This window comes from Enterocloster lavalensis, from assembly GCF_046603895.1.
GTDB lineage: Bacteria > Bacillota > Clostridia > Lachnospirales > Lachnospiraceae > Enterocloster > Enterocloster lavalensis.
On sequence record NZ_CP176637.1, the window covers coordinates 4,721,381 to 4,952,066 of the forward strand.

Annotated in this window: 213 protein-coding genes, 1 pseudogene and 2 riboswitches (1 of these 216 only partly in view); of the genes and pseudogenes, 155 read left to right on the forward strand and 59 right to left on the reverse strand. The window is 55.8% G+C overall.

Translation table 11 applies throughout. The annotated features are described in order from the left end of the window. Positions 1-662, reverse strand: partial view of a hypothetical protein gene (locus ACK2JC_RS21110; RefSeq protein WP_320936220.1) — the 5' portion only. The gene continues 1 nt to the left of window position 1, outside the view; only the first 662 of its 663 coding nucleotides appear in the window; its start codon is at positions 660-662; only part of the stop codon is in view: it crosses the left edge, with 2 bases visible at positions 1-2. 434 nt (positions 663-1,096) lie between these two features. Here ACK2JC_RS21110 and ACK2JC_RS21115 point away from each other — a divergent pair, with 434 nt between their 5' ends. The 35 genes from ACK2JC_RS21115 to ACK2JC_RS21285 all read left to right on the forward strand — a co-directional run bounded on the left by ACK2JC_RS21115 (position 1,097) and on the right by ACK2JC_RS21285 (position 31,064). Then, on the forward strand, positions 1,097-1,585 hold the full coding sequence (locus ACK2JC_RS21115) for a C-GCAxxG-C-C family protein (RefSeq protein WP_320936219.1): 489 nt from the start codon (positions 1,097-1,099) through the stop codon (positions 1,583-1,585). Positions 1,586-1,612: 27 nt separating this feature from the next. Continuing rightward, the gene (locus ACK2JC_RS21120) at positions 1,613-2,092 is read left to right on the forward strand and encodes a peptide deformylase (protein WP_118757526.1); all 480 of its coding nucleotides are present in this window, start codon (positions 1,613-1,615) and stop codon (positions 2,090-2,092) included. Between the two features lie 179 nt (positions 2,093-2,271). Next, the gene (locus ACK2JC_RS21125; protein ID WP_320936218.1) at positions 2,272-2,850 is read left to right on the forward strand and encodes a GNAT family N-acetyltransferase; all 579 of its coding nucleotides are present in this window, start codon (positions 2,272-2,274) and stop codon (positions 2,848-2,850) included. Between the two features lie 72 nt (positions 2,851-2,922). Further along, positions 2,923-3,444, forward strand: coding sequence for a GNAT family N-acetyltransferase (locus ACK2JC_RS21130; RefSeq protein ID WP_092366365.1), 522 nt, complete (start codon positions 2,923-2,925; stop codon positions 3,442-3,444). Then, positions 3,437-4,555 carry an acyl-protein synthetase gene (locus ACK2JC_RS21135; protein ID WP_320936217.1) on the forward strand — a complete coding sequence of 373 codons (1,119 nt, stop codon included), beginning with the start codon at positions 3,437-3,439 and terminating at the stop codon, positions 4,553-4,555. The genes ACK2JC_RS21130 and ACK2JC_RS21135 overlap by 8 nt, the downstream gene beginning before the upstream one ends. 5 nt (positions 4,556-4,560) lie before the next feature. Continuing rightward, positions 4,561-6,009 carry an acyl-CoA reductase gene (locus ACK2JC_RS21140; RefSeq protein WP_368271189.1) on the forward strand — a complete coding sequence of 483 codons (1,449 nt, stop codon included), beginning with the start codon at positions 4,561-4,563 and terminating at the stop codon, positions 6,007-6,009. A gap of 15 nt (positions 6,010-6,024) precedes the next feature. Next, positions 6,025-6,738 (forward strand): DUF434 domain-containing protein, encoded by a 714-nt coding sequence (locus ACK2JC_RS21145; protein ID WP_368271188.1) that lies wholly within the window; start codon positions 6,025-6,027, stop codon positions 6,736-6,738. A 164-nt stretch (positions 6,739-6,902) separates the two neighbouring features. Then, positions 6,903-7,823, forward strand: coding sequence for an SDR family oxidoreductase (locus ACK2JC_RS21150; RefSeq protein WP_368271187.1), 921 nt, complete (start codon positions 6,903-6,905; stop codon positions 7,821-7,823). A gap of 21 nt (positions 7,824-7,844) precedes the next feature. Beyond that, positions 7,845-8,375, forward strand: coding sequence for a hypothetical protein (locus ACK2JC_RS21155; RefSeq protein ID WP_368271186.1), 531 nt, complete (start codon positions 7,845-7,847; stop codon positions 8,373-8,375). 26 nt (positions 8,376-8,401) lie between these two features. After that, a complete protein-coding gene (locus tag ACK2JC_RS21160) occupies positions 8,402-9,184 on the forward strand; it encodes an EFR1 family ferrodoxin (RefSeq protein ID WP_368271185.1) in 783 nt (260 codons plus the stop codon). A gap of 656 nt (positions 9,185-9,840) precedes the next feature. Further along, the gene (locus ACK2JC_RS21165; RefSeq protein WP_411338524.1) at positions 9,841-10,674 is read left to right on the forward strand and encodes a MerR family transcriptional regulator; all 834 of its coding nucleotides are present in this window, start codon (positions 9,841-9,843) and stop codon (positions 10,672-10,674) included. 191 nt (positions 10,675-10,865) lie between these two features. Further along, a complete protein-coding gene (locus tag ACK2JC_RS21170; protein ID WP_368271184.1) occupies positions 10,866-11,726 on the forward strand; it encodes a MerR family transcriptional regulator in 861 nt (286 codons plus the stop codon). 444 nt (positions 11,727-12,170) lie between these two features. Beyond that, positions 12,171-12,461 (forward strand): ethanolamine utilization microcompartment protein EutM, encoded by a 291-nt coding sequence (eutM, locus tag ACK2JC_RS21175; protein WP_007715249.1) that lies wholly within the window; start codon positions 12,171-12,173, stop codon positions 12,459-12,461. A gap of 17 nt (positions 12,462-12,478) precedes the next feature. Further along, positions 12,479-13,498: a DMT family transporter gene (locus ACK2JC_RS21180; protein WP_092366340.1), complete on the forward strand. Its 1,020-nt coding sequence runs from the start codon at positions 12,479-12,481 to the stop codon at positions 13,496-13,498. Positions 13,499-13,502: 4 nt separating this feature from the next. Further along, complete coding sequence (locus tag ACK2JC_RS21185; protein ID WP_092366337.1) at positions 13,503-13,790, forward strand: hypothetical protein; 288 nt, start codon at positions 13,503-13,505, stop codon at positions 13,788-13,790. Between the two features lie 15 nt (positions 13,791-13,805). Next, complete coding sequence (locus ACK2JC_RS21190) at positions 13,806-14,102, forward strand: BMC domain-containing protein (protein ID WP_320936211.1); 297 nt, start codon at positions 13,806-13,808, stop codon at positions 14,100-14,102. Positions 14,103-14,127: 25 nt separating this feature from the next. Beyond that, positions 14,128-14,436 carry a BMC domain-containing protein gene (locus ACK2JC_RS21195; RefSeq protein WP_092366331.1) on the forward strand — a complete coding sequence of 103 codons (309 nt, stop codon included), beginning with the start codon at positions 14,128-14,130 and terminating at the stop codon, positions 14,434-14,436. A gap of 27 nt (positions 14,437-14,463) precedes the next feature. Then, positions 14,464-15,840, forward strand: a complete 1,377-nt coding sequence (locus tag ACK2JC_RS21200; RefSeq protein ID WP_320936210.1) for an aldehyde dehydrogenase family protein — start codon at positions 14,464-14,466, stop codon at positions 15,838-15,840. Between the two features lie 390 nt (positions 15,841-16,230). After that, the gene (cutC, locus tag ACK2JC_RS21205) at positions 16,231-18,696 is read left to right on the forward strand and encodes a choline trimethylamine-lyase (RefSeq protein ID WP_331681194.1); all 2,466 of its coding nucleotides are present in this window, start codon (positions 16,231-16,233) and stop codon (positions 18,694-18,696) included. 11 nt (positions 18,697-18,707) lie between these two features. Then, positions 18,708-19,661, forward strand: a complete 954-nt coding sequence (gene cutD / locus ACK2JC_RS21210) for a choline TMA-lyase-activating enzyme (protein WP_320936208.1) — start codon at positions 18,708-18,710, stop codon at positions 19,659-19,661. 145 nt (positions 19,662-19,806) lie between these two features. Next, on the forward strand, positions 19,807-20,175 hold the full coding sequence (locus ACK2JC_RS21215) for a BMC domain-containing protein (RefSeq protein WP_320936227.1): 369 nt from the start codon (positions 19,807-19,809) through the stop codon (positions 20,173-20,175). Between the two features lie 175 nt (positions 20,176-20,350). After that, the gene (locus tag ACK2JC_RS21220; protein WP_320936207.1) at positions 20,351-20,803 is read left to right on the forward strand and encodes a EutP/PduV family microcompartment system protein; all 453 of its coding nucleotides are present in this window, start codon (positions 20,351-20,353) and stop codon (positions 20,801-20,803) included. A gap of 116 nt (positions 20,804-20,919) precedes the next feature. Beyond that, positions 20,920-22,062, forward strand: a complete 1,143-nt coding sequence (locus tag ACK2JC_RS21225; RefSeq protein ID WP_320936206.1) for a 1-propanol dehydrogenase PduQ — start codon at positions 20,920-20,922, stop codon at positions 22,060-22,062. Further along, entirely contained in the window at positions 22,059-22,718 is a 660-nt protein-coding gene (locus ACK2JC_RS21230; RefSeq protein ID WP_320936205.1) for a hypothetical protein, read from the forward strand. The genes ACK2JC_RS21225 and ACK2JC_RS21230 overlap by 4 nt, the downstream gene beginning before the upstream one ends. Next, the gene (eutJ, locus tag ACK2JC_RS21235) at positions 22,700-23,545 is read left to right on the forward strand and encodes an ethanolamine utilization protein EutJ (protein ID WP_320936204.1); all 846 of its coding nucleotides are present in this window, start codon (positions 22,700-22,702) and stop codon (positions 23,543-23,545) included. The genes ACK2JC_RS21230 and eutJ overlap by 19 nt, the downstream gene beginning before the upstream one ends. Before the next feature lie 12 nt (positions 23,546-23,557). After that, complete coding sequence (locus ACK2JC_RS21240; RefSeq protein ID WP_320936203.1) at positions 23,558-23,863, forward strand: BMC domain-containing protein; 306 nt, start codon at positions 23,558-23,560, stop codon at positions 23,861-23,863. Beyond that, entirely contained in the window at positions 23,857-24,126 is a 270-nt protein-coding gene (locus ACK2JC_RS21245) for a EutN/CcmL family microcompartment protein (protein WP_007715232.1), read from the forward strand. The genes ACK2JC_RS21240 and ACK2JC_RS21245 overlap by 7 nt, the downstream gene beginning before the upstream one ends. A 27-nt stretch (positions 24,127-24,153) precedes the next feature. Next, positions 24,154-24,786, forward strand: coding sequence for a cupin domain-containing protein (locus ACK2JC_RS21250; protein ID WP_320936202.1), 633 nt, complete (start codon positions 24,154-24,156; stop codon positions 24,784-24,786). Between the two features lie 10 nt (positions 24,787-24,796). Beyond that, on the forward strand, positions 24,797-25,723 hold the full coding sequence (locus ACK2JC_RS21255; protein WP_320936201.1) for a BMC domain-containing protein: 927 nt from the start codon (positions 24,797-24,799) through the stop codon (positions 25,721-25,723). 2 nt (positions 25,724-25,725) lie between these two features. Further along, positions 25,726-27,333 (forward strand): acetaldehyde dehydrogenase (acetylating), encoded by a 1,608-nt coding sequence (locus tag ACK2JC_RS21260; protein WP_368271183.1) that lies wholly within the window; start codon positions 25,726-25,728, stop codon positions 27,331-27,333. 10 nt (positions 27,334-27,343) lie between these two features. Next, positions 27,344-27,994 carry a phosphate propanoyltransferase gene (locus ACK2JC_RS21265; protein WP_320938384.1) on the forward strand — a complete coding sequence of 217 codons (651 nt, stop codon included), beginning with the start codon at positions 27,344-27,346 and terminating at the stop codon, positions 27,992-27,994. A 92-nt stretch (positions 27,995-28,086) separates the two neighbouring features. Continuing rightward, positions 28,087-28,371 (forward strand): ethanolamine utilization microcompartment protein EutM, encoded by a 285-nt coding sequence (eutM, locus tag ACK2JC_RS21270; RefSeq protein WP_007715227.1) that lies wholly within the window; start codon positions 28,087-28,089, stop codon positions 28,369-28,371. Positions 28,372-28,624: 253 nt separating this feature from the next. Further along, positions 28,625-28,831 (forward strand): hypothetical protein, encoded by a 207-nt coding sequence (locus tag ACK2JC_RS21275; protein WP_092366291.1) that lies wholly within the window; start codon positions 28,625-28,627, stop codon positions 28,829-28,831. A 98-nt stretch (positions 28,832-28,929) separates the two neighbouring features. Further along, on the forward strand, positions 28,930-29,454 hold the full coding sequence (locus ACK2JC_RS21280) for a YgjV family protein (RefSeq protein WP_320938385.1): 525 nt from the start codon (positions 28,930-28,932) through the stop codon (positions 29,452-29,454). 140 nt (positions 29,455-29,594) lie between these two features. Then, entirely contained in the window at positions 29,595-31,064 is a 1,470-nt protein-coding gene (locus ACK2JC_RS21285) for an ATP-binding protein (RefSeq protein WP_368271182.1), read from the forward strand. Between the two features lie 297 nt (positions 31,065-31,361). Here ACK2JC_RS21285 and ACK2JC_RS21290 read toward each other — a convergent pair whose 3' ends face one another. From ACK2JC_RS21290 to ACK2JC_RS21315, 6 genes are all read right to left on the reverse strand, one after another. Next, positions 31,362-32,660 carry a 2-hydroxycarboxylate transporter family protein gene (locus ACK2JC_RS21290; RefSeq protein ID WP_320938387.1) on the reverse strand — a complete coding sequence of 433 codons (1,299 nt, stop codon included), beginning with the start codon at positions 32,658-32,660 and terminating at the stop codon, positions 31,362-31,364. Then, positions 32,660-33,589 (reverse strand): alpha/beta hydrolase, encoded by a 930-nt coding sequence (locus ACK2JC_RS21295; protein ID WP_320938388.1) that lies wholly within the window; start codon positions 33,587-33,589, stop codon positions 32,660-32,662. The genes ACK2JC_RS21290 and ACK2JC_RS21295 overlap by 1 nt, the downstream gene beginning before the upstream one ends. Before the next feature lie 117 nt (positions 33,590-33,706). Beyond that, positions 33,707-34,576 (reverse strand): LysR family transcriptional regulator, encoded by an 870-nt coding sequence (locus tag ACK2JC_RS21300; RefSeq protein ID WP_320938389.1) that lies wholly within the window; start codon positions 34,574-34,576, stop codon positions 33,707-33,709. Positions 34,577-34,805: 229 nt separating this feature from the next. After that, complete coding sequence (locus ACK2JC_RS21305) at positions 34,806-36,869, reverse strand: molybdopterin-dependent oxidoreductase (protein WP_320938390.1); 2,064 nt, start codon at positions 36,867-36,869, stop codon at positions 34,806-34,808. A gap of 42 nt (positions 36,870-36,911) precedes the next feature. Continuing rightward, positions 36,912-37,037 carry a hypothetical protein gene (locus ACK2JC_RS21310; RefSeq protein WP_368282604.1) on the reverse strand — a complete coding sequence of 42 codons (126 nt, stop codon included), beginning with the start codon at positions 37,035-37,037 and terminating at the stop codon, positions 36,912-36,914. 130 nt (positions 37,038-37,167) lie between these two features. Continuing rightward, the gene (locus ACK2JC_RS21315) at positions 37,168-38,901 is read right to left on the reverse strand and encodes an IS1634 family transposase (protein ID WP_368275008.1); all 1,734 of its coding nucleotides are present in this window, start codon (positions 38,899-38,901) and stop codon (positions 37,168-37,170) included. Between the two features lie 204 nt (positions 38,902-39,105). Between ACK2JC_RS21315 and ACK2JC_RS21320 the strand changes: the two genes are divergently transcribed. Then, complete coding sequence (locus tag ACK2JC_RS21320; RefSeq protein ID WP_411337769.1) at positions 39,106-40,470, forward strand: IS1182 family transposase; 1,365 nt, start codon at positions 39,106-39,108, stop codon at positions 40,468-40,470. Between the two features lie 60 nt (positions 40,471-40,530). On the opposite strand, the gene ACK2JC_RS21325 is transcribed toward ACK2JC_RS21320, so the two are convergent. The 5 genes from ACK2JC_RS21325 to ACK2JC_RS21345 are packed head-to-tail and all read right to left on the reverse strand — an operon-like array spanning position 40,531 to position 45,381. After that, positions 40,531-40,917 (reverse strand): 4Fe-4S dicluster domain-containing protein, encoded by a 387-nt coding sequence (locus ACK2JC_RS21325; RefSeq protein WP_368271207.1) that lies wholly within the window; start codon positions 40,915-40,917, stop codon positions 40,531-40,533. Beyond that, complete coding sequence (locus ACK2JC_RS21330) at positions 40,914-42,287, reverse strand: NAD(P)/FAD-dependent oxidoreductase (protein WP_320938391.1); 1,374 nt, start codon at positions 42,285-42,287, stop codon at positions 40,914-40,916. The genes ACK2JC_RS21325 and ACK2JC_RS21330 overlap by 4 nt, the downstream gene beginning before the upstream one ends. 18 nt (positions 42,288-42,305) lie before the next feature. Next, complete coding sequence (locus tag ACK2JC_RS21335) at positions 42,306-43,475, reverse strand: MalY/PatB family protein (RefSeq protein ID WP_320938392.1); 1,170 nt, start codon at positions 43,473-43,475, stop codon at positions 42,306-42,308. A gap of 35 nt (positions 43,476-43,510) precedes the next feature. Then, a complete protein-coding gene (locus ACK2JC_RS21340) occupies positions 43,511-44,962 on the reverse strand; it encodes a Na+/H+ antiporter NhaC family protein (RefSeq protein ID WP_092366267.1) in 1,452 nt (483 codons plus the stop codon). A gap of 50 nt (positions 44,963-45,012) precedes the next feature. Next, positions 45,013-45,381 (reverse strand): RidA family protein, encoded by a 369-nt coding sequence (locus tag ACK2JC_RS21345; RefSeq protein ID WP_368271206.1) that lies wholly within the window; start codon positions 45,379-45,381, stop codon positions 45,013-45,015. 262 nt (positions 45,382-45,643) lie between these two features. On the opposite strand from ACK2JC_RS21345, the gene ACK2JC_RS21350 reads away from it, so the two are divergent. Further along, positions 45,644-46,312 (forward strand): transcriptional regulator, encoded by a 669-nt coding sequence (locus tag ACK2JC_RS21350; RefSeq protein ID WP_227167854.1) that lies wholly within the window; start codon positions 45,644-45,646, stop codon positions 46,310-46,312. An 81-nt stretch (positions 46,313-46,393) separates the two neighbouring features. On the opposite strand, the gene ACK2JC_RS21355 is transcribed toward ACK2JC_RS21350, so the two are convergent. The 4 genes from ACK2JC_RS21355 to ACK2JC_RS21370 all read right to left on the reverse strand — a co-directional run bounded on the left by ACK2JC_RS21355 (position 46,394) and on the right by ACK2JC_RS21370 (position 50,141). Further along, positions 46,394-46,930, reverse strand: a complete 537-nt coding sequence (locus tag ACK2JC_RS21355; RefSeq protein ID WP_320938393.1) for a GNAT family N-acetyltransferase — start codon at positions 46,928-46,930, stop codon at positions 46,394-46,396. Positions 46,931-47,167: 237 nt separating this feature from the next. Next, positions 47,168-48,052 carry an AraC family transcriptional regulator gene (locus tag ACK2JC_RS21360; protein WP_320938394.1) on the reverse strand — a complete coding sequence of 295 codons (885 nt, stop codon included), beginning with the start codon at positions 48,050-48,052 and terminating at the stop codon, positions 47,168-47,170. 224 nt (positions 48,053-48,276) lie between these two features. Continuing rightward, complete coding sequence (locus ACK2JC_RS21365) at positions 48,277-49,512, reverse strand: class I SAM-dependent rRNA methyltransferase (RefSeq protein ID WP_320938395.1); 1,236 nt, start codon at positions 49,510-49,512, stop codon at positions 48,277-48,279. A 47-nt stretch (positions 49,513-49,559) separates the two neighbouring features. Continuing rightward, a complete protein-coding gene (locus tag ACK2JC_RS21370) occupies positions 49,560-50,141 on the reverse strand; it encodes a TetR/AcrR family transcriptional regulator (protein WP_092371327.1) in 582 nt (193 codons plus the stop codon). 264 nt (positions 50,142-50,405) lie between these two features. On the opposite strand from ACK2JC_RS21370, the gene ACK2JC_RS21375 reads away from it, so the two are divergent. The 6 genes from ACK2JC_RS21375 (at position 50,406) to fucO (ending at position 59,076) form a co-directional block, all read left to right on the forward strand. Beyond that, positions 50,406-51,347 carry a hypothetical protein gene (locus ACK2JC_RS21375; protein ID WP_320938396.1) on the forward strand — a complete coding sequence of 314 codons (942 nt, stop codon included), beginning with the start codon at positions 50,406-50,408 and terminating at the stop codon, positions 51,345-51,347. A 30-nt stretch (positions 51,348-51,377) separates the two neighbouring features. Then, positions 51,378-53,639 carry an efflux RND transporter permease subunit gene (locus ACK2JC_RS21380; protein ID WP_320938397.1) on the forward strand — a complete coding sequence of 754 codons (2,262 nt, stop codon included), beginning with the start codon at positions 51,378-51,380 and terminating at the stop codon, positions 53,637-53,639. Continuing rightward, a complete protein-coding gene (locus tag ACK2JC_RS21385) occupies positions 53,629-56,337 on the forward strand; it encodes a hypothetical protein (protein ID WP_331681316.1) in 2,709 nt (902 codons plus the stop codon). The genes ACK2JC_RS21380 and ACK2JC_RS21385 overlap by 11 nt, the downstream gene beginning before the upstream one ends. Positions 56,338-56,642: 305 nt before the next feature. Beyond that, the gene (locus tag ACK2JC_RS21390; protein WP_092371318.1) at positions 56,643-57,209 is read left to right on the forward strand and encodes a TetR/AcrR family transcriptional regulator C-terminal domain-containing protein; all 567 of its coding nucleotides are present in this window, start codon (positions 56,643-56,645) and stop codon (positions 57,207-57,209) included. Between the two features lie 137 nt (positions 57,210-57,346). Then, the gene (locus ACK2JC_RS21395) at positions 57,347-57,739 is read left to right on the forward strand and encodes a helix-turn-helix domain-containing protein (protein ID WP_092371315.1); all 393 of its coding nucleotides are present in this window, start codon (positions 57,347-57,349) and stop codon (positions 57,737-57,739) included. Positions 57,740-57,927: 188 nt separating this feature from the next. Further along, positions 57,928-59,076 carry a lactaldehyde reductase gene (gene fucO, locus ACK2JC_RS21400; protein ID WP_092371313.1) on the forward strand — a complete coding sequence of 383 codons (1,149 nt, stop codon included), beginning with the start codon at positions 57,928-57,930 and terminating at the stop codon, positions 59,074-59,076. Positions 59,077-59,570: 494 nt separating this feature from the next. Here the strand turns inward: fucO and ACK2JC_RS21405 are convergent, their stop codons facing one another. The 10 genes from ACK2JC_RS21405 to dpaL all read right to left on the reverse strand — a co-directional run bounded on the left by ACK2JC_RS21405 (position 59,571) and on the right by dpaL (position 71,396). Then, complete coding sequence (locus ACK2JC_RS21405) at positions 59,571-60,992, reverse strand: amidohydrolase family protein (RefSeq protein ID WP_320938399.1); 1,422 nt, start codon at positions 60,990-60,992, stop codon at positions 59,571-59,573. Positions 60,993-61,048: 56 nt separating this feature from the next. Continuing rightward, a complete protein-coding gene (locus ACK2JC_RS21410) occupies positions 61,049-61,975 on the reverse strand; it encodes an ABC transporter permease (RefSeq protein ID WP_092371306.1) in 927 nt (308 codons plus the stop codon). A gap of 1 nt (position 61,976) precedes the next feature. Continuing rightward, positions 61,977-63,119 (reverse strand): ABC transporter permease, encoded by a 1,143-nt coding sequence (locus ACK2JC_RS21415; protein WP_368271204.1) that lies wholly within the window; start codon positions 63,117-63,119, stop codon positions 61,977-61,979. After that, positions 63,120-64,637 (reverse strand): ABC transporter ATP-binding protein, encoded by a 1,518-nt coding sequence (locus tag ACK2JC_RS21420; RefSeq protein WP_368271203.1) that lies wholly within the window; start codon positions 64,635-64,637, stop codon positions 63,120-63,122. It abuts the gene before it with no gap. A gap of 97 nt (positions 64,638-64,734) precedes the next feature. Then, positions 64,735-65,766, reverse strand: a complete 1,032-nt coding sequence (locus ACK2JC_RS21425) for a BMP family protein (protein WP_092371301.1) — start codon at positions 65,764-65,766, stop codon at positions 64,735-64,737. A gap of 12 nt (positions 65,767-65,778) precedes the next feature. After that, positions 65,779-66,510, reverse strand: coding sequence for an aspartate/glutamate racemase family protein (locus tag ACK2JC_RS21430; RefSeq protein ID WP_320938401.1), 732 nt, complete (start codon positions 66,508-66,510; stop codon positions 65,779-65,781). Between the two features lie 51 nt (positions 66,511-66,561). Next, entirely contained in the window at positions 66,562-67,509 is a 948-nt protein-coding gene (gene arcC / locus ACK2JC_RS21435) for a carbamate kinase (RefSeq protein WP_227167844.1), read from the reverse strand. Positions 67,510-67,544: 35 nt separating this feature from the next. Beyond that, positions 67,545-68,738 carry a knotted carbamoyltransferase YgeW gene (gene ygeW, locus ACK2JC_RS21440; protein WP_368271201.1) on the reverse strand — a complete coding sequence of 398 codons (1,194 nt, stop codon included), beginning with the start codon at positions 68,736-68,738 and terminating at the stop codon, positions 67,545-67,547. 39 nt (positions 68,739-68,777) lie between these two features. Beyond that, positions 68,778-70,094 carry a YgeY family selenium metabolism-linked hydrolase gene (locus tag ACK2JC_RS21445; protein ID WP_302325681.1) on the reverse strand — a complete coding sequence of 439 codons (1,317 nt, stop codon included), beginning with the start codon at positions 70,092-70,094 and terminating at the stop codon, positions 68,778-68,780. A gap of 93 nt (positions 70,095-70,187) precedes the next feature. After that, the gene (dpaL, locus tag ACK2JC_RS21450; RefSeq protein WP_368271200.1) at positions 70,188-71,396 is read right to left on the reverse strand and encodes a diaminopropionate ammonia-lyase; all 1,209 of its coding nucleotides are present in this window, start codon (positions 71,394-71,396) and stop codon (positions 70,188-70,190) included. A gap of 361 nt (positions 71,397-71,757) precedes the next feature. On the opposite strand from dpaL, the gene ACK2JC_RS21455 reads away from it, so the two are divergent. The 9 genes from ACK2JC_RS21455 (at position 71,758) to ACK2JC_RS21495 (ending at position 81,989) form a co-directional block, all read left to right on the forward strand. Continuing rightward, positions 71,758-72,420, forward strand: coding sequence for a transcriptional regulator (locus tag ACK2JC_RS21455; RefSeq protein ID WP_024735653.1), 663 nt, complete (start codon positions 71,758-71,760; stop codon positions 72,418-72,420). 356 nt (positions 72,421-72,776) lie between these two features. Further along, entirely contained in the window at positions 72,777-74,705 is a 1,929-nt protein-coding gene (locus ACK2JC_RS21460; RefSeq protein WP_320938222.1) for a glycoside hydrolase family 2 TIM barrel-domain containing protein, read from the forward strand. Between the two features lie 120 nt (positions 74,706-74,825). Then, on the forward strand, positions 74,826-75,620 hold the full coding sequence (locus ACK2JC_RS21465) for a carbohydrate-binding protein (protein ID WP_227170756.1): 795 nt from the start codon (positions 74,826-74,828) through the stop codon (positions 75,618-75,620). Positions 75,621-75,812: 192 nt separating this feature from the next. Continuing rightward, complete coding sequence (locus ACK2JC_RS21470) at positions 75,813-76,448, forward strand: GntR family transcriptional regulator (protein ID WP_320938223.1); 636 nt, start codon at positions 75,813-75,815, stop codon at positions 76,446-76,448. A gap of 225 nt (positions 76,449-76,673) precedes the next feature. Continuing rightward, positions 76,674-77,642, forward strand: a complete 969-nt coding sequence (locus ACK2JC_RS21475; RefSeq protein WP_118754822.1) for a uroporphyrinogen decarboxylase family protein — start codon at positions 76,674-76,676, stop codon at positions 77,640-77,642. Continuing rightward, complete coding sequence (locus ACK2JC_RS21480) at positions 77,639-79,045, forward strand: ABC transporter substrate-binding protein (protein WP_118754821.1); 1,407 nt, start codon at positions 77,639-77,641, stop codon at positions 79,043-79,045. The genes ACK2JC_RS21475 and ACK2JC_RS21480 overlap by 4 nt, the downstream gene beginning before the upstream one ends. Positions 79,046-79,106: 61 nt before the next feature. Beyond that, positions 79,107-79,976, forward strand: a complete 870-nt coding sequence (locus ACK2JC_RS21485; protein ID WP_320938224.1) for a sugar ABC transporter permease — start codon at positions 79,107-79,109, stop codon at positions 79,974-79,976. Between the two features lie 9 nt (positions 79,977-79,985). Next, the gene (locus tag ACK2JC_RS21490) at positions 79,986-80,825 is read left to right on the forward strand and encodes a carbohydrate ABC transporter permease (protein ID WP_368271199.1); all 840 of its coding nucleotides are present in this window, start codon (positions 79,986-79,988) and stop codon (positions 80,823-80,825) included. Between the two features lie 15 nt (positions 80,826-80,840). After that, positions 80,841-81,989 (forward strand): iron-containing alcohol dehydrogenase, encoded by a 1,149-nt coding sequence (locus ACK2JC_RS21495; RefSeq protein WP_118754818.1) that lies wholly within the window; start codon positions 80,841-80,843, stop codon positions 81,987-81,989. Here ACK2JC_RS21495 and ACK2JC_RS21500 read toward each other — a convergent pair. The 5 genes from ACK2JC_RS21500 to ACK2JC_RS21520 form a co-directional block, all read right to left on the reverse strand. Next, entirely contained in the window at positions 81,979-82,215 is a 237-nt protein-coding gene (locus ACK2JC_RS21500) for a ribonuclease HII (protein ID WP_092369366.1), read from the reverse strand. The two genes, ACK2JC_RS21495 and ACK2JC_RS21500, sit on opposite strands and share 11 nt — an antisense overlap. Positions 82,216-82,354: 139 nt before the next feature. After that, complete coding sequence (locus ACK2JC_RS21505) at positions 82,355-83,281, reverse strand: AraC family transcriptional regulator (RefSeq protein ID WP_092369363.1); 927 nt, start codon at positions 83,279-83,281, stop codon at positions 82,355-82,357. Between the two features lie 79 nt (positions 83,282-83,360). Further along, complete coding sequence (locus ACK2JC_RS21510; RefSeq protein ID WP_320938225.1) at positions 83,361-84,455, reverse strand: KamA family radical SAM protein; 1,095 nt, start codon at positions 84,453-84,455, stop codon at positions 83,361-83,363. A 433-nt stretch (positions 84,456-84,888) separates the two neighbouring features. Beyond that, positions 84,889-86,511: a response regulator gene (locus ACK2JC_RS21515; protein ID WP_320936045.1), complete on the reverse strand. Its 1,623-nt coding sequence runs from the start codon at positions 86,509-86,511 to the stop codon at positions 84,889-84,891. Positions 86,512-86,527: 16 nt separating this feature from the next. Further along, on the reverse strand, positions 86,528-88,381 hold the full coding sequence (locus ACK2JC_RS21520; protein WP_320936044.1) for a sensor histidine kinase: 1,854 nt from the start codon (positions 88,379-88,381) through the stop codon (positions 86,528-86,530). Between the two features lie 334 nt (positions 88,382-88,715). Here ACK2JC_RS21520 and ACK2JC_RS21525 point away from each other — a divergent pair, with 334 nt between their 5' ends. From ACK2JC_RS21525 to ACK2JC_RS21580, 12 genes are all read left to right on the forward strand, one after another. Beyond that, complete coding sequence (locus ACK2JC_RS21525) at positions 88,716-90,080, forward strand: sugar ABC transporter substrate-binding protein (RefSeq protein WP_320936043.1); 1,365 nt, start codon at positions 88,716-88,718, stop codon at positions 90,078-90,080. Positions 90,081-90,172: 92 nt separating this feature from the next. Further along, positions 90,173-91,246: a carbohydrate ABC transporter permease gene (locus ACK2JC_RS21530; protein WP_302325687.1), complete on the forward strand. Its 1,074-nt coding sequence runs from the start codon at positions 90,173-90,175 to the stop codon at positions 91,244-91,246. 14 nt (positions 91,247-91,260) lie between these two features. After that, positions 91,261-92,097, forward strand: a complete 837-nt coding sequence (locus tag ACK2JC_RS21535; protein WP_118754813.1) for a carbohydrate ABC transporter permease — start codon at positions 91,261-91,263, stop codon at positions 92,095-92,097. A 155-nt stretch (positions 92,098-92,252) separates the two neighbouring features. Then, on the forward strand, positions 92,253-93,434 hold the full coding sequence (locus ACK2JC_RS21540; RefSeq protein ID WP_368271198.1) for a glycoside hydrolase family 88 protein: 1,182 nt from the start codon (positions 92,253-92,255) through the stop codon (positions 93,432-93,434). A gap of 11 nt (positions 93,435-93,445) precedes the next feature. Continuing rightward, positions 93,446-95,590 (forward strand): heparinase II/III family protein, encoded by a 2,145-nt coding sequence (locus tag ACK2JC_RS21545; protein WP_368271197.1) that lies wholly within the window; start codon positions 93,446-93,448, stop codon positions 95,588-95,590. Positions 95,591-95,781: 191 nt separating this feature from the next. Continuing rightward, complete coding sequence (locus tag ACK2JC_RS21550) at positions 95,782-96,384, forward strand: N-acetylmuramoyl-L-alanine amidase family protein (RefSeq protein WP_368271196.1); 603 nt, start codon at positions 95,782-95,784, stop codon at positions 96,382-96,384. A gap of 1,255 nt (positions 96,385-97,639) precedes the next feature. Next, on the forward strand, positions 97,640-98,494 hold the full coding sequence (locus ACK2JC_RS21555) for a MurR/RpiR family transcriptional regulator (RefSeq protein ID WP_411337785.1): 855 nt from the start codon (positions 97,640-97,642) through the stop codon (positions 98,492-98,494). Next, complete coding sequence (locus ACK2JC_RS21560; protein WP_368274715.1) at positions 98,491-100,362, forward strand: class I mannose-6-phosphate isomerase; 1,872 nt, start codon at positions 98,491-98,493, stop codon at positions 100,360-100,362. The genes ACK2JC_RS21555 and ACK2JC_RS21560 overlap by 4 nt, the downstream gene beginning before the upstream one ends. Before the next feature lie 24 nt (positions 100,363-100,386). After that, positions 100,387-101,301, forward strand: a complete 915-nt coding sequence (locus tag ACK2JC_RS21565; protein WP_368271565.1) for a class I mannose-6-phosphate isomerase — start codon at positions 100,387-100,389, stop codon at positions 101,299-101,301. A gap of 12 nt (positions 101,302-101,313) precedes the next feature. Further along, a complete protein-coding gene (locus ACK2JC_RS21570) occupies positions 101,314-101,709 on the forward strand; it encodes a PTS sugar transporter subunit IIA (RefSeq protein ID WP_276855599.1) in 396 nt (131 codons plus the stop codon). Positions 101,710-101,750: 41 nt separating this feature from the next. After that, positions 101,751-102,218: a PTS system mannose/fructose/N-acetylgalactosamine-transporter subunit IIB gene (locus ACK2JC_RS21575; protein ID WP_302325693.1), complete on the forward strand. Its 468-nt coding sequence runs from the start codon at positions 101,751-101,753 to the stop codon at positions 102,216-102,218. A gap of 24 nt (positions 102,219-102,242) precedes the next feature. Beyond that, positions 102,243-103,817, forward strand: coding sequence for a PTS system mannose/fructose/sorbose family transporter subunit IID (locus ACK2JC_RS21580; protein ID WP_411337786.1), 1,575 nt, complete (start codon positions 102,243-102,245; stop codon positions 103,815-103,817). A gap of 74 nt (positions 103,818-103,891) precedes the next feature. On the opposite strand, the gene ACK2JC_RS21585 is transcribed toward ACK2JC_RS21580, so the two are convergent. The 3 genes from ACK2JC_RS21585 to ACK2JC_RS21595 form a co-directional block, all read right to left on the reverse strand. After that, positions 103,892-104,104, reverse strand: coding sequence for a DUF3006 domain-containing protein (locus ACK2JC_RS21585; RefSeq protein ID WP_024735637.1), 213 nt, complete (start codon positions 104,102-104,104; stop codon positions 103,892-103,894). Between the two features lie 25 nt (positions 104,105-104,129). Continuing rightward, complete coding sequence (locus tag ACK2JC_RS21590) at positions 104,130-105,392, reverse strand: ComEC/Rec2 family competence protein (RefSeq protein ID WP_368271562.1); 1,263 nt, start codon at positions 105,390-105,392, stop codon at positions 104,130-104,132. A gap of 93 nt (positions 105,393-105,485) precedes the next feature. Next, entirely contained in the window at positions 105,486-105,920 is a 435-nt protein-coding gene (locus ACK2JC_RS21595) for a hypothetical protein (protein ID WP_368271560.1), read from the reverse strand. Positions 105,921-106,350: 430 nt separating this feature from the next. Between ACK2JC_RS21595 and ACK2JC_RS21600 the strand changes: the two genes are divergently transcribed. From ACK2JC_RS21600 to ACK2JC_RS21625, 6 genes are all read left to right on the forward strand, one after another. Beyond that, on the forward strand, positions 106,351-107,472 hold the full coding sequence (locus ACK2JC_RS21600) for a MupG family TIM beta-alpha barrel fold protein (RefSeq protein ID WP_368271558.1): 1,122 nt from the start codon (positions 106,351-106,353) through the stop codon (positions 107,470-107,472). Positions 107,473-107,662: 190 nt separating this feature from the next. Next, complete coding sequence (gene hflK, locus ACK2JC_RS21605; RefSeq protein ID WP_092369312.1) at positions 107,663-108,727, forward strand: FtsH protease activity modulator HflK; 1,065 nt, start codon at positions 107,663-107,665, stop codon at positions 108,725-108,727. Next, positions 108,727-109,599, forward strand: a complete 873-nt coding sequence (gene hflC / locus ACK2JC_RS21610) for a protease modulator HflC (RefSeq protein ID WP_092369309.1) — start codon at positions 108,727-108,729, stop codon at positions 109,597-109,599. The genes hflK and hflC overlap by 1 nt, the downstream gene beginning before the upstream one ends. A 256-nt stretch (positions 109,600-109,855) precedes the next feature. Further along, a riboswitch (cyclic di-GMP riboswitch) is annotated at positions 109,856-109,938 on the forward strand. 177 nt (positions 109,939-110,115) lie between these two features. Next, positions 110,116-110,198: riboswitch (cyclic di-GMP riboswitch) on the forward strand. A gap of 112 nt (positions 110,199-110,310) precedes the next feature. Then, entirely contained in the window at positions 110,311-113,139 is a 2,829-nt protein-coding gene (locus ACK2JC_RS21615) for a hypothetical protein (protein WP_368274714.1), read from the forward strand. After that, the gene (locus ACK2JC_RS21620; RefSeq protein ID WP_368271553.1) at positions 113,127-114,050 is read left to right on the forward strand and encodes a hypothetical protein; all 924 of its coding nucleotides are present in this window, start codon (positions 113,127-113,129) and stop codon (positions 114,048-114,050) included. The genes ACK2JC_RS21615 and ACK2JC_RS21620 overlap by 13 nt, the downstream gene beginning before the upstream one ends. 243 nt (positions 114,051-114,293) lie before the next feature. Further along, positions 114,294-115,142 (forward strand): hypothetical protein, encoded by an 849-nt coding sequence (locus ACK2JC_RS21625; protein WP_118754800.1) that lies wholly within the window; start codon positions 114,294-114,296, stop codon positions 115,140-115,142. 159 nt (positions 115,143-115,301) lie between these two features. On the opposite strand, the gene ACK2JC_RS21630 is transcribed toward ACK2JC_RS21625, so the two are convergent. Next, the gene (locus ACK2JC_RS21630) at positions 115,302-116,228 is read right to left on the reverse strand and encodes a LysR family transcriptional regulator (RefSeq protein ID WP_368271552.1); all 927 of its coding nucleotides are present in this window, start codon (positions 116,226-116,228) and stop codon (positions 115,302-115,304) included. Between the two features lie 209 nt (positions 116,229-116,437). On the opposite strand from ACK2JC_RS21630, the gene ACK2JC_RS21635 reads away from it, so the two are divergent. From ACK2JC_RS21635 to ACK2JC_RS21645, 3 genes are all read left to right on the forward strand, one after another. Continuing rightward, positions 116,438-117,619, forward strand: coding sequence for a M20 family metallopeptidase (locus tag ACK2JC_RS21635; protein WP_368271550.1), 1,182 nt, complete (start codon positions 116,438-116,440; stop codon positions 117,617-117,619). A gap of 219 nt (positions 117,620-117,838) precedes the next feature. Continuing rightward, positions 117,839-118,387 carry a GNAT family N-acetyltransferase gene (locus tag ACK2JC_RS21640; protein WP_368271549.1) on the forward strand — a complete coding sequence of 183 codons (549 nt, stop codon included), beginning with the start codon at positions 117,839-117,841 and terminating at the stop codon, positions 118,385-118,387. 2 nt (positions 118,388-118,389) lie between these two features. Next, entirely contained in the window at positions 118,390-118,668 is a 279-nt protein-coding gene (locus ACK2JC_RS21645; protein WP_368271547.1) for a hypothetical protein, read from the forward strand. 147 nt (positions 118,669-118,815) lie between these two features. Here ACK2JC_RS21645 and ACK2JC_RS21650 read toward each other — a convergent pair whose 3' ends face one another. Next, a complete protein-coding gene (locus tag ACK2JC_RS21650; RefSeq protein WP_368271546.1) occupies positions 118,816-119,571 on the reverse strand; it encodes a lysostaphin resistance A-like protein in 756 nt (251 codons plus the stop codon). A gap of 144 nt (positions 119,572-119,715) precedes the next feature. On the opposite strand from ACK2JC_RS21650, the gene ACK2JC_RS21655 reads away from it, so the two are divergent. Next, positions 119,716-119,895 carry a hypothetical protein gene (locus ACK2JC_RS21655; protein WP_368271544.1) on the forward strand — a complete coding sequence of 60 codons (180 nt, stop codon included), beginning with the start codon at positions 119,716-119,718 and terminating at the stop codon, positions 119,893-119,895. A gap of 100 nt (positions 119,896-119,995) precedes the next feature. Here ACK2JC_RS21655 and ACK2JC_RS21660 read toward each other — a convergent pair whose 3' ends face one another. Next, on the reverse strand, positions 119,996-121,225 hold the full coding sequence (locus tag ACK2JC_RS21660; protein WP_368271542.1) for a serpin family protein: 1,230 nt from the start codon (positions 121,223-121,225) through the stop codon (positions 119,996-119,998). Positions 121,226-121,278: 53 nt separating this feature from the next. Continuing rightward, positions 121,279-123,387: an ABC-ATPase domain-containing protein gene (locus ACK2JC_RS21665; RefSeq protein ID WP_368274713.1), complete on the reverse strand. Its 2,109-nt coding sequence runs from the start codon at positions 123,385-123,387 to the stop codon at positions 121,279-121,281. Positions 123,388-123,606: 219 nt separating this feature from the next. Between ACK2JC_RS21665 and ACK2JC_RS21670 the strand changes: the two genes are divergently transcribed. The 5 genes from ACK2JC_RS21670 (at position 123,607) to ACK2JC_RS21690 (ending at position 126,400) form a co-directional block, all read left to right on the forward strand. After that, entirely contained in the window at positions 123,607-124,203 is a 597-nt protein-coding gene (locus tag ACK2JC_RS21670; protein ID WP_368271537.1) for a DUF3788 domain-containing protein, read from the forward strand. After that, positions 124,193-125,107, forward strand: coding sequence for a helix-turn-helix transcriptional regulator (locus ACK2JC_RS21675; protein ID WP_368271535.1), 915 nt, complete (start codon positions 124,193-124,195; stop codon positions 125,105-125,107). The genes ACK2JC_RS21670 and ACK2JC_RS21675 overlap by 11 nt, the downstream gene beginning before the upstream one ends. Positions 125,108-125,169: 62 nt before the next feature. Next, positions 125,170-125,625, forward strand: coding sequence for a GyrI-like domain-containing protein (locus ACK2JC_RS21680; protein ID WP_092369271.1), 456 nt, complete (start codon positions 125,170-125,172; stop codon positions 125,623-125,625). A 116-nt stretch (positions 125,626-125,741) separates the two neighbouring features. Then, positions 125,742-126,080 carry a TfoX/Sxy family protein gene (locus ACK2JC_RS21685; RefSeq protein WP_368271533.1) on the forward strand — a complete coding sequence of 113 codons (339 nt, stop codon included), beginning with the start codon at positions 125,742-125,744 and terminating at the stop codon, positions 126,078-126,080. A gap of 29 nt (positions 126,081-126,109) precedes the next feature. Then, entirely contained in the window at positions 126,110-126,400 is a 291-nt protein-coding gene (locus ACK2JC_RS21690) for a DUF3795 domain-containing protein (RefSeq protein WP_118754789.1), read from the forward strand. On the opposite strand, the gene ACK2JC_RS21695 is transcribed toward ACK2JC_RS21690, so the two are convergent. Then, complete coding sequence (locus tag ACK2JC_RS21695; protein ID WP_302325710.1) at positions 126,383-127,303, reverse strand: LysR family transcriptional regulator; 921 nt, start codon at positions 127,301-127,303, stop codon at positions 126,383-126,385. The genes ACK2JC_RS21690 and ACK2JC_RS21695 overlap by 18 nt on opposite strands. A 220-nt stretch (positions 127,304-127,523) precedes the next feature. On the opposite strand from ACK2JC_RS21695, the gene ACK2JC_RS21700 reads away from it, so the two are divergent. From ACK2JC_RS21700 to ACK2JC_RS21765, 14 genes are all read left to right on the forward strand, one after another. Further along, positions 127,524-129,227: a M28 family peptidase gene (locus tag ACK2JC_RS21700; protein WP_368272123.1), complete on the forward strand. Its 1,704-nt coding sequence runs from the start codon at positions 127,524-127,526 to the stop codon at positions 129,225-129,227. Positions 129,228-129,294: 67 nt separating this feature from the next. Then, a complete protein-coding gene (locus ACK2JC_RS21705; protein ID WP_368272122.1) occupies positions 129,295-130,077 on the forward strand; it encodes an SDR family NAD(P)-dependent oxidoreductase in 783 nt (260 codons plus the stop codon). 25 nt (positions 130,078-130,102) lie between these two features. Beyond that, positions 130,103-130,324 (forward strand): hypothetical protein, encoded by a 222-nt coding sequence (locus ACK2JC_RS21710; RefSeq protein ID WP_118754786.1) that lies wholly within the window; start codon positions 130,103-130,105, stop codon positions 130,322-130,324. Further along, a complete protein-coding gene (locus ACK2JC_RS21715) occupies positions 130,324-131,784 on the forward strand; it encodes a sodium:solute symporter (RefSeq protein ID WP_368272121.1) in 1,461 nt (486 codons plus the stop codon). The genes ACK2JC_RS21710 and ACK2JC_RS21715 overlap by 1 nt, the downstream gene beginning before the upstream one ends. A gap of 31 nt (positions 131,785-131,815) precedes the next feature. Then, the gene (locus ACK2JC_RS21720; protein ID WP_368272120.1) at positions 131,816-132,379 is read left to right on the forward strand and encodes a hypothetical protein; all 564 of its coding nucleotides are present in this window, start codon (positions 131,816-131,818) and stop codon (positions 132,377-132,379) included. Positions 132,380-132,429: 50 nt separating this feature from the next. Then, a complete protein-coding gene (locus tag ACK2JC_RS21725) occupies positions 132,430-133,548 on the forward strand; it encodes an amidohydrolase (RefSeq protein ID WP_368272119.1) in 1,119 nt (372 codons plus the stop codon). A 10-nt stretch (positions 133,549-133,558) separates the two neighbouring features. Beyond that, positions 133,559-133,684 (forward strand): hypothetical protein, encoded by a 126-nt coding sequence (locus tag ACK2JC_RS21730; protein WP_368272118.1) that lies wholly within the window; start codon positions 133,559-133,561, stop codon positions 133,682-133,684. A 284-nt stretch (positions 133,685-133,968) separates the two neighbouring features. Then, positions 133,969-134,712 (forward strand): YdcF family protein, encoded by a 744-nt coding sequence (locus ACK2JC_RS21735; protein WP_368272117.1) that lies wholly within the window; start codon positions 133,969-133,971, stop codon positions 134,710-134,712. A gap of 426 nt (positions 134,713-135,138) precedes the next feature. Then, positions 135,139-136,617, forward strand: a complete 1,479-nt coding sequence (locus tag ACK2JC_RS21740; RefSeq protein WP_368272116.1) for a D-alanyl-D-alanine carboxypeptidase family protein — start codon at positions 135,139-135,141, stop codon at positions 136,615-136,617. 26 nt (positions 136,618-136,643) lie between these two features. After that, positions 136,644-137,342, forward strand: coding sequence for a hypothetical protein (locus tag ACK2JC_RS21745; RefSeq protein ID WP_368272115.1), 699 nt, complete (start codon positions 136,644-136,646; stop codon positions 137,340-137,342). Positions 137,343-137,449: 107 nt separating this feature from the next. Next, a complete protein-coding gene (gene hisH / locus ACK2JC_RS21750) occupies positions 137,450-138,055 on the forward strand; it encodes an imidazole glycerol phosphate synthase subunit HisH (RefSeq protein ID WP_302325718.1) in 606 nt (201 codons plus the stop codon). A 21-nt stretch (positions 138,056-138,076) separates the two neighbouring features. Continuing rightward, positions 138,077-138,838 carry an imidazole glycerol phosphate synthase subunit HisF gene (gene hisF, locus ACK2JC_RS21755; RefSeq protein WP_092369222.1) on the forward strand — a complete coding sequence of 254 codons (762 nt, stop codon included), beginning with the start codon at positions 138,077-138,079 and terminating at the stop codon, positions 138,836-138,838. A 27-nt stretch (positions 138,839-138,865) separates the two neighbouring features. Then, positions 138,866-139,540: a uracil-DNA glycosylase gene (locus tag ACK2JC_RS21760; RefSeq protein WP_007714990.1), complete on the forward strand. Its 675-nt coding sequence runs from the start codon at positions 138,866-138,868 to the stop codon at positions 139,538-139,540. Positions 139,541-139,726: 186 nt separating this feature from the next. Beyond that, entirely contained in the window at positions 139,727-140,569 is an 843-nt protein-coding gene (locus ACK2JC_RS21765) for an undecaprenyl-diphosphate phosphatase (protein ID WP_092369219.1), read from the forward strand. 167 nt (positions 140,570-140,736) lie between these two features. Here ACK2JC_RS21765 and ACK2JC_RS21770 read toward each other — a convergent pair whose 3' ends face one another. Next, positions 140,737-142,974 (reverse strand): glycoside hydrolase family 3 protein, encoded by a 2,238-nt coding sequence (locus ACK2JC_RS21770; RefSeq protein ID WP_320936592.1) that lies wholly within the window; start codon positions 142,972-142,974, stop codon positions 140,737-140,739. A 93-nt stretch (positions 142,975-143,067) separates the two neighbouring features. After that, the gene (locus ACK2JC_RS21775) at positions 143,068-144,525 is read right to left on the reverse strand and encodes an MFS transporter (protein WP_368272114.1); all 1,458 of its coding nucleotides are present in this window, start codon (positions 144,523-144,525) and stop codon (positions 143,068-143,070) included. Positions 144,526-144,718: 193 nt separating this feature from the next. On the opposite strand from ACK2JC_RS21775, the gene ACK2JC_RS21780 reads away from it, so the two are divergent. The 3 genes from ACK2JC_RS21780 to ACK2JC_RS21790 all read left to right on the forward strand — a co-directional run bounded on the left by ACK2JC_RS21780 (position 144,719) and on the right by ACK2JC_RS21790 (position 147,767). Further along, positions 144,719-145,951 carry a helix-turn-helix domain-containing protein gene (locus ACK2JC_RS21780; protein WP_411338525.1) on the forward strand — a complete coding sequence of 411 codons (1,233 nt, stop codon included), beginning with the start codon at positions 144,719-144,721 and terminating at the stop codon, positions 145,949-145,951. A 96-nt stretch (positions 145,952-146,047) separates the two neighbouring features. Beyond that, positions 146,048-146,389: a PadR family transcriptional regulator gene (locus tag ACK2JC_RS21785; protein WP_092369210.1), complete on the forward strand. Its 342-nt coding sequence runs from the start codon at positions 146,048-146,050 to the stop codon at positions 146,387-146,389. After that, positions 146,376-147,767, forward strand: a complete 1,392-nt coding sequence (locus ACK2JC_RS21790; RefSeq protein ID WP_320936595.1) for an FtsW/RodA/SpoVE family cell cycle protein — start codon at positions 146,376-146,378, stop codon at positions 147,765-147,767. Before ACK2JC_RS21785 ends, ACK2JC_RS21790 begins: the two co-directional genes overlap by 14 nt. 134 nt (positions 147,768-147,901) lie before the next feature. Here ACK2JC_RS21790 and ACK2JC_RS21795 read toward each other — a convergent pair whose 3' ends face one another. Beyond that, positions 147,902-148,933, reverse strand: coding sequence for a 3-deoxy-7-phosphoheptulonate synthase (locus ACK2JC_RS21795; protein ID WP_368271295.1), 1,032 nt, complete (start codon positions 148,931-148,933; stop codon positions 147,902-147,904). Positions 148,934-149,207: 274 nt separating this feature from the next. Here ACK2JC_RS21795 and ACK2JC_RS21800 point away from each other — a divergent pair, with 274 nt between their 5' ends. The 4 genes from ACK2JC_RS21800 (at position 149,208) to ACK2JC_RS21815 (ending at position 152,711) form a co-directional block, all read left to right on the forward strand. Then, complete coding sequence (locus ACK2JC_RS21800; protein WP_320936619.1) at positions 149,208-150,125, forward strand: DMT family transporter; 918 nt, start codon at positions 149,208-149,210, stop codon at positions 150,123-150,125. A 105-nt stretch (positions 150,126-150,230) separates the two neighbouring features. Then, positions 150,231-151,457 carry a tyrosine--tRNA ligase gene (gene tyrS, locus ACK2JC_RS21805; RefSeq protein WP_118754772.1) on the forward strand — a complete coding sequence of 409 codons (1,227 nt, stop codon included), beginning with the start codon at positions 150,231-150,233 and terminating at the stop codon, positions 151,455-151,457. A gap of 27 nt (positions 151,458-151,484) precedes the next feature. After that, complete coding sequence (locus tag ACK2JC_RS21810; RefSeq protein WP_092363704.1) at positions 151,485-152,237, forward strand: hypothetical protein; 753 nt, start codon at positions 151,485-151,487, stop codon at positions 152,235-152,237. A gap of 219 nt (positions 152,238-152,456) precedes the next feature. Further along, complete coding sequence (locus ACK2JC_RS21815) at positions 152,457-152,711, forward strand: DUF2007 domain-containing protein (RefSeq protein ID WP_092363701.1); 255 nt, start codon at positions 152,457-152,459, stop codon at positions 152,709-152,711. Positions 152,712-152,890: 179 nt separating this feature from the next. On the opposite strand, the gene ACK2JC_RS21820 is transcribed toward ACK2JC_RS21815, so the two are convergent. Both ACK2JC_RS21820 and asnA read right to left on the reverse strand, forming a co-directional pair. Continuing rightward, entirely contained in the window at positions 152,891-153,457 is a 567-nt protein-coding gene (locus ACK2JC_RS21820; protein WP_092363698.1) for a manganese efflux pump MntP family protein, read from the reverse strand. A gap of 18 nt (positions 153,458-153,475) precedes the next feature. Beyond that, the gene (asnA, locus tag ACK2JC_RS21825; RefSeq protein WP_092363695.1) at positions 153,476-154,483 is read right to left on the reverse strand and encodes an aspartate--ammonia ligase; all 1,008 of its coding nucleotides are present in this window, start codon (positions 154,481-154,483) and stop codon (positions 153,476-153,478) included. 204 nt (positions 154,484-154,687) lie between these two features. Here asnA and ACK2JC_RS21830 point away from each other — a divergent pair, with 204 nt between their 5' ends. From ACK2JC_RS21830 to ACK2JC_RS21845, 4 genes are all read left to right on the forward strand, one after another. Then, on the forward strand, positions 154,688-156,040 hold the full coding sequence (locus ACK2JC_RS21830; RefSeq protein WP_302325723.1) for an MATE family efflux transporter: 1,353 nt from the start codon (positions 154,688-154,690) through the stop codon (positions 156,038-156,040). Between the two features lie 144 nt (positions 156,041-156,184). Then, positions 156,185-157,225: a lysylphosphatidylglycerol synthase transmembrane domain-containing protein gene (locus tag ACK2JC_RS21835; RefSeq protein WP_092363688.1), complete on the forward strand. Its 1,041-nt coding sequence runs from the start codon at positions 156,185-156,187 to the stop codon at positions 157,223-157,225. 24 nt (positions 157,226-157,249) lie between these two features. Continuing rightward, positions 157,250-157,930 carry a CDP-alcohol phosphatidyltransferase family protein gene (locus tag ACK2JC_RS21840; RefSeq protein WP_092363685.1) on the forward strand — a complete coding sequence of 227 codons (681 nt, stop codon included), beginning with the start codon at positions 157,250-157,252 and terminating at the stop codon, positions 157,928-157,930. Between the two features lie 140 nt (positions 157,931-158,070). Then, entirely contained in the window at positions 158,071-158,775 is a 705-nt protein-coding gene (locus tag ACK2JC_RS21845; RefSeq protein WP_233460657.1) for a YczE/YyaS/YitT family protein, read from the forward strand. A gap of 920 nt (positions 158,776-159,695) precedes the next feature. Here the strand turns inward: ACK2JC_RS21845 and ACK2JC_RS21850 are convergent. Beyond that, on the reverse strand, positions 159,696-160,766 hold the full coding sequence (locus ACK2JC_RS21850) for a Xaa-Pro peptidase family protein (protein ID WP_320936620.1): 1,071 nt from the start codon (positions 160,764-160,766) through the stop codon (positions 159,696-159,698). Positions 160,767-160,961: 195 nt separating this feature from the next. On the opposite strand from ACK2JC_RS21850, the gene ACK2JC_RS21855 reads away from it, so the two are divergent. The 3 genes from ACK2JC_RS21855 to ACK2JC_RS21865 all read left to right on the forward strand — a co-directional run bounded on the left by ACK2JC_RS21855 (position 160,962) and on the right by ACK2JC_RS21865 (position 163,911). Continuing rightward, positions 160,962-162,269 carry a serpin family protein gene (locus tag ACK2JC_RS21855; RefSeq protein WP_368271292.1) on the forward strand — a complete coding sequence of 436 codons (1,308 nt, stop codon included), beginning with the start codon at positions 160,962-160,964 and terminating at the stop codon, positions 162,267-162,269. Between the two features lie 32 nt (positions 162,270-162,301). Continuing rightward, complete coding sequence (locus tag ACK2JC_RS21860; protein WP_368271290.1) at positions 162,302-162,844, forward strand: hypothetical protein; 543 nt, start codon at positions 162,302-162,304, stop codon at positions 162,842-162,844. A 65-nt stretch (positions 162,845-162,909) separates the two neighbouring features. Beyond that, the gene (locus ACK2JC_RS21865) at positions 162,910-163,911 is read left to right on the forward strand and encodes a Gfo/Idh/MocA family protein (protein WP_302325727.1); all 1,002 of its coding nucleotides are present in this window, start codon (positions 162,910-162,912) and stop codon (positions 163,909-163,911) included. A 76-nt stretch (positions 163,912-163,987) separates the two neighbouring features. On the opposite strand, the gene ACK2JC_RS21870 is transcribed toward ACK2JC_RS21865, so the two are convergent. Both ACK2JC_RS21870 and ACK2JC_RS21875 read right to left on the reverse strand, forming a co-directional pair. Next, positions 163,988-164,992 carry a radical SAM protein gene (locus ACK2JC_RS21870; protein ID WP_320936599.1) on the reverse strand — a complete coding sequence of 335 codons (1,005 nt, stop codon included), beginning with the start codon at positions 164,990-164,992 and terminating at the stop codon, positions 163,988-163,990. A 19-nt stretch (positions 164,993-165,011) separates the two neighbouring features. Further along, positions 165,012-165,902 carry an AraC family transcriptional regulator gene (locus tag ACK2JC_RS21875; protein WP_092363666.1) on the reverse strand — a complete coding sequence of 297 codons (891 nt, stop codon included), beginning with the start codon at positions 165,900-165,902 and terminating at the stop codon, positions 165,012-165,014. Between the two features lie 239 nt (positions 165,903-166,141). On the opposite strand from ACK2JC_RS21875, the gene ACK2JC_RS21880 reads away from it, so the two are divergent. Both ACK2JC_RS21880 and ACK2JC_RS21885 read left to right on the forward strand, forming a co-directional pair. Further along, positions 166,142-167,191 carry a mannonate dehydratase gene (locus ACK2JC_RS21880; protein WP_118754765.1) on the forward strand — a complete coding sequence of 350 codons (1,050 nt, stop codon included), beginning with the start codon at positions 166,142-166,144 and terminating at the stop codon, positions 167,189-167,191. A gap of 284 nt (positions 167,192-167,475) precedes the next feature. Then, the gene (locus ACK2JC_RS21885; RefSeq protein ID WP_007714946.1) at positions 167,476-168,324 is read left to right on the forward strand and encodes an SDR family oxidoreductase; all 849 of its coding nucleotides are present in this window, start codon (positions 167,476-167,478) and stop codon (positions 168,322-168,324) included. A 71-nt stretch (positions 168,325-168,395) separates the two neighbouring features. Here ACK2JC_RS21885 and ACK2JC_RS21890 read toward each other — a convergent pair whose 3' ends face one another. Further along, positions 168,396-169,187: a TatD family hydrolase gene (locus ACK2JC_RS21890; protein ID WP_368271285.1), complete on the reverse strand. Its 792-nt coding sequence runs from the start codon at positions 169,185-169,187 to the stop codon at positions 168,396-168,398. A gap of 857 nt (positions 169,188-170,044) precedes the next feature. Beyond that, positions 170,045-171,025 carry a LacI family DNA-binding transcriptional regulator gene (locus ACK2JC_RS21895; protein ID WP_118754762.1) on the reverse strand — a complete coding sequence of 327 codons (981 nt, stop codon included), beginning with the start codon at positions 171,023-171,025 and terminating at the stop codon, positions 170,045-170,047. A gap of 440 nt (positions 171,026-171,465) precedes the next feature. On the opposite strand from ACK2JC_RS21895, the gene ACK2JC_RS21900 reads away from it, so the two are divergent. The 12 genes from ACK2JC_RS21900 to ACK2JC_RS21955 all read left to right on the forward strand — a co-directional run bounded on the left by ACK2JC_RS21900 (position 171,466) and on the right by ACK2JC_RS21955 (position 184,983). Then, a complete protein-coding gene (locus tag ACK2JC_RS21900; RefSeq protein ID WP_276854706.1) occupies positions 171,466-172,599 on the forward strand; it encodes a BMP family ABC transporter substrate-binding protein in 1,134 nt (377 codons plus the stop codon). A gap of 42 nt (positions 172,600-172,641) precedes the next feature. Then, complete coding sequence (locus tag ACK2JC_RS21905) at positions 172,642-174,255, forward strand: ABC transporter ATP-binding protein (protein ID WP_092363610.1); 1,614 nt, start codon at positions 172,642-172,644, stop codon at positions 174,253-174,255. Then, positions 174,252-175,328 (forward strand): ABC transporter permease, encoded by a 1,077-nt coding sequence (locus tag ACK2JC_RS21910; protein WP_320936601.1) that lies wholly within the window; start codon positions 174,252-174,254, stop codon positions 175,326-175,328. The genes ACK2JC_RS21905 and ACK2JC_RS21910 overlap by 4 nt, the downstream gene beginning before the upstream one ends. A gap of 2 nt (positions 175,329-175,330) precedes the next feature. Continuing rightward, positions 175,331-176,239 carry an ABC transporter permease gene (locus ACK2JC_RS21915; protein WP_092363604.1) on the forward strand — a complete coding sequence of 303 codons (909 nt, stop codon included), beginning with the start codon at positions 175,331-175,333 and terminating at the stop codon, positions 176,237-176,239. A gap of 10 nt (positions 176,240-176,249) precedes the next feature. After that, positions 176,250-177,638, forward strand: a complete 1,389-nt coding sequence (allB, locus tag ACK2JC_RS21920) for an allantoinase AllB (RefSeq protein ID WP_411337803.1) — start codon at positions 176,250-176,252, stop codon at positions 177,636-177,638. Next, a complete protein-coding gene (locus ACK2JC_RS21925) occupies positions 177,635-178,891 on the forward strand; it encodes a M20 family metallo-hydrolase (RefSeq protein WP_368271283.1) in 1,257 nt (418 codons plus the stop codon). Before allB ends, ACK2JC_RS21925 begins: the two co-directional genes overlap by 4 nt. Before the next feature lie 22 nt (positions 178,892-178,913). Beyond that, positions 178,914-179,309, forward strand: a complete 396-nt coding sequence (locus tag ACK2JC_RS21930) for a Rid family detoxifying hydrolase (RefSeq protein WP_320936605.1) — start codon at positions 178,914-178,916, stop codon at positions 179,307-179,309. A gap of 155 nt (positions 179,310-179,464) precedes the next feature. Then, a complete protein-coding gene (locus ACK2JC_RS21935) occupies positions 179,465-180,502 on the forward strand; it encodes an ABC transporter ATP-binding protein (RefSeq protein WP_368271282.1) in 1,038 nt (345 codons plus the stop codon). Further along, the gene (locus ACK2JC_RS21940; RefSeq protein WP_320936607.1) at positions 180,499-181,374 is read left to right on the forward strand and encodes a sugar ABC transporter permease; all 876 of its coding nucleotides are present in this window, start codon (positions 180,499-180,501) and stop codon (positions 181,372-181,374) included. Before ACK2JC_RS21935 ends, ACK2JC_RS21940 begins: the two co-directional genes overlap by 4 nt. Positions 181,375-181,402: 28 nt before the next feature. Continuing rightward, on the forward strand, positions 181,403-182,308 hold the full coding sequence (locus ACK2JC_RS21945) for a carbohydrate ABC transporter permease (RefSeq protein WP_320936608.1): 906 nt from the start codon (positions 181,403-181,405) through the stop codon (positions 182,306-182,308). A gap of 56 nt (positions 182,309-182,364) precedes the next feature. Further along, positions 182,365-183,675 carry an ABC transporter substrate-binding protein gene (locus ACK2JC_RS21950; RefSeq protein WP_320936609.1) on the forward strand — a complete coding sequence of 437 codons (1,311 nt, stop codon included), beginning with the start codon at positions 182,365-182,367 and terminating at the stop codon, positions 183,673-183,675. A 42-nt stretch (positions 183,676-183,717) separates the two neighbouring features. Then, the gene (locus ACK2JC_RS21955) at positions 183,718-184,983 is read left to right on the forward strand and encodes an ectonucleotide pyrophosphatase/phosphodiesterase (protein ID WP_320936610.1); all 1,266 of its coding nucleotides are present in this window, start codon (positions 183,718-183,720) and stop codon (positions 184,981-184,983) included. A gap of 12 nt (positions 184,984-184,995) precedes the next feature. Here ACK2JC_RS21955 and ACK2JC_RS21960 read toward each other — a convergent pair whose 3' ends face one another. Further along, on the reverse strand, positions 184,996-186,216 hold the full coding sequence (locus tag ACK2JC_RS21960) for a 6-phosphofructokinase (protein ID WP_320936611.1): 1,221 nt from the start codon (positions 186,214-186,216) through the stop codon (positions 184,996-184,998). A gap of 269 nt (positions 186,217-186,485) precedes the next feature. On the opposite strand from ACK2JC_RS21960, the gene kduI reads away from it, so the two are divergent. From kduI to ACK2JC_RS21985, 5 genes are all read left to right on the forward strand, one after another. After that, on the forward strand, positions 186,486-187,328 hold the full coding sequence (kduI, locus tag ACK2JC_RS21965) for a 5-dehydro-4-deoxy-D-glucuronate isomerase (protein WP_092363573.1): 843 nt from the start codon (positions 186,486-186,488) through the stop codon (positions 187,326-187,328). A gap of 55 nt (positions 187,329-187,383) precedes the next feature. Next, on the forward strand, positions 187,384-188,190 hold the full coding sequence (locus ACK2JC_RS21970; protein ID WP_276854680.1) for a gluconate 5-dehydrogenase: 807 nt from the start codon (positions 187,384-187,386) through the stop codon (positions 188,188-188,190). A 125-nt stretch (positions 188,191-188,315) separates the two neighbouring features. Further along, positions 188,316-189,023, forward strand: a complete 708-nt coding sequence (locus tag ACK2JC_RS21975; protein ID WP_092363570.1) for a GntR family transcriptional regulator — start codon at positions 188,316-188,318, stop codon at positions 189,021-189,023. Positions 189,024-189,247: 224 nt separating this feature from the next. After that, positions 189,248-189,466: a helix-turn-helix domain-containing protein gene (locus ACK2JC_RS21980; protein WP_024735581.1), complete on the forward strand. Its 219-nt coding sequence runs from the start codon at positions 189,248-189,250 to the stop codon at positions 189,464-189,466. 313 nt (positions 189,467-189,779) lie between these two features. Then, on the forward strand, positions 189,780-190,025 hold the full coding sequence (locus ACK2JC_RS21985) for a glutaredoxin domain-containing protein (protein ID WP_368271279.1): 246 nt from the start codon (positions 189,780-189,782) through the stop codon (positions 190,023-190,025). A gap of 144 nt (positions 190,026-190,169) precedes the next feature. Here the strand turns inward: ACK2JC_RS21985 and ACK2JC_RS21990 are convergent, their stop codons facing one another. From ACK2JC_RS21990 to ACK2JC_RS22000, 3 genes are all read right to left on the reverse strand, one after another. Next, entirely contained in the window at positions 190,170-190,430 is a 261-nt protein-coding gene (locus ACK2JC_RS21990) for a hypothetical protein (RefSeq protein ID WP_007714923.1), read from the reverse strand. Between the two features lie 235 nt (positions 190,431-190,665). Next, on the reverse strand, positions 190,666-190,938 hold the full coding sequence (locus ACK2JC_RS21995) for a type II toxin-antitoxin system YafQ family toxin (RefSeq protein ID WP_320936612.1): 273 nt from the start codon (positions 190,936-190,938) through the stop codon (positions 190,666-190,668). A gap of 2 nt (positions 190,939-190,940) precedes the next feature. Further along, positions 190,941-191,150 (reverse strand): hypothetical protein, encoded by a 210-nt coding sequence (locus ACK2JC_RS22000; RefSeq protein ID WP_092363558.1) that lies wholly within the window; start codon positions 191,148-191,150, stop codon positions 190,941-190,943. A gap of 374 nt (positions 191,151-191,524) precedes the next feature. Between ACK2JC_RS22000 and ACK2JC_RS22005 the strand changes: the two genes are divergently transcribed. From ACK2JC_RS22005 to hslO, 3 genes are all read left to right on the forward strand, one after another. Continuing rightward, positions 191,525-192,034 carry an SEC-C metal-binding domain-containing protein gene (locus tag ACK2JC_RS22005; protein ID WP_092363554.1) on the forward strand — a complete coding sequence of 170 codons (510 nt, stop codon included), beginning with the start codon at positions 191,525-191,527 and terminating at the stop codon, positions 192,032-192,034. Between the two features lie 113 nt (positions 192,035-192,147). Further along, positions 192,148-192,951, forward strand: a complete 804-nt coding sequence (locus tag ACK2JC_RS22010; RefSeq protein WP_320936613.1) for a class I SAM-dependent methyltransferase — start codon at positions 192,148-192,150, stop codon at positions 192,949-192,951. A 17-nt stretch (positions 192,952-192,968) separates the two neighbouring features. After that, positions 192,969-193,850 carry an Hsp33 family molecular chaperone HslO gene (hslO, locus tag ACK2JC_RS22015; RefSeq protein ID WP_092363548.1) on the forward strand — a complete coding sequence of 294 codons (882 nt, stop codon included), beginning with the start codon at positions 192,969-192,971 and terminating at the stop codon, positions 193,848-193,850. Between the two features lie 136 nt (positions 193,851-193,986). Here hslO and ACK2JC_RS22020 read toward each other — a convergent pair whose 3' ends face one another. Continuing rightward, positions 193,987-194,184 (reverse strand): cold shock domain-containing protein, encoded by a 198-nt coding sequence (locus tag ACK2JC_RS22020; protein WP_007714908.1) that lies wholly within the window; start codon positions 194,182-194,184, stop codon positions 193,987-193,989. 243 nt (positions 194,185-194,427) lie between these two features. Between ACK2JC_RS22020 and ACK2JC_RS22025 the strand changes: the two genes are divergently transcribed. Then, positions 194,428-194,973: a DUF5662 family protein gene (locus tag ACK2JC_RS22025; protein WP_092363732.1), complete on the forward strand. Its 546-nt coding sequence runs from the start codon at positions 194,428-194,430 to the stop codon at positions 194,971-194,973. Positions 194,974-195,077: 104 nt separating this feature from the next. On the opposite strand, the gene ACK2JC_RS22030 is transcribed toward ACK2JC_RS22025, so the two are convergent. Beyond that, positions 195,078-196,520, reverse strand: coding sequence for a GntR family transcriptional regulator (locus tag ACK2JC_RS22030; RefSeq protein WP_320936615.1), 1,443 nt, complete (start codon positions 196,518-196,520; stop codon positions 195,078-195,080). A 206-nt stretch (positions 196,521-196,726) separates the two neighbouring features. On the opposite strand from ACK2JC_RS22030, the gene ACK2JC_RS22035 reads away from it, so the two are divergent. Genes ACK2JC_RS22035 through ACK2JC_RS22045 form a run of 3 tightly spaced genes read left to right on the forward strand, consistent with a single transcriptional unit; the run spans position 196,727 to position 202,910 of the window. Further along, positions 196,727-200,095, forward strand: coding sequence for a diguanylate cyclase domain-containing protein (locus tag ACK2JC_RS22035; RefSeq protein ID WP_320936616.1), 3,369 nt, complete (start codon positions 196,727-196,729; stop codon positions 200,093-200,095). A gap of 48 nt (positions 200,096-200,143) precedes the next feature. Further along, a complete protein-coding gene (locus ACK2JC_RS22040) occupies positions 200,144-200,512 on the forward strand; it encodes a hypothetical protein (RefSeq protein ID WP_320936617.1) in 369 nt (122 codons plus the stop codon). Continuing rightward, the gene (locus ACK2JC_RS22045; protein ID WP_411337812.1) at positions 200,496-202,910 is read left to right on the forward strand and encodes a response regulator; all 2,415 of its coding nucleotides are present in this window, start codon (positions 200,496-200,498) and stop codon (positions 202,908-202,910) included. Before ACK2JC_RS22040 ends, ACK2JC_RS22045 begins: the two co-directional genes overlap by 17 nt. A 130-nt stretch (positions 202,911-203,040) precedes the next feature. Here the strand turns inward: ACK2JC_RS22045 and ACK2JC_RS22050 are convergent, their stop codons facing one another. Both ACK2JC_RS22050 and ACK2JC_RS22055 read right to left on the reverse strand, forming a co-directional pair. Then, positions 203,041-203,487 carry a C-GCAxxG-C-C family protein gene (locus ACK2JC_RS22050; RefSeq protein ID WP_092363536.1) on the reverse strand — a complete coding sequence of 149 codons (447 nt, stop codon included), beginning with the start codon at positions 203,485-203,487 and terminating at the stop codon, positions 203,041-203,043. 61 nt (positions 203,488-203,548) lie between these two features. Further along, positions 203,549-204,343 carry a YwaF family protein gene (locus ACK2JC_RS22055; RefSeq protein ID WP_092363533.1) on the reverse strand — a complete coding sequence of 265 codons (795 nt, stop codon included), beginning with the start codon at positions 204,341-204,343 and terminating at the stop codon, positions 203,549-203,551. A gap of 219 nt (positions 204,344-204,562) precedes the next feature. Between ACK2JC_RS22055 and ACK2JC_RS22060 the strand changes: the two genes are divergently transcribed. The 8 genes from ACK2JC_RS22060 (at position 204,563) to ltrA (ending at position 211,146) form a co-directional block, all read left to right on the forward strand. Beyond that, the gene (locus tag ACK2JC_RS22060; RefSeq protein WP_092363530.1) at positions 204,563-204,988 is read left to right on the forward strand and encodes a DMT family transporter; all 426 of its coding nucleotides are present in this window, start codon (positions 204,563-204,565) and stop codon (positions 204,986-204,988) included. A 428-nt stretch (positions 204,989-205,416) separates the two neighbouring features. Further along, positions 205,417-206,172, forward strand: coding sequence for a helix-hairpin-helix domain-containing protein (locus ACK2JC_RS22065; protein WP_320938368.1), 756 nt, complete (start codon positions 205,417-205,419; stop codon positions 206,170-206,172). 188 nt (positions 206,173-206,360) lie between these two features. Then, positions 206,361-207,068 carry a response regulator transcription factor gene (locus ACK2JC_RS22070; protein ID WP_007714883.1) on the forward strand — a complete coding sequence of 236 codons (708 nt, stop codon included), beginning with the start codon at positions 206,361-206,363 and terminating at the stop codon, positions 207,066-207,068. Between the two features lie 16 nt (positions 207,069-207,084). Continuing rightward, positions 207,085-207,594, forward strand: a complete 510-nt coding sequence (locus ACK2JC_RS22075) for a GNAT family N-acetyltransferase (RefSeq protein ID WP_320938367.1) — start codon at positions 207,085-207,087, stop codon at positions 207,592-207,594. Positions 207,595-207,597: 3 nt separating this feature from the next. Further along, positions 207,598-208,077: a 23S rRNA (pseudouridine(1915)-N(3))-methyltransferase RlmH gene (rlmH, locus tag ACK2JC_RS22080; RefSeq protein ID WP_276952072.1), complete on the forward strand. Its 480-nt coding sequence runs from the start codon at positions 207,598-207,600 to the stop codon at positions 208,075-208,077. A 38-nt stretch (positions 208,078-208,115) separates the two neighbouring features. Next, the gene (locus ACK2JC_RS22085; RefSeq protein WP_320938366.1) at positions 208,116-209,255 is read left to right on the forward strand and encodes an aldo/keto reductase; all 1,140 of its coding nucleotides are present in this window, start codon (positions 208,116-208,118) and stop codon (positions 209,253-209,255) included. A gap of 321 nt (positions 209,256-209,576) precedes the next feature. Continuing rightward, entirely contained in the window at positions 209,577-209,795 is a 219-nt protein-coding gene (locus tag ACK2JC_RS22090) for a hypothetical protein (protein WP_411337816.1), read from the forward strand. Continuing rightward, a complete protein-coding gene (gene ltrA, locus ACK2JC_RS22095) occupies positions 209,755-211,146 on the forward strand; it encodes a group II intron reverse transcriptase/maturase (protein ID WP_411337818.1) in 1,392 nt (463 codons plus the stop codon). Before ACK2JC_RS22090 ends, ltrA begins: the two co-directional genes overlap by 41 nt. Before the next feature lie 108 nt (positions 211,147-211,254). Here the strand turns inward: ltrA and ACK2JC_RS22100 are convergent, their stop codons facing one another. Then, complete coding sequence (locus ACK2JC_RS22100) at positions 211,255-212,385, reverse strand: M14 family zinc carboxypeptidase (protein ID WP_092363518.1); 1,131 nt, start codon at positions 212,383-212,385, stop codon at positions 211,255-211,257. Positions 212,386-213,085: 700 nt separating this feature from the next. Between ACK2JC_RS22100 and ACK2JC_RS22105 the strand changes: the two are divergent. After that, positions 213,086-213,529: pseudogene (locus tag ACK2JC_RS22105) on the forward strand (ATP-grasp domain-containing protein); the annotation flags it as partial. Positions 213,530-213,621: 92 nt separating this feature from the next. Here ACK2JC_RS22105 and ACK2JC_RS22110 read toward each other — a convergent pair. Beyond that, the gene (locus ACK2JC_RS22110; RefSeq protein ID WP_411337769.1) at positions 213,622-214,986 is read right to left on the reverse strand and encodes an IS1182 family transposase; all 1,365 of its coding nucleotides are present in this window, start codon (positions 214,984-214,986) and stop codon (positions 213,622-213,624) included. A gap of 306 nt (positions 214,987-215,292) precedes the next feature. Between ACK2JC_RS22110 and ACK2JC_RS22115 the strand changes: the two genes are divergently transcribed. The 13 genes from ACK2JC_RS22115 to ACK2JC_RS22175 all read left to right on the forward strand — a co-directional run bounded on the left by ACK2JC_RS22115 (position 215,293) and on the right by ACK2JC_RS22175 (position 230,548). Then, positions 215,293-216,975 (forward strand): AAA family ATPase, encoded by a 1,683-nt coding sequence (locus tag ACK2JC_RS22115; RefSeq protein WP_320938403.1) that lies wholly within the window; start codon positions 215,293-215,295, stop codon positions 216,973-216,975. 259 nt (positions 216,976-217,234) lie between these two features. Continuing rightward, positions 217,235-217,540, forward strand: coding sequence for a CD3324 family protein (locus tag ACK2JC_RS22120; protein ID WP_118754743.1), 306 nt, complete (start codon positions 217,235-217,237; stop codon positions 217,538-217,540). 92 nt (positions 217,541-217,632) lie between these two features. Further along, positions 217,633-218,307 carry a DUF1062 domain-containing protein gene (locus tag ACK2JC_RS22125; RefSeq protein ID WP_092363509.1) on the forward strand — a complete coding sequence of 225 codons (675 nt, stop codon included), beginning with the start codon at positions 217,633-217,635 and terminating at the stop codon, positions 218,305-218,307. Positions 218,308-218,397: 90 nt separating this feature from the next. After that, positions 218,398-219,369, forward strand: a complete 972-nt coding sequence (locus ACK2JC_RS22130) for a helix-turn-helix domain-containing protein (protein WP_320938404.1) — start codon at positions 218,398-218,400, stop codon at positions 219,367-219,369. Positions 219,370-219,518: 149 nt separating this feature from the next. After that, a complete protein-coding gene (locus tag ACK2JC_RS22135) occupies positions 219,519-219,887 on the forward strand; it encodes a hypothetical protein (RefSeq protein WP_320938405.1) in 369 nt (122 codons plus the stop codon). 115 nt (positions 219,888-220,002) lie between these two features. Further along, entirely contained in the window at positions 220,003-220,950 is a 948-nt protein-coding gene (locus tag ACK2JC_RS22140; protein ID WP_320938406.1) for a hypothetical protein, read from the forward strand. 199 nt (positions 220,951-221,149) lie between these two features. Next, positions 221,150-221,638 (forward strand): metallophosphoesterase family protein, encoded by a 489-nt coding sequence (locus ACK2JC_RS22145; RefSeq protein WP_331681317.1) that lies wholly within the window; start codon positions 221,150-221,152, stop codon positions 221,636-221,638. 86 nt (positions 221,639-221,724) lie between these two features. Beyond that, entirely contained in the window at positions 221,725-223,686 is a 1,962-nt protein-coding gene (locus ACK2JC_RS22150) for a YgiQ family radical SAM protein (protein WP_320938407.1), read from the forward strand. 52 nt (positions 223,687-223,738) lie between these two features. Next, positions 223,739-224,512, forward strand: coding sequence for a hypothetical protein (locus ACK2JC_RS22155; RefSeq protein WP_118754736.1), 774 nt, complete (start codon positions 223,739-223,741; stop codon positions 224,510-224,512). Between the two features lie 169 nt (positions 224,513-224,681). Continuing rightward, a complete protein-coding gene (locus tag ACK2JC_RS22160) occupies positions 224,682-226,817 on the forward strand; it encodes a Dam family site-specific DNA-(adenine-N6)-methyltransferase (RefSeq protein WP_368271253.1) in 2,136 nt (711 codons plus the stop codon). A 38-nt stretch (positions 226,818-226,855) separates the two neighbouring features. Continuing rightward, the gene (locus tag ACK2JC_RS22165) at positions 226,856-228,850 is read left to right on the forward strand and encodes an AlwI family type II restriction endonuclease (RefSeq protein WP_320938409.1); all 1,995 of its coding nucleotides are present in this window, start codon (positions 226,856-226,858) and stop codon (positions 228,848-228,850) included. Then, positions 228,851-229,699 carry a DUF692 family multinuclear iron-containing protein gene (locus ACK2JC_RS22170; RefSeq protein ID WP_320938410.1) on the forward strand — a complete coding sequence of 283 codons (849 nt, stop codon included), beginning with the start codon at positions 228,851-228,853 and terminating at the stop codon, positions 229,697-229,699. It begins immediately after the preceding gene. A 186-nt stretch (positions 229,700-229,885) separates the two neighbouring features. Beyond that, positions 229,886-230,548 (forward strand): trimeric intracellular cation channel family protein, encoded by a 663-nt coding sequence (locus ACK2JC_RS22175; protein WP_092363476.1) that lies wholly within the window; start codon positions 229,886-229,888, stop codon positions 230,546-230,548. Positions 230,549-230,686 lie beyond the last annotated feature (138 nt).

Here is a 230,686-nt window from a genome sequence, read left to right on the forward strand (position 1 = left end):
TATAATTCCACTTTATTCATCCGTACATTTATCATCGGTTTAAGAGTATCTACCAGCCTTGCACATACGCTCAAATTTGGAACCTCATCCCGCAGGATAAATGTCCTGAACCTTCCCTGGTTATCGTCATATGAGATAATTGCATAGCATTTTACATCTCGTTTTATTGTTGTTCTAAGCGTCGTGCCATCAACTGCTCCGCTTACGCCGAATATTCCGTCAGCCGCACTATTTTCAAAATATTGTTGCTCATTTATGTCTAGTTGAAAGTCAACGTTACGAATTTTCTTTATACCAAGCGAAAATTCATTGCCTCCGCACTCAATCACCAGGCGGCTTGGATTTAATATCACATTGCATATACAATTTTTAGGTGCATTCAATCCTCCGATATGGATAATACGGTTATATCGGCTGATTCCTTCTGCTCGGTCTTTTTGCCTTTGCTTCCGTTCAATTATTTTTATTTTACTGGTAATAATTACCATACAAATACAAAATACTAAAAATGCACCTGATACTCCCAATACTAAGGCGCCAAAAATAATGGTACTGATATTTTCACCAGCTTTATTGATACTGTTTAATGCAAATCCAATCATTACCGTCACGATTCCCCAGATAACAAAAGCGGTTCTACAACCACCTTGCTTTTTTTTCATTCCGCCATCACCTCAGCTTGTCCATACCACCCGCCCTCAGGCGGTTTGATAACCCCATTCTCCTTCTGATTGAATGATATGGGGAGCTTGTTTCCTTCCGCTTATAAATTCTGTTTTAAAATCGGCTGTGCCCTCATCGTTCATCGCAGCCTTTATGATTATTATATATATTATCATCTCTCCTTTGTCTTTACAAGAGCGCATTTTAGCTCTCTGCCCCGTACCGTGCATCAGAAAAAATCACATGCCACAAGTATTTCCGTGTGGCACTTACATATCAGAAGTTCCCGATACGTGAAAAAATCTTGTTTCCATGACCATGTTAGGATAAAATAAATGTAATAAGTACGAGAGGGCTCCGATACATGGAAAATGAACCCTGCTGACTTAGATATCTGCCGCTTTTCGGGCAGGATTATGGAGGAGAGAACCGGATGGATGAAAAACAATATTTGAGTGTGGACGGAAACTCAGCCTCAGGGGACGTGGAAGCTTTGGTGAGAGAGCGGGTGCACAGCCTGTATTATGACCGGGATGTGAACTGCGCAAGGACCACGATGCTCTGCCTGGGGGAGTTGCTGGGATTTCACATCGAGGAGCAGACCTATGCGGCGGCGGTTGGGATGCACGGCGCAGGCGGTTTCCGGGCGCAGTGCGGCCTGGTGGAGGGAGCGCTGATGATGCTGGGCGCGTATTTCGGCGCTAAGGGAGTTGCAGACGGAGAGCGCGTGGACATGTGCAGGCGGTTCGCCGGACAGTTCAGGTCGCGGTTCGGATCGCTGCGCTGTCTGGAGCTGAGGCCGGGCGGATTTAACGAGTGGGATCCGCCGCATTTGTGCGAGGAGCTGACGGTGAAGAGCATTTTGTTTGTTTATGAGTTTATGGCGGAGGAGGAGCGGCGTCTGGAGGGCGCGAACCGGTAGAATCATACTGAGGAGGAAAAACGGAATATGATAAAGGAAATTTTATTGCTGGGAAATCCGGCGCTTTACGAGATCAGCGAGGTCGTCCGGGAGGAGGAGCTGCCGGAGATGGAGGCTTTGGAGCGGGACCTGCACGATACTATGATGGAGTTCCGGCGGATTTATCAGGCGGGCCGGGCCATCGCGGCGCCGCAGATCGGAGTGAAAAAACGGGTGCTCTATATGAACGTTGGGGAACCGGTGCTGTTGATCAACCCAGTGCTGGAGTTCCCGGACGGGGAGATGATGGAGGTGATGGACGACTGCATGTCATTTCCGGGTCTGTTGGTGAAGGTGGACCGCTACCGCCGCTGCCGGATTCATTACAAGGACCGGAGCTGGCAGGACAAGGAAATGGAGCTGGAGGGGGATTTGTCGGAGCTGCTTCAGCACGAGTATGACCACCTGGACGGAATCCTGGCGACTATGCGGGCCAAGGACAGCAGGGCGTTTTATATGAAAAATTAAAAATAACTCCGGTGTAGTGTGATATTGTATGAACACGTGATACATGCCGAAACAATTAGCGAGGTCTTTCACGAGCTTCCTGTTTATGGTACAATAGGGACACTATACTGGAGTTTTTGCTGCGCCCGGCCCATTTCCGGCGGCCGGGGCGCGAGGCCGGAAGGCGGGAGGACGAAGAGATGAACCACTCAGGAACCATAAGACTGGAAACGAAGCGGCTGGTGCTGCGCCCCTTTGTGATAGAGGACGCTCCGGCCATGTACCGGAACTGGGCCAATGATCCCCAGGTGACCAGATTTCTGACCTGGACGCCCCATGAGAACGTGGATGAGACAAAAAGGATCCTTTCTGAATGGATCGCCCAGTACCAGAACCTGGACTATTACTGTTGGGGCATCGCGTTTCGGGAGGACGAGGGAAATGTGATCGGAAATATCAGCGTTGTCAGGCAGGACCCGAGTGTGGACAGCGTCATCATCGGCTACTGCCTGGGGCGCAGATTTTGGGGGCAGGGTCTGATGCCGGAGGCATTTTCCGAGGTGATCCGCTTTTTCTTCGAGGTGGAGAAAGCCGGGCGGATTCAGGCAGACCACGACACGAATAATCCCAATTCCGGAAAGGTGATGGAAAAATGCGGCCTCCGGCAGGAAGGAATCCTGCGCCGCGGCGGGCGGAACTGCCAGGGGATTTGCGACGAGTGTATCCATGGGATGGTGGCGGAGGATTATGCGGAGCTGATCAAACATAGGGGCGAATGAGGAGACGGAAACACCTGCCCGGTACGCGGACCAGGTAATATGTTTGGGTCAATGAGAAAAGAGGGATGAGAGATGAATGTGTGTTTGAAGGCGGCAGTCCCTGAGGACAAGGAACCGATGAGAAACCTGCTGGAAAAGTACCTGTATGAGTTTTCGGAGTGGGAAGGCCAGGATGTGGACTGTAACGGGCTTTATGGATATCCGTATCTGGACGCCTATTGGACGGATGAAAAACGATATCCGTTTCTGATCCTGGTGGACGGGAAGCTGGCTGGCTTTGCAATGGTGAATTGTTATCCGATTGTGGATACGGAGGCGGATTATACCATGGCGGAGTTTTTTGTGATGCGAAAATACCGGAAGCGCGGAGTGGGGCGGCAGGCGGCGTTTCAGCTGTTCGGCCGTTTCCCGGGCAAGTGGCAGCTGAAGTATTATCTGGAAAATAAGGCTTCTTCCGTATTTTGGAACCGGATTGTGGGAGAGTACACCGGCAGGGCATATGAGCGCCTTCAGGGCAGCCTGAAGGAAGCGGGAGCGGATGCAGCGCGGACGGTGGTGCTGCTGTTTGAGTGTGGGGAAGCGCGCAATGGCTGATTGCAGAGGGCGGCTTTACCGATATGGCGACATTTTTGATCACAGGGGTACGGACAGCCTGTTTTTGGGGGCGGTCCGCGACAATGTGCGCTTTCATCAGAAATACAATCCGGCATACCGGCGGATGCTGAAGGCGGAGGGATTTTCCGCAAACAGCCTGGAGCGGGTCGAAGATCTGCACCGTATCCCGCCGATTCCCACCGCATTTTTCAAGCGCCACACGCTTTGGACCATGGATCCGGGCTGTCTGGCGGTACGGGCCACCTCCTCTGGCACCGGGGGACTGGTGAGCCGGATTGGCCTGGAGTGGGCGGCTCTGGCCCGGGGAGCCGCTATGGCGGCAGGGCTGGGGAAGGCCCGGGGGCTGTTTTCGCCTGTGCCTGCCAATTATATTGTGCTGGGGTACGAGCCGCACCGGGAGAATCAGACCGCTATCTCCAAAACCCAGAGGGCCAGCCTGCTGTACGCGCCGCCCTTCCAGGTGAAGTATGCGTTGAAACGCGGAGCCGGTGGGTATCGGCCGGATTTTCCAGGGGTGAAACGGGCGCTGGAACGGTATGCGGGGCAGAAGGTTCCGGTGCGGCTGGTGGGATTTCCGGCGTATCTTTATTTTCTTCTGTTAGAGCTCAAGCGCGAGGGGCTGCGGTTCCGGTTTCCGGCCGGCTCCATGGTACTGCTGGGAGGCGGATGGAAACAGTTTTACCGGGAACAGCCGGAGAAGGAGGTTGTTTACCGCCTGCTAAAGGAGGTGCTGGGTATAGGGGAGGAGAGCTGCCGGGAGTTTTACGGAGCGGTGGAACATCCTTCGATGTACTGCGACTGTGGGCGGCACCATTTTCATGTGCCGGTTTACAGCAGGGTGATCATCCGGGACGTGGACACGCTGCGGCCGCTGGGATTTGGGCGGCCGGGGTTGGTGAATCTGATTACGCCTATCGCGGACAGCATGCCCCTTGTCAGCGTGATGACGGACGATTTGGGGATTTTGTATCCGGGGGAGTCCTGCGGCTGCGGCAATCAGGCGCCTTATTTTGAGATTCTGGGGCGGGCGGGGCTTTCGGAGATTCGAACCTGCGCGGCCGGGGCGGAGAAAATTCTGGAAGGGGGCTGAGGGCTATGCGATACGAGGTGTTGAAGGCACGGCTGGCCTGCACATTGGCTGGGCCAACCTTGGAGGCGGAGACGGTGATCGGGGCTTGTGATATTCTGGCGCGGGAGATTCTGGACGGGAAGTATGACCGGATGCTGGAAATGGTTTTGGGGGTGGGGATGGATCGGGGGCAGGGCGCAGATGTGGTTATGGCCCAGGGCGCAGATTCGGTTATGGCTCAAGGCGCAGATTCGGTTATGGCCCAGGGCGCAGATTCGGTTATGGCCCAGGGCGCAGATTCGGTTATGGCCCAGGGCGCAGACGCGGTTATGGCCCAGGGCACAGATTCGGTCACGGCTCAGGGTGCAGATTCGGTCACGGCTCAAGGCGCAGATTCGGTCACGGCTCAGGGCGCAGATTCCGTCATAGCCCAGGCCCGGCGCGCCGCCCGTTTCCTCAGCCGTCCCTGGCTGGAAGAGCGGCTGCGCTGGGAACTTCCGCCCTCGCCGGAGGGCGTGCGCTGCTATCCTCTGGGCGTGCTGCTCCACATCGGGGCGGGGAATATGGAGGGGCTTCCGGCTTACAGCGTGGTGGAAGGACTTTTGGCCGGCAATATCAATCTGCTGAAGCTGCCGGAACATGACAACGGAATTTCCAGTTTCCTCCTGCGCAGGCTGGCGATCATTGAACCAAAGCTGAGGCCCTATCTGTACGTGTTCCGCATCTCCTCGACCGACCGGGCCGCCATGAAGCGTCTGGCCGGTCTGGCGGACGGCGTCGTAGTCTGGGGCGGGGACGGGGCGGTTCGGGGAGTCCGGGAGTTGGCCGGGCCGTCGGTAAAGCTGATCGAGTGGGGGCACAAAATCAGCTTTGCCTATGCGACGCTTAAGGGCGTCCGGGGGCAGGACGGCGGACGGCAGCTGCGCCTGCTGGCCCGGCATATGCTGGACACCGGGCAGGTTCTGTGCAGCTCCTGCCAGGGGATTTACCTGGAGACCAAAGATGAAACGGAATTGGAAGAATTTTCTAAATACTTTTTGGAAATTCTGGAATCGGAGGCCCTTCTCCGTCCGTCCGCCGACATTGGCGCGCGGGCCAGGAATACCTTGCGGGTACAGTGCAGCAGCCTGGAGGCGTCCGCCTACGGGGGAAAGCATGTATTTTCCGGCACGCGTACCAGCGTGACATTGAAGAATGATCCCCGCCCCGAGGTCTCGCTGATGTACGGTAACTGCTGGGTGAAGTCTCTTCCAAAGCCGGATATTCTGCCGGTCCTGCGGGATAACAGCGGCTATCTCCAGACCGTCGCGCTGATTTGCGGGGAGGAGGAGCGGGAAATGCTCGCCCACCTGTTCTGGCGGGCCGGAGCGGTGCGGGTGTGCTCCGCCGGGGACATGAGCGGACTGCCGGAGCACGGCTTCCAGCCCCATGACGGGGAATTCCCGCTGCGGCGCTATTCAAAATATGTGACCTGACGGAGGTATGAGGAAATGGACATTGTGAGACGGGGCTATGTGCCGCAGGACGCGGTGGAGTTCGGGCCAAAGTACCGGGATTTCATGGAGCGGGCGGCGGTGGAGGTGGGGTTTCTGATTAACCGGGGCTACGACGTCAAATCCGCCAGCACCTTTGTGGGAAACCACTATATGCTTTCCGAGCGGCAGCGCATGGCGTTGGCTCGGATACTCTCCCCAGAGGATATGATTGAAAAACGCCGCCGGGCAGAGATCGGCCGCTTTTCCCCGCCTCAGGCGGTGGTGATCGACGGTTTCAACCTGATCGTGACCCTGGAAGTGGCATTTTCCGGCTCCCTGCTCATCGGCGGGGCCGACAGCACGGTGCGGGACCTGGCGGGATTGCGGGGAACCTACCGCATCGTAGACAAGACGGAGCTGGCCGTTTCCGCCATGTTCCGCTATATGGGGGAAAATGGGATCAGGGCGGCGAAAATTTACCTGGATCAGCCCGTCTCCAATTCCGGCCGCCTTGCGGCTCTGATCCGGGAGCGTGGCGTGGCGGCGGGCGTTGAGACGGAGGTGGAGCTGCGCCCTGACGTGGACCGTACGCTCTATGGCCGGGAGGCGGTGGTCACCACGGACGCGATTATTCTTAATCACTGTCTCAGCTGGTACAATATGGCGCGCTGGATTATCGAGGAGTATGTGCCGGACGCCTGGATTTACCGGCTGGGGCGTCCAGTATAGGAGGAAATGCGGGACGTCCGGCGCGGGCGGAAATGTGAAGTGGGGGAAACAGGGCAGGCTTGAGTCTGGGCGGGATATAATTGGCCCGCCGGAAAACGCCGGCTGTTTCACACGCGGCCATTTCCACCTGTCCGCCATCAATAAAATTTTCAAGGAGGCCTTCCATGAAACCATCTAAAGGCGATCAAATAAAAGTGATACACAAAGAAGACAGTTTTTCCGAGGATTACCAGAACGGCGATATTTTCACCGTGGAGGACACCTGGTACGGCGGCGTGCAGGTGAAAACCGCCCTGGGTCTGCCCCTGGCGTTAAGCGAGTCCGAGTACGAGCCGTACTGTGAAACGCCGCAGGCCAGCTTGCCGGAAGGGGAGTTTGTGGGGAAAATCGCCGTGGTCACCGGCGGCGTCCGCGGCATCGGAAAGACGATCTGCGAGGAATTCCGCAAGGCCGGGGCCGTCGTCTGTATTCTGGATAAGGAAGAAAATGGGTATTTTACCGGCGATCTGGCTGAGGAATCGGTTTTGCGGGCATTTTCCGAGAAGGTGATCCGGGACTACGGCCGGGTGGATTTCCTGATCAATAACGCCATGCTGACCAGGGGTGGCCTGCCGGATTGCAGCTACGAGGATTTCAACTATGTCCTGCGGGTGGGCGTGGCGGCCCCCTACATGCTGACCCGGCTGTTCCAGGAGCATTTCGGGGAAAATGGGTCGGTGGTGAATATTTCCTCCTCCCGGGACCGCATGAGCCAGCCGGGGACGGAGAGCTACACCGCGGCCAAGGGCGGAATCCACGCCCTGACCCACGCCATGGCGGTGAGCCTGGCGGGCCGGGTGCGGGTCAACTCCATCTCGCCGGGGTGGATTGACACGGATTTTAAGGAATATCACGGGCCGGATGCATTTCAGCAGCCCGCGGGGCGGGTGGGAAATCCGCTGGATATCGCCAATATGGTTTTGTTTCTGTGCAGTCCAAAGGCGGGATTTATCAACGGGGAGAACATTTGCATCGACGGCGGCATGACACGGCAGATGATCTACCACGGGGATTTTGGCTGGAAGCTGGATGGGAATGGAACATGAGTCTGTGAGGAGGCGTGAAATATGCATATCAATGCCCTGTTCTGGCTGCTGCCCGCGGTGATCTGCGTGATGGCGGAGGTGTGGTTTGGCGTCCGCAGCCTGGGAAGAGATGAAACGGACCCGGACAGCTATGAGATACATGAACAGTGGTTTGTGCTGGTGTTGGGGATTGTCTGCACGGCGGGAGCCATTGCCCTGGGGGCTGCGGCTGCATGTTCGGACCTGCTGGAGGGGGAGGGACCGGTGGTGGAAATGATGGTCGCAGTGGTGTATCTGCTTCTGCTGTCCGGTGGAACGTATTGTGTGGAAAGCTATTTTGCCAGGAGGGTGACGGTGACCCGCCAGAGCGTGACCTACCGGAACATGGCCGGAGTCCGGGGCGTCTGGTATCTGGATCAGGTTTACCGGGTGGAGACGGGGATAGAGACGGCCTACGGCAGCACCATCCGGGCCCTGGGAGCGGACGGGAAGGTACTGTTCAAGGTGGAGACGAACATGAAAAATGCCGGGCGCTTTCTGAAGGATATGAAAAAATGCGGAAAGGCCGGATGAGCCGGAATTTTAAGAAGGAGAGCAGTATGATTTTATATTTCAGCGGAACAGGAAACAGCCGCTACGCAGCCCTGCGGCTGGGAGAACTGACCGGGGAGCCGGTGAATTCCATCAACCAGTGCTTAAAGGAGGGCGCGGCCATTGGGCTGCACTCGAAAAACAACTATGTCGTGGTGAGCCCGGTGTACGCGTGGCGGCTTCCGCGGGTGGTGGAGCGGTTCATCCGCCAGGCTTCATTTTCGGGAAATACCGGGATTTATTTTGTGCTGACCTGCGGCGACGACGTGGGGAATGCGGCAAAATACGCCCGCAGGCTCTGCGCGAAGAAAGGACTGCGGTTCTGCGGACTGGAGCCGCTGGTGATGCCGGAAAATTATATTACGATGTATCAGGCTCCGGGACGGGATGAGGCGGAACAGATCATCCGCCGGGCTGAACCGGAGCTGGAGCGGTTGGCGGGGATGATCCGGGAAGGGAAGCCGTTTCCCGGGCCGATGGTTACTTGGGGCGGCCGGGTGAAGAGCAGCATCGTGAACCGTCTGTTCTACCCGCTGTACGTGAACGCGAAGGGGTACTATGCGGCGGAGGGCTGCGTGGGCTGCGGCCGCTGCGTGAAGCTCTGTCCGCTGAACAATATCCGCCTGGAGGGCGGAAAGCCTGTCTGGGGCAGGAAATGCACCCAGTGTATGGCCTGCATCTGCGGGTGCCCGGCCCGGGCCGTGGAGTATGGAAAGCGGACTCAGGGGAAGGAGCGGTATTATCTGGCGGAGGATGGGACGTTGGAAGGAGCGGGGAACGGGAGGGAGTAGCCCATCGCCGGCCCGCTGCGGGCGGCTGATCCGGGGCTGCCCATACAGTATCATAAAGACAAATCCGAAAAGCTTTGTAGAATCAAGGGGTTGCGGTTTGTCTTTGTTTTTTCCAAGCTATATTTAATCCTAAAATTAAGTAAAAGTATGCTTCTAAAAAAGGCACTTGAAAAAATTAAGTGCCTCCTGTATAATCAAGATAGCAAGGTAATCAGATGCAAAATCTGATGCCCTCAGTATGTATAGTTGACTATAGAAATAGCATCCTAAACTTTGGACGGTAGAGGATGCTATTTCTTATTATGTTTATTGTCTATGTAAGACAACGCCGCAAAAATAACGAGTAACAGAGTTAAAACTTCCATTGTACTCATGGGCATCCCCCTTCTTCGTAAACTAGAGGGCAACATCATAATTTGGAATCCTTATTCCTTCTCTCTTGAAATACGTTTATTTTATACATGGATTCTTAATAAAGGAAAAGATACGGGGAAAGAAAATTTTGTTGTGGACTTGACATAAGGGCGGCGTAGATCGTACGCTGACCGGATGCGTGCCGGACCGTTGCCAAGCGCGCCAGCGTTCGGGCGAAGAATGCTCCCACGCGCGCCCACAGAAAGGAGGAACCACCAACGAAGGACAAAGAATACTACACCATCGGCGAGGTAGGAAAAATCTGTAACATTTCCGCCAAAGCGCTGCGTTACTACGACAAGATCGGGGTAATTTCCCCGGATTACATATGCGAGGAAAACGGTTACCGCTACTACAGCCGCAAGACGCTGCTGACGGTGCCGGTGATGAAATACTACAAGCAGATGGGCTTCAAACTGGAGGAGATGCAGGAGCTGTTAGGCGGCAACACCTACTACTACGTGCAGCAGAATTTCCGCAGCAAGATCGACGAGTTAAAGGCCCAGGAGCAGGAGATTCACGACAGCCTGGTGGCGGTGAAGGACTGGTACGAGCTGGTGCGGGAGGCGCAGATGGTGATCCGCAACGATATCCGGGACATTTCCGTGAAGTTCATGAGCCAGGAATTCTTTTGCTTCATGGATCAGGAGTTCGCCTACGAGTACATGGACTCCATCATCAACATTCCCTGGACTAATTACCTGGAGGAGATCGGCCAGAAGATCACCGGGCCGGTGATCCTGCGGTTCCCCTCCCTGGAAGAGAAAATGAAGGGGAACTGCGCCCGGGCCCGCATCATGCAGCGGGCGGTGCTGCCGGACGAGAAGAATCCGGGACAGACCGTTGTGGATGGCGGGATGGCGGTCAGCGTCTACCACATCGGCAGCCACGAGACCATTGACCAGGAGTATGAGCGGATTCTGGAATGGGCCGGAAAACGGGGCTACCAGTGCGGCCCGGAGTGCTATGAGCGCTATGTGGTGGACTACTGGACCACCCGGGAACCGGCGGAATTTGTGACCGAGGTGATCGTGCCGGTGACAAAGGCGGCGGAGGCCGGAAACATTCCACTATAGTGGAAGGATTTAACTGTAAAAAAATGGAATGGCCGGGACGAAGTGCGGTGGAACAGCCGATTTTTCGTCCCGGCCGCTCTTTTTTTCGCCCGTTTTCCCCACGGCGGACGGCCTTTACAAAGGCCTTGACATTCCACATAACGGGAAGGTTTATACTGGAACTATCAAACCAAAAGGGGGAAACAGGGGACATGCAAAAGGATGAGCTGTATTCAATCGGGGAGGTCAGCCGGATCTGCAACATTTCCAAAAAGGCGCTGCGCTTTTACGACCAGCTGGGGGTGGTCAGGCCGGATATGGTGTGCCGGGAGAACGGCTACCGCTATTACAGCCGGGAGACGCTTTTGACGGTGCCGGTGCTGAAATATTACAAGCAGATGGGCTTTAAGCTGGAGGAGATGCAGGGGCTGGTGGGCGGAAACGGCTACTATTTCCTGAAGCAGAATTTTCTGGACAAAATCGACGAGCTGAAGGAGCTGGAACAGTCGATCCACAACAGCTTTGTGTCGGTGAAGGAGTGGTACGAGCTGATCCGGGAGGCCCAGATGGTGGTACAGAATCCGGAGCAGGAGATTTCCGTCAAATACATACAGCCGGTGGAGTGCTGCTACCTGGAACAGGATTTCAGCTACCGCTATATGGATTCCATCATCAACATCGAGTGGGTGAATTACCTGGAGAGCGTGGAGAACGAGATTTCCGGGCCCGTAATCCTGAAATTTCCGTCCTATGAGGACAAAATGAACGGGACCTGCACCCGGGCGGGCATTTTGCAGAAGGCGGTATGGCCCTTCAAGCCGGGCACGGGGCGCACGGTGTATGGCGGGATCATGGCGGCCAGCGTCTACCATGTGGGGTCGTTTGAGACCATCGGGGAGGAGTACGGCCGTATCCGGGACTGGGCGGCGGCCAGGGGCTATGTCTGCGGCCCGGAGTGTTACGAGCGGTATGTGGTGGACTACTGGACCACCCGGGAACCGGTGGAATTCGTCACCGAGGTGGTGGTGCCGATTGTCAGGGAGGAGACCCGCTCCCTAAAAGCTTCCCCTTAGGGGAAAGCCTTTCCGGCCGGAACAGCGGAAAATTCCACAGGCAGCACCCTGAATATCAGGGGCGGCAGAGGGGAAATACAGTCGAAAAGAGGCGGACGCCCATGTGCTCCCCTCTTTTTTTGTGCCCAAATCTATGGTAATATTTCCCTGCAAACCCTGTATTTCCCTGGAAAACAGGCTGTTTCCGGACAACCGCCTTCGGAGGGCCGGGGAAAAAGTTAAAAATTTCTCAAAAAAACAGTTGACATTCCACCTTAGGGGAGGCTCTATACTAAATGCATAGAAAAACATATGTCATATTTAAAAAGTTAGTGATATCGCTGATCAAAATGTTTTCTAACCTGCGCAGGCCAAACGCAAATCAACAATCGCAAATAAGAGACGACGGCTTTTTGTGCATGATGTCCGGCACGAGGGGCGGTTCGATGAAAAGGAGAAGAGATCATGAAGTATGACGCACTGGGAATGATTGAGACAAAGGGACTGGTTGGCTCCATAGAGGCGGCGGACGCCATGGTAAAAGCAGCCAACGTGACGCTGCTTGGCAAGGAGTTTATCGGCGGCGGCCTGGTCACTGTGATGGTGAGAGGCGACGTGGGAGCCGTGAAGGCGGCAACGGACGCGGGAGCAGCGGCTGCCGGGAGAGTGGGCGAGCTGGTGAGCGTCCATGTGATCCCCCGCCCCCACGCGGAGGTGGAGACCATTCTCCCCAAGACGAAAACGGCAGAACAGTGAGATAGGAGAGGCGATTTATGAACGGCGACGGAGCAGTAGTAAATGCAAAGGGGGCAATCCCCATGACTGCGGATGATAAAATGAAGCTGGTCGGCAAAAAATTCCGCGTGACCGGCATTACCACGGGCCTGATTTCCGGCCTGACCTACGGAATCTACACCACCCTGGTGCTGGTGGCGGGGTACTATGAGCCCCTGGCCAGCGCGGTGGGAATGTTGGCGGCGCCCTATGTTTGTTCCGGCTTAAACGACCTGTTCGCCGGAATCTGGCTGACCATCTACAACGCCAAATGCGGACGGCTTGGCGAGCTTGGGCGGAGCCTCAACACCTTCCCCGGGAAAATGATCGTGCTGGGCTCGCTGCTTGGCGGCCCCATCGCCAACGGCGCGTACCTGGTGGGTCTGGCAATGGCGGGAGCTTACGCCATTCCCATTTCCGCCACCTGCAGCCTGTTCGGAGCGATTTTCGCCTGGATTTTCCTGAAGCAGAAGCCCACGAAACGGGTGGTTGCGGGTATGATGATCTGCGTGGCCGGAGCCATTATCATCAACTGGGTGAAGCCGGAGGGCAGCCCCAATTTTACCCTGGGAATTATCTGCGCCCTGATCGCGGCGGTGAGCTGGGGCCTGGAGGGAATGCTCTCCAGCTACGGCGGAGCCATGATCGACACGGATGTGGCGGTGAACCTGCGGGAGCTGATCTCCGGCGTGGTGGACCTGGTGATCATCGTTCCTCTGGTGGGCGGCCTGGCGCTGCTGGGCGGCACCATGGCGGCGGGGCTTCCCCTTCTGTGGCTGGCTGCGGCAGGGCTGAACGCGGCGGTGTCCTTTGTCTGCTGGTATAAGAGCAATTCCACGGTGGGCTGCGCCATCGGAATGTCCCTCAACGTGACCTATGCCTTCTGGGGCGTGTTCTTCTGCGTACTGTTTTTGGGGCAGGCACTGACGCCCACCATTGTGATCGGTTCCGTGGTGATCGTGCTGGGCGCGATTCTGGTGACCATGAATCCGTTGGATTTGTTTAGGAAGGGAGAATAAGAACATGTTGTTACCTGCGAGAACGGCGGTGCTGAATTATCTTTATGGCGTGGAGAGCGCCGACGTGGCACAGATCATGGAGTCCTTAAAGCCCCAGTACGGCGGGGAGCGCCAGTTTACAAAGCAGCGCTACCTGGACCATGTGATGTCCTTGGAGGCCAACGGCCTGCTGACGTTAAAGAGCTACGAGCTGGACGCACAGGGGGATTTGTCCCTGCGCTATGCCATCAACGAGGACGGGAAAGCCGCGGTGGAGAAATACGTGCCCGCGAAATACCGCCAAAACAACTGACGGGAGGCATAAGAGATGAGATATTACGGCGAGGAAGCCCTTGGGCTGGTTGAGACGGTGGGTATGGTTCCCGCGCTGGAGGCGGCGGATAAAATGTTAAAGGCCGCAGACGTGGAGCTGGTTTCCTACGAGAACGTGGGATCCACCCTGGTCACCATCATGGTGAAGGGCGACGTGGCGGCGGTGCGCTCCTCCGTGGAGGCGGGCGCTGCGGCGGCTGCGGCCGTGGGAAAGCTGACGGCTAAGAACGTGATGCCCCGCCCCATCGGCGGCGTGGGCGATATCGTCTCGGTTCACGACATTGACGCGTAAATAGTTGAGAGAGGAAAACGAACATATGGAACAGTTTGATACAATCGGGCTGATCGAGACCTTCGGCCTGGTGTTTGTCCTGGAGGCCGCGGACGCCATGTGCAAGGCCGCGGACGTGGATCTGATCGGCTATGAGAACGTGGCCTCCGGCTATATTTCCGTGCTGGTGCGCGGAGACGTGGGAGCCTGCAAAACCGCGGTGGAGGCGGGCGTGAAGGCGGTGAAGGACATGGGAGCGGAGGTTTACAGTTCCGTGGTCATTCCCAGGCCCCATCCCGTGCTGGAGAAGATTATAAAACGCTATAGCCTGGATAACCTGCTGCCCCAGGCATAGGGCGGCTGCGGGAGACAGGAGGAGCCTATGAATTTTGTTGACAAGGATCTGCTCTCCGTGCAGGAGGCCAGAATCCTGATGGAGCGGGCGGCCCAGGCCAAAGAGGCCCTGGCGGCGTTTCCGCAGGAGAAGCTGGACCGGATCGCGGCCGCCATGCTGGAGGCGGCGAGGGAGCGGCTTTCCCAACTGGCCCGTCTGTCGGCGGAAGAGACCGGCTACGGGAACTGGCGGGATAAATACATAAAAGACCGCTTTGTCTGCGAGGCCCTTGAGACCCGGCTGGCCGGGCGGCGCTTCGTGGGCGTGCTGGAGGAGGACCCCGGAGCGGGTATCGCCCGGATCGGCGTGCCTCTTGGGGTGATTGTGGCCCCGACGCCTGCCTTTGGACCGGTGGCGGCTGTGATCAGCGCCGCGGTGCTGGCGGTGAAATCCGGCAACGCCATCGTATTTTCTCCCCATCCCAGGGCGGAGCGGACTACCCGGACGGCGGTGGAGATTCTGGCCCAGGCCGCCTTCGCGGCGGGACTACCCGAGGGAGCCATGGCCTGCCCGGATACCGCGGCCAGAGAAGGAGCGGCGCAGATGATGAGTCATCCGGCCGCGTCCCTGGTGCTGGCAACCGGCGCGCCGGAAATGCTGGAGGAGGCCAGAAGGTCCGGGAAACCGGTGATTTTCGGCGGAACCGGCCCCAGCCCGGTCTTTATCGAGCGGTCCGCGGATGTGAAGCAGGCGGCGGAGGACATTCTGTGCAGCCGGAGCTTTGACTGCGGGACAGCGGCTGCCTCGGAGCAGTATGTGGTGGTGGACGCCGCGGTCGCGGAGCAGGCAGAACGGGAGATGAACCGGCTGGGAGCCCACTTTATGAGCGGGGAAGAGGAGGAAATGCTGATCCGCCTGCTGTGCGGCGTTTCCGGGCATATTGATCCCGAGTATATGGGAAAAACGGCTATTTGGCTGGCGAAACGGGCGGGCTTTGGAGTGCCGGAGGGCACGCGGGTGCTGGTGTCACGGCAGAAATACGTGTCGGACCACAACCCTTACGCCGAAGCGATGAACTGTCCGGTGATGGTATTTTACATTGAACCGGACTGGACCATGGCCTGTGAGAAATGCATGGAGCTGCTGGCAAACGGCAGCCGGTGCCACACCCTGGCCATCCACTCCCGGGATGAGGCGGTGATCGGACAGTTCGCCGCGAAGAAACCGGTGGGACGGATTCTGGTGAACACGCCCGCCGTGTTCGGAGCCATGGGAGCCACCACCAACCTGTTTCCGGCCGTCCATCTGGGCGCGGCCAGCGCGGGGCTGGGGATCACGGCGGACAACGTCTCCCCCATGAACCTGGTGTACCTGCGGAGCGTGGCCCTCGGGGTGCGCAGAGCGCCGGTGGAGACGGGGAAATAGTTCGGGAGATTAGTGCGGGAAATTAGTGCGGGAGATTAGTGCGGGAGATTAATACGGAACATTAGTACGGAAGATTAGAACGGAAAATTAGTACGGAAAAATAGTACGGAAAATTAGTACGGAAAAATAGTACGGGAAATAGTACGGGAAATAGTACGGGCAATGAAATAAACGGCAGGGGGTGTCCCGGGGAACGGGCGCGGGCCCTGGCGGCTCCAAAATTAGCAGCAGATTAAATGAAGTGCTGATAAAACGGGGCGCTGATCGTTTTTCGCCTCCCGCCTTAGAAAATAAAAACAGAGAGAGGGGAACACATTGGATATTCGTGAATTTTCTAATAAGCTTGCGGAAGCCACAAAGAACATGTCTCCGCAGGAGCGGGCTTCGCTGATGAAGATGTTTGAAGCGGTCTCGGATGAGATCACCAAAAAGGAGGCCCCGGCGCAGGCGGTCTGCTGCCAGGAGGGAACGGACATTCCCGACGGGATGACGCCCAGGCTGAAGGCTTTAAAGGAGAACTATCTGACCCATAAACCCAGCATCACCACCTACCGGGCCAGGGCCATTACCAAGATTGCCAGGGAGAATCCGGGCATGCCCAAGATCATGCTGCGGGCAAAATGCTTCCGGTACTGCTGCGAGACCGCGCCCCTGGTGATCCAGGCGGGTGAGCTGATCGTTGGCGCGCCCTGCGGAGCGCCCAGAGCGGGTGCATTTTCCCCGGATATCGCCTGGAGATGGATGGAAGACGAGATCGACACCATCGGCAGCCGGCCCCAAGACCCCTTCTACATTTCCGAGGAAGACAAGAAAATCATGCGGGAGGAGCTGTTCCCCTTCTGGAAGGGTAAATCCGTGGACGAATACTGTGAGGATCAGTACCGGGAAGCGGGCGTTTGGGAGCTGTCCGGCGAGTCCTTCGTGTCCGACTGTTCCTACCACGCGTTAAACGGCGGTGGCGATTCCAACCCCGGCTACGACGTGATCCTGATGAAAAAGGGCATGCTGGACATCCAGCAGGAGGCCAGGGAGCATCTGGAGCAGCTGGATTATGAGAACCCCGATGATATCGAGAAGATTTACTTCTACAAATCCATCATCGACACCACCGAGGGCGTGATGATCTACGCCAGGCGCATGTCCGAGTACGCGGCAGAGCTTGCGGCAAAGGAGCAGAACCCCAGGCGGCGGGAGGAGCTTTTAAAGATTTCCCAGGTCAACGCCAGGGTGCCGGCCCACAAGCCGGAGACCTTCTGGGAGGCCATTCAGGCGGTCTGGACCATCGAGTCCCTGCTGGTGGTGGAGGAAAATCAGACCGGCATGTCCATCGGCCGCGTGGACCAGTACATGTACCCCTTCTACAAGGGCGACATCGAATCCGGGCGTCTGAACGACCGCCAGGCCTTCGAGCTGGCGGGCTGCATGCTGATCAAGATGTCTGAGATGATGTGGATCACCAGCGAGGGCGGTTCCAAGTTCTTCGCCGGCTACCAGCCCTTTGTGAATATGTGCGTGGGCGGCGTGACCCGGGACGGACGGGACGCCACCAACGAGCTGACCTACCTGCTGATGGACGCGGTGCGCCATGTGCGGATTTACCAGCCTTCACTGGCCTGCCGCATCCACAACAAGTCCCCGAAGAAGTATTTGAAAAAAATCGTGGACGTGGTGCGCTCCGGCATGGGCTTCCCGGCCTGCCACTTTGACGATGCCCATATTAAAATGATGCTGGCCAAGGGAGTTTCCATCGAGGACGCAAGGGACTACTGCCTGATGGGCTGCGTGGAACCCCAGAAGTCCGGCCGCCTCTACCAGTGGACCTCCACTTCCTATACCCAGTGGCCCATCTGCATCGAGCTGGCTTTGAATCACGGCGTTCCGCTGTGGTACGGCAAACAGGTCTGCCCAGACATGGGAGACCCGGACCGGTTTAAGACCTACGAGGAGTTCGAGGCGGCGGTTAAGGATGAGATCAAGTTCATTACCAAATGGACGGCCGTCGCCACGGTGATTTCCCAGCGGGTGCACAAGGAGCTGGCCCCCAAGCCTCTGATGTCCATTATGTACGAGGGCTGCATGGAGAAAGGCAGGGACGTGTCCGCGGGCGGAGCCATGTACAATTTCGGCCCCGGCGTGATCTGGTCTGGCCTGGCGACCTACGCGGACTCCATGGCAGCTATCAGAAAGCTGGTATTCGACGATAAGAAGTACACGTTGTCCCAGATCAACGAGGCGTTGAAGGCTGATTTTGTGGGCTTTGACCAGATACGAATCGACTGCCTGAACGCGCCAAAGTATGGAAATGACGACGATTACGCGGATTTGATCGCGGCGGACCTGGTGAATTTTACGGAGCATGAGCACCGCAAGTACAAGACGCTGTACTCCACGCTGAGCCATGGGACATTGTCCATTTCCAACAATACGCCTTTTGGACAGATGACAGGCGCTTCCGCCAACGGGCGCCACGCCTGGCTGCCGCTGTCAGACGGAATCAGTCCTACTCAGGGCGCGGACTTCAAGGGGCCCACGGCCATTATCAAGTCCGTTTCCAAGATGTCCAACGACAGCATGAACATCGGCATGGTTCACAACTTCAAGATCATGGCCGGTCTGCTGGACACGCCGGAGGGGGAGGAGAGCCTGATCACCCTGCTGCGCACCGCCTGCATGTTCGGAAACGGAGAGATGCAGTTCAACTACCTGGACAACAACACGTTGATCGAGGCCCAGAAGCACCCGGAGCAGTACCGGGATCTGATCGTCCGCGTGGCCGGATACAGCGCGTTCTTTGTAGAGCTGTGCAAGGATGTGCAGGATGAGATCATCAGCCGCACCATGCTGACGCATTTTTAAGGAGAAATGGAATGGAACAGGCAAACACGGGCGCGATTGAGCGCAAAGCGCTGATATTCAACGTGCAGAAATACAATATGTACGACGGCCCCGGAGTCCGCACCAATGTCTTTTTCAAGGGCTGCCCCCTGCGCTGCAAGTGGTGCGCCAACCCGGAAGGTCTGGAGCGGAAGATGCAGGTGATGTTTAAGAAAAGCGCCTGCATCGACTGCGGCGCCTGCGTGGCGGCCTGCCCGGAGGGGATACACGTCCTCTCCGGGGACACCGGGAAACACGTGGTTTTGCGGGATAAGACCTGTACGGGCTGCCGCAAATGCGTGGCCGTCTGCCCCCAGAATGCCCTGGAGATCACCGGGGAAATGAAAACGGTGTCCGAGCTTTTGAGGCTGGTGGAAGAGGACGCGGCCTTTTATGAGCTGTCCGGCGGCGGGGTGACCCTGACCGGCGGGGAGTGCACCTCCCAGCCCGAGGCCTGCAAGAATCTTTTGATGGCCTGCAGGCAGGAAGGGATTCACACGGCCATTGAGACCTGCGGACAGATCGGCACGGAAAAACTGCTGGAGATCGCCGGGTACGTGGATCTGTTTCTGTTCGACATCAAGCACATGGACCCGGAGCGGCACAACGAGCTGACCGGCATGAGTAACGAGCGGATTCTGCACAATCTGCGGGAGCTGCTGCGCCGCCGGTACAATGTGAAGGTGCGCATGCCTATGCTGAAGGGGATTAACGACAGCAGGGAGGAGATTGATATGGTAATTCAGTTCCTGCTGCCCTTCCGGGACGACGGGAATTTTAAGGGGATCGACCTGCTGCCTTATCATAAACTGGGGGTTAATAAATACGGACAGCTGGATATGGAATATCCGATTGCGGGGGACCCCAGTTTGAGCGGGGAGGATCTGGACCGGATTGAGGGCTGGCTGACGGAGTATGATTTCCCGGTGAGCGTGGTGCGGCATTGAGTGAGGGGAGGTGTGCGGGATGATGAGATCGGGGAGCGGGACGGAACCGGGAGCGCGGCGGAATTTTGGGCCGGGCAGCGGGGAGACACCGGTGCAGCCGGGGGAACCGGAAGCGCGGCGGAATTTTGGGCCGGGCGGCGGGGAGATGCTGGGGCAGCCGGGGGAACCGGCCCGGGCCCAGGGCGTGAGCCGGGTGATCGAGGAGTCCGTGCCGGGCAAACAGGTCACCATCGCCCATGTGATCGCTTCGCCGGTGCCGGACGTGTATGAATGCCTGGGAATCGACCCACTGGGAGCCATCGGCATCCTGACTCTGACCCCTTACGAGACCGCTATTATTGCGGCGGATGTGGCGGTGAAGGCCTCTGGCGTGCAGGTGGGATTCCTGGACCGGTTTACCGGCTCCGTGGTGGTCGCGGGCGATGTGGAGAGCGTGGAGACCGCGCTGCGGGCGGTCTGCGACTGTTTGGAGCGGGGGCTGGGATTTGCGGTGACGGGGATTACGCGGACGTGAGGGTGAGGCGGGATACGTGAAGAGGTACATTGTGACGCGGGAGCGGAACGTGTAGCGTGTGTGGATTGTGACGTGGAAGCGGAACATGTGGCGCGTATGGATTGTAACGCGGGAGCGTAATGAGCGGTGGACGCAGATTATGAGACGAGGGCGGAACCTGAGATGGAGATAGGATATGAGGCAGAAGCGGATTATGGTGATCGGGCCCAGAGGGGCTGGGAAGTCTGCGCTGGCGGAGTTGCTTGGGGAGACGAGAGTCCGCGCAGGACGGACACCTGTGATGGTGTACGGTGAGCGGACTATAGAGGCCCCGGGTGCGTATCTGGAATGCCCATGGATGCACTGCCACCTGATCGCGGCGGCCCAGGACGCCCTCTGCGTGATCATGATTGCGGACGCCGCCGGAAACAGGAGAAAACGGACCTATCCCCCGGGCTTCGCGGGCGTGTTCGGCCCGCCGGTGATCGGCGTGGTGACGAAGTGCGATCAGGACCCGGCGGCAGTTTCGAACTGCGAGGCGGAGCTTTTGCAGGCCGGAGTGCCGGGGCCGTTTTACCGGGTTGGACGCGGGGAAACGGACGCGGTGGAAGCACTGAGGCGCGCCGTGGCGGAGATTGAAGTGATATAGCCCAGGTTGCGCTAAGGAAAAATTGTGTGATATGGCGCAGATAACGTCTGGAAAATTGTATGACACGGCGCAGACAGCGCCAGCAAATAAAAATCAGTAGAAAGGAGGGACAGGACATGGAACAGTTTATTATGAACACACGGATTTACATGGGAGCAGGCTCCCTGGAGAAAATCCGCGACTTGGAAATTGAGCGGGCTTACATTATCTGTGATCCCTTCATGAAACAGTCGGGGAAAGCGGATCAGATCGCGGCCCTGCTTTCAGAGCGGGGGGCATGCTGGGAAATTTTTTCCGAGGTGGTGCCGGACCCGACCATCGGTGTGGTGACAAAGGGTATCGAAGGTATGTGCGCCTTCCGGCCGGACACGGTGATCGCCCTGGGCGGTGGTTCCGCCATCGACACGGCCAAGGCGGTCAGCCATCTGTACGCCGCTATGGACAAAGAGCAGCGGCCCCGGCTGGTGGCGGTGCCAACTACCAGCGGAACCGGCAGCGAGGTGACCTCATTTGCGGTTATTTCCGACCCGGAGGCCAAGGCGAAATATCCCCTGCGGGACGCCGCCATGGTGCCGGACGTGGCACTGCTGGACCCGGAATTGACGGCTACGGTGCCGCCACACATCACGGCGGACACCGGGATGGATGTGCTGACCCATGCGTTTGAGGCCTATGTGTCCACCGCGGCAGGCGATTTTACCGACGCCTGCGCGGAGAAGGCGATTCGTATGGCTTGGAAATATTTAGAATGCGCTGTGACGGACGGCGGCAACATGGAGGCCAGGGAACGGATGCACAACGCCTCCTGCCTTGCGGGAGTGGCGTTTAACGGCGCATCCCTTGGAATCTGCCACAGCATGGCCCACGCCCTGGGGGCGCGGTTTCACCTGGCTCACGGCAGAAGCAACGCGATTCTGCTACCTCATGTGATCGCCTGGAACGCCGGCCTGGAGACGGCGGGCGAGGAAGCGGCCCTTGGGCGCTATGTGGAGATCGCCCATATGCTGGGAATCTCGGCCGGGACGCCCAAGGCCACGGTTCACGGGCTGATCCGCCAGATTCGCAACCTGATGAAGCGAATCGGGATACCGGAACAGATCACGGAGCTGGGCGTTGAACGGGAAGAATTTTTGAGCGCGGTGGAAGATATGGCGGAAAAGGCCGCGGCGGACGCCTGCACGGACACCAACCCGCGCAGGCCGGAAAAAGCGGAATTTGAGGACATTTACAGAAGACTGTGCAAAGGGGGAACCCTATGAGATTTCTGACGGAGGAGGACCTGCGCCTTCTATATAGAAACTCTCCTTTTGCAGAATACCGCATAGAACCCGGCACCAGGTTGACGCCTGGCGGGCGGCAGTTTTTGAACGACCGGGGGGTTCGGATTTGTGGAGAATGCGAGGTTGCGGGGAGAGGCGGAATGGCAGGGAAGCCCGGAGTGGAAACGCCGGGAAATCCATCCGCAGCCCCCGCATCCGCTGCTACCCATACAGCCCCCGCTACTCCCCATGAACTCCTGGCCCTGCGCCGCGCCCAGTCCATTTTCCTGAACACCGGCGCCGAGCTGTTGGAACACAGCGTGGTAACAGCCGGGGAAGTTTTTGAACTGGAACGGCTCTTAGCCGCGGTAACAGCCGGGGATTTCACGCGGTTGCCTGAGTTTCCCGCCTGCACCGGCATAAGCGCGGAGAACGCCGGGGAGCTGTTGGAGGACTGTTTTGAGGTCACCGGTTTTCACGCCCAGTTGGAGGCGGGGAAGGAGATTGTCCGGCTTCATGAACTGCGGTGCGAGCTGCGCTGTCTGGAGGCAGAGCTCTCCGGGGGCAGGAAACGGGCAGTCCGAATCATTATAAACCGCCTGTCGCAGATGATCTGCCGGGCGCTTGGAGGAACGACATGTCAGAGGAAGGATTGATGTTTGAAGCCTGCGACCGGCTGGTCCGGGAGTTTGAGGTGGTGATCGAACGGCCGGTGAAGGAACCGTCCGCGGTTTACTACACCGGGGTGGACCTGGGGACGGCCTGTGTGGTGCTGGCCGTGCTGGATGAGCATTTCCGGCCGGTGGCCGGGGCTTTCCGGTACGCGGATGTGGTTCGGGACGGCATGGTGGTGGACTACATCGGAGCCATCCGCATCGTCCGGGAGCTGAAGGAGGAGCTGGAGGAAAAGCTGGGGACCGAGCTGATTTACGCGGCCGCGGCGATCCCGCCCGGCACCGACGGTCTGGACTCCGGTGCCATCAAGAACGTGGTTCAGGGGGCCGGGTTTGAGATCACGGCTTTGCCCGACGAGCCAACTGCCGCCAACGCGGTTTTGAACATTAAAAATGGCGCGGTGGTGGATATCGGCGGCGGCACCACAGGGATTTCCATTTTAAAGGACGGAAAGGTGGTCTATGTGGCGGATGAGCCTACGGGCGGAACCCATTTTTCCCTGGTGATCTCAGGAGCCTACAAGATGGAGTTTTCCAAGGCGGAGCGCTACAAGCGGGATGAGGCCAACCACGCGGAATTATTGCCGGTGCTAAAGCCGGTGATCGAGAAGGTGGCCTCCATCATCAGCCGCCATGTGGCCGGACGGGACGTGGACGGAATCTATCTGGTGGGCGGAACCTGCTGTTTGAATGGAATCGAGGATATTATCCAAAAAAAGACGGGCATTCCCACTTACAAGCCAAAAAATCCCATGTTTGTCACGCCTTTGGGGATTGCAAGGACTTGTACTCAGAATGCCTGGGAATAGAGGAAGGTGTCTATGGAATACCGAATCATTAAATCGCCGACCCAGGGGACTTTGGATATTCTAACCCGCAGAAAGGGCTCCGGCGCAGGCCGGGAAATCGGTCCGGTGGACGCGGTGGGCCTCGTTCAGGGGCGCATGATTGAAATGGTCTGTGCCGCGGACGTGGCGGAAAAAGCGGTGGGCGTCACCGTGGAGGACATCCGGGGAAATTGCCCACAGAATATGATTCTGCTGGCAATTTTCGGGGACACGGCCTCCGTGGAAGCGGCGATGGATGAAATCCGCAGAAGGGAAAAGGAGGGACGGGAAGAATGGTAACGGCCAGGCTGATTGACAATATCTGGGCCACCCGCAAGGCAGAGGCGCTAAACGGCAGCAAGCTTATGCTGGCGGAGGTGATCGGGGGAACCCGGTCCGGGGAACGGATGGTGGTGGTGGATACCATCAGCGCCGGAATCGGCGACCGGGTGATCATTACCATGGGGTCCTCCGCCCGGCGGATGCTGGGAGACGACGGTATTCCGGTGGACGCGGTGGTAGTTGGCATTATCGACGAGGATTGCGCCTTTGATTCGCAGTAGGCGGTTCTCGGGAGAGGAAGTGAAGTTATGAAAAAACTGGTTTGCGCCAAGGATATAGAGGCGCTTAGGGCGAGAGGGGAAACGGTCTGTTATGTGGACGGCGACACCATCGTCACCCCGTCGGCAAGGGACGCGGCGGAGGAGCGGGGGATTGCTTTTTCCGAACAGACGCCGGTGAGCGGCACGGCAGGCGCAGCGGCCCCCGGTGCGCAGGAGATTGACGCCGGTCAGGTGTACCAGGTGCTGAAGGCGCTGATGGAGCGGGGATTGTTGGAGGATATTTTCAAGCCCTTCGAGTCCGAGCGCCACGGAAACGGGCTCAAGGTGGTCCGGGGCGGTTCGGTGAAAATGGATGTGTTTGAGACCGGAACGCCCGGTGCGAAAGCATTTTTCCAGGAACTGGTAAATAAAGAGGAATCCCATATCAGCGCAGGTTTTCTGGTGATCAACCACTCGGAGTTTCCGTGGGAGCTGACCTACGAGGAGATCGATTACGTGATCGAGGGTACTTTGACGGTGACCATCGACGGGAAGAAATATACGGCCCACGCGGGCGACGTGCTGTTCGTCCCCTCAGGCTCAAAGGTGATCTGGGGATCGCCGGATAAGGCGCGGATTTTCTACGCCACCTACCCGGCCAACTGGGCGGATTTGACGTAGGAGGTAGAAAATGCAGGCACTGGGAATGATTGAAACCAAAGGAACCCTGGCCGCTGTGGAAGCAGCGGACGCCATGCTGAAGGCGGCGGATGTGGCGCTTCTCGAAAAGACGAAGGTGGGCGGCGGCCTGGTGACCGTCACTGTGACCGGGGGTGTGGCTGCTGTGACGGCCGCGGTAGACGCGGGGGCCGCAGCGGTGGAGCGGCTGGGCTCAGACTGCCTGCGCACCAGACATGTGATTCCGAGGCCTCATGGGGAGTTGGAAGGGATGTTTGGAGGCGGAACGCCGGGGGACGGCGGGCCGGGAGACGATGGACCGGGAAATGGCGGGCCGGAGGACGATGGGTTGGGAAATGAAGGGCCGAAGGATGATAGGCCGGGAAATGACGGGCCGAAGTACGATGGTCCGGGAAATGACATGCCGAAGGGCGGTCCGGGAAATGACAGGCTGGAGTACGATGGTCCGGGAAATGACGTGCCGGAGTACGATGGTCCGGGAAATGAAGGGCCGAAGGACGATAGGCCGGGAAATGACGTGCCGGAGGCCAGTAGACCAGAAGATAACGGGCCAGTTGGCCACACCTCGGAAGTTCCACAACCAGATACCGACGCTCAGGAGCCCGCTATCCTGCCGGTAAACGAAAGCAGCGAATCGGAAATCAATGACACTATAACCCCGCTACCCGCCTCAGCCTCAGCCACCCCCCTACACCGGCCATCACTCGACCTACTGGTAAAAACCTCAGGAACGGAGCAGGCCATAAAAGCCCTGGTCAACTTGAAAGCAACCCAACTGCGGGCCCTGGCCCGGGAGTACCCGGAGTTTGCCATAGCGGGCCAGTCGATTTCAAAGGCCGGAAAAACCCAGCTGCTGCGGCAACTGGAAGCTTTTTACAAAGCACAGAGCGGAAAACAGGTTCATAAAAAGGAGAAATAACAATGGAAAATTTTGATTATGATTTGCGCTCCATCCAGGAGGCCAGGGAGCTGGCCAGGAAGGGTGAGGCGGCGGCCAAAAAGATGGCCGGATACACTGAGGAGCAGATCGACCGCATTTTAAAGAGTATGGTAAAGGCAGCAGAGGAGCACGCGGCCTGCCTGGCGGAGATGGCGGTGGAAGAGACGGGCTTCGGCAAGGCCCTTGATAAGACCTACAAGAACCATGCGGCGGCCACACTGCTGTACAATGACATTAAGGACATGAAAACCGTTGGCATCATCGACGAGGACAAAGTTCGGGGCACCCTGGACGTGGCCCATCCGGCCGGTCTGGTGATGGGAATCGTCCCCTCCACCAATCCCACCTCCACAGTGATCTACAAATCCATGATCGCCGTCAAGGCGGGCAACGCCATCGTATTTTCTCCCCATCCCTCCGCGGCTAAATGCACCCTGAAAGCGGCTGAGGTGATGCGGGACGCCGCTCTGGCGGCCGGAGCCCCCGCAGGCGTGATCAGCTGCATCACCATGCCCACCATGGGTGCGACCAACGAGCTCATGCACTGCAAGGAAGTCTCCGTGATCATCGCCACCGGCGGCCCGGGCATGGTAAAGGCAGCCTACAGCGCCGGAAAGCCCGCCATCGGCGTGGGCGCGGGCAACTCCCCGGCCTACATAGAGCGGACCGCGGACGTTAAGAAGGCGGTAGCTGCCATTATCGCCAGCAAGACCTTCGACTACGGCACTATCTGCGCCTCCGAACAGTCCATCATCTGTGAGGAGTGCAATCACGACGAGGTGGTGGCGGAGCTGAAAAAGCAGGGCGGCTATTTTATGACCCGGGAAGAGACGGAGAAGGTCTGCAAACTCCTGTTCAAAAACGGCCACAGCATGAACGCCAAATTTGTGGGCCGTAGCCCCCAGGTGATCGCCAAAAGCGCCGGGATCACCATCCCGGAAGGGACCAAGGTGCTGATCGGCGAGCAGGACGGCGTGGGCGACGGTTTCCCCCTGTCCTATGAGAAACTGACCACCGTGCTGGCATTTTATACGGTAAAAGACTGGGAGGAGGCCTGCAAGTTGAGCATCGACCTGCTCCAGAACGGAATCGGCCACACCATGAGCCTGCACACCAATGACCGGGAAATGGTTCTGCGGTTCGCATCCAAGCCCGCCTCCCGGATTCTGGTCAACACCGGCGGCAGCATGGGTGGAACCGGAATCAGCACGGGCCTAAACGTGGCCTTCACCCTGGGCTGCGGAACCTGCGGCGGCAGCTCCGTGTCCGAAAATGTAAGCCCGCTGCACCTGATCAACATCAAGAAGGTGGCCTACGGTTTGAAGGACTGCACCATGCTTCTGGCGGACGACGCCACCTTCCGCCACCCACAGCAGACCGGCGGTCAGACAATGAAGGTCTGCGGCCCTTGCCGCGGCGCTTCCGTGAGCCCCGCCGACCTTGTGGCTTCCTTCGAGCAGCGCAGGAACACCGGAGCCGCGGACAGCGCCAAGGCTTGCAGCCAGCCGGTTTCCGGCTCCTGCGATGAGGAGAAGCTGGCGGCCCTGGTGCGGGAACTGATCACCAACATGAAAAACCAGAACGCGTAGGAGGATGGAAATGGATCAGTACGAAGCAGTGATGAAGCTTTTGATGGAAATGGTCAAAAGCGAACCGGAGAAACATGGGGCCGGTCAGGACGATGGCGCGATCCCGGTGGGCGTTTCCAACCGCCACGTACATTTGTCCCAGGGCGACCTGGACGCGCTCTTCGGAGCAGGGTACGAGCTGACGAAAATGAAAGACTTGTCCCAGCCCGGCCAGTACGCCTGCAAGGAGACCGTGACGGTCTGCGGGCCCAAGGGGGCCATCGAGAAGGTGCGCATCCTGGGGCCGGTCCGTGGGAAAACCCAGGTGGAGATTCTGGCAGGGGATTGCTTTAAGCTGGGCGTCAAAGCGCCTGCCAGGCTGTCCGGGGACTTGGACGGCACCCCGGGGGTCACGCTGGTGGGGCCAAAGGGCTCGGTGCAGACAAAGAGCGGTCTGATGGCGGCCCAGCGCCACATCCACATGCTGCCCGAAGATGCGGCCCGGTTCGGAGTTCACGACGGGCAGAACGTGAGCCTGGAGGTGGACGGACTGCGGGGCGGAATCCTGAAAAACACCATTGTGCGGGTAACTCCAAACTCCGGCCTGGAATGCCACATCGACACGGAGGAGGCCAACGCCATGGGCCTGGACGGCTCCTCACGGGTGAAAATCATCCGGTAACGATCATTTTACATTAAAAATACCCGCGGACACCGGGCGCGCCCCGCTGATTCGCGGCGTCAAACAAATTAAATCAGCAGGAGGAATCAAAAATGAAGTATGATGCATTAGGAATGATTGAAACAAAAGGTCTGATCGGTTCTATCGAGGCGGCCGACGCCATGGTAAAGGCGGCCAACGTCACCCTGGTAGGCAAGGAATTCGTGGGCGGCGGCTTGGTGACCGTGATGGTCAGAGGCGACGTGGGCGCTGTAAAGGCCGCCACCGACGCGGGCGCTGCGGCTGCTCAGAGAGTGGGAGAGCTGGTGTCCGTCCATGTGATTCCGCGCCCCCACGCCGAGGTGGAGACCATTCTGCCGGCGGTGAAGGAAGCGTAAGGAAGTTTAGTTTGAATGTAATGGGCTGCTGGCGCAGCCTGCAGGCGATTGCTAGAAAAAGATAAAATCAGACATAGGAAATCTCCTTCTTTTTGTTTCGTAAGATTTGATTGTGGTGATTAAATTTTTACATCAGAAAGGAAGGGGATTCCTTGTATTTTGGGCGTTTAATTAAGTAACAATGGAATAGACGCTGCATCCTGACTATGGTTAAATGAGGCTATGCAATATAACGGTGGGAGGTAGTGAGAGAATGGAATTAACCAGTGGCGATTTGTTAGCAATTTATCGGCTAATGGATGTTAAGTTAAGCTCAGCTTTACAGCCAATTAAGGATGATATCCGCGTTATTAAGCTGGACATCGTAAATGATATCAAACCGCAAATTCAGCGATTGACTGAACGGGTAAGCCTGGAAACTGCGGACCAAACTACAGAAACTCAACCGTTCCCATATTGACAGAACCCGTCCCGCCACGTAAACTGGTAGAAGATGGTTTGCGCAGGCCGCGTCGCGACAGGCGTGAATGATCGATATGGATGGGGGAACGGATCAATATGACGACAAATCTAATCATTGGAAATAGTATTTCTTTCGTGGCCGCCCTTTTTATGGCGGCCAGTTGCTGTGTCAACGACCGGCACAGGGTATTTCTGCTCCAGGCGGTGGAGTGCGCGCTTTTGTGCGTGGCCTCCATATTTTTCGGGTCCTGGTCCGGAATCACTACGCTGGCGCTCTCCGCGACCAGGAATTACCTGGTGTCTAAGGACAAATTCAACCAGAACCTGATGGTCCTGTTTCTGGTATTGGTGGTAGTATTCGGAGTCTGGGCCAACAACAGGGGCATGATCGGACTGATTCCGGTGGTCGCCACCGTAGAGTACACGATTTGCTGCCACTACGTCAAAGAGATCAAGGCGGTCAAATGCAGCATTTTTGTGAACACCTTCCTCTGGGTATTCTACTCCTTTGCCATTATGGACTTTTCCACCGGCTTCACGGACGCTACCGTGCTGATCATCGACGCGGTGTCGCTGGCGCGGCTGCGGGCGGGGGAAAAGAAGCAGGCGGCGGAAGAGTAGAGGGTGGAGAAATACAAGGGCGCGACTTTGGCGCAAGCCGTCCAAGCACTGTATTTGGCAGTCCGAGATGTAAGCAGCTGTACAATGTTTAAGCGGACAAAGAATCATGCTGATAGCGGGCAGGAATGAGGTGTCGGATAATGAAAATAACCGATTTTATTGGTGAAGCTACCGAGTATGACAAGAAGGAAATGCTGGAAGAACGCAAACCCAGAAGCTGGTTGAAGAGCGTGAGCGCTTTTGCAAACGGTATTGGTGGAGCTTTGATTTTCGGTGTGTCCGATGATGGGTCCCTTGTCGGCCTTTTGGATGCACGGGGAATATCCGAAAAAATCAGCGAAATCATTAAGACGAAAATGGACCCTATTCCACAAGTGGTCATGGAAAATCATACCGAGGACCAAAAAGACTTTATTATCTTGAAAGTTCTGCCTGGACAGGAAACACCGTATTACTACGTTGCAGACGGAAATCATGTTGCCTATGCCCGTATTGGTAATGAAAGCGTTCCCGCAGATGCCGCAGCTTTAAAGCGGCTTGTTCTGCGGGGCGCGAATATGACATATGATAGCGTTGTTTCCTCTTTTATGCTTCAGGATTTTTCTTTTACCAAATTGCGTTCTGTCTATCGCATGAGAACAGGGGCAGAGCTGACAGCTTCAGACTTTATTTCGTTTGAGCTGGCAGACGAAAGCGGAAAATTAACCAATGCAGGAGCCTTGTTAGCGGATGAATCTCCGATGCGGCATTCTCGTCTGTTCTGTACACGCTGGTACGGATTGGATAAGGCCTCCGGCGTAATGGAAGCGTTAGATGATAAGGAATACAGCGGATCGCTTGTGTCTCTCCTGCAAAACGGTATAGAGTTCGTAAAGAACAACACAAAAAAGCGTTGGAAAAAGACAGGCACGGGCAGAGTGGAAATGCCGGAATATCCTGAACAGGCAGTACATGAAGCGCTTGTTAATGCACTGATCCACCGCGACTATATGGAAATCGGCAGCGAGGTTCATATTGATATTTTCGATGACCGCATGGAGATATATTCTCCCGGCGGAATGTTCGATGGTTCTATCGTACAAAATCTTGACACCGATCATGTGGCCTCCAAGCGCCGTAATCCTGTAATCGCTGATATTTTCAGCCGTATGCATTTCATGGAGCGCCGGGGCAGCGGTTTCAGAAAAATCAAGGCTGATTATCGCCGTGCTATGAACTATCGCGACGAAATAGAGCCGCTGTTCAGATCTACACCTACATCATTTTTTGTCACACTTTATAATTTGAATTATAGTGTCCCGATTGAAAAAACAGGTCTTGCAGACAAAAAACAGGTCTTTATCGATGAAAAAACAGATCTTCAAGAGAAAAAACAGGCTTTTGAAGTAATGGTGGCAGATCTTAATGTCAGCGCTCCAACGAAAGAAAACATTATGAAAATGTTTCAGCATTTCGGCTTTGATACTGTTTTTGCCAGAGCTGATGTTATGAAAGCAACAGGGCTTACGGCTACGCCTGCAACAGAGCTGATGCGAAAACTGAAAAACAGAGAAATGATTGAGCGGGTAAAGGGAAGAGGAAAATACAGATTCTCTGAGCAGCAGGTCTAATCGCTGGAATCACATCTGTCCATATCGCCTTTTTCTGGGTATTCTACTCCTTTGCCATCATGGACTTTTCCACCGGCTTCACGGACGCCACGGTGCTGATCATCGACGCAGTGTCGCTGGCGCGGCTGCGGGCGGGGGAGAAGAAGCAGGCGGCGGAAGAGTAGAGACATCCCCACGGGCGTCTTTATAACCACAACAAGACGGAGCTGTGCTCCTGCTGGATGATTCAGCGGGAACACAGCTCCATTTTAATAGGGGTCTATCTGTAAAGCGCTGCCGTATCCTGCCGGCAGGCTGTCACAGCGCAAATGAGAACACCACGCTGGCCACCACCAGCACAATTCCGCCTCCGATACGGCTGGAGAGCTGGGCGTAGGCGATCAGGTCCAGGCGGTCCGCAGCGCCCAGCACGGCGATGTCGCCGGAACCGCCGCGGTTGGCCATGCAAAGGCCCGCCGTGACTGCGGAGTCGATGGGATAAAAGCCCACCAGGTAGCCCACCAGGGCGGAGCCGAAGATGGCTCCCAGCACCACGGCCACCGCGATGATCAGATTGACCGGGCTTAAGGCGCTGGCCAGCTCCATCAGGTCAAAATCAACGCCCATCGCCACCATCATGGGGATACCGAATACGCCGATCATGAAGGTCTGCAGCCGTTTTGCACCGGCGCACACGCTTCTGGGTACAATCCCGGTGGCAGCCAGAATCACCACAAACAGGATGGTGTAGGCGAAGGCGTGGATCTGGGCCCCGGCGATGGAGGGCAGGATGCGCTTGGAGAACAGGCTGCCCACCGCGAAGGCGGTCAGGGCCAGGAAAAATGCTCCGTGTAGGTCCTCGGTATCGGAGGCAACCTTCTCGTCCTTTTTCGCCAGCGTTCCGGCGTTACGCATCAGCGTTTTCTTATCGCCGGTCAGGCTGGTTTTAATGCTTCCCAGCTTATTTAGCAGTCCGCCCGCGATGATGCAGATCACGTTGGCAATGGTCAGGATAATGATGGCGTGGGAGTAGTAGCTGGCCGCAGGTTCCCCGGTCGCCCCTTCGTATATCTGGGACAGCGGCACGGCGCCGGCCCCATTTCCGCCGCCCATAATGGGCAGCGCGTACTTGATGATAATGTTGGTGGGGCTGATGCCGAAGATCGCGCCCACGATCACACCGAACAGCACGGCGCAGGCCAGGCCGCCCAGGATCGCCGGAATGTACCCCGCAAAGGACTGGAGCAGAATTTTCCGGTCCAGGGACAGGATGGAGCCGGTGATCAGAAATACAATGAAAATGTTCAACAGGTTGGGAGAACCCTGTATCACCTCGCCTATGGCCTCCGCGTATTTATCAGGCAGAATATTGAACTGGATCAGCACCGCGGTGCCGAAGAACACCATCAGAAGGCCGCCCCCAATGTAGCTGTTCCAGATGGGAAGCCGCTCGCCGAACTCATACAGAAGCGCGGACACCGCGCAGCCGAAGGCCAGCGCGCCCGCCACATCCGTGGTCAGCGCCCCTGAGTATGCAGCTACAAATACCAGAACACACGCCCCCAGGCACAGATACCAGGGCAGCCCCGCAATATTTAAAGTTTTTCCCTTCTCCATCACTTATTTCCCCCGTTTTCTTCCGTTTTCGTCTCATCAAACGCATGTTTCAGCGCCCGCAGAATCAGCCGTTCCGCCTCCTCGAATTCCTCTTTCCGCTGTACCACGAACCCATGGCTGCTGTCCATGAAATTTTTCATGGTGACGGTCACGCCGTTTTCCGCCAGGCGTTTGCCGTAGGCCAGCCCCTCATCGCAGAAGAAGTCGTTGTCGCATACGATGATCAGCGTCTCCGGCAACGTGCGGATCATGGAGTCAGGGGCCAGAAGGGGAGAGGCCAGAGGATTCAGTTTGTCCTCCTCCCGGGTCAGATACATACGGTTGTAAAACTCCGAGCGCTCCGGCGTGAGCCTGGGATTGGCGTAGGCGTTCCGCTTCAGCTGCACCGGCTCGTACAGGTTTAAGCAGGCGTAGTCCAGGATTTGCAGCCGCAGCTGGAAATCCCCCCGCTGCCCGGCAAGCAATGCCACCCCCGCGGTCAGGCTGCCCCCCGCGCTGTGCCCGCCCATGGCCACGCGGTCCCGGTCAATGTTCCATTCTCCGCTGTGCTCCAGCGCGTAGCAGATGGCCTCGTAGGTCTGGTAAATCTGTCCCGGAAAGCGCAGCTCCGGCGCGGGGGTGTAGTCCACGTCCATCACGATGCAGCCCAGCCTGCTGCTGATGTTGCGCGAAAATACGATGTCCTGCTGGCGTTTCCCCTTCACGAACCCGCCGCCGTGTGCGTTTACGAACAGCGGAAGCGGCCTTTTGTCCTCCTCGGGCCAGTAAAAGCTGGCCTTGCAGGGTCCGTAAGTTGTGGAAATCGTCACGGTCTCCTCACGCTTCACGTGGTAAAGGTCCAGCAGCTCCTGGCTGACCACCTTGCCGATGCCATTTTCCCGGCACTGGTCCAGCATGCGGCGGTCCTCCTCAGTCAATATGTAATCCATCCTTTCCCTCCTCCAAATAGTTTCGATAAGCTGATTATAGCCAATCCGCCCGTCACAGTAAAATTGCATAAAATCATGGCACCATTCGAAAATCGAATGATGCCATGAGGGAATTATTTATTGAATGGAGTACCGTTCCTCCACAAACCTTATAAACGCGGTCACGTAATCCGGCTTCGCCCGCCTGCCGTCATAGACGAACCAGGTTTCCCGGACCAGGGGCATGCCCTCACCGTCTTTGAGCAGAAGGGAGTGGACGCCCAGGTTTTTCAGCTGTTCCTCCGTCATAAAGCTCAGGGTGTAGCCCAGCCCCTTGCAGGCCAGCTGGCAGCAGGTGTCCACGTCCTCTGCCGTGGCCCCGATGGACGGCGGGCGGTTGAAATTGCGCTGCCACCAGGAGTCCAGCAGCCGTCGGGAATAATTGCTCAACCGGCAGTGCAGCATGGGCAGGTCCGGCAGCTCCTCCAGGGCGATGGGGGTTTTGGAAATGGCGAAGGCCTGTTCCCGCAGCACCAGGCAGCGGTTGATGCCGCCCTCGTAGTTTCCACGCACAAACGCGCCGTCGGCTTCCCCTTCTTCCACCAGACGGGTCAGCTCGTGGCTTCTGAGATTCTGGATTTCGAAGCTGATGTTGGGGTGTTCTGATTTGTAGGCCATCAGGATTTCGGCCAGCTGGCGGCGGCTGAAGGTGAAGGAGGAGGCCAGCCGTACCGTGCCGCAGCCGCTGGTCTTAAAAGCGTCGACGCCCCGCACCGTCTCCTTCATAAAGCTGAGAAATATCCTGGCCCGCCCGGCCAGAAATTCCCCCTCGGGCGTAAATTCCACGCCCTTTGTGCTGCGGTTTACGATGCGGACCTGAAATTCCTCCTCCATGGCCTGCAGCCGCTTGGTCAGCGTAGGCTGGGTGATGTACAGCTTTGCCGCCACCTTGGTGATGTTGGGGTTTTTGTAAAGCTCGTCCAGAATAATCCAATCCGTGTCTCTCATATGTGTTCACCTGCCGCTTAGGGCGCGGCGCCCATTCCGTTTTTGTGATATGGCAAATGAAAACTGGCAATTTGCCGCTGCTGATAGTATAACAAAGCTTTATTTTAATTGCAAGAAATAGGGGTGACGGCGCTCCGGACCGTGGCTTGACGGCAAAGCCGCGTGAAGCAAAAAAACAGGCACGCAGTCAGTTCCATCTGCGTGCCTGTTTCTCAATCAATAACCGTTTTTAAGCTTTTTCAATCCTCACATTCACACATTTCAACGCCGGGAACCCACTGATCGGACACCTGTCCGTATCGTCGGTCAATAGATTTGCATTTGCATCCGCAAATCCATGTGTGATCTGAACTGCGCCTTTGGCAAATGTTCCGCGCTGCATGATCTTTACCGGCAATGTGATGCTGCCCTGTTTGGAGGTGACCTTCACCATATCACCTTCCTGTAGTCCAAGGCTTTTGGCATCCTCCTCATGGATTTCCACCTCGGCATGGGGGTGCGCTTTCTTAATCTGCGGAATGTTGCGGTAACGGCCGTGGAAATAGTATACCTTTCTGGCGCCGGTTGAACAGGGCCAGGGATATTCCAGGTCGGGCTCTTTGACATAATCCGGGAGATCGTCAATGGTGGGAATTCCTTTATAACCAAATTTTTCCAAAACAGTGGAACACAACTCGATTTTTCCTGTGGGAGTCGGGAACGGCTTTTCGCCTCGTGCCAAGCGTTCTTCATGCTTCTTGTAGCGAACCGGGCAGGCTCTGACTCCGCTTGGATGCTCCTTCAGATAATCGTAATCATATCCGCTGGGCTCCATGATGTAGTTGATCAGCTCTTTTTCATCCTTCCAGGGGAAATATTCCCCTGCGCCCAGGCGGTCCGCCAATCCTTTTAAAAACTCATACTCTGTTTGCAGACCGCTGTCAATACACTTGGCCGCAAGGTAGCAGGACTGTTCGATTCCGTTGAAGTAAATCTCGTCCCGTTCAAAATTAGAAGCCGCCGGAATGATATAATGGGCGAGCTTTGCCGTCTCCGTCATCATGACGTCTTTTACCACAAACAATTCAAGGCTGCTCAGCGCTTTCTTTGTCTTGGAAGTATTTGCTTCCGTAAACATCGGGTCCGCCGCCGTCATGATCAGGCCTTTGAACGGATAGTCTCTGCCTTCGTATTTGCCGGTAAGAATCGTATCCATCAACATCAAAGTGTGGCTCTCACGTTTGAAATAGTCGATGATCGGATATTTGGAGCGGCCGATGGGCTCCAATTCCCTGACAAATTCATCATTGAGTGTGAGATCGTTCCGTTTGTGATTCTCCGTTAAAAGCATGCCGCCTTTTTGATCCACCGCGCCCACAAGACAGTCGATCAGAGAGGTAATGCGGCTGTTGGAGACGCCGTTCCGTTGATGCTCCAGACCGGTTCCGGGCCAGCTGCATACCTGATCGCCGGCCTCTTCGATCATGTCGACCATCTGATCAATCACAGCTTCCTCCACACCTGTAATCCTGGAAGCGAATTCCTTGGTAAACTGTTTTGCGTACTCTTTTAATTCATCGAAGCCAACGGTGAATTTCTCGACGAATTCCATGTTGACAAGATTGCGTTCGATCATCTGGTTGATGACGCAGTATCCCAGGACGGCGTCCGTACCCGGTTTGATCGGGACGAACAAATCGGCGATTCTTGCCTGCTCGTTGTAACGGACATCGATCACGATGGATTTCGCCCCTTTTTCCCGGCCTTCGTTCAGATCCTGCGTCCAGTAAGAATGTGCCGCCGGGGAGTTGGTTCCCCAGAAAAGCGCGAGCTTTGTATTTCGGAAATCAGCCTGGGGCCAGCAGCCGTAATTTAAATAGAAAGCGACATAGCGGCCATTGTTGCACTGGGTATTATTGCTGAAATAGTTTGGGGAGCCGATCACATTGTTAAAACGTCTCATCAACGCTTCGTTCTGGTCGAATCCGGTTCCCTCTCCTTTCCATCCCGCTACAGACTGTTTCCCATATTTTTCCTGCAATTCTTTGATTTTATCGGCGATCTCATCCATTGCCTGTTCCAACGGAATTTCCACAAAACCGTTTTCCGTGCGCTTTAAAGGTTTTCTTAACCGCTCAGGGGAGTCCAGCCACGTCACCGCGCTGCTTCCCTTGATGCAGATGCGGCCGCGGTTGATATGGTTATCTTTATCTCCACTGATTCTTACCAGTTTATTATCTTCAATCTGCACTTCAATCCCGCATCCCGATCCACACATTCTACAGATTGATTTACATACCTTTTTCTCAGACATATATTATTCTCCATTCTGTTTCTCTAATGTCACGATAGTTCATCATTTATTCGCATCCAGGTACATTGCCTTGATCTTATGGTCGGTTCTCACGCGCTTTCTGGTGATCGCGTCGTCCACCTCTTCAAACTGCAGCGCGCCGCTGATACAGTGCGGGGCTGTTGACAAAGTCCCCTTAGCGCCGGAAATATGATATAATCCCAAGTTTGACAGTTTAGAATGTTGAAAACCCTTAGAAACGTCGTATTTATGCCGTTTCTGAGGGCTTTTCTTTTTGAAAAAAGGGAGTAATGGATTCTTATTCTTTTGAATGTCTGCAGATACCCTTTATGGTACGTTTCTTTATCAATTCATAGTCAGTACGGAACCCGGCGTACTCATGCAACGCATCCGTAAGCTTTGTACGTGTGTAAGATGGGATATATCCTTCGTTTCCTATGCTTGTTACCCTCATTTTTCTGAGTGTCGAAATAATCTCATCACAAGTGAACTGGCTGTCTAGTTTGCGTTCCAGAATCCGGTAGATTAAAAGCGCGATAAAACATGTCGTAAAGTGAGCTTTGATCCTGTCATCCCGTTTTAGGTAAACCGGCCTGGCCTCGAATTCTGATTTCATGATCCGGAAAGATTCTTCGATTTCCCACCGCCCTTGATTTACTGCTGCGATTTCGGAAGGGTCATCGTCGAGATTCGTATAGACGGCATAGAAGCCGTCATACTGGGCTTCTTCCTGTACGGCGTCCTGATCAATTTCGTAAATTTTATTTGCAGCGCATTCACCATATGCGGTGATCGATGTTTTCTTTATGAATCTGCGGTAATCATTCTGGCTATGCTTATCAATCCTTTTCGGCTCGGTATCAATTGCTTTTATCGCTCTTAAAATCTGCTGATTTCGGATCTGTTGTTGATAGTTCCTGTATTTCAGGGAATAGGTCACGATCAGAGTCTGATCGAAATCAATATCACGTTTCCCGTCATTTCCTTCCACATACAGCTGCTTGTAGAATAGCTTGCTGCGGTTTTTAGCGGTGTCTTCGAGCCTGCTGATATCATAGGTATCCAGGCTGTCTTTCAGATGCCATCCGGTGGGCTCCAGACACCATTGGCGCAAATCTTTTTTGAGCTTTTTAATGGACTGCGTTGTTATGAAACAGCGGCCGCCAAAGTTGTTGAATTTCCGGTTGCGTTCAGAAGACAATCCAGCATCCGTACAGACGATAAATTTTGAAAGCGAGAAATCTCTCAGGATCTGTTCTTCCAATGGGATCAGAGTAGTCTGTTCATTGGTATTGCCTGGATGGATACAAAAGGCAAGGGGGATCCCACTTCGATCAATGAAAAGTCCCATCTCGACGATAGGGCTCGGGCGATGTTCCTTGCTCGGACCGTATTGTTTCAGGCCTTCCTGACATTCCGTTTCAAAAAAGTAATTGGTACAGTCATAGTACAGGACTCCGGTCTGCCGTTTGACCAGCCGCCGGCTTGCTTCATACAGTTCCGCCTGGATGGAATCGGATTCGTTTGCAATGACAGACAGGGCACGATAAATCTGATGCAGTTCAAAAGCCGGTGGTTCGAGCAAATCGGAGGACTGCTCATAGCAGGAGAGTTTTGAAGACGGATTGAGGATCCTCTCATATACAAGACGTGAAAGGATGGAATCAAGGTCATAGGAAAACGAATATTCTTTTGAAATCTTTCTACAGATGTTTGGCAGGCGAAGATCATAGTAGATCTTCTGAAGGAAAAGGTAACCAACGTTATAGGAATTCTGCTTATCGAAAGGAATGAGAATATCCGTCCGCAGCGGAACAAGGACTTTATGCTGCTTTTCAGCTTCGGCCTGATTGAGCTCGTCCAGATGCGCCTTAGCCCATTTATTGGCATCTGTACAATGATATTTTTCCATGATTTCCCGTTCAGTTCCAAGGCGTTCCACAACTTCTGAGGAGCGTTTGCCGTCGCGGCGGACAGAGCGGATGATGTAGTAGCTTATTCCATTTTTGGTTTTATTTGTAGTCAATCGCATGGCAGACTCCTTAAGAGAGATGGTATAATCGTATTATATCATATATTACGCTATTACGCACTAAAAACTTTCTGAATTTGACAAAAAAATAAGCAGCCATAAGGCTTGCAAGATTTTCAGGTGTCAAACTCCCGTGCGGGGCTGTTGACAAAGTCCCCTTAGCGCCGGAAATATGATATAATGAAAAAAAGAGCGGAGAGGGGGATGGGAATGCAACTGAAGCTGCACATGGTAACGATAGAAGATTTGGTCCCAGAGGGACACTTTCTGCGAAAACTGGAAGCCACGCTGGACTTGTCCTTCATTCATGAAGAAACAGCCCATCTGTACAACCGCAGATACGGCCGCCCACCCATTGCCCCTGTTGTGCTGGTAAAATATCTGCTGGTAGGATACCTGTACGGGATCCCATCGGAACGGCAGATCGAACAGCGTATCCAGACAGATGTGGCCCTGCGGTGGTATCTGGGCCTGGATCTGTTTGACCGGGTACCGGACCACAGCACCATCTCTCAGCTGCGCCGTCGCAAGCCTTCTTTCCGCAAGGTTTTCCGTCGGCTGTTTGAGGAAGTGGTGCGGCAGTGCATTGAAAAAGGTCTGGTCAGCGGGAAATTGGCAGCTACCGACTCTACCCATGTAAAGGCCAATGCCTCCCGTGCGTCGGAGCATCTGGTGGAAATGCCCGAGGAACCGGGCGTATACTGGGAACGGCTGGACGGCTACGAGGAAGAAGGACTGCAGAAACTGGAGAAACGGACCGGACACCGCCGGAAGAAGCGGACAAAGCAAATCAAGCGGGACAGCCGCCGCAGCCACAAGCGTGTGAGCCGGACTGATCCGGAGGCAGGGCATATGAAACGGCCGGGGAAGCCGGAGGGCCAGTACTACCTGAGCCATCAAACCCTGGACACGGACCACGGTGTGATCCTGGGTGTGACGGTGACACCGGGCGATGTGCATGATTCCGTGCCATACCTGGACCATCTGGAGCAGATCCATCGAAATGTCTTCCCCATTCAGGCGGCCACAGCGGACGCCGCTTACGATTTTCCTCTGGCCCACCGTGTGCTGGAGGAGCAGGGAATCTCCTTTTATGTCAGGCCGCAGCCTTCTGCTGATAGGACCAAGGCGGAATTCAAACGGGATGCCTTTTCTTATGATGCGGAGAAAGATGTTTATCAATGCCCCAATGGGAAAGAGCTTCGAGTGAAGGGGCTGTACCGCAGCGCCAGCGGTGTGTACTGGGAGTATTGGGCAGACCGCGGAGACTGCCGGAGCTGTCCTTTCCGGGAGAAATGTTTGAGCGAAAATGATAAACGCGGCGCACGAAGGCTGCTGGATACCTACTTCCGTCCCACAGTACGGCGGCATCTCGCCCGGCAAAACGAGCCGGACTATCTGGATGCGCTGCGCAAGCGGCAGATCTGGTGCGAGGGCACGTTTGCCGCCCAAAAGTGGGGACATAACTTAACACGCGTCTTACGACGGGGTTTAGAGGCAGCGGAGGACCACTGCCTCCTCTCGGCGACCGCTTTGAACTTAAAAAGGATGATAAGATGTATGGGATGACGCCGGTAGGCGTCTTTTTTATTGCTTTTTTCCGCTCGTAATAAATGATCAGGCACTTTGTCAACAGCCCCAGTGCGTGACACATCTGGGATCGCCGCCGCACAGATCGCATTTAAAGCTCACCTTTTTTTCATGGTCAAAATGAATGTTCCCGTAAGGACAGGATAAAATGCACATTTTGCATCCGGCGCATTTTGTCTGATCGAGAATCACCGCATTGGTTTCCGGGTCCCGGCTGATGGCATGGGCGGGGCAGACCTTCAGACACCATGCCTCCTCGCAGTGGAAGCAGGTCATCGGAACCACAAACCGTTCTTCGATGTAATCATTTACACGGATATTTGCAAAATCCACTTCACAGGATGATTTGCTTTTTTCATAGGCGCAGGCCATTTCACAGTTTCTGCAGCCTACACATTTTCTGGGATCGATCGTGATTGTTTTCATAAGCCTTCTCTCCATACTTGATTGAATATTTCTTTGTTAATATAGTCCTTTACATCCTGTGTCCGGCAATCGATCGCTTCCCCCTTGCGGATCAGCGGTCTCATTTTACCGAGATACTCCACCGCGTCGCTGTTTCCAACCAGACAGCCGCCAATTAGCCTGCCGTCTTTGCAGCAGATTTTCAGATAGCCGTATTCTTCGCTGGGGTACAGGTAGAAATCGTCCACTTCCTGGTCTGCAAATTTGCCGATGGAAGCGACCGTCACACCGTACATTTCCGTCACATTCATATTTAAACTGCCTTCGTAAACGGTGGAAAGGCCCGCCATATTCTCACCGGCAACCTGGCCCATTTCCACAGCCGTAGGCCACAGCGCATGGATCATATGTTCGTCCCCGAAAATGGTGGGGCCTGCCGCCACGTCGCCGCCTGCATAGACATCTTCCACATTGGTTCTCATGTGTCCGTCTACAGGAATGCCTCTGTCTGTCACGATCCCGCTTCCTTCTAAAAATCCCACGTTTGGCCGGACTCCGGTTCCCACAATCACAAAATCCGCGGGGACATCTTCTTTGTCCTTTAAATGCAGGACAAGGCTTCCGTCTTTCAGGGGTTCGATGGACTGTGTTGAGGTGCCTGTATATAAAGCCACGCCGCATTCCCTTATTTTTTGCGACAGGAGCTTCGCGCCCTCATCATCCAATACATTTGGCATAATACGGTCCATCAACTCAATGACCGTTACGTCGAGCCCTCTGCTTCTTGCCGCCCACGCGGCCTGCAGGGCTACAAAGCCGGAACCGATCACGCACACCTTTTTAGAAGTCTCAAAATAGGGCAGTAAGGCGTCCAGATCGGATCTTGTCCACATATGGAATACTTTGTCGCCCTTCATCCCTTCAATGGGCGGCGCTACTGCATAAGAGCCGGTTGCAATCAGGAGTTTGTCGTATGGATAGGTAGCTTGATCCGTTGTCACGGTTTTCTTCTCCGGGTCGACTCCGACCACATTTTCTTGTTTGAACTGTGCGTTATATCTTGTAAAATACTCCGGGCCGCATATATCCAACCCCTCGTATGGTAGTTTCTGTCTCAATATGTAAGGAAGCAGCACTCTTGAGTATGGAGCCCCTTCTTTTGAAAGGACCAATACTTCGCTTTGCTTATCATATTTCCGCAAATTCTCCAGCGCGCTTAATCCGGCGGCGCTGCACCCAATGATTATAATTTTATTCATACGTCTCCACCAATCATTTATTCTGAATCGATACGCACGTTTCGAATAGTACGATAGCAGCAAAAATGATCTTACATCGATAAGATCCATCCCCTCATCGTTGCCCCCAATCATTTTTGCTGCTACCACCATTTTTATCGATCGCTAAAACTATTGAATCTTTTCCTCATAACATTTTTTCAAATTAGTAAGCGCGCCTTTTACTAATTCCATGCGGGTTGCAATATTCATTCTCATGAAACCTTCGTTATGCAGGCCGCCGAATTCAGCTCCTGAAGAAAATACGATACCGTACTCGTGCAATAACGCTTCAAGCTCGTCACAGCTCATCTTCCAGTCCGTAAAATCCAGCCAGAACAGATAGGAAGCTTCCGGTTTCGTCAGAACAACCTTAATGTCGTTCTCCTTAAACCAATTTACAACATAGTCTTTATTCTTCTGCAGATAAGCCTGCAATTCTAAAATATACCCTTCCGCGTGCTCATATCCCGCGGTGGCCGCAACCAGGCCGAGGTCGATCACATCGACTCTTGCATTTAAAGCGGCGACGGCGTATCGGTCGCGAAGCTCTTGATTCGGAACAACGGTTGCGGAGGTTTTCAGGCCGGGAATGCCGAATACCTTTCCGGAGCTGGTCAGAACGACGGCGTTTTTTCCGTCCTCATCACAGACAGCTAACAGGGAAACGTGCTTGCGGCCGTCATAATATACGTCGGAGTGGATTTCATCACTTAACATAACCACATGGTTTGCCTTACAAATATCGTACATCTTCTGCATTTCTTCTCTTGTAAAGCCTCTTGTGGTCGGGTTTCCGGGATTGCAGACCACCAGCAGTCGGACGCGGGGATCGGAAGCCATCTCTTCCAATTCTTCAAAGTTAATGGACCAGGTCCCCTCGGCTCTGTTATACACAAGTCCGTTGTCGTATAAGATACGCCCGTTATTTTTCGTTACGGAGTAAAACGGTCCAAAGACAGGAGTCTGAACGATCACGCCGTCCCCGGGTGCGGTGAACGCATCCATAATCACTTTATAAACTGCCATCAGAGTCGTGCCCGGCATAACCTGCTCCGGCTGGATATTCAAACCATAGCGGCGATTCTGGTAAGCTGCAAATGCTTTTGCAAAATAGCTCTTGTCGGCAGCGTAGGATAAGACGCCCTGATCAACTTTATCGTGGATGGCCTGACGGATCTCATCCGGCATTCTAAAGTCCATGTCGGCCGTGCCGAGCGGGTAATCAACGCCTAAACCTTCTCCATCCCATTTCCATGTGTTCGTTCCTCTTCGATTAAGAGGTAAATCAAAATTTATCATTCCGTATCTCCTTTGCTGTGTTTGACTTGTTTTAGTTACTCAATAACCTTCTGACTTTCCAGCTTGAACATTCTGGTTCCGTTCTTGTAGCCAATGCCGAAGATGGATAAAATGATGACCATGGCGGAGCAGCCCCAGCCGAAGAAGTTATACGGTAACGCGGCAAGCGTGGACACTCCGGAAATACCGGCTAAGAAAATAGCGGTGTCGCACCACGGAATACAGGTCAGGTACTGTGTGCTTGCGGATAAGGCCGCAGATACCAGGTCCATACTGTCCATACCTTCTTCTTCGAACTTCTTTAAGAATAAATCCTTAGGCATCATTCCGGCTAAGAAAGAGCTGGACGTTAAGCTTACGATCAGACCTGCCAGTACAACGGCCGACGTGCTTAACAATACTCTGCTCTTAACTTTGGAGAATACGGTCTCAGCGATCACATCCAGCGCTTTGATCTCCATCAGGATGGTACCATACATGGAAGCGACGATTACGATGATAGCAGGGCTTACCATACTGGTTGCGCCGCCGCGGTTACAAAGATTTAAGAAGATATCGCTGAAGCCCTCCTCGGCGATGCCTGCGCTTCCAGCTACGGTAAATCCGCTGTAAAGAGCGTTTAAACCTTCGCCAAAGGAAAAGCCGTTGAAGATCATACCAAATACGATACCCAGTAAAGAGGTAATGCCAAGGGTCATAACGATGGGCTTCTTCATGAAGGTTAAAATAAATACCAAAACCATGGGAAGGATCACGAGCACATTGGTATTAAATACAGAGCCGATCTCCTGGTGAATTAACTGGGCGGAAGCCATATCGCCGCTGCCGGAACCGTTCATGAAGCCTAATACTGCATAGAGAACGGTCGCAATGCCGATAACGGGAAGGGTGTAATAAGCCATACGTTTGATCATGGTCATGGTGTCTACGTCAGCGAAGCTTGCCGCCACGTTGGAAGTATCAGCCATTGGAGAACATAACTGACCAACGTGGGAACCGGATGCAACGGCGCCTGCAACGATGGGAAGCGGTACTCCCATACTCTGTGCGATCGCCAGCATGATCACGCCCACGGTACCCGCCGTTCCCCAGGAAGTACCGATGATAACGGATACAATCGCTGTCAGTAAGAAGGACAATACGATCATTAAGGACGGGCTGATGACGTTGATCAGGTAATAAATGATGACCGGAATCGTGCCGGAGAACATCATGGTTGAGATAAACGCACCGATTAATAAGATGATAAAGAATACCTCAACGACTCCTTTTTCACGCTCGTATACAGGAGCCATAATATCGTTCCAGCCGTAACCGCACCGGTAGGCAACTACCATGGACCAAACGATGGCGATCATCATCGCGGGAATAATGGAAATATCAAGTTTAACGGAATAGATTACCAATGCGAGTAATACTACGATCATAGAGATCGCTTCAATAAAAAGCGGTTTTTTCTTTTCGCGGATTTTCTTTTCTTTGCTCATAATTTAGCCCCTCTGTCTTTTGAAATAGTTTTTCTGCTCTGTTTAAAAAATTATTTTTCAGCAATTACCTCGATCTCACACAACAATCCCTTCGGAATCGTCTTTACTGCAACACAACTGCGCGCGGGCTTGGATGTGAAATACTTCTCATATACACTGTTAAATGTCTGGAAGTCATTCATATCCGCCAGGAAACATGTCGTCTTAACAACCTTGTCAAATGAAACACCGGCTGCCTCCAATAACGCGCCCACGTTCTTGCAGCTCTGATGAGCCTGTGCCTCAATCCCATCCGGAGCCACCCACGTAGCTGGATCAACTGGAATCTGGCCAGATGTGATCACAAGATTGCCTACTTCAAAAGCCTGTGAATATGGGCCGATTGCAGCAGGTGCGTTTTCTGTTGAAATAACGTTCATGTTCATTTCCTCCTTTGAAATATTTTTTATTATTTCATAAATTACTGAAATATTTTATTCCAAAATTAGAATATAACATTTTTTTATTTTAATCAATCGTAAATGTGATGAAATCTTGTTTAGTTTTTTTGGTGATAATGCCAGAAACACTAAAAAATATTTCATCACATATTGAAAGACCAAAAAATTTGTGTTAGTATAAGATTCATATAAATTATAAGAACTGTAACAAAAATTCTTTGCGATGTCAGTGGGGAAAACAATGATTTTATCAGAGGTAGATCATAAAATATTAGAATCTTATAAGACGGTGTTAGAAGGACTGGCAGACTATCTGGGGGATGGATGTGAAATCGCTCTTCATAGTCTGGAGGACTACGACAAGTCTGTCATTAAAATTGTGAACGGGCATCATACCGGAAGAGAAGTGGGCGCTCCCATCACCAATCTTGCGCTGGACATGCTGGACAAGATCAAAAAAGACGGCGCCAAATTTTATATTTCCTATTTTGCAAAAAACAAACGTGGAAATCCTATCAAGTCAGCGACCATTGCGATCAAGGGAGAGTACGAGCGCATCATCGGACTTCTCTGCATTAATATCAATCTGAATATGCCCATGCTGGACTTCCTGTCCGTTTTTTTGCCCAATACGCCCTCCAATGATCAGTCCACATCCGAGCTGTTTTCCAACAACCGCGAAACCTTCTTCGACGACCTTTTATACCAGGCAAAGGCGGCTGTGGACAATGACCCTTCCATCAAACCGTCCTTACACAACCGCGCGATTATTGAAATACTCTATCAGCAGGGTGTGTTTAATATGAAAAATGCTGTGGAGCATGTCGCAGAACTGCTGGAGATATCCAAGAACACGGTGTATCTCCACCTGCGCTCGGTTAAAGGCAACTCTTCGGAAACGGTTGAGTGAGATTAAGTGATTTTTGCGAAAAAGGGGTGCCGCACGATCATCTATTTTGATGATTCTGCGACACCCTTTTTGGGTATAGGGTTATTTGTCAATCATAAACGAGGACTTTAATTCATACAACGGATGCTCCAACCCCGTAGGCCCATAAAATTCCGTCCCTACATACCGAAATCCCAGCTTTTTAAGCACCTTTTCCGACCCGGCATTTTCAGGATGATGCCCGGCGTACAGCGTTTCCGCCTTCAAGACATGAAATGCATACCTTATCACCGCCGCCGCCCCTTCTGTGGCGTACCCCATCCCCCAGTATCGCTTCCGCAGATGAAAACCCAGCTCATAAGCACGTTCACCGCTCTTATAAGGCCGCAGCCCGCAGCACCCCATAAATCCGCCGCCATTCAGCTCGAAAACCGGCCAGTATTGCACAGAAAACCGCCTGTCATGGTCGATCTCCCGGACCAACCGGTCCGCAATCTCCTGAGGGGTGAAGCGGCCGGAGGCGCAGATCAGCCGCGTCACATCCGGGTCCCCCCGCAGCTGGCGGGCAAGGGCGGGATCGGCGTCCGTCCATTTGGAGAAGCCGATTCGTTTTGTCTGTAGGAAATAGTCTCGGTTCATGGTCAAGTCTCCTGAATCTTTCTGATCGGTTGATGGATTCTTTCATAACTTCCTGTTTGGCAGGGACGAATGGAATATCCAATGTTACTATCATTATAATCAAATTTGACCGTCCGTCAAGCGACGCGTGTTGTAAGCTGCTATAGTACCATTTGAAATTAACGTACACAAGTCAATCACTGCCACCAAAATGCCATCAAAACACGCCCGGAGTTCATCCGGGCGCGTTTCATGTTCTCAATTCTGTTTTTTCTCCACCGCAATCCAAAACTCGCAGCAGTAATCCGGCGACGTCACGTCCGCCGACGGGTACACCTCAAAATCTGTCCCCCCGCAGGGCTGGTACTCGCTGGTGGGGAAGAATTCGGTGTAGATCCGGTGGTACAGTTCCTGGAATGCCTGGGGCATGCTGCCGGTGCAGGTGAACACCGCGTAGGTGTGGGCCGGAATCTCCTCCACGCAGAGGCCGTCCCCGGTCACGGGCTGGCCGTTGTAGGCAGCGCCGATGGCGTAGGGGAAGTCCGCGTCCACCGCGTCCTTTCCGAAGCTGGCGCCCACGATCCGGTCGCCGAACAGATTCTCCTTCGGCATGTACCGGCAGAGCGCCGGGATGGTGCCGTCCGTGCTGCATTCCTGCCAGAAAGCGGAAATTTCCACCGGGGTCAGCTCCTCCCTGGCGCTCACCCGCTTCTTTTTCATCACCAGCTTAAATGCTTCTTTTGTCTCGATTCTGTAATCCATGATATTCCCTCCGCTTAAAATCAGTTTGACGGAAAGACGGGAAAATGATTTCAGAACCGCGCCGTTGTTCCTGGCCTGGGACGGCGTGATGCCGTGAAAACGGGTGAAGGCCCGGCTGAAGCTCTCGGGGGTGTCGTAGCCGTATTTCAGGGCCACGTCGATGACTTTTTCGTCCGATCCGGCCAGCTCGCTTCCGGCCAGGGTCAGCCGCCGCAGGCGGATGTATTCGCCCAGGGTGAAGCCGCAGAGCACGCTGAATACCCGCTGGAAATGAAAACTGGACGAACAGGCGCGCCTGGCGGCCTCCTCGTAGTCGATGGGCTCGGTTATGTGTTCCTCCACATAGTCCAGGGCCCGCTGTATTCCGGTAATCCAATCCATCACATTCTCCTCCTTCCGCAAGTTTCGTTATGCCGTGCGGTCCAAACCGCAGCAGGCATATCTAAACAATACCGGAAAGCGGCAGAATTCTCTTGACTTTCCGTGCGGAGCGCTGCCTGGCGTACTGCGCCGACCGTTCCGGGCCCTGACTCCGAGCCCCATATCCCGGTCTCCACATCCCAGGCCCAACACCTCGGGGCCCTCACATCCCGGGCCGTCCATCCCTATTTCTCGTCGCAGACCTGGAAAATGTAGAATTTCAGATAGTAGGATTCCTCCGCGGCCCACAAAATCGGATGATCCGCGGCTTGGGTGCGGTATTCCACCTGGCGCAGGCGCTTATGTGCGCCGCTTGCGGCCTCGCGGATGGTCTTGGTGAACAGCTCCGGGTCCATGAAGTGGGAACAGGAGCAGGTGGCCAGATAGCCCCCGTCCTTCACCAGCTTTAAGCCCCGCAGGTTGATCTCCCGGTACCCCTTTACCGCCTGCTTGATGGAGCTGCGGGACTTGGTGAAGGCCGGCGGGTCCAGGATCACCACGTCGTAGCGTTCTCCATCTTTTTCCAGTTTGGGCAGAAGGTCGAACACGTCGGCGCAGAGGAAGGACACCCGGTCCGAGAGGCCGTTTAAAACCGCGTTCTCCGTTGCCTGGTCCACGGCCAGCTGGGAGGCGTCCACGCCCGTGACCTGTCCGGCCCCGGCAAGGCCGGCGTTTAAGGCGAAGGAACCGGTGTGGGTGAAGCAGTCCAAAACCCGCTCAGGGGCCAGGCTGCGGCACAGGTTCTGGACTGCCAGCCGGTTGTATTTCTGGTCCAGGAAAAAGCCGGTTTTCTGGCCGTCCTCCACGTCCACCAGGTAGCGGACGCCGTTTTCCACGATCTCCACTTTGGTGTCAAATGGCTCCCCGATGAAGCCTTTAAAACGTTCCATACTCTCCTGGAGGCGCACCTTGGCGTCGCTGCGCTCGTACACGCCGCGGATGTTCACGCCGTCCTTTGCCAGAACCTGCAGGAGCTTGTCCAGGATCACTGGCTTTAAGCGGTCGATGCCCAGGGCCAGGGATTCCACCACCAGCACGTCGGAGAACTTGTCCACCACCAGTCCGGGCAGGAAATCAGCCTCGCCGAAGATCACCCGGCAGCTGGAGGTGTCCACCGTGGCCTTGCGGTAGTCCCAGGCGGCTTTTACCCGCTGTTCCAGAAATACCTCGTCGATCACGGCGTCCTTCCTGCGGGACAGGAGGCGTACGGTCAGCTTGGAGCGGGTGTTGATGAAGCCGTGTCCCAGGCAGTATCCGTCGAAATCCTCCACCCGGACCAGGCCGCCGTTCTCAAATTCTCCCTGGATGGCCTCAATCTCATTATCATAAATCCACGCGCCGCCCGCTTTTAAGGACCGGCCGGCGCCCTTGCGGATGCGCACGACAGCGTTTTCTTTAAACAAATCCATTTTTTTCTCCATTCTATTTACATGTATTTTCTTGATAATAGCATAGAATGGGAAAAAATTCATCCATTTTCCAACACGTGGATTCCCTGATTGATGATCTTCTCCGCCAGGGTGGCCAGCTCCTCAGGAGATTCCGTGAGACCGGTCTGGAGCCAATACTGCACCAGGCCCACGCAGCCGGACACAATGAAGGAGTAGTAGGCTTCGAAAAATGCGGAGTTTCCGCTGCGGAACACCTCCATCCAGTCCTGTAAACATTTCTCCCGCACCAGGTGCTTCAAGCGGTTGACGAAGTTTAAGTCGCCGTTCTCTCCCAGCAGAATATATACCAGGTCGGAGTTGTCCTTGACCAGGTGGAAGATATCCACAAATACCGCGGCCAGGTTGTTGGTCAGGTCCTGGGCGTTGTGCCGGTACATCAAACTGTTAAACTCGTCCAGCAGTTCATTTTCCGTCTTCTCAAGCAGATCGAACACGTCCCGGTAGTGCAGGTAAAAGGTGCCGCGGTTCAAGTCCGCCATGTCGGTCAGCTCCCGCACGGTGATGTCCTGAACCTTCTTTTCTTTCAGCAGGCGCGTCAGGCACTCGCGCAGTTGCTTTTTTGTTTTCCGGACCCTGCGGTCCACTGTCTCTTCTCCCATGATAGAGCCTCCTCGCTGTTTTGGCTTTGGGTCGAAAGCCGGTCAAACTTCTCAAAAATTTAATATTTCGTTCATAGACGTTAGCTGGAAAAATGTTGATTAATAGTCATTAACTGAAAAATTAATCATTGTATATAACGCCATTAGTTAGTATAATCCATTATAGTCAATAAATAGACATCTGTCAATTACTAAAATGAAGGTTGTATAACACAACGAGAGATGGATAATAGATTCTGGAATAAAAGTCGGGGAGATGACGGAATGAGTGAGTGGAAACGGGAGACAAGGCGGGGCAAAGGCGCGCCGGGGCTGGCGGTTTTGAGCGCGGTATTGGGAGCTGCGATGCTCACCGCGGCCTTTCCGGCTGGTGCGCTGGCGGCGGAAGGCGGCTGGCAGCAGGACGGGACCGGCTGGAAATACATACAGGAGAGCGGAGCGCCCGCGGCCGGAGGCTGGAGCCGGATCGGAGAAAACTGGTACTGGTTCGACGGCCAGGGCTATATGAAAACCGGTTGGCTGACAGACGAAGGACGTACCTATTATATGGAGGAGAACGGAGTCATGGCGGTGGGGTGGCGCGAGATCGGCGGAAACTGGTATTATTTCCACGAGGACGGAGCCATGAACACCGGGGACGTGACGTTGGGAGAGACAGAGTGCCAGTTTGGCGTTGACGGCGTTTTTAAAAGCGCAACCCGGGTGGAAAACACCGGCGGAGGCGCTTTCCAGGTGGGCTGTTACGATGAGATAACCCAGGCGCTGTTTGACCAACTGAACGAGGAAAAGACGGAAGAGTATTTCGAAGAGTATTCGGAGCGCGAGGATGAATATGATGGAGATATGAAGCGCAGCTACGACAGGAACGCCACCTTCCAGGTGTACGAGGACTTAAACCGGGCGGCCATGCATCGCCTGGAGGCCGCGGGCGCGTCCGGTTATACGAACGGCAGCATCCCGGGGGAGGGAACGGTAAGCGATTATCTGAAATCCATCTCCTACGGCTCGGGCCGGAACGCCATGGAGCTGTACCTGCAAAACTGCGAGGATGATTCGGATGCCTACGACAAGTTCCGCTCGAAAATGATGGACCGCTATGATCAGAAGGCGGATCGGAAGTATTTGCCGGAGTATTACCGGAAGATCGGCATCGCCCACCGGGAAGAGGGCGGGAAGCATTTCTTTCTGATTATTATGCTGCGGTAAATGCCGCAGAGGTAAATGAGGAGTTTGGCCATGGGACAGAGATTGCTTGATAAGCTTAAAAAGAGAAAAGAGCCGGACAGCGGGCAGGATCAGGGCGAGAAAGAGCGCGGGTCCATCCGGCTGGCGTACTTTATCATCCGCAGGAAAGGGGTGATTGAGTCCATATTCGCAGCGGGGTGCATTTTCAGCCTGCTGGCCATGCTGTTTGTGAATGTGAACTACGACCTGACGGAATACCTTCCCGCCAGCGCCGAGTCCCGCATCGGCCTGGATAAGATGGAGGAGGAGTTCGGCTATCCCGGCACGGCCCGGATTATGTTAAAGGACGTCACCCTCTACGAGGCGAAGCAGTATAAGGACCGGCTGGAAGCTGTGGACGGCGTGGATCAGGTACTTTGGTGCGACAGCACTGTGAATATTTATTCCGGCGAGGATTTTATCAACCAGAAGGATATCGAGGACTATTATAAGGATGGCTGCGCGGTGATGGACGTGACCTTTGTGGAGGGCGATACCGCCAAGAGTACCTCCAAAGCCATCGACGAGATGAAACAGATCACCGGGGACAAGGGCTACTACGTGGGTATGGCGGTACAGAACAAATCGCTGACCGAGAACGTGGAGAGCGAGATGAGCCTGATTTTGACCGTGGCCATTATCATGATTTTCGTGGTGCTGTGCGTCACCACCACGGCCTGGACTCAGCCCATCCTGTTTCTGCTGGTTATGGGCGTGGCGATCCTGCTGAACCGGGGCACCAACATTTTCATCGGAACGGTGTCATTTTTGACCAACAACGTGGCCATGGTGCTGCAGTTGGCCACCTCAATGGACTATTCCATTTTCCTGCTGGATTCCTTTACCCGCGGAAAGGGGGAGGGGCTGGACGATGAGGAGGCCATGGTGAACGCCATCGACGAGGCCATCAATTCCATCCTGGCCAGCAGCATGACAACGGTGGTGGGCTTTTTAGCCCTGGTGTTCATGAACTTCACCATCGGCTTTGACATGGGCCTGGTGCTGGCAAAGGGAATCGTGTTCAGCCTGCTGACCGTGCTGTTCCTCATGCCGGCCATGATCCTGAAATTTGCCAAATGGAATGAACGCACCAAACACCGTCCGTTTCTTCCGGAGTTTAACAAGCTCAGCAGCTGGGTTTACCGGGTGCGCTACATCATTCCCACCATCATGCTGCTCATCACCCCGGTGGCCTATGTGGCCCAGGGAATGAACGATTTCCTCTACGGAAACAGCGCGGTGGGCGCCAGCGAGGGCACGCAGGTATACGCGGACGACCAGATGATCGTGGAGAAATTCGGGCGCAGCAACATGATGCTGGCCCTGTTCCCCAACACCTCCCCGGTGACGGAGAAGGAGATGTCCGACCAGATCGAGGATCTGCCCTATGTGAAGAGCGTGACCTCCATGGCCAACACCCTTCCGGCGGGCATTCCGGAGGAATTTCTTCCGTATTCCATCACCAGCCAGCTGCACACGAAGAATTATTCGCGAATGCTCATTTACATAAGGACAAAGACGGAGAGCGACCAGGCATTTAAGTGCGCGGACGAGATCCAGTCCATTATCCAAACCTACTATCCCCAGGGGTCTTATCTGGTGGGCGAGACGCCGTCCACCCAGGATATCAAATCCACGATCACGGACGATTACAACCGGGTCAACAACCTGTCCATGCTGGGCGTGTTCCTGGTGGTAATGTTCAGCTTCCGGTCCTTTATCATACCGGTGATTGTGATGATCCCCATTGAGATCGCGATTTTCCTCAACATGGCGATTCCCTATCTGGAGGGGGATACCATGGTATTCATGGGGTATATCATCGTCAGCAGCATCCAGCTGGGAGCCACGGTGGACTATTCCATCCTGCTGACCAACAATTACGTGTCCTGCCGGAAGAGTATGGGGAAAAAGGACGCCTGTATCAGCGCGATCAAGTTGTCCTGCCCCTCGGTGTTTACGTCGGGCACCATTATCATTTTAGCCGGATATATTATCCACTTTATATCCACCACGGCCGCGATTGGCGACCTGGGCCACCTGATCGGAAGGGGCGCGCTGTTCAGCGTGTTCCTGGTGCTGACCGTGCTGCCGGCGCTCCTGGTGCTGTGCGACCGGATCATCACCAGCAACGAGTGGGACCGCTTGCAGAAGTTCCTGAAAAAGCGGCATGACCGGCGGGTGGAACTGTTGAAGAAAGGACTTAAAAAAATGGCCGGAAATGGAAATGCGGCCGGAAACGAACCAATGGAGGTGAATGGCGATGAAGTATAGCAGAAGAATCACGGCGGCCGTGTTGGCGGGCCTTATGCTGTGCACCAACATAGGTGGGGCAAATGAAGTTTACGGCGCGCCGGCCGGGGTGGACGTGGATGAAACCATGTACGTGAACCTGGATTATTATGGAAAAACCAGCAAGGTCAACGTGGTGAAAAGCTGTAATTTCAACGGTAATACGGAGTATACGGATTACGGAACCTATGAAAATGTGGTGAATATGTCAAGCAGCGTGGCTCCCCAGATCGGGGACGGGACGGTGACCTGGACCATGCCTGCGGACCAGACCGGGCGTTTTTACTACCAGTGCACCATGGGAAACGACCAGGTGACGCTGCCCTGGGATTTCGACGTGTCCTACAAGCTCAACGGCGTGCCCGCCAACGCGGATCAGCTGGCCGGGGCTTCGGGTCTGATCGAGATCAATGTGAAGGCAACGCCCAACGACGGCGCAAGGGAGTATTACCGCAACAACATGCTGTTGATGGTGGCGGTGCCCGTGGACCTGAGCAAATGCTACAGCGTGGACGCCGAGGGCGCGCAGACCCAGAATCTGGGAGAAACCACGGCGGTGGTGTTCACGGCTCTTCCCGGGGAGGAAGGGGACTACACGGTGCGCATCGGCACGGACAGCTTTGAGACCATCGGCGTGATCATGGCCATGGCCCCGGGCACGGTGGAGGATTTGCAGCACATCAAGGATCTGAAGGAAGCCAAGGACACCTGGCAGGACGCCGGGGATGAGCTTTACGACAGCCTGGAGCAGATGGCGAAGTCCGTAGAGTCCATGCGGGACGGCGTGAACCAGGTTCAGTCCGGCCTTCAGTCCGCTGAGAGCGCCAGACAGACCTGGAGCGGTTCCAAGGACGACATTCTGGCCGGAAACGACCAGACCCTGGCGGCGCTCACCGCCATGTCCGGACAGATGGAGACCATGGTGCCCCATCTGCAGACCGCCAAGGACTCGGCGGAGGTGGTGCACAACGGAATGAACAACATTGTGGACACCCTGGGCCAGATGCAGGATCCCCTGCGCAAGCTGCACACGCGGCTTAAACACGTGGAGAACAGCATGGACAGTCTGTCCACGGAACTGCCGGAGATTCAGGAGTTGATGCTCCAGGTGATCGCCCTGGACGCCCAGTTCCAGGCCAACGAGCAGGTTACCCTGACCGGAATGAGCAGCATCCAGCAGGCGCTCTTGGATATCGGGGAAGATTATTACGAGGAGCCTGAGCGCGCAAACGCTTCGGGCGGCGCGGGAAACTCCGGAGCCGGGAATGCGGGGCAGAGCGGAAATGGAAATGAGAGTGGAAGCCAGAATGGCGGAAGCGGAAGCCAGGCGGGCGGAGGCCAGAACGGCGGAAGTGATGAGAGCGGAGGCCAGGCGGGCGGAGGCCAGAATAGTGGAAGCGGAGAGAGCGGAAGCCAGGCGGGCGGGAGCCAGAATAGCGGAAGCGGAGAGAGCGGAAACCAGGCGGGCGGAGGCCAGAATAGCGGAAGCGGAGAGAGCGGAAGCCAGGCGGGCGGAGGCCAGAACGGCGGAAGCGGAGAGAGCGGAAGCCAGGTGGGCGGAGGCCAGAATAGCGGAAGCGGAGAGAGCGGAAGCCAGGCGGGCGGCAATCAGAACAGCGAAAGCGCTGGAACGAATGGTGCGGACGGGAATGGAAATACCGTGGACGGCGGTTCCGGCAGTGGAAGCGGTAATGAAAACGCGGGAGATGCCAATAAGGATAGCGCAGGAGAGAACGGCGGCACCGGCAGCAGCACCGGCAGCGCTGCGGGCAGTGATATATCGAGCGGCAGCGATACCACGGCAAGCGACACCACATCCAATGAAGGAAGCGGTGGTCCCTCCACTTCCGGCGGTACCCTCACCTCCCGGGCAGGCGCGAAAATCAGCGCCGATACCGGATTAATAGCGACCATCACTCCCCACAGCGCGCCTCTCGTGACCGCAGGGGCGGATTATCCCTTAAGTCCCACGGAGGTATTCCAGAGTCTGAACGCGAAAAAGCAGCTCCTGGAACGGCTCTCCAAGCAGAGCGGCGATCTGGTGAGCACTATGAGCGAGATGACGGAAAACACCGGCGACGCGGCGAAATACAGCCGGGAACTGATCGATAACCTGGATTTCCTCATCGAGGATATCACGGCGTTAAACGATTCTCTGGACGTCTATTACCCGGATCTCCAGGACGCTCTGACCGACGCCCAGGAGCTGGTGAACCGGACCACCGAGGCCCTCAACAGCGGAATCAGCACCATGACCATTTTGCAGAACACCCTGAAAAACAGCAGCGACGATTTTGACGCGGCCGCCAGGGAAAGCCTGCGGGGCAGTATGGCGCTTTTGGACAAGAGCCTGGACATTCTGGACAGCACCACGGCCATGCGCAGGGCCGGGCGCACCATGAAGGACACGCTGGACAACGAACTGGACAAATTCGACACTGACAACCGGTTCCTGTTCATGGACCCGGAGGCAGAGAAGGTATCCTTCACTTCGGACCAGAACAAGGCGCCCAAAACCTTGCAGATCATTTTGAGGACCGACGAGATCAGTCTGGACAGCGAAGATAACAAGCCTACGGACGTGGAGACGGAGAAGGAGCATGTCAGCCCCCTGCGCAGGATGTGGAACGTGCTGGTGAAAATGTGGCAGGCCATTGTGTCCATTTTCAAGGAGCGCTGACCACCTAAGGAGGCGGAACGCAGCTGTCCGGGGCCGGGCAGCACGGCTTGCATGACTGGAAAGCGGACCTGATTTGCGGACACGGGAAAACCCACAAACCCACAAAACGGCCTCCTTTCCGGTTGAAATCCAGGTCAAAAACCTTTATAATGAAAATCAGGCGGTAGCGTTCGCGCTCCCGCCTGATTCAGTTATCCCGCAGCTATGCCTGCGGGCTTCTGACCCCGCGGACAGCCGCCGAAGGTCCATCAAGACATGGCAAGGCACAGCGTATCCGCGAGAATAACGAAGGGCGGCGTTGACCAATGGCGGAAATCATGAAGCAGGAAAAAACAAAATACAAGCTGGCGAATTCCATCAAGGAGTGCATGAAAACCGCGCCGGTGGACAAGATCACGGTAAAAAACATTGTGGAGGGCTGCGGCGTCACCCGGCAGACCTTTTACCGGAATTTCCTGGACAAGTACGACCTGATCAACTGGTACTTTGACAAGCTGGTTCTCCAATCCTTTGAGCAGATCGGCATGGGCCACACGGTCGGAGAGAGCCTGACCCAGAAATTTGCATTTATCCTCAATGAAAAGGTGTTCTTCACTGAGGCGTTCCGCTCCGACGACCGGAACTCCTTAAAAGAGCACGACTTCGAGCTGATCCTCCAGTTTTACACGGACCTGATCGCACGCAAGACCAGCCAGCCCCTGGACGGCGAGCTGCATTTCCTGTTGGAAATGTACTGCCAGGGTTCGGTGTACATGACGGTCAAATGGGTCCTTGGGGGCATGAAGGACTCCCCGGAGCAGATGGCCCGGACCTTGGTGGAAGCCATGCCGCCCAAGCTGGCGGAGGTGTTCGGAAGGCTGGAACTTCTCTGAGCCGCGGCGGTTCGCAGGCACCTGCTCTACCTGGCCTAAACGAATGGTAGAGCGGACTAAACTGAGGGTCGGTTGAGTCTTTACAGGGAGAATATTACAATGCAATTATCAAACAAAATTGACGGGGGTAAAAGGCGATGAAGAAAACACTCGGTGTGATAATTGCGGAGCACAGAAAAGAAAAGGGCATGACGCAGCTGGAACTAGCTGAAAAAATGGGAGTGACGGACAAGGCTGTCTCTAAATGGGAACGGGACCTGTCCTGTCCGGACATTCATTCACTGCCCAATTTGGCGGCAATCCTCGGTATTTCCGTCGATGATCTTATGCAGATAAAAAAAGAAGTTCCTGTTTCCTCAAAAAAGCCAAAGGAAGTGATGGATATTCTTTTTAAGGCGGTTGCTCTGGCAATGGGGATCGCCGTAATCGTCCTATCGGTTCTGGACGCGTTACCCGTGGAAAGCGGAATCACGTTGCTGGGAATCGGAATGACCTGCATCGGTATTTCCCTGCTCAACAATAAAGAGTAAGGTACCATGGGAATGTTGGACAAAATATCTAATTAAAATTAGCAATATGCACAAAGATTAAAGGAAAGTGACAGACCGGCAAGTTTGTCACTTTCTTTTTAAATTTGGCGTTGTTATAATATTAACAATGGAAAACACAAAGGCACCGGCAAAGCCGGAAGCATTTTCAAGAAAAGGAGAAGATAACAATGGCAAACAGAATCGTACTGAATGAGACTTCCTACCACGGCGCAGGCGCCATCGCGGAGATCGCGGGAGTGGCGAAGAGCAGAGGCTTTAAGAAGGCTTTTGTCTGCTCCGATCCCGACCTGATCAAGTTCAATGTGACTGGCAAGGTGACCAGCGTATTGGAGGACGCGGGACTGGATTATGAGATCTATTCCGACATCAAGCCCAACCCCACCATCGAGAATGTGCAGACCGGCGTGGCAGCCTTCAAGGCTTCCGGCGCGGACTACATCATCGCCATCGGCGGCGGCTCCTCCATGGACACCGCTAAGGCGATCGGCATCATCATCACCAATCCCGAGTTCGAGGATGTGAGAAGCTTAGAGGGCGTGGCCCCCACCAAGAATCCCTGTGTGCCGATCATCGCCGTTCCCACCACCGCCGGAACCGCCGCCGAGGTTACCATCAATTACGTGATTACCGACGTTGAGAAGAAGCGCAAATTCGTGTGTGTGGACCCCCACGATATCCCGGTAGTGGCTGTGATTGACCCGGAGATGATGGCCTCCATGCCCAAGGGGCTGACCGCTTCCACCGGTATGGACGCTCTGACCCACGCCATCGAGGGCTACACCACCAAGGGCGCCTGGGAAATGACCGATATGTTCAACTTAAAGGCCATCGAGGTGATCGCCAGAAGCCTGCGCGGCGCTGTGGACAACACCCCTGAGGGACGCGAGGGTATGGCTCTGGGCCAGTACCTGACCGGCATGGGTTTCTCCAACTGCGGACTGGGCATCGTGCACTCCATGGCCCACGCTCTGGGCGCTGTGTATGACACCCCCCACGGCGTTGCCAACGCCATTCTGCTGCCCACCGTGATGGAGTATAACGCTCCCTGCACCGGAACCAAGTACAAAGATATCGCCATTGCCATGGGCGTTGAGGGCGTGGAGAACATGAGCCAGGACGAGTACCGTAAGGCCGCTGTGGAGGCTGTGAAGAAGCTGTCCCAGGATGTGGGTATCCCCGCCGACTTAAAGGCCATCGTGAAGCCCGAGGATGTGGATTTCCTGACCCAGTCCGCCATGGACGACGCCTGCAAGCCCGGCAACCCCAAGGATCCCAGCTTTGAGGATATCAAGAATCTGTACCTGTCCCTGATGTAATCAGAATTGAATCAACCGGAAAACAGGACCTGGAGAGGGCGCCGCGAAGCCATGAAGCGGCGCCCTCTCCGGGTCCTGTTTTTCGGTTGTGGCCCAAACCAGCAGACCACAAAAAAATGACAGTGATCATCATTGCATACCCCCCATCCCTGTGATAAACTATTCTTGTATAATTGAACAGAAGTCAGAGGATAGTCTGGTGGTTTCCTTCGGAAATAAACGAAGGAGGATATGTAACATGAATACACTTGAAGTGTTGACATTGGTGCTGGTGATTTTCGCAGCACTTACTTACATAGATAACCATCAAAATAGAAAATAGCTATCCTCTACCTGCAATAGAGGATAGCTGGTAACTATAAATTACTTCAGTATCCGAAGCGCAATCATCGGACTACCCAATGTCCTTTGATTACTTCTAAGTAAATTATACATGGGGTACTTGAATTTTTCAAGTACCCTTTTAAATTTGTTTGTGTCAAATCATTTCCCGGTTACCGCTTCAGTTTCCGCCTCAAAAGCCTCCCCGAATTCCTCTTCCCCTTAAACTCCCCATTCTCCACCAGAATCTCTCCCCTGCGGACCGTGCACACCGGCCAGCCGCGGGAAACGAAGCCCTCGTAGAGATTGTAGTCCAGTTCCTCGGGATAGTGCAGGTTCTCCCGCACCAGCGGAACGTTCTTTTCCGGGTCCACCACGATGAGATCGGCGTCGCTGCCCACAGCCAGGCAACCCTTCTGGGGGTAGCAGCCAAAGACCTTGGCGGGATTGGTGCTGCCGACTTCCACCAGTTTGTTCAGGGAAATGTCGCCGTTGTTCACGCCAATCATCAACAGCCCGAACCGCTCCTCCAGGCCTGGGATTCCGTTGACCGGGGTGGTGAAATATGGAATCTTCTCACCGGTATCCCCATTTACTTCCAGATCCTTTTCCTTTACCGTCCGGGAGAACACCTCGTTGTCGGAGGTCACCAGGCTTAAAGTGCCGTCCTTGATTCCCTCCCACATAGCCCTCCGGTCCTCCTCGCTTCGCAGCGGCGGGCTCATCAGGTAATTGATTCCGTCAACCCCTTTATTTTTCGCATCCGTCAGCGTCAGATAGTGTCCGCAGGTCTCAGCCTGCACCCGGACGCCCCGCTTTTTGGCCTCACGGACCAGGTTGACCGACTCTTTTGCAGACAAATGGTAAAAATACACCGGCGCGTCCAGCAGCCCGGCAAAGGTGAGAATGCGGTTTACCGCCTCCGCCTCGCAGGCATTTGGCTTGGCCTGGTTAAAATACTCCCAGTCCGTTTTACCCTCGCTCAACAGCTTTTGGGTCATGAATTGTGCGATATCGTTGCTCTCGGCGTGGAATCCGCACAGCGCGCCTTCCTCCTTCGCCACCTCCATGATCCTAAGAATATCGGCGTCCTGGATCATCACGCCCGGATAGATGGTGAACATCTTGAAGGTGGGAACGCCTTTCTCCACCAGCGTTTTCACCGTATTTCTCAGGTCGTCCGGATCGTCCCCGGCCGTGATAAACTTGGCGTGCACGCTGTAGTCCAGGGCGCCCTCGGCCATTTCATCGAGCCGTTCCTCCACCGCCTTCAGCACAGGCGTGTCCTTTGTGGTGGTGCTGAAGTCCATAAAGGAGGTCACGCCGCCGAAAGCCGCGCATTTGCTGGCAGTGTAGAAATCCAGCATGTCGATGGTGTTGCTGAAGGGGGCCTTCACATGCATGTGGGGCTCGATCAGACCGGGCATCACATACTTCCCCTCGGCATCAATCACCCGGGTATGTTCCCCGATCAGTCCGTCCAACGAACCGGCTTCCGCAATATGCGATATTTTCTCATCCGTCACGCCGATGTCGGCCCGAAAGGTCTCCGAGGCCGTCACCACGGTTCCGTCTCTCACAATCAAATCCAACATAAAAACCATCCTTTCTGGAACCTGTCACAGTTCCACACAGAAATTTTGCAAAGACTTTATACGTCCTTCGGGTCGTAAGCGGCTCCCCAGGTCTTAGGCACAACGGAGCGTTTCACCATGATTGTCAGCGCCACGATGGTGGCCACGTAGGGCAGCATTTGCAGGAACTGGTAAGGGATGACGGAGCCGGTGGTCTGGAACCGGAGCTGGGCCGCGTCGGCCGCGCCGAAGATCAGGCACACCAGGGCCGTCCGGATGGGATCCCATCCGCCCACCACGCAGGCCGCCATGACGATAAATCCCCGGCCCGCCGCCATGCCGCCGGCGGAAAAGTATCCCACCTCGCCCAGGGTCAGCACGCAGCCGCCCAGGGCTGCGAAAACGCCCGAAAGAATCACGGTCTGGTATTTCAGCTTGATCACGGAAAGGCCAGCCGTTGCGGCCGCCTTGGGGTTGTCGCCCACGGCGCGCACATTTAAGCCCCATCTGGTCTTGTAGAGGATGTAACCTGCGATAAAGGGAAGAATCAGCGCCACCCAGGTGCTCACCGGCTGGGCGAACAGCAGAGGGCCGATAAAGGGGATATTCTGCATGCTTTTGGGGAACAGCGTGGGAAATGTAGCCACGCGGTTCTGTCTGGTCTCGGACATCAGGGAGAACAGGGCGTCCGTGGCGCCCAGGGATATCATGTTCACCATCAGTCCGGTCACCACCTGGTTCGTTCTGCGGGAAACCGTGAGAAACGCCACGATCAGCCCAAGGAACGCGCCGATCACAATCGTAAAGAGAACCGCCAGCACCAGGCTGTTCATATAAAAGCCGGCCGCGATGCCCACCAGCGCGCCGAACAGCATAATGCCCTCGATGCCCATGTTGATCACGCCGGAACGCTCGGCGTATACTTCCCCGATTGCAACGATCAGCAGCGGGGCCGCCCACCGCAGGGTCGCCTGCAGCCAGTCAATAATAATGTCGATTGTCATGTTAGTTGCCCTCCTTTGCGTCAGAAGCCCCGACATTCTCTTCTGCGTCGTCGTCATCCTTACTGTTGTCCACAACCCTCGATAAGCGGCGGCTGTCCACAACGCCCACGCCGATTACAAACAGCATGCAGGTGGCGATGATAATGGAATTCATGGAAGAAATAACGCCGGTTTCGATGGACATGGTCGCGCCGCCCGCCTTCAGCGCGGCAAAGAACAGCACAGAAAATATGACGCCCAGGGGATTGCCGCCCGCCAGCAGGGCCACCGCCACGCTTTCATATCCCACGTTTGTGACGAATTCCATATACACCCTGCGCTTAAGCCCCATGACCTCAACCGCGCCGGAGAGGCCGCCGATAATGGCGCCGATCATGATGATTAACATGATCTGTTTCCTGGCGTCCACGCCCGCGTATTTGGCAGCGTTGGGGTTGGCGCCCAGCATCTTGGTGCGGTAGCCGAAGGACGTGTAATTCAAAATAAAATAGAAGATCACGCACAGCAGAATGGCTAAAAACGGCCCCGGATGGAGGCTGGAGCCTTTCATCAGGATCGGAAGCAGGGCGGTGGAGGCAAACTGCTTGCTCATGGGATAAAACTTGCCGATCTCCGCGATGGGAGCGAAACTGGAAACCACCCAGTTGGTAAGGTAGATGGCAATGTAGCTCATCATGATAGTGGAAGTTACCTCATTAACGCCCTTGTAGGCCTTTAAGTATCCGGGGATCAGCCCCCATACCGCGGAAAAAGCCGCCGCGCAGAGGAAGCAGATCAGAATATGTAAAAACGGAGGCAGGCCCAGCTCCAGAATGCCGACCATGGAAGCGCCGATGGCCCCCAGGTACATGTAACCCTCCATTCCAATGTTCCACACGCCCGCTTTAATTCCCAGGGAAACGCCGATACCGCCGAGCAGCAGGGGGGAGGCCCGCACCAGAACATTGCTGAGGGCCTGGGCGTTGCCAAAGGCCCCGCGGATCAGCGCGCCGTAGGCCAAAAACGGATTGACGCCTGAAATTGCGATTAAAACGGCGCTGGCGATCAGTCCCAGCACAATTCCGAATACCGTGCGGCCAAAGGACACCGCCATATCCCCCAGAAAGGGGAGCTTTAAAAAACTTGTCTGATTTAACTTTTTCATCTACAGCACCTCCGGGACCTGTCCCAACATCATCTGCCCAATCACCTTCTGATCTGCCGTCGCCCCGTCCAGCTCTCCCATGATCTCGCCGTTAAAAAGCACGATAATCCGGTCGCTTAACGCCATGACCTCCTGCAGCTCCGCGGAGATAAAAAGCACGGCCGCGCCGCGGTTGCGCTCCTTCATCAGGATGTCGAGCACATTGTCCACAGCGCCCAGATCCAGTCCGCGGGTGGGATGGGCCACCAGATCCAGAACCGGTTCGGGATCCAGTTCCCGGGCAATGACCACCTTTTGCTGGTTTCCGCCTGAGAGGTTGCGCACGCGCACGTCCTCGGAGGGCGTTTTGACGTGGTATTTTTTGATCATTTTCCTGGCGTGTTTCTTGATCGTTTTGTAGTTCAGGATATTTTTCTCGGCAAAGGGTTCGTTGTAATAATCCTTGATGATCAGATTGTCCGCGATGGTAAAATCCATCACCAGCCCGGTCTTTTGCCGGTCCTCGGGGATAAAGCCCAGAAACGACGGGTCTGCGATCACACCGGTGACGGGCTTTCCCTTGATGGTGACGGAACCGCCGGTGAGCTTTCGCATACCGGAAATGCACTCCGCCAGCTCACGCTGTCCGTTGCCGTCCACGCCCGCTACGCCCACGATTTCTCCCGCGTGGACCGTCAGGTTCATATTTTTGAGAGCCGGTATGCCGCGGTCGTCCACCGCGTTCACATCCTTCATGACCAGGATCGGCTCCCTGTGTTCAAATTCGGGGCGCTCCTTGCGCTCGATGGAAACGGGACGTCCCACCATCATCTGGGCCAGGGTCAGCTGGGTGCCGTCCTTTGTGTCCACGGTTCCGATGAATTTTCCGTCCCGGATGACGGTGACGCGGTCCGTGATCTGAATCACTTCCCGCAGCTTGTGGCTGATGAAAATGACCGAGCGCCCCTTTTCCGTGATGTGCCGGATGGCGCAGCAGAGCTGGTCGCTCTCCGCCGGGGTCAGCACTGCGGTGGGCTCGTCCAGCACCAGCACCTTGCAGTCCCGGTACAGGGCTTTCAGGATTTCCACCCACTGCTGCTTGCCCACGGGAAGCTTCCAGACGATCTCGTCGGGATCCACAAACAGCTCATACTCCTTGCACAGCTCCAGAAGCTTTTTCCTGGCGGGTTCCAGGTCCAGAATCTGCTTTTTGGTGGGGATGCCGAGAATGACATTTTCGATCACGGAGAGGGTGTCCACCAGTTTGAAATGCTGGTGTACCATGCCGACGCCGTGGGAGATGGCCTCGGAGGGAGAGCCGATCTGCACCTCCTTGCCGTCCAGCAGGATCTTTCCGCTGCTGGGCGGGTAGAGGCCGTACAGAACGTTCATCAGCGTGGTTTTTCCCGCGCCGTTTTCCCCTAAAAGTCCCAATACCTCGCCCTTTTTACAGTCGATACTAACGTTATCATTTGCCAGAACACCGGGGAATTTTACCGTAATATTCTGCATTTGCAGTGCATACTTGTTTTCTTCCATAGATGGGTCTATCCTCCTGAGCATAGGATGAGGAAACGAGGGGGGAGGCCGTAAGGCATCTCCCCGGATGTCGTTTCCCCGATTCAATCAATCAAATTTAGTCGGCAATGTCGATCTTGCCCGCAAGCAGGTCGGCCACGGCCGCGTCATAGATCGCCTTCTGTTCCTCGGTCAGCTCCATATTGATCACAGGGCGGATGCCGTTTTCAGCCATGCCCAGCACATGAACCTTTCCGTCGCACAGTTCGCCCTTGGTCTCCCGGTATCCCAGCTCGTCCCAGGCAAACACAACACTTCCCGCGGTAACGTCCTTTGCACCGTAGTCCTCGGCGTAATCGGCCACAGCGCCTACAACCTTCACGTTGCCGGAGTCCTGAGCGGCTGCCGCAACGCCTGCGCCCGCTGCATCCAGGCAGGGGAAGAGCACGTCGTAGCCCTGGGCGATTACGGCCAGGCAGGCCTCGCGGGCTTTCACGGTGTCGGCCCAGTCGCCGGTGGTGATGGCGGTGGTCTCGATGTCCGGGTTTACATAGGCAACACCCTTATAGAAGCTGGCTTCCATCATGCGGTGGGTGTCGTAGAATTCGCCGGTTACCATGGCGACCTTGTTGTTCTTGGTGTTAAGGCCCGCCAGAACGCCGCCGATAAAGCCGGCGTGGCTGTAGCTGATGGTTGCCGCGGACATATTGGGCAGGTCAAAGGTATCGGTGCCCACGGAGAAAACAAACTGCTTGTCCGGGAACTCCGCAGCCACGGTGGCAACGGCCTCTCCGAACTGGCCGCCCTGGCCGATGATGATCTGATATCCCTGCTGGGCGAACTGGCGGAGCACCTCCACCTGCTCGTCCTGGGTGACGTTCTCCTTGTAAGCGGTCTTGATTCCCAGCTCGTCCTTGGCTTTCACCATACCTTCATATGTAAACTGGTTGAAAGCCTCGTCCGTGATCAGGCCGGGCAGGATCATAGCCACGCTGTTGTCCCACTCGGACGCGCCGCTTTCGGTCTTGCCAGCCCCGTCTCCGGCTGGGGCCGCCGCGCTGCCGCTGTCGGCGGGTTTGGAGGCGCAGGCGGATAAACACATTGCAGTAATCAGAGCGATACTTGTGATGGACATTAATCTTTTTTTCATAATGGATTCTCCTTAAACAAATTTTTTTGTCAGCAAGGGTTCATTTTTCAGGTTCTTTTGATCCGGGGTTTTATAGAGCCCCTTTTTGGACAGACTGATGTTTCCGCGGCACATCATTTCAAGGGTGCGGTAGGCTGTCTCTACCGGATCCATGACCGGAACACCCAGTGTGCGGCTGACCGGCCCGCTAAATCCGGTCATCCCGGCGCAGCCCAGGATCAGGACCTCCGCCCCGGCGTTGACGGCCCTTTGGCCGGTTGCGATCAGGCGTTTTACCATCTCGTCCCGGTTGGCCTCGGCGTCCAGCACGCTCATACTGATGGGAAATACCCCGGCGCACCGGTTCTGCATCCCGTATTGGGTGACCATATTTTCCATCATGGGCACGGCCTTCTCGGAGGCGGTCAGGATGGAAAAACGGCTGCCCAGAAGAAGGGAAACGGAGATGGAGGCCTCCGCGATGCCGATCACCGGGCAATCGCAGATTTCTTTTGCGGCGTAGAGGCCGGGGTCCCCGTAGCACGCGATCAAAACCCCGTCGTATTGTTCCGTCTTCTGTTCCAGGAGGCGGCACAGCCCGAATGCGGCCAGGGTGTAGTCGTAGAAGGATTCCAGGGCTTCCGGGCCGAAGTCCGGCCTCGTCACCGTGACGGAGACGTCCGGGGATTTGGCCTGTTCCACCGTCCGCCGGATATCCTCCGTCATGGCTTCTGAAGTGTTTGGATTTACAATCAAAAGGTTCATTGGTTTACCTCCCGCATTTTTCTTCCACATGTTGCGGCCATTGCCGCACGCTCATTGATGGATGCGGGTTCCCGTCTGGCCGCGTACGCCTTCCTTGGCCTTCTCCAATAGCGTGATGAGAGCGGTGCGCCCGGGCTTGGACTCGGCGAATTTCACGGCCGCCTGAACCTTGGGGAGCATGGAGCCGGGGGCGAAATGCCCTTCGTCCATGTATCTGCGCGCTTCCCGGGTGTCTAAGTCGTCCAGCCATTTCACGTCCGGCTTTCCGAAGTTGACGGCCACCTTTTCCACCGCGGTGAGAATGATCAGGAAGTCGGCGTTCAGCTCCTCGGCCAGCAGTTCGCTTGCAAAGTCCTTGTCGATCACGGCCCCGGTGCCCTTTAAGTGGTTGCCCTGCCGGGTGACCGGGATTCCGCCGCCTCCGCAGGCGATGACCAGCTGGCCGGAATCCACCAGGGAGCGGATGGCGCCGATCTCGACGATCTCGGCGGGTTTGGGGGAGGCCACCACGCGGCGGTAGCCCCGGCCCGCGTCCTCCCGCATGATATACCCATATTGTTCCTCGGCGGTTTTCGCCTGCTCGGCGGTCATGAAATGGCCGATGGGTTTGGTGGGATTGTCAAATGCGGGATCGTCCGCGTCCACCCGGACCTGGGTGATCATGGTTGCCACCGGGATATGGTGGATTTCCCGGTTATAAAGCTCCTCCCTCAGGGCGTTCTGCAGGTCGTAACCGATGTAAGCCTGGCTCATGGCCACGCAGACGGAGAGGGGAGTGTTGGGCTGGCTTGAGTCCTCGCGGCTGAGCGCCGCCATGGCGTTGTTGATCATGCCCACCTGGGGGCCGTTTCCGTGGGCCACGATGACCTCGCATCCCTCCTCGATCAGATCCACGATGGCTTTGGCCGTGATTTTGACGGCCTCCATCTGCTCGGGAAGGGTGTTGCCCAGGGCGTTTCCGCCCAGGGCGATTACAATACGTTGTTTCTTAGCGTCCATTTTGAAGTTCCTTCTATGGTTTATTTCGTGCAGCGTTACTTGAATACCCGGGGAGTTCCCTTCTCTTCCAGCTTCTTTAAGACGTCGGCCGGGTCCGCGAACTTGGCCAGCATGATCATAGCGGCGATCACGTAGGGTTTGAAGCTGGCTTCCTTGTACAGCGGGTCGCGGTAGCGGTCGAATACGGAAGCCTCAACCTCGCCGTCCTTGCAGCTCACATCGTTGATGTCGGCCGGTAAGCAGTGCAGATACAGAGCCTTGCCGTCCTTGGTGGTCTTCATCAGCTCCTCGGTGCAGCACCAGTCTTTGTGCTGTGCGTTCTGAGCCAGCAGCTCTTTTTCCAGAGCCTTGATGCCCTCGGTGTCGCCCTCGCCGTACAGGTTGGTTCTCTTCTCCATGGCTGCGAAGGGAGCCCAGCTCTTCGGGTAAACGATGTCGGCGTCCTTGAAGGCGTCGGCCATGTCGTGGGATACGCGGAAGGAACCGCCGGACTTCTCAGCGTTCTGTCTTGCAACTTCCTCAACCTCAGGCATGATCTCGTAGCCTTCCGGGTGAGCCAGAACAACTTCCATACCCATTCTGGTCATTAGGCCCACAACGCCCTGGGGAACGGAGCGTGGTTTGCCGTAGGAGGGAGAGTAAGCCCAGGTCATAGCCAGCTTTTTGCCCTTCAGATTCTCCACGCCGCCGAACTCATGGATGATGTGCAGCATGTCGGCCATACACTGGGTGGGATGGTCGATGTCGCACTGTAAGTTCACCAGGGTGGGCTTCTGCTCTAAGATGCCGTCCTTGTAGCCCTGGGTGACGGAGTCCACAACCTCGTGCATGTAGGCGTTGCCCTTGCCGATATACATGTCGTCGCGGATACCGATCACGTCGGCCATGAAGGAAACCATGTTGGCGGTCTCGCGCACGGTCTCGCCGTGGGCTACCTGGGATTTGCCCTCGTCCAGATCCTGAACCTCAAGGCCTAACAGGTTGCAGGCGGAAGCAAAGGAGAAACGGGTGCGGGTGGAGTTGTCGCGGAATAAGGAGATGCCCAGTCCGCTCTCGAACACCTTGGTGGAAATGTTGTTCTCACGCATGAAGCGCAGCGCGTCGGCAACGGTCCAAACGGCCTCCAGCTCGTCGTCGGATTTCTCCCAGGTCAGGAAAAAGTCGTTCTCGTACATTTCCTTGAAGTTGAGTTTGTTCAGCTTGTCAATGTAATCCTGTAATGTTTTCATGATTTTCGCTCCTTTAAATATGTTGTTTGAATCAAAAAATTACTTGCAGTAAACGGTGGGCAGGGCGGCGTAAACGGCAGCGCAGGTCACCAGGTCCTGTTTCCAGGTTTTCTCGTTGGGAGCGTGAGCCTGAGCCTCGGCGCCAGGTCCAAAGCCGATGCAGGGGATTCCGTTGCGGCCCATGATGGATACGCCGTTGGTGGAGAAGGTCCACTTGTCGGTCAGCGGGCGGGCGGTTCTCATCTCCAGAGTCTCCTCTGCGCCGATGCGAGCCTCGCCGAACAGGTTCTTGTAGGACTCCTCCAGAGCCTTGGTCACATCGTGATCCTCCGGGATGACCCAGGTGGGGAAGTAGCACTCGATGGGGTATGTAAGGCCCTTGTAGGAAGGACGGGAATACTCGTACATGGAAACCTTCACGTCGTCGCCGTACTTCTGTACTGCGGGCAGCGCGCGGATCTCATCCAGGCAGCTCTCCCAGGTCTCGCCTGCGGTCATTCTGCGGTCCAGGGAAACGGAGCAGGAGTCGGCCACTGCGCAGCGGCTGGGGGAGGTGAAGAAGATTTCGGAAACCGTAACGGTTCCGCGGCCCAGGAAGTTGGCTTCCTTGTACTCGGGGTTGTATTTCTCGTCCAGCATTTTCACAAGGCCCTTTACTTCCTTGTCGTCGGCAGCGTCGTTCTCGTTCAGAGCGCGCACGTCCTGAAGGATGTCGGCCATCTTGTAGATGGCGTTGTCGCCGCGCTCAGGAGCGGAGCCGTGGCAGGAAACGCCCTTGACGTCCACACGGATCTCCATACGGCCTCTCTGGCCGCGGTAGATGCCGCCGTCGGTGGGCTCGGTGGAAACCACGAAGTCCGGGCGGACCTTGTCTTCGTTGATGATGTACTGCCAGCACAGGCCATCGCAGTCCTCTTCCTGAACCGTACCGGTTACCAGAACGGTGTACTTGTCGGAGAGCAGTCCCAGATCCTTCATGATCTTAGCGCCGTAAACCGCGCTCACGATACCGCCGCACTGGTCGGACACGCCGCGTCCGCCGATCTCGGTGTCGTTCTCGTAGCCCTCGTAGGGATCGAAGTTCCAGTTGTTCTTGTTGCCGATGCCAACGGTGTCGATGTGGGCGTCAAAACCGATTAAGGTCTTGCCGGTTCCCATATATCCCAGCACGTTGCCCATGGGATCGATCTCGACCTTGTCGAAATCGAGCTTTCTCATCTCCTGCGCAATGCGGTCGATGTGAGCTTTCTCATCGCAGCTCTCGCCGGGGAATTTTACGATATCCCGCAAAAAGCCGGTCATGTCTTTTTCATAATTCTGAGCTGCTTCTTTGATTTTTGCGTAATCCAGACTCATAGTGTTTGTTTCCTCCATTTTGATTCGTTAAAACGTTATTATGATGGATGCTGCCGGCCGGACAGCATGTAATAACCGCTGTGTAACCTGTATTTACTGGTCCAGACCCTTCCAAACGATGTTCTTGTAGCGTTCCGGGTCCGTGTCGCCCTCGGTGGAGAAGAGGAGAACGCTGGAATTTTCATCCAGGCCGATCTCAAGTTTCAAATCCCTGTATTCCTCCATCGTCATTATGGCGGCCAGGGCTCCGAATGGAGCGGCCCCGGATTCGCCGGAGGTCACAGGCGCGTCGCCCTTGATCGGGGCGGCCAGCATGCGCATTCCGCTGGCCGCGACCCAGTCGGGAGCCGCGATAAACACTTTTACGTGGTTCTTTAAAATATCCCAGGAGATGGTATTGGGCTCTCCGCAGGCGAGACCGGCCATGATGGTCTGCATGTCGCCGTCCACAATGCGGGGATCTCCGTCCCCGGCTGCCGCGCCCTTATACAGGCAGGCCGCCGCATCGGCCTCCACCACCACGAAGGTGGGAGGATTGTCGGGGTAAAGGTTGGTGAAGTAGCCCACAACCGCGCCGGCAAGGGAGCCTACGCCGGCCTGAACGAACACGTGGGTGGGGCGGTCGCAGCCGTAATCTTTCAGCTGTTCGCCGGCCTCCATTGCCATGGTGCCGTAGCCCTGCATGATCCAGGAGGGGATCTCCTCGTAGCCGTCCCAGGCGGTATCCTGAACGATCACGCCCCGCTCGGTCTCATCCGCTTCCTTTGCGGCCAGACGCACGCAGTCGTCGTAGTTCATTTCCTGAATGTCAACCTGAGCGCCCTCCTTTGCGATGTTCTCAAGGCGGGTCTGCGTGGAACCCTTGGGCATATGTACGACCGCCTTCTGGCATAAGCGGCCCGCAGCCCAGGCGACGCCGCGGCCGTGGTTGCCGTCGGTGGCGGTGAAGAAGGTGGCCTGACCGAATTCCTCACGGAGCTTGTCGGAGGTCAGGACGCTGTAGGGCAGTTCGGAAACGTCCCTTCCGGTTTCGTCTGCGATGTAGCGGGCCATTGCGAAGGAACCGCCCAGCACCTTGAATGCGTTTAATCCGAACCGGTAGGACTCGTCCTTGACGTAAACCTCCTTCAGGCCCAGGTAAGCGGCCATCCGGTCCAGCCTGGTTAAAGGAGTGGTGGTGTACTGGGGGAAGCTCTCGTGGAAGGCTCTGGCCTTCCTGACTTCGGAAAGCCCCATAACCGGCAGGTTCCGGTCATCGGTTTCCGGCATATGATTGACCGCCCATCGAATTGTCTGATCCATTTTTGTAATCCTCCTGCGTTTGCATGTTTAGATTTGAGAGATAACGTCCAGTTGCTGGCAATTTCGGAAAAATGCATAATAATTCATAATAATAATTATAGGAATCAGTTGAGTTGTAGATAAAATTAATAAAAACGCCCTCGGACCGGCAAGCGACGGGGGCGCAAAACAGAGGATTCAACACAATATACAAAAAATTTTTAAACATACAAAGTTTTTTTAAAAAACTATTGCTAATTAATTTTTTTGTGATATAATCGACTAAAAGAGCAGAAATTTTAACAATAAATTTTAAAAAATAGAATTGGTATTGTGAAAAGTGACTGTGCTTTTGAAAACTCAGGAAAGGGCGGTGAACGCTATCTCATATACCCTGGATCTTCTGAAACAGATAGCCGACGGCCTTGCGCGGCAGTTCGGAATCGATTGTGAGATTGTGATCCATGACTTGACAAAGCCTGAATTGGAACACTGTATTGTGCATATTAATAACGGACATGTGACGAACCGGCAGGAGGGCGGCGGGCCGTCCAAGGTAGTCCTGCAGACCATCCACAAGGATGCCGCCCAGTTAAAAGACCGCCTGGGATACCTGACCCGGACCCCGGAGGGTAAGATACTCAAGTCCAGCACATTTTACATCCGAAGCCAGGATGGAACGGCCATCGACTACCTGTTTTCCATCAATTATGACATCAGCGGGCTAATGACCATCGACCGTTCGATCAAGGCCTTTATCGACACGGAACCCCAGCCGTTAACCGGGCAAAAGCCGGAACAGATTGTGAATAATGTCAACGACCTGCTGGACAATCTCCTGGAACAGTCGGTGGCTCTTGTGGGAAAACCTGCGGCGCTCATGAACAAGGATGAGAAGGTGACCGCGATCCGTTTCTTAAATGATGCGGGCGCATTTCTGATCACAAAGTCAGGCGATAAGATTTCAAGATATTTTGGAATTTCAAAATTTACGCTGTATAACTATATCGATGTGAACAGCCGGAAGGCTGATGGCGGAACATAAATACTTCCCATAATTATTATTATCTCTCGTTTGGACAGGGGCAGCAGCCTGAAAGCGGGGGCTTTTTTAGTTTACACAGATTTGGGTAACGCAGAAGAAAAGACGTGGGAATTTCATTCTGTTATCATACCACAGATTGGGAGAGGATTCATCTGTTTTCCAAAGCACGGCTGACGTGGCGGCAGCGCAAAGGCCGTGAAGTTCGGACGGGGACATACAACAGTGGCAGATTTTTGTACGCGGTGTCCCAAACGGAGCGGTAAATTCTACAGGATATAGCGGAAATATTTCATGGAAATAGAACCGGCAGAGTGGTATTCTGTCTGCGACGCTAACAAAACAGGAGACGACAGAATATGCTATATCCGAGAGAAAACCGCGCCAGGGCGGTCATGAACCTGGACGGAGAGTGGAGCTTTTGCCTGGACGACGGCACGGGCCTGACACGGCACTGGGAGCGGGAACCATTAAAAAATGCGGAGCGCATCGCGGTTCCCGCTTCCTACAATGATCAGAAAGATAAGCGGGAGTACCGCAACCATTGTGGATGGGTATTTTACCAGCGCCAGGTCACTGTGCCCGTCTTTTACCGGGGCCAGCGCCTGTTTCTGCGCATGGACGCTGTGACAAACAACGCCCTGGTATGGCTGGACGGCAGCCTGATCTGTGAGCACAGAGGAGGTTTCCTGCCCTTTGAGGTGGAGATCACGGACCGCGTGCTTCCGGGGGAGGCCGCCCTTTTAACCATTGCTGCGGACAACCGGATCAGCCACAGCACACTGCCGGTGGGAAATGAGGGAACTACCGCCTTTTTCGGTTCCGACAACCCCGGAGTACCAAGCGTTGAGGCTGCAAAGAAGTGGAGAGGGCAGCAGAATGCCCCCAACTTTGATTTTTTCAACTACGCGGGGATCAACCGGCCGATCAGGATCTATACCACCCCCCAGCGCTATATCCGGGATCTGGAACTGGTCCCCGGAGTGGACGGCGGCGACGGGCTGGTGCGCTACCGGGTAGAAACCGGCGGGGATATGGAGGAGAGCGGTGGATGCAGCCGGCAGCCCGGGAATGCCGAATGCGGGGAACAGGACGGGAACTGCAAAACCGCAAGTGGGGCGGGACGGACTGTAGACCAGGCCGGAAGCGTTCAGATAGAGATACTGGATGCCCAGGGCTCCATCGTGGCCCGGGCAGTGGGCCCGAGCGGGGAGATTCGCATCCACCGTGCCAGGCGCTGGCAGCCGCGGCCGGGAATCCCCTACCTGTATACAGCGCGGGTGATCTACGGCGAGGACGTTTACGAGCAGACTTTTGGCATCCGCACGGTGGAGGTGAGGGGAACCCGGTTCCTGATCAACGGGGAGCCGTTTTACTTTAAGGGCTTCGGCAAGCACGAGGATTCCGCCTTCCACGGCAGGGGCCTGGATTTCTGCCTGAATATCCGGGATTTGAGCCTGCTCGACTGGATATACGCCAACTCCTTCCGCACCAGCCATTACCCCTATGCGGAGGAGATGTACGAACTCTGTGACAAGGAGGGAATCGTGATCATCGACGAGACCCCGGCCGTGGGAATCGGCGCCGGGGAATCGGTAAATCCCTATGAGACGTTCCCGCTGAAGGAGTACCACGAGCAGGTCTTGGAAGAACTGATCCACCGCGACAAAAACCACCCCTGCGTGGTTATGTGGTCCCTTGGAAATGAGCCGGACACCGAGCATTTCCCCCAGTCTGCGTACGATTACTGGCGCGCTCTCTATGATCTGGCCCATGATCTGGACCCCCAAAACCGTCCCGTGACCTTTGTCTGCTGTCAGAACGACTACACCCGGGACATTGTGACCAGAACCATGGATGTGGTCTGCCTGAACCGGTATTACGGATGGTACAATTTATCCGGGGACCTGGATGCGGCCTGCTACGGATTGAATTTGGAGCTGGACTTCTGGGAGCTTCAGGGGAAGCCGGTAATGTTCACGGAGTACGGCGCGGACGCCATGCCCGGAGTGCACATGACCGTGCCGGAAATGTTCAGCGAGGAATATCAGGCCGAATACCTGGACCGCATAGACCGTGAGCTGGACAAACGCAGTTTTTTCATCGGGGAGCAGGTGTGGAATTTCGCGGACTACGCAACCATACAGGGCTGTATGCGGGTGGACGGCAACCGCAAGGGCGTGTTCACCAGGGACCGCAGACCCAAGCTGGCCGCGCATTTTCTGAGAAAACGCTGGGCGGATATCCCAAACTTCGGTTACAAGAATCCGACGGCGGCCGCCGATTGATTCAGAGCTGGGGATATGGTATAATAAGGAAACCCAATGCTTGTCACCAGCCGGGCGGCTGGCGGCAATGTATAAAAAGGTGACAACCGCAAAACGCGTATAACGAAGGAGTGTAAAAATATGGAAGCTTTGATCAAAGTTCTGGATCGGGACGGCGGCGTGAAGGCCGCGGCTAAGGGAGAGAATCAGGTGGTACTGGCCTGGAAGGGCCAGTATGAGGAAGGCGACCGCATCGTATTGCAGGTGCCGGAGACGGGCTGCTTCTATGTGATCCGGGTGGACGACACCATGGACGAAGCATTTGTGTACATGACCAGGGAGCAGTTGGTTTACGATATTCCCTTTGAGGAGAAAAAAGCCTCCTACAATCCCAAGGCATTTACCGGGGAGCGCCACTATCTGACCCTGCGCCGGGCTCATGACTATGAAATCTCCGTGTACAAGAACCTGGCGAAAAACGTGCTGGACCAGCACGGGGACCACGGCTGTTATCCCCACGCCTGCGCCAATGTGGAGACCAGAGGCGAGTCGGTGTTCGCGGCCCGCAACGCCATTGACGGCGTGGTTGCCAACGATTCCCACGGCCGCTGGCCTTATGAATCCTGGGGGATCAACATGCAGGACGACGCGGAGCTGACCCTGGACTTTGGACGGGCGGTGGACTTCGACCGGATCGTGCTCTACACCAGGGCGGATTTCCCCCACGACAACTGGTGGGAGCAGGTGACCTTCACCTTCTCCGACGGCTCTGTGGAGACCGTAAGCCTGGAAAAGAGCACCGAACCCCACGTGATCCCCATGAAGAAGAGCGGCATCACCTGGCTTAAGTTTGGCCAGCTCATCAAGGCCGACGACCCGTCGCCCTTCCCGGCGTTGACACAGATTGAGGTGTATGGGGTGGAGGCACAGCAGTAGAGCGCTTTTGAACGGTTTTTGAGGCGGCCAACGGCCTGGAACATACGGTTGGTTAAAAGCAGCGGAAAGCAGCGGCAGCGGTTTTGCGCTGCTTTTCGCATCCAATGTCCGGAAATAAAGCTTGACAGCGCGGGGGAATTACCGATATAATTAATATGAATAGTAATATGATTAGAAATGAGGTGTAACAAAATGGCAAAGATGACATTAAAGGAACAGGTCTACAATCAGATTTTCGACGACATCGCTCAGGGAAAGTATCAGGCCAATGATATTTTAACAGAGAGTAAATTGATGGCAAAGTATCAGGTCAGCAAATCGCCGGTGCGGGAGGCGCTGATCGAGCTGTGTAAGGACGAGGTGATCCACAGCCTGCCGCGTCTGGGTTATCAGGTGGTGCTGATCACGCTGAAGGAGGTGCTGGATATTCTGGAATACCGTACCGACATCGAAATCAGCGGACTGCGCAGGGGATTTGCCGCCATGACCGATCAGGACATAGAGGACCTTGTCAACATAGCGCCGAAGGAAGGGGAGGAGTCCCTCGCTCCGAATTGGGACCGCAATTACGTGTTCCACCTCAGGCTGTATCAGACCAATGGAAACGAGTACGGCTACCGCGAGCTGCAGAAAACGATCAAGCAGAGTTCCCGGTACGTTTCCCAGTATTTTCAGTCCGCCTGGAAAAAGGGCAGCGCGTACACCAGCACGTACCACAAAGATATTGTGGCCTGCCTGAAAGCGCGGGATTTGGAAGGAGCGTGCCGTATGCTGGAAACCGATATCGTATCAATTAAAGATGAAATTCAGAGGATGCACGATTTTTGATTGTGGCCTCTTCTGTGCACAGGAAACAAACCGTCCGGAGATTTAACCATTTCCGGGCGGTTTGTTTTGGTTTAAACGCTGCAATTATCGTGCATTCTGCTGTGAAAATAGGGGAAATATTGAAAAAACATGTCAAAATGTTATTGACAAACAAATATTACTTGTGTATATTATAAATATCTTATTACTAATCATATTACAAATAATATTTTAGGAGGGACCAATGTGAACAAGCGGGAGCGAGTGGTTGCAGCCATCAGGGGGGAGAGGGTGGACTGTGTGCCGTCCGGGTTTTCCATCCATTTTCCCGAGGGCTGCAAGGAGGGGCAGGCGGCTGTGGATGCCCACCTGAGATTCTTTCAGGAGACGGACACGGATATCATCAAAATCATGAATGAGAATCTGGTTCCCTACATGGGGGAGATTGAGAAGCCGGAAGACTTTTGGAAGTATCGGATTCTGGGGCCGGAGGAAGCTTTTATTACCGATCAGGTCCGGCTGACCAGGGAGATTTTGAGTGGCGCTGATCCGGAAGCATTTTCTTTGGGGACGCTGCGGGGAATTACGCCGTCCATGATTCATCCGCTCATGGCGGCGGGGATGGATTATGAGAAAGCGCGGATGTTCGTGCGGGACAGTCTGCGGGAGAATCCCCAGCCGGTTCTGGAGGCGGCCCAGCGGGTGGCGGACGGCCTTTGCCATCTCGCGAGAGGTTATCGTGAGGCTGGTGTCGACGGAATCTATTACGCCGCGCTGGGCGGAGAGGCCGATATCTTCACAGACGAGGAATTTGAGCGGTGGGTAAAGCCCTTTGACCTCCAGGTGATGCGGGCCATTCGCGAGTCCGGGGCCTACTGCTTCCTGCACATCTGCAAGGCGCACCTGAATATGGAGCGTTATCGCGGTTATACGCCCTATGCGGATGTGGTGAACTGGGGTGTTTACGAAGCTCCGTATCCGTTAACGCGGGGAAGGGAGCTGTTCGGGGGCACTACCATTATGGGCGGCCTTGCGAACCAGGAAGGGGTTATCACGGACGGAACGGAGGAGGAGATCAGGGCGGAGGTGAGACGGATTATCCGGGAAGTTGGGAGAGAAGGATTTATTTTGGGCGCGGATTGTACATTGCCGGGAGAAATCGGCTATGAGCGGATCAGAACAGCGGCGGAGGCCGCAAGGAGGGTAAAGCAATGAAAAAAAGTATGGCGTTTCTTATGGCGGCAATGACAGCGGTATCTCTGGTGGGGTGTGCCGGAGGAACTCCGGCGGATAAGCCGGTTGAGGGGAGCACAGCGGCATCCCAGGCAGCGGATAAAGGTCAGGAGAGCGGTCAGAAGGTTTATCCGAAGGGGACCATCACCATCTACGGCACCGGATCCCCCCAGTACCGTCAGCAGTATTTTGAAACCTGGCTGGAGAATCACCGGGACATCGCGCCTGAGGTGTCCGTGGAATGCGTACAGACGGAGAGTATGGCCGACTCCAGAGAGAAGATCACCATGACCGCTCTTTCAGGCGCGCTGGAGGATCTGCCCGAGGCGGCGGTGATCGACGCGGTGAACGTGATGGATCTGGCAAACGCCGGACTGCTCCTGGATGAGACGGAATTCTTGTCTCCGCTGGCAGATCAGATGGTATCCGGCGCGCTGAATGACGGCACCGTGGGCGGGAAGATTTACGGACTTCCGGATTCCGTGCGCCCTCAGGTCCTGTTTTACAACCAGGAGATATTTGACCGCTACGAGATCGATCCGGCTATGATGTCCACCATGGACGGATATGCCGAGGCGGGACGGCTTCTGAAGGAAAAGAGCGGCGGAGAGGTTTATTTATCCTACATCGATCCGGGCGCAAATACCTGGCGCTATTGGGGGAGAAGGGGACTGATGCCGCAGGCGGGAGCCAGAATCTGGGACGATCAGGGGAATGTGGTGATCGGACAGGACGAGGGGACGAAGCGGGCTTTGGGGCTTTTGGACACCCTGAATCAGGAAGGGCTTCTTTTAAAGTCCGCGATTATGCAGCCCGCGCTCTACGATGCGATCAACAACCAGCAGGTCGCCACCTTTTACATTGGGGCCTTCTGGGACCAGTTCCTGCGCCAGAACTGCCAGGCTACCGCGGGACAGTGGCGCGTTATGGCGGCCCCGGAATTTGAAGAGGTGAAAAAGGCGGGAGCGCCCGTCTCCCAGTACACTGTTTTGCTGGACAAAGGCGACAATGTCTACCGCGAGCTGTTCGAGCAGATGTGGTATGATTACACGTTCGACGCCCAGTCCAAGGAAGCCTACGTGAACTCGATGGAAGAGCAGAACGCGCCGTATTCCAACCCGGTTTCTTTGGAGCTTTTGGAGGACGCATTCTGGAAAGCGCCATCGGATTTTTACGGCGGACAGTCCTTCCGGGAGATGGAGGGAAAATGCCTGGCCAATGGAGCCGAAAACCTGGTCGTGACGCCCCAGGACGCGGAGGCGGATGTGATTATCTCCGCAGAGCTTGAGACCTATGTGGCCGGAAAGCAGACCATGGAGGAGGCGATCCGGAATATGGATAAGAACCTGAAGGCCAAGATTTCAAAAGCTGAGATCACACAGTAGCACGGTCCGTCAAATGACCGGAGGGGATTGGAGTCCGATCCCTTCCGGATGGAGGGGTGAAATGATGAAGACATTGAAAAAATACAGGGCTCCTTACCTGTTCATCCTGCCGTTTTTTATTCTGTTTTTTGTGTTTCAGCTGATTCCCACCATCTGGACGGTTTATATCAGCTTTACCGAGTGGAAGGGGATCGGGGAACCCCAACCCTGCGGGATCAGCAATTACAGGAAAATGATGGTGGACAGCATGTTCTGGGAATCGCTGGGAAATACCGTAATTTACTGGATCGCAGGCCTTGTCCTGATCATGGGGCTTTCCGTCCTGATCGCCACGCTGTTAAACAGTCCGCTTGTCAAGGGCAGGGCGTTTTTCAGGACAGCGGCATTTCTGCCCAACATCTGCGCGGCCATCGCCATGGGACTGATTTTCCGCATGCTGTTCGAGGAAAACGTGGGGTTGGTCAATGAGATTTTGGTGTCCCTTGGCGCTGAGCGGGTGCCGTGGCTGACCAGCACGGAGTTCTCCAAGATACCGGTGGTATTTCTGACGGCCTGGCGGTATACGCCATGGTTTACCATGATTGTTCTCTCGGGCCTTCTCAACATATCGCAGGATTATTACGAGGCGGCTACGGTGGACGGGGCCAACGCGGTGCAAAAATTTGCTTACATCACGCTGCCGTCCCTGGGAAATATTCTATTTTTCTGCTCCATCACCGTGACCGTGGACATGTGGAAAATGTTCAACGAATCCTATATCCTTCCGGGGCCTGGAACGTCGAACACTTCGCTGTTCCAGTACATGTACCAGTCGGGTTTCAATGTGTTTAACATGGGATACGCCTCGGCCATCGGCGTGATCCTGATTCTGATTCTGACGGTTCTATCCGCTGTGCAGTTTGCGGCGAAACGCCGTCAGGGAGAACTGTAGGAGGGAAGCATGGGACAGAAAAAAAAGAAATTAATCGCAATTACCGCCATTCACGGAGCGCTTCTGGCGGTGGTGGCCGTGAGCGTGTTCCCCATTCTCTGGATGTGCCTGATCTCTGTCAAAAGCACCTCCGAGAGCTTGACCGGTTTTCATTCCCTATGGGTGAGCGATCCCACCCTGGACAATTTCAAGCGGTTGTTCCAGATGATTCCGGTGGCGCAGAACACATCCAACAGCGTTTTCACCACGCTTGTGGGAACGGTCTCATCCCTGTTCTTCTGCGCGCTGGCGGGATTTGCCTTCGCCAAGTACCGGTTTCCGGGAAGAAACCTGCTGTTTTATTCGGTGATCGCCACCATGCTGGTGCCCCCGGAGGTTGGGGCGGTACCGCTGTTTATTATCATGAAAAAATTAAATCTGATCAACAGTCTCTGGTCCCTGATCATTCCAAGAATCGCCACCGCGGTGGGAATCTTCTACATGAACCAGTATATTTCCGATGTCCCGGATGAACTGGTGGAGGCGGCCAGAATCGACGGCTGTGGGGATTTCAAAATATTTACCAAGGTGATTCTGCCCGTAATCAAGCCCGCGATGGCTTCCTGGGCCTCCGTCACCCTGATCGCCAGATGGAATGACTTTTTCTGGCCCTTATTATATCTGAGAAAACAGGCTAAATATACGCTGATGGTGACCATATCGCTGCTGCCTGTCAGCGAGGGATTATCCACGCCCTGGCCTGTGATATTGGCAGGGACCACGCTGGTGATTATCCCGATTATCGTCATGTACCTGCTGCTTCAGACCATGCAGAAGGGCGGCTCCTTCGCAGGAGCGGTGAAAGGTTAAGAAAAGGAGAGAACGATGTTTGAAATGATCAATAACCGACAGGTGATATTTGGAGCAGGGGAGGTCAAACGGATTCCCAAGCTGCTGGCCTGGTACGGGTGCAAGAAGGTATTTCTGGCTGTCTACGATAAAAATGCTCCGGTGTGTGGGAAAATTGTAAAAGATTTGGAAAAAGAAGGAATTGACAGTCTGATTTTCGACCGGATCTGCCAGGAGCCGGATACCCGGTTGTTAAATGAAGGGCGGGATCTGTTCCTCAGCGAGGGCTGCGACTGTACCGTAGCAGTGGGGGGAGGCAGCGTTCTGGACGCAGCTAAGGCCATCGGTATGCTGGCTGTCAATGGAGGAACGGCGGAGGAATACCAGATGGAAGGGCGGGAGGTAACGGCCCCGCCGCCTTTGTTGATCGCCGTGCCCACCACATCGGGGACCGGATCGGAGGCAACCAAAGTCAGCGTGGTGCGCAACAGCGCCAATGGGCTGAAAAAAAGCATGTACCACACGACTATGATCGCCGATACTGTGATTCTGGACCCGGAGCTGACGGTTGGGCTTCCAAAGTCTGTGACCGCAGCCACCGGCATGGACGCCTTAAGCCATGCGGTGGAGTCCTATGTCTCCCTGAACGCCAGTCCGCTGACGGAGCTATACGGCCTGAAGGCCGTGGAGTTGATCGCAGGCAGCCTGGAGCGGGCCTGCAGCCATCCGGAGGATGTGAAGGCAAGAGGGGACATGATGCTGGCCAGTTATCTGGGAGGCTGCGCTATAACAGCGGGGATTGGAATCGCCCACATCATGGCCCAGCCTCTTGGCGCGGTCTATAAAATCCCTCACGGGGATGCCTGTTCCGTTTTTCTTCCGGTGTCAATGGAGCTGAATCTGTCCTTTGCCGCCGGAAAATATGAGAAAATTGCCAAGGCGCTTGGAGTGGCCGGGGAGGACCTTACTGAGGCGGAAAATGCCCGCCGCGGCATCGCCCGGATCCGGGAGCTGCGAAGAAAAATCGGTGCTCCGGAATCACTCTCACCGTACATAACGGAAAAACCCGATATGGCGGAGCTGATCTCCACGATCATGCAGACCACCGGCCATATCACCTGCAACCCCAGGCCCGTGAACGAGGCGTTGATGGCGGAGGCGTTTGAGCGGGCCATCAGTTACTGATCACCTGGTTCACGATTTTCATGTAATCCTTGGGGTTCTCGACGTCCAGGGTAAGCCGGAGATATCCGCCCTGCTCCTGGAAGCTGCGCACGAGACTGCTTTGGGCCCGGAACTGGCTGGTGAGGTCCTCGCATCTGCCGTCGGAATGGAGGAGATTCACCGTCCCGTGGCAGTCGTTCACCGTTTTCAGAAAATCGTTGATATTTAAGATGGTTACTTTGAACATTTAATTTCCCCCTTCCGAATGAGTATCTGAATATGAAAAAAGCCGCCGGGCGACCGGCGGCTTTTGCGCATTTGTGATATTCTGACTGTCGCCCGTCCTTCTGATTTCATTATAGGCGCAATCTTAAAAAAGAACTATCTTATTCCTGCCCGTGCATATCGTGATCCTGCCATTTGCGGCGGTATTCCGAGGGGGTGCAATCCATCTGCTCTTTGAAAATTTTTCCGAAATTACTGCTGTTTCCAAGGCCGCAGGCGTGGGCGATGAAGGTGAGGCTTTCCTGACTTTCTGCCAGCAGATGGCAGGCGGTCTGCAGGCGGTAGCTCCTTAAATACTCCGCGGGCGTGGTGTGCAGACAGTCGTGAAAGATGCGGTAGCACTCCCGTTCGCTGATGTAGGCGGAGGCGGCGATCCGGGCCACCGGCAGTTTTTCGCTGAAATGCTCGTGGATATAGATCATCATGGCTTTGATCTGATCATTGGCCTTGTCGTGTCCTGTTTTCTCCCGCAGCATGGGTTCTGCCAGGGCAAGCAGGTCCGACCAGATCGCAGACAGGGCGCTGCGCAGCCGGATCTCGTAGGCGTATTCGCTGTCGGAGATCTGGAAGGACCTGCGCAGGGCTTCCAGCACGGGTCCGTGCTCCGGCACGTCGGGGGACAGGGGAATGGCCTCGAGCTGCGAGGACGTGACGATGGGGGCCACATATTTCTGTTCGATCCGGCTTCCCTGGCGGCCGCCCACAAGCGACGGGTCGAAAATGTGCAGCAGTTGTGCCACGGGACGGCCTTTTTCGTGTATTTTCGTCATGTGGAGCACATTGGAGTTGATAAGTCCCCCGGAACCGGCCGGGAACACCAGCACGCCGCCCGGAGTGTAATACTCCAGAGAACCGCTCTCCATATAGAACAGCTCCACCTCCTTGTGCCAATGCCAGGGGATGATACCCTCAAGACACTGGTCCAGCTCTGTGCAGGAGGAAATGTAGGGAAAATCCGGAGAGAAATCCGGCAGCAGCTCCTCCTTGCTCTCGTTGCGGTATTCAATGTGATGAACTTTTTTGCGCATCCCGGCACCTCCTTTGGGTTCATTTTATCACATTGGGGGCAGGCTGCACAGGGGGAACAAGGGACTGTTTTTTAGTTCGTCAGTCCGCCAGCCAGGTCTGACCCGGCGTTAACGCCTGGGTGAAGATCCGGCTCCGGTCGCGGTCGTACTTGGCCTGGTGGTATTTGAACAGCATCTGGTTGTCGGCCAACTGACCAAGGATTTCGATCTTTCCGGTCACATGGCTCATCACGTAGCGCACGCATTTGCCAGGGCCGTTCTGGAACTGCTTGGCCTCCTCCACGATCCGGTATCCCTCGGCCAGGGGAACCTGGAAGTGTCCGCCCACGCCGGACACGGGACGGCACTGGAAAATGTAATAGGGTGCGATGCCCCAACGGGTCAGTCCCTTGAGCAGTTCTCCCATGGTTCTGCCGTCGTCGTTGACGCCTTTTAACAGTACGGTCTGGTTTTTCAGGACTACGCCTGCATTTAAGAGGGCATCCACCGCTTTTTTGGCTTCACCGGTCAGCTCGGCCGGATGGTTGAACTGGGTTACCACATAGATTTTTTTGCGTTGGGAATAGGTTTGCAGAGTTTCAAGAAGCTCGGGGTCGTCGTAGATCCGGGCTGGGAGCACAACCGGCGTTCTGGTTCCGAAACGAATCAGGTCCAGATGTTTGATATCGCTGAACTGTTCCAGGTAGCGGCGGATCACCGCATTGCTGTTCAGGAAGGCGTCGCCGCCGGAAATGAGCGCGTTGCTGATTTCCGCGTGCTGCCGGATGTAATCGGCCATCTCCGCCACGTTATCAGCGGTCTCGTCGTCGGAGATCCCCACCAGGCGTTTGCGGAAACAGTGACGGCAGTACATGGCGCAGCGGTGGGTGGACAGGATCAGCACCGTCTCATTGTACTTGTGCTGCAAACCCGGTAAGACCGTGTTGTCCGCTTCTCCGCTGGTGTCGAACTTGCCGGTCATATCGTTTTCCTCGATGGACGGTATGCACATCCGGCGGATGGGGTCTTTGGGATCATCCCAGTTGATTAACGACAGATAGTAGCGCGTGATGGTCATGGGGAAATGCTCCAGTATGGCCTCCAGGCGTGACGTTTCTTCGTCGTTCAGCTTTAGGTACCCCCTCAGTTCCTCAGCTTTTGTGATATTGGACCGTAATTCTTCTCTCCAATTCATTCGATCACCCCTCTTCAATTTTTATGGGGTTAGTATAGCAGATGGATGATAGGGGGATGTGAACAAAATCTTAAAAAAGAGTAAAATTGTGGGTAGGGGAGCAGGGGGTGGGATGCATCCGTCCGTGAGAGCCAGGCGGGCGGGGGCCCAGGTTCCGGTTTCCGCGGTTCGCGCGGCTAAGGCGCAAGGGGCGCGAAAAGGGGGGACAGGGCTCCGCACTACGGGCGCAGGCTTGATGCCTGCCCCCTCCGACTCCGCTTGCTCCGGGCTTTGTAAGCCCTGCGCAATCCCCCCTTTTCACACCCCTTCCGCCTAAGCCGCGCTGAACCGCTCCAATAGTCACCTGGGCCCCCGCCCGCCTGGCTCTCACCCGCTACGGGTTGGAGGGGACGCTTGGCTTTTTTGTTTTGTGGGGGTGGGGGATGGGTGGGGGTTAGTCCTCGCCGGGCTTTATTAAATGTGCCTGCATGTACTCCCGGGGCGAAATTCCTTCTACTTTTTTAAATACTTTGCTGAAGTAGAAGGCGCTCTCAAAGCCCAGTTGGTCGGCGACCTCGTAGATTTTCATGTCTTGTTCCAGGAGGAGGGTCTTGGCGCGGGCCACCTTTTTCTGGGTAATGTATTCGGAGAACCCGATATTGCATGTCTTTTTAAACAGTGCGCTTAAATAGTTGGGGCTTAAACCAAACACCGCGGCCACTTCGTTTAAGGGAAGGCGGTCTTCGATGTGGCTGTTGATGTATTTCTGGACGTTGGTTACTACGTGGTCTTTGTAGGTTTTGCGGCGGCTTTTTAAGACCTGGCAGAGGCCGTCGCGCAGGACGGTGAGCCATTCCGCCACCTGTTCTACGTTGTTCATGCGGTAGATGGAACGGTAGCCGTCGCTGTAGGAGGCGAAGATCTGGCTTAGGGTCTGGCTGCCGTCAGGGAGCAGGGAGAGAGCCAGGTAGAGGATGTTGCAGGCGCCGTCTACAGCCTGAAGGTAGCGCATGGGCTGCTGGGCAAAGAGCTCCGTGATCTGGGTCAGGGTGCTGTAGAGCACGTCGGTGTCGAACTCCTCAAATGCCCGGGTCAGGTCGTTTCGGAACAGGGAAATGTTGAAGGAGTTGCGGAAGGAGTCCCCGGTCAGATCGGAGATGGTGACCACCGGTTTTGCGCGGCAGGACAGGGCGAAAGCCTGGCGGGCTTCCTGGTAGGACTCGCTGATGCGGGACGGCTGGCTGACGCAGGAGCCAAGGCCCGCGGTGATCCGGACGTTAAAATAGTTGTTTACCATGCGGCAGACGTTGTCCCAGGCCTCGGACAGAACCTCCGGCGCGGCCAGGGACTCGTCCTTCGTGTGGAATATTACGGCAAAATGCTTCATGTCCAGGCTGACCACGTGGCAGGGCAGATGCTTGCCCAGGATTTCCCGGATCATCTGCAGGCTGCTGGAATAGAGGTTGATCTGCTGGCTGTCGTTCATCTGGTCTGTGGCGTCGCTGTGAATCTCGCCGTGGGCCGCCAGGTAGAGGGAATCGGAGAAATCCAGCCGAAGGTCCCGGGCCTGGATGATGAACTGCTCCTCGCTGTCGAACAGGTTGTGCAGCAGGCGTATGAAAAATTTGTCGTGGTAGCCCTGGAGAGTGGGGCGGTCCTCGCCGCCTTTCTTGCGGTAGGCCTGGCTGGCCCGGTATTCCTCCAGGCGCTCCAAGGCCCTGCGGACCGAGGCGGTCAGGGAGTCCGGGGTGAGCTCCAGCTTGATCAGATAATCCACGGCCTGGTAGTTCATGGCCTGTTTGATGAGCTGGAATTCTTCGTAGCTGGTGAGAAAGATGAACAGCGGAATCTGCCCGTAGGTCTCCCGGCAGGCTTTCGCCAGCTCCAGCCCGTTCATTTTGGGCATTTTGATGTCCGTGATCACGATCTCCGGGGAATATTCCTCGATCAGCTTCAGCGCAGCCTCCCCGTTCATGGCCGCGCCACAGACCTCGATCCCTAAGTCCGCCCAGTTTACCATGGATTTGATGCCGATCTGCACCAAGGGCTCGTCGTCAACTATCAATAGCTTAATCATCTGCAAAATCCCCCCCTTAAAGTTCGTTTAGCCGGTATGGAAGCGTGATGGTCATGGTGGTATATTGGCCCTCCACGCTGTCGATGGAGATGCCGTAATCCTCCCCGAAGTCGTAGTGGATGCGCTGGTTTACGTTGTGGATGCCCACCTGGCGGAAAAAGTCCGCGCTGGGGGCGGATTGTGCGGAGAGCACTTTTTCAATCTGTTCCCGGCTCATGCCCACGCCGTTGTCTGTGACAGAAATCTGTAAAACCGTGCCGAGCCGGTCCGACTGTACACGTTCGGCGGACAGCAGGATGTGCCCGGCGCAGCCCTTGGGCTCGATGCCGTGGAACAGAGCGTTCTCGATAATGGGCTGAAGGGTGAAGCGGTGGATCAGGCAGCGGTAGAGTTCTTCGGATTCGATCCGGCAGTCCAGGGTGATACTGCCGCCGTAACGGTACTGCTGGATCAGGAAATAGTCCTTCACCAGGTCCAGCTCTTCCTTTAACGGAATCTGGGCTGCGGTGCCCTTGGACACATTTTTCATCAGCCGGGCCAGGGAGGTGGTCATCTCCGCGATGCCCGTGGCGTTCTGGATGGTGGCCATCCATTTGATGGAGTTTAAGGTGTTGTAGAGGAAGTGGGGGTTGATCTGGCTCTGGAGAATCTGGTATTCCAGGTCCTTTTTCTGGCGCTCGTCCTCCACCCGCTTGTCCATCAGGGTCACTACATTTTCCGACATTCCGTTGATGCCCCGGCCGATGATGCCGAACTCGTCCGGCCCCTCGATCTCCTCCATCCGGGAGAAATCGCCTCTGGCGATGTCGTCGATCTTGCCGCACAGCCGTTTTACCGGGCGTCCGATGGCCTTATTCAAGGTCAGGGCCAGCCCCGCGCCCATGCAGAGAATGATCAGGGTGATAAAACCGATGATCAAAAGGTATACCTGCCGCTGGGCAAAGAAGGCCGATTCGGACAAAATGTTGGAGATGGTCCACCCCTCCACGCCCAGAGGGCAGGTCACCAGAAAACGGCTGGAGCCGTCGGCCATGCGGATTTTCTGCACCTGGGTGTCCGGGTTGTTGGCGCTACCGTCCACTGGGGAAATGGCCGTGTACTCCGGTATGCCCTCCCGGAAGCCGCCGTCCTCCAGCACATAGGACCGGGAGCCGATGGTCACGTAGAGGAGGCTGTCCGGCGGCTGGGGATAGGAGCGGAGGCTGTCCGTGATCAGCCTGGAGGACACGGAGAAATAGGACCAGCCGATGACCTGATCGCTGTAAGGGCTGTTGATGGGGCGGATCAGAGGGATGGTGGGCTCGGGGTCCACCAGGGAAAAGGGGTCGCTGTGAAAGCCGTCCCAAAGATAATCCGGCGCAGCGCACATTTCCTCAAAGTAGGAGGCGCGGGCAACGGTCCCGGCGGCGTCCGGCGTCCCCGCGGCGGCCAGGTCGGAGACCAACAGGTAATTGCGCCGGTTGACCGGGGAAATGATGACCCGGGTGATATACTCCGAGGCTCTGGGCGTGTTGCGGTACTCTTCCTTTAAGCGGGTGTAGGTGGAAATGGCTGTGATCCGCAGAGGGGAATCGCTGGAGGAGATGGAGGGCATCCGGGTCCGGTCTTTAAAGGCTTCCAGATAATGGGAAATCTCTCCGTTGTTGCTGCACCACCGGCTGAGGGCGGTGAAATTGTTCATGGTGTCCTCCACATTGTGGCAGACCATCTGCAGATTGTATTCCGCCGACTGGATCTGGTTGCGCCGCAGAAAGGACTGGAACACGGTAAAGCAGATGGTGACGGTGATGACGGCAAGGGCCAGCATGGCCGCAGCAGTGTAGGTGATGATGCGTCCCCGTATGGTTTTAAAAGGAAGAAGTTTTTTCATAGACCCGCCCCGATTCTCTCAGTAAAATCCATAGCATTTGTGTATTTACTATATATATAAAATAAGAGCTCTTTTGTCAAATGTCAATAAAGAACAGGCGGTATTTTTACAGCAATTCTGTCTATATTGGATACAATCAGTAAAATTTACCGCTTCCAGATAAAAAAATACATTGCAGCGGGTGAAGGGAGCGGGGGGAAGCGGGCCAGACCGAAAAAGTGAATCTTTTTTGCGGATTTTTCCATTCAAGAAGGGCCAGGGGTACGCTATACTATAGCCATGACAGAAAGCAACACCTAAAAAGGACGATATCAGTTAAGAGGAGGAAACAGGAATGATGAAGAAACGTTTACTGAGTTTAGCTTTGGCGGCGGTTATGGCGGGAAGCCTGACAGCCTGCGGCGGCGGGGCTTCCACCCCGGCGGGAGGAGACACCAGCGCGGCGGGGACCACGGCCGGCAGCGCGGCGGATACCAGCGCGGCGGCGGACGCCGGTGCGGCCGGGGATCAGATTACCATGAAATGGGCCATGTGGGACAAAGACATCATGCCCTATTACACGCCCATCATCGAGGCATATGAGGCCAAGAATCCCGGCGTGAAGATCGAGCTGGTGGATCTGGGCGGTTCCGATTACCAGACGGTTCTGGCGACCCAGCTGACCGGCAGCGGCAGCGATTTTGACATCGCCACCATCAAGGACGTGCCCGGCTACACCACCCTGGTGAACAAGGGCGTGCTGGAGCCCCTGGATTCCTATATTGAGAAGGACGGCATCGACCTGTCCGGCTACAAGGGCCTGACCGATCAGGTGAAGGTGGACGACAAGCTGTACGAGCTCCCCTTCCGCAGCGATTTCTGGGTATTGTTCTACAACAAGGACGTGTTCGACAAAGCGGGCGTGGCTTACCCCACCAACGATATGACCTTTGAGCAGTACGACCAGCTGGCCAGACAGATGACCAACACCGAGCCCGGCCAGGAGGTGTTCGGAGCGCATTACCACACCTGGAGAAGCGCGGTGCAGCTCTTCGGTATTCTGGACGGCAAGAACGGCATTCTGGACGGAAAATATGAGTTCTTAAAGCCTTACTATGAGATGATTTTGAGCCAGCAGGAGGACGGCGTCTGCCAGGATTACGCCACCTTAAAGACCTCCAACCTCCACTATACCGGCGCCTTCTCCCAGGGCAACGTGGCGATGATGAACATGGGCACCTGGTTCATTTCCACCCTGATCGAGAAGATTAACGCGGGCGAGTACACGGACTGCACCAACTGGGGCATCGTGAAATACCCCCACGCGGATGGCGTGGAGCCCGGCTCCACCCTGGCCACCATCACGGCTCTGTCCATTCCCACCAGCGCGCCCCACAAGGATCAGGCATGGGATTTCATCAAGTTCGTGTGCGGCGAGGAGGGCGCTGAGATTCTGGCTAAGACCGGCACCATCCCGGCCATTATGACCGACGACATTGCGGGCATGGTGAGCGCCACCGCGGGCTTCCCGTCCGATGAGAACAGCAAGGACGCCCTGCAGACCGCAAATCTCTACCTGGAGATGCCGGTGAACGCCCACAGCTCCGAGGTTGAGGTGGTGCTCAACGAGGCTCACGACAACATTATGACCGGAAATATGACCATCGACGAGGGAATCGCAGATATGAACGAAAAGGTCTCCGCGATTCTGGGACAGTAATTCAAAACAGTGTAAAACAGTTCACATCAGGGGCAGGCGGGGTAACAGTCGTCTGCCTCATTTAAGGAAATGAGTATGAGGAGGATAAGCGTATGGCGAACCAAAAAAATGCCGACCCGGCGCTGGTGCAGAAGAAGCTGGCGGTATTGAATCCGCAGCTGAAAGCGCTGGAAGAGCAGCGGGCGGCCTGTGAGGACCCGAGGAAACAGAAAACACTGGAAAAAAAGATCGAGAAGGTACACGACAAGATCCGTCAGGCCAAGACCGGTGAGCGTTTCAGCCGCCAGACCAAGCGGGATTTTGTGGCTTACTCCTTCATCGCGCCCAACTTTATCGGGTTTGCTATTTTCACCCTGGGGCCTGTGATTTTTGCCTTTGTGCTGGCCTTCCTAAACTGGGACGGCAACAATCCCATCTCCTTTGCCGGGATTGAGAATTTTGCTAAAATGTTCGGGAACAAGCGGTTTCTGGCCTCCCTGCGCAACACCGTGGTGTACTGTCTGGCCACCGTGCCCCTGACATTGATCGCGGCTCTGGGCCTGGCGGTGATTTTGAACCAGAAGGTGAGAGGCCGGAATTTCTTCCGGACCGTCAGCTTCTTCCCCTACGTGGCCTCCCTGGTGGCCGTGGCCGCGGTCTGGAACATGCTGTTCTCCCCAGCCAAGAGCGGCCCGGTGAACATGATTCTCTACAACCTGGGCGTGGCGGCCAAGGACCTGCCAAAATGGTCCGCGGGCAAGAACTGGGTGATGTTTACGGTGATTCTGTTCTCGGTCTGGAAAAATATGGGTTACTACATGGTGATCTACCTGGCGGGCCTTCAGGGCATCAACGCCGAGCTGTACGAGGCTTCCAGCCTGGACGGCGCCAACACCTGGCAGCGGTTCCGCTACATCACATGGCCCCAGCTGCAGCCCACCACATTTTTCGTGACCATTATCCTGACCATCAACTGCTTTAAGGTGTACGATATCGTGTACATGCTGGCGGGCGGAAACACGGGCGTGCTCAACGAATCCGCCATCGTGCTGGTCTACCACATCTACGAGGAAGCCTTCCGCAACTGGAACTTAGGCTACGCCAGCGCGGTTTCCATGGTATTGTTCCTGATTGTCCTGGCCATCACCCTGGTGCAGTTTCGGGGCGAGAAGAAGTACGCGAATTGAGGAGGGGATGGAATATGAAAATCAAAAATACAAAGACGAGGACCCTGCGGGTTGTGCTCTACGTGGTGCTGATCCTGCTGGCGTTCCTCATGCTGGTGCCCTTTGCCTGGATGCTCTCGGCCTCCTTCAAGCTGGATAAGGACGTGTTCATTTTCCCGATCCAGTGGATACCGGCCAATCCCAGATGGCAGAACTACGTGGATATCTGGCGCAAGATTCCGCTGCTGAAGTTCGTGCTGAACACGGTGAAGCTGACTTTGATTGTGACCTTTTTGCAGCTGCTTACCAGCAGCTTCGCAGCATATGCGTTTTCCAAGCTGCATTTTAAGGGGAAAAACGCCCTGTTTCTCGCATACATCGCCACCATCGCCGTGCCCTGGCAGGTGTACATGGTGCCCCAGTTCATGATGATGCGGGGCATGGGGCTGGCGGACACCCACCTGGCCATCATCTTTTTACAGGCGTTTTCCGCCTTCGGCGTGTTCATGATGAAGCAGTTCTACGAAGGGATTCCCACGGAACTGTGCGAGGCGGCCCGGATCGACGGGATGAGCGAGTACCAGATTTGGTACCGGGTCATGCTGCCGCTGTCAAAGCCGGCGCTGTCCACCCTGCTGATCTTCACCTTTGTAAATACCTGGAACGATTTCCTGGGCCCCTTAATCTATCTGACCACCGAGTCCAAGAAAACCCTGCAGCTGGGACTGCGCATGTTCATCAGCCAGTTCGGCTCCGAGTACGGCCTGATCATGGCCGCCTCCGTGCTGAGCCTGATCCCGGTGCTGATCGTGTTTTTGTCCCTTCAGAAATACTTTGTGGAGGGCGTGGCGGCTACGGGCGTGAAGGGGTGACCCGGCGGTTGGCGGCCGGAGCGACGCGGAAATACTGATGGGCCCCGGCGGTTGGTGGCCGGCGCGGTGCGGAAATGCTGATGGGCCCCGGCGATTGGTGGTCGGCGCGGCGCGGAACCGCCGCAGCAAATTTAATCATAAGGAGAATAAAAACTATGAGCTGGATCAGCTTAGAGCGTTTGGAAAAGAAACCTGAGATTACGGGAAATGAGGTGGAGGCGGCGCTGGGCTTTGCCACCGGGCAGGTGATTCGGAACCTGCCGCGGTTTACGGACCGATTCCAGAAGGCCTACAGCGACAACGGGTTCTACGAGCCCACGGAAAATGTGGACTGGACGCCGGGCTTTTGGACCGGGGAAATATGGCTGGCTTACGAATACGCCGGGGACCAGGATTTGAAGCGGGCCGGGGAGGTCCAGATGGAGAGCTTTTTAAAGCGCATTGAGACAAGGAGCGACGTGGAGACCCACGACCTGGGCTTCATGTACTCGCCCTCCTGCGTGGCCGGATACAAGCTGACGGGAAGCCCGGTGGGGCGCAGGGCGGCCCTGATGGCCGCGGATGAGCTGATCACCCGATTCCACGAGAAAGGCCAGTTTATCCAGGCATGGGGGCCCTTAAACGCCCCGGACAATTACCGCCTGATCATCGACTGCCTGCTGAACCTGCCCCTGCTCTACTGGGCCACGGAGGAGACCGGGGATGGCAAATACCGGGATATCGCCGAGCGCCATATCCACACCGCTCTGGGAAATGTAATCCGGGAGGATTTTTCCACCTGGCACACCTTTTTCTTCAACATGGAGACGGGCGCGCCGGATCACGGGGCCACCTGCCAGGGATACCGGGACGGCTCCGCCTGGGCCAGAGGCCAGGCCTGGGGCGTCTACGGCACGGCCGTGGGTTATAAATACACAAGACGGGCGGAGTATATCGATATTTTCAAAGGCGTGACCCGGTATTTCCTGGAGCATCTGCCCGAGGACCTGGTGCCCTTCTGGGACCTGGAGTTCGGCGACGGAGATGACCAGCCCCGGGATTCCTCCTCAGCTTCCATCGCGGCCTGTGGGATGCTGGAGATGGCGAAATACATGGAGCCGGACGACCGGGACTATTACACGGGGATCGCCAAAAAACTGATGAAATCGGTGGCAGACCATTACGCGGTGAAGGACCCGGCCGTCTCCAACGGGCAGGTGCTCCACAGCACCTATTCCAACCACTCGCCCTATAACACCTGCAATCACTACGGCGTGGACGAATGCAACATCTGGGGCGACTATTTTTATATGGAGGCGCTTACGCGCCTGCACAAGGACTGGCAGGTTTACTGGTAAAGGAGACGGACATGATGACGAAAAAGGAGCTGTTTGCGGGCTGGAATGAGCGGATGTTTCTGGACGATCCGGCGGCGGTGGCGGCATACTGCCGGAAATACTGGCCGGAGGAATGCAGCCATATCATCCGGGTGGCGGACGAGGTGTGCCGGGGGTATTTCCTCTTTGACCTGAAATGGGATATGGAGCGGACCTGGGAGCCGGTGGTATTTCCCGAGGGAAAGGTGGACTGGGAGTACAAGCCGGGGGACGACCCGGAATTCATCTACCAGTTTAACCGGCACCGGTATTTTATCTGCCTGGGCCAGGCCTACTGGATCACCGGAGATGAGAAATACGCCCGGCGTTTCGTGGAATTGTTGATGGACTGGATCACCACGGTCAAGCGGACGCCGGAGACGGAGAAAACCACCTGGAGAATTTTGGAAGCGGGAATCCGGGGCGAATACTGGGTGAAGGCCATGCAGTATTTCAAGGACAGTCCGCTGGTGACGGACCAGGTAGCGGACGCATTTTACAACTGCCTGATCGAGCACGCGGAGTTCATCATCCGCATGCATTCTCCCTACCGCTACATGAGCAACTGGGGGGTGATGGAGAACCACGGGCTCTTTGAGATCGGCGTGGCCATACCCGATGAAGAGCTGCGCAGGCGCTACACGGGAATTGCCCTGGAACACCTGGAGGTGGAGGCGCGGATGGAGATTCTACGGGACGGCGTCCAGTGGGAGCAGTCCCCCATGTACCACAACGAGGTGCTCCACTGCTACGAGGACGTGCTGATCCTGGCCTCCCGCAATGATATCGACGTGCCGGACTCCATTCTGGAGGCGGTACAAAGCATGGCCTGGGCGGATTTGGCCTGGAAGAAGCCGGATCACCACCAGTTCATCATGGGGGACAGCGACGACACGGATATCCGGGACTATTTAAGCGTTGCGGCGTTTCTGTTCAAGGACCCCATGTTGAAGCACGGCGGATTTGCACGGCTGGATTTTGAGAGCGTGTGGGATCTGGGCATCGAGAGCGCGGGCCTGTACGAAAACATGGAGGCCATGGAGCCGGATTTTACATCTGTGGCGCTGTCGGACAGCGGGAATTATTATCTGCGGTCCGGGTGGGGGAAATATGCTAACCTGCTGCATTTCCACTGCGGCACACTGGGCGCGGGGCATGGGCACTCCGACAAGCTGCATGTGGACTTGGCTGCGTTTGGGGAAGATATTCTGACCGACGCGGGGCGGTACAACTACGTGGCCGGGCCGGGGCGTTTTGAGTTCAAAGACCCTACGGCCCACAATACCATTACGGTGGACGGGAAGTTTTTTACCGTCTGCAAGGATTCCTGGGAATGCTCCAAGCTGTGCCAGCCGGTGAAGCAGCAGTTTTTCACCGCGGAGGACTACGAGTTCGTCCAGGGCGGACACCTGGGGTATATGGATATGGAGCAGGGTGTGTTTGTGAACCGGAAAATACTCTATATCAAGCCGGACCTCTATGTGATTATGGATGAAATGTATACCGGAGGGGCCCATACCTACGAGCAGTATTGGCATTTCAGCGAGCGCGGGAAGCTGTCCCTGGGGGCGGCCGCGCAGGTGAGGGAGCCGAAGCTTCCGGGGCCGGAGTCTGCGGGCGATCCCGATCCCACTCTGCACAAAGGCGGGAAGGATTTGGAGTTTGATCTGGAACAGATCGGGACGCCGCCGGTGCAGAAGGCGGGGTTTAAGGGCGATCAGGCGGAGGCTGCGGTGTGGTTTATGACGCCGGGGGCGGCCGGGGAAATGATCGATACCCGGATTTCCAGACATTATAATCAGGCGGTGGAGCGCAAGAGCATCCGGGTGCGGAAGGATGGGAATGGGTTTACGTCGCTGCTTACGGTGATTTGCGCCGGGGAGGCGGGAGCGGCGGAGGGCGTCAAGGTGACCAAACTTCCGGTGAAATCCGCGCTGAAAGGTATTTACTACCCGTCCGCCATGGCGGAGGCCCTGAAGATCGAAGCCCACGGCACGGAATATGTGGTTGTGATCTGCCACCAGGAGGTGAACTCGCCCACGGACCTGGTGGAAGTGGACGGCTGTCTGGGCTTTGGAAATGTGATTGTGTTTGACAAGAGCAAGGACGTGCTGGTGGGAACGGTGATGAATTACTGAGGGATATGCCGGAACATTTATAGTTTGTGGGAAGGCGTTTCTCAACTTGCCGGGAAAACCGTGAACATGTGAAACGGCGTATTAAGGCTGTGGAAAAGTCATGGAAACGCTGCAAAAAGTCCCGTATAAGTGGTTACAAACTCCGGAATATATGGTAAAATCAAGATAGTATGTGATTTCGGAGGTGTGAGATGATCAAAAGTATGAAGCGTTTGCTGGCCGGTGCGCTCTGCGGTGTGCTTCTGGCTGGCGCTGCCCCGGCGATTCCCGGCTCGCCGGTGGAAATGGTGGCGGAGGCCCACGGCGGCAGAACCGATTCCCACGGCGGCCACAAGGACAACAAGAACGCCAGCGGTCTTGGGAGTTACCACTACCACTGCGGCGGACATCCCGCCCATCTGCACGAGAACGGCGTGTGCCCCTACGACACGGCGGTGCAGGAGACAAAGGCGGTGAGACAGGAGACAAGGGCTGCGGTCCAGGAGACCACTGCGGCGGTCCGCGAGACCACGGCTTCCGGAACCTGCGGCTGGGACGACGGAACCTGCGGCTGGAAGCAGGACGGAGACCATCACAAGTACCGCTGTGAGGACGGAACCATGGCCCACAACTGCTGGAAGCAGATTGACGGCTGCTGGTACAGCTTTGACGAGAACGACTGCATGCGCACCGGCTGGTACGACGAGGGCAACGACCGGTATTATCTCGGGGCAGACGGGAAGATGGTCACCGGCGAGGTGACGGTGGACGGAGTCAAATGGTGCTTTGATGAGAGTGGAAAGTTGATTCGGTAAATGGGATATTGAGAGTAAAGACAGCCTGAGTGGCCCGGAGATTGGAGGGCGGCTTGGGCTGTTTTTTTTGAGGCGTTTTCTACTGGTTATTTGATCATATCAATTTACTCGCAAGCAAAAATCTTCTTGATGGCTTCCCAAACAGATAGTAATGGTTTTTCCCTACAATAACGATCCCCATTATATTGCTGTAACATCCAGCTATTATCACGATTATTCTGCACGGGAGTTTGACAGTTGCATTAATAAAAAAGTCTTTCAACCCCTTATATAACCTATGTTTTCTGTGTCAAACATTTCGTTTTGATATATAGTAATGTTAGAACTTCTTGGATATTTCTAAATTTGTGGTATACTTATTTTCATAAGAGATTGATTCATGATCATTCAATCTCTCAAGCCTTATAGTATCAGTGTTTTAAGAAAAATTCACAGTTCTACAAACATTACTATATAATAAAACAAGGAAACAAACTGCCGTAAAGCCCATAAACAAAGGGGTTACAGCAGTTTTTTTATTTACAAACTGTCAAAGACGGGATAGTAATGGTTTTTCCCTACAATAACGATCCCCATTATATTGCTGTAACATCCAGCTATTATCACGATTATTCTGCAAAATAAAAAATCATTTATAAAGATTCATATCTGCATTTTCTCAGAATTCTCTTTGAGTGATATCTAGTCTCCCATCTTTGATTTGCAAAGAAAATTATCAAAAAAGTACAAATATCCATAAAACTATGCTATATTTGAGATAAAATAACCAAAAAATGAAACGAATTACCATAAAAACGCCATAACATTGACATGAATAGAACATATGTTCCCGTCTTTGACAGTTTGTAAATAAAAAAACTGCTGTAACCCCTTTGTTTATGGGCTTTACGGCAGTTTGTTTCCTTGTTTTATTATATAGTAATGTTTGTAAAACTGTGAATTTTTCTTAAAACACTGATACTATAAGGCTTGAGAGATTGAATGATCATGAATCAATCTCTTATGAAAATAAGTATACCACAAATTTAGAAATATCCAAGAAGTTCTAACATTACTATATATCAAAACGAAATGTTTGACACAGAAAACATAGGTTATATAAGGGGTTGAAAGACTTTTTTATTAATGCAACTGTCAAACTCCCGTATATTTGAGATAAAATAACCAAAAAATGAAACGAATTACCATAAAAACGCCATAACATTGACATGAATAGAACATATGTTATGATGAAATTACTTCATGGAGGGAGAAGATGAAAAATGTGCTGTTCAGGCTCGAGGAATATCTTCCGAGAGCCAGCGGGGCGGAGCGGGGTGCGCTGCGTTATTTGCTGGAGAGTCCGGACTCTGCGGTAAATTGCAGCATTAAACAGTTGGCGGAGTGCACGTTCACATCCGCTTCAACCATCATCCGCCTGTGCAGAAAACTGGGATTTGACGGGTATAAGGAATTTCACAAGGCGTTGCTGTGCGAGCTGGCGGTAAAAAAGGAGACGGAGAGTGAACACAAGCGGGAGATTCAGAGAGAGGACGGCCTGGACGCCATTATCCAGAAGGTCACCTACAAGAATATGCTGTCTCTGGACAATTCACGCAAGCTGGCGGACCGGGAGGTGCTGCAGAAATGCCTGGAGCTGTTAAATTCTGCTCAGAGTATCGTGCTCTTTGGCATTGGTGCCTCTCTTCTGGTGGCACGTGACGCTTACTACAAATTCATCCGGGTCAGAAAAAAATGCTGTTTCAGCGACGACTGGCATCTCCAGCTGATACACGCCCAGAATACGACGCCGGAGGACGTGGCTATTGTCATAAGCTACTCCGGCATGACCCAGGAGACGCTCCGCTGTGCACAGACGGCCAAGACCAACCGCACGCCTATTATTGCAATCACAAGATTTGAGACATCGCCTCTTGCCAAGCTGGCCGATTACAACCTGTATGTGGCCAGCACGGAGCTGTTTTTCAGGAGCGGAGCGATGTCCTCACGGATCTCACAGCTGAATATGATCGATATTCTGTATGCAGCCTACGTCAACCAGAATTATGAGGAGTGCATTCGGAGAATCAGCGTGACCCATGTAGAGAAGGAGGGGAAGGACAGTAAATGAGTTTTATGTTTAAGCCGTTGGCTTATGACGATACGCAGGCGGTGAACCGCATCGCGCTTCCAGGGGGGATCGGAAGACAGGTTTTGACGGATAGCAAAGCGATAGCAGACCGTTTGGTGGCTGCGGCTGCGGGGGAACTGGCCGCGGGAGAGGGCGCGGTGTTGGGAATCGACGGCTACATCGGGGCGCAGTACGGGGAGCTGGCGGAGGCCATTCAGGAGAGCGCGGGCCGGAGAAACATTCTCTGCCGGATCGTGGATATGAGAGATCTCTACAAACCGGAGGAGGAGATCAAGCGGCTGACTGCGGACAGTCTTCCCGAGAATTACGAGGACGACCCGGTGCTGCTCTTCGGACGGCTTTACCGGGGGAAAATTGACGATTTCATCGACGAAAGCAAGGCCGAAGCGGCCCTTGAAAAGGCAGCCGGGGGCCTGACGGTCCTTTGCGGCAGTGGAAGCTGCGCGGCTTGCCTGAGGCCGTACCTGGACAAAATGGCTTATGTGGACGTGACGCCCAAGGTGGCGGCCATCCGGGCCAGAGAAGGCCGGTTTGCCAATATTGGGGACCGGGAAATCCGGCCGTTCAATCTGCTAATGCGCCGGAATTATTTTGTAGACTTCGAGGTGGCGGTGAAGCTGCGCAAGGAGCTGCTCCAGAAGAACCTGTTGGATTTTTATCTGTTGGGAAATGAAAACGGCCAATACATGATGATGGACGGGGCAGTAATGGATCTGATTTTCTCAGAGCTGGTGCGCTATCCCTTCCGGGCCAAACCCGTTTACCTGGAGGGAATCTGGGGCGGAGAATTTATCCGTAAGGTCCGGCATATCCCGGAAGATATCTCCGGCAACATCGCCTGGATTTTTGAGTTCATCCCGATGGAAGTAAGCATTGTGGTGGATTTGGAAGGGCTCAGGGCCGACTTCCCATTTTCCACCTTTGTGCAGAAAAAGGGCATGGAGATGATGGGGCGGCGCTGTGTGGAAGAGTTCGAGGGATATTTCCCCATCCGGTTTAACTATGACGATACCTGGCACAGCAATGGGAACATGTCCGTTCAGGTGCATCCGGACGAGGACTACGTGGTCGAACAGTACGATGAGTTCGGAAGGCAGGACGAGGCGTACTACGTGATCGCCACAGGCCATGGAGCCAGAACCTACTGCGGGTTCAAAGGGGATGGCCGGGAATTTCTGGAGCTGGCCAGGCAGTCGGAGCGGGACGGCCGGGATATCGATTATAAACGATACATCCATTCCCTGGAAAGCGTGCCGGGGCGGCAGATCATGCTTCCGGCGGGTACCATCCACGCCTCAGGCAGAAACCAGCTGATTCTGGAGCTGGGCAGCCTGACCATCGGCTCTTACACCTACAAGGTTTACGACTACAACCGCAGGGATAAGGACGGCAATACCAGGCCCATCCACACGAAAAACGCGGAGAAGGTGCTGCGGTTCGAGCGGGACGGGGCGTGGGTCCGGGAGAACATCGCCATCGAGCCGGTGCTTCTGAAAGAGACGGACCAATACGTAGAGTATGTGGTGGGAAAGACCGATCTGATGTATTACGAGACGCACCGCATCGAGCTGTGCACCGGCGGCGTATACGAGGGAAGCAACCACGGGCAATTCACGGTGGTCACGGTGGTGGACGGGGAACAGGCCCGGATCAGCTCCAAATCCCATCCGGAATTTTCTTATACAGCCCGCTTCCTGGACGTGGTGACAATTCCGGCCATCATCGAAGATTATGAGATTCGTGCGGAGGGCTACCAGCCGGTGGTAATCCACAAAACGCTGCTGCGGGAGGGCTACACACGGTATAAAAACCCCACCTACAAGGACAGAACGGTGGAAAAAGGCTGATCCAGCACAGGGGAAGGTGATAAAATGACGGGACCCATCAGACTGGAACCGGTATATCTTAATAGCATCTGGGCCGGGAACCGGCTCGGGGAAATCCGGAGGCTCAAATCGCTGGGAACCGGCATTTCCCGGGAGGTGTGCACCTACCCTGGTTCCGAGAACCGGGTGTGCAACGGTCCTTTTGAGGGGCAGAAAATCACGGAGCTGATCCGGACGCGCCGGGATGAGATCATGGGAAATGATCCGGAAAGCCAGATGGTCAGAGTCGCGTTTATGGACACGGCGGAGGATCTATCCATCCAGGTTCACCCGGACGGGGCTATGGCCGAGGCTGAAGGAGATTTTGAAAAAAGCGAATCCTGGTATATTCTGGAAGCCGCCGACGGGGCGTATGTCACGGCAGGCATCCGGGAGACGGACAAGGAGCGGATCAGGGAAGCGGTCCGCGAGGACCGGCTGGAGGAGCTTCTGGTCCGGCTTCCGGTGAAAACCGGTGATTTTGTGATGATTCCGGCCGGAATGGTTCACGCCTGCGGAAAAGGCCTGCTGGCCCTGGAGGTGGGGAGCTTCGGCGGAATCACCTACCGGCTGTATGATTACGGAAGAGGACGCAGGCTGAACCTGGAGAAGGGGCTTTTGGCGCTCAAACCACATCTGAAGGCGGACATCGTCCACCCGGAGCCGGATGCGCACAACCGGCCGGTGAATGTGGGGCGGCATCCTCTGTTTCAGGTGGATCTGGTGGACGTGCGGGGAAGCTGGACGTACGGGGGATATGACAGCTACCGCATTCTCACCTGCGTGGAGGGGGAATGCCGTGTGTGCCGGATGGGAGAGGAGTTTTTGCTGTCCTACACGGAAACCATTGTGATCCCTGCCGCATGCCGGTCCATCCGGGTGGAAGGCAGGGCAAGGCTGCTGATCAGTTATCGCTGTTAGGAGGGGAAGAACATGTTTGGTGTGATTATTACAGGCCACGGTACGTTTGCCGAAGGGATGGAAAGTGCGGTGAGGCTTCTGGCCGGGGAAAACGAGGCGATCCGGGCGGTGAATTTTATGCCGGATCAGAGCGAGGAGGACTACCGGGAGACGTTTAGCGCCTGCCTGGAATCCATGAAAGAGTTTGAACGCATATTGATCCTGTGCGATATCCTGGGCGGCACGCCCTTCAAAACGGCTTATCTGCTGTGCCGGGACCGGAAGCAGACGGAGATCTTCTACGGTGTAAACCTGCCGCTGGTTCTGGAAATCTGCATGCAGGTGATTTCCGGAAGCGGAAATATCCCTGTACCCGGCGAGCTGGCGGAGGCGGGAAAACAATCCGTAGGATACATAGAGAAACCATAAAGGACCTGTAAACAACAGAACACCGGACAGAAGGAGTGAAAATGATGGCAGTCGTATTTTGCAGAGTGGAGGAACGCCTGATCCATGGGCAGATCACCTGTGCCTGGGCTAAAACCCTGGATTTTGACGCGTTTGTGGTGGTGGACGACACAGCGGCGGGGGATGAATTTATGACGAGTCTTCTGGAGATGAGCGTGCCCAACCAAAAGAAACTGTATGTGTTTGACGAGGCCGGAGCGCCTGCTGAGATAGCAAAGCTTGGGGAGCGGCTGTTCTTGCTCGCAAAAAGCCCGGTCACCTTTTTAAACCTGTATCACAATGGGGTTCCCATTGAAAAGCTCAACATCGGAAGCGTTCATTTCAAGCCGGGCAAAAAGGAGATTTACAAGACCGTGTGTTTGTCCCCGGCGGAGATCGAAGCGTTAAAGGAGCTGATCGGCGCGGGAATACCCTGCGAAATTCAGAAGCTTCCCACGGAAGGGAAACGTAACGTTGCAGATTTGTTGTAAGACAATAGAATAGGAGGGGTTGAGATGTCGTTTATGATGGCTCTTTTGCTGGCCGTTGTGATGGGGCTTTTGTTGACTGAGAACCTGGGGTATGGGCATATTCAGATCAGCCGCCCGGTATTTGCCGGCCCGATCATCGGTCTGCTCATGGGGGATCTTGAGACAGGACTGATTGTAGGCGGAACTGTGGAAATGATGTTTATGGGCGTATTTCCGGTGGGAGGAAGCGTGCCGCCAAATGCGCAGTTTGCAGGAATGATGTCCACTGTTTTGGCGATTTCCAGCGGTGGAAATCCCGAGGTGGGAATTGCGCTGGCCTATCCCATCGGCGTGTTCGCGCAGTTTGTGCTCTTGCTGGATTATAACGTGAACCTGCTGATCATCCACCGCGCCGACCGCCAGATCATGGGCGGCAAGGCATCTGCGGTGAACCAGAATCTGATGCTCTGTCTGCTGTGCATGTTTTCGTGCTGGGTACTGTCGTCGTTTCTGGGAATCTACCTGGGAAGTACCTGGGTTGAATCGTTCTACGCGGGCCTGCCGGAGTGGCTGCGCCAGGGGCTTTCCGTGGCCGGTGGCATTATGCCGGCAATGGGAATGGCGATGCTGCTGAAGATGATGGATTTCCGGAAGTTCTGGGCGTTCCTGATGGTTGGATACGTTCTGACGGCGTATCTGAACATGAACATTTTATCCATCGCCATTCTGAGTACCGGCGTTGCGGTGGCCGTTTACATGCTGGGGAACAGCGGCGACAAACAGCAGTCCGGAGGGGATGAGAAGGCCGCTAAGGCGGCGCGCGTCCTGGACAAAAAGGATTTGGCAAATATGAACCTGCGGTCCATGTTTGTGGGGGCTTGCCTGAATTATGAGCGGTATCTGGGCCTGGGCTTCAGCTATGCCATGTATCCGGTGCTCAAAAAGCTTTACAAAGGGGATGAGCTGAACGCGGCAGTGTTGCGGCATACGGAATTTTATAATACCCATCCGTGGATGCACAACCTGATCCTGGGCGTGACCGCGGCGCTGGAAGAGCAGCGATCCCTGGGTAATCCGATCTCTGAGGACGCCATTTCCGCCACCAAAGCGGGTTTGATGGGCCCTACGGCCGGATTCGGCGACTCCTTCTTCAAGGGCGTTGTGGTGACTATCACAGGAGCCTTTGCGGCGGGCCTGGCCATTGACGGAAATCCCATTGCGCCGGTGGTGTTCATTATCCCCAACCTGGTGGTATGCTTCCTGGTGCGTTACTATGGGACGAAGCTGGGGTATGAGTATGGGACAAAGCTGATCGTCAAAATGAGAAAGACCAATATCATCCAGAAGTTCGTGGACGGCTCCACCATCGTAGGTATGATGGTTACGGCTGGCTTGATCACCAACTATGTGAAGGTGAATCTGGCTACAGTGTTTAATATGTCGGGGAAGGAACTGGTGCTGAACGACCTGATAAATTCCGTGTTGCCCAAGGTGCTTCCGTATTCCGTTGTATTTATCTACTATTACATCCTTAAAAAGAACGCCCGGTACGGTATCTATATCACATTGATCTGTTCCTTTGCTCTGGGAATTGCAGGGGCTTATTTCAAAGTGTTGTAGGCTGGAATGGAAAACGGCCGGTATCTGCAGATTCAAATGCGGATACCGGCCGTTTTATGATCGTGTCAATCAAATCAATCAAATAAATCCATCAGCTTCTTGCGCATCTCCTTCCTGCGCGCCTCTGTGCCCTGCTCGTCGCGCAGGAAGCGCCCCTCCTGTTCCTCCAGCACGTCGCCCTCCTTCAGCCCGTCGGGCAGCAGGTCCTTGGGGATGGAGATCAGCTTTTTCAATTCGTTCTCGCAGACTGCGATGCCCTCCTCCAGACGGTCGATGATATATTTCATAGCGTTACCCCTCCTTGTAAAATGATCATGGTTTGCACTGGCCGCAGGGGGAATAGCCCTGCCCGATCAGCTCTTCGCGGTCTCCCTCCCAGGTCTCCCGATTCTCGTCTTTTATTTTTTTGGCCGAGGAGCAGGTTGGGAGGTGGAATTTTTTCGTGTTGGTGTTCAGAATATAGGCGGTTTGCGGGGCGGTGGTAGTGCCGGAAGTGCCGCTCATAAAAGTCTCGCCCCCGGAAGTCCCAGCCATTTGTTGATTGCTATCCCCGGAAGTCCGGTCCGACTGCTGTCTGCCGCCTCCTGAGAATCCGGTTTGACTGGCCTTCCCGGTTCCTCTGGTTTTGTCTGCGGCTCCATTCCCGGACGCGGTTCCGGAGTTTTCCCCGGTCCCCCAGACAATATCCGTGCCGTCGCAGTAAGCCACCACCGTGCCGTCCCGGTCGTTGCGGTATACCTGAATGCCGCGCTCTTTAAACTTTTCCAGGGTTTCCTTGTGGGGATGGCCGTAGGAATTGTTCTTCCCGCACTGGATCACAGCCACCGAGGGGGCGACCTTATCCAGAAACGCCTCGCTGGTGGAGGTACTGCTGCCGTGGTGCCCGGCCTTCAGCACGTCCGCGGAGATGTCAATTCCATTTTCCAGAATGTCCGCCTCTGCCAGGGCTTCCGCATCCCCGCACATCACGAACCGGTTATCTCCGTAGTCCAGGCGGATTCCAACGGACCAGTTGTTTAAATCGTTCCCGTAGTCTTTGTTGGGGGCGATGATGGTGAAGGAGGCGTTTCCAAGAGTATAGGTATCACCCACCCGCGGCTTGGTCAGCTTCAGTCCCTTGCCCGCCACTGCGTCCAGCACGTCCTCGAAGGTTTTCGTGGTGTGCTCCACAGGGGGGAGGATGACTTTCCCCACATCGAAGGTGTCGATGACCTTGTCCAGGCCGCCGATGTGATCCGAGTGGGGGTGGGTGCCGATCACGTAATCCAGGGTTTCCACCCCCTGGCCTTTCAAATAAGAAACAACCGTGTCCGCCTGGTCGTTTTCACCGGCGTCCACCAGCATAAAGCGTCCGTCCGACTCCGCCAGGATGCTGTCTCCCTGGCCGACATCGATAAAATGTACGGTCAGCCCGGCTTCCCCGGAGGGCAGCGCCGACGGCAGATTGACGGTTCCGGCCCGTTCCGGCTGCGCTGAGGCGTGCCCGGAGGTTGGAAGGGAGCCGCCCCCGCAGCCGCTGACCGCCAGAATCAGGGCGATTGACAAAAGTAGTTTCAAAAAATTCCGTCTCTTCATTGTTAGTCTTACCTTTCTGTTTTTCCACAGGATGATCATTGATACATCCCCTTATTTTACCATATTACCGGCGAACCTGCCAGTCCCACAAGATCAGGTATTTTCACCATACGATTGCGGCGATCGATGCGTTCTTTTTTGGGTAAGCGAACCCGAATCCATGTCAAAAAAGTATGCTTCATTATCGCATTTCATCAACAAGGTGGTTTCATCGTGTGAAAGAATCAATTCAAGCTTCGTTTCCTGTTCTAATAAAATGTGAGATGCCTGGGTATTGACATTAAACGCAATCAGAGCATAACGATGGTTCTCCATTTGAGTTGAATAAATCAAGGTTTCTCCGCCAGATAACCAGGTGTATGTCCCCCATGCCTGGGAACTGTGCTCACAGGATTGTGTTACAACCTCTGGAGCGTCATTTAAGCTACAGCGGTATAGCGTTTTTCCGCTTATAAAACTCAATGAATCTTCACGTATATTTAGGTGCAGATACAATCTTGCCGACATCGAGGAGATTTGCATTTCCATTTATTAAATCAACATCGACAATCGCAGCTCCATTGAATTCTGCGTATGTAATATGCGTTTTATTTTCATTAAAATATAAACCACCTTCATCTTTATTATGGGGCAGCTAGCAGAATCATCTATTCCTCATTTTTCTTTAACTAAATCTTCTTGGGTGCAGGCGGCCAGAGCGGAACAGCATGTAAGAATTAAAAAAATGATTTTGGAATATTTCATAGATCACCTCCATGATTGCGTGATCAAGGTTTCGGCGCATATATTCCCTGGAATTATACCATAAACACTAAGGGCTGCGCCACCCCTTCTGCCGAAGCATTTGATCCGCCTCCTCCATTGCCCCGGCGGTCCATATTTCTTGATGCAGTCAGTCCGATATGCTAAGATGAAACCAGCGATTTGAGAAAAAACCACACCGAACAGGAGGGAGTTTATGAACAGCAGCGTCGCCATTTACCCATCGGCCCAATGGAAGCAGCAGACCGGAAAATGGGCGGAATATCTGAAGCTGGCCCGGGAGTACGGCTTTGGAGAGGTGTTTTCCAGCATCCACCTGCCAGAGCTCAGGCTTGCGGATCAAGTGGAAATGCTGGAGGAGCTGGGGGGCCTGGCCGGAAATCTGGGCATGGAATTGACCGTGGATATCGGCGGCGGGGAGATCAGACAGCTGCTGGAGGATCAGGAGCTGTGCGCCCGTGTCCGAAGTGCGGGCATCGGTCTGCTGCGGCTGGACTACGGTTTCAGCCACAAACAGGCTGGAGCGCTCTATCACCGTCTTGGGATCAAAGGCTTTGTGATCAACGCCTCGATCTACAACCAGAGGGAGGCGGAAAACGTGAAAGCGGATTTGGCGGCCATCGATCCTTCCATAGAGCTGCGCGCCTGCCACAATTTTTATCCCCGGCCGGAGACAGGGCTGGACCGGGAGTTTTTTGAACGCCAGAACCGCATTTTTGCCGGTCTGGGGCTGCCCATTTACGCCTGTATTCCCGGAAAAAGCCATCCCCGTCCGCCTCTGAGGCTGGGTCTGCCCACCCTGGAGGAGCATCGTCATATGGATCTGGAACGGGTTTGTGTGGAACTGGCATGTAGTCCAGGGATCGGCGGTGTGATGGCGGCGGATGAATTTTTCAGTGAAATCGAGCTGGCCTGCATTTCCCATATTCTGAAGCGGGAGCCGCTGACGTTGCGGGTACGGCTTTTAGAAGGGATCAGCCAGGAGGAAGATCAGCTCTTGTTCTCCGGGCCGCACCATTTCCGCTATGACAGTAACCGGCAGATCCTGCGCTCCCGTACCTCGCGGGAGGTTTCCAGGATCGGCAGAAAGGTGGCACCGGGCCGGACGAGCGAACGCCAGCGGGGGATGATCACAGTGGACAACGAAAGGTATGACCGTTATAGTGGCGAGGTACAGATCGTTCTGGAAGATTTGGGAGCGGATAGCCGGGTGAACTGCTGCGGCCAGATTGACGGGAGGGACCTGTGGAAGCTCGAATACTACCGGGATGGCTTTGATTACCGGCTGGCGGGGAATGGGAAGAACGGGGCATTTTAGCTGCCGGAGGGGGTCCAAGGGAACCGCTGACAAAAGGAATTGGGTGAAGGAAGGTTAATTTGGAAAAACCTTTATTTGCCCTTCTCCCCAACCTATGTTATAATTTTGCTAATGTCGCGCGCGCAAACCGCGCCCCGGCATCGAACCATTTGGCATACGAAGGACAACACAGGTCGGAAGGGAGAGGAAAATGAACATTTTCGGCGGTAACAGTTTCATGAACCAATACAACAAAGCGAAGATGAACCAGCAGGCGCAGCCTCAGGGGAATCCACAGGGAGGCGGCGCGGGCAAGGGCGCCAAATCGGTGCTGTTCGCTTTTAAGATGGTGATTCTCATCTTGTTTTTAGGGGTCACGGCCCTGCAGTCGTTTTACACGCTGTCGGAGAACGAGATGGCGGTGATCACCACCCTGGGGTCGCCCTCCAGCGTCACCACCTCAGGTTTTAAATTTAAATGGCCTTATATCCAGCAGGTCCACAAGATGTCCAAGGAGATCAGGGGCATGTCCATCGGCTACGACCCGGACTACGACCCCTACAACCACGCCAACAGCGAGAACAATCCCATCACCGTGCCCAGCGAGGCAGAGATGATCACCAACGATTTCAACTTTGTCAACGTGGATTTCTACATCGAGTACCAGATCGTGGACCCGGTGCGGGCCTACATCAACAGTGAATCGGCTATTTCCATCCTGCGCAACCTGGCCCAGTCCTATATCCGCGACACCGTGGGTTCCTACGGGGTGGACGAGGTGATCACCACGGGCAAGGCGGAGATTCAGACCAAGGTGAAAACTCTGCTCACGGAGCGGCTGGAGCAGGAGGACATCGGTTACGGAATCAACAACGTGACCATCCAGGACGCGGTGCCGCCCACGGACGCGGTCAACGACGCCTTCAAGGCGGTTGAGGACGCCAAACAGGGCATGGACACCAAGCTCAACGAGGCGAAGAAGTACCAGTCCGAGCAGCTTCCCGCCGCCAACGCCAAGGCCGACAAGGCGTTAAAGGACGCGGAGGCTTTCAAGCAGGAGCGCATCAGCGAGGCCGAGGGCCAGGTGTCCCGTTTCAACGACATGTACGACGAGTACGCAAAATACCCGCTGATCACCAAAAAGCGTATGTTCTACGAGATGATGGAGGAAGTCCTCCCGGGTCTCAAGGTGATTGTGGACGGTTCCGACGGAACCCAGACGGTGCTGCCCCTGGATTCCTTTGTGGACGGAAATGCGAAAGGAGGAGCTGAGTGATGAAAAAACGTATTTTTAAAGGCACAGGTCTGATCCTGCTGCTCCTGGTTCTGTTTGTGCTCTCCAACGCGGTGGTCATTACCAGGGCCAACGAGTACGTGCTGATCAAACAATTCGGAAAAGTGGTGCGGGTGGAGGAAAATGCGGGCCCGTCCCTGTGCATCCCGTTTTTGCAGACCGTGCAGCGGGTTCCAAAGCACAAGATGATCTCCGATTTATATCCCAGCGATGTGACCACCAAGGATAAGAAGGTAATGACCGTGGATTCCTTTGTGATCTGGGATATCAGTGATCCGGTGAAATATCTGTCCTCCTTAAACGCCAGCAAGGAGAAGGCGGAAATCCGTCTGGGCAATGTGGTGTACAACTCCATCAAGACCGTTTTGTCCTCCACCAACCAGGCCGACATCATTTCCGGCCGCGACGGGGAGCTGGCCCAGTCCATCACCGACAACATTGGCAATTCCATGGATTCCTACGGCATCCACATCTACGCGGTGGAGACCAAGAAGCTGGATCTGCCGGACTCCAACAAGGAATCCGTATACCAGCGTATGATCTCCGAGCGGAACAACATCGCGGCCCAGTACACCGCGGACGGCGATTACCAGTCCCAGCTGATCAAGAACGAGACGGACCGGACGGTGAAGGAGACCATCGCCAAGGCTCAGGCCGAGGCGGAGAAAATCAAGGCCGAGGGCGAGGCGCGCTACATGCAGATTTTGAGCGACGCCTACAACGATGAGTCCAAGGCGGATTTTTACAACTATGTGCGGTCTCTGGACGCGATGAAGGCTTCCATGAAGGGGAGCAATAAGACCATTATTCTGGATGAGGACAGCGAGTTGGCCAGGATTTTGTCAGGGAATTAAGAGCGATATAACTTAGCTGTCCGTTTGACGGCGAAAATGAGAACAGAGCGTTGAAACAGCGCTGCTGTTCTCTTTTTTTGGCCGTTCGGGGAGCGGGCTTTGGGGGAGAGCCGAAGGGCCGGTTAAAACCACGAATTTAAGCGTTAGGCTCTGGATTTACCGGATGGACTCGAATCTTGATAATTTGCATTATGTAGATTATTTTATTGCTATTTTCTGTAAATCTAATATAATAGAAATTAAGGATGCAACGAAATTAAAGATTGGGCAAACCCGTCGAAAGGCGGAGACGCAAAGCTACAGGGGCTTCACCGGATGGTAAGCCAGCCAGCTGCTCTCACCGGTACGACCGGCTCTGAACAGGTGGCGTTTGTGCTGCCTGTTTTTTGATGCAAAAGTCCGGCGGGGCTGCAAAATTCATGTAAGGAAAGGAGGGCAGAGGGCCCGGTGGCGGGATGGTTGTAATTCGCAGGAAAGCGCGGGAATAGCGAAGCGCTTTTAAGTTGCATACACATTAGACTATAAAGGCAAACCCGCCGAAAGGCGGCGGCGCAAAGCTACAGGGGCTAAACCGGACGGCATGCCAGCCAGTTGCAGGAATGATGGAATGTAGTAGCGAAAGAATGACGGCAAAACCTTCATGAAGGGGCTTTAGACGTATGTTCTGGACACTTCTGTCATTTTATGAGATGAGAAGGATGGAGGTAGAACATGAAAGGATTGAAACGCGCATCAAAAGCCGCAGTGTCGCTGTGGCTCTCAGCGGTTATGACCGTGCTGCCGGCCGCCGGAGGAATGATCGTACCGGCGTACGGCATGGAGTTGACGGAAAATGCAGGGGATGCGGATACAGGAAGCTTTGACGGCTATGAGGCTGCTGTGGACGGCTTGGCGGAAGCGGACAGCCCGGGAAGCGAAGCGGAAGCCGGCCCGGAGCAGGGGCAGGAGCCGGGAGAACAGAACGGTTCCGGCCAGGAAGCGGGGAGTAAGGACGGAGCAGGCCAGGAACAGGGCGCTCCGGACGGATCTGAGCAGAACCAGGGAAATGAGGACGGCAGCGGGCAGGATCAGGGAAGCCCGGATGGCAGCGGTCAGAACCAGGGTTCTCAGGGCAGCGCAGGCCAGGAGCAGGGCGCTCCGGACGGATCTGAGCAGAACCAGGGAAATGAGAACGGCAGCGGCCAGAACCAGGGAACCCCGGACAGTTCCGGCCAGAACCAGGAAAACCAGAACGGCGCCAATCAAAATCAAGGGTCCCAGGGAGGCAGCTCAGCAGAGGAGACCTTGCCCGAGGAAACCCAGCCGGAAGAGACCTTACCGGACCAGAATTCATCCGGCGCAATCCGTCCGGATGAAACGCTGCCCGAGGAGACTATTCCGGAGGAGTCCGCCCCCGATGACAGCCAGTCCGGCGCAATCCGCCCGGATGAGACGCTGCCGGAGGAAACCGTTTCGGAGCAGACATCCACTGAAGAAACGCAGCCTGTGGAGAGCAATCCGGCGTCTCAGGCCCCGGAAACCACAGTTGCGGAGAGCACGTTGAACCCGGAATTGATTCCGCCGGAAACCCCGGCGCAAAAGCAGATGTCCCAGGAGGACATGATGCTGACTGCGACGGTTGACGGAGTCCGGATTACCGTGGAGGCGGAGGCCGGAATCCTTCCGGAGGATACGGAGCTGGTGGTTCAGCGGATCAAATCTGCCGGGGAACTGGAAAAAATACAGGATGCGGTGTCCCGCGCCAGAGAAGATCAGGAGACGGAGGACGCCGGGCAGCAGATTTATGCATTTGACATTTCCCTGTACAGCGGGGAGGAACTGATCGAGCCTGAGGACGAGGTGATCATCAGCGTTGAACTGCTGGAACGCTTGTCTGACACGGATAACGTTCAAGCGGATCTGTTCCATTTGGATGAACAGCTGGAGGAAGCGGAACAGCTGGAAACAGCGGTGGACGGCGGGGCGGTTGTGGCCCCGGTATCCCATTTTTCACCTTTTGCACTGCTGGTGGCTACGGCCTCGGCTGTGGCTGTGGACGGATATAGAGAGGCCGGGGCGGATATGACCATGGCCCAGGCGCTGGAAGACCTGACCGAGGATGAGATCGCGCGGGCAGGCGGCGAGGTGACGATCTGCCTGACCGGGGATACTCAGGACGAGGCGGAGGTTTTTATTCCGCAGGATATGGGGATCAAGCATATTACCATAACCCAGAAAAATATAGGGGGGGGGGGATATAAAATAGGAAAAGGTTCAAATGGAGCCACGCTGTTTGCCAATGGCGTTCCGCTGCTTCTGGAGCACGGGCAGCTTGCAAATCTATACGGAGGCGGTAAAAATATTAAACTGGACCGCACGGATATCACAATCACAGGCGGAGAATTCCTGGGAGGCCCGGGAGGTCTGGATTTGGTGATTGTGGGCGGCAGTATGGCCACTGCGGCAGGAGCGGACGTATCGGTTACAGATTCCTGCAACATTACAATCGAAGATAATACGACACTTGAGATCGGCAGCATCTATGCCGGCAGCGTTTTAGACGGAAAAGATTCAAAAGCGGAGATCGGCAGCACCAATTTGACGGTGAGAGACTCTTCCGTGCTGATCTGCATGGGCTGTGGGGGCTGCTTTTTGTGGGATGGAGCAGATAACGCTCTTGCAGATGTGGGTGAAACCCATATCAATATAGAGAATAGCGAGTTGCAGGTAGGCTATTTTGATTTTTCATTTTCTTTGTTTGGCGGTAATATTGGAAATAACAAGGTAGCGAATCAGAAATTGATTTGCGGGACCACCAATATTTCTGTCACGGATTCTTCGATTGGAGTATTCGGCTATGGCGGTGGCGAGCTTTTTGGAGGCCAGTATTGTTCTTATGACAAAGGCACGCCGGAGATAAGGCTGGAAAAATCGGTGATCCGTCTGGAAAACAGCCAGGTAAACGGAGTGTTTGGCGGGGGCTATTATGAGGATAATTGCCTTTCTCAAACCGGCTCTTCTGAAATTTATGCCGACAACTGTCAGTTTGAGTATTCCTCAGCTGTGGAGGAGGATTGTTCGATTATTTATAGCGGGGATTTGTACCTGACAGACCGGGATTATGGGAGTACACCTCAGATGGATTGTGCTGAAATCGCGCTTGCAGGCGGAATTACGGAGGGCGTTCTGATTCGCGCCGAGGGAGTCAACCAGAACAATACAACCAAGGTAGAACTTCCGATTTATCCCTCCGAGTCCCACCTCACACTCGACCAGTCCATTCGCTCTCAGGTCGACGCCCTGGACTTAGACAGCCATTGGACGGAAGCTACCGTTCTCTTTGACAATGGTTCCACCACGGTAATCACCACATATGAGGATTACGCCGATCTTATTGCGCAAATCCGCGCCGCCGCGCCGCTCCCCGATCCTGTGGAGGAACCCGGAAAAGTGGAGCAGAAGCCGGAACCGGAGCAGGTGGAGACGCCGGCGGCCCTGAGGGCAGCGCCATTGCCCCGGAGGAGCTGGAGGCCAAGAAAAACGCCGCGGTGGAGGATGTGATCCAGGCTATCGCCGACACTGCGGCAAACAGCACGGTGCCCAGCCTGAACGCCGCCATCGAAAGCCTGGAGGGGGTGAAGCCCGGCGATCAGGTCAGCACCTACTTAAAGATTGACATCCTGGATATCAAGGTCGACGCCGAAGCCAAAGACGGGGAGGTGGCGGTAACGCCCCAGAAGCTGATCCTGGACGTCACCCCGGTCATGAAGGTGATCCCGGGCGGCACCGGGGAGCCCCAGACCAAAATCATCGGCAACGACCAGCTGTCCGGCAGCAGAATCGAATTTCTGGTGGGTGTTCCCGACAGCGTGACCGCCTCAAGGGCCCTGGTGATTCACCATGCGTCCGGCGGCGACGAGTCCTACGAGGCCGCCGTGGAACGGGGAGCGGGCGGGAAATTCCTCCGCCTCTATGCCAACGGGTTCAGCGCCTTTGAGATTGAATTTTTGGCTGACCAGGAACCGGATGTGCCGGATCCCGGGCCGCAGCCGGACCCCGGACCGCAGCCAAAGCCCACGGGCGGCTCCCATGACTCCGACGATTCCACAACCGTGCAGGGCAGATGGGTTCAGGATTCCAGGGGCTGGTGGTATCAATACAACAACGGCACATGGCCCAGGGAACAGTGGGCGTACCTCACCTACGGAGACAAATATTCCTGGTACTTCTTTGACGAAGACGGTTACATGAAGGACGGCTGGGTATTCTGGAACGGCAGCTGGTATTACCTGCACCGCAACTCCGACGGAACCCGCGGCCACATGTACGTGGGCTGGCAGCAGATCGAGGGCAAATGGTACTATTTCGAGACAGACCCCGGAAAGAACCAGGGCGCACTCTATGTGAACTGCAAGGCGCCGGGCGGGTACCCCGTGGGACCGGACGGCAGCTGGACCGGAGAGACGGATTAAGACGCCGGGAGGCACCTGGGAACAGCCCGAAAACAGCCCCGGAGCAGACGATGGATTTTCCATTTCCCCTTGTTCCAATATATGGCAATGTGCTATACTGGAGAAAATGACACGCGGGATGGAAACCGGCCCACCGACAGCCGCAAATGCGCCTTTTATCAGCCGTCAGGCTGCCCGCCTCACAACGGTTTCCCGGCTTCGGATCAAGAGACGCATGGCAGCGGCTGAATAAGGAGAATTTGAATGAAAAACATGCGCAGATGGATCACAGGCGCGGCCCTGGCTGTTTCCATGGCTCTGGTGCTGCCGTTTCAGGCCTTCGCGGGTCAGGAGAACTGGAAACACAATGAAAACGGCTGGTGGTATCTGAAGGACGACGATACGTTCTGCTCGGACACCTGGCTGGAGGAGGACGGTTTTTGGTACCACTTTAACAGCAATGGGTACATGGACACGGGATGGCTGGAGGACAAGGGCCAATGGTACTATCTGGGTGAGGACGGCCGCATGTACGTCAGCACCACAAAAAACATCGACGGCGCGGCCTACATGTTCGACGATACCGGCGCCAGTATGGGGAATCCGGCCCAGGGCGTGTATCCGGGAGAGTGGCAGGGCAACACCTTTGTCAATACCTGGGCCAACTACAAGCTGACCGTGCCGGAGGGCACGCGGATTCTCAGCGGCAAGGACCTAAGGAATTATCGCGAGGAGACCTTCGGTGTGGAAGGCGCTGCGGAGATGGATGACAAATGCGCCACGGAGCTGTTTGTGGAGCTGCCGGGCTATTCCTCCATGGTGATTTTCTATCAGACCGGAAATGGCCGGGAGCTCCTCAGCGAATCGGAGATGGCGCGGTTATTGACCCTTCTGTACGGCCAGAGCGGAAATCAGATCGAGGGCGTGGACCAGGTGCAGCTGGGCGGAAGCAGCTATTACCGGATTCAATCCAGCATGTTGAACGGCTCCATCTGCCAGACCACCTACGTGCGCAAGATCGGCGATGTGTTTATGTTGGTGCAGCTTGTCTACACCACCGGCTTTGCCGATGAGATCAACGGCGTACTGAACAGTATGGCCCCGGTCCGGTGAGCCCCGGATCGAACGGTGCCGCTGCTGGCAGTACAAACGTAATACAAAAAACATCTCTGTTGGAACGGTGATTCCAACAGGGATGTTTTTTATTGAATACAATGGTCTGCTGGCAGAGTCTGCGGAGGCAGCTTTGCAGAGAGCAGTTAAAAAACGGATTTACCGCCCGGCATCAAGTTCCAGAGCCTCCTGAAGGGCTGCAATAAAGTCCTTCACGTATGTTGGCATATATTTGTCCCTGCGGTAAATGATCGAGTAATTTATGACCGTTTCCCTGTCCCCCACATAGAACCAGCGCACCGGCTTGTGGTAGTGGAAATGCCGGATATAGCTCTCGAAATTGAACGCGATTCCCAAGCCCTCCGCCGCCAGCTGGGCCGCGGATTCCAGATTTTCCAGCACATGGCGGCTTTGCGGGGAAATGCCCGCGTAGTCCATAGCCCGGTCCGTGTAGATCCTGGAGGACTGGTGGGACTTTTGTAAAATGAACGCCTCCCGCTCAAACCGTTTCAAATCAACCCAGGCCGTGCCGCCGTCCTCAGGCGCCGGTATGTCCGCCGCCAGCGGATGATCCGCCCGGACCACCATCACCAGGCGGTCGCTGTAAAACGGCTGATAGATCAGGGCCGGATCAGAATCGCGCTGGTTGTTGACGATGAAATCCAGCTCCCCGCCCGCCAGCAGCCGGAACATCTCGTCCGAGGACTGCTCGCAGGTGGTGACCTGAATTCCAGGGTGAGAGGGCGCGTAAGCTTTCAGGGCCGGGGCCAGAAGATACAGGGTCCGACGGGGATGGATTCCGAATCTCACGGAGCCGGTGGAGCCTTGGCGCAAGTCCCCCAGCTGCGCCCGGCAGCGCTCCTGATACCCTAGCATTTCCCTGGCATTTTCCAGGTAAATCCGGCCCGCCTCCGTGGGGACAAACCGCTTCCCCAGCCGGTCAAACAGCTGCAATCCCAGCTCCTTTTCCAGGTTGCTGAGGAAAATGCTCAGGGTGGGCGGCGATATGTGAAGCTCGGCTGCGGCCTGTTTCAGGCTGCCGTGCCGCGCGATGGCCGTGACATAGGCCTGTTCCCTCAATTCCATGTAGATAACCTCCGATTCCGCACTCCTTCCCGCAGCCCCTGCGCGTTCAAGACGGACAATAAATTAGTTAAAAGCTAATATTTATGTAAATATATTTAATTTGACATAATTATACCGCCGCAATATAGTTTAATCAAGTAGAATGAAGGGCCGGGCCTGCATAACTGCCGCGCCGGGTCCATTTTGATCCAGAGGAAAAGGAGAGAGGTATGAAAGAAGCGCTGTTTGAGGTAATCGACCGGCTTGGCGGGGAGTTGACCGCCCTGTCCGACGACATTTTTGATCACCCGGAGGTGGGATATGAGGAATATCGCGCCAGCGGCCTGTTGTGCGACCTGCTGGAACGGGAGGGATTTGCGGTGGAGCGGGGAATCGCCGGGATTCCCACCGCGTTCCGTGCGGTCTACGAAAATGGCGTGGGCGGCCCTTCCATGGGCCTGCTCTGCGAGTACGACGCCCTGGAGGGTATCGGGCATGCCTGCGGCCATCACACCCAGGGGCCCTGCGCAGTGGGCGCGGCCCTGGCGGTCAAAGAGACGGTGAAGGACCAGCCGTACAAGCTGGTGATCTACGGCACCCCGGCGGAGGAGACGGTGGGCGGAAAGATCCAGATGAAGGAGCGCGGCTGCTTCCAGGACATCGACGTGGCCCTGATGATGCACCCGAGTCCCACCACGACCACGGATGTGAAATGTATGGCCATGGCCACCTACCAGGTGACCTTCCACGGGATCAGCGCCCACGCGGCCATGAGCCCGGAGTCGGGCCGGAGCGCCCTGGATGCGGTGATGCTGGCGGCTCACGGCATTGAGTGTCTGCGGGAGCATGTGAAGGAGGACACCCGTCTGCACTATACCATCAAGGACGCGGGCGGTCCCAGCAACGTGGTTCCGGCCGCGGCGAAGGCGGAATTCTGTATGCGGAGCTACAATACCGATTACCTCTACGGCGTGATGGAGCGGGTGAAAAAGATTATCGCCGGTGCGGCCATGATGACGGAAACGAAGTACGAGATCGCCGAGGATCCATTTTTTATGGCCAAGATTCCCGATCTCACCCTGAACCGGATTCTCATGGAAAATGCCGCGCTGGTGGAAGCCCCCACGATCCGCCCGCCCAGGGAGAAAACCGGCTCCACGGACTTTGGCAACGTGATGTACGACGTGCCCGGCTCCTGCATCCGCATGGCCTTCGTGCCCGAGGGCACCAGCTCCCATTCCAGGGAATATCTGGAAGCGGGCAAGAGCCGGACGGCCCACCGCAGCGTGCTCCTGGGCGCTAAGATCCTGGCGGCGTCCTGCCTGGACATGATCTGCGACGCCGGACTTCTGGAGCAGGTGAAGCGGGATTTTAAGGAGGCGAAGGAGCAGATGGGACGGGAAAATCATTGAGACATATAAGGCCCCGGCCTCAGCGGTCCGATACCGGACACTGAGGCCGGGACTTTATGCCGGGTCGGGGAGAAGAAACGGTTGTGAGGCCGGTACCCATATGTTACAATTTAATTAGAATGTAATTGGCTACCGGCGCAGCCTGAGGGGCATTGTTTTCAATTCCGGGAGTTTGGGGGCCCGGACGCAGCCGGACAGCAGAAATTGGAGGTGGTTTTGTTGGAATACAGAAAGGCTAAGGCGGAAAATGCCGGGGAAATTTACGGTCTGGTGCAGGCCACGATCAAGGCCGTTTACCCGAGATATTATCCCAGGGAGGTGGTGGATTTCTTCTGCCGCCACCATAACCTGGAACATATTCTGGCGGATATCGGACGCGGCGACGTGGGCATTTTAAAAGAGGGAGATCAACTGATCGGCACCGGCAGCCGCGACGGCAATCACATCACCCGGGTTTATGTCAACCCGGAATTCCAGGGGAAAGGATACGGCAGCCATATTATTGAGATTCTGGAATGTGAGATTGGACGGGATTACGATACGGTTAATCTGGACGCCTCCCTCCCTGCAAGCTGCCTGTATGAGCGGCGGGGATACAGGACTGTAAAGCATGAAACACGGGAAGTGGAAAATCAGGCGGTTCTGGTCTATGAAATTATGCAGAAACAGCTTGACCCCGCTGCGTTTGGGACCGATGTCCAACGCGGCGGAACCGACGTCCGGGCAACCCATATGCCGCATAATGCCGGAACGCGCGGGGAGGGGTGAAGGTGAAAAAATTTGTTCAGATTCTGCTGATGACGCTGGTGGTTGTGGAGTGCTTTCTGTTTTTCGGCGGATACGCGGTGTTTGACTTCAGCCGGAGGTATTACACGGCCGGAGCGGCCTGCGCCTTTATTATTTCCCTTATTCTGTATGGGTTTCTCGCCCAGTCTGAGAAGATAGAGGAATTGGAAAAAAGAATTCAGGAGATTGAAACGGGTGTGGCGCAGAGTGCCGGAACAGGAGATGAAGTTGAGCCGGTACGAAGAAGGGATCTAATTGATTGAGGAGAGCTGCGGCAATGGAAAAGACCGCGTCTCCGCCTTTGACGCGTAAAGTCCGGTTCCACCGGCCGTCTTGTTGGGGATTAAACAGGAGCAGGGCGGGAGCCATACCGGCGCCCGCCCTGAGAAAATTGTAACAATTCAGACGGCTCATTTTCTTGGCCGTTCATTTCCGGCGCTCCTGCCGCGGATGCCCCAAAAGCATACTGTGGCCAGGCCCAGGGCGATTCCGGTCTCGGCCAGAAATACCGGCAGCAGGTTCAGGAAGGCCAGCTGACCGCTGAAATGCTCCAGCAGCACGGAGATTAGGTTAGCGGCCATGTGAAACAGCCAGGGCGCAAGCAGGGTGCCGAAGCGCTGCAGCAGCCACGCCGCCCCAAGGCCCAGGAAAAAGGCATAAACGCCCTGGATCACCGAGCCATGGTACAGTCCGAACAGCAGGGCGGAGAGAAATGCCGCCGTCCGCCAGCCGAACCGGTCCCGGATCAGGCAGAAGGCCTGGCCGCGGAAAATCAGCTCCTCCACCGCCGGAATCAGCAGGCAGGTGCAGATCAGCTGGGTGAGAAGGGGCGGCGCGTAGAGGGCCGGGGCCATGTTTTCGGCATAGCCGGGGAACAGATAGGGGAGGCCGGAGAGATTTAACAGGTTGTTCACCGCGACGGAAGCCGCCGCGCCAAACAGCAGAATCAGGGCCAGACTGGGGCCCAGCCTCCGGTATTCCGGCCTTGCCTCCTGCCCATGGCGGCCCCGTTCCCTGCGGTAAAACACATACAGGAGGGGCAGCGAGAGCAGCGCGGCCAGCCCGGTTAACAGCAGCGGGCCGAAGGACGCGGGGGCAAAAGGGGCGATCACGTTAAACATTGCCCAGTAAATCACCAGGCTCAGAAAAATTTTCAGAAGAATCATCAGGCTCACCTCATAACTTGACCGCCGGAGCGGTCCGAATTGACACCATTATACAGGAACGACCGGCATAACGCAAGAAAATGCCCCAGGCCGGGCGGCATGGGGCAAAGATTTACATTAACCGCTGGGAAAGGAGCGCAGCCGATGAAACGGAATTGGTTTAACCTTGTGTGCATCATTTTATCAATGTTATTGATTGGGGCCAATCTTGCCGCATACTGCGGCTATTGGTACAACGACGGCAATGCCATGGCATTTCTGGCTGCGGTACTTCTGCTGATCACATCGGTTCTCCGCTTCCGGGAGAACCGGCGAGGAGAATAGTGCCGTATGTCTTGGCGCAGCTGCATTGCCGGTTAGGCCGCGCTGGCTGTCAGGCTGCAGCGCCGGCAGGACCGCTTTGGCAGTCAGATCATATTGCCGGTCAGGCAGCCGGGTGATCGCACACGCCGATCAACAGCCACACGCCGCGGTTCTTGATGCCGAATAAAAACGGCCGGTTCAGGATCATATCGGCCCGATCCGCCTTCTCCTCGATGGCGGCCGCGGATTCCAGCGTCAGATCGGTAAAAGAAGAGGCCTCCACGCCGTCCCGGTTGACGGAAATATAACTGTCCTGGGTGATCGCGGAAATCCTGACTTCCCCGTCTTTTGTCATGTTAGAAAAATCTCCCTGCACAAACGGATCGGTTATGCCGTCGTTTACCATGGATTCCTTTAAATCCAGACTGCTGGATAGGGTAAATTGTGGAATTTTGAAAACTACTTCCCCCGACATGGATGTTCCGCCCTCCATCACTTCCTGCAAACGCTCCGCCGACTCAAAAAAGGAGTCTACCGGAACGCCCTCGTCCGGGAGGACGAAGTACATCTGTCCGCGCTCCTTCAGAACCAGGCTGGCGCGGGTGAACCCCGCGCCTTTGTAAAAGCCCCAGCTGCCGTACGTTTTGTTCAGAAACAGGGCATCTGCGGTTTCGTCGCCGGTCAGGTAGAAGGGTTCCGGCGTATCCGACAGGTAGAGTCGGTCCCGCCACTCATCCCGGAAATACAGCGTATTCAGGATACGAAGCAGATCATCCTCCTGGACGCGGATTTCCGGCCTTATGGTTCCGCCCGTCTGCTGTTGTACCCATTCGTTCATTTTATCCGCTGCTGCGTCACTGCCAAAATCCGCGGAATACACGGAGGCCCCGTATTGTTTGGTGGCCTCCTTTTTGAAGCCGCGTTTCAGGCGAACGCTCTGATCGTGCCAGAGCGAGGTGCAGATCGTCAGTCTGGAATGCTCACCTTCGGAATGGAGCGTCCGGTACAGGCTGGCGGCCTGCTCCGACGGTTTCTCGCCATCCTGCACACCCAGATAGGCGTCCAGCTCCCCGGCGGTTTGCCCCGACGCGCCGGAGGCGGTCAGGGAGAGCGCGTGGTAAAAGCTGACCGGAGAGTAGATCAGATTTTCGCCCCGGCTGCGTAGAAGGCCGCAGGCTGTCCGGTAGGCGAAGCTGTTGATCGTTTCTGTGGAAAGGGAGGCTGTGTCCGCCTGCGGCTGCCGCCGGGTTGCCCAGACCGTCAGCGCGCCAAGGAACAGGGCGATTGCCGCCAGGACAGCGGCCCGTTTTCCATTTTTCTTTCTGCGTTTTCGAGTCCTGCGAGTTCTCATGGTACCTCCTACTGTGTGCTTGCCGGTCCGTAATGCCCCGTGACCGCCGTGTCTTATCCCCGGTACCGGTTCAGGCAGGCGAAGATTTCCTGTTCTCTGGGCATACAAAGGCCCATTGCGGCGTAGGAGGAATCGCTGATGGCAGGAAGTCCGCCCCGGTTGATCTCGCTTGTGAGGAGCTTAACGATTTCCGTTACGCTGTAGCGGGGGAAGAGCTGTTTTTCCAGGCAGTAGCGCACCATCTGGGCCAGGGCCGCGGTCTGCTCGCCGTGAACCAGCTGTTCCACAAAGCGCAGGTCCACCTGCTCCTTGCCCACCTGAAGGGAGTCCTTGCCGTAGGTCTTGGTCTTGATCCGCTCGTCGCGCCCGCGTCCGCCGCGGTCGCCGCCACGCCCGCTGTTGCCGTAGCCGCCGCGCCCGCTGTCGCCATAGCCGCCGCGTCCGCCGTTACCATAGCCGCCACGCCCGCTGTCGCCGTAGCCGCCGCGTCCGCCGTTGCCATAGCCGCCGCGCCCGCTGTCGCCGTCGCCGCCGCGGTTGCTGTCGCCGCCGCGTCCGCCGTTGCCATAGCCGCCACGCCCGCTGTCGCCGTAGCCGCCGCGTCCGCCGTTGCCATAGCCGCCGCGCCCGCCGTCGCCATAGCTGCCGCGCCCATTGCCGCCGTCGCCATCGCGGTCACCGCCACGTCCATTTCCGCCGAATCCTTCATCTTCATCCCCGTCCGCAGCTTCATATCCGCCGCGGCTCTCCGCCGACTGCCGTCCGGCGCTGCTGGCCATGTTTTTTCCGGCCGCGCTCACGGCCAGCTTCCGCCCGGGCGCAGGAAGCGAGAAGCCGGGGGCCGCCTTGGTGGGATCTTCCCCGTATTCCGCGCAGGCTTTTTTTGTCTTTTCCGTGATATCCAGGGGCACGTAGCAGTCCATCTGGATAATGGTGTCCGCGATATAGAAGTAAGCCCCGGAGCTGCCCGCCACCAGCACTGTGGAGATTCCGGCCTTTACGAACAGGTCCCTGGCCCGCTCGATAAAGGGGGTGATGGGCTCCTTGTCCCGGCTGATGATATGCTGCATCAGCTCGTCCCGCAGCATGAAGTTGGTGGCCGAGGTGTCCTCGTCGATCAAAAACACCCGGCTTCCGGCCTCCCAGCCCTCGATAACCCCGGCTGCCTGGGAGGTGCTGCCGCTGGCATCCGGCGTGGAAAAGCGGCGGGTATCCTTTTTATTCGGCAGGTCGTTGATGAACAGGGAAATGTCCACGTTGTTGATGCTGCGCCCGTCCTCGGCCCGCAGTTTGAGGGCCGTATCGTCCGTGATCACATACTCCCTGCCGTCCCCGGCCACGTGGTTGTAGACGCCCAGCTCCAGAGCCTTGAGCAGCGTGGATTTCCCGTGGTAACCGCCGCCCACGATCAGCGTGATGCCCTCCTTGATCCCCATTCCGGTGATCCGTCCCCTGTGGGGCAGCTCCATCTCCACCCGCAGGCTCTCCGGCGAGGAAAATGCCACCCCGCCCTTCATGGGACGGCTGGAAACGCCGCTCTCCCGGGGCAGCACCGCACCGTCCGCCACAAAGGCGACCAGCCCCCGGCGCTTAAGCTCCTCCCGGATGAACTGCTGGTCCTCCGCCAGCTCCGCCACCGCCTTTACCTCCTTGGGATTCCGGCTGGCGTGGAAAAATACGCTCTTTACGCAGCGGGGCAGGAATTCAAAGAGGATTTTGATCAGCTCCCCGGAGTTGATGGTCCGCCCGAAAGCCGGGAAGCCCACCTCAAAACGGGCGGTGATGCCTGTCTTTGTGATCTCGCAGGCCGTCCGGGAGAGAATTTCCGGCCCGGGGCTGCTGATGGCGATCAGGCCGCTCTTGCCCGATCCCTTGGCCTTGAAGTTGAACTGGGCGATCTCCCGCCCGAACTGCCGGACCAGATAATCCTCCAGCGCCGTTTTCTTCCAGGGTGTGTCGAAATAAGCCCCGGGGTAACCGGCCCTGGCGTGGGGCACTGTGATGCTCACCTTGGAGGGGGAGGCGAAGGGGTCTCCCTGTACGTGGTCGATGGACAGGGTATAGCTCTCAAACGCGTATATCCCCTGGGCCGATTTATAAGCCGGATAGCTTTTCCGGTCGATGGATTCCAGTAAACGCCGTAAATCTGCTGACTGCTTCATGTTTTCACCGCGCAAATGCGCTCTCCTTTTCTTGAAATAATATCTAATTTTAAAGCAGAAAAATACACAATGCAAGCATTTTCAGCTTTCTGAGAATTCTCTTCCCAATTTTCCGCCATTCCTTTATAATAGTGACACATAGATGTCGTGTTAACTGTGGCATGATAAACATGGAAATGAAAAACCACACCCAGACATGGCAGGAGGAACAACAATGGAATGGAATTTATTATATGGAAAGGACCGCAAGCCCACCCTGGAGGAGGCCGGAGCCTTCGCAGGCAAACTGCTCTCCGAGGACTTCATGGGCTTTATGGCGGAGAACTGCCCGGGGCCCCGAAGCTGGAGTACAGCGGCTGCACCATGCAGCCGGGCTGGAACATCAAGTTCAAGAAAAACGGCAAAAACGTGTGCACCCTTTATCCCCTGGACGGATACTTTATCTGCATGATCCTCATCGGAGGAGACGCCATGGCGGAGATGGAAGCGCGGCTGGGGGATTTCACCCCGTACATCCAGGGGAAGTTCCGCGACACCAGGATTTTCCAGGGAAGCCGCTGGCTGTACCTGGAGATACGGGAGCAGGCGGTGGAGTGGGACCTTGAGGAGCTGGTATTTCTCAAGCTGCGCTCCATGGGCCTGACGCCCGGTCCGGCGCCGGAAAAAGGAAAGAGAACGGCGCGGGAAAAAGGAAAGGGTACGGCCTCGGAAAAGGGAAAGGAGGCGGCCTTGGAAAAGGGAAAGGGCATGGCCCCGGAAACGGTAAAGGGGACGGCCGCGCGCGGGAAAGGAAAACGGAACGAGGATGAAAATTGACCGGCTGATCGGCATCTTATCCATCCTGCTTCAGCAGGAAAAAGTCACCGCCCCCTATCTGGCGGAGAAATTCGAGGTCTCCCGCCGGACCATTATCCGGGATGTGGAGGCGCTTTGCAAGGCGGGAATCCCCATCGTGACGGCCCAGGGGCGGGAGGGAGGCATTTCCATCATGGACGGCTACCGGGTGGACCGGACGCTGCTCACTTCAAGGGAAATGCAGTCCATTCTCACCGGCCTCAAAAGCCTGGACAGCGTGTCCGGCAGCAACAAATACCAGCAGCTCATGGACAAGCTCTCGGTCAAACAGGGCCTGATTCTGGCGGCGGACAGCCACATCGCCATCGACTTATCCTCCTTCTACAAGGAAGCCCTGGCGCCTAAGATCGAGCTGATTTTGTCGGCTGCGGAGGAGCGCCGTCTGATCGGGTTCGACTACGTTTCGCCCCGGGGAGAGGGACGGCGGAAAATTGAGCCTTACGTGCTCATTTTCCAGTGGTCCTCCTGGTACGTGTGGGGATATTGCCTGGACCGGCAGGATTACCGCCTGTTCAAGCTGCACCGCATGACCCGGCTCTGCGAGACCGGGGAGACGTTTTCGCCCCGGGATTACCCGCCCTACGACCCCAGCCCTGAAAAGGTATTTCCCGCGGCTATCCAGGCCACGGCCCTGTTTGAGCCGTCGATGAAATGGCGGCTGATGGAGGAGTACGGCCCGGAGAGTTTTGAGGAGACCGGGAATGGGCGACTGCTGTTCACCTGCGGATTTACGGATGTGGAATCGCTGTTTGGCTGGCTCCTCAGCTTCGGCCCCACGGTGGAGCTGCTGGAACCGGAGGAACTGCGCCCGCGTTTCCGGGAGCTGGTAAGGGATATTTTAAAAAAATATAATGGTGACGTATAGATGTCCTGTTTAGGGTGGTAGAATGATATCATCCAAAAACGAAAGGGACCAAGGTGACAGAGATGGAATATGAGATTTTAGATATGAATGAGAAAATAATCGCAGGTCTGTGCGCGCGCACCAACAACAGCGCGCCGGACATGCCCCAGGTGATCGGGGGTCTGTGGACAAGGCTTTACGGCGAGGGACTTCATCTCTCCATGCCCAACAAAGCAAACGACAAGTCCGTGGGGCTTTACAGCGATTATGCCTCCGACGCAAGCGGGGATTACGATATTACCGTAGGTTTCGAGGTGACCACCGATGAGCAGCTCCCGGAGGGCCTGACGGTAAAGCGCATCCCGGCGGGCCGCTACGCCAAATTTATTGTCAAAGGTGATATGCACCAGGCGGTTTCAGACTTCTGGCAGGCTCTCTGGACCATGGATCTGGACCGCGCCTATACCGGGGACTATGAGGAATACCAGAACAGCGACATGGAGCAGGCGGAGATTCATATGTATATCGCGTTGCGGTAGGGGCGGGAAAAAAACGCCCCGCGGCAATGGCGGAGCGCAAACCACCCCGCGGTATAGGCGGAGCGCAAACCGCCCCGCGGCAATCGCATAACACAAAATAAAAGGAGGCGTACCAAATGGCATCCACCCGGGAATACGTGGAATTTGTGGCGGGCCAGCTGAGTGGCGCGGGGGCGATCACCTACCGCAAGCTGTTCGGCGAATACGGCCTGTACTGCGACGGGAAGTTTTTCGGCACGGTTGAGGGAAACCAGCTTTATCTAAAGGTCACGGAGGCGGGTAAACGGCTGCTGCCGGACGCTGAGATCGCCTCCCCCCACGAGGGATCAAACCTTCTGATCGTGGAGGAGGTGGAGGACCGGGAGTTTCTGGCGAAGCTGGTCCGCGAGACCTGCGGCGAGCTGCCCGCTCCCAAGCCGAAAAAGCCCAAAGTTCCAAAAAAGAAAAAGGTGTAGAAAGAGCCAGGCCACAAAGGAGAAGATTTATGGAAAAAAACATGAGCTGCTGCGGAGTCATCTGCTCCGAATGCGAATACTACCCCGGCCAGTGCCCCGGCTGCCAGGCGGTTGAGGGAAAGGTTTTCTGGGCGGAGTACGTTGGCCGGACCGTCTGCGAGAAGTACGAGTGCTGCGTCATCCAGAAAAAGCTGGCCCACTGTGGCAAATGTGGGGAACTGCCCTGCAGGCGCTACGATCTGGACGATCCCAACCTTTCCCCGGAGGAGAACAAACGGATCCGGGAGGAGAATATCAAGCTTTTAAGATCCTTGCAATGACCCAAAATGCTCTTTTAAATAGGTAACAAAGATTCTGCTGGCGGCAGGCAGATTCAGATCCGAACGGAACAAGAGATTTACATAGCGCAGCGGAATCGGGCTGGCGAGAGGAACCCTCAGAAGGGAACCCTCCGCCAGCTCTTTTTTGACCATCACGTCCGGCAGCACGCCCAGGCCCAGATTCTGAAGGAGCAGGGCCTTCTGGAATGTGTAGTATTCGATGGCCAGACTTCCGGTGACGGACAGGCTGTTGTTGATGAAATAGGGCTCCAGCTTTTTGGCGTACTGGGGATTGACCGAGGGAATCTCGTTGTGGATGCAGAGAAAATCCGCCAGTTCCTCCAGGGTCCGGGCACGTTTGGTCAGATACGCGAATTCCGGCCCGCAAACCACGATATCCTGTATGGGAAAGAGCCGGTAGAGCGCAATGGAGTGATCCAGCTTGTCCACCGGATCGGTGACCACGATAAAATCCGCCAGACCCGCTTTCAGCCGCTCGATGGCGGTGGGGGTGTAGTCCGTGGAGATTTTAAAGGAGATGCCGGGATAGTCGCGGTGAAATGCCTTGATCACGGGGACGATGCCGGTGAGAAACCCCACCTCGCTGGCAGTGATGTGGATGCTGCCCGTGTCCATGGACTTGAAATTCTCCAGGTTGTCCTCGGCTTTGGAAATGTGCTCCACCGCCTGCGCCACGTTGTGCAGCATAACGGTGGCTTCCGGCGTGAGGGTTACGCCCTTCTTGGAGCGTACGAACAGCTTGACGCCCAGCTCCGACTCCAGCGCCTGGATATAATGGCTGACCGTGGGCTGGGTGAGATGGAGCATCTGCGCAGCCAGAGAAAGGCTCTGATACTTTGCGACATAATAAAAGACCTTGTAGTATTCGAAATTGACTGCCATTTTACTCCCCCTCCATATAAATATAGAAAATATCTATAACCATCCCAAGAATTACAATTTTACTTCATGATATCTCCTGTAGTATAATCAATAAAACGAAAAAATTCAATATAAAATCAATTTTGTGTTAAAAAATGAGTCTCAACGGAAAGAAAGGTAAAAATTTTTCTCCATTGGGACTTTTTTGCAAAAAATATTACAAATATTGAGGAGGTGCAGTATGTATCTGCGGCAAATGAACGAGGAAGAAACTCAGATACTCCATGATGTGAGCCGGGACGCTTTGATGGAATACACCAGGGGCGTCTCGCGCTGGGTCCGCATTTCCAGCCTTCAGGAGGAGGTGGATAGCCTGAAATACCTGAAAGGGCTGCTGGACTCCTTCGGCTATCACACGGAGATGCCTGAGTATATGGGATACATCAGCTATCCGGTGAAGGCCTTCGTGACCATTGAAAGCCCGGTGGAGAAGGCCTTTAAGGGGATCAGCGCCTGCTTCACCCCGTCCACTCCCATCGGCGGGATCATGGCGGAGGCCGCCGACTGCACCGAGGCGGATTACCGGGGGAAGGTGGTGCTGATGGACGGACTGGCAAACGCGGTGAAGATCAAGGAAGCCGAGAAAAAGGGCGCGGTGGCGGTACTGTTCCTCCACGACCAGAACATTCACAACGGCCCGGCCTCCGACATTTGGGGCAACCCCACACAGAGCCGTCTGGATACCCTCCCCGCGGTCCCGGTGGTCTCCGTAACAAAACCCGACGGAGCGGAAATCCGCCGCCTCTTAAAAGAGGGCCATGTGAAGGTGAGAGTGGAGTCCACGGTGGTAAATGAATGGAGAAAGTGCCCGCTTCTGATCGCGGACCTGGAATGCCCGAAGAGCGACAAGTACATTCTCTTCTCCGGGCACATCGATTCCTGGGATTACGGCGCAATGGACAACGGCAGCGCCAACGCCACCATGATCGAATGCGCCAGGCTGATGGCACAGAGAAAGGACAAGCTGGCCAGGGGGCTTCGGATCGCGTTCTGGTCCGGCCACTCCCAGGGCAAGTACGCGGGCTCGGCCTGGTATGCGGACCACCATTTTGAGGATTTGAGGGATCACTGCGCAGCGCATCTCAACATTGATTCCGTGGGCGGAGAGAACGCCGTGGTGGTGGAGGAACCGCCGGTCATGGCCCAGGCCTGGGACCTGGCGAAGGACGTGATCGAAGGGCAGACCGGCGCGGCATTTTCCGGCAAACGCATGGCGAGAAACGCGGACCAGTCCTTCTTCGGCGTGGGCATTACCTCCATTTTCGGGACGTTCTCCGAGCAGGATATTTCAACCGTCGGGGACTCCCTGTCCTTCCGCTACGGCGAGGGCAGCAGAGCCGGGGGGCTGGGCTGGTGGTGGCATACGGAGCACGATACCATCGACAAGATAAGCCCTGAGCTCCTGGTGCGTGATTGCAGGCTTTACGCCGCCGTCCTCTGGCGGCTTCTGACCGCTCCGGCCCTGCCCTTTGTGATCGGAAGGGCGGTGGAGGAAATGAAGCAGACCGTGGACCGGCTTCAGGACAGGCTTGTGGGAACCTTTGATTTTGCACCCCTGCAGAAGCGTTTGGATGAGATTGCCGGAAAGGCGGCTGACTTTGACGCGCTGTGCCGGGCCGCGGCGGAGCCGGGCGAAGAGGCGGAAGCGCTGGTGGAGCGGCAGATGAAGTTATGCCGGAACATTGTCCGTCTGGTCTACCACGAGAACGATGTGTACGATTTTGACCTGTGCGGACCCCTCTACCCTCTGCCGAATCTGGAGTGTGGGGAACGGCTGGCCGCCAGCATGGAGGGCTCCAGCCGGTATTATCTGTATCTGACCCAGCTTCAGAAGGGGTACAACCGGGTGATGGAATACTGCGGACAGATTCTGGAGCTTTTGTGAGGGCTGTCCGGTCAGGAATAAACAACTAATGTGAACACAACAGGAAAAGGAAAGGATGGTGGCAGGTATGTTTCGATTTGACGGTAAGGTGGTCGTGATCACAGGGGCCGCGGCCGGGATCGGCGCGGCCGCGGCAAAGATGTTCAGCGATCAGGGCGCGGTGGTGGCCGTGACCGACGTGAACATGGAGCTGGCGGAGAAAACGGTAAATGAGATTGCAGCCGCGGGCGGGAAAGCGAAGGCTTATTACTGCGACGTCAGCAGCCGGGAGTCCGTGGATTCCATGATCGATGAGGTGACAGCCGATTTCGGGACCGTGGACGTGATGGTGGACAACGCAGGCGGAACCCACGGCGCGGTGCACTCTGGGAATATCGAGGAGTACACGGACGAGGAATTCGACGGCGTTGTGAAGCGCAACCTCTACGGCGCGTTTTACCTCTGTCGGAAGGTGATCCCTATGATGAAGGAGAAGCGGGCCGGAAAAATCGTCATCGTGTCCTCCGGCGCGGGCAGAACCACCAGCCGTTCCGAGTTCGGCCGCATCCCCTACGCGCCCAGCAAGGCGGCCCAGCTTGGGCTCATGCGCCAGCTGGCCCTGGAATGCGCGCCCTTTAACATCCAGATCAACGGCGTTGCCCCCGGCCTGATCAAATCCACACAGTACATCGAGGACAACTGGAATACCAACACGCCGGAGCAGAAGGAGGCCACCCTGAAGAAGATTCCGGCAGGCCGCAGGGGCACCAGCGAGGAGATCGCGGCGGGAATCCTGTTCATGGCCTCGGAGGAAGCCAGCTATGTGACGGGGCACTGCCTGGATATCAACGGCGGCAGCCTGATGATGTAGTCTGCATACAAACGGAGGGAAGCGTATGGAGAAGAAAGATAAAAAATGGGTAAAGGTTCCCTGGACGACCATCGCGATGCAGGCCGGGCTTCTGGTGTTTTGCGGTATCTTCGTCCAGTTCCAATTTGACATCTATGTGTTCGGCGTGCCGCTGGAGTCGTTTCTGGTGATGTGGTGCCCGTACATATTCGTGGCGGTGGCCACAACCATTTACATCATTAAAGAGAAAAAGAAGGAGGATGAGTGATGGGAGATGAAATAATCTATATCGTGATACTCCTGGTCTATCTGGCGGGCATGCTGGTCATCGGCTTTATCAGCTCCAAAAAGGTGACCAACTCCAAGAGCTACTATACCAGCGACCGGAACGTAAGCGCCGCGGTCACGGGCTTCAGCTACTCGTCCACCCAGCTCAGCTCCGGCTCCACCATCGGTATGCCGGCCACCGTCTACACCCAGGGCTACAGCTACATGGGAACTCCCATGGCCGCCGCAGCGGCTCCCTGGTTCACCTTTCTGCTCACCGGCGAGCGGGTGCGCAAAATCAGCGAGCGGGTGGACGCCATCGATTATGGCGACATTTTCCGCGCCAGATTCGGGAACGCGTCCAAGATCCTCTATGAGCTGCTTATTATCGTGTTTGCGATACCTACCATTATTTCCCAGTTCGCGGCCGCGGGCAGCTCGGTGCAGAGCCTGACCGGGATTCCCTACAATGTTGCGATTCCCATGATCGCGGTGGTGTTGACCATTTACACCATGTCCGGCGGCATGAACTCCGTGGCGCTGACCGACTATATCCAGGGCATCATCATGATCGCGGGCTTCGGCATTCTGGCGGCTATTCTTCTCACAAGGGCGGGCGGATTTACCGCCATGCACGAGGGCATCGCGGCCACGGACCCGGATCTTCTGAGGCTGACGGGAAAAGCCAGCAAAACCTGGGTCATCTGCTGTATCATCACCTGGTCCATCCTGATGGTGGGCGGCAGCATCACCTCGGTGGTGCGTTTCCTGATCCCCAAGGATTTAAAGGCGCTCCGGGGCGCGCTGGGCTACTCGGTGTTCTTTAACATTTTCGTGCTCTCCGCCTGTGGAGTGATCGGCCTCTGCGGCATCACCCTGCTTCCGGGCCTGGAGTCCACGGACCGCCTGGTTCCCACGCTGATCGGCACCTACATGACCCCGATCCTGGGCGGCATCCTGATCTCCGCCGTTATCGCGGCAATCATGTCCTCCGTGGACTCCACCCTGCTACTGTGCTCGGCGGCTGCGTTGGGACTGTATATCGGATATATCAATCCCAACGCCTCCGCGAAGCAGCAGCTGCGCGTGGGGCGGGCTATCACGGTGGTGGTGGCGGCCGTGGCTATGGTCATGGCGTTCAAGCCCTTTACGGCCATCCAGTGGCTGGTGGCCTTCTCCTTCAACACCTGGGCGGGCGCATTTACTGTTCCGGTTCTCTTCGCCCTGTGGTCCCCTGGGACCACCAAGACGGCAGGATTCTGCGCAATGGCGGCGGGCGCTGCTGCGGCCCTGGCCTGGTATGCGGCGGGCTATATCATGTACAACAGTTTTTCCAACTGGCCCTTCGGCATCTGGCCCGGCATTTTTGGCAGCATCGTTTCTCTGATCGTGATTCTGGCGGTGAGCGCATTCACAAAGCCTATCGACGAGGAAACCAGGGAGATTTTCTATCTGGAATAGGAAGAAAATGGAATTGGAAGGGGGAGAGAACATGACCATATTGGCATCCGCGTCCAACATAAGCGCGGACCGGGCGGTGGCAATCGCCGCCGCGTCGCTGGAGAAAAAGGGCCTTGCATTCTGGTCCCCCTCCTACAAAGTGGTATCTATGGACCGGGAGGCGATCCTGGTCCGCTACGTGCCCTATTATATCATGCAGATCTGCTTTGCCATTCCTGGAGGACTTCGGGGGAAAATGGGAGGGCGGCAGATCATGGCGATGGAGGGTATTACCGGGGAGGCGGGGGTCGCCCTGGGCGCTCCGTCCGCCAGTGAGCAGGAGATTTCCGGGGACTCCGTTCTCGTTCCGAGGTTTGACGAGAGGGAGGCCCGGGAGGCCATTGTCCGCAAGCTGGAGCAGCACATGGTGCGCAGGAAACGGGTGATCCCCGTGATCGAGCATGAGTTCATGGAGCTCATCTACAAGCCGGTCTACGCGGTCCCACTGACCTATGAGGACAGGCGGGGCGTGCGGCACAAATGCCGGAAAATCGTGGACGGGGAGAGCGGATATCTGGTGTACCGGTACGACCGGATGGAAGGGCTTTTCGGCTGAGGAGCGCGGGGGCCCTGGAGCGCCCGCGATTGTAAAAAAGGGGAAAGCGTATGGAACAAATATATATCGATTATGTGTACAAACTGTTTGAATTCCTCCACAGCCACCCGGAGCTGGGGATGGAGGAGCACGAGACGTCGGCCTTCCTTGCGGCGGAGCTGGAGGACTGCGGTTTTCAGGTGATCCGCAATGTGGGCGGGAAAACAGGGGTGATCGGGATTCTGGACAGCGGGCGGCCTGGAAAAACCGTGGCGCTCCGGGCAGACATGGACGCCCTGCCCTACGTGATCGACGGGGAAAATGTAGCGAGGCACACCTGTGGCCACGATTCTCACAGCGCCATGGTTATGACAGCGGCCAGGATGCTGGCGGAGCGGGGGATTCCCTGCGGCCGGCTCAAGATCATTTTCCAGCCCGCGGAGGAGACGCTGGCAGGTTCTAAAAGCATCATCGACAGCGGGCTTGCGGACGACGTGGACGAGATGATGGGACTGCATATCCGCCCGAAGGAGGAGCTGGGCTTCGGCCAGGCATCCCCGGCGGTGTACCACGGCGCCAGCAGCCGGGCGGACATCATTGTCAGAGGCCGGTCCGCTCACGGGGCCAGGCCCCAGCAGGGGATCAACGCCGTGGAGGCGGCGGTGGCTATTGTGAACGCGGTCAACATAATCCGCGTGGACCCGAGAGTCAGCCATTCTGTCAAGGTCACGCGTTTTTTCGGGGGAGGAAAGGCGGTCAACATCATACCGGACAAGGCGGAGATCAGCTTTGACATGCGCGCCCAGTCCAACCAGGTGATGGTGGAGTTAAAGGAGAAGCTAAGAAGCTGCGCCGCGCTGGCTGCCGGAGCCAACGGGGCGGAGGCGGAAATCCATATCAGCGAGGGCGTCCCGGCCGCTGAATTCGACGGCGGGATGGTGGAGGACCTGCGCCTTGTGATTGGGGAGGTGCTGGGAAATGAAAATGTCATGCCGCCCATCGTCAGCCCCGGCGGAGAGGACTTCCACTTCTACATCCAGAAGCTGCCGCACTGCAAAACAGCGTTCCTGGGCCTTGGATCGGACGCCGCGCCGGGACTGCACCACCAGGACATGTGCTTCAACCATAAGGCGATGGAGTATGGAGCGGAAATATTGGCGGGGGCGGTGAGGAAGAGACTGGAAGGGTGATGGGGTAGACGTGGAGCGGGTAGCGGCGGCCGGGGCGGAGATGCCACGGTCCGGCGGGGACACCACGGTCCGGCGGGGGCACCACGGTCCGGCGGGGACGCCACGGTTCGGCGGAGACGCCACGGTTCGGCGGTGACACCACGGTTCGGCGGTGATACCACGGTTCGGCGGGGGGACGGAGGCTGAGGGGACCGGAGACTGAGATGGCCGGAACGGCGAACTGCACGGCCCGGTGGGGGCCGGGCCGTGTGAAACGCCGGAAACCGAGGTGCCCGGAGGACGGGAGGTCCGGCGGCAGGGACGCCCGGAGCGGCGAACCACGCAAAAACGGCAGAAATCGTCAAAACCCACAGAAACGATTGAAGCCCAGCCCCGCATCTGATATAGTATTAAAGAATATCAGACGACGGGAGCTGTGGCATGAAGGAAAAGGTATTTTTGGCAGCGGGCGTGTTGTGCCTGGCCTACTACGGGGTGTGCGGAATTTACGGAAACTTTAAAATATCGGTGTTGTGGATCTGGCTGTTGACCGGCCTGGGATTTGTGGCGGCGGGGCTGGGTTTGTACCATGGAGTCTGGACGGCGGCTCCGGCGGCGGCGCGGGCCGCTGTCCGTGTGCTTGCCGTCCTGTTTCTCTGCGTTTTTCTCCTGGTGGAGGCGGCGGTGATATCCGGGCTTTCCGCAAAAGGGGAGCCGGACCTGGACTACCTGGTGGTCCTGGGAGCCGCGGTGAAGGGCACGGAGCCGGGGGAGGCCCTGCGCCTTCGCATCCAGGCTGCCGCCCGGTATCTGAAGGCGAACCCGCGGACCGTGGCCATTGTCTCCGGGGGCCGGGGAACGGGGGAGGAGATCACGGAAGCGGAGTGCATGGAGCGGGAGCTGCTGCGTCTGGGCATACCGCCGGAGCGCATTGTGCAGGAGAACCGTTCCCGCAGCACGGCCGAGAACATCCGTTTCAGCTATGAGCTGATGTCCGGCCAGACGGCCAGGGTGGGCGTGCTGAGCAACAATTTCCATATCTTCCGGGCCGTCGCCATCGCCAGGAAACAGGGGAATCACCCGGTCTGCGGAATCGCCGCCCCCTACTCCGGCGTTCTGCTGCCCCACTATATGGTGCGGGAATTTATGCCCCTCGTGGTGGACAAGCTGCGGGGAAATCTCTAAGGCGGACATTCAAACCGTTGCCGCGTGTCTGGAAGCCGCGTGGCCAGAAACTGCGTGTCCGGAAGTCGCGTGCCCGGAAGCCGCGTGGCCAGAACCCGCGTGTCTGGAAGCCGGGTGCCCAGAAGCCACGTGCCCGGAATCTGCATGTCCGGAAGCCGCGTGTCCTGAACCCGCACCCCCTAAACCCGCAGCCTCCCTTGCGTTCCCCGCCCGCAGCCTCCCGTAATACCGGAGGCTTTTTTTAATTTCCCCACCCCCTGCCCCCGCCGTCCCCGGCTTCCCTTTCACAGGTCACACTTCCCCAAAGATTCCCTGTTAAATCTTCCCGAAATGTAACGCGATTGATTGACGATTAATGCCGAAAATGGTAAACTGTTTTGGTAGTATGCCCATTTGCGGCAGCAATCGCGTGTTAGGGGAAAAAGAATGAACCGAAAAATAAAGAGAATCACCTGTTTAATTCTGGCGGCGGCAATGAGTGCGGCTGCCAGCTTCAGCGCCTTCGCGCGCCCTGAGTGGCCTTCGGATACGGGAATCATGGCGGAGGCGGGCATTGTCATGGACAAGGATTCCGGCGCTGTTATATTCGGCCAGAACATCCATCTGCCCTTTGCTCCGGCCAGCATCACAAAACTTCTCACCGCCCTGGTGGTGATTGAGAACAGCAAGCTGGACGACATGGTCACGTTCTCCCAGTCCGCGGTTTACGACGTGGAGTCGGGCAGCGGCAACAAGCTGCACATGGAGACAGGGGATGAGCTGAGCGTGGAGGACTGCCTGTACATGCTGCTTCTGCTCTCCAGCAACCAGGCGGCCAACGCCCTGGCGGAGCACGTTGCCGGTTCCAGGGAGGCGTTCGTAGAGATGATGAACGACCGGATCAAAGAGATCGGCTGCACGGAGAGTCATTTTGCCAATCCCTCGGGCTTAAACGACGACAATCAGTACGTGAGCGCCTACGACATGGCGCTGATCGCCAGGGAGGCGTTTAACAACGAAACACTGCTGAAGATCGACTCTTCCAAGAGCCATTCCATTGGAGCCACCGCCAACAATCCAAATGGAGCCAGCTTTAACATGGAACACCGGCTGATCATGGCCGAGGACACCTCCAGCCAGTATTACTGCGAGGGAACCATGGCCGGAAAAACCGGCTACACCTCCATCGCCGGAAACACCCTGGTGACCTTGACGGAGCGGGACGGGAGGCGGTTGATCGCCGTTGTGCTGAAAGGCACCCAGCCCCAGTATTATCTGGACTCCAAGAGCCTGCTGGAATTCGGCTTTGCTAATTTCGAAAACATCAATATCGCGGAACATGAGACCGCATACACCACCGGCGAAGGGCCGGTGCAGGTGGGATCCAAATCCTACGAACCGTCCGACCTCTATCTGGACAGCGCCGCCGTGATCACGGTGCCGAAGGGGGCCGCATTTTCGGACGCGGACCGCGATCTGGTGACGGAGCTGCCGGGGGACCACCCCAAGGGCGCGGTTGCGCTGGTTGAGTACCGGTACAACGAACGGAAGGTGGGCAGCGCCTGGCTGTTCTCCCGGTCTGAGCTGGCGGAGATCGAACGCCAGGAGCAGATAGCGCAGTCCAATGCCGCCCAGCAGGAGAGCCCTTCCGAGACTCCTGCCTCGGTCCAGCCACAGGATTCGGAGAAAGGTTTCCACATGAGCCTTCCCACCATTTTGCTGACCATTGCCGCGGTTCTGGCGGTTGTAGCCGCGGTGGGGCTGGGATTCTATGCCTGGCGTGAGAAGAAACGGGAGCAAGAGGAACTGGCCCGCCGCCGGGAGCGCCGCCGCCAGAGGCTGAGAGAGAGCGGCGTGTCTGAAGAAGAATTCGAGCGCCTGCGCCGGGAACGCTTCGGCGACCGCTCCGGCCGGGACGAGCGCTGATACCAGGTTTCACAGGAGATGAGAACATGAACATAGAGACAAATGAACGCTATCCGGAATTGCTGACCCGCCTGCGGGAGGCGGAGAAGGTGGTGATCGGCCTGGGCGGGGAATGGAAGCTGGCGGACGACGGCCGGCCGGTGCGGGAACGCCGCCTTTCGGACGACCCGGCCCAGAAACGCCTGCGCGCGGCCTACGAGGCATTGTATGAACTGGTGAAGGACAAGGATTACTATCTGGTCACCACGGTCACCGACGGAGCCGTATACGACACGCCCTTTGACAGGAAGCGGATCGTGGCCCCCTGTGGCAACATCCATTGGCGGCAGTGCTCCGGCGCGTGCACCAAGGACATTTGGGAGGAGGGGGAGGTCCCGGAGGATATCTGCCCCCACTGCGGCGCGCCGTTGACCGGTAACACCATCCAGGCGGAAACCTACATCGAGGAGGGCTACCTGCCCCGCTGGGCGGCCTACAAAACCTGGCAGGCGGGAACACTGAACCGCAGCCTGCTGATGCTGGAGCTGGGCGTGGGTTTTGACAACCCCACCGTGATCCGCTGGCCATTTGAGAAAATCGTCTACGTGAATCAGAAATCCTACCTGCTGCGGGTCCACAAAACCCTGAGCCAGCTCCCCGGCGAGGTGGGAGAGCGGGCGGGCCGCGTGGCTATGGATTCCGTGGATTGGGTTTCCGGTCTGGCGGAGGAAGCGGCGGTCCGGTGAATCCGCCCCTGCTTTCCCCTGCTGCCCACGGACTTTACCGGTTTTCGTGGACAGCGCTGCGTTAATGTGTTAAAATACGAAAAAACCGGACAGAGAGGTAAATGCCCATGATAGCGATTATCGATTACGATGCAGGCAACCTGCGCAGCGTGGAAAAGGCGCTGGCGGCGCTGGGAGAAACGCCGGTGATCACCCGCAGCCCGGAGGAGATTCTGGCAGCGGACAAAGTGATCCTGCCGGGCGTGGGTTCCTTCGGGGATGCCATGGAAAAGCTCCGCCAATATGATCTGGTGAAGGTGATCCGCCGGGTGGCGGAGCAGGGAACGCCCTTTCTGGGAATCTGCCTGGGGCTTCAGCTCCTGTTTGAGAGCAGCGACGAGACTCCCGGTGTGGAAGGCCTGGGGCTTCTGCCCGGCCGGATTCTCAAGATACCGGATGGCCCCGGCCTGAAGGTGCCTCATATGGGCTGGAATTCCCTGGAAATCCGCCCGGATGCCAGACTCTTTTCCGGCATCGAAAATGGGGCTTACGTCTATTTTGTCCATTCCTATTATTTAAAAGCCGCGGACCCGTCCATCGTGGCCGCCTCCACCTGGTACAGCACGGACATCCATGCCTCCGTGGAGCGGGGGAATGTGTTCGCCTGCCAGTTCCATCCGGAAAAGAGCGGAGAGGTGGGCCTGGCGATTTTAAAGAACTTCATTAACCTTTAGCCGACAAGAAGGAGTGGACCGATGTTTACCAAGAGAATTATTCCGTGCCTGGATGTGAACGACGGGCGCGTTGTAAAAGGTGTGAATTTTGTGAACCTGCGGGACGCGGGCGATCCGGTGGAGATCGCGGCGGCCTACGACAAGGCGGGAGCCGACGAGCTGGTATTTCTGGATATCACGGCCTCCTCGGACAACCGCAGGACCGTGGTGGACATGGTGCGCCGGGTGGCAGAGACGGTGTTCATCCCCTTTACCGTGGGCGGAGGTATCCGCACGGTGGAGGATTTTCGCATGCTGCTGCGGGAGGGGGCGGACAAGATTTCCGTCAATTCCGCAGCAATCGCCAATCCACGCCTGATCTCGGAGGCCGCGGACAAATTCGGCAGGCAGTGCGTGGTGGTGGCCATCGACGCCAAGCGGCGGCCGGACGGCAGCGGCTGGAACATTTATAAAAACGGCGGCCGGGTGGACATGGGAATCGACGCCCTGGAGTGGGCCAGAACCGTGGACCGGCTGGGCGCGGGAGAGATTCTTCTGACCAGCATGGACTGCGACGGCACCAAGGCGGGTTACGACAACGAGCTGACCGCCGCGGTGGCGGACGCGGTGTCCGTGCCGGTAATTGCCTCCGGCGGCGCCGGGACCAAGGCGCATTTTTACGACGCCCTGACAGTGGGAAAGGCGGACGCGGCCCTGGCGGCCTCCCTGTTCCACTACAAGGAGCTGGAGATACGCGATCTGAAGCAGTACCTGGCGGACCGGGGAATCAGTGTCCGGCTTTAACCAACGACAAAGGAGAGACAAAATCATATGGCGGCAATCGATAACGACTGGCTGGAACCGCTGAGCGGCGAATTCAAAAAGCCTTATTACAGGAAACTGTACACCACGGTGAAACACGAGTACGAGACGCGGAAGGTATTTCCGGCTCCGGACGATATTTTCAACGCCTTTGCCTTCACGCCCCTGTCTAAGGTAAAGGTGGTGATTCTGGGGCAGGACCCCTACCACAACGACGGCCAGGCCCACGGCCTGAGCTTCTCCGTGAAGCCCGGGGTGGAGGTGCCTCCGTCCCTGGTCAACATTTACCAGGAGCTTCATGACGATCTGGGCTGCTACATTCCCAATAACGGTTATCTGAAAAAATGGGCGGACCAGGGCGTGATGCTGCTGAACACAGTGCTCACCGTGCGGGCCCACCGCGCCAATTCCCATCAGGACATCGGCTGGGAGGAGTTCACCAACGCGGCCATCCGCATCCTCAACCAGCAGGACCGCCCCATGGTGTTTATACTCTGGGGGCGCCCCGCTCAGAGCAAGAAGATGATGCTGAACAATCCTAAGCACCTGATCCTGGAAGCGGCTCATCCCAGCCCGCTGTCCGCGTTCAGAGGCTTTTTCGGCAGCCGTCCGTTCAGCAAGACCAACCAGTTTTTGACCGGACACGGACTTGAGCCCATCGACTGGCAGATCGAAAATATCTGAAAGAAGCGCCAGGTATAGGATGGAAAAATATCACATATAATTAGGGAAACGTATCTCTTATCGACAGCCTGTGGCTGCCGACAAGGTACAATTAAGGAAACGTATCTCTTATCGACAGCCCGTGGCTGCCGGCAAGGTAGAATGTGTGACATAAATGTAATATTTGGGCGGTAAGGAGAACATGCGATGAGTTTAGTTGAGACATTAAAAATAATCGTGTTGGGAATCGTGGAGGGCTTCACCGAGTGGCTGCCCATCAGCAGCACCGGGCATATGATTTTGGTGGATGAGATCATTCACCTGAACCAGCCGGAGGCATTTAAGGAGGTATTCCGGGTGGTGATCCAGCTGGGAGCGATTCTGGCGGTGGTGATCATGTATTTCAACCGTTTAAATCCCTTCAGCCGGCAGAAAACGTCCCGGCAGCGGGACGCCACCTGGGCGCTGTGGATCAAGATCGTGGTAGCCTGCGTGCCGGCGGCGGTGCTGGGGCTGCTCCTGGACGACTGGATGGAGGCCCACCTGTTTAACGCCTACGTGGTGGCGGCCATGCTGATTATCTACGGCGTGCTGTTTATTCTGGTGGAGAACAGCCGCAGATTTGCCAATCCCGATCTGCAAAAGGTGGGTCAGATTCCGATTCAGACCGCCTTTTATATCGGCATGTTCCAGGTGCTGAGCCTGGTTCCGGGCACCTCCCGCTCCGGGGCTACGATCCTGGGAGCCATGATCCTGGGCTGTTCCAGGGGCGCTGCTGCGGAGTTTTCCTTCTTCTTAGGAATCCCCGTGATGTTCGGGGCCAGTTTCTTAAAGCTGGTGAAATACTTCCTGGACGGCAATTCCTTCACCGGCCCGCAGATTTTTTACACCGTGTTCGGCATGCTCATCGCCTTCCTGGTTTCCGTGTACTCCATCAAATTCCTGATGAACTACGTGCGCAAGAACGATTTCAAGTTCTTCGGTTATTACCGGATTATTCTGGGCGTGATTGTGCTGGCATATTTTGGGATAACGGCGTTGGCGGCTTAAACGAAAGTTCCATTTCGCAATCGCCCGCAGGCTGCGCCAGCAGCCCATTGCATTCAATAAAAACAAGCCCGCGTAAAAGGGGATCAATCGTCCTTTTACGCGGGCTTGCTGTTTGCCGGTCCGTTCATTTGCACCGCGCGCCAGGCGGTCCGCCGGGTTCCGCCTCTTTAACAGCTCAACCCGAAATCCATCTCATAATAATTCCCCATCTCATCCCGGTAAGCATACGCCTTACCGTTCTCGTCCTTCATGGAATCCGGCATATAGCGGTCTTTCACAAATCCGGGTACGTCGTTGTGGGAAACGCACACGCCGTCCTTATCCACCGCCAGCACCGCGTCGTTTTTCGGAAGGGTGATGGGCAGCCGTCCGCTGGGGCGGCAAATTCCCAGGATAACGTCCAGCAGGGCGTCCGTACAGGTGTCAAAGCCCGCCAGCAGGGCGTCTGAGTACGGCTCCACATTTCCCACCATCCAGGCCAGGGTAAAGTTCACGCAGGAAATCACCTTGCCGCCATTTTGGTGCACCACACCGGCGATCTCCCGGATACGGGGCGCCCCGGCCAGGGTGGTCTCCCGGTGGAAGGTGTCCGCGGGGCGCCCCAGGCCGTCCACATCCGTCACTTCCTTATCCTCGCAGATATCCAGCTCCAGGTAACCGCTGGTGGCGTGGAAGTATTCGCCGGAGCTGGGGGAGATGAAGAGCAGGGCCAGGTCCGCCTCCCCGGCGTTTTCCGCCAGAGCCAGGCCCCGGTCCTTGGCCAGGGATTCACGCAGCTTTTCCGTCTCGTCCGCCGCGGCCTTTCCGTCCTTGCGGAAACACTCCACATAGATTCGTTTTCCATCCAGCCGCTGCCCGGCCAGGGGCAGCACGCCCTTGTCCTTTAGCAGCACCACGGATTTGCGGTGCACGTCGTAAGCCGCGTCCCAGTGATCGCGGTCGGCGATGACCTTCGCGGCCTTTGCCGGGTCGCGGTAAGGGTTCTCAAAGAGGCCCAGGGCAAATTCCTCCTCCAGCGTCCTGGCGGCGGCCCGGGTCAGGGCCTCCTCGGACAGGGTCAGTTGTTCCGGGCGGTAGCCCTCGGGAACCGGATGCCCCTGCTCCGTGTAATAGCCGTGTTTCCAGCGCTCATATGCCTCCATGGCCGCTTCCACGTCCAGGGAGCCGCTGATGAGGTCTACCCCGGTGTTCACGGCCAGCGCCACCCGGGAGGGGCCATCCAGCTCCTCCACGCCCCAGGCCATCTTGTTGGTGATCCCGGAATCGCTGTTGACGTAGCCCGTAAAGCCCATCTGCTCCCGGAGCAGGTCCTGGATGAAGAACCGGTTAAATGCAAACCCCACCGGCGTCATGGGAACCGGCCTGCCGCTTAAGTCGTACTGGGGGAGGCTTTTCTTTGCCGCCGGTTTTGCGTAGTAGGGCATGATGGAGGAAGCCTTTTTCTCCACCGCGGCCTTGAAGGCGGGCAGGTGGTAGTCGCCCAGGCTGCCCTCGGTCTGGTACACGTTCCACTGTCCCTGCTCGTAATGGGGATCAAAACCATTTTCCCTTGCCCCGCCGCCCGGGAAATGCTTGATGGTGACGGCCACGCCCTCCGGGGTGACACCGGATTCGCTGCCCTGGATTCCGGGCACCAGGCGGGAAATCATTTCCGTGATCAGGGCCGGGTCCTCGCCAAAGGTGCCGTAGGTGCGCTGCCAGCGGGGGTCCGTCATGGCGTCCGCCATGTACATGTAGCCCTTCTTCAGGCCCACCGCGTCCCACTCCCGGCGGATGCACTCCGCGAAGGTGTCCACCAGGCCGGGTCCATTTCCCTTCACGGCCGCGGCGATTCCCATGGTGCCCGGCCATGCCGGAAATACACCCGCCGCGTCGTTCATGCCGAACACCACCTCGCCGTTCTCATTGCGGGAGTTGGAGGTGATCACCATGGGGATGCCGTGGGCGGTCTCCTCAGCTACTTGGTTTAACTGGTTAATCCAGTCGGCCATGTCCGCGGCCTGGGGATTCTGGCGGAAGATCAGATGACGGATTCCCATTTCCTGGATGGTATAGGTGGTGCCGTAGGTTTTTTCCACGTTGAAAATGGACTCGTCCTGTTCCACGATCTCCTCGTCCAGCAGTCCGGTCTCGTCCACCTTGGTTTTGTCCTCCTGTAAGAGGCCCATTTTCCGGGTGTTTACGAAGAGAAGGCCGATCTTTTCCTCCGGGCTCAGCTCTGCGGCCAGGGAGGCGGCACGGTCGGCGGGGGTGTTGCGCCAGTCCTTCCAGGCGGTCAGCAGCCCGTCGCCGGTATGGTCCTTGAAAATGCGGCCGTCCCGTTCAATCACCGGCTTCACGGTGACGCCGATCACAGGGCCGTTCTCGTTCTGATAGTAGCGGATTCGTTCAGTGGCTTTATTCATAGCTTGCTCCATTTCTTAATGATTGATTGTGAGGCTGTTAGCGGAGTATTGTTTCAGACAGGGTGCGCCGGGGCTGGGAAATACAGCCCGCGTTTAAGCTGCGGCTCCGCTGTTTCTGCGTCTGTCCAGCTCCGTCTGGATTTCCGCCATTTTGTCCTTGTCCAGGTCGTACCAGCGCATGGCGATGATGGTGGCGATGTGGCCCAGGATCGGCACGATGCAGAAGCAGATCATGATCGCCATGTTGAAGGTGGCGTTCACCGGCTCGTTGGGTTTAATCACCACGTTACCCACGCCCGCCAGGGTCAGTGCGAAGCCCTGGATCATAGCGGAGAAGGAGGAAATGATCTTGTCAATGAAGGAGAACATGGTTCCCATCATGCCGGGAACGAACCGGCCGCTGCGGTAGGTCTCGTAGTCCGTGCAGTCCGCGATCATGGGGATGATTCCGGAGTTACCCATGCTGGCCAGGCATTTCTGTACCAGGAACAGGGCCAGGAACACGGCGGGGACCTCCGGGTTGGGGCGGATGACGAACATGACGGCCAGCATGATCATGGAACCCCAGGTGCCCACCAGGAAGGTGCGCTTTAAGCCGAACTTCCGGGAAACAAACACGCCGCCGATGGAGATAGCCACCAGGGGAGCGATCAACAGGCTGGAAAATACGCCCTGCAGCTTGGAATCCAGCAGCATGTTGGCAAAGAGGTAGGTCATGGTGCCGCTCATCAGCAGCTGGCCCAGTTTGTCGGTGGCGGCGGAGATGATCAGCATCTGGATGGGACGGTTGTGAACCACGATGTCCTTATAATCCTTGAATTTGAGCTTGGGCTGCGCGCCGGACTGGCCGAAAAATTCCGGGCGGTCCTTCTCGCTGATTCCGATGATGGCCAGGATGGTGAAAATGAAGGAAATCACGGCCAGAATCAGCACGGCCTCCTTCCACATGGCGGGGTTGATCATGCCAAGTCCCTTGCCGCTCTCGCCCACGAACTCGCCCACGGAATATTTCTCAGCCAGGATGGTGGTGATCAGCATGGGCACCAGGGCGCTGGCCATCTGGGTCAGGACGCTGTCGAAGCCGGAGAAGATGGGGCGCTGTTTGGGGTTGTTGGTCAGCACGGCCTGACCGGCCTTGGTCACCACGGTCTGGCAGGTGTAGCCGATGACATAGATCACGTAAAACAGGGTGGTAAACAGGTATTTCTGGTGGACGGACCAGTTGACCGGGGTGTTGAAGATCACGATCAGGCTGGCCCAGATGATCACGTTGCCGATCAGCATGTAGGGGCGGAATTTGCCGAAGCGGCCGTTGGTGCGGTCCACCAGCACGCCCACCAGGGGATCGGTGATTGCGTCGAAAATGCGGGTGCCCGTCGCGATCAGACCGATGATGGCCGCCGCCGGCCCCAGCACGTTCTGGGTGAAATATGAATACTGCATCATCAGGAACATGGCGATGTTTGTGGCACAGTTGTTCAGCGAGAAGAAGCCGATCTGCCACAGTTTGGCGTTGTTATATTGGGTATCTGCACCTTTACTGTTTCCCATTGTAGATTCTCCTATCATTTTTTTCTTGGTTCGCCGGCTTTTTGTTTGTAACAACATTTTAACACACTTGTTTTTTAACTGTTAGAAATATATAATATAAATTAGCAATATATTGTCATTTGAATTCGGCGGTTTTGACAGAAAATGAAAAGGGTTTTTGTCTATTCTGTTGTGAAAGGGGAAATGGGAAATGCTGGAAGCACATGAGCGGGCCGGACTGGCTGGACAATTTATCGAGGCGCTTCTCCAGGTGCCGGTGCTGTGCTGCCGGGCCGGAGCCGGCGAGCTGGAGGCGGGGATAAAGCGTTTTTTGCCGGACTTTATGACGAACAGCTTCCCGTTTTTCCTCAGCCGGGAAATGATGGAGTCTCTGGAGCCGTCGGTGATTTACCACATGACGGATTTCGCAGGGCTGAACTTTCAGATGTTTCTTTATGGGGAGGGTGAGGGAGAACCTGCGCCCTCCGCCTCCCTCTACGCCCTGGTAGCCGGTCCATACCTTGCGGTAAAGCCGGATGAACCCTTCTGCGAGCGGGTCCTTCAGGAGAACGGCCAGAGCCTGTCCCTGATGGTGCCCTTCCGGCAATTCTGCCTGGGTCTGCCCATTGTGAGCACCTCGGTGATGATCGGGGCTATGCGCACGGCGGTGAAGGCGGTGACCGGGGAGGACGGGGACATTCTCTACCGCCACTACGAGCCCAGGGAGAAGGCGGAGCAGCCGCCGCTGTACCAGGGCGGCGGGGAGGAGGCGGTGATGGAGCTTTTGGAGGAGCGTTACCGCTACGAAAAGCTGATGCTCCAGGAGGTGCGGCAGGGGAACACGGACCGGGCGCTGGACTATTTCCGGCAGTTCTCCCGGGCCAGCCGCTCCATCGTGCGGACCGAGGACCCCATCCGCACCTCCAAGAACCTGGGATTTTCCCTGAACACCATGCTGCGCAAGAGCGCGGAGCTGGCGGGGATTCACCCGGTGTACCTGGATATCATTTCCTCCAACTTCGCCCTGCTGATCGAGAACGCCTACCGGATGGAGGAGGTGGAGGACATCAAGTTCCACATGATCGGCGCTTACTGCCGGTTTGTGCGCACCGAGCGCCTGGACCAGTATTCCCCGCTGGTGCGCCGGGCCGTCACCTACATTCGCCTTCACCTGGCGGAGCCTTTGGCCCTGAGGCAGATCGCGGAGGGGATCCGGGTCAGCCCCTCCTATCTCTCCCGCACGTTCAACCGAGAGATGGGCGAGTCCGTCTCCAACTATATCGCCGGGGCCAGGGTGGAGAAAGCGGCGGAGCTTTTAAAATTCACCGGGCTGCCGGTCCAGAACATAGCGGCTTACGTGGGTTTTGCCAACCTGAACTATTTCAGCCGCTGTTTCCGCCTCCATAAAGGCATGACGCCGACCCAATACCGGAACCGTAAGTCTTGACATATATAGATAACCAATATATAATGAATGATATATCGGTTATCTATATAAAAAACGTACCGAACGCGGTACGAACAGGAACGGAGGCGGTATCAGATGGCGGAAGAGAAAAAGTCCCTGTCCGGCAACACATCCATGCTCCTTTTGCAGCTTATGTCGGAGCGGGATATGTACGGCTACGAGATCATTGAAACCCTGAGGAAGCGGTCGGAGAACGTGTTCAATCTGAAGGCGGGCACCATGTACCCGCTGCTGCACGGTCTGGAGTCCAAGGGCTTGCTGCAGTGCTACGAGACGGAGAGCCAGGGAAAGGTGCGCAGGTATTATTCCATCACCCAAAAGGGGCGGAGCGTTCTGGCGGAGAAAAAAGAGGAGTGGAAGACCTACTCCCGGGCCGTGGACCAGGTGATGGGAGGTGCGCTTTATGGAAATGCATGAGTACCTGGACGCCCTGTCCGGCCAGATTCGCAGCGGCAGGGCCAGGCAGGCGGTGAGAGAGGAGCTGGAGGCCCACATCCGGGATCAGGATCAGGCCTATGCGGACTCCGGCATGGAGGAGCAGGAGGCTCTGGAGCAGGCTGTCCGCCAGATGGGTGACCCGGTGGAGGTGGGCATCGACATGGACCGGATTCACCGGCCCAGAAATGGATGGAAATATCTGGGAATTATTGCTGCGCTGAGCGCAGCCGGTCTTTTGGCCCAGTATATCTGTATCTACCGTTTCGGCGGGGATACGCTTACCGGGAACAGCGTCGGCATCCAGGCATTTTACCGCCAATGCGCCTACACCCTGACGGGACTGGCGGTGATGGCGGGCCTCTATTTCTGTGATTACAGCCTGCTCAGCCGGTATGCAAAGCCCGCAGGTGCGCTGTTTATCGCCGTGACAGCCGTTGTCTGTATGCCCGGTTTTGCCCCGGTGGTGGCGGGAGCGCACGCTTATCTGAAGGTGATTATGTACATGTTTATCCCCCTCTACGGAGGCATCCTTTACCGTTACAGGGGAAGCGGAATCAGGGGATATGTCTGCGCTCTTTTTTGGCTGGGAGCCGCGGCCTGGCTGGCTCTGTGCAGAATCAGAGGGGGAATCAGCGTCACCATCGACGTGCTCTTTGTCTGCGCCCTGCTGCTGGTTCTGTCCCTGTACCGCAACTGGTATGGAATCCGCCGCAGAGCCCTTCCGGCGGCGGCCACCTGCGCGCTGGCGGCCTGCCTGGGCGCGGGAGTGGCGCTGAACCTCAGCGACTACCAGCTCCGCCGGCTGGAGGTGATATTAAATCCCCGGTTTGCCGACCGCGCCTACGGGTACCAGACGGACGTGGCGCGGGAGATTGCGGGGCGGCTGAAGCTGGTGGGAGGGCAAATGCCTGAGCGCACGCCGATTCACTGCCTGCCGGGCGTGCAGTACGACTACGCGCTGCTTCAGACCGCCTCGGTGTGGGGATGGCTGGCGGCCGGCGTGCTGCTGGCAATCCTGGCCCTGTTCCTGGTCAGCCTGTTCATCATGGTGAAGCGGCAGAAAAACCAGCTGGGACAGATGATCGGCTTCGGCTGCGCGGCGATTCTGGCCCTGGAGAGCGCCCGCTATCTGCTGTACAACCTGGGCCTGGGGCTGATGCCCGCCGCCGGCCTGCCCTTTCTCAACTATGGAAGGCTCCACACCGTAGCGGTGTATGCGCTCTTCGGAATCCTGCTCAGCATTTACCGCTATCAGGACCTGATCTGGGAGACGGGAAACCATCGGAAGAGCCAGGGGCGAGGAATGACCTGGGGAGTTGGAAAATACCGGATCTACATCGAGCGGGCGGACAGCTGAAACCGCTTCTAAAACCATTGGCTCCAAAGAATTAAAAAGGCGTCCTGAGCGAACATCATCCGCTCAGGACGCCTTCTCTAATCTTTATATGCCGGTGTTGCGCTGCCGTGGGGTTCCATAGTCCCGGGAGAAACTTAATCCAGGGTATCCGCGATCTCGTACAGCAGACGCTCGCTGTCCTCCCAGCCCAGGCAGGGGTCGGTGATGGACTTGCCGTAGCAGTGCTCGCCGATCTTCTGGCTGCCGGGCTCGATGTAGCTCTCGATCATCAGGCCCTTCACCATCTGCTTGATATCCGCGGAGTGGCGGCGGCTGTGCAGCACTTCCTTGGCGATGCGGATCTGCTCCTGGTAATGCTTGTTGGAGTTGCTGTGGTTGGTGTCCACGATGCAGGCCGGATTCTTTAAGTTGCGCTTGCCGTACAGGTCGTACAGAAGCCGCAGGTCCTCATAGTGGTAGTTGGGGATGCTCTGGCCGTGTTTGTTCACCGCGCCGCGCAGGATGGTGTGGGTCAGGGGATTGCCCGGGCACTGCACCTCCCAGCCGCGGAAAATGAAGTCGTGGGGCAGCTGGGCCGCCACAACGGAGTTGAGCATCACGGTCAGGTCGCCGCTGGTGGGGTTCTTCATGCCAACCGGCACGTCGCAGCCGCTGGCCACCAGGCGGTGGAACTGGTTTTCCACGGAGCGGGCGCCCACGGCCACGTAGGACATCAGGTCCGAGAGGTAGCGCATGTTTTCCGGGTAGAGCATCTCATCCGCGGTGGAGAAGCCCGTCTCCCGCATCACCCGCATGTGCATGTGGCGGATGGCCAGGATGCCCTCGAACATGTCCGGTTTCTTCTCCGGGTCCGGCTGATGGATCATACCCATGTAGCCCTCGCCGGTGGTCCGGGGTTTATTGGTGTAAACTCTGGGGATAATGATCAGACGGTCCTTTGTCTTTTCCTGAACCCTGACCAGTCTGGTCGCGTAGTCCACCACGGAGTCCTCGTTGTCTGCGGAACAGGGGCCGATGAGCACGATAAACTTATCGCTTTCCCCTGTCAATACGTTTTTGATTTCCTCATCCCTCTGAAGCTTGGCTTCCGCCAGGTTCGGCGCCAGGGGAAACTGCTCGCGGATCATATCCGGCGTGGGCAGCTCATTGACAAATGTGAATCCCATCTGTCTTGTACCTCCATTCCTGTCTCTTATATCGTACGAATTTGATTGTATGGAATGGGCCGCGGGCGCAGCCTGCGGTCCATTCCAACGGTTTATTATAGTATAGATCCCCGGATTCGGCAAGAGTTCCCGGGAAAATGTTGACAGAAATAAGTTTTCACAGTATAAATAGAGACATGGAAAAGGTAGGAAACGAATTATGAAAACACGACAAATCCCTGCCGTGGGCAAAACTTCGGATCAGAAGCGCTCCAGGGAGTTTATGGGCTCGGTGATGACCATCGTGGGCGGAGCGTGCTGGGGACTCTCCGGCTGCTGCGGCCAGTTTCTCTTCGAGCACCGGGGCGTTGAGGCCCCCTGGCTGGTGGCGCTGAGGCTGCTTTTTGCCGGTCTCATGCTGATCATCAACGGCTTTATTTTAAATCGGAAAAATAATCTTCGGATTTTTAAACACAAACGGGACGTGCGCCATCTGCTGGTGTTTGCCCTTTGCGGAATCACCTTCTGCCAGCTCAGCTATTTTATGGCGGTGCAGACCTCCAACGCCGGCACGGCAACAGTGCTCCAGTACCTGTCGCCGGTGCTGATCCTGTTTCTGGTATGTTTTAAAGGAAGGCGCAGGCCCGCGGGCCTGGAGCTTCTGGCCATCGCCCTGTCCCTGACGGGCACCTTCCTGATCGGAACCCATGGAAATATCCACGGCCTGCAGCTGACCCCTCAGGGCCTGACGTGGGGCCTTCTGGCCGCGGTCAGCGCGGTGATCTACACGACGTTGCCCGGAACCCTGGTAAACCGCTATGACATCTACCAGGTGCTGGGCTTCGGCATGTTCATCGGAGGTCTGTTCATGTGCCTTCTGGTGCGCCCCTGGAACTACACGGTGGTCTGGGACAGCGGCACCTGGGCGGCCATGTTCGGCGTCATCGTGGTGGGAACCGCAGTGGCCTTCGGGCTGTATCTTCAGGGCGTGAGCATCATCGGTCCCTTAAAGGGCAGCCTGTACTCCGGGGTGGAGCCGGTGAGCTCCATCATCATCTCGGTGTTCTGGCTGAATACAACCTTCACGTTCCCGGATTTCCTGGGATTTGGCCTGATTATGGTCACGGTGTTGATCCTGGCGAAAACCGGCGGAAAGCAGGAGGCGGAGGGGCGTGACAGGGAAATGAACCCCTCGCCCCGGCGCCGTGAATGAAAAACGTAAGACTTAAAGGCTTGCATGAAATTAAAAATATGGTAAACTAATAACATACGGGCAGAGCCTGCCTTGCTTTGCCATGTCATTAAAAGGAGAATTGCTATGCAGATTTACGAGGAATTAGTCGCCCGCGGCCTGATCGCCCAGGTGACGAATGAAGAAGAGATTAAAAAAATGGTCAACGAAGGTAAGGCCGTATTCTATATCGGATTCGATCCCACGGCGGACAGCCTGCATGTGGGACATTTCATGGCCCTGTGCCTGATGAAGCGCCTGCAGATGGCGGGCAACCGTCCCATCGCCCTGATCGGCGGCGGCACCGGTATGATCGGAGATCCCTCCGGCCGTTCCGATATGCGCACCATGATGACCCCTGAGATCATCCAGCACAACTGCGACTGCTTCAAGAAGCAGATGAGCCGTTTCATCGATTTCTCCGAGGGCAAGGCCATGATGGTGAACAACGCCGAGTGGCTCCTGGGACTGAACTACATCGAGTTCCTCCGCGAGGTGGGCCCCCATTTCTCCGTCAACAACATGCTGAGAGCCGAGTGCTACAAGCAGCGCATGGAGAAGGGCTTAAGCTTCCTGGAGTTCAACTACATGATCATGCAGAGCTACGACTTCTACGAGCTGTTCCAGCGCTACGGCTGCAACATGCAGTTCGGCGGCGACGACCAGTGGAGCAACATGCTGGGCGGCACCGAGCTGATCCGCCGCAAGCTGGGCAAGGACGCCCACGCCATGACCATCACCCTGCTGTTAAACTCCGAGGGTAAAAAGATGGGCAAGACCCAGTCCGGCGCAGTGTGGCTTGACCCCGAAAAGACCACGCCCTTCGATTTCTACCAGTATTGGAGAAACGTGGCGGACGCCGACGTTCTCAAGTGCCTGCGCATGCTGACCTTCTTACCCATCGAGCAGATCGACGAGATGGATCACTGGGAAGGCAGCCAGTTAAACACTGCCAAGGAGATCCTGGCCTACGAGCTGACCAAGCTGGTGCACGGCGAGGAGGAGGCGGACAAAGCCCAGGAGGGCGCCAGAGCCTTATTCTCCGTCGGAGGCAGCACCGAGAACATGCCAAGCTGCGAGCTGGCGGACGAGGACTTTAAGGACGGTTCCATCGATATTCTGAGCATCCTGCACAAGTCCGGTTTATCCGCGTCCCGCTCCGAGGCCAGAAGAAATGTGGAGCAGGGCGGCGTCAGCGTGGACGGCGAGGCCGTGAAGGACGTAAAGGCCGTGTACGCCCGCAGCCAGTTTGAGGGCGAGGGTATGGTATTCAAGCGCGGCAAGAAGAAATTCGTGAAAGTGGTTGTAAAATAAATCCCGGATGGGAAAGGAGGATGTCGGATGAGACGAAACAGCTTGATAAAGCGCCTGGCAGCCTTGACGGTGACCGGGATTCTGTGTTTATCTTCCGCGTTTGGTTCATGGGCTTCGGACGGTTCCAGAGGCAGTCTGCCATTTGAGGTGATTCTGGATATCAACAACCGGAAAACGCCGATTTACGACGGATACACCCAGTATGTGGACGGCCACAGGGCTTCCGATGAGGACACCTTCCATGTGTCGAGAAATAACAACGAAGTAAAATTGGACGATGTGGTGCTGGATTACCGGATTATCACCTACGATAAAGAGGGGACCCAGGTGAGCCAGGAGTGCACGGTCTACGGTCTGCAGGAGGGCGTCAGTTACCCGGTGGTGCGCCAGGAGACCGTGGAGCGGGAGTCCCGCAAGGGAAAACTCTACGACGATCTGAACCGCTGCTACACCCTGCAGTTCACCTACGGGGACCAGTCCAAGACCTACTATTTTATAATGGTGCCTGAGGACGACATGGACCAGTACCGCAACGTGCTGCGGGGCAACTGGGAGCAGTCGGTCCGGGGTTACCGCTACAAATACCAGGACGACTACCTAAAGTCCTGGGGTCTGATCAACGGCCAGTGGTATCTGTTCAACGATGAGGGATACATGCAGAAGGGCTGGCAGCAGTACAAGGGCGCCTGGTATTTCCTGGACCGGAGTTCCGGCCAGATGCGCACCAACTGCACGGTGGACGGATATGAGATCGACGGCAGCGGCGTGAGGGTCGACTGACAATTTGATGATTGCTTTTCGGATGCTGCGCCGTCCGGCAGTTTACAGGCTGCCGGGCGGCGCAGTCTGCATCGCTACGTTTCGGTGCACGGGTAATACCGGTTCCGGAAGAAAAAGGAAAATAACAGCCGCGGCGGTGACTTTTGAGGGAAAATGTGTTATGCTTTAAGTGGAAACTCACAGAGGCAATGGCATGAATTTCTGAGAGGAGGAATGTTCATGGAGCGCAAGGCTGTGAAGATTTATACGGCGCCGGACAATCTGCAGGCGGAGATGATCCTGGAGGTACTGGGGAAAAATGGGATTCCGGGCTACAAGCGGGATCTGGGCGCTGCGGGGATTATGAACCTGTACACCGGCAATTCCACATTTGGCGAGGAGATTTTTGTGGCGGAGGAGGATGTGCCCAAAGCGGCCGAGCTGCTGGAGGGCATGGGCCTGGAAGCGGAGCGAAAGGCGCCTTCCGGGGATTAGAGCGATCTGCGGCCGGATTTCCCGGCGTCTGCAACCGAATACAAAAAAGGGAGTCCGCCCCGGGCTGATTGGTCCGGGGGTGGACTCCCTTTTAAATGCAATGGGCCGCTTGGCGCGGCCCGTGGGTGATTGTCTGAATGCAATCGTCCGCTTGGCGCGGCCCGCGAACGATTGCCGCGTCAAAAATTCAGATATCCCAGATGTTCGAACAGGATCTTGAGTCCCATCAGCACCAGGATCAGGCCGCCGGCCAGCTCCGCCCGGGATTTATAGCGGCAGCCAAAGACATTTCCCACCTTCACGCCCACTACGGAGAGGGTGAAGGTGACCACGCCGATAAAGGATACGGCCGGCAGAATGGGAACGGTGAGAAAGGCGAAGGTGACCCCCACGGCCAGAGCGTCGATGCTGGTGGCCACGGCCAGAAGCGTCATGCTGCGCACATCCAGGGACGCGTCCGGGCACTCCTCCTCCGTTTCCAGGGATTCCTTGATCATGTTGCCGCCGATCAGCGCCAGCAGGATAAAGGCGATCCAGTGATCGTACGCCGTGATGGCGTCCCGGAACCTGGTGCCCAGCAGGTAGCCGATAAAGGGCATGGCTCCCTGGAATCCGCCGAAGTACAGTCCCACCACGCCGGCGCCCTTCCAGCTCATCCGGGGCATGGCAAGCCCCTTACAGACTGCCACGGCGAAGGCGTCCATGGACAGCCCCACGGCGATGATAAACAGCTCTGTTAATGACATTCGCGTTCCCTCCGGATATTAAAGCAGGAAAATGCCGTGCTCCCTGCATACTCTGCGCATCTCCTCCGGCCAGATGCTGGCCTGCACTTCGCCCACATGGGCGCGGTCCAGCAGCAGCATGCACAGCCGGGACTGGCCGATGCCGCCGCCGATGGTGTAGGGCAGCTCGCCGTTTAACAGCATGCGGTGGTAAGGCAGGCTTCTGCGGTCCTCGCAGCCGGCCTTTTTCAACTGCTCCTCCAGCGCCTTCTCATCCACACGGATGCCCATGCTGGAAATCTCCAGCGCGCACTGCAGATGTTCGAACCAGAACAGGATGTCGCCGTTTAGCTGCCAGTCGTCGTAGTCCGGCGCCCGGCCGTCGTGGGGCTCGCCGCTTTTCAGCTTGTCGCCGATCTGCATGAGGAACACGCAGCCGTACTCCCGGCAGATCAGATTCTCGCGCTCCTTGGGCGTTTTGTCCGGATATCTGTCCTCCAGTTCCTGGGAAGTGATAAAGTGAATGTCCTTGGGCAGGTGCTTGGCTGCCTCGGGGTATTTGTACCACACCTCATGCTGCATGTGCTTGATGATCTTGAAGATCTGGCGCACCGTCTCCTTTAAGGTCTCCAGGTTCCGGTCCTCCTTGCGGATGACCTGCTCCCAGTCCCACTGGTCCACATAGCAGGAGTGCAGGTTATCCAGCTCCTCATCCCGGCGGATGGCGTTCATGTTGGTGTACAGGCCCTCGCCGGGGGCGAAGCCGTATTCCTTTAATGCCATGCGTTTCCACTTGGCCAGGGAGTGGACCACCTCCATGGTCTCGCCGGGGATTCCGGAGACGTCGAACTGCACCGGGCGCTCCGTGCCGCTTAAGTTGTCGTTCAGACCGCTGCTCTTTTCCACGAACAGGGGGGCGGAGATTCGCTCCAGGTTCATCTCCTTTCCGAGTTCCTTTTGAAATGTGTCACGTATGTATTTGATCGCTTCCTGTGTTTCCCGGACGCTTAACCGGGGATCATAGTTTTCTGGAAAAACCAGTTTCATAGATAATTCCTCCCACTGCAATATGTACTTTATGGTATCACTAATAAAGAAAAGGCGCAACAGAAAATTTGCCTGAAATACGAACTTCTTGCGTTTCATGGTCCGATCTTTTCACCCATTGGATTGCAAAAGCAAAGCGGCTGTGATACACTGATAGGCGCCGGACAGGCGATTGATATACGAATGAGGAGTATAAGCAGAATCATGAAGAACAAATCGTACGAGATGGATATGTGCAACGGCCCTCTTTTTGGGAAAATCCTGCTGTTTGCGGTTCCCCTGATGCTCTCCGGAATCCTCCAGCTTTTGTTCAACGCGGCGGACATCGTGGTGGTTGGGCGGTTTGCAGGAAGCCAGGCGCTGGCGGCGGTGGGGTCCACCTCTTCTCTGATCAACCTGTTAATCAATGTCTTTGTGGGGCTGTCGGTGGGCGCCAACGTGCTGGTGGCCCGGTACTACGGCGGCCAGAAGGACAAGGACGTCAGCGAGACGGTGCACACGGCCATCACTACCAGTATAATCAGCGGATTGTTTTTGGTGATTCTGGGAGTTGCGGCGGCCAGGCCTCTTTTGGAGCTCATGGGGACTCCGGAGGACGTGCTGGACCAGTCCGTATTATATATGAGGATTTATTTCGCAGGCATGCCCGTGCTCATGCTATACAACTTCGGCAGCGCCATCCTGCGGGCGGTGGGAGATACCAGGCGGCCCCTGTATTTCCTGTTCGCGGCCGGGGTGGTGAACGTGTGTCTGAACCTGATCTTTGTGGTGGGGCTGCACATGGGCGTGGACGGCGTGGGCTGGGCTACGGTGATCTCGGAGCACATTTCCGCATTCCTGGTGGTCAAAAGCCTGATGAAGGCCCCGGGCTCCATGCGCCTGGACTTAAAAAAGCTGAAAATCCACAAGAAGAAACTGAAACAGATCGTCAAGGTGGGCCTGCCCGCGGGCATGCAGGGCGCCATTTTCTCTATTTCCAATGTTCTGATCCAGTCCTCGGTCAACTCCTTCGGCTCCATCGCCATGGCGGGCAACACGGCCAGCTCCAATGTGGAGGGCTTTGTGTACACGGCCATGAACGCGGTGTACCAGACGAATCTGAGCTTTACCAGCCAGAATCTGGGCGGCGGCAAATATGCCCGAATCAACCGAACGCTCTACATCTGCCTGGGGGTTGTGACCGGCGTTGGCATCGCACTGGGAGCCGGGGCGGTTTTGGGCGGCAGGAGCCTGCTGCACATCTATTCCTCCGACCCTGAGGTGATCCGCTACGGCATGCTGCGCATGACCATTATCTGCAGCACCTATTTTCTCTGCGGGATCATGGACTGCATGGTGGGAAGCCTGCGGGGCATGGGGTATTCCGTGGTTCCCATGTTCGTTTCCCTGGCAGGGGCCTGCGGCTTCCGCGTGATCTGGGTGTTCACCGTGTTCGCGGCCTACCGGTCCTTAGACGTGCTGTACATATCCTACCCCGTTTCCTGGGCCATCACCGCGGCTGCCCATATGCTGACCTTCCGCAAGATACGGCGGCGTTATCCCAAGGTGGATGTATAAGCGCTGGATGGAATTCCCTGATGTTTCCTGGAGTTTCCTGGGAAAGAAAGTTTGACAATATGGTCTAAAAGGATTATGATTATTGTATTTATTACTACAGGGGCAAAAACGGCATCAGAGCTGTCTCAGGGAAGGAATTAAAGGATGTCGGAGCGTAAAAAAAATCTGTTTAACGCGGCTTTTGTGCTGATTGTGTTCGCCCTGACGATTTACAGCGTGTTTGCTGGAAAAGATCTGGGAGATATTGCGGAAACCATAACGGAGGCTGAACCGGTATATCTCTTGCTGGGGATGGGCTGCGTTGTTTTATTTATCTGGGGAGAGTCCAAGATTCTCCACTATATGTTCGGTACGCTGGGGATTCGCACCAAGCGCAGGACGTGTTTCATGTATTCCTGCGTCGGCTTTTTCTTCAGCTGTATCACCCCGTCCGCGGGCGGAGGCCAGCCGGCGCAGATCCTGTACATGCGCAAAAACATGATTCCCGTGCCGGTGGCCACCGTGGTTTTAATGATCGTCACGATCACCTACAAGCTGGTGCTGGTGGCGGTCGGTTGTTTTTTAGTGCTGTTCTGCAGGGGTACCATGGACCGCTACATGTGGGAGGTTCTGCCCGTCTTTTACCTGGGGCTGGGGCTCAACGTCGTGTGCTGCACCGCCATGCTGATTCTGGTATTCCACACCAGCCTGGCCCGCAACATCGTTATGAAGCTGCTGGACCTTCTGGGGGGATTCCGGGTGTTCCGCCGCTTGGCGGCCAAGAAGGAGCGGCTGACCCTCACCATGGACCATTACGGGGACACGGCGGCTTATCTGAAACAGCACAAGCGGGTATTGGTCAATGTGCTGCTGCTGACGTTTATGCAGCGGATCGCGCTGTTTTTTGTCACGTTTTTCGTGTACCGGTCCTTTGGGCTTCACGGCACGGCCATGTGGCGGATTGTGCTGCTTCAGGCATCCATTTCCGTGTCCGTGGATATGCTTCCGCTTCCCGGAGGCATGGGAATCAGCGAGCATCTGTTCCTGACCATATTCGACCCTATATTCTACGGAGATTTCCTGCTGCCGGGCATGGTGCTCAGCCGCGGCATCGCCTACTACGTGCAGCTGTTTTTCAGCGCAGCGGTTACGGCGGGCGCCCATTTTATGTTCAAACGGCGCGGGAGCAGGACGAAATGTACTTAAATGTATTAAAGAAGGAGTTACTTTATGATAGGTTTTTATGATTACACGGTTATCCTGACCTATGTGAGCCTCGCCTCCTCTGTGATCGGGATGACACAGGCGATACACGGGCGGTTCAAGGCCGCGGTGGTGCTGCTGGCATTTTCAGGGCTCTGCGACATGTTTGACGGCAAGATTGCCAGGACCAAAAAGAACCGGTCCGAGAACGCAAAGGCCTTTGGAATCCAGATTGATTCTCTCTGCGACGTGGTGTGCTTCGGCGCGTTTCCCGCGCTGATCTGCTATCTGCTGGGCGTGAGAGGATTTTTGGGCATGACCGTGATCGCGCTGTACTGCGTGGCTTCCGTCATAAGGCTGGCCTTCTTCAACGTGATGGAGATGAACAACGCCCTGATCACCGAGGAAGGGGAGAAGTTTTACCGGGGCCTGCCCATCACCTCCATGGCGGTGGCGCTGCCGTTGGTGTTTATGATCCAGTTCTTCGTGCCGGACCGGGTGTTTGTGGTCTGTCTCTACCTGCTGCTTCTGGTGGTAGGGCTTCTGTTTATTGTGGATTTCCGCTTCCGCAAGCCCTCCAATCTGACGCTGGCGTTTTTGGTGTCGGCGATCACGGCGGCGCTGGTTTTGATGCTCCTGTACACCCGCTATCCCATACATATCCGCCGGGCGCCCATGATCTCACAGATCTTTAAAAGTTTTAGGTGACCTAAAAAATATTGTGCATAAGTGCTGAATGATCAGCCTCCATTTGGGCAGGATTGCCCATTGTGGAGGCTGATTTTTAATGGTATGATTAAATGGCAAAAAAATTTAGTCAGTATAAATAATTTTTAGGAGTGATCGCTGTGAAAAATCCGGATATGATAAAACGATACACGATGTTTATGGCCGGCGTGATCGCCAGCGCGCTGGGAATCAGCCTGATCACAAAAGCAGGGCTCGGAACTTCTCCTGTTACGAGCCCTGCTTTTGTGCTGACCTTTTTGTTTCCCTTTTCCCTGGGAACCTTCACCATGATGGTCAACACCCTCATGTTCGGGCTGCAGGCCGTGATTCTGGGCAGGGATTTTGAGCGGGTCCAGCTGTTGCAGCTGCCTTCGGCACTGTTGTTTTCGGCCTGCATCGACGGGTGGAGCAGGCTGTTTTCCTTCTGGCCGGTGCGCTCTTATCTGAGCAGCGTGGTGGTGCTGGCGGCGGGCTGCGTATTTCTGGGGCTTGGCATCGCGCTGGAGGTGGTTCCCGATGTGTTGATTCTTCCGGGGGAGGGACTGGTGCGGGCCATTGTCCGCAGGTTCGGCCTGCATTTCGGGCATGTGAAGCGGGCCTTTGACCTGATTCTGGTGTTGGCGGCGGCGGTGCTGTCCGTGGCGGCTACCGGGAAAATTCTGGGGATCCGGGAGGGCACGGTGGCAGCCGCCCTGGTGGTGGGCCCCATATCCCATTTCTTCATCGGACGGATCCATTCCCTCGCCCGCGGGGAAAAGCTGGTGCCGGAGCAGTTAACCTGCCTCGCGGAGAATGAGGAGGAATCGGGCGCGGCAAATCTGTGAATATTCTGACAATTTACGGAGATGGGCCAAATAAATGTATAAACAATATGAGAAAATAACAACAATTACATTAAATTACATCAACTTAAAAAGAAACTAAAAATAGTATTAAAAAAGCATAAAAGCATTGACAAATCGAGAAGATTTGGCTATAATAAAGCTATCAAAAGAACAGAAGAAAAAAGAAACGAACTGCAGGAGCAGTTCACATACCAGCTACAAAAATCTAAGCAAAGGAGGTACGGACCGCCGAAGCACTTAATTTAGTTTCGTTTATATGAGAAGTTCATAAACGAAACCAGGAAAAACCAATCTACCAAGTGAAATGTCCAGCAGAGCAAGATTTAAAACAATAAAGTTAAATGTAATTGATTCAATGCAGTGCACAATGAGACAATGTTCGTAAACATTTGAGAGTTGAAACTGGAAGAACGTCACAGTTAATGAATTGGATTTAAATTAGAATACTGTTAGACGAGCATTTGCAGAAGTAACGGATGAGAAAATTTCCAAACGTTATCGACAGAGTATCAAAAATGATTGTTTTAGTATCATGACGAGAAAGTGGTATTAGGATGAACAGAGATACCGGATAGCAGAGCATGAATGAAATAAGAAAATTGATCAGAAGTGAAACGGAATGCAAGAAAAAATGGACAGAGTAGCAAACGTAGATCGGAGTCACAATTTCATATAGAGAAGCACACGACAATCTAAAGAAAAGTGAGGCTTAGTCCAATGGACGATGTAGTTTAAAGGCGAGTATCGAAATGGAAATGATCATTCGGTACTCGCCTTCTCGTTGTGCAAAAAATTAAGCGTTATGAAGTGTTACGGTTGGCGTGGGACGTCCTGCGCTGGGCGGTACGGGGCGGCTGGTGCGCTGGGCGGAACGGGGCGGCTGGTGCGGGCCAGGCCGGTCAGACGGTTTTCCAGCGCTTTTCCACGTGGTTCAGGATTTCACAGCCGTTTTCCGTGACCAGCACCAGGTCCTCCACGCGGACGCCGAATCTGCCGGGCAGGTACACGCCCGGTTCCACGGAAAAGGTCATTCCGGCTTTTACCGTGTTGGTGTTGGCGGAGCTGACGTCGCCGAACTCGTGGTCCTCCAGCCCGATGGAGTGGCCCAGGCGGTGGGTAAAGTATGGGCCGTAGCCGCCCGCCTCGATGTGCTCCCTGGCGGTGCGGTCGATGTCGCAGAAGCGCACGCCGGGGCGGATCATAGCCTCGGCCTTTTCATTGGCCTCCCGGACCAGGTCGTGGATGGCCGCATATTCCGGTTCCGGCTCCCCGCAGAAGAAGGTGCGGGTCATGTCGGAGCAGTACCGGTCCTTGCGGCAGCCCATGTCGATCACGATGCAGTCGCCCTTTTTCAACGCCGTGTTGTCCGGCTCGTGGTGGGGATCCGCGGCGTGGGCGCCGAAGGAGACGATGGTACCGAAGGACAGACCTTCGCAGCCCGCGTCCCGGTACAGCTTTGAGACGTACTCGCTGACTTCCTTTTCCGTCAGTCCTTCCCGGAGGTACGCGGCGGCGGCTTCCATGCAGGCGTCGTTGATCCGGGAGGCGGCGCGCATCTTCTCCTGCTCGTCCTCATCCTTAATGGCGCGGATACGGTCCACACAGCCGGAGGAATTGACGTAGCGCACGCCGGGATTGCGCTCCATCAGGGCCAGGAGAAAGCGGGCGGGCCAGTTCTTGTCGATTCCCATATCCGCGGACGGGTCCACCGCCTGGGCCAGGATTCCCACCGTGTCGTCGGTGTCGGTCATCCAGACCTCGGGAAGGCCGGTGCATGCAACGGTGAACAGCTTGTTTAAGATCAGCTTGTGTCCGCCGTCCGCGCGGGCGTATAAGGCAAACAGGCGCTCCCCCGGCTGTACGTCCACTCCGGTGAAGTACCAGATGGCCAGCGGATCGCTGACGATCATCTGGGTCAGACCTTCCTCCTTTAATGCCTGTGACAGCCGGTCCAGGCGCTGTCTGTGCAGCTCTTCCATAAGCAATGTCCTCCTTTATGTTTACAATGTGTATTCATTATATCCCGTGTGCGAAAAAATGCAAGTCGTAAGGCCGGGATTTCGGATGCAGATTGTTCGTTTTTTATTAAGGAAAAAGAAATACATTGGGGAAATTTGTCTGCTAAAATGGTAAGAAAAGGATGTACGTGAGGGAGGCGGAGTGCTATGATGAGAAAGCAATTATGGTGCAGCGCGGCAGTAGGCTTTCTGGCGGCGGCGCTGTTAGCGGGCTGCGGTCAAAAAACGGATGCGGAGGTGCCGTCTGAAAACAAAACGGAGAAAACAAACCCCGTCAGCGTGACCCAGGTGAAGGAGCCGGAGGCGGTTTCCGCGGAGGATTTTGAGAGACGGAGTCAGGTGAGGGAGAATAATCCGGTGAGCGGGGAATTTGTGAGCGCGGCGCAGGCATTTTCCTACGATTCAGCGGCCAGGCTCCTGGCGGAGGGAACAGAGAACCGGAACTATTCCCCGCTGTCGCTCTACTATGCCCTGGCTTTGGCGGCTCAGGGGGCGGAGGGAAAGACGGAGGAGGAGATGCTGGCGGTGCTGGGCATGAAGGATAAGGCCGAGCTGGCCGCCCAGTGCGGGAATCTTTACCGGCTGCTCTACACAGACCACGAGTATTCCCGGCTCAAGCTGGCCAATTCCCTTTGGACTCAGCAGGGGGTGGCGTTTAAGGACGGATTTCTAAAAACTGCCCAGGACGATTTTTACGCTTCGGTGTTCCCGGTGGATTTTGCCGGTCCGGAGGCGGGAATTGCCATGGGACAGTGGATTTCCCAGAACACAGGCGGCATCCTGTCGCCTCAGATGGAGACGTCGCCCAGAGATGTGCTGGTGATCATCAATACCGTCTACTTTAACGGCCAGTGGATCAATCGTTTCGAGGAGTCGTCCAACACGGAAGGGAGCTTTACCACGGCGGAAAACGAGGAGGTTAAGTGCGAATATATGCACCTGAAGAACGCTTCCCAGACGTATTACGAGGGAGACGGATATTCCGGCACGGAGCTGTGGATGAAGGACAACGGCTCGCTGATGCTGATCCTGTCGGACGAGGGTGTGGAGATCGGAGAATTGATCCGGCAGGAGGGGAAGCTGGAGGAGATGTTCAGCCGCCGGGACGGGCAGGGCGGCCTGATGGATCTCTCGCTGCCGAAATTCCGGTTTGGGGACAGCCTGGAACTGGCGGATATGCTGCGGGACATGGGTGTGAAGGAGGCGTTTGAGGAGCAGGCGGATTTCTCGGCCATGTCCGACGAGCCGGCGTTTATCTCCCGGATCAAACAGGAGACCCACATCGGGGTCAATGAGGACGGAGTGGAGGCCGCGGCTTATACGGAGATCGCAATGGCGGGAGCGGGACTCCCGGAAGGCAGGCATGTGTTGGATTTTAACCGTCCGTTTTTATTTGGGATCATCAGCGACCAGGGGATTCCGCTGTTTTTGGGCGTGTGCAATAATCCGCAATAGAGGCGCAATCGCGGTGTGAAGGAGGCGTTTTTGTGAAAAAAGGAATAAACTGGAAAACGGTCGCGATCTCTCTGGTGTGTCTGGCGCTTATGGCGCTGGTGATCTTCCGTCCATCCTTTGACGCCAGGGTTGCGGTGGAGAAGAAGGTGGGAACTGCCGAGGGCTTTACGGTCACGGAAGTGATTGGGGAGAAGGCGGTGGATCAGAACCGGCTGCTGTTTTTGTATCTCGGCGAAAAAGGGGAAATCGACTGTGCGGCTGTGAAAAAAAACTTCGGTCTCTACCGGGCGGAGGCGGTGTTCGGTTATCTTCCAGCCAGGGAATCCGGGCCGGTGGAGAGCGGCGGGAGCAGGGCCCATTTGCTGTATTGTCCGTACAGGAAAGGGGACTGGTATCTCTGCTACGGCGTGATTGCGGATCAGGACGTGGCGAAAGTATCGTTTGGGGAACAGGAGATGGAGGAACTGCAGTACGGTGGCGTTCGGATCGTCTACTGCTGGGGAAAAGGAGACCCGGACGCGGACTTTTCACTCAGGGACGCCCAGGGCCGGGAGCTTAGTCTGGTGAAAGAGTGACCGCGCAAAAGCCCGCCGGGAATGGATTTTAATAAAGGATTGAGAAAAAGGAAGGAAATGGGAAAATGATTCGTTATGCGACAATAGGGACAAATTTTGTGGTGAACTGGTTTTTGGAGGCGGCGAAGAAATGCGAAGGGCTGCACTATTGTGCAGCGTATTCCCGAAATGTGGAAAAGGCCCGGGAATATGCGGCCCAGTGGGGAGCGGACCGTTATACGGACTCTCTGACTGAGTTGGCGGAGGCGGAGGATGTGGACGCGGTCTATATCGCCAGCCCCAACAGTCTGCATTTTGAGCAGGCGGCGCTGATGCTGACCCACGGCAAGCATGTGCTGTGCGAGAAGACGGTGACCAGCAACCGGCGGGAACTGGAGCGGCTGTTGGAGATTGCGGATGAGAAGGGCCTGGTGTTCATGGAGGCGATGCGCTCCGCCTTTATCCCGGCCTTCGGCCTGATCGGAGACAACTTAAATAAGCTGGGGACCATCCGCCGCGTCAGCCTGCAGTACGCAAAATACTCCTCCCGCTACGACAAGTTCCGGGCGGGCGTGGTGGAAAATGCCTTTGATCCGAGGTTTTCCAATGGAGCGCTGATGGACATTGGCGTGTACTGCGTGCACATGCTGGTGAAGCTGTTCGGGCGGCCAGAGCGGGTGACGGCGGACGCCGTTTTCCTGGAGAACGGCGTGGACGGGGCGGGGACGATCCTGGCCTCCTACAAGGGAATGCAGGCGGAGCTGCTGTACTCCAAGATCACCACCAACCGCTGTCCCTGCCAGATTCAGGGCGAGGAGGCCACCATGGTGATCGAGGGCGACTTAACAAACCCCAGCCGTATCGTGATCTGGTACCGGAACGGTGAGGAGGAGATTCTAACGCCGGAAGGCCGCGAGGACACCATGCTGCCGGAGGTGCGGGAATGGCTGCGCCTGATGGAGGGCAGGAAAACGGCCGCGGCGCACAACCAATACTCGCTGATGGAGATGGAGGTAATGGACGAGGCGCGCAGGCAGATGGGAATCGTGTACCCGGCGGACCGGGAGGAGTTGTGGAAGCGGTATTGATGGGGTGAGTTGACGGGAGAGGCGGGCTGGGCGGCCTGGGGAGCCGGAAGGCAGGAGCACCGGGCCGCCAACGCCCCTACAGCCCTTCCAGGTCAAAGGGGGGCGTATACTCCTCCTTCGCGCTGCTTTTTTCCTGCATGAAGCCGTCGGTAAGGCCCAGTGCGATGGCCTCGTCCACCACCTGGTTGTACTCGTAGGTGGTGATGCGGCGGTTTAACTCAGGGTAGTCCTTGCTGTGGAAAAAGGGCGTGTACTGGCTCATCAGGCTGATCAGATAATGGCCGTCGGGGTAGTGTTCTTTGATCCAGCGCAGCAGGGCGATGGAGTCGCGCCGGTGGGAGGGCAGGACCATGTGGCGGATGATAACGCCTTTTTTCATGAGCGGAGCGGCGGCTCCGCTCGTTTTCGTTGCGGGAGCGCTGAGGGGCCGGGAGTCGGACGCCGGGCGGGAGTCGGACGCCGGGCGGGGGATATCGTAGACCGGCGGTCCGGTCTGGGCGATCATCTGGCCGATGGCCGCGGCGGCGGTCTCAAAGTAATCGGGGGCCTTGGAGTATTTGGCGGCCAGCCGGTTGTCAAAGTATTTGAAGTCGGGAAGCCAGATATCCACGTAGGGCGCCAACGCTTTGACCGTCTCCAGGCGCTCGTAGCCGCCGCAGTTGTAGACAACGGGGATGTGCAGGCGGTCCTTGAACTGGTCCAGGGCTTCGAGAATGTCCGGCAGATACTGGGTGGCGGTGACCAGATTGAGATTGTGCGCGCCCTGGGCCTGTAGGTCCAGGAACACGGCGGCCAGCTGATCCGGAGTCAGCTCCTTGCCGAAGTTTTCGCTGCTGATGCGGTAGTTCTGGCAGAAGAGGCAGCGCAGGGTGCAGCCGGAGAAAAACACGGTGCCGCTGCCGCCCGGCTGCCCTTCGGCCCCGGAGAGACACGGCTCCTCCCACTGGTGCAGCGCGGCCCGGGCGGCCCGCAGCGTGTCGCCGCAACCACAGAAGCCGGTGCCGCGGCTGCGGTCAATGCCGCACATTCTGGGGCAGAGGCGGCAGGATTGATACATTTGACGTGTGATGGGATCGTTCATAGTTTGCTTACTCCTGTTATCAGATGGTAAAGTCCTGCTGTTCCGGCAGGCGGTGCTGTTCCCGGAATTCCTTGGGCGAGACGCCGTACTCCTTTTTAAAGGCCCGGAAAAAGCTGGTGTAGTCCCGGAAGCCGTACTGCTGGAAGACACGGCTGATGGGCTGGTCCGAGAGAATCGCGTTTTTGCTGGCTTGGAGGCGCTTTTTCAGGATATACTGATGGAGAGGAATCCCCATATTATCCTTGAAAATGTGGGCGATGTGGTATTTGCTCACATAGAAAAACGCGGCCAGGGTGTCCAGGCTCAAATCTTCGTCCAGATGGCGGTTCACATAATCGCAGATATTCAGGTAGAGAACATTTTCGTAGACCGCGGATTTCTGGTGCAGGCTGTCGTAGAGAATGCGGTTGATGTGGACCAGGAAGGACATGACGGCCAGGGGCGCGGCCTGCCGGGAAAAGGGGCGGCCGCCGGAGAGCTCCTCCACCATGTCGGTGAGCCGCCCCAGAATATCCTGAGCGGTGATGTAGTCCGTGTGGAACCGGTAGGTCTGGTGTCCCTGGGCGTAGTCCACCGCGTAGGTCATATCCTGGTCGTGGGAGCGCAGACGGCGGTAAAAGCTCTGGCTGATCCATAGCACGAAACGGCGGTAAGAGCCCTCGTGATCCCCAAAGACCGGGCGGTGGGGCAGTCCTGGTGGGATGAGCAAATAATCGCCGTACTCCAGCACATAACATTTGTCGGCGATCTCGTAGGTGACATTTCCCTCCAGGAAAAAATAAAATTCATAATAATCGTGCTGGTGGGTGGAAACCTTGTCCAGATTGACGTCATTGTAGTAAAAAAGCTCGAAATCGCCGGACTGCATATACTGGCGGGTTGTGAAGTTGATGGAGAGAGACTTTTTCATGGAATGCGCTCCTTCAAAACGGGAAAATGGGAGCGGTGGGCCCTGCTCCGTTTTTGCCTATGGGGATAGTATACCACAATATTTGCAATGCTTACAACAAATTAAACCATGGACGTAGTTTTTGGATCTGTTATAATTAAGGTAACGTACTACTTATCGTCAACCTGCGTTTGGCGACAAGATATAATAAAATCATAAGATCCAAGGCAAACGTGAATTCATTTAAGGAGGAGTTACACATGAAATTATCATTCAGATGGTATGGAGAAGACGACAAGGTAACGCTGGAAAATATCCGTCAGATTCCGGGGATGCAGTCCATCGTGACAGCGGTTTACGACGTGCCTGTGGGTGAGGTTTGGAGCCGCGAGAGCATCGCCAGGCTGAAAAAGCAGGTTGAGGACGCGGGACTGGGCTTTGACGTGATCGAAAGCATACCGGTTCACGAGGACATCAAGCTGGGCAAGGACACCAGAGACAAATACATCGCCAACTACTGCGAGAACATCCGCCGGGTAGCCGAGGCCGGAATCAAATGCATCTGCTACAATTTCATGCCTGTATTTGACTGGACCAGAACCCAGCTGGACCACGAGCTGGGCGACGGCTCCACCTCCCTGGTTTATTATCAGGAGCAGGTTGACGCCGTAAATCCCATGAACAGCGACAGCGACTTAACCCTTCCGGGCTGGGACGCCAGCTACACCAAGGACGGCTTAAAGGCGGTTGTGGCTGAGTACAACAGCATGACCGAGGATATGCTGTGGGACAACCTGAAGTATTTCCTGGAGCGGGTGATTCCGGTGGCTGCTGAGTGCGACGTGAATATGGCGATCCACGAGGACGATCCCTGCTGGAGCATTTTCGGACTTCCCAGAATCATCACCTGCGAGGAGAACCTGGACCGCTTCTTAAAGCTGGTGGACGACAAGCACAACGGCATCACCCTGTGCACCGGCTCCCTGGGCTGCTCCGCTAAAAACGACGTGGTGCGCATGGCCGGTAAATACGCCGCAATGGGCCGCATCCACTTCGCGCACCTGCGCAACGTTGCGGTTCTGGACAATGGCTTCGAGGAGAGAGCGCACTTATCCAGCTGCGGTTCCCTGGATATGTTCGGGATCGTGAAGGCGCTGGTGGACAACGGCTTCGACGGCTACGTGAGACCCGATCACGGCCGCATGATCTGGGGTGAGACCGGCCGCGCCGGATACGGCCTCTACGACAGAGCCCTGGGCGCAACCTATCTGAACGGCCTGTTCGAGGCAGTGGAGAAGATGAGCAAGTAATTGAACACAGTTTAAACTGCAAAACGCCTGTCCGGGAAATGATTCGGGCAGGCGTTTGTGGCGGGACGGGAAATGACGCGGGCAGGCGTTTATGGCGGGACGGGAAATGACGCAGGCAGGCGTTTGCTGCGGGACGAAGAAATGTGCGGCCAGGCTTTGCGGCGGGGAAGAAGCGTCCGGGGCCGCGGAATTGACGGGCATCTGTGCCCCCAGACCGTGTCTCAAACGGAAATCCCGGCCCCGCTGGATACCGGTCTTGGCGAAGCTGTGAAAGGAGCTGAAACATGGGACTGACATTCGGAACAGATTTGAGCGGCAAGGTGGCCGTGGTCACGGGAGCGGGCGGCGTGCTCTGCGGGATGTTTGCGCGCACGCTTTCCGAAGCCGGGGCCGCGGTGGCGTTGCTGGACATCAACGAGGAGGCCGCGGCAAAGGCTGCGGATGAGATCACCCGTCTGGGCGGCAGAGCGGTAGCTTACCGGGCGGATGTGATGGATAAGGAGGAACTGGAGAGCGTCCACGCCAGGGTGCTGGCCCAGCTAGGGCCCTGTGACATCCTGGTCAACGGGGCGGGCGGCAACCAGGCCTGCGCCAACACAGCCAAGGACTATTTTGAGATGGGAGACATCGAGGCGGATGTGGTGACCTTTTTCGATTTGAAATGCGAAGGGATCGAGCGGGTGCTGAACTTAAACTTCATGGGCCCCCTTCTCACCAGCCAGGTATTCGCCAAGGACATGGTGGGCCGGGAGGGCTGCAACATACTAAACATATCCTCAGCCAGCGCCCGGACCGGTCTGACGCGGATTCCGATCTACAGCGGCGCGGAGGCGGCCTTAAGCAATTTCACCCAGTGGCTGTCCGTTCATTTTGCAAAAGCGGGAATCCGGGTAAACGCCATTGCCCCGGGTTTCTTTGTAACCAAGCAGAATGAGCGCCTGCTCTACGACGAGGACGGCGCCCCCACGGAGCGCACCGCCAAAGTCCTGGCAGCCACGCCCATGGAGCGGTTCGGGAGGCCCGAAGAGCTCAACGGCGCGCTGTTGTTTCTTCTGAACAACGAGGCGGCAGGATTTATCACCGGGGTTGTGTTGCCGGTGGACGGCGGATTTTCCGCATATTCAGGAGTGTAACATGAAAAATGGGGCCGCCCGTCGGGATCGTACCGGCAGGGCAGGCCCCTATCCGTTTTTATCAGACGGTTCTACAGGCCAAAGAACGCCCGGGTATTTTCCAGCGTCCTTTTTCTGACCTCCTCCAACTCCACACCCTTAATCTCTGCAATCTTATCCGCCACATACCGGATATTGGAAGGCACGTTCCTGCGGGAAAGGCCTTTGACGTTCAGAGGAGTCAGATAGGGGGCATCGGTTTCGATCATCAGACGCTCCAGCGGTATAATCTTTAACGCCTCCACCACATCCCGATTCCGCCGGTGATCGCAGACCCAGCCGGTAATCCCGATCATACAGCCCAGCTGCAAATACCGGTAAGACGTCTCCTTGGTGCCGGTAAAACAGTGAACCACACTGCGGCCGCAGAGACTCCGGTGAGCCTTCATCAGTTTCTGGAAATCCCCCTCAGCCGAGCGCTCATGAAGAAATAGCGGCAGCCCGTGCTCCTCCGCCAGGTCCAGGATATCCGAAAAACATTTTATCTGATTCTCCCTGGTGGAAAACATCCGGTCATAATCCAACCCGGCCTCCCCCAGAGCCACAGCCCGCGCGCCCTCGCCGACGATCAGACGGACCAACTCCTCACGCCTGTCCCTGTTCCAGCTGTCCGCATTATGCGGGTGCATTCCGCAGGTATACCAGAGTTGTCCCCGGCCGCTGCGGGCCACATACTCCGCCGCCGCCCGGTTGCTGGACGGATCGGTACCCGTGATGATCAGGCCGACGCCATCCGCTAAAGACTGCTCCACCACCTGCTCCCGGTCATCCTTAAACTGCTTTCCCATGAGGTTGCAGCCGATGTCAATATAATTCAGTTCCATTTCATGAAATCCCCCAATTCTTTCAATGTATCTGTATTTTACCGTTTTTCGCTGAGCATAGCGGACTTTTTGTGATATATATAATATACCAATCAAGTGTAAATTTCAATCTGTGATTGCGGACTGCTTCATCGTAAATTTCTAATTCTATGGTATAGTCCAAACTAGAGAATCATCAATCAATGCACTGATACTGAAAGACATGTGAATTTTATAAAATCAGGAGGTGGGCGGAATGTTAGACGAAAAAGATTTACTGGCAATCGCAGATTTAATTGACTCAAGAGCAAAAAAACAGAAACATTACTGCTGGACGAAATCGCTCAGACTCAGAACTATCTGGAAAAGAAAGTAGAACTGTTACAGAAAAATATTAACGAGCTTTAACCAGTACCACAGGATCAGCAAATTAGAAAATGTAAATGCCACATTATTGCTCCAGATGATTTAAGATTTGAAAAAGGAAGTAGACGAACTGGAGAAGAAAATTGCATAAAACGTCAGAATGAAAGTTCCATCATTAAAATCCGTTTCAATCAGGCCCACTCCATTGGCAAGCCTCTTTTCCTCCCGCCCGCGGCGACACCGCAGTGGGTGAGAGGCAGGGGAACAGGGGATGAGGTGACATGTGGAGCGGTTCGGAGCGACTTAGGCCCAAGGGGCCGGGAAAGGCGGGATTGCGAAGGGCGTGTGGCGCCCGTAGCAAAGCGTAGGCGGAGGAGCCGGCATCAAGCCGGCGCTGGAGCTCGGAGCGGTGCCCGTCTTTCCCGGACCCTTGGGCCTTAGACGCTCCCACCGCGGAATCCCGGAACCTCAGCCCCTGTTCCCCTGCCTCTCACGAACGGATGCATCCCCCCTCAAGACGTCCCCCCACAAAACAAAAACGGCCTCACATAAACCACCTTCTCCGCCTCTTCCTTCCGCAGCGCCCCCAGCAAATTCTCAATAGCAACCCGCGCCATCTCCTTATGGTTGCTGTCCACCGAAGTCAAGAACGGATCCGACAATTTCCCATAAATAATATTATCAAACCCGGTGATCGCAATATCCCCCGGAATACTGTAACCAAAATGCTTCAGAGAATACATCGCCCCCATAGCGATCAAATCCAGCCCGCAGACCAACGCATCGCAGGGAATCGAATACTGAAGCAGCCGGGCTGCTGCGTCCCGTCCGCCCTCAAAATCCCCCGTGGTCGTGATCAGCCGGCTCTCATCAAAAGCCAGGCCATATTCTTCCAACTTTTTACAAAACCCCGTAAGCTTTCTTTGGCTTGCCAGATTCTCAGAATAATTCACATACACAAAATTCTTCTTCCCCGTGCGGTAAAGGTGCTCCACGATCAGCTCCATCCCCGCCGCCTCGTCACAGATGACGGAATAGGCATTCGGCAGGTCAAGCAGACCGTTGAACATCATCACCGGCGTGGCAGGGTAGTATTTGCTGATGTAATCGGTCACATAGGGGGTGCTGAAGGAGGAACCGATGAAAATCAGCGCATCCAGCTGTTGCTGCTGCAGGGAGTTGAACAGGTCGTTATCCTGGTTGCCGAAATCGAAGATAATCGTGTTGTAACGGTGCTGGTTCAGGAGCTGGCTCAACTCATATATAATATGGGACCGGTACAGGTTGCGGATATCATCCACAATGATGCCGATCAGATTCATGGAATTGGAGACCAGGCCCCGGGCGATGGCGTTGGGGATATAATTGCTCTCCTTTAAGACTGCCTGTACCTTTTGGTATGTGCGGTCGCTGATATTCGGCTTGTTGTTGATAACCCGGGAAACGGTAGCCGGGGATACGCCGGCTTTTTTTGCGATATCGTAAATATTCATGGGCCACACTCCTGCAATGGAATCATTATTTTTACATAAACGTGCTGCATTTTCTTGATTATAACATGTTTGCAGACGGAATGCAATTATTTAAACCGGTTTCATAAAAAGATGGGAGGGGGAAAGCTAAAAAATATATAAAACTAAAATCAGTCGAAATTCTAAGCTAAAAACCACAATATTTATAGAAATTCAAAATATCGCTTGCATATTATTGGTCAATATGGTATTTTAAAGAAAAGAAACCGCATTCAATTTGGTCAATATTTTTTGGGGAGAATGACGGGGAGGAGGCGATTAAGAGGGGAACTAACGGAAAATCAAGATATTTTTTTAAACAAAATTGAAAGCGGTTTAAAGACTGAAAATTATAGAAATTATCAAATAATTTTCAGCCAGGGTCATTGAAACGAAACGCACAATGTGGAGGAGGACAAAACATGAAAAAACTGAGAAAACTGTTGGCGATGCTGACCGTGGCCGCAATGGCGGCTTCCATGCTTTCGGGCTGCGCCGGTTCTGGTGCGAAGGAGACTGCGGCTCCGGCTTCAGAGAAGGCCACCGAGGCCGCCACCCAGGCGTCCACAGAAAAGACGGGGGAGTCGGAGGCCCCAACGGCTCAGACGCCGGACGGTGAAGTCAAAAAGATCGCCTTTATCACACCTCAGCGCCTGGGCGACGAGGGTCCTGTGGATCTGGTGTACGAAGGGGTGAAGAAGGCTTCAGACGAGTGGAAGATCGAGGTACGGGTCGTGGAGACCCAGGCCGGAGAGTACGAAGAAAGCATGAGGGCCATGATCAACGAGGGCTGCACACTTGTGGTGGCGGTATTCCCGGAGCTGGCGGACGCGGTGGCCACCGTCTCCAAAGAATATCCTGAGATCGACTTCATCCACGCGGTATCCTCCGCCATCGGCGACAATGTGGCGGCCGTGGGGTGTATGTATCAGGATTCCGCCTTTGTCATGGGCGCTATGGCCGGGCTGTTGACTGAGGTCAACAAGGTGGCCTTCATCACCGGCGTGGACAACGCGGACGGCCGGGCCTACTACGACGGCTTTGTAGAGGGCGTGCAGTACGTCAACCCGGAGATAAAGGATGTTCCCTTCAACGCCATCGGTGACTTTGAGGATGCGATCACTGCCAAGGAGATCGCCCTGTCCAACTACAACAGCGGCTGTGACGTGATCTTCAGCGGCGGCGGGAAGAATATCTTCGGCATCATGGAAGCGGTCAATGAGATGGGAGACGGATACTATTACCTGAGCTGTACCGGAAACTACACCACCTCCGACTACTATCCGGGCAGAATCCCGGCGTGCCACTACGAGGACTTCCCGGGCGCTCTGTACGATATGGTGACTCAGTGGTATCACGGCGAATTCAAGGCCGAGATGGTGGCGATGCAGCTCAAAAATGGTTACTTCTCATGCGTGATGGCCGACGAGGCGGACTGCCACATCGATCAGGAGATCCGGGATCAGGTGCAGGAGATTGCGGAGAAGGTGAAGAGTGGGGAGATCGTGGTGAAATCCATGCCTGCGCTGGAGAGCTACGTGGAATATATCAAATAGTTCCGGGGACTGGTTAAGGCATTAAACACGGAGGTGAAGGTTGTGAATGCGGCGGTACAGATGAACCATATCACAAAAAAGTTCGGGAAATTATATGCCAACCGGGATGTCTCACTGACGGTCGAGAGAAATTCCATCCATGGGATAGTGGGAGAGAACGGGGCGGGCAAGACGACCCTGATGAAAATTCTCTACGGGATGCATCCGGCGGACTCGGGGGAGATTGTTCTGTTTGGGGAGAAGGTAGTGTTTCACTCACCCAAGGATGCCATTGAAAAGAGAGTGGGCATGATCCACCAGCATTTTACGCTGGTGCCCTCCATGACCGTGGCGGACAATGTGGTTCTGGGCCGTCCTCCCATCCGGTTCGGGGTGCTGGACAAGGAGCGGGCCTGGACGGAGGTGGAGGCCCTGTGCCGCCGCTGCAACTTTCAGATGGATTTAAAGGCCAGAGTGGAAGATCTGCCGGTGGGATTAAAGCAGCGGGTGGAGATTCTGAAAGCCCTGTACCTGGGCGCGGACGTGCTGATCATGGACGAGCCCACGGCGGTGCTGACGCCTCAGGAGATCACCGGGCTGTTCGAGACGCTGGAGAAGATACGAAACGATGGCACCAGCATCATCCTGATCACCCACAAGCTGTCCGAGGTCATGGATCTGACCGACCACATCACGGTGCTGCGGGCCGGTCAGGTCAGCGGAAATGTGCTGACAAAGGACACCAATGAGGTGGAGCTGGCCCGGATGATGGTGGGCAGAGATGTGTTTCTTCAGATTGAAAAGGAGGAGCAAAGCCCCGGGGAACCGGTGCTGGAGCTGGAACATATTTCCTGTAAAAATGCAGAGGGCGTCAAGGTGCTTAAGGACGTGTCCCTGACGGTGCGCAGGGGCGAGATCGTAGGAATTGCTGGCGTACAGGGGAACGGACAGACGGAGCTGGAGGACGCCATTGCGGGGATGGACACGATGTACGCCGGGTCCATTTCCATCAACGGCAAAAAGGTGAGAAACACAACGTCTCCCCTCAGGCGCAGGCAGCTGGGACTGGGGCACATCCCGGAGGACCGGCAGATCGCAGGGTCTGCGGGCGGGGCGTCGGTGGAGGACAATTTCCTGATGACGCTGTACCGGCAGCCGGAACTGGGAAAGTGGGGGTATTTTTCCAGGAAAACGGGCCGGGAGCTGTTAGAGAACCAGGTGGCGCAGTTCGACATAAAGATTCCCGGGGTCAAAGCGGAGGGTTCCTCCCTGTCCGGTGGAAACATGCAGAAGCTGATCGTGGCCCGGGAGTATAACTTAAAGCCCCAGATTCTGGTAGCCGCCCAGCCCACCCGCGGCGTGGACATCGGAGCCACAGAGTTCATCCACCGGAAGCTGGTGGAGCTGCGGGACGCCGGGTGCGGCGTGCTTCTGATCTCCAATGAGCTGTCGGAGATTTTGTCCCTCAGCGACCGGATCATGGTTATGTACGAGGGGAAGATCGTGGGTGAGACAACCTCCGCCCAGGCGGACATCACCCGGCTGGGGCTGTGGATGGCGGGAATCACGCAGGAGGAAGACAAGATCACGGCAGCGGAGGAAAAGAACATTGCAGAACAGCCGCCGGAACAGATTGCCGAAAATCCAACTGACGGGAAAGGAGGGGAATCTGCATGAATTTTGATTTCAAACCTCAGAAAATGAGCGCGAAGGCCATCGTTGGTGCGATTGTTGTCAGCTTTGTGCTTGGCTCGCTGATCCTGGCACTTTCCGGGCACAATCCTCTCGACGTGTACGGGACGATGATCGACGGCTCCCTGATGTCCCGGTTTTCCCTGGCATCCACGATCCGATGGACTACGCCCCTCCTGTTTACGGGGCTGGCCGCGGCTGTGGCGCTCCGGGGCGGCATGTTTAATATCGGCACAGAGGGACAGATGTTCATGGGCGCGTTTTTCAGCGCCTGGGCGGGATTTACCTTTCACGGGCTTCCGCCTGCGGTGCACATCGGGCTGTGCCTGATCGCCGGAGCCTTCGGCGGCGCGCTGTGGGCCCTGTTTCCGGCGGTGATCCGGGCCTATTTCGGGGCCAGCGAGATGGTGATGACCCTGATGCTCAACTATGTGGCCACCAACCTGACGGATTATCTGACCCGTTACCATTTCCTGGCAACCGGGGTCCAGGGGCACTCGCTGATCACCGCGGAGATCGCGCCGGAGGCCAGATTTGCCAAGATTTGGGCGGACGGATCGGCCCATTACGGTGTGGTCCTTGGGCTCATCTGCATTGCGCTGTTCTGGTTTATGGTGCACAAGACGAAATTCGGTTACGAGCTGCACATCTGCGGCGTCAACCCGGATTTTGCCAAATGCGGGGGCGTGAACGTCCCGGCCACCCGGATTCGGATCATGCTGCTGTCCGGGGCTATCGCGGGCCTTGCGGGAGCGACGGAGGTCATGGGCGTGGTTGGCCGCTTCATGTCCGGTTTCTCGCCGGATTTCGGTATGGACGGGATGGTAGTGGCGCTGATGGGGAACAGCACGCCCATCGGAGTTCTTCTGGGCGCGTTTTTCCTGGGAATCGTCAAGGCCGGAGCGCTCCAGGTGGAGCGGGTTACCGATGTGTCGCGCTCCCTGGCTATGGTGCTGCAGGGCCTGATGGTCACGTTTATTTCCTGTACCTACCTGGCCAATATGGCGTTTAAACGCCCGAAACATAAAGCGGATACCGGAGCGGAAGGAGGAACCTGATCATGGATATTTTATACAATCTGATAATGGCTACGTTCCGGCAGACCACGCCTATTCTGCTGGCCGCCACGGGAGGCGTCTACTCGGACCGCTCTGGCCTGGCCAACATTACCCTTGAGGCATCGATGATCATGGGCGCGTTCTTCGCGGTCTACGGAAGCTATACATATGGAAGCAGCACGGTGGGGATTCTGTTCGGCCTGATCGCCGGCGTTGTGACCGGCGTTCTGTTCGCCCTGATCTGTCTGTACATGGGCGGAAATAATGTGGTGGTAGGTATCTCTTTCAACCTGATCGCCTGGGGCCTGACCACATTTCTGCTTCTGGCAATCTACGGCACAACGGGCTCCTTTGTGTCGCGCAAAATCGTTTCCATGCCCAAATACACGGTGCCGTTCCTGTCCGGGCTTCCGGTGGTCGGGGGGCTGTTTAAAAGCCAGACCATCGTAGCATACTTCTCGGTGCTGTTCGTGGTGATCACCTGGTTCATTTTATTCCGAACCAAAGAGGGCATGAAAATCCGGGCATGCGGGGAGAATCCCCAGGCGGCCGCCGCGGTGGGTTACGATGTCCGCAAGATCCAGTTTCTCTGTTCTGTGATCACCAGTACCGCCTGCGGTCTGGCCGGGGCGCATCTGTCCCTGGGGCTGGTGACTCTGTTCGCGGAGAAGATGACGGCGGGCAAGGGCTTTATCGCCTTGGCGGTGGTGACTTTTGGCGGAGGCTCCCTCTGGAAGGTGATGGCGATTTCAGGGCTGTTCGGTCTGGCGGACGCGGTGTCCGTGGTTCTGAAACGGTACGATTACCCGTCCTTCCTGATCCAGATGATTCCGTATCTGGTGGTTGTAGTGTTTGTGGCCTTCGACCCGGCGGTCAAGTATTTCCGGGAGCGGAAGCTGCGGTCTTTATAGGGGGATTTTTATGGAACGATATGATTTGCTGATAAAAAACGGCACCTTAGTGCTGGAGGACTGCTGCAGGCAGGCGGATCTGGGAATCCGCGACGGCAAAATCGCAAAAGTTGGCTGCGGGCCGTCCGACCAGGCGGAGCGGGTGATGGACGCGACGGGAATCCACGTGTTTCCGGGCGCCATCGATACCCACTGCCACACGATGGACCCCGGACCCTTAAGCTTCCGGGAGAACTGGGCCAGCGTATCCCGGGCCGCTGCTTCCGGGGGCTTCACCTGCCTCATCGATATGCCGAATATTGACCCGCCCATCGTGAACCTGGAGACCCTGGAATTCAAGAAGGAGACGGCCGGAAATGCCTCGGTGGTGGATTTTGCGTTCTGGGGAGCGGGCATCCTGCGGGCGGCCTCCCACGTTGGGGAGCTCCGCCGGGCCGGATGCGCCGCGTTTAAGGCTTTCACAAGCGACGCGGGCCCTTCCTACCCGTCCCTGGGGAACCAGGAGATTGTGGATATGATGGAAGTTGTCCGGGAAGCCAGTGGAATCATGGCCTTTCACGCCGAGGACCTGGAGATCGTGACGGAGCTGACCCGCCGGGCGGTGGAGGCCGGCCGCTCATGGAATCTCAGGCTCCACGAGCAGGTGCGCCCGTACTACGCGGAATTGCAGGCGATCCAGAGCATCCTTCTGTTTGCGGCCCACACGGGCTGCCCGGTGCACATCTGCCATCTGTCCATACCAGAGGGGGCTCAGGCGATCCGGGAAGCCAGAGAGCGTGGCGTGGACGTGACGGTGGAGAGTTGCGCCCACTATTTCCTGTTCAACTATGAGGATCAGTACAATCTGGGCCCCTTTGCCAAGATCATGCCGCCTCTGCGGAGCAGGGAGCGCTCCGACCGCCTGTGGGATTATTTAAAATGCGGAGCCATCGACTATCTGGGCACCGACCACGGTCCATACCCGGAGCATGAGAAAATGCCCGCAGACCACAATTACTGGAATTCACCCGGCGGAGCGCCGTCCATCGACGCCGCGTGGCCGTCTATGCTGGACGAGGCCATTCACCGGCGGGGTATGAAGCCCTGGGAGATCGCCCGCGTCACCAGCCTAAACGCGGCCCGCCGGTTCGGCCTGTACCCGCAGAAGGGTTCCATCCGGGAAGGCGCGGATGCAGACCTGGCCTTGGTGAATCTGGACGAGACCTGGACGTACTCGGCCGAACATTCGCTCTGCAAGACAAAATGCCCCCGCTATGCCTACGAGGGCCGCAGCATACAGGCCAAGGTTACGGCCACGCTGGTCCGCGGAACGCCGGTGTGGGAGAACGGCCAGATTCGGGCCGAAAGCGGATATGGAAGATTTGTTCCGTCGAAAACAGCAGGAGGAGAAGGAAAATGAGAATCAATCGTGAACGTTTGTGGACCAGGCTGCAATCCCTCGGGGGCGTGGGGTCCGATCCCCAGGGGGGAGTCAGCCGGTTCGCCTGGACCCCCGAATACCGGGAAGCATGCAGAATCCTTATGGGCTGGATGGAGGAAGCCGGCCTTACCGTCCGCATGGACGGGGTGGGAAATATTCTGGGACGTATGGAGGGAAAACAGGATCTGCCCGCCATCCTCACCGGCTCCCATTTTGACACCGTACCCAACGGAGGACGGTTCGACGGCATGGCCGGTGTGATGGCGGCGCTGGAGCTTTTGACCACCCTCCACGAGTCCGGCTATATCCCGGAGCGCCCTATCGAGATGGTGGCTTTTGTCAACGAGGAGGCCAGCCAGTTTCTGGGAGGAACCTTTGGCAGCAAGGCCATGTGCGGCGTTCTGCCTTCAGATTACACCAGAACCTGCCTGCACCGTTATACAGGCCAACCCCTTCGGGAAGCCATGCTGGAGTTCGACATGAACCTGGACCCGGACCACATGGAGAAATCCCGGATCAATCCCTGTGATTACCTGGCATTTCTGGAGCTGCACATCGAACAGGGCAAATACCTGCTGAATCAGGACCTGCCCCTGGCCGTGATCACCTCCGTGGCCGGAATCCGCCAATTCTACATCACCTTGAAAGGCGTCTCCGCCCACGCAGGCGGCATGGCCATGGAAGACCGTCACGACACCCTGATGGCCGCCGCGGCCATCGCCTGCGAGGTAGAACGCCTGGCGCTCTGCTCCGGCTCCAACACCCGCGGAACCGTGGGCTATATCCAGTCCCATCCCGCAGAGCACAACATCATCGCCGACGAGTCCGTCATCCCGGTGGACTACCGCGAGGACGACGATGCCATCTGGGCGGACTACTACGACAAGCTGATTCATTTTGTAGAAGAAGAGTGCGCCAAGCGCGGCCTGGAATACACAATCCGCACCACCATCGATCTAAGGCCCGCCCACTGTCATCCCCAGCTGATCAAAATCATGGAAGAGGAAGCCGCCTCTCTGGAGATTCCCCATACCCAGATGGTCAGCTATCCCTGCCACGACTCCGTCAACTTCGAGCGCATCATGCCCATGGGAATGATATTTCTGCGCAGCTCCAACGGCGGCCTAAGCCACTGCCCCCAGGAATACACCACCCCCGAGGACATGGAAGCCGGAACCAACCTGCTCTTAAACACCATCCTCAAACTGTCCGAAACCGAAAACCTGGACTAAACACAAAAGGAGCTATAATCATATGAAAGGAACCGTAATCAAAACCGACAAAGCCCCGGCCCCGGGCGGCTGGTACTCCCAGGCCTACCGCGCCGGAAACCTGATATTTACCGCCGGAGTAACCGCCGCCGACCCCATCACCCAGGAGCTTGTTGCCCCGGGAGACATCATAGCCCAGACCCACCAGACCCTCAAAAACCTGGAAAGCCTGCTAAAAGCCTGCGGCTCTGACCTCTCCCACGTCATCAAAACCCTGGTCTTCGTATCAGACATCGACCAGTTCGACCAGTTCAACGAAACCTACAAACAATACTTCCCCGTTGACCCTCCTGCCCGAAGCACCATGCAGGTCGGAAAATTCAACCACGGCATGGCGATCGAAATCGAGGCCATCGCCACCGTCATTGACCCAGAATAGAAGCATATCACCCCCTCAAAACCCCTGCCCATTTACATTTGGCCAGGGGTTTTACCATTTTCTTACAACCATTTGACGTTACCTTGATAGCGGAGTCTCCCACGGATATGGTAGTTTAGTAGACATGAGTAACCCATCCAGGAAAGGAGATTACGATGTCTCAGATTGAACTGAAAAATGTGAATAAGACCTACGGAAAGGACAACTGCGTGATTGACCATCTGGATCTGACCATATCCGACGGAAGCTTTACGGTTATGGTTGGGCCCAGCGGGTGTGGGAAATCCACCACTCTGCGTATGATCGCCGGATTAGAGGATTTAAGCGGGGGAGATCTCTATATCGACGGGGCGAGGATGAACGACGTGGAACCGGGGGAGCGGAATATCGCTATGGTTTTCCAGAACTACGCGCTTTATCCCACCATGAATGTAAAGGAGAATATCGAATTCGGTCTGATCAACAGCAAAGTGCCAAAGGAGGAGCGGGAGCGCAGAATCAACGACATCTGCGGGACGGTGGGGCTTCTTCCCTTCCTGAAACGCAAACCGGGCCAGCTCTCCGGCGGCCAGCGCCAGCGGGTGGCCCTTGCGAGGGCCATGGTGAAAAAGCCCAGGGTGTTTCTCATGGACGAACCGCTGTCCAATCTGGACGCCAAGCTGAGAAATCAGATGCGCACGGAACTGATCGAGCTTCACAAGCAGCTGGGAACCACCTTCGTGTATGTGACTCACGACCAGACGGAGGCCATGTCCATGGCCACAGACATTGTGCTGATGAATAAAGGCGTGATACAGCAGCATGATTCGCCCTTAAACATCTACAGCAATCCCGAAAACCTGTTCACGGCCCAATTTATCGGAAATCCCACCATGAATCTGTTTCCGTGCCGCCGGATGGAGGGCCTGATCGATATGCCGCCGGGGGCTGAGACGGTGGGCTTTCGCCCGTCCAAGGTCAGGCTTTTGGAGGCAGGGGAGGGGATACGGGAGGGCGATCTGGTGACCGGCGGTCCCATACTGACCAGAGAACTGTTCGGAAGCGAGATCATTTATCGGATTAACGCGCCCTTCGGCGTGATCACATTTAAAACCTTTAATGAGGAACAGCTTCCGGTCAACATGGTGGTGAAGGTTGCGGTGCCGGTGGGCGGCATGTACTTTTTTGACGCGCAGGAGAGGAGATTAAAATGAAAGCGAAGGCAGTGAAGGCAAAGCCTTATCTCTTGATCGCACCGTCCATTGTGTTGCTGTGCGTATTCTGCATTTATCCCATTTTTTCTATTATCAGCCTGAGTTTTTACCAGTGGGATATGGTGACGCCGTTTAAGAAATTTGTGGGGTTTGAGAATTTTATCACTCTGCTGGGCGACACCCAATTTTACCGGACGCTTGCCAACACGGTCATCTATGTGGTCTGTACGGTAGGCTTTGGGGTGAGTTTGGGGCTGGCTGCGGCCTTGTATCTGTCGAAAAAGACGAGGGTCAACAGTTTTCTGCAGAGCGTGGCCTTTACCCCCTATATCGTGTCCCTGGCGTCCATCGCGATGCTCTGGATGTGGCTGATGAATAAGGATTTCGGCCTGCTGAACGCGGTGCTGGCTTTCGTTGGAGCGCCGCCTGTGGACTGGCTGGGAAATCCCCGGATCGCCCTGGCCTCGCTGATTTTGATCGCAGTGTGGAAAAGCGTTGGGTATAACGCGCTGATCCTGGTGTCGGCCCTTCAGACCATCCCACCCTACCTGTACGAAGCGGCGAAGCTGGACCGGGCCGGAGCCTGGAGCGTTTTCCGGAAAATCACCTTTCCAATGATATCCCCAACAGTGTTTTTTCTCACACTGGTGGACGCCATCGCCTCTTTCAAGGTCTTTGAGACGATCCAGATCATTACGGAAGGAGGGCCACAGAACGCGACCAACACACTGGTTTTTTCGCTGTACGAATATGGCTTCCGGTTTTACAAAGTGGGGTATGCGGCGGCAATCGGCGTGGTGCTGCTGGCCATTATCCTGATTTTTACGGCCCTGTACTTCAAAGTGCTCTCAAAAAGAGTCCATTACCAATAAATTGTTTCAATTAAATAAGGAGAAATCTATGCTAGCAGTGAAACGAAATCCCTGGATTTTCAGGAGGTCCCGGCTTCAGGAGGTCCGGAGGGATAATACCGGAGCGCGGGCGATCAACGCGTTTGCCGTCCGGGCGGTCAAGGGCGCCTTCCATATCCTGTTGTTTTTGATCTTCTTTTTCCCGTTTTTCTGGATGGTCTCCACTTCCTTTAAGACGCTGGGGGAGACGATGACCTTCCCGCCCGCCCTTTTGCCGGAAACCTTTCAGTTTTCCAATTACCGGGACGCCTTAAGGGCCATTCCATTTGCAACGTATCTGACTAATTCCTGCATTGTCACCGGGAGCGTGACGGCGCTTCAGCTTTTGACCGTGGTCCCTGCGGCCTACGGGTTTTCCCAGTATCAGTTCAGGGGAAAGGGGATGTTGTTCGGATTGACGTTAGTGACCATGATGATACCGGCCCAGCTGGTGTTCATGCCGCTGTTTATCCTGTTTTCAAAGCTCAGGATGATCAACACCTACTGGTCCCTGATTCTGCCCTTTGGAACCAGCGCTTTCGGGATTTTCATGCTGCGCCAGACCTTCAATCAGATGCCAAAGGAGCTGGTGGAGGCGGCAAAGCTGGACCGGGCGGGGGAGCTGAAACGGATCTTCAGGTTGTTTCTGCCCATGGCCCGTCCGACCCTGGTCACCATGGCCCTTCTCACGTTTATCAATACCTGGAACGACTATTTCTGGCCGCTGGCCCTGACCACCAGCGACGCGGTCCGTACGCTGCCGGTGGGGGTGGCCTCCCTGCGGAATATCGAGAGCGGGACCCATTATAACATTCTGATGGCCAGCAATGTGATGCTCACCATCCCCATTATCATTTCTTATTTCCTGGCCCACAAGCAGATCATCAAAGCGTTTACATATCTTGGCGACAAGTAGTAACAATAGCGCGGATCCGCATTTTGATATTCACAATATAAAGGAGAGCGAACGATATGAAAAAGAGAGTGATTGTGAACCGTTTACTGACCCTGGCCGCTGTGGCGGCTCTGTCGGCCGCAACGGCGGGTTGCGCCAAAACCGCGGCCGGCGCCCCACAGAGCGGGGAGGAGGCCCAAGGCCCGGTCCAGTTGACCTACTGGTATTCCTGGAAGGACAAAATTGCCGAAAATAACACCGAGCGGATACAGGAGTTCAACGACACGGTGGGAAAGGAAAAGGGGATTGTCGTCACGGCGGAGTATCAGGGAACCTATGAGGAGCTGCACTCCAAGCTCAAGAGCGCCTTTGTGGCAGGCGAGGAGCCGGATGTGTGCGTGATGGAGATTGCAAGTATCCAGACCTTTGCGGAGGGTGGGATTATCCAGCCCATCGGGGAGTTTATGGACCAGGAGGATGTGGCGGATTTTTATCCCGGGCTGATGGAAAACTGTTATGTGAACGGAACGCTTTACGGGATACCGTACCTGAGAAGTACGCCAGTGCTGTATTATAATAAAACGCTGTTTGAGAAAGCGGGTCTGGACCCGGAACAGGGACCGGCGGATTGGAAGGAACTGGCGGAAATGTCAAAGAAGCTGGAGACGGCCGGCGCCGCCGGTTATGGATTTATCTCTGATGTATGGCATTATGAGGCGCTGATCCGCTGCAACGGAGGCGACACGGTAAACGGGGACTGGACCCAGGCGACCTTCAACTCGCCTCAGGGAGTTGAACTGGCGGAATATCTGAAAAAGGGGATCGGGGACAGCAATTTCAAATACTATAGCGGAGCCGCTACCGCAGCGGGGGACGTGCTGTCCACAGACGTGGTAAATCAAAAGACCGCCATGTGGATCGCCTCCACGGCCGATCTTACCAACAATATGCAGCTGGCCTCGGACAACGGCTATGAGATCGGCACGGCATTTATACCCAAAAACACCCAGAACAAGGTGCCTACGGGGGGCTGCAACCTGGTCATGACCAGCCGCCTGGAAGGCCGGGAACGGGAAGCCGCGGCGGAACTGATCAAGTTTATGACCAGTAAGGACAGCGCGGTGAAGAATCATATCAAGACCGGATATCTCCCCACCAGACAGAGCATTTCCACGGATGAGCGGCTCTTGGCGCTCTACAAGGAGACGCCCCAGTACCAGGTGGCGCTGGACCAGCTGAAATACGGCAGCGGCCGTCCAATGGCTCAGGGATATATGGAGAGCGCCAAGGTTTACACGGAAGCCATGGACAAGATCATGTCGTCGGATGCGGACATTCAGGCCGTCCTGGATCAGGCGGCAGAGGACTGCAATGTTTTGCTTAAGTAAAATGAATACGAAAACAGAAGGTAAGAACAGGAGAGATGCCAGATGTCGAAACAAAGATTAATCGTAATGTGTGTGGATGCGCTGTTTACAACGGATCTTGCGGATGTTTGTCGTATGGAGGGGTTCAGGGAAATCCTGGAGGACGCGGCGGTATATGAGAATATTGAATGCATTTACCCCACGCTGACCTACCCCTGCCACGCGACGATCATGACCGGCTGCTGGCCGGACCGCCATGGAATTTCCCACAATGAGAAATTGTCTCCTGCTGAAAATAATCGGGAGTGGTACTGGGGCTACGGTAATTTGAAGGAAAAAACAATTTTTGACTACGCCCGGGAGCGGGGACTGACCACAGCGGCATTGGAATGGCCGGTGACGGCCGGAGGCCCCATTGACTACCTGCTGCCGGAGATATGGTCCTATGACCCGGAGGATACTCAGATGCGGGAGGCGATTCTGGGAGGCGCTTCGGAAGGGGCCCGGGAGATTTATGAGAAGAACCGGCATATGCTCTGCTGGAAGGAAAATCCCCGGTTTGACGCCTTCAACGTGAGGTGCGCGGTGGATATGATCCACAAATACAAGCCGGAGGTGATCTTTATGCACCAGTCCCACCTGGACCACGTCCGTCATGTGCACGGACTTCACGCTCCCCAGGTGCAGGAAGCGCTCCGGCTGCACGGGCACTGGATTCAGGAGATTGCCGATGCGCTAAAGGGAGAGGGGCTGTTTGAGGACACCGCCTTCGTGATCCTGGGCGATCACGGTCATCTGCAGGTTGATTACAATATCTGCCCCAATGTGCTCCTGAAACAGGAGGGACTTCTTGAGACGGACGAACAGGGAACGGTCCGGTCCTGGGACGCCTATGTGCAGTCCGCCGGAATCAGCGCCCAGGTGTTTGTGAAGCATGAGAAGGATCTGGGAACGGTGGAGGATATTTTAAAACGGTTAGCTGAAATGGGATTTGTCCGGGAGATTTTTACCAGAGAGCAGGTGAAGGAGCTTTATCACCTGGACGGGGAATTTGCCTTTGTTGCAGAGGCGGCGGCCAATTACGCCTTCGGCAACGCCGCCTGCGGGGAACTGATTGTGGGAACGGACCGCAGCGATTATAAATTCTCCGTCGCCACCCACGGACATCTTCCGTTCAGAGGCGAAAAGCCGTGCTTTATCGTCCGCGCCAAGGATGTTCCGAAGGGCGTGTACGAGGGGGGCAGGCTGGTGGACGAAGGCCCCACTATGATGAAGCTTCTGGGCTTACAGGAAATGGCCGGAGAAATGGAAGGAAGGGCGCTGTACTGAGCGCCCTTCTCCTTATGTCCGCCACAAAAACTCCGGCATCCCATCCTTCATCTTCCTCACCGGCTCCCCCTGAATCAACGGCAAAGCATACTTAAGGAATTCATCCCCCACATCGCATCCCCCGCCCGTAATCCACTCCAGCGGAAATCTCTTCTCCCGGTTACAAATCAGTGAAACATCCTTCAGCCCACAGCTCAGGTCATACGCTTCCTCGTTTCCCCTCTCAAAACTCACCATCTTCCCCGTGGCTCCCTTAAGAGCCGCTCTCACCCCAAAACTCCCCGCCATAGCCGCTTCCTCCACATCCGTCAAAGAAGACAACATGGCGCTGCATCTCTGGTTCACATTCAGCTCAACAGACCGCACCTTCACCCCAAACCGTTCCCTCACAAAATTCTCCAGAATCTTCCCACACCCCGTCAGCATCTTATGCCCAAAGGTATCCAGCCGGGCCTCGTCCGAATACTCGCAGATAAACTTCCCACGCTCGTCCTTCAACCCCTCGGACACGCAGATTACCACGCTGTTTTTCTTCCCCAGCGCCCGCTCCACATCCATTGCAAAGCGTTCCATATCAAAGTCGCCCTCGGGCAGATAAATCAGCAGCGGATTGTCCCCCGCCTTCCTGCGCGCCAGGGCTGCCGCCGCGGTCACCCATCCCGCGTGCCGCCCCATGAGCTCCACAATGGTGACAGACTTCTGCTGATACACCGACGCGTCCAGCACGATCTCCCGTACCGTGGTGGCCACGTACTTGGCGGCGCTGCCGTAGCCCGGCGTGTGGTCCGTCTCCATCAGGTCGTTGTCAATGGTCTTGGGGATGCCGATCATCGGAATCTCAATGCATTTTAACGCCGCATAGCGGGACAGCTTGTCCACCGTGTCCATGGAATCGTTCCCCCCGATGTAAAAACAGGCGCCGATATTCATGCGGCGGAATTTCTCAAACAGCAGCGGATAAACCGGAGCGTTCAAATCTTCCGGCAGCTTGTAGCGGCAGGAGCCTAAATAGGCCGCGGGCGTGAGCTTAAGCAGTTCCAACTGTTCCCGGGAAAGACCGTGGGACAAATCCTCCACGCGGCCTGAGAGGAACCCCTCGATCCCGTTGACCATCCCGTACACGTGATCGATCTCATCGGGATGGGCCATTCCCTCACGGATCACGCCGTAAAGGCTCGCGTTGATGACAGCGGTGGGGCCGCCGGACTGGCCGACAAGTATATGCTTTTTCATAGATGCATTTCTCCTTTGAAGTGGTATGAAACGAAGCGGTGTATAAATACCTTACAAACACGCTTCAGTATATAATAAATCACGGCTGTTTGCAACCGGACTCCGTAAATGTGCATATAAAATTACACTTTTTTTGTAGAGTTTGCCGATTGCAAAAAGGAAAGGGTCGTGCTAATCTGTATACAGATTTAAAATTTGTATACAAGTAAAGAAGTTTGGATACAAACTCAATATTCCCAATTTACATATAATAAGGAGGATACAAACACATGGATATTCGTTATTCCGCAAATCAGAGAGATGTCAAGCGCTACACCACCGAGGAGCTGCGCGACGAGTTTTTGATCCAGAACCTGTACGTTGCCAACGAGGTTGTGGCGGTGTACTCCCACGTGGACCGCATGGTGACCCTGGGCTGCATGCCCACAACCGAGGAGGTTTCCATCGACAAGGGGATCGACTGCTGGAAGAACTTCGGAACCCACTATTTCCTGGAGCGCCGCGAGATCGGCATTTTCAACATCGGCGGAGCCGGCACTGTAACAGCCGACGGCGTTTCCTATAAAATGGGCTACAAGGACTGCCTGTACATCACCAAGGGCACCAAGGAAGTGAAGTTTGCCAGCGACGACGCAGAGAAGCCGGCCAAGTTCTACATGGTCAGCGCTCCGGCCCACACCTCCTACACCACCACCTTCATCCCCATCGAGAAGGCGGCCAAGAGACCTCTGGGCGCGATGGAGACTTCCAACAAGCGTGTGATCAACCAGTTCATCCACCCGGACGTGTTAAAGACCTGCCAGCTGTCCATGGGCATGACCGTGCTGGAGCCCGGCAGCGTGTGGAACACCATGCCGGCCCATACCCACGAGCGCCGCATGGAGGTTTACATGTACTTTGAGATTCCGGAGGACAATGTGGTATTCCACATGATGGGAGAGCCCACCGAGACCCGCCACATCATCATGAAGAACGAGGAGGCCGTGATCAGCCCCTCCTGGAGCATTCACAGCGGAGCCGGAACCAGCAACTACACCTTCATCTGGGCCATGGGCGGCGAGAACATGGAGTTCGACGACATGGACACCATGAAACCCGTGGAGATGAAATAATCCCGGACATACATCATTCCTTAACCAATACAATCAATACACGGAGGGCAAAAAAATGGCAAACTATTTAGACAATTTTTCCTTACAGGGTAAAGTAGCGCTGATCACCGGCGCATCCTACGGCATCGGATTCGCCATCGCCAAGGCTATGGCAGGAGCCGGCGCTACCATCGTTTTCAATGACATCAAGCAGGAACTGGTGGACAAGGGCCTGGCCGCATACAAGGAGGAGGGCATTGAAGCCCACGGTTATGTGTGCGACGTCACCGACGAGAACGCGGTGAACGAGCTGGTGGCCAGAATCGAGCAGGAAGTTGGCGTGGTGGACATCCTGGTGAACAACGCGGGTATTATCAAGCGCATCCCCATGACCGAGATGAGCGCCGCCGAGTTCCGTCAGGTGATCGACGTTGACTTAAACGCTCCCTTCATCGTTTCCAAGGCCGTGATCCCCAGCATGATCAAGAAGGGCCACGGAAAGATCATCAACATCTGCTCCATGATGAGCGAGCTTGGCCGCGAGACCGTATCCGCTTACGCTGCCGCAAAGGGCGGACTGAAGATGCTGACCAAGAACATTGCCTCCGAGTACGGCGAGTACAACATCCAGTGCAACGGCATTGGACCCGGCTATATCGCCACCCCTCAGACCGCTCCGCTGCGCGAGACTCAGCCCGACGGCTCCAGACATCCCTTCGATCAGTTCATCGTTTCCAAGACTCCGGCCGGACGCTGGGGCGAGGCTGACGATCTGGGCGGACCGGCCGTATTCCTGGCTTCCGACGCTTCCAACTTCGTAAACGGTCTGGTGCTGTACGTGGACGGCGGAATCCTGGCCTACATCGGAAAACAGCCGAAATAACAGCGGAATTGATTGGTATTGATACGGTCCGGCGGCAGGCTTGCTTCCGGGCCGTTTACCGTACGGCGGACAATGCCCCTGCGGCGTGGCCGGGGAACCATTGTCCATGGGAAAGGCGGGGTTAAATGGAGGAGAAGAACTACAAAAGCCGGGGTGAGATGGTGGGCGAGACGTTGAAACAGGAGATCCTGGATCTGCGCCTGAAACCCGGTCAGATGATCAGTGAGAACGACGTCTGCGACCGCTTCGGCGTGTCCAGGACGCCGGTGCGGGAGGCCCTGCGCCTTCTCCAGGAACAGGGCTTTGTGGAGACTGTTCCTTACCGGGGAACCTACGTGACGCTGCTGAGTCTGGACAACATCAAGCAGATGATCTACATGCGCGTGGCTGTGGAGACCATGGTGCTGCGGGATTTTATCGCGGTGCAGTCCCCCATGGTGATGGAGGATATCCGCCATCAGATCGCCAAACAGCAGGCGCTGATCCAGGAGAAGGACTTCGAGCCGGAACAGTTTTACCGCATGGATGCTAAGATGCACTCCATCTGGTTTACCGCCGTGCGCCGCCAGAAGCTCTGGGAAATGCTTCAGGCCCAGCAGCTTCACTACACCCGCTTCCGCATGCTGGATTTCATCACGGAGACGGATTTTACCCGCATCATCGGGGAGCATAAGGAGCTGTTCGGCCTGATCGAGGCCCGGGACGAGCGCGGGGTGGAGGCGTCCCTAAAAGAGCACCTGTACTACAGCATGAAGCGCATGCGGAAATCCATTGAGGTAGATTATAAGGATTATTTTGAAGAAGAACCGGAAGAAGGGCGTTTTGTAATATAAACGCCAAAGATCGTAAAACGGCAGGAGAACAGCCGGCGTATGGCCGACGTTTTCCTGCTTTTTGATTGCCGGAAGGCTCAGGAGAGTGCAAATTTATACAGGTAGGGGAGTATTCATAATTACGAAGATATTCAAGCCCTAAAATATAAATTATGCTTAGTCTATCAAATATTTACAAATCTTATGGCATTTTTGGAAACCATATGTGCACGGAGAGAAGAAAAATGATAGACTATACGCCATTTTGGGAAACTTTAAAGCAGTCGAAGGAGAATTGGTACACGCTCACAAAGAAACATCATGTTTCAGACAGCACCCTTCACCGGTTGAAGCATAACCAGGACATCTCCATGAAAACAGTCAATGATCTCTGCCGGATTTTGGACTGTGAAATAGACGGCATTGCAAGGTACGTGCCTTCGGACAAGGACCAGGCTCTGTAGGGAAATCCTCCGCGCCTCTGCAATTCTGTTCGAAAACGCTTCAGAGCAATGGGGCGCTGAGGCTTATTCGTGTTATGCAAAAACAGGGCAATGCACGCCATTGTGCAAAGCCCTGCCAAAAAGGGGAGGATAAGTAAAAACTTTCTTTTGTATAATGGAAGTATCTCCCGGATTCCGGTGTTTATACAGGGCCGTTGACATTATTTTAGAAATGTGATCGAACGGCGGACCGCTTTTTCAGGATAGCCTTGAATCTGCGGACTAAAAAAGGTATAGTTTGAAGTATCAAACAGTAAAACAAGGAGGAATGACAATGAAATTTTACGGTTCCCATCTCTGCCCCGACTGCGAGGCGGCGCAGGCGGTTCTCGACCGGGAGAAGATCCCCTACGAGTACGTGGACATCACCGGCTCCATGGCCAATCTGAAGGAATTTTTAAAGCTGCGGGACCGCCTGCCCCTGTATAAGGACGCGCGGGCCGAAGGTTTTGTGGGGATTCCCAGTTTTGTCAAGGACGACGGGACCATCACCCGGGACGTGGAGGAGGCGATGGGCTGACGGGACGGGAGCTTGTACGAGATGAAGCGCAAACGGCATAAAATGAGGCAGTAAAGGGATCACCTTTTACTGCCTTATTTGATACAATGGGCCGCTGGCGCGGCCTGCGGGCGATTGCCGTATGACGCGCCCGTTTTTGATCCCCTAAACGGAGATGGGGGTAATGGCGGTGGCGTAGGGCTGGCCGCCCGGCGGCTGGTAGACGGTCACCAGGGCGAAATGAGGGGCGTACCCGGCCTGTTTGGGCTCCGCAATGGTCATAAACCTGTAGTTGATACCGTTTACCACCTGCTTTGCCACCGCGATGGGGTGGTAGAAATAGTCCTCGTGCTGCCCGATGGCGTTGTAGAACACGAAGGCGTCGTACGTGGTGAGACTTGGCTGATATTCCCAGCTTCCCGGCATGTTGGTTACCTCGTTTGGTTGGTATGTAACAGTATATGCGGGGGCGGGAGTTTTTGTCAGCCGTTCGTTTGGAGGCTCGATTTGGGAGTCGAGGCTACTGGGAAGGTAATGGTCATAAAGAGGTGGATATGGAAAACAGGGGAACAGGATGTGTAACGATACATGACATTGACAGAATTGCAGAGTGACGATGTAATTGGATGTGCGTAAACGGACGGACAGGAAACGGGCGGCTTTACATTCCGAATAGATCCGCGTGAGTGCCGGTCCGATAGAGCAATAGTTCCGTGTCTGTTTGCTGGTAAATCAACAGCCAATCGGGCTGCAGATGACATTCTCTGTAGCCGGCATAATTTCCGGATAAATTATGCTCTCTGTTTTTTTCTGGTAACGGGGCCGGAATTCTTAATGTATCGACTGCTTTTTGGAATAAAGACACGTCAAGGCCCCGTTTCACGCAAGTTTTAAAATCCTTTTTGAATCTAGTGGAGTACCGCACATCTAACATGGTCAGTCCTCCATCAGTTCTTTTATAAGATCTGCTGTACTTCCGGTGAAGCGATGTCCTCCGCTGTTCTTCATTTCTTCAAATGCCTCAAGCGTTTTTTCATTCGGCATTTCATCTGGAATAGCTGCACCCTGAAGATAGGGGATAATAAAAACCAGCTTGGATTCTGGTATTTGGTCTATAAGGTTTTTCGCCAAGTCTCTGTTGCTCATAATTTCTTCTCCTTTCTACTTGCTTTACCTGCCAATCAGTATATGGGCTCTCTATATCCATATTGTAACATTAATACTTTTTTGCGTAAATACAAAAAACCACCAATCGCCCGCGGCCCACCCCATTCCACAAAAAACCGGCCCCGGTGCGTCACTTGCGCCGGAGCCGATCAAAAAGGGGAGGATAAGTATTAATTACTTTCTCTTTCGTGATACTTCTATCATACCCGCATTTCCGCCCAATATACATCCGGACAAAACATTTTCAATAAATATTTGAAATATTTACGGTTTTGTTATATACTATGAGCTATGAGCGGCAGAGGAAAAGAACCGGGCCGCCAAATTCAATACAAAAAGGATGGTTGAAGTTTATGGCACTGTTAGAGACATGGCGGAATCTGGCCTATGGCGATGGCCTGGATGATAAAAAGAGAGAGGAACTTTGGTCCGGATATTTTGCGATTGAGAAGGGCATCTACGAGCAGATCCTGGAGCACCCGGAGGAAGTGATCACCGGCACCGTGAAGGGCCTGGCTGAGAAGTACAACACCGAGATCCTCATCATGACCGGATTCCTGGACGGCATCAACGAGAGCTTAAAGGGCTACGAGAACCCTATCGAGACCATGGAGGAGGACACCGAGGTCAAGATCGAGATCGACCCGGAGAAGCTGTACTACAACATGGTGGAGGCAAAGGCCAACTGGCTGTTCGAGCTGCCTCAGTGGGACAAGATCCTCACCGAGGAGCGCCGCAAGGAGCTGTACAAGCAGCAGAAGGCTTCCGGCACGATCCGCAAAGGCAAAAAGATCTTCCCCAACGATCCCTGCCCCTGCGGAAGCGGCAAGAAGTACAAGAAGTGCTGCGGTAAGAACGCATAAGGATTGGAACTGTCAATTTCGCCTGCCCGGACTGTGGCAGGCGTTTTCGCGTCTGTCCGGGATTCACAGCCGGAGCGCCCTGCCGGTCAGACGAAGAATTGGAAGGAATTGGAATGGAAGCATACACGAGCTTTGCGGAAGTATACGACCTGTTTCAGGACAATGTTCCTTATGAAGAGTGGTGTGAATATCTGGCCGGTCTTTTGGAAGAATACGGAGTAACGACCGGCCTGGTGCTGGATCTGGGCTGCGGCACCGGCAGCCTGACCGAGCGTTTGGCCGGGCGCGGGTACGACATGATCGGCGTGGACAATTCCGGGGAAATGCTGGAGATCGCCATGGGGAAGCGGGTGCGCTCCGGACGGAACATCCTCTACCTGCTCCAGGACATGCGGGAGTTCGAGCTTTACGGCACGGTGGCCGCTGTGGTCAGCATCTGCGATTCCATGAACTATATTCTGGAGTACGGGGACCTGGTCCAGGTGTTTAAGCTGGTCAACAATTATCTGGATCCGGGCGGGGTGTTCATTTTCGACTTAAACACACCCTACAAGTACCGGGAATTGCTGGCGGATCACACCTTTGCCGAGGAGCGTGAGGAGAGCAGCTTTATCTGGGAGAATTTTTACGACGGGGACGAGGAGATCAACGAGTATGATCTGACCCTATTCATCCGGCGGAATGTACCCGGCTTTCGCGAGCCGCTCTATCAGAAATTCCAGGAGACCCATTACCAGCGCTCCTACGATCTGGACACGGTCTGCCGCGCCTTGGCGGAGGCCGGTCTGGAGTTTGTGGCGGCCTACGATGCGGGCACCAGGGAGCCGGTGCGGGCGGACAGCGAGCGGATTTATGTGATAGCCCGGGAGCGCGGGAAAACAGTACAGGAAGCGCAGACAAATATCGAAACGAACTGAGACAGGAGAGAATGAATATGGCGGATTATGTAATCAGAGCGACAGCGGCGGACGGTCAGATCCGGGCGTTTGCCGCGACCACCAGGGATCTGGTGGAGCAGGCCAGAAAGGCCCACAATACCAGCCCGGTGGCTTCAGCGGCCCTGGGACGGCTGCTGACGGCCGGGGTTATGATGGGCGTGGACATGAAGGGGGAGAATGATATACTGACCCTGAAAATCCAGGGAGACGGACCCATTGAGGGACTGCTGGTGACCGCGGATTCCCACGGGAATGTAAAAGGCTACGCCTACAATCCCCAGGTGATGCTGCCTCCCAACAGCAAGGGTAAACTGGACGTGGGCGGAGCCCTGGGGCTGGGCGTGCTCAGCGTGATCAAGGACATCGGACTGAAGGAGCCCTATGTGGGACAGACCATCCTGGTCACGGGGGAGATCGCGGAGGATTTGACCTATTATTTTGCCACCTCCGAGCAGATTCCCTCATCGGTGGCCTTGGGCGTGCTGATGAACCGGGACAACACGGTGAGCCAGTCCGGCGGTTTCATCATCCAGCTGATGCCGGGCGCGCCGGAGGACATGATCGACCGCCTGGAGGCCCGTCTGAAGGAGATCGCCTCTGTCACCACTCTGCTGGACGAGGGTAATACGCCGGAAATGATCCTGGAGCACGTGCTGGGCGAGTTCGGCCTGGAGCTCAACGACCGGGTGCCGGTACAGTTCCACTGCAACTGCACCAAGGAGCGGGTGGAGAAAGCCCTGGTCAGCGTGGGCAGGAAGGATATCCAGGAGATGATCGACGACGGAAAGCCTATCGAGGTGAACTGCCATTTCTGCAACAAAAACTACCAGTTCACGGTGGAAGAGCTGGGGGAAATGCTGGAGAAGGCCGTGCGCTGAAAAACTGAATTCATAGACAGCAAAAAGAGCCGGTCCAAATGGACGGCTCTTGTTTGTAATCACTAGAATCACGTATAACTTACTTCAACTCTATCTAACGATATATGTTTGAAAAAGGTACACTGTTGTTCGATGATTATAATTTGGTTACGTTGGTAGCCTGCGGGCCTTTGGCTCCGTTTACTACGTCGAACTCTACGGCGGCGCCTTCGTCCAGAGACTTGAAGCCATCCATGTTCAGGCCGGAGTAGTGTACGAATACATCGTTACCCTGCTCGTCGGAAATGAATCCGTAACCCTTCTGATTGTTGAACCACTTAACTGTACCTTTCATTATGATACCTCCAGAAAAATAAAAAAAATAAATGTTCTATTGCGACTTATTTCGCAACTGCCATAAGGATATCACAAAACATGGGAAGTGTCAAACGTTTTTGTTGATAAAGTATAAACATATGGACAAACTTTTATTTCCATTGTTCAAAGGTTAAAAAAAGCGGAAAACCGAGCAAAAAAACTAAGATTGTGATATACTTTAGGGAACGGAAAAAGAAGGGAACAGGAGCGGAACGGAATGATTAAGTTAGCAAATATTTGGAGGCATTTTCAGACCATCACACGGCACCGCCATCTGGTGTGCCGCCACTGTTTCAAGCTGGGGCTGTACCGCCAGGGCCTGCTGCACGATCTGTCCAAATACAGCCCGGAAGAATTCTGGACCGGCGTGCGGTATTACCAGGGAACCCGCAGCCCCAACGCGGCGGAGCGGGAGCTGGTGGGATTCTCCAGGGCCTGGCTGCACCACAAGGGGCGGAACAAACACCACTACGAGTATTGGATCGACGTGTCGGCGAACAAGGAGGAGGGCCTGGTGGGCAACAAAATGCCCCTGAAATACGTGGCCGAGATGGTCTGCGACCGCATCGCCGCCTGCCAGGTGTACAAGGGAAAGAACTATACCAGCGCCGCGCCGCTGGAATACTATGAATACACGAAAAAGTACATCACCATCCACCCCGAGACAAGGGCGCTGCTGGAAAAGATCCTGGTGCTGTTAAAGGACAGGGGGGAGGAGGCGGCGTTTGCCTATCTGAGAAAGCTGCTGAAACGGGGATACTATTGAGCGCCTGGCCCTTGAGTGCCGGAAGCAATCCTATAAAAGCCAATACGATTTAAATCGCCTGCATAAGCGCCCGCCCTTTGGCGGCTGCTCTGCAGGCGGTTTGTTTATTCCGGGATAATGATGGAGGCCGCCTCCCGGATCCCCAGACCGGACAGATACCGGATAATGCAGGCGGTTTCGTCGGTGTGCAGTTTTTCTAACAGGAGGGAGAACCCATTCACGTCCCTGCGGACCAGACAGTCCCTCAGGGAATCCAGATAGGGGAGGAAGTAAGCGTTGGCGTGAGGCCGGTCCCCGTGCATCTCCCGCAGCGGATAACCCCAGAAGAGCTGCCGCGTCACCTCCCCGTACACGGTGCGGACCAGGGGGGCGGAGTGGAGCGCGATGGTGTCGTAACAGACGTACATCAGGTTCTCGTAGACCCCGGACTGCCGGGTCTGATCCAGACGTTGGATTAATTGGAGGATATCCTTCTCCGACATGGAGTTTAAAGCGGCCTGGGCGCAGGTTCGGCAAGAAAATGCCAGAATATGGAAACTTTGCAGGAAGTCCACCAGCCGCCTGCGGATGACGGGATCCTCGAAATCGCAGTTTTTAGCGCTGTCAACGGGCGGCAGCACCTGGGTCCCCACGCCGTTTAAGGAGCGGACGGCTCCCAGCTTGTTTAACAGGCCGATGGCACGCCGCACCGTGTTGAGGCCGGCCTGCTTTTCATGTGCCAGCTGCTGGGGCGGGGGAAGAAAGTCTCCGTCCTGATAGACGCCGTTGTGAATGTCGAGCAGCAGGTCCATGCAGATGGAGTAGCAGAGTTGGGAAGTCTTTTTGTAAATCCCCCAGGTGAACCCAACGGGTTCGTCCACGGTCTCAGGGGTGATGTTCTGATCGAAAAAGCGGTTCAGGGCGGCCTGATACCGGAGCACGCTGGCCTGGCCCGCCTCCCAGAGCGCCTCCCCGTCCTTCTTTCTGGCCAGACGGATCATCTCCGACAGAGGACCTCCCGCTTTTCCCGGGATCATCCCGTTTCTGGCAGTGCTTACAAAGGGCCCCTGAAAGTACAGGAACATCTGCCAGAAGAGGCGCAGCAGCAGCTCGTTGCCCAGAGGGGCGTAGAGCAGCTGGAGCTGCCGGGACATCCGGTATACCGGGGCTTCATCCTGCCGGAAGCAGAGGTCTTCCAGCTCGTCCAGGGTTTCGGGCGCCGCACTCATCAGCGCGTACCACTGGACCCGGTTGGCCAGCAGCCCCACGGACTGGGCGAAAGACAGGAGCGGTTCCCTTCTGGGGCCGAAATAGCGTTGGATGTGCCGGCGGATCTCCTCGTCACTGTAATCCACGTTCACCGTGGCGCCCACGCAGGTGCTGATGGAAATGTACCCCTCGCGCTTCAGCCGCAGATACGCCAGCCGGACGGTGTCCAGGGAGGCCAGGAAATAGCTGCTGGCTTCCCTGAGCGTTGGGAGCTGGTCGCCGTATCGGTGGCCGCCGAACTTGATCTGTGTCTCGATGATGTGGAAGATGATCTGCTGTAATTCCATCTCACGCTGCAATGTAATTTCCTCCTGAGGGCATTTGGATGATTGGTTTCGGATGTTCCTATTATATCATATGGATACAAATGGGAAAAGCCGTTTATCCGCAGTTGCTATTTGCCCAAAGCTCTGATATACTTATTTGGTAAGTGGATAAGGTATCGGGAACCCAGGGAAAGGCCTTTATCATGTAGGATAAATCAGGCGGCAGAGGAAGGGATAGCATGAGGCGCGATACACTTTTAATTGTGGATGATGAGAAGGTCAACCGTGCGATTCTGCGCGCACAGTTTGAGTCTCAATACGATTTTATGGAAGCGGAGAACGGGGAGCAGGCCATGATGCTGATCCGGCAGTACCGGGACTGCCTGGCGGGGATATTGCTGGATTTGGTCATGCCGGTGAAGGATGGCTACGAGGTGCTGAAGGAGATGACCCAGTGCGGCCTGATGACCAACATCCCGGTGATCGTCATCACCTCGGACGAATCCACGGAGAACGAGGTCCGGGCTTTTGACATGGGGGCCGCGGACATTATCATAAAACCCTTTGAGCCGCACGTGGTCCGGCGGCGGGTGCAGAACGCGGTGGAGCTCAACCGGCACAAGCTGCACCTGGAGGAGATGGTGGAGGAGCAGGCAGCCAAGCTGCGGGAGTCCCGGGACGTGATCATGGACGCGCTCTCCTCCGTCATCGAGCACAGGAGCGCGGAGACGGGACAGCACGTCCTGCGCATCCGCATGTTTACCAAGGTGCTGCTGGAGGAGGTGATGCGCTGCTGTCCCGAGTACGACCTGTCCAGGCGGGCCATCGGCGTTATCGCCGAGACGGCCGCTCTCCACGACGTGGGGAAAATCGCCATCCCGGACACCATTCTCAACAAGCCCGGCAAGCTCACGCCGGAGGAATACGAGATCATGAAGACCCACACGGTGAAGGGCTGCGAGATTCTAAAGGGACTGGAACGGATGGGGGATCAGGAGTACCTGACCTACGCCTACAATATCTGCCGTTACCACCATGAGCGCTGGGACGGCAGCGGTTATCCCAACGGGCTGGCAGGGGACAACGTGCCGGTTTACGCCCAGGCGGTGGGAATTGCGGACTGCTACGATGCGCTGACCACCGACCGCATTTACCGGAAAGCCCTTTTGCCGCGGCAGGCGGCAACCATGATTTTAAACGGGGAGTGCGGGCCGTTCTCCCCCAGGCTTTTGGAGTGTTTTAAAAATATCGGGGAACAGTTTGAGGCCCTGGTCCACAGCTGCGCGGACGGACAGCCCTTAAAGCAGTCCTCCGGCACGGTTTGGAACCCCGGTCCGTCCGGGAAGCGGGAGGCTCAGGCGGAGCCGGAGGTGGGGCAGACCAAGTATTTTACCCTGCTGCGTTTCCTGAACTGCACGGTGATGGAAGTGGACTTAAACAGGGGGATTTACCACCTGGTCTACCGGCAGAACGAGGATTTCCAGACCCTGCCGGTCAGCGAGGTCTTTGAGGAGGCGTTTAAATCCTTCGTGGCTCAGAGCATCTACCCGGACGACCGGTCCGCCGTGCTGGCGCTGCTGGACAGCTACATAGACGATTTCTATGGGCGCGGCCTGATGAAACGCACCGGGACCTGCCGGGTGCTGCACTGCACCACCGGAGAGTACATACGGTATGAGGCCACCGCCCTGCGCGTCAATTTCGATAGCCCCAAGGAGCATAAGATACTGATTGTATGGAAAATTTTAGAAAATAGCGCGGAGGAGCCCGTTTTGCGGTCGGAGGCGGTGGGAGTTCCCGCGATGCAGAACCTGCCGGTGGGAATCCGGCAGTGCCTCAGCGACCGGTGGTTTACCATCACCTACATCAACCGGGGGTTTACCGCGCTGTTTGGATACAGCGAGGACGAGCTGAGAACCCGCTTTCATAACCATTTTATGGAAATGATTCACCCAGAGGACCAGCAGGCCGTCCGGCGCAGATTTCTGGAGCAGGTCAGAAGCTCCGGGGTGCTGGAGCTGGAGTACCGGGTGATTTCCAAACAGGGGATCCCGGTCTGGGTGCTGGACAAATGCCGGTTGGCCGCGGGGGAGGACGGCCGGGAATATTTGAACTGCGTGCTGACGGATATCACCCAGGTCAAGCAGGCCCAGGAGCAGCAGCGCCTGGACATGGAGCGCTGCCAGATTATCCTGAACCAGACCAACGACATTATTTTTGAGTGGGATATCCAGGGGGATAAAATCACCTACTCACCCAACTGGGAAAAGCTTTTCGGCTACCAGCCCCTTGCCACCAGCGAGGAGGTCCAGACCGTCTCCCACATCCTGCCGGAGGATATGCCCCAGCTCATTAAATTGATGAAGGACACGGAGAACGGAGCGCCCTACGGGGAGGCGGAGCTGCGGATCGCAAATGACGACGGCAAGTATCTCTGGTGCCGGATTCGGGAGACCACCCAGTACAACAGCGCGGGTAAAGCGGTCAAGGCGGTGGGGGTGATCCTGAATATCGACGCGGAGAAACGCCAGGCCCAGGCCCTTGTGAACCGGGCGGAGCGGGATTCCCTCACCCAGCTCTACAACAAGGCCACGGCCAACGAAAAGATCCGCAGGCTGCTGGAGGAAAAGGGGGATTCGGACCAGTTTGCCATGCTGCTTATCGACCTGGACAATTTCAAGCAGATCAACGACAGCAGAGGTCATATGTTCGGGGATCTGGTTTTGGCCGAGGCGGCGGCCCGGCTGAAAGCTCTGTTTGACTCCGGCGATATTCTGGCGAGGTTCGGCGGGGACGAGTTTTTGATTTTCCTGAAATACAGAGGAGGAAAGGAAACCCTGAGCCGGAAGGCCGGGCGGATCGTGTACGCCCTCCACAGGATTTATGAGGATGAGCTGTCGGACTGCTCCCTGACGTGCAGCGTGGGGATCGCCCGCTGCCCGGAGGACGGGGAGGATTTCCAGACCATTTTCCAGCAGAGCGACCAGGCCCTTCACCAGGTAAAGAAAATGGGGAAGAACAGCTTCGCATTTTACGACCGCACCGTCATGAAAAAGGTATTCGGTCTGGACATCAGCCAGCTCGCCGCGGCCGGGACCAGGATCGAATCGGACGATACGGCGTGCAGGGTGGACAGCCTGGTGCTCCAGTCCTTTCAGATGCTCTATGAGTCCAGGGATGTGGAGACGGCGGTCAACGCCATTCTGGAGATGGCAGGCCGGAAGTACGGCGCCAGCCGGGCCTATATTTTCGAGGACTCGGGGGACGGCTCCTGGACAAGAAATACCTTTGAGTGGTGCAACGAGGGGATCAGCCCCGCCCAAAGCGGCCTTCAGCAGGTGGCTTACGCCGCTCTGGGGGAGGATTACCGGGCGAATTTTGATGAGAACGGCATTTTCTATTGCCACGACATCCAAAAGCTGCCCAAGTGGCAGTATGAACTGCTGGCCTCCCAGGGAGTCCGCTCGCTGCTGCAATGTTCGGTGCGGGACCGGGGGAGGTTCATGGGGTTTGTGGGATTTGACGACTGCGCGCTGAAGCGGACCTGGGTCCAGGAGCAGATCGACGCGCTGATCTTCATCTCGGAGCTGATCGCCACCTTCCTGTAAAAAAAGCGGGCCCAGGACCGCACGGAGGCAGGAGCCAGAAATCTCAGGATGATCCTGGACAATCAGAATACCTGGATCTATGTCATAGACCCTGACACCTGCGTCCTGCATTTTATCAACGCCAAAACCAAACGCACGGTGCCGGAAGCGCGGGTGGGGATGTGCTGTTACGAGGCGTTTTTCCACAGGGATTCCCCCTGTGAACAGTGTCCGGCCAAGGATATCCGGGAAAATGTGAACCGGACGCTGGAGGTGTACAATCCGGTGTTAGGCATCTGGAGTATGGCGGACGCCTCCCTGATCCGCTGGGGGGAGCAGGACGCCTGCCTGCTGGCGTGCTACGATTTGTCCGGCTACAAGATGGCGAAGCCGCAGGTTCAGGGAAAGGAGGCTGGAGACGATGGATCAGTCCTTTGAGAATGACCCCACAGGGGGATTAATCGGCGGCGACGCGGCCGAGGATTATGAGCTTTTGATGAACACCATGCAGGTCAGCGTCAGCAAGCATATTTTAGACGAGCATTTTACCGCGGTTTGGAGTAACGCCTACTATTATGGGCTGATCCGGTATCCGAAGGAGGAGTACGAGGCTCTGTTCGACAACCGGCCGGACCGCTACTACCCGTACCACCACTATGAGGAGGAACTGGAAAAGATTCAGGAGGTGGTGATGGACACAATCCGATCGGGCAGGACAAAATACAGCCTGCTGACCCGGATGCCGGTCAAGGGCGGCGGACACGTCTGGGTGCAGCTCCACGGCGTGATCACGAAAAATAAGTACAAGGGCTACCCCATCGCCTACTCCGTTCTGGTGGACGTGGACGACACAGTCAAAATGCAGCAGGCCCAGTCCATTACCTACAACAATATCCCGGGCTTTGTGGCGAAGTTTCTCATCCGGGATTACCTGCACATCCGGCTGCTGGACGCCAACAAACAGTTTGTGGAGTTTTTCGGAACCGAGGGCCGGGAGCCGGACCCGCAGTTTTTCCGGGTAAATGTGGAGTCCAACCGGGATCAGATCATCCCGCAGATGGATCAGGTGAAACGGGGAGAGCACGTGCGTTTCCTGGCCCGCCTGCAAAATAATCAGGGAAAACGCATCCTGATGCAGGCCAATGGGGACTGCGTGGACTGGATCGACGGCGCGCCGGTGTACCTCCTGACCTATATCGACGTGACCGACTTAACGGAGCTGAGGGAGATGCATGCGAAGCTGGAGGAGCAGAAGCAGCATCTTCAGGACGCCCTGTCCGGGGCTCAGAAGGCCAACGCTGCAAAGCGGGATTTCCTGTCCCGAATGTCCCACGAAATCCGCACGCCGTTAAATGCGATCATCGAAATGACAAGCATCGCCGCGGCCCATCTTTTCGACCGGAAGCGGATAGAGGACTGTCTGGGCAAGATCAGCTTTTCCTCCCGCCACCTGCTGTCCCTGATCAACGACATCCTGGACATGGCGAAAATCGAGGACGGGAAGCTGACGGTGAACCGGGCGCCCTTCTACCTCAAGCAGGTGCTGGACTCCGTCACCACCATCATTTATCCCCAGGCCGCGGCCCAGGGAGTGGACTTCAAGGTGTCCGTCCAGGACATGGCGGAGGAGGAGTTCATGGGGGATTCCATGCGGATCAGCCAGATTCTGATCAATCTTTTGTCCAACGCGGTGAAGTTCACGCCTGAGGGCGGAAGGGTGAACCTGGATGTGCGCCGTCCGGCATACGGGACCGGGGAGATACGGCTGCGGTTTACGGTCCGGGACACGGGCCGGGGGATGAGCCGTGAATTCGTCGAGAACCGCCTGTTCCAGGCCTTTGAACAGGAAAATGGGGCCGGCGGGACCGGTCTTGGGATGCCCATCACCAAGAACCTGGTGGAGCTTTTAAACGGGATTATTTCCGTCAGAAGCAAACCGGGGGAGGGGAGCACCTTTGTGGTGGAGCTGCCCTTTGAGCGATCCAGCCAGCAGAAGCCCCAGTGTTACCCCTCCATGGGAACGCTGCGGGTTCTGGTAATTGACGATGACCCGGACGACTGCGCTTACGCAGCCCTGCTGCTGGAAAAGTTTGGCGTGAAGGCAAAATGGGTGCTCAGCGGCCGGGAGGCGGTGGAGATGATCCGCAGCGCTTATGAGGAGGGGGAGAGCAGCGATATCTGCCTCATCGACTGGCAGATGCCGGAGATGGACGGCATCGAGACGACCCGGCGGATCCGGGACATCGTGGGGGAGGCTCCGCCGATTATCATCCTCACAGCCTATGATTACAGCGAGATAGAAGCCAACGCCCGGAACGCCGGGGCCAATTTCTTCCTCTCGAAACCGCTGTTCGCCTCCTCCCTTTACAATACCCTGCTGACCGCCACCAAGATGGGCGGCGCGCTCCCCGGCCCGCGGCACCTGGGGAAAACCGAGCGGCTGGCCGGAACGCACATCCTGGTGGCGGAGGACAACGATTTAAACCTGGAGATCGCCGTAGAGCTTCTGGAGCTGGCCGGAGCCAGAGTCAGCAGCGTGGGAAACGGACAGGAGGCCCTGGACTGGTTTGCGGGGCCGGAGGGTCGGGACTGCGGCGCCATATTGATGGACATTCAGATGCCGGTGATGGACGGCTACCAGGCTGCCAGAGCCATCCGGGCCAGCGGCTGCCCCAACGCCGGAGAGATCCCCATCGTGGCAATGACCGCCAACGCGTTCCGGGAGGACGTGGAGAGCGCGATGGAGGCGGGGATGAACGCACATGTGGCGAAGCCCATTGATATCGACGCGTTGTATCGGACGCTGGAGGGGATGATGGAGCGGGCGGGAAAATGAGGATGAAAGAACGGAGCCCCTGTTTTGTGGATTGTGGTCCATGAGACAGGGGCTCCGTTTCGGTTGAAGGAAATTGATCGCGGGCATAGAATGGCGTGATTGCGCGCCATTGCTTTTGGGGCGGCAGCAGTTACGCTTCGGGCGAAGAACCGCCGTACAAAGTGGCTTCGATGATCTCCACGGCGTCCTTTATGCAGTCCGGACAGGTGCGGACCACCTTTTTATCCGGCGAGTCCAGACCCTTTAACTCCCGGCAGATCACGGTGCCGTTGCGGTCCTTGAATGCCTTCACGCAGGCTTTGGCGTCCTTGTAGGTAACCGCCTTGGAATTGGGGTGTTCCAGATCGGCGGTGCTGCATTTTAGACCCGCCAGCACGGTGGCGGCGGAGATGGCGCCGCAGGTTCCCTCCATGCCGCCCATTCCAAGGCCCAGGCCCTCGGTCACGCGGAACAGGGTTTTCTCATCCAGGTCCACCTGGTCCAGAAATGCGAAGCAGACGGACTGACAGCAGTTGTAGCCGCGGTTGTGATAGTCGGTGGCGATTTGGTAACGGTCTTTTTTCTTATCTTCTGACATTGTGGTAATTCTCCCTTCAAGGTAAAAATTTATGTTGGACGCCGGAACTGGCAGGGGCCGGTTACCGGCGGCTGTCCGGCAGCGTTTTGACGGAATGCAGACAGTAACGGCAGCCCAGGTGGCAGAGAAAGCCGCCAAGGGCCACTCCGGTCAGGTAGATCAGGTTTCCGGCGGTGATGCCGATCTCAAGGGCGATCCGGTGAAAGACGATCTGCTCATTGGGATAATAAGGGCTGATGTAAAACATATCCGCGTTTCCGTAAGGGTGGGCGGCGATGTTGATGAGCGTGGCTGCGGCGCAGCAGGCCGCGAAGAGGGGAAGCGTGCGCAAAAATGCCGCCGGTTCCCGGTCGGACTCGCCGCTTTGGGCGCAGTACAGCCCCAGAAAGATCAGCGTAAAATGCCAGCACAGGCCGTGGAGCGTCAGCGCCCAGTAGGGGTGCATGAGGCCCGATGGCTCGGCCAGGGCCATGAGACCGCCCAACAGTCCGTAGTCCTGGATAAAGGTGCAGGCGGTCCGCCTTGCCCGCGCATATTCCGGCTTCGATAGAAGCGGGACAGCCAGACATAAGTACATGGGGACGCTGCAGAGCTGGAATGGGAAATACCACCAATCGTAGCTGCGGCCATTTACAATATAGTAGAGAAAGCCCTGCTTGTAGAGCTCGCTTGCCGCTAAAATCAATCCGCAGACGAACAGAACGTGTTTTCTGCGGCCGGCTGCCAGCCGCCGGGCCATCCATGCGGCGGCGCAGATGCCCAGAGCTGTGAGCGATAAGTGGAAGGGCGAGTATGGAACAGGCGTCTGCATGGTCCACGCAGACGCCTGGAAAAAACGTTGGAGCAATTCCTGCATGATATTCCTGCCTCCCGACCGGGCCGGTGTGCGCATCCGTTTCATGCGGTTCCCTTAAAGAACGGTACGCGGTCCGCAGCGGTGAAATTCCGCCCATTGATGCTTTACGACATTATACATCAGAACAGAATCGCTGTAAAGGGCGGCTTGAATAGAATCCGGTGCGGCCGGATATCCTAACCATGTTGAATCTTATGGGAAAGGCAGGAAATACGGACGATGGCATTAATCATTGCGTTGATTTCAGGCGCCCTGATGAGTATACAGGGCGTATTTAACACGGAGGTGACGGATCAGACCAGCATCTGGGTGGCCGCGGGCTGGGTGCAGCTCACCGCGTTTATCACCTGTGTGGCGATCTGGCTCTTTACAGGGCGGCAGCCCATAGGCGGTCTCATGGAGGTGACGCCCCGCTACGTGATGCTGGGCGGAATCCTGGGGGCCCTGATCACCTACACCGTGGTCCGCAGCATGAGCGGACTGGGCCCAGCCCAGGCTTCTATCCTGATCGTGGTGTCCCAGATCGTGGTAGCCTACTGTATCGAGCTGTTCGGCCTCTTCGGCGTGGACAAGGCGGACTTTGAGTGGCGCAAGCTGATCGGCGCGGCGGTGGCCGTGGCGGGAATTATTATATTTCGAAAATAGAAAAAACAGCGGATGGACCCCTGCGCGAGTGCGCGGGGGTTTTTAGCGGTGCGTCAGACGCCGGGAACCGGAATGGGCGGACCCGCTGGGGTGATTCCGGCTCTTTGACGTGTCTGACAAAAAAATTGCCTAAAATATTGCGGAACACGGCACAAAATTAGGTTACTGTACACTCTGTTCCCAGTAACACGCTTCGCGATGCACAGAAACGGCAAAAAACGCCGTTTCGCGCCGCTATCCTCGGATTTTCTGTGACTTCCGCTGCGCTCCACTCACAAAAAACGCCTCGCGGGATATTGCCTGTGAACAGTAACAAAATTAGTTTCCCGTTTTCCGGAAATAGGGCTTGTTTTTACCCCTGGATTTCGTTAGAATAATAATATCAGGCTGAGATGGCTTCCCGCCGGTAAGGAGGGAGACCATTGAAATTGAATCTGAAGTCACTGAAACGTATGAAAATGTTGGCGGTTGTCCTTGGAATGGCGGCCGCGGGGATCTGCTACGGCTGTAATTCCGGCCGGGAAGCGGACCGTATGGAAATGGTTCTGGAAGCGGAATCCGGCGAAGCGCAAGCGGCCGGTTTGGAGGATGGGAGTACAGCGCCCGCGGATTTGAACGCCTCCCGGGGAGAACGGGAAGCGCAAAGCGGGGGCGAGGGAGCGGAAGCGGAGTATCGCGCGGCACCGGAAGCCGGGGAAACGTCCCATCCCATATATTTTGTGCATGTCTGTGGAGCGGTTGTGAATCCCGGGGTCTACGAGATGGAGCCGGGCAGCCGGATCTACGAGGCGGTGGACCTGGCGGGAGGTTTCGGGCCGGAAGCGGCCTGGTCGTATTTAAACCTGGCCCAGGAGATTGCCGACGGTATGAAGATCGAGGTACCCACAGAGCGCCAGGCGGAGGAATGGGGGAAGGAAGGCCGCGCCGGAGTGACGGCCAGACCGGTTTCCCAGGGCGCCGCCGGAGGGAGGGAGTCTGGCTCCGCCAAAAGCGCAAAGGTCAATTTGAATACTGCCGGCAAGGAAGAACTGATGACGTTAAAAGGCATCGGCGAATCCAAAGCCGAGGACATTATCCGTTACCGCGAGACCTACGGCCCTTTTGAGCGGATCGAGGATATCATGAATATTTCCGGGATTAAGGATGCGGCATTTCAGAAGATAAAAGATTCAATTACGGTGTGACAGAATCCGCCGGGCGTGCGCTCCGGACGCGGGACGATTAAAGTCCGCGCCCGGAGTCTCGCTGTTTTAAGCCTGACCGGTTTGATGAGATGGCAGATGGCGCTTTTCCGCGGGGAAAAGCTTGATTGAGCGCAGTCGTTTGCGGGCGGAGCCTGCAGCGGATTGCGGATAGAGTAAGGGGAATTGGAATGGCAAAAATCTTAGTGGTAGACGATGAAAAATTAATTGTAAAAGGAATCCGTTTCAGCCTGGAGCAGGAGGGAATGGAGGTGGATTGCGCGTACGACGGCGAGGAGGCCATCGAGCTGGCCCGAAAGACGGAGTACGATATGGTGCTGCTGGATGTGATGTTGCCCAAGCACGACGGCTATGAGGTGTGTCAGGCGATCCGGGAATTTTCCGACATGCCCATCATTATGCTGACGGCCAAGGGCGGGGACATGGACAAAATTCTGGGCCTGGAGTACGGCGCGGACGACTACATCAGCAAGCCCTTCAACATCCTGGAGGTAAAAGCCAGGATCAAGGCGATCATGCGCCGCAGCGGAAAGAACCGGAAAAACCGCAAGGAGGAGCAGAACAGCCATGTGATTGGGGCGGGAGATTTGAAGATGGACACGGAGAGCCGCCGCGTGTACATTTCCGGACGGGAGATCAACCTCACCGCCAAGGAATTCGACCTTCTGGAGCTTCTGGTGCGCAACCCCAACAAGGTGTACAGCCGCGAGGCGCTGTTGACCTACGTGTGGGGCAACCGGGCCATGGACAGCGGCGACGTCCGCACTGTGGATGTTCACGTCCGCAGGCTGCGGGAGAAGATCGAACCAAGTCCCAGCGATCCCAAGTTTGTGCACACCAAATGGGGCGTGGGCTATTATTTTCACGTAAAAGGATGAGAGAGGTTTAACACGGATGGAATACAATCACGATGACTATACAATCCGCTTCGCGCGCCCGGAAGATCTGGAGGCGCTGATTCAGGTGGAGGCGGAGTGCTTCCCGGCGGCGGAGGCTGCCGGAAGGGAGAGCTTTCAGGCGCGCCTTAAGGTCTTTCCGGATAGCTTTCTGGTGGCGGAGTTGGCAGACGGGGGCCGGATCATCGGCTTTATCAACGGAGCGGTGACGGACGCCAGGACCATTTCCGACGATATGTTTGAGAAAGCGGATTTACATAATGCAAACGGGGCCTATCAGAGCATTTTCGGCCTGGACGTGGTGGAAGCGTTCCGCCGCCGCGGGGTGGCGGCCGCGCTGATGAACCGGATGATCGAGACGGCGCGGGAGCGCGGAAAAAGGGGGCTGATTCTGACCTGCAAGGACCGGCTGATCCACTATTATGAGAAGTTTGGATATGTGAATCTGGGGCTTTCCCGGTCCGTCCATGGCGGCGCGGTCTGGTACGACATGATTTTGGAGTTTTAGCGGATGAAGATCACATTAATAACTGTGGGAAAGATCAAGGAGCGCTATTTTGAGGACGCCATAAAGGAGTATTCCAAGCGCCTCAGCCGTTACTGCAAGCTGGAGATCGTCCAGGTGGCGGACGAAAAAACGCCGGACGGTGCCGGGGAAGCGCTGGAGGCCCAGATCCGGGAGAAGGAGGGGCAGCGCATCCTGGCCCAGGTGAAGGACGGCGCCTATGTGATCGCCCTGGCTATCGAAGGGGATATGCTGGACTCCGTGGAGCTGTCCGGAAAGATCGCCCGCCTTGGCGTGGAGGGCAAAAGCCAGATCGTGTTTGTGATCGGCGGCTCATTAGGGCTGTCCCCGGCGGTCATGGCCCGGGCCGACTACGCCCTGAGCTTTTCCCGCATGACGTTCCCGCATCAGCTGATGCGGGTAATTTTGCTGGAACAAATTTACAGGGGATTTCGGATCGCGGCGGGGGAGCCATATCATAAGTGACGGCTGGCGGAAAGCCGCTCAGGAAAGAGAGGAAGAGTATGGAGTACAGGGAAATCGGAAAAACGGGGAAACGCAGCAGTATCATCGGCCTGGGCTGCGAGAATCTGGACGGAAAGCCCTTTGAGCAGGTGCAGGACACGGTCAACGCCGCTTTGGAAAACGGTATCAATCTGTTCGACGTGTTTATGCCCGGAAACGAGATACGGGAAAATATTGCCCGGGCGTTGGGAAGCCGCCGGGATCAGGTGATGATACAAGGGCATATCGGCTCCACCGATATCCGGCAGCAGTACGACATCAGCCGTGACCTGCCGGTGGTAAAGCAGTATTTTGAGAATCTGCTGCGCATTTTCGGCTACATAGATTTTGGAATGATGTTTTTTATCGACTCGGAGGAGGACTACAAAGGCGTTTTTGAGACGGGGTTCGCAGATTATGTGCAGAAGCTGAAACGCCAGGGGGATATCCGCCATATCGGATTCAGCTCCCACAATCCCGTCATGGCCACCCGGGTGGTGGGTACGGGACTGCCGGAAATGATGATGTTCAGCATCAACCTGGCCTTTGACCTCTATCCCGCAGAGACTAACGCGCTGAATGAGCTGCATCAGGGGCTGGACAAGGCGGCTTTTTGTGGTTTTGATCCCACCCGTGCTGCTTTGTATACTCTGTGCGAGCAGAAGAATATCGGGATCACGGTCATGAAAACCCTGGGAGCGGGCAAGCTGATTTCCGCGGAGCACACGCCCTTCGACCGGCCGCTGACCGTGGGCCAGTGCGTGCATTACGCGCTGACGCGCCCTGCGGTGGCCAGCGTGATGTTGGGCTGCCAGACACGCTTCGAGGTGTTGGACGCGGTGCGGTATTTGGAGCTGAGCGATGAGGAAAAGGATTACACGGCCGTGATGAATACGCTGCGCAATGATTTTCAGGGGAACTGCGTTTATTGCAGTCATTGTCAGCCTTGCCCCGTGGGGATCGATATTGCAGCGGTGAATCGATACCTGGATATCGCCCGCCTTTACGAGGAAAATGTGCCGCCCTCCATCCGCTCTCACTATGCAGGGCTCAAACACAGCGGAAAGGATTGTATTGGCTGCGGAAACTGCGAGATGCGCTGTCCCTTCGGCGTTCCTATCATCGACAATATGGCTGCGGCTGCCAAAATTTTCGGATAAACGGGAGAGATCACGAGAAAAGTCCCAGGCGGGTGCTGCTGTCCGCCTGGGACTTTTTGGGGGGTGCGCCCGGCGGCGCACGTTTCTAACCGGTGCAAGTCCGGAATCCGCCCGGTAGTGGGAAGGATATAGCCGAAGGCAAGGGTGTCCATCGTGAGGTGGAATCTGAAGGAAGCCGGATATGGGGAACATACTAACCCATGGGCAAATCTCTGGTCTGACGAACAGAAATCACATCAGGCTATGCATGAGGGTAAGACTGCCCCACAAGTTGAAGCCCAATAACTACACGGAATCATGTATGGTAAATGTGGCAGATAGATGGAGAGAAAGAAACGTGTGGTACCCGGGGAGGTCTGTACGATATGTCCTGAAAGGGATAACCATTATCGTGAGATAATGCTGAACGTACAGAAGTCAGCCGAGGTCATAGTAGCCGAGAGGCGAAGGACCGAATCAATAGGAGTCCTTAGTACAACCGGGAAAGGAGGAAAGAACATTGGGTGCAGAAAACAGAGAAAGCTGCTCGCAAAGAGATAGCGCGGAACGTGAAGGGTATGTGAGAGCGCACCGTTCTTTCCGTCGGACATGGAAGGAACGGGACAGTGCACAACCGGAGCTCTTAGAGAAGATACTGGATAAGGACAACCTGAACAGAGCTTTCAAGAGAGTAAAGGCAAACAAGGGAGCACCGGGAATCGACGGAATGACCGTGGAGGAAGCCGGAGCATACCTTCGGGAGAACCAGAAAGAGCTTATCGGGAGAATCAAAAGGGGGAAATATACTCCCGACCCGGTAAGACGAGTGGAAATCCCAAAGCCAGACGGTGGAATACGAAAGCTTGGTATTCCAACCGTCAAAGACCGTATTTTCCAGCAATCCATAACACAACAGCTTATGCCGGTCTATGAGCCGCTATTCTCGGAAAACAGCTATGGTTATCGACCGGGAAGAAGCGCAAAAGACGCCATTCTGAAAGTGAAGGGGTATGCAGAACAGGGATATACCCATGCAGTGACATTAGACCTGTCGAAATACTTTGATACACTTAACCACGAAATGCTCCTGAATATCCTGCGAAGGAATGTAAAGGACGAAAGAGTAATCCAGTGGATTAAGAGATACCTAAAGAGTGGTGTCATGGAAAACGGTGTAGTCATGGAAACCGAAGAAGGATCGCCACAGGGCGGAAACATCTCACCACTGCTGGCAAATATCTATCTGAACGAGTTCGACCAGGAGTTTGAGAAGCGGGGAGTGGCATTTGTACGCTACGCAGACGATATTGTGCTGTTAGCTAAAAGTGAGAGAGCCGCAAAGAGATTACTGGAATCCAGCACGAAATATCTGGAGAAAACACTGAAACTGAAAGTGAATCAAAAGAAAAGTCGTGTGGTAAGTGTGTTTGCAATCCGAAATTTTAAGTTTCTTGGCTTCACATTGGGAAAGAACGGGAAGGGCATATATGTCCGGGTTCATGGGAAGTCATGGAAGAAGATGAAGACAAAACTGAAAGAGCTCAGTTCCCGAAGGTCTTGTCAGAGTATACGTCCTTCATTGGAAAAGATAAAAGTATTCATGCGTGGATGGCTGAATTATTATGGGATTGCGGATATGAAGAACAGGATAGACGAACTAAACTCATGGCTGTATCACCGTATTCGAATGTGCATATGGAAACAATGGAAGTTACCCAAAACAAGGAAAAGAAACCTAATAAAACTCGGGATACCTGAATATTTTGCACATCAGGCGGCAAACAGCCGCAGGAAATACTGGTATGTAACGGGAATGGGAGCGGTCAACAGAGCATTAACACAAGAAAGACTGATAAACAGAGGCTTTTATGATTTAGCTACTGCCTATCAGTCCGTGCACGTCAACTATTGAAACCGCCGTGTACCGAACGGTACGCACGGTGGTGTGAGAGGACGGGAGTTAATCACTCCCTCCTACTCGATTCAACATGGGGCTGGCGCGGCTGCCTGCGGCCGGTTCCTAGATGCGCCGCACGACATAGTCGAGAACCTGCACCCAGACTCCCTTGTTCTGTTTCCACACGGCAGGGTACTCTGAGAAGGGCACGGGACATGGGGTTCTCCCGACTTCCAGGGTTACGCCCGGAACCGCGTTGCTTCTGGACTGCATCCAGTCCTTGAAGCCGCCTTTGCCGTCGCTGGAATCCATGCGGTAGCCGGTCATGACCGATACAGCCTCAGCCAGCGTGTTGGAAGCCATCTCGGCTCCGTTGCTGCTGGTGGTCCAGTAGATCACCTCGCCCTGGGAGTGGTAGCTGACTGTGATAGCGAAGGGGTACTGGTCCGCCAGCTGTGAGAGGGCCTTGCTCTCAGGCTCTGAAAATGGGGTGGGACCTTTGTAATTGGCGTAGGATGGGGCCGTCCGGTCCGCGGACAACTGCTCCCAGCCGTAGGGGAAATTGTAGTTTAAATCCACGCCCCCGGCGTTTGCCTTCCATTTTGTCAGATACACCTCAAAGGGATCGGAAGTTTTTCCAAGGCTGGTGTCCCTCGCGTAGCAGTCCTCAATCCCTTTCTTAAGCGTCTCGGAGCGGATGGCGTCGAGGCCGAACTGGCTGAGGGTCACTCCGTCCGGATTGGTCATGGGGACAAAATGAATTGCTACTTTTTGGAGCATATCCGAAACCGGCTTATAATTGTAATGTCCGGTATCATAAAAGGCCAGCGCGTATTCCAGCTCCTTCATCATGATGAGAGGGGTCATATATTCCCTTGCATGGATCGCTCCCTGCATCAGAATCTGCGCCTCAGCCTCGGGATTGCCCAGAATAATGTCATAAATGTTCCTTCCGTCCAGGGAAGTGCCGATGACATTGACGGTAATCTTATCCCCGTATGCAGCCTGGAGCGCTTTAATATCCGTCTCCATCTGCTCATAGGAGTATTTCTCCACCGGCGTGATAATGGGGTTCGCCACCTCCAGATCCAAAAAATCGTTAAACCCCACCGAGGCCTTGATCCCGGGCCCCACGGCATTGGCTTCCTTTGCCTCCATATAGGACGGCTCCGCCCCGTAGCTGACCGCGCCTCCGGCACCCAGGCCGCCCACTGCCAGGATTCCGCTGAGTATTGCACAAACCATTCGTTTCATAATCGTTAACACTACCCTTCTGTTTTTGTCGTCGTTTTGTCCGGTTCCTATTCCATATGCTCCCAATCTAATATAAATGCCGCTTCCAGTCAAATAAAGTTTTCTTACAATTTTATGCCATTTTTATGAGCATGGCTGGAAGGGGAGGAAATTACCGGCAAATGAAGCCGGGGGGGGGGTGTGGGATGGAGAGTGTAAAAACATACCCGAAAATGGATATTATCAAGAATCTCTGCGGCATGTAAGGCGGCTTGCGGACGTCCTGGATTGATGGGGGTTGTGTTTCCGGTGGATTCACAATATACTAAAGGTAGGATACGATAAATTGAAACGAGGGGGAAATTCCGATATGAGCCATAGATGCACCATTCTGTACCCGGCCGATTTTTTCGATCTGAAAAAGGTGGACGAGGATTACGAATATGAATACCGGGAGGCGGTTCAATTCCCGGAGTTTCAGATTCTGTTTTACAATTACGACGAGTTTGCGGCAGGGGGAAAGCTGAGGTTTTATCCCGGCGATTTTGAGGGGGGCCTGTGCGTTTACCGGGGGTGGATGCTGCAGCCGTCCGCATATGAGGAATTGTACCGGTCATTGGCGGGCCGGGGGCTGAGGCTGATCAATACGCCGGACGAGTACGAGAATTGCCATGAATTTCCCAATTCTTATGATCTGCTCCAAACGTTTACGCCCGGCATGATGGCGTACCCGATTGGCGAGGCCGTGGACTGGCGGGCGGTTAAGGAGCGGTTTGGCCGTTTTATGATGAAGGACTATGTGAAATCAGTCAAGGGCAGCGATTTTCCCGTGTATTTTGACCACACCTACACGGATGAGGAGATGGACCGCTATGCGGCTGAGTTTATCCGCCTGCGGGACCGGCTGTTCGTGAAGGGGATTGTGCTGAAAGAGTTTGTGGACTTAAAGAAAACGGATCACGCGACCAATGAGTACCGGGCGTTTTATCTGTACGGTAAACGGATTACCTTATCAAAGAATTCAAATCAGAAGCGGGACGTGCCGGTGCCGGAGGCATTTGCGGGACAACTGCCGCGGCTGAACAGCAATTTTTACACCGTGGACTTTGCGGAGCTGGCGGATGGAAGCTGGATCGTGGTGGAGACCGGCGACGGCCAGGTATCGGGATTGTCCCCGGGGCAGTATGGGGCTGTTGACAAAGTGCCTGATCATTTATTACGAGCGGAAAAAAGCAATAAAAAAGACGCCTACCGGCGTCATCCCATACATCTTATCATCCTTTTTAAGTTCAAAGCGGTCGCCGAGAGGAGGCAGTGGTCCTCCGCTGCCTCTAAACCCCGTCGTAAGACGCGTGTTAAGTTATGTCCCCACTTTTGGGCGGCAAACGTGCCCTCGCACCAGATCTGCCGCTTGCGCAGCGCATCCAGATAGTCCGGCTCGTTTTGCCGGGCGAGATGCCGCCGTACTGTGGGACGGAAGTAGGTATCCAGCAGCCTTCGTGCGCCGCGTTTATCATTTTCGCTCAAACATTTCTCCCGGAAAGGACAGCTCCGGCAGTCTCCGCGGTCTGCCCAATACTCCCAGTACACACCGCTGGCGCTGCGGTACAGCCCCTTCACTCGAAGCTCTTTCCCATTGGGGCATTGATAAACATCTTTCTCCGCATCATAAGAAAAGGCATCCCGTTTGAATTCCGCCTTGGTCCTATCAGCAGAAGGCTGCGGCCTGACATAAAAGGAGATTCCCTGCTCCTCCAGCACACGGTGGGCCAGAGGAAAATCGTAAGCGGCGTCCGCTGTGGCCGCCTGAATGGGGAAGACATTTCGATGGATCTGCTCCAGATGGTCCAGGTATGGCACGGAATCATGCACATCGCCCGGTGTCACCGTCACACCCAGGATCACACCGTGGTCCGTGTCCAGGGTTTGATGGCTCAGGTAGTACTGGCCCTCCGGCTTCCCCGGCCGTTTCATATGCCCTGCCTCCGGATCAGTCCGGCTCACACGCTTGTGGCTGCGGCGGCTGTCCCGCTTGATTTGCTTTGTCCGCTTCTTCCGGCGGTGTCCGGTCCGTTTCTCCAGTTTCTGCAGTCCTTCTTCCTCGTAGCCGTCCAGCCGTTCCCAGTATACGCCCGGTTCCTCGGGCATTTCCACCAGATGCTCCGACGCACGGGAGGCATTGGCCTTTACATGGGTAGAGTCGGTAGCTGCCAATTTCCCGCTGACCAGACCTTTTTCAATGCACTGCCGCACCACTTCCTCAAACAGCCGACGGAAAACCTTGCGGAAAGAAGGCTTGCGACGGCGCAGCTGAGAGATGGTGCTGTGGTCCGGTACCCGGTCAAACAGATCCAGGCCCAGATACCACCGCAGGGCCACATCTGTCTGGATACGCTGTTCGATCTGCCGTTCCGATGGGATCCCGTACAGGTATCCTACCAGCAGATATTTTACCAGCACAACAGGGGCAATGGGTGGGCGGCCGTATCTGCGGTTGTACAGATGGGCTGTTTCTTCATGAATGAAGGACAAGTCCAGCGTGGCTTCCAGTTTTCGCAGAAAGTGTCCCTCTGGGACCAAATCTTCTATCGTTACCATGTGCAGCTTCAGTTGCATTCCCATCCCCCTCTCCGCTCTTTTTTTCATTATATCATATTTCCGGCGCTAAGGGGACTTTGTCAACAGCCCCAGTATGTGTTTAAGTTTTATGAGGAGCTGCTGCGGGGGATTGAGGAGGAACGGACGGAGGGTTAACTGCGGTTTTTGCGGGAAAACTTATGATGAAACCGTGGTATTTTCGAGTCTAGTCAGAATACATGCCGAAACACTTAGTGAGGTCTTTCACGAGCGTAGTGTTTATGGTATGATGATGGAAATGGTGTAATTAGCAATGGCCTCGCCGGTTTCGTGAGAAGGGGGTACAAGAACGTGGGAAAAAAGAATCTGCCGATTGGATATGATAACTTCAGAGAAGTAATAGAAGGCGGCTTTTATTATGTGGATAAGACATTGTTCATTAAAACGCTTCTGGATCGGAAGGGCAAGGCGAATCTGTTCACCAGACCGCGGCGTTTTGGAAAAAGTCTTAATTTAAGTATGCTCCGGTACTTTTTTGAGGATACCGGCAATGAGGAAACGAATAAAAGGAACAGGAATCTTTTTTCAGGACTTAAGATTATGGAGGAGGGGGAAGCGTATTTATCCGGAATGACCGGTTATCCGGTGATTAGCCTGACCCTAAAAAGTGCAAAACAGCCTGATTTCCATCTGGCGGCGGTGAGTATCAAACGCCAGATTGCAAACGAATACCGACGCCATGAGGAGATAGCGGCGAAGCTGGGAAGTCGGAAAGAACGATTTATGAAAATTATGCTGGAGCAGGGGGATGAGGGGGATTATATTGATTCCCTCGCCTTTCTTTCACAGTGCCTGGAAGCTGTCTACAAAAAACGCTGTATCATACTGATTGACGAATATGATGTCCCTTTGGAGAATGCATGGTTCGGCGGATTTTACGGGGAGATGAGTTCATTGATCCGTTCCCTGTTTGAATCCGCCTTAAAGACAAATGAATGTCTGGAATTTGCTGTTATTACAGGCTGTTTGAGAATCAGCAGGGAATCTATTTTCACAGGGTTAAACAGCCTGGAAATCAGCTCTGTCCTGGATGTGGATTACGGAGAATATTTTGGTTTCCTCCAGATGGAGGTAGACGAAATGCTGGAATATTATGGACTTGGCGCTAAGGGCGAATTGATACGGGAGTGGTATGACGGATATTGTTTTGGAAAGAGCGAGATCTATAATCCATGGAGCGTTGCGAAATATGTAAAGGAATTATCTTCTAATGAGGACGGGCTTCCGGCTCCGTTTTGGGCCAATACAAGCTCAAACAGTATTGTCAGGACATTGGTGGAACAGGCTGATAGCACGGAAAAAGAAGAAATTGAAGATCTGATTGCCGGTAAGGGAATTGAAAAACCGATCCATGAAGATATCACATACGAAGATATTTTTCGTTCGGAGGACAATTTGTGGAATTTCCTTTTTTTTACAGGATATTTGAGACTGGACTCAAAACGTCTGGAAGGTGATACCAGATATATCACCATGAAAATCCCGAACACGGAAGTACGTTACATTTATAAGAATACAATTCGGGAGTGGTTTGGTATAAAGGTGAGACAGAAAGATTTGTCCGTGTTATATCAGGCGATCGAACAGAGCGACACAGACCGAATGTCCCGGGAATTGTCTTTGAATCTACAGGAAACAATCAGCTTTTATGATTATGCGGAAAGCTTTTATCATGGTTTTCTGGCGGGACTCCTGAAAAATATGAAAAACTACCGTATTCTCTCAAACCGGGAATTGGGAGATGGAAGGCCGGATTTGATTCTGCGGACTCCTAGCGTCAGAGGGCGGGCGATTATCATTGAAATAAAGGTTGTGGATAAGCTGCCTGATTTGGAAGCTGGGTGTGAAATCGCTCTTCACCAGATAAAGGATAAGCAATATGAGGCAGCCCTGAAAGCGGAAGGATATGAAACGATTATGAAGTATGGGATTAGCTTTTATAAAAAAGAATGTCTGGTAAAAGCCGGTATATAGGCGGGGAGGTAGCATTTTTGGATTAAATACACTTCTGAATTATTTGTAAGGTTTCCTGCGCAGACAGATGTGATATAATAGGGAACCTAAGGAGGGCTGCGTTTTATGATGAAATATATTCAGGCTGCATAGCGGAGGCTAATGCAGTGAAATGTGAGTAATTGTACTTTGTCGTCTGCCGCTAGGCTGACGATAAGGGTTACGTTTCCTTATTATAGCCTTTGCTGATCCGGACATAATATACGTTTGGGAGGCAGTGATGCGCTATCAGAAGGCGAGTGAGATTTTGCCGGTGGAACTGGTGGAATTGATCCAGGATTACATCGATGGGGAGTATGTGTATATTCCCAGAAAACAGGAAAATAAAAAGAACTGGGGTGAGGCTTCCCGGACCAGGGAAGAGCTCCGGTTGAGAAATGTGGAAATTTTTGCAAGTTATAGTCAGGGAATGAGTACGCGGGAGTTGGCAGAACAGTATTTCCTGTCTGAGAAAAGTATTCAGAGAATTGTGCTTCAGGAAAAGAAAATGAGGCGGGGCGAAGATATGGGCGGTAAATCCGAATGAGCGGGTTTACCGCCTTTTCCTCATTTCTGGCCTGAGTTTGAGGTTTATCTCCGGGCGCCCGGATGTTAGGGTAGGTTCGGAGGTATGTGAACATGAGTACAGAATACAGAAAAAAATGGATTATTACACCGGACCGGCTGCCGATGGCGCTGCGGAAATGTCCGCGGTGCGGCGGAAAATCCGGTTTTGAGAACAGCGGACGGTTCCGGGTGAACGCAAATGGGCGTTCCCTGGACGTATGGCTGATTTACCGGTGCAAAAGCTGCGACGCCACCTGGAATATGGCGATCTACCAGCGGGTGGACGCGGCGTCCCTGGACCGGGAAGAATATAAGCGTTTTTTGGATAATGATATCCAGTTGGCCGCCCAGTACGGCAGTGACCCGGCGCGGTTTGCGGCAAACCGGGTGGAAATGTCTGCGGTTTCGGCGGATTACCGGGTGCAGGTGATTGATACGCTGGTGCCCTGTGGGGAGGCGGGATGGAGTGAGGTACAGATCCGGCTGCCTGACTGTCTGAAGCTGCGGGTGGATGCCCTGTTCGCAGGGCAGATGGAGATTTCCCGGGCAAAGGCGAGGCGGCTCTGCGAGCGGGGATTGATCCGGGGGCAGGAGGGGAATGTGCAGGCGAAGGACAGGGTGCGGGACGGACAGATTTTTTGTTATCAGTCCCAGGCCGTAAGTGAAGCGGAACCATCCGGCGATATGGTAATTCCAGGAAACAGCCCCGGCGGGGAGCGATGCAGGTTGTATTTTAAACAGACATGATTTATACTGAAATCCAGATTTTATTGAAGGCAATGGGCCGCCGGCGCAGCCTGCGGGCCGTTGGTTTGACAGGAAGAGGAAAGAATCAGTATGATACTTGCATTTGACACGCCCTATCGGCCGTTGACGTCCCGGCCCTTTCTCAGCAACAGCACATACGCGGAGTACCTCCCCGGGGAGGCTCTGCGCCCTTACGTGAGTTGTTTTTGGGCCTCCGGGGTTAGCGGCGGGGAAGCGGACGTACTGGAAGCTGCCGTTACGGAAGCGGACATTCCGGAAGCTGCCGCCACGGAAGCGGACGTACTGGAAGCTGCCGCCACGGAAGCAGAGGTCCCGGGAGCCGCCGTCCCGGGTGCCGCAGGGCGGGAAACGGCTCTTTTGGCGGGGACGGTGCGGGTCATCCCGGATACGTGCATGGATATCATTATCGAGATCAATCACACCCGGCAGAGCATCAGCAGCCGGCTGTGCGGGCTTCAGGACTGCACGTTTATGGTGGAACAGGGCCGGGGAGGGGAACGGGTGACCAAGATCGCCGCCCGGTTTTATTTCTGGTCGGCCAGGCTGTTTCTGGATATGGAGCTGGGGGAGACGGCGAACCGGGTGCTGGACTTAGAGCCGGTGCTGCCGGGCTGCAACCGGGAATTTGAACCGCTGTTTTACCACCGGTCCGTGGGGGAGAGCATTTCCTGGCTGGAAGGGTATCTGCTGAAGCGGCTGGAGACGGACCGGTACAATCCCAATCTGTACAATTCCATCGACTATCTGCTGCGGGCCGGGGGAAATGCCGCGGTGAAGGATATCTGCGCCAATAGCTGCGTGAGCCAGCGCCAGATGGAGCGGCTGTTCCGGCAGAACATCGGCCTGCCCATCAAACGGATCGCCAGCCTGGTGCGCTATCAGAACGTGTGGGCAGAGGTGGTGCGGCAGGACCGGTTTGAGATAATGGACGCGGTCCACCGGTACGGGTACGCGGATCAGGCTCATCTGCTCAACGATTTTAAGCGGTTTCACGGAATATGGCCGGATCAGGCCAGGAGGGCGGCGTTTGCCTGGCGGTAGCGGGGGATTCTGAAACTGAATTGCCGGGAATGCCTCAGAGGCAGGCCGAAAGAGGCTTGAGACATGGTAAGATGTAAAAACAAGATAAAAGATGGGCAGGGGTAACGATTCCGCAGAGAAATGGATTCTCAAAAAACAAAGGAGATACAATGTTTGAGTATCAATATGGCGTAAGATTATCAGACGATCAATTATCGCAGTTCAGACGGAAGCTGATCCAAATTTTTGCTCAAGAATATGATATTAAATCCAATCGGTTGTGGAATTGTTTGAGAGTAAAGGCGAAGTGTTTAGACTTTGAAGAAGCAGGTAAATTAGCTGTTCCAGTCTCTGTGCTGCTGTATTTGGAAAGACAGAACGAAGTATACCGCACAAGATTTAAAGATGTGTGTAAATATGTAGAAGAATTAGAACCGTGGGAATACATAGACGCATATGTATTTGACGACACGTTTTCCTGGCTCTTTGTAATTACACATGAAGAGTTAAAATGTCTTGTTGTGGGATTACAAGAATAAAAACAAACGATTTGTCCGGCATGACAGGGCACTGCCTAAATGGGATGTCGTTTTTTTTCAATACAGAATATGGCGGCTGTGCTATTATTTCCTCAAATACACTTGGAGGTGCAGAATGAAGAAATTGAACGCGGCTGCGTACAATGAAGTGAGAACATGGATCTACCGCAATGCCAGGCCGTTGGAGCTGGCGCTGTGGCAGTTTGACTTTGAGAACGGAAGTCCGGAGCGGGTGGCGGACATGCTGAGGTTTTACCAGAATGAGGATGGAGGCTTCGGCAACGGAGTGGAGCCGGACAGCTGGAATCCTGAGTCCAGCCCCTATGCCACCATGATTGCGGCCGGTATGCTCCGGGGAATCGGGCTGGCAGAGCAGGGACAGCCGATTCTGGAGGGTATTTTCCGATATCTGGAAAGCGGCGTCCATACCTCGGAGCGGGGATGGCATTTCGGCATCCCGTCCAATGACCGGTATCCCAGAGCGCCCTGGTGGTGTTACAGCGAGGAGCTCAACGCGGTTCAGGACATGGGAATCACGGCCGCGCTCTGCGCTCTGATTCTGCGGTACGGAAGCGGACATGGGGCGCTATATGAGCGGGCCTGCGGTTACGTGAATCAGATTCTGGAGCAGGTGGCTGCCAGGGAAAACTTCGGGGAAATGGGGGCGGGCGCGCTCGGAATCCTGGTTCAGGACATCGAGGCGGCCGGGCTGACCGGGCGTTTTGACTGCGGACGGGTGAAGGCGATATTGCCGGAACTGGTCAACCGGACCATTGAGCGGAACGTGGCGAAATGGGCGGAATATACGCCCAGGCCGTCGGAATTTATCGCGTTCCCTGAAAGCGTATATTATCCGGGGAATGAGGCGATTGTGGAGACGGAACTGGACTACCTGATCGACACCAGAAACCCCGGCGGCGTGTGGAACATTACCTGGACCTGGTTTGATTTGGGAGAGATTTATCCGAAGGAATTTGCCGTCAGCGAGAACTGGTGGAAGTCGTCCAAGGCCATTGAGAAGATGCGGTTTCTCAGGGCGTTTGGGAGAATTGAAGGGATTTAGTTGTGATTTGAGGAAATGAGGAAACGGGGAGGCCCCTGAGCGCACGTTTGCGCAGGAGCCTCCCTGTTTCCATCTTATGGTGTCAGAACAAAAAATCAAGTATCGCGTCCCGGCAAATTGATTCGCCGCCGTTTCTATGATACAATAGGGAAGCTGTTATGGATGTTTTCCGGTTCGTCCGGTGAAAAGAGGGAAGAATTTGGATATCGGTTTACACAATATACACAGAATCGCCGTCATTTCCGACACCCACGGCCTGATCCGGCCTCAGGTGCGGGAGAAGCTGGCGGGCTGCGAGGTGATCCTGCACGGCGGGGATATCAACCGCCAGGCCATTCTGGACGAGCTGGCCAGGATTGCCCCGGTCCATGTGGTGCGGGGAAATAATGACAAGGAGTGGGCGGAGCACCTGCCGGAAACGCTGAGTCTGGAGCTCTTTGGGCTGCGGATATTGATGGTCCACAACAAGAAATATCTGCCGGAGGATTTGGGCGACCGGAACCTTGTGATCTACGGCCATTCCCACAAATACGAGGAGAAGCAGGTGGACGGGAGAACCTGGCTGAATCCGGGGAGCTGCGGCCCAAGGCGCTTTAACCAGCCCATCACCATGGCGGTGGTGACGGTGGAGGAGGGGACCGGGACGTTTTCGGTGGAAAAAGTGGAAATTCCCCATGAGAAGCAATGAACTGTGAGCTGACAGGCGGCGCGGGGAATCCATTTCCGCCGCCCGGTCAAAGCTGGAATCATAATAGAATCAGAACGGAGAACTGCATGATACACGATTACTTACCCATCAGCCGGGCGGATATGAATATCCGGGGCTGGAAACAATGCGATTTTGTCTATGTGACGGGCGACGCTTATGTGGACCACCCGTCTTTCGGCCACGCCATCATCAGCCGGATTCTGGAAGCCCACGGCTACAAGGTGGGCATCATCGCCCAGCCGGACTGGCGGGACAAGGAGAGCATCACGCTGCTGGGAGAGCCGCGGCTTGGCTTTCTGGTGTCGGCCGGCAATATGGATTCCATGGTGAACCATTATTCCGTGTCCAAGAAACGCCGCTCCCAGGACGCCTACACGCCGGGGGGAGAGATGGGAAAACGCCCGGACTACGCCACGGTGGTGTACTGTAACCTGATCCGTTCAGTGTACAAAAAATCGCCCATCATCATCGGCGGCATCGAGGCCAGCCTGCGCCGCCTGGCCCACTACGACTACTGGTCCAACAAGCTGAAGCGGTCCATTCTTCTGGACTCTCAGGCGGATTTAATCTCCTACGGCATGGGCGAGCGGTCCATCGTGGAGATCGCGGAGGCGTTGGAAAGCGGCCTGGACGTGAAGGACATCACCTTTATTGAAGGGACGGTATACAAGACAAAGGATTTAGAAAGCGTTTACGACTACAAATTGCTGCCGTCCTACGCCCAGCTGACAGAGGACAAGAAAGAGTACGCCAAAAGCTTTTACGTGCAGCACTGCAACACCGACCCGTTTACAGGGAAACGGCTGGTGGAGCCCTACGACAACGGCGTGTATGTAGTGCAGAACCCGCCTGCCAAGCCTCTTAGCCAGATGGAAATGGACGAGGTCTACAGCCTTCCCTACATGCGCAATTACCACCCCAGTTACGAGGAGCTGGGCGGAATCCCGGCCATCCGGGAGGTGAAATTCAGCCTGATCAGCAACCGGGGCTGTTTCGGGGCGTGCAGCTTCTGCGCCCTGACCTTCCACCAGGGCCGCATCATCCAGGCCAGAAGCCACGAGTCCCTGGTGGAGGAGGCGAAGCTTCTGACCGAGGAGCCGGATTTCAAGGGATATATCCACGACGTGGGCGGCCCAACGGCCAATTTCCGGTTCCCGGCCTGTGAGAAGCAGATGACCAAGGGGGCCTGTCCCAACCGCCAGTGCCTGTTCCCAAAGCCCTGCGCCAATCTGAACGCGGACCACACGGATTATATCGAGCTGCTGCGCAAGCTGCGCTCCCTGCCCAAGGTGAAGAAGGTGTTTATCCGCTCCGGCATCCGTTTCGACTACCTTTTGGCGGATAAGAACCGCAAATTCCTGCGGGAGCTCTGCGAGCACCATGTCAGCGGCCAGCTGAAGGTGGCGCCCGAGCACGTGGCGGATGCGGTGCTGACCCGCATGGGCAAGCCCGCCAACAGCGTGTACCGGCAGTTTGTGAAGGAGTATAAGGAAATGAACGGGCGGCTGGGCTTAAAGCAGTACCTGGTGCCCTATCTGATGAGCTCCCACCCGGGCTCCACGCTGACCGAGGCGGTGGAGCTGGCGGAGTATCTGCGGGACCTGGGGTATATGCCGGAACAGGTGCAGGATTTCTACCCAACGCCATCTACCATATCCACCTGTATGTACTATACCGGGTACGACCCCAGAACCATGGAGCCGGTCTACGTGCCGGTCAATCCCCACGAGAAGGCCATGCAGCGCGCCCTGATCCAGTACCGGAACCCCAACAATTACGATCTGGTGGTGGAGGCATTGAAAAAGGCCGGCCACACGGACTTGATCGGCTATGATAAGAAATGTCTGATAAGGCCCAGAAGCGGAGATGGCGGACGGGGGTATTATCCGAAAAAGGAGCAGGGGGAGGGCGGAGTCTCCGGCGTTCCCGGACGTCGTGGAGCCTCCGGTGGGAAAGACAGCCAAAGTCGGACCGGAAAGGGCAAAAAGACCATCCGCAATGTGCATAAGAAGGTAAAAAAAGGTTAGGTTCGTGTTAGACGATAACGGAAACCGAATTCGCAGGGGGAGTGTAACAATTATGGAGACAGTAAAGCAGATCCGTATTCCGGTAATTGCCGATTCAGTTCTAAGCCCTGATTTTTTCTACGGTGACAATACGGGAATCTATTTTGTGACCGACGATGATCAATATGGACGGATTACGTTTGAAAATTTGGATTCCGTTAAGATTTGCCGTGGAGAGGTAATGCCCTATAAAGTTGACTATTCTTTGGGAGACAGAGGAACCTGGGTCTATCAGGTGGAGAATTCGAAATGGCAGCAGGAACGTTTTGATTATGAGAATCGTTACTATGGGAAATCCTATGAATTCGGCGGAGATGTGAATGAAATGCTGACTGATTTTAAGCATTATTTGTTTTCATTTCATGATCAGTTTATAGAAGTAATCGCCCGTGGATTTTGGTTTGAAAAATCAGAATCCTCCTTGTTTGGCAAAAAACTTATGGATGGGCATCCCTTCCTGCCGTTGCCGGAGGATCCTGCTGAAAGAATCACGGCGCATTCGCTTACGTCTCAAATCAGAAAAAATCCAAAACCTAAAGAGCAGCTTGTTGCCGATGCCCAATTTTGTTCTCAAAAAATATATGAATTTGCGTTGGAACTAGATGGAACGGCCACCGTCGATCACACGTTATTACTGTCGTACAGAAATGGAAAGCTGGTGAGCACGCTCAGAGGTTATTTTGGCCGCCGGGGAGTTGAATTTGACGGATTCGCAAGTTTGGAACAAGTGATCCCATTGGTTGAGAACTATATGGGAGAAGTTTATGAGAGAAGACGGTTCCTGTAAATGTAAAATTTTTCGGATGCTCAGGCGATAACCCCACTGTCGCCAAAAGCATCCGTTTTTCAGAACAAATGTTTGGAAAAACCTGAAAAATCTCCTTGTTTTACCGCCTCTTCTAAGGTATAATGTCCAATATGGACGGAAATTTAGTTGCATGAGGAGAATGAAAAAGATGGAGATGACGGCAACTCAGATCGCCAGGGAATTGGACATTTCCAGATCCTATCTGTATTATCTGAAGAACAATCACGCCTTCACCGTGGAGGTGGATGAGAACGGCCGGCCGGTGTGGAACCGGGAGGTTTTGGAGGCGATCCGGCGGGTGCTTGCGGAGCGCAAGGTCCCGGCCAAAGAGAAGAAGGAGGAGTCCTACAAGACCATCCGCATCAACAACCGGCGCTATCTGGGGAACAAGTACAAGCTGCTGGATTTTATCCGCAGGGTGGTACAGGAGCACTGTCCCGGGATCAGCACAGTGGCCGACATTTTCGCGGGCACCGGGGCCGTGGCCTCCGCCTTCACCGACAAGAAGCTGATCACCAACGATATCATGTACAGCAACTATATCTGTCACAAGGCCTGGTTCGACAGCCAGCCTTACTCGGAGGAGAAGCTGGTGGACCTGATTCTGGACTACAACAGCCTCCGGGTGGACGAGGAGAACTACATGACGGAGAACTTCGCGGACACCTATTTTTCCAGAGAGGACTGCGCCAGGATCGGCTACATACGAGAAAATATCGAGAACCTGTACAAAAAAGGGGAGATCAATGAGCGGGAGCGGGCGCTGCTCATTACCTCCCTTCTCTATGCCATGGACAAGATCGCCAAGACCTGCGGCCACTACGACGCCTACCGCAAGGGGGCTGTGTTCGACCGGCATCTGGAGCTGGCGCTGCCCGTGCCCGAGGGGACGTTGAACGCCAACAACGTCTGCTACAACGAGGACACCAACGAGCTGATGAAGAAGATCGAGGCGGACCTGGTCTACATCGACCCGCCCTACAACTCCCGCCAATACTGCGACGCTTACCATTTGCTGGAAAATGTTGCCCGCTGGGAGAAGCCAGACGTCCACGGCGTGGCCAGGAAGATGGACCGCAGCGCGCTTAAGAGCGACTACTGCACCACCAGGGCGGCGGACGCTTTTGAGGACCTGATCCGCAATACTAAGGCCAGGTTCATTTTGCTGTCATACAACAACATGGCGGAGAAGGGGGACGAGCGGTCCAACGCCAAGATGAGCGACGAGGACATTTTGCGGATTCTGGGGCAGAAGGGGCGGGTCAGCGTGTACTCGGAGAGCTACAAGGCATTTACCACGGGCAAGTCGGATATCAAGGAGAACGAGGAGCGGCTGTTTCTGTGCGTGTGCGAGGAGGAGCGGGAGGTGATTCCGTCGCCCCTGAACTACACAGGAGGGAAGTTCAAGCTGCTGCCCCAGATTCTGCCGTTGTTTCCGAGGGACGCGGGGCAGGTGGTGGACCTGTTCTGCGGCGGCTGCAACGTGGGCTTAAACGTGGGGGCCAGCCGGGTGCTGTTCAACGACACCAACGAGCATCTGATCCGCCTGTTCGAGGTATTCGGGCGGATGGATAAGGAGACGGTGTTCGGGGAGATCAGCCGGATCATCGACCGCTTCGGATTGTCCCGGTCCTGGGAGAAGGGCTACGCCCACTACCGCTGCGGCAGCTCCTCGGACGGGCTGGGGGATTATAACCGGCAGCCTTTTTTGGAGCTGCGGAAGGCGTTTAATGAGCGGAAGGAGCGGGACGATCTGTATTATCTCATGCTCTACGTGCTGATCGTGTATTCCTTTAACAACCAGATACGGTTCAACCGAAAGGGCGAGTTCAACCTGCCGGTGGGCAAGCGGGACTTTAACCCGCGGATGCAGAAGAAGCTGTCCGCATTTATGGGCCGGCTGAAAAGCGGGGACTACCGGTTTACCAGCCGGGATTTCCGGGAGATAAGGCCGGAGGAATTTCCGGCGGATACATTTTTCTATGTGGACCCGCCTTACCTGATCACCTGCGCCACCTACAATGAGCAGAACGGGTGGACGGAGCAGGACGAGCGGGATCTTCTGGCCTATCTGGACCGGGTGGACGGCTGCTGCATGCGGTTCGCCCTGTCCAACGTGGTGGAGAGCAGGGGGCGCAGGAACGATATTCTGGCGGACTGGGTGGAGCAGCACCCGGGGCATTACCGGATGATTCCGCTGGATTTCAGCTATTCCAACTCCAACTACCACATCAAGGACAAGGGAAGCGCCACCAGGGAGGTTCTGGTGGTCAATTATGGTTAATGGCCGCAAACGGGCCTTAGCCGGTTACGGAGGCTGATATGGCAAAAATACCCTTTAAAGGCTACTGCTTCGCCGTTGGCACCACAAGCTACCGGACGGACAAGTTCAACCTGAATATTGAGCGGCAGCTGGAGATGATGAGCCGGTTTCGGGAACTGCCGGAGAACCGGGGGATTTCCTGGACCAGCAACAGCGATTTCCAGGCCGCCTACTACAATTACCTGAAGGCCGACGGCTTTGTGAAGGGCGACGCGCCCAGGCCGGACAAGGACGCCAGGCAGAAGACCTCCGGCCTCAAGGACATCGGTCTGATGGACGAGGAGCGCAACGTCACGCCGGCCGGAAGGGCGCTGCTGGCCATTTCCAAAAAGGGGGATTTTACGCCGGACAACCTGCTGGAGATTCCCAAGGACAGTTACATTTTCCTGAAACAGCTGTTAAAGACCGCAAATGATGTGGACGGGAGCATCGTCCGCCCCTTTGTGGTGTTCCTCTCCCTGGCGTCCCGCCTGTCCTACCTGACTTACGAGGAGTTCACCTATCTGCTGCCCCTGTGCGTGGACCGGGAGACCACGGAGCGGGTGGCTGCGGAGATACGGCGCTGCCGGGAGGGGAATCAGGGTGTGGACGACATTATACTGTCCGTGCTGATGAAGAAGGAGAATTACCGGGCGGCCCTGGAGCTGCTGCTGGCGGAGCCGGTGACCGAGGATCTGATCTGCACGGTGGGGATCAACCGCAAGAGCAAGGTCTACGACAAGCCCTACTACGCCATTTACCGGGAGCTGGAGCGGATCGTGTTCGACCGGGACGGGAGCGCGCCGGTGCGCCTTCTGGCCGCCACCTCAAAATTGACCAATTCCAAGGTGGGAGGGGCATGGCGCAAGCTATTGTTTAAGGTCAGCACCGAGGCTTCGGCGAAGAACAGGCGGCTGGACGTGATGAACGATATTCCCCTTCTGCGGGTGGCGGACGAGGCAGCGTTTAAGCGGGAATTTTTCCGGGCCATGCACTTGATCAAGGCCAAGGCTACGCTGTCGGACTATTTTGACCTGAACCGGCGGTATTTTAAGGTCACGGACGTGGTGATCTTCGAGGACGGAAAGGTGTGCCTGGACGTGCTGCCCAAATGCTTTTTCGCCGAGGCGGGGGAGGAGCTGACGGACCTGGCCTTCCAGCGGTGTGCGCAGCTGGAGGAGGACGTGCCCCTGGAGGCCATCGCGCCCTGCCTGGCGGTGGAGCCTGCCCGCCTATACGCCCGCCTGAGCCGGGAGGTGGGCGTGGCGGTGACGGACAGCGCCGCGGCCAAGCAGGTGTTAAAGGCCAGGCGCTACGCCCGGTTCGACCGCATGGTGGAGGCACGGTTCACAAAAGAGGTGCTTTCACGGCTGTTCGAGATGTTCCGGCTGCGCCAGGACGGGGAGATTCACCGGCTGGTCACGGACAACGCGGATATCCCCACCATTTACGAGTATATCACGGCCATCGCCTGGTACCGGATCAGCGGCTGTAAGGGGGACGTACTGGAGTATATGAACCTGTCCCTGGAGGCGGACCTGCTGCCGAGAACCCACGCGGGGGGCGGCGAGGCGGATATCGTGTGGAAATACGGGGCTACGGATCATTATCCGGCCCACACTCTGTTGATCGAGGCCACGCTGTCCGACGGCAGTGGACAGCGGCGCATGGAGATGGAGCCGGTTTCCCGCCATCTGGGGGATTACCGGCTGGCCCACAGGGATGAGGAGGCTTACTGCGTGTTCACCTCCACCAATGTGAACTATAATGTGATCTCCGATTTCCGGCTGCGGCGGGATATGGTGTACTACAGCCCGGACGGGAATCATAAGGTGAAGGGACTGAAGATTCTTCCGCTCTACACGGAGCAGATCGCGGATCTGCTGGAGGCGGAGGTGGAATATGACCAGGTCTACCAGCTGCTGGAGCAGGCCCACCGGGCGGTGGAAGAGCCCAGGGAGTGGTTTGAACGGCGGATCGCCGGGGCCTGCAGGCGCGGGGGAGGTTGCAGATAAATGCTGTTGGCGTGCAATTATTATGAGGAGACGGAGCGGCTGGCCAGAGAGGGCAGGATCGCGGTGGACTGTTTCAAATACCCGTCTCTGGGCTTTCAGATGAAGGCGTTTGACGATCCTGCGCTTGTGGAATACGGCGAAATGGCAGCGCGGGTGCGGGAGCTGGGGCCTTTGCTGCTCCACGGGCTGGGACAGCGGGACAACGACATCGGCCGGGCGGATTTTAAGGAGCGGTTTGACCCAGCGTTTACCGGGCGGATTCTGGAGCTGTCGGGCATCCGCGGGGTGTCCCTGCACCTGTGCGGCGGGGATACAGCGCTGCCGGTCGGGGAGCGGAAGCGCATCATAGTGGATCATATCCGGTATCTGCGGGAAGCCCTGGGGGAGCTGGAGTTTTTGTCCCTGGAAAATGTGGATGGTAATCCGTATTCGGATATGACCTACAGCGACTGCTGCGTGGACCCGGATTTTATACGGGAGGTGGTGGAGGATGCGGAGTATCTGCTGGATATCAGTCACGCTTACGGGGCGGCCTTGGCCAGGGGGATGGACGTGCGGGAATATATCGGCCGCCTGCCGCTAGAACGGCTGTATGAGATTCATATCAACGGCTGGATGCATACGGAGCGGGGGATGATGGCCCACACAAAGATTCACGAGGAGGGGTACGAGCTGCTGGAGGAGGTGCTGTCCAGGACGAAGCCGCGGATTGTGACGCTGGAGTACGGCCGGGGGGACGACCGGCTGGGGGCGGGGATTCCGCTGATGAAGCCCGGGGTGTGCAATGAGCGGGCGATGGAGGAGATTGAGGAGCAGGTGAGGCGGCTGCGGAAGTTGATTGGGCGGTAAGTTGATCGGGCGGTATGAAAATGCATGAAATGGCATAAAACAGCATGAAACTGTGCGCAGCGACACGAAATGGACATAAAACAGACATAAAACGGCATATTTTTGAGAACGGAGGCTTGACAGGCCTCCGTTTTTCGGCTAGTATCCTCTTTGGGTCAAAAATGAAATAAGGGGAAATGAGTCGGAATGCAGAATATATCCATATTTTTTATCATAGAAATGATCGGAACGGTGGCGTTCGCCTCCTCGGGGGCTATGGTGGCGATTAAGAAGGAGCTGGACTTGCTGGGCGTGGTGGTGCTGGGCGTGACCACGGCGGTGGGCGGCGGTATGCTGCGGGACATTATCCTGGGAAATGTACCCCCGGCGCTGTTTATGAATCCGGTCTATGTGATCGCGGGCTTTCTGACCGTGCTCGTCCTGTTTACCGTGGTGCGGCTGAACCAGATGATCCTGGAGAGCCGGTCCATCGAGATGTATGAGCGGGTCATGAACATTTTCGATGCCGTGGGCCTGGGCGCATTTACGGTGACGGGGATCAACACGGCGGTGATGGCGGGATACGGGGATTACCGGTTCCTGGCGGTATTTCTGGGCGTGCTCACCGGCGTGGGCGGGGGAGTATTGCGGGACATTATGGCGGGGCAGACGCCTTATATTCTGCGGAAGCATTTTTATGCCTGCGCTTCGATTATCGGGGCCATTGTGTACACTTACCTGCTGGAGTTCGCTGGGGGCGACTTCGCGGTGGTGGTCAGCGCCTGCCTGGTGGTGGTGATCCGGCTGCTGGCCACGCGGTATTGCTGGAATCTGCCGAAGGCGACGAAGAAGAAAAAAGAAGTGGTGTGAGGGGGGATTTCTGGGTGGAACGCTGCGGCGCGCGGCAGGCGTATTTCCGGGTGGAACGCTCCGGCGCGCTGCTGGCGTCTTTCCAGGCCGTCCAGAGCGCCGTATAAAAGTGGTATGAAAATGATTGCTCCGCAATGA

Excerpts from the sequence above, each read along its gene's own strand:
- ACK2JC_RS21330 (WP_320938391.1), bottom strand. The coding sequence starts at position 42,287 with ATGGTGGTAGCAGCAAAAATGATTGGGGGCAACGATGAGGGGATGGAT.
- ACK2JC_RS21740 (WP_368272116.1), top strand. The coding sequence starts at position 135,139 with ATGAACCGAAAAATAAAGAGAATCACCTGTTTAATTCTGGCGGCGGCA.
- ACK2JC_RS21180 (WP_092366340.1), top strand. The coding sequence starts at position 12,479 with ATGAACGGCGACGGAGCAGTAGTAAATGCAAAGGGGGCAATCCCCATG.
- ACK2JC_RS22020 (WP_007714908.1), bottom strand. The coding sequence starts at position 194,184 with ATGAAAGGTACAGTTAAGTGGTTCAACAATCAGAAGGGTTACGGATTC.
- ACK2JC_RS22125 (WP_092363509.1), top strand. The coding sequence starts at position 217,633 with ATGAGTACAGAATACAGAAAAAAATGGATTATTACACCGGACCGGCTG.
- ACK2JC_RS21930 (WP_320936605.1), top strand. The coding sequence starts at position 178,914 with ATGAAAGGAACCGTAATCAAAACCGACAAAGCCCCGGCCCCGGGCGGC.
- fucO (WP_092371313.1), top strand. The coding sequence starts at position 57,928 with ATGGCAAACAGAATCGTACTGAATGAGACTTCCTACCACGGCGCAGGC.
- ACK2JC_RS21430 (WP_320938401.1), bottom strand. The coding sequence starts at position 66,510 with ATGAACCTTTTGATTGTAAATCCAAACACTTCAGAAGCCATGACGGAG.
- ACK2JC_RS21940 (WP_320936607.1), top strand. The coding sequence starts at position 180,499 with ATGAAAGCGAAGGCAGTGAAGGCAAAGCCTTATCTCTTGATCGCACCG.
- hflC (WP_092369309.1), top strand. The coding sequence starts at position 108,727 with ATGAAAAAACGTATTTTTAAAGGCACAGGTCTGATCCTGCTGCTCCTG.
- ACK2JC_RS21565 (WP_368271565.1), top strand. The coding sequence starts at position 100,387 with ATGACGGGACCCATCAGACTGGAACCGGTATATCTTAATAGCATCTGG.
- ACK2JC_RS22135 (WP_320938405.1), top strand. The coding sequence starts at position 219,519 with ATGTTTGAGTATCAATATGGCGTAAGATTATCAGACGATCAATTATCG.
- ACK2JC_RS21710 (WP_118754786.1), top strand. The coding sequence starts at position 130,103 with ATGGAGAAGAAAGATAAAAAATGGGTAAAGGTTCCCTGGACGACCATC.
- ACK2JC_RS21680 (WP_092369271.1), top strand. The coding sequence starts at position 125,170 with ATGGAATATGAGATTTTAGATATGAATGAGAAAATAATCGCAGGTCTG.
- ACK2JC_RS21425 (WP_092371301.1), bottom strand. The coding sequence starts at position 65,766 with ATGAAAAAAAGATTAATGTCCATCACAAGTATCGCTCTGATTACTGCA.
- ACK2JC_RS21345 (WP_368271206.1), bottom strand. The coding sequence starts at position 45,381 with ATGAACGTTATTTCAACAGAAAACGCACCTGCTGCAATCGGCCCATAT.
- ACK2JC_RS21295 (WP_320938388.1), bottom strand. The coding sequence starts at position 33,589 with ATGGATTACATATTGACTGAGGAGGACCGCCGCATGCTGGACCAGTGC.
- ACK2JC_RS21875 (WP_092363666.1), bottom strand. The coding sequence starts at position 165,902 with ATGAAAAAGTCTCTCTCCATCAACTTCACAACCCGCCAGTATATGCAG.
- ACK2JC_RS21505 (WP_092369363.1), bottom strand. The coding sequence starts at position 83,281 with ATGCGCAAAAAAGTTCATCACATTGAATACCGCAACGAGAGCAAGGAG.
- ACK2JC_RS21700 (WP_368272123.1), top strand. The coding sequence starts at position 127,524 with ATGTATCTGCGGCAAATGAACGAGGAAGAAACTCAGATACTCCATGAT.
- ACK2JC_RS21720 (WP_368272120.1), top strand. The coding sequence starts at position 131,816 with ATGACCATATTGGCATCCGCGTCCAACATAAGCGCGGACCGGGCGGTG.
- ACK2JC_RS21280 (WP_320938385.1), top strand. The coding sequence starts at position 28,930 with ATGACGACAAATCTAATCATTGGAAATAGTATTTCTTTCGTGGCCGCC.
- ACK2JC_RS21665 (WP_368274713.1), bottom strand. The coding sequence starts at position 123,387 with ATGAAGCAGTCAGCAGATTTACGGCGTTTACTGGAATCCATCGACCGG.
- ACK2JC_RS22120 (WP_118754743.1), top strand. The coding sequence starts at position 217,235 with ATGCGCTATCAGAAGGCGAGTGAGATTTTGCCGGTGGAACTGGTGGAA.
- ACK2JC_RS21500 (WP_092369366.1), bottom strand. The coding sequence starts at position 82,215 with ATGTTCAAAGTAACCATCTTAAATATCAACGATTTTCTGAAAACGGTG.
- ACK2JC_RS21155 (WP_368271186.1), top strand. The coding sequence starts at position 7,845 with ATGCATATCAATGCCCTGTTCTGGCTGCTGCCCGCGGTGATCTGCGTG.
- ACK2JC_RS21350 (WP_227167854.1), top strand. The coding sequence starts at position 45,644 with ATGATTTTATCAGAGGTAGATCATAAAATATTAGAATCTTATAAGACG.
- ACK2JC_RS21770 (WP_320936592.1), bottom strand. The coding sequence starts at position 142,974 with ATGAATAAAGCCACTGAACGAATCCGCTACTATCAGAACGAGAACGGC.
- ACK2JC_RS21585 (WP_024735637.1), bottom strand. The coding sequence starts at position 104,104 with ATGAAATATATCATCGACCGTCTGGAGGAGGGCATCGCAGTCTGCGAG.
- ACK2JC_RS21285 (WP_368271182.1), top strand. The coding sequence starts at position 29,595 with ATGAAAATAACCGATTTTATTGGTGAAGCTACCGAGTATGACAAGAAG.
- hflK (WP_092369312.1), top strand. The coding sequence starts at position 107,663 with ATGAACATTTTCGGCGGTAACAGTTTCATGAACCAATACAACAAAGCG.
- ACK2JC_RS21395 (WP_092371315.1), top strand. The coding sequence starts at position 57,347 with ATGAAGAAAACACTCGGTGTGATAATTGCGGAGCACAGAAAAGAAAAG.
- ACK2JC_RS21220 (WP_320936207.1), top strand. The coding sequence starts at position 20,351 with ATGAGGCAGAAGCGGATTATGGTGATCGGGCCCAGAGGGGCTGGGAAG.
- ACK2JC_RS21570 (WP_276855599.1), top strand. The coding sequence starts at position 101,314 with ATGTTTGGTGTGATTATTACAGGCCACGGTACGTTTGCCGAAGGGATG.
- ACK2JC_RS21275 (WP_092366291.1), top strand. The coding sequence starts at position 28,625 with ATGGAATTAACCAGTGGCGATTTGTTAGCAATTTATCGGCTAATGGAT.
- ACK2JC_RS21925 (WP_368271283.1), top strand. The coding sequence starts at position 177,635 with ATGAGAATCAATCGTGAACGTTTGTGGACCAGGCTGCAATCCCTCGGG.
- ACK2JC_RS21420 (WP_368271203.1), bottom strand. The coding sequence starts at position 64,637 with ATGGAAGAAAACAAGTATGCACTGCAAATGCAGAATATTACGGTAAAA.
- ACK2JC_RS21340 (WP_092366267.1), bottom strand. The coding sequence starts at position 44,962 with ATGAGCAAAGAAAAGAAAATCCGCGAAAAGAAAAAACCGCTTTTTATT.
- cutD (WP_320936208.1), top strand. The coding sequence starts at position 18,708 with ATGGAACAGGCAAACACGGGCGCGATTGAGCGCAAAGCGCTGATATTC.
- ACK2JC_RS21370 (WP_092371327.1), bottom strand. The coding sequence starts at position 50,141 with ATGGGAGAAGAGACAGTGGACCGCAGGGTCCGGAAAACAAAAAAGCAA.
- ACK2JC_RS21470 (WP_320938223.1), top strand. The coding sequence starts at position 75,813 with ATGGCAAAGATGACATTAAAGGAACAGGTCTACAATCAGATTTTCGAC.
- ACK2JC_RS21255 (WP_320936201.1), top strand. The coding sequence starts at position 24,797 with ATGCAGGCACTGGGAATGATTGAAACCAAAGGAACCCTGGCCGCTGTG.
- ACK2JC_RS21535 (WP_118754813.1), top strand. The coding sequence starts at position 91,261 with ATGAAAATCAAAAATACAAAGACGAGGACCCTGCGGGTTGTGCTCTAC.
- ACK2JC_RS21320 (WP_411337769.1), top strand. The coding sequence starts at position 39,106 with ATGGGAATGCAACTGAAGCTGCACATGGTAACGATAGAAGATTTGGTC.
- ACK2JC_RS21990 (WP_007714923.1), bottom strand. The coding sequence starts at position 190,430 with ATGCCGGGAAGCTGGGAATATCAGCCAAGTCTCACCACGTACGACGCC.
- ACK2JC_RS22100 (WP_092363518.1), bottom strand. The coding sequence starts at position 212,385 with ATGAAACGAATGGTTTGTGCAATACTCAGCGGAATCCTGGCAGTGGGC.
- ACK2JC_RS21995 (WP_320936612.1), bottom strand. The coding sequence starts at position 190,938 with ATGTTAGATGTGCGGTACTCCACTAGATTCAAAAAGGATTTTAAAACT.
- ACK2JC_RS21130 (WP_092366365.1), top strand. The coding sequence starts at position 2,923 with ATGAATGTGTGTTTGAAGGCGGCAGTCCCTGAGGACAAGGAACCGATG.
- ACK2JC_RS21575 (WP_302325693.1), top strand. The coding sequence starts at position 101,751 with ATGATGGCAGTCGTATTTTGCAGAGTGGAGGAACGCCTGATCCATGGG.
- ACK2JC_RS22050 (WP_092363536.1), bottom strand. The coding sequence starts at position 203,487 with ATGTCAGAAGATAAGAAAAAAGACCGTTACCAAATCGCCACCGACTAT.
- ACK2JC_RS22040 (WP_320936617.1), top strand. The coding sequence starts at position 200,144 with ATGATCCTGGACAATCAGAATACCTGGATCTATGTCATAGACCCTGAC.
- ACK2JC_RS21490 (WP_368271199.1), top strand. The coding sequence starts at position 79,986 with ATGGGACAGAAAAAAAAGAAATTAATCGCAATTACCGCCATTCACGGA.
- ACK2JC_RS21655 (WP_368271544.1), top strand. The coding sequence starts at position 119,716 with ATGAAACGGAATTGGTTTAACCTTGTGTGCATCATTTTATCAATGTTA.
- ACK2JC_RS21915 (WP_092363604.1), top strand. The coding sequence starts at position 175,331 with ATGGATATTTTATACAATCTGATAATGGCTACGTTCCGGCAGACCACG.
- ACK2JC_RS22150 (WP_320938407.1), top strand. The coding sequence starts at position 221,725 with ATGATACACGATTACTTACCCATCAGCCGGGCGGATATGAATATCCGG.
- ygeW (WP_368271201.1), bottom strand. The coding sequence starts at position 68,738 with ATGAAAACATTACAGGATTACATTGACAAGCTGAACAAACTCAACTTC.
- ACK2JC_RS22110 (WP_411337769.1), bottom strand. The coding sequence starts at position 214,986 with ATGGGAATGCAACTGAAGCTGCACATGGTAACGATAGAAGATTTGGTC.
- ACK2JC_RS21540 (WP_368271198.1), top strand. The coding sequence starts at position 92,253 with ATGAGCTGGATCAGCTTAGAGCGTTTGGAAAAGAAACCTGAGATTACG.
- ACK2JC_RS21360 (WP_320938394.1), bottom strand. The coding sequence starts at position 48,052 with ATGGATTGGATTACCGGAATACAGCGGGCCCTGGACTATGTGGAGGAA.
- cutC (WP_331681194.1), top strand. The coding sequence starts at position 16,231 with ATGAAGATGTTTGAAGCGGTCTCGGATGAGATCACCAAAAAGGAGGCC.
- ACK2JC_RS21375 (WP_320938396.1), top strand. The coding sequence starts at position 50,406 with ATGAGTGAGTGGAAACGGGAGACAAGGCGGGGCAAAGGCGCGCCGGGG.
- ACK2JC_RS21380 (WP_320938397.1), top strand. The coding sequence starts at position 51,378 with ATGGGACAGAGATTGCTTGATAAGCTTAAAAAGAGAAAAGAGCCGGAC.
- ACK2JC_RS21515 (WP_320936045.1), bottom strand. The coding sequence starts at position 86,511 with ATGATTAAGCTATTGATAGTTGACGACGAGCCCTTGGTGCAGATCGGC.
- ACK2JC_RS21465 (WP_227170756.1), top strand. The coding sequence starts at position 74,826 with ATGGAAGCTTTGATCAAAGTTCTGGATCGGGACGGCGGCGTGAAGGCC.
- ACK2JC_RS21385 (WP_331681316.1), top strand. The coding sequence starts at position 53,629 with ATGAAGTATAGCAGAAGAATCACGGCGGCCGTGTTGGCGGGCCTTATG.
- ACK2JC_RS21365 (WP_320938395.1), bottom strand. The coding sequence starts at position 49,512 with ATGGAGAAAAAAATGGATTTGTTTAAAGAAAACGCTGTCGTGCGCATC.
- ACK2JC_RS21240 (WP_320936203.1), top strand. The coding sequence starts at position 23,558 with ATGGAATACCGAATCATTAAATCGCCGACCCAGGGGACTTTGGATATT.
- ACK2JC_RS21215 (WP_320936227.1), top strand. The coding sequence starts at position 19,807 with ATGCTGGGGCAGCCGGGGGAACCGGCCCGGGCCCAGGGCGTGAGCCGG.
- ACK2JC_RS22090 (WP_411337816.1), top strand. The coding sequence starts at position 209,577 with ATGGAGAGAAAGAAACGTGTGGTACCCGGGGAGGTCTGTACGATATGT.
- ACK2JC_RS21135 (WP_320936217.1), top strand. The coding sequence starts at position 3,437 with ATGGCTGATTGCAGAGGGCGGCTTTACCGATATGGCGACATTTTTGAT.
- ACK2JC_RS21260 (WP_368271183.1), top strand. The coding sequence starts at position 25,726 with ATGGAAAATTTTGATTATGATTTGCGCTCCATCCAGGAGGCCAGGGAG.
- ACK2JC_RS21555 (WP_411337785.1), top strand. The coding sequence starts at position 97,640 with ATGAAAAATGTGCTGTTCAGGCTCGAGGAATATCTTCCGAGAGCCAGC.
- ACK2JC_RS22085 (WP_320938366.1), top strand. The coding sequence starts at position 208,116 with ATGGAGTACAGGGAAATCGGAAAAACGGGGAAACGCAGCAGTATCATC.
- hslO (WP_092363548.1), top strand. The coding sequence starts at position 192,969 with ATGGCGGATTATGTAATCAGAGCGACAGCGGCGGACGGTCAGATCCGG.
- ACK2JC_RS21315 (WP_368275008.1), bottom strand. The coding sequence starts at position 38,901 with ATGCGATTGACTACAAATAAAACCAAAAATGGAATAAGCTACTACATC.
- ACK2JC_RS21250 (WP_320936202.1), top strand. The coding sequence starts at position 24,154 with ATGAAAAAACTGGTTTGCGCCAAGGATATAGAGGCGCTTAGGGCGAGA.
- ACK2JC_RS21265 (WP_320938384.1), top strand. The coding sequence starts at position 27,344 with ATGGATCAGTACGAAGCAGTGATGAAGCTTTTGATGGAAATGGTCAAA.
- ACK2JC_RS21985 (WP_368271279.1), top strand. The coding sequence starts at position 189,780 with ATGAAATTTTACGGTTCCCATCTCTGCCCCGACTGCGAGGCGGCGCAG.
- ACK2JC_RS21415 (WP_368271204.1), bottom strand. The coding sequence starts at position 63,119 with ATGAAAAAGTTAAATCAGACAAGTTTTTTAAAGCTCCCCTTTCTGGGG.
- ACK2JC_RS21885 (WP_007714946.1), top strand. The coding sequence starts at position 167,476 with ATGGGACTGACATTCGGAACAGATTTGAGCGGCAAGGTGGCCGTGGTC.
- ACK2JC_RS21550 (WP_368271196.1), top strand. The coding sequence starts at position 95,782 with ATGATCAAAAGTATGAAGCGTTTGCTGGCCGGTGCGCTCTGCGGTGTG.
- ACK2JC_RS22130 (WP_320938404.1), top strand. The coding sequence starts at position 218,398 with ATGATACTTGCATTTGACACGCCCTATCGGCCGTTGACGTCCCGGCCC.
- ACK2JC_RS21150 (WP_368271187.1), top strand. The coding sequence starts at position 6,903 with ATGAAACCATCTAAAGGCGATCAAATAAAAGTGATACACAAAGAAGAC.
- ACK2JC_RS21790 (WP_320936595.1), top strand. The coding sequence starts at position 146,376 with ATGGAAATGCATGAGTACCTGGACGCCCTGTCCGGCCAGATTCGCAGC.
- ACK2JC_RS21335 (WP_320938392.1), bottom strand. The coding sequence starts at position 43,475 with ATGATAAATTTTGATTTACCTCTTAATCGAAGAGGAACGAACACATGG.
- ACK2JC_RS21650 (WP_368271546.1), bottom strand. The coding sequence starts at position 119,571 with ATGATTCTTCTGAAAATTTTTCTGAGCCTGGTGATTTACTGGGCAATG.
- ACK2JC_RS21660 (WP_368271542.1), bottom strand. The coding sequence starts at position 121,225 with ATGAGAACTCGCAGGACTCGAAAACGCAGAAAGAAAAATGGAAAACGG.
- ACK2JC_RS21480 (WP_118754821.1), top strand. The coding sequence starts at position 77,639 with ATGAAAAAAAGTATGGCGTTTCTTATGGCGGCAATGACAGCGGTATCT.
- ACK2JC_RS21895 (WP_118754762.1), bottom strand. The coding sequence starts at position 171,025 with ATGAATATTTACGATATCGCAAAAAAAGCCGGCGTATCCCCGGCTACC.
- ACK2JC_RS21185 (WP_092366337.1), top strand. The coding sequence starts at position 13,503 with ATGTTGTTACCTGCGAGAACGGCGGTGCTGAATTATCTTTATGGCGTG.
- ACK2JC_RS21835 (WP_092363688.1), top strand. The coding sequence starts at position 156,185 with ATGTCGGAGCGTAAAAAAAATCTGTTTAACGCGGCTTTTGTGCTGATT.
- ACK2JC_RS21745 (WP_368272115.1), top strand. The coding sequence starts at position 136,644 with ATGAACATAGAGACAAATGAACGCTATCCGGAATTGCTGACCCGCCTG.
- ACK2JC_RS22005 (WP_092363554.1), top strand. The coding sequence starts at position 191,525 with ATGGCACTGTTAGAGACATGGCGGAATCTGGCCTATGGCGATGGCCTG.
- ACK2JC_RS21635 (WP_368271550.1), top strand. The coding sequence starts at position 116,438 with ATGAAAGAAGCGCTGTTTGAGGTAATCGACCGGCTTGGCGGGGAGTTG.
- eutM (WP_007715227.1), top strand. The coding sequence starts at position 28,087 with ATGAAGTATGATGCATTAGGAATGATTGAAACAAAAGGTCTGATCGGT.
- ACK2JC_RS21590 (WP_368271562.1), bottom strand. The coding sequence starts at position 105,392 with ATGAAGAGACGGAATTTTTTGAAACTACTTTTGTCAATCGCCCTGATT.
- ACK2JC_RS21670 (WP_368271537.1), top strand. The coding sequence starts at position 123,607 with ATGGAATTTATTATATGGAAAGGACCGCAAGCCCACCCTGGAGGAGGC.
- ACK2JC_RS21225 (WP_320936206.1), top strand. The coding sequence starts at position 20,920 with ATGGAACAGTTTATTATGAACACACGGATTTACATGGGAGCAGGCTCC.
- ACK2JC_RS21890 (WP_368271285.1), bottom strand. The coding sequence starts at position 169,187 with ATGGAACTGAATTATATTGACATCGGCTGCAACCTCATGGGAAAGCAG.
- ACK2JC_RS21445 (WP_302325681.1), bottom strand. The coding sequence starts at position 70,094 with ATGAGTCTGGATTACGCAAAAATCAAAGAAGCAGCTCAGAATTATGAA.
- ACK2JC_RS21830 (WP_302325723.1), top strand. The coding sequence starts at position 154,688 with ATGAAGAACAAATCGTACGAGATGGATATGTGCAACGGCCCTCTTTTT.
- ACK2JC_RS21145 (WP_368271188.1), top strand. The coding sequence starts at position 6,025 with ATGGACATTGTGAGACGGGGCTATGTGCCGCAGGACGCGGTGGAGTTC.
- ACK2JC_RS21200 (WP_320936210.1), top strand. The coding sequence starts at position 14,464 with ATGAATTTTGTTGACAAGGATCTGCTCTCCGTGCAGGAGGCCAGAATC.
- ACK2JC_RS21735 (WP_368272117.1), top strand. The coding sequence starts at position 133,969 with ATGAAGGAAAAGGTATTTTTGGCAGCGGGCGTGTTGTGCCTGGCCTAC.
- ACK2JC_RS21390 (WP_092371318.1), top strand. The coding sequence starts at position 56,643 with ATGGCGGAAATCATGAAGCAGGAAAAAACAAAATACAAGCTGGCGAAT.
- ACK2JC_RS22045 (WP_411337812.1), top strand. The coding sequence starts at position 200,496 with ATGGATCAGTCCTTTGAGAATGACCCCACAGGGGGATTAATCGGCGGC.
- ACK2JC_RS21880 (WP_118754765.1), top strand. The coding sequence starts at position 166,142 with ATGAAATTATCATTCAGATGGTATGGAGAAGACGACAAGGTAACGCTG.
- ACK2JC_RS21625 (WP_118754800.1), top strand. The coding sequence starts at position 114,294 with ATGAAAAACATGCGCAGATGGATCACAGGCGCGGCCCTGGCTGTTTCC.
- ACK2JC_RS22165 (WP_320938409.1), top strand. The coding sequence starts at position 226,856 with ATGGCAAAAATACCCTTTAAAGGCTACTGCTTCGCCGTTGGCACCACA.
- ACK2JC_RS21870 (WP_320936599.1), bottom strand. The coding sequence starts at position 164,992 with ATGAACGATCCCATCACACGTCAAATGTATCAATCCTGCCGCCTCTGC.
- ACK2JC_RS22075 (WP_320938367.1), top strand. The coding sequence starts at position 207,085 with ATGGAATACAATCACGATGACTATACAATCCGCTTCGCGCGCCCGGAA.
- ACK2JC_RS21170 (WP_368271184.1), top strand. The coding sequence starts at position 10,866 with ATGCAAAAGGATGAGCTGTATTCAATCGGGGAGGTCAGCCGGATCTGC.
- ACK2JC_RS21115 (WP_320936219.1), top strand. The coding sequence starts at position 1,097 with ATGGATGAAAAACAATATTTGAGTGTGGACGGAAACTCAGCCTCAGGG.
- ACK2JC_RS21325 (WP_368271207.1), bottom strand. The coding sequence starts at position 40,917 with ATGAAAACAATCACGATCGATCCCAGAAAATGTGTAGGCTGCAGAAAC.
- ACK2JC_RS21230 (WP_320936205.1), top strand. The coding sequence starts at position 22,059 with ATGAGATTTCTGACGGAGGAGGACCTGCGCCTTCTATATAGAAACTCT.
- hisF (WP_092369222.1), top strand. The coding sequence starts at position 138,077 with ATGTTTACCAAGAGAATTATTCCGTGCCTGGATGTGAACGACGGGCGC.
- ACK2JC_RS21855 (WP_368271292.1), top strand. The coding sequence starts at position 160,962 with ATGATGAGAAAGCAATTATGGTGCAGCGCGGCAGTAGGCTTTCTGGCG.
- ACK2JC_RS21675 (WP_368271535.1), top strand. The coding sequence starts at position 124,193 with ATGAAAATTGACCGGCTGATCGGCATCTTATCCATCCTGCTTCAGCAG.
- ACK2JC_RS21630 (WP_368271552.1), bottom strand. The coding sequence starts at position 116,228 with ATGGAATTGAGGGAACAGGCCTATGTCACGGCCATCGCGCGGCACGGC.
- asnA (WP_092363695.1), bottom strand. The coding sequence starts at position 154,483 with ATGAAACTGGTTTTTCCAGAAAACTATGATCCCCGGTTAAGCGTCCGG.
- rlmH (WP_276952072.1), top strand. The coding sequence starts at position 207,598 with ATGAAGATCACATTAATAACTGTGGGAAAGATCAAGGAGCGCTATTTT.
- dpaL (WP_368271200.1), bottom strand. The coding sequence starts at position 71,396 with ATGGATCAGACAATTCGATGGGCGGTCAATCATATGCCGGAAACCGAT.
- ACK2JC_RS21460 (WP_320938222.1), top strand. The coding sequence starts at position 72,777 with ATGCTATATCCGAGAGAAAACCGCGCCAGGGCGGTCATGAACCTGGAC.
- ACK2JC_RS21685 (WP_368271533.1), top strand. The coding sequence starts at position 125,742 with ATGGCATCCACCCGGGAATACGTGGAATTTGTGGCGGGCCAGCTGAGT.
- ACK2JC_RS21290 (WP_320938387.1), bottom strand. The coding sequence starts at position 32,660 with ATGGAGAAGGGAAAAACTTTAAATATTGCGGGGCTGCCCTGGTATCTG.
- ACK2JC_RS21900 (WP_276854706.1), top strand. The coding sequence starts at position 171,466 with ATGAAAAAACTGAGAAAACTGTTGGCGATGCTGACCGTGGCCGCAATG.
- ACK2JC_RS21510 (WP_320938225.1), bottom strand. The coding sequence starts at position 84,455 with ATGAATTGGAGAGAAGAATTACGGTCCAATATCACAAAAGCTGAGGAA.
- ACK2JC_RS21125 (WP_320936218.1), top strand. The coding sequence starts at position 2,272 with ATGAACCACTCAGGAACCATAAGACTGGAAACGAAGCGGCTGGTGCTG.
- allB (WP_411337803.1), top strand. The coding sequence starts at position 176,250 with ATGGAACGATATGATTTGCTGATAAAAAACGGCACCTTAGTGCTGGAG.
- ACK2JC_RS21960 (WP_320936611.1), bottom strand. The coding sequence starts at position 186,216 with ATGAAAAAGCATATACTTGTCGGCCAGTCCGGCGGCCCCACCGCTGTC.
- ACK2JC_RS21775 (WP_368272114.1), bottom strand. The coding sequence starts at position 144,525 with ATGGGAAACAGTAAAGGTGCAGATACCCAATATAACAACGCCAAACTG.
- ACK2JC_RS21300 (WP_320938389.1), bottom strand. The coding sequence starts at position 34,576 with ATGAGAGACACGGATTGGATTATTCTGGACGAGCTTTACAAAAACCCC.
- arcC (WP_227167844.1), bottom strand. The coding sequence starts at position 67,509 with ATGGACGCTAAGAAACAACGTATTGTAATCGCCCTGGGCGGAAACGCC.
- ACK2JC_RS21355 (WP_320938393.1), bottom strand. The coding sequence starts at position 46,930 with ATGAACCGAGACTATTTCCTACAGACAAAACGAATCGGCTTCTCCAAA.
- ACK2JC_RS21945 (WP_320936608.1), top strand. The coding sequence starts at position 181,403 with ATGCTAGCAGTGAAACGAAATCCCTGGATTTTCAGGAGGTCCCGGCTT.
- ACK2JC_RS21580 (WP_411337786.1), top strand. The coding sequence starts at position 102,243 with ATGTCGTTTATGATGGCTCTTTTGCTGGCCGTTGTGATGGGGCTTTTG.
- ACK2JC_RS21245 (WP_007715232.1), top strand. The coding sequence starts at position 23,857 with ATGGTAACGGCCAGGCTGATTGACAATATCTGGGCCACCCGCAAGGCA.
- ACK2JC_RS21765 (WP_092369219.1), top strand. The coding sequence starts at position 139,727 with ATGAGTTTAGTTGAGACATTAAAAATAATCGTGTTGGGAATCGTGGAG.
- ACK2JC_RS21840 (WP_092363685.1), top strand. The coding sequence starts at position 157,250 with ATGATAGGTTTTTATGATTACACGGTTATCCTGACCTATGTGAGCCTC.
- ACK2JC_RS22035 (WP_320936616.1), top strand. The coding sequence starts at position 196,727 with ATGAGGCGCGATACACTTTTAATTGTGGATGATGAGAAGGTCAACCGT.
- ACK2JC_RS21950 (WP_320936609.1), top strand. The coding sequence starts at position 182,365 with ATGAAAAAGAGAGTGATTGTGAACCGTTTACTGACCCTGGCCGCTGTG.
- eutJ (WP_320936204.1), top strand. The coding sequence starts at position 22,700 with ATGTCAGAGGAAGGATTGATGTTTGAAGCCTGCGACCGGCTGGTCCGG.
- ACK2JC_RS21800 (WP_320936619.1), top strand. The coding sequence starts at position 149,208 with ATGACCATCGTGGGCGGAGCGTGCTGGGGACTCTCCGGCTGCTGCGGC.
- ACK2JC_RS21815 (WP_092363701.1), top strand. The coding sequence starts at position 152,457 with ATGGAGCGCAAGGCTGTGAAGATTTATACGGCGCCGGACAATCTGCAG.
- ACK2JC_RS21520 (WP_320936044.1), bottom strand. The coding sequence starts at position 88,381 with ATGAAAAAACTTCTTCCTTTTAAAACCATACGGGGACGCATCATCACC.
- ACK2JC_RS21405 (WP_320938399.1), bottom strand. The coding sequence starts at position 60,992 with ATGTTGGATTTGATTGTGAGAGACGGAACCGTGGTGACGGCCTCGGAG.
- ACK2JC_RS21910 (WP_320936601.1), top strand. The coding sequence starts at position 174,252 with ATGAATTTTGATTTCAAACCTCAGAAAATGAGCGCGAAGGCCATCGTT.
- ACK2JC_RS21705 (WP_368272122.1), top strand. The coding sequence starts at position 129,295 with ATGTTTCGATTTGACGGTAAGGTGGTCGTGATCACAGGGGCCGCGGCC.
- ACK2JC_RS21760 (WP_007714990.1), top strand. The coding sequence starts at position 138,866 with ATGGCGGCAATCGATAACGACTGGCTGGAACCGCTGAGCGGCGAATTC.
- ACK2JC_RS21485 (WP_320938224.1), top strand. The coding sequence starts at position 79,107 with ATGATGAAGACATTGAAAAAATACAGGGCTCCTTACCTGTTCATCCTG.
- ACK2JC_RS21695 (WP_302325710.1), bottom strand. The coding sequence starts at position 127,303 with ATGGCAGTCAATTTCGAATACTACAAGGTCTTTTATTATGTCGCAAAG.
- ACK2JC_RS21820 (WP_092363698.1), bottom strand. The coding sequence starts at position 153,457 with ATGTCATTAACAGAGCTGTTTATCATCGCCGTGGGGCTGTCCATGGAC.
- ACK2JC_RS21865 (WP_302325727.1), top strand. The coding sequence starts at position 162,910 with ATGATTCGTTATGCGACAATAGGGACAAATTTTGTGGTGAACTGGTTT.
- ACK2JC_RS21495 (WP_118754818.1), top strand. The coding sequence starts at position 80,841 with ATGTTTGAAATGATCAATAACCGACAGGTGATATTTGGAGCAGGGGAG.
- ACK2JC_RS22060 (WP_092363530.1), top strand. The coding sequence starts at position 204,563 with ATGGCATTAATCATTGCGTTGATTTCAGGCGCCCTGATGAGTATACAG.
- ACK2JC_RS21980 (WP_024735581.1), top strand. The coding sequence starts at position 189,248 with ATGATAGACTATACGCCATTTTGGGAAACTTTAAAGCAGTCGAAGGAG.
- ACK2JC_RS22000 (WP_092363558.1), bottom strand. The coding sequence starts at position 191,150 with ATGAGCAACAGAGACTTGGCGAAAAACCTTATAGACCAAATACCAGAA.
- ACK2JC_RS22175 (WP_092363476.1), top strand. The coding sequence starts at position 229,886 with ATGCAGAATATATCCATATTTTTTATCATAGAAATGATCGGAACGGTG.
- ACK2JC_RS21595 (WP_368271560.1), bottom strand. The coding sequence starts at position 105,920 with ATGGAAATGCAAATCTCCTCGATGTCGGCAAGATTGTATCTGCACCTA.
- ACK2JC_RS21560 (WP_368274715.1), top strand. The coding sequence starts at position 98,491 with ATGAGTTTTATGTTTAAGCCGTTGGCTTATGACGATACGCAGGCGGTG.
- ACK2JC_RS21975 (WP_092363570.1), top strand. The coding sequence starts at position 188,316 with ATGGAGGAGAAGAACTACAAAAGCCGGGGTGAGATGGTGGGCGAGACG.
- ACK2JC_RS21305 (WP_320938390.1), bottom strand. The coding sequence starts at position 36,869 with ATGTCTGAGAAAAAGGTATGTAAATCAATCTGTAGAATGTGTGGATCG.
- ACK2JC_RS21410 (WP_092371306.1), bottom strand. The coding sequence starts at position 61,975 with ATGACAATCGACATTATTATTGACTGGCTGCAGGCGACCCTGCGGTGG.
- ACK2JC_RS21545 (WP_368271197.1), top strand. The coding sequence starts at position 93,446 with ATGATGACGAAAAAGGAGCTGTTTGCGGGCTGGAATGAGCGGATGTTT.
- ACK2JC_RS22010 (WP_320936613.1), top strand. The coding sequence starts at position 192,148 with ATGGAAGCATACACGAGCTTTGCGGAAGTATACGACCTGTTTCAGGAC.
- kduI (WP_092363573.1), top strand. The coding sequence starts at position 186,486 with ATGGATATTCGTTATTCCGCAAATCAGAGAGATGTCAAGCGCTACACC.
- ACK2JC_RS22170 (WP_320938410.1), top strand. The coding sequence starts at position 228,851 with ATGCTGTTGGCGTGCAATTATTATGAGGAGACGGAGCGGCTGGCCAGA.
- ACK2JC_RS22055 (WP_092363533.1), bottom strand. The coding sequence starts at position 204,343 with ATGCAGGAATTGCTCCAACGTTTTTTCCAGGCGTCTGCGTGGACCATG.
- ACK2JC_RS21935 (WP_368271282.1), top strand. The coding sequence starts at position 179,465 with ATGTCTCAGATTGAACTGAAAAATGTGAATAAGACCTACGGAAAGGAC.
- ACK2JC_RS21955 (WP_320936610.1), top strand. The coding sequence starts at position 183,718 with ATGTCGAAACAAAGATTAATCGTAATGTGTGTGGATGCGCTGTTTACA.
- ACK2JC_RS21725 (WP_368272119.1), top strand. The coding sequence starts at position 132,430 with ATGGAACAAATATATATCGATTATGTGTACAAACTGTTTGAATTCCTC.
- ACK2JC_RS21690 (WP_118754789.1), top strand. The coding sequence starts at position 126,110 with ATGGAAAAAAACATGAGCTGCTGCGGAGTCATCTGCTCCGAATGCGAA.
- hisH (WP_302325718.1), top strand. The coding sequence starts at position 137,450 with ATGATAGCGATTATCGATTACGATGCAGGCAACCTGCGCAGCGTGGAA.
- ACK2JC_RS21615 (WP_368274714.1), top strand. The coding sequence starts at position 110,311 with ATGAAAGGATTGAAACGCGCATCAAAAGCCGCAGTGTCGCTGTGGCTC.
- ACK2JC_RS22160 (WP_368271253.1), top strand. The coding sequence starts at position 224,682 with ATGGAGATGACGGCAACTCAGATCGCCAGGGAATTGGACATTTCCAGA.
- ACK2JC_RS21810 (WP_092363704.1), top strand. The coding sequence starts at position 151,485 with ATGAGACGAAACAGCTTGATAAAGCGCCTGGCAGCCTTGACGGTGACC.
- ACK2JC_RS21970 (WP_276854680.1), top strand. The coding sequence starts at position 187,384 with ATGGCAAACTATTTAGACAATTTTTCCTTACAGGGTAAAGTAGCGCTG.
- ACK2JC_RS21795 (WP_368271295.1), bottom strand. The coding sequence starts at position 148,933 with ATGGGATTCACATTTGTCAATGAGCTGCCCACGCCGGATATGATCCGC.
- ACK2JC_RS21140 (WP_368271189.1), top strand. The coding sequence starts at position 4,561 with ATGCGATACGAGGTGTTGAAGGCACGGCTGGCCTGCACATTGGCTGGG.
- ACK2JC_RS22070 (WP_007714883.1), top strand. The coding sequence starts at position 206,361 with ATGGCAAAAATCTTAGTGGTAGACGATGAAAAATTAATTGTAAAAGGA.
- ACK2JC_RS21190 (WP_320936211.1), top strand. The coding sequence starts at position 13,806 with ATGAGATATTACGGCGAGGAAGCCCTTGGGCTGGTTGAGACGGTGGGT.
- tyrS (WP_118754772.1), top strand. The coding sequence starts at position 150,231 with ATGCAGATTTACGAGGAATTAGTCGCCCGCGGCCTGATCGCCCAGGTG.
- ACK2JC_RS21785 (WP_092369210.1), top strand. The coding sequence starts at position 146,048 with ATGGCGGAAGAGAAAAAGTCCCTGTCCGGCAACACATCCATGCTCCTT.
- eutM (WP_007715249.1), top strand. The coding sequence starts at position 12,171 with ATGAAGTATGACGCACTGGGAATGATTGAGACAAAGGGACTGGTTGGC.
- ACK2JC_RS21120 (WP_118757526.1), top strand. The coding sequence starts at position 1,613 with ATGATAAAGGAAATTTTATTGCTGGGAAATCCGGCGCTTTACGAGATC.
- ACK2JC_RS21715 (WP_368272121.1), top strand. The coding sequence starts at position 130,324 with ATGGGAGATGAAATAATCTATATCGTGATACTCCTGGTCTATCTGGCG.
- ACK2JC_RS21530 (WP_302325687.1), top strand. The coding sequence starts at position 90,173 with ATGGCGAACCAAAAAAATGCCGACCCGGCGCTGGTGCAGAAGAAGCTG.
- ACK2JC_RS21195 (WP_092366331.1), top strand. The coding sequence starts at position 14,128 with ATGGAACAGTTTGATACAATCGGGCTGATCGAGACCTTCGGCCTGGTG.
- ACK2JC_RS21160 (WP_368271185.1), top strand. The coding sequence starts at position 8,402 with ATGATTTTATATTTCAGCGGAACAGGAAACAGCCGCTACGCAGCCCTG.
- ACK2JC_RS21525 (WP_320936043.1), top strand. The coding sequence starts at position 88,716 with ATGATGAAGAAACGTTTACTGAGTTTAGCTTTGGCGGCGGTTATGGCG.
- ACK2JC_RS22140 (WP_320938406.1), top strand. The coding sequence starts at position 220,003 with ATGAAGAAATTGAACGCGGCTGCGTACAATGAAGTGAGAACATGGATC.
- ACK2JC_RS22155 (WP_118754736.1), top strand. The coding sequence starts at position 223,739 with ATGGAGACAGTAAAGCAGATCCGTATTCCGGTAATTGCCGATTCAGTT.
- ACK2JC_RS21600 (WP_368271558.1), top strand. The coding sequence starts at position 106,351 with ATGAACAGCAGCGTCGCCATTTACCCATCGGCCCAATGGAAGCAGCAG.